Annotated in this window: 210 protein-coding genes and 1 tRNA gene (2 of these 211 running past the window's edge); 165 read left to right on the plus strand and 46 right to left on the minus strand. The window is 69.4% G+C overall.

The window, feature by feature from the left end; translation table 11 throughout:
- Together BLT62_RS04400 and BLT62_RS04405 are read left to right on the plus strand one after the other, a co-directional pair.
- Nucleotides 1-1,401: the 3' portion of a glycoside hydrolase family 43 protein gene (locus tag BLT62_RS04400; protein ID WP_083362972.1), read on the plus strand. Its footprint begins 57 nt before the window's first position; 1,401 of the gene's 1,458 nt are visible here — the last part of the coding sequence; its start codon lies off the left edge, out of view; it ends in the stop codon at nt 1,399-1,401.
- A complete protein-coding gene (locus BLT62_RS04405; protein ID WP_083362973.1) occupies nt 1,398-2,345 on the plus strand; it encodes an alpha/beta hydrolase in 948 nt (315 codons plus the stop codon). The genes BLT62_RS04400 and BLT62_RS04405 overlap by 4 nt, the downstream gene beginning before the upstream one ends.
- Here the strand turns inward: BLT62_RS04405 and BLT62_RS04410 are convergent.
- The 3 genes from BLT62_RS04410 to BLT62_RS04420 form a co-directional block, all read right to left on the minus strand.
- Nucleotides 2,342-3,229, minus strand: a complete 888-nt coding sequence (locus BLT62_RS04410; RefSeq protein WP_083362974.1) for a nucleoside hydrolase — start codon at nt 3,227-3,229, stop codon at nt 2,342-2,344. The two genes, BLT62_RS04405 and BLT62_RS04410, sit on opposite strands and share 4 nt — an antisense overlap.
- A 68-nt stretch (nt 3,230-3,297) precedes the next feature.
- Nucleotides 3,298-4,548, minus strand: a complete 1,251-nt coding sequence (locus BLT62_RS04415; protein ID WP_083362975.1) for a glycoside hydrolase family 1 protein — start codon at nt 4,546-4,548, stop codon at nt 3,298-3,300.
- A gap of 235 nt (nt 4,549-4,783) precedes the next feature.
- On the minus strand, nt 4,784-7,834 hold the full coding sequence (locus tag BLT62_RS04420) for a hypothetical protein (protein ID WP_156786241.1): 3,051 nt from the start codon (nt 7,832-7,834) through the stop codon (nt 4,784-4,786).
- A 130-nt stretch (nt 7,835-7,964) separates the two neighbouring features.
- Here BLT62_RS04420 and BLT62_RS04425 point away from each other — a divergent pair, with 130 nt between their 5' ends.
- Nucleotides 7,965-9,917 carry a BCCT family transporter gene (locus BLT62_RS04425; protein WP_083362977.1) on the plus strand — a complete coding sequence of 651 codons (1,953 nt, stop codon included), beginning with the start codon at nt 7,965-7,967 and terminating at the stop codon, nt 9,915-9,917.
- Here the strand turns inward: BLT62_RS04425 and BLT62_RS04430 are convergent.
- The 5 genes from BLT62_RS04430 to BLT62_RS04450 form a co-directional block, all read right to left on the minus strand.
- Complete coding sequence (locus tag BLT62_RS04430; protein ID WP_231919341.1) at nt 9,914-11,389, minus strand: DHA2 family efflux MFS transporter permease subunit; 1,476 nt, start codon at nt 11,387-11,389, stop codon at nt 9,914-9,916. The two genes, BLT62_RS04425 and BLT62_RS04430, sit on opposite strands and share 4 nt — an antisense overlap.
- A 142-nt stretch (nt 11,390-11,531) precedes the next feature.
- On the minus strand, nt 11,532-12,185 hold the full coding sequence (locus BLT62_RS04435; RefSeq protein ID WP_172829637.1) for a thermonuclease family protein: 654 nt from the start codon (nt 12,183-12,185) through the stop codon (nt 11,532-11,534).
- A gap of 228 nt (nt 12,186-12,413) precedes the next feature.
- Nucleotides 12,414-12,487 (minus strand) — tRNA-Met (locus BLT62_RS04440).
- A gap of 93 nt (nt 12,488-12,580) precedes the next feature.
- Nucleotides 12,581-13,330, minus strand: coding sequence for a glutamine amidotransferase (locus BLT62_RS04445; protein WP_083362980.1), 750 nt, complete (start codon nt 13,328-13,330; stop codon nt 12,581-12,583).
- On the minus strand, nt 13,327-14,100 hold the full coding sequence (locus tag BLT62_RS04450; RefSeq protein WP_083362981.1) for a LysR substrate-binding domain-containing protein: 774 nt from the start codon (nt 14,098-14,100) through the stop codon (nt 13,327-13,329). Before BLT62_RS04450 ends, BLT62_RS04445 begins: the two co-directional genes overlap by 4 nt.
- A 178-nt stretch (nt 14,101-14,278) precedes the next feature.
- Here BLT62_RS04450 and BLT62_RS04455 point away from each other — a divergent pair, with 178 nt between their 5' ends.
- Nucleotides 14,279-14,668, plus strand: coding sequence for a DUF5997 family protein (locus BLT62_RS04455; protein ID WP_083365302.1), 390 nt, complete (start codon nt 14,279-14,281; stop codon nt 14,666-14,668).
- A gap of 123 nt (nt 14,669-14,791) precedes the next feature.
- Here the strand turns inward: BLT62_RS04455 and BLT62_RS04460 are convergent, their stop codons facing one another.
- The gene (locus BLT62_RS04460) at nt 14,792-15,430 is read right to left on the minus strand and encodes an alpha/beta hydrolase (RefSeq protein ID WP_083362982.1); all 639 of its coding nucleotides are present in this window, start codon (nt 15,428-15,430) and stop codon (nt 14,792-14,794) included.
- Entirely contained in the window at nt 15,427-16,086 is a 660-nt protein-coding gene (locus tag BLT62_RS04465) for a GNAT family N-acetyltransferase (RefSeq protein ID WP_083362983.1), read from the minus strand. Before BLT62_RS04465 ends, BLT62_RS04460 begins: the two co-directional genes overlap by 4 nt.
- Nucleotides 16,087-16,188: 102 nt before the next feature.
- Here BLT62_RS04465 and BLT62_RS04470 point away from each other — a divergent pair, with 102 nt between their 5' ends.
- The gene (locus BLT62_RS04470) at nt 16,189-16,779 is read left to right on the plus strand and encodes an NUDIX hydrolase family protein (RefSeq protein WP_083362984.1); all 591 of its coding nucleotides are present in this window, start codon (nt 16,189-16,191) and stop codon (nt 16,777-16,779) included.
- A 2-nt stretch (nt 16,780-16,781) separates the two neighbouring features.
- Here BLT62_RS04470 and BLT62_RS04475 read toward each other — a convergent pair whose 3' ends face one another.
- Both BLT62_RS04475 and BLT62_RS04480 read right to left on the minus strand, forming a co-directional pair.
- Nucleotides 16,782-17,342: a dihydrofolate reductase family protein gene (locus tag BLT62_RS04475; protein ID WP_083362985.1), complete on the minus strand. Its 561-nt coding sequence runs from the start codon at nt 17,340-17,342 to the stop codon at nt 16,782-16,784.
- Nucleotides 17,343-17,355: 13 nt separating this feature from the next.
- Complete coding sequence (locus tag BLT62_RS04480) at nt 17,356-17,919, minus strand: dihydrofolate reductase family protein (RefSeq protein WP_083362986.1); 564 nt, start codon at nt 17,917-17,919, stop codon at nt 17,356-17,358.
- A 127-nt stretch (nt 17,920-18,046) separates the two neighbouring features.
- On the opposite strand from BLT62_RS04480, the gene BLT62_RS04485 reads away from it, so the two are divergent.
- On the plus strand, nt 18,047-18,958 hold the full coding sequence (locus tag BLT62_RS04485) for a 3-methyladenine DNA glycosylase (protein WP_083362987.1): 912 nt from the start codon (nt 18,047-18,049) through the stop codon (nt 18,956-18,958).
- A 405-nt stretch (nt 18,959-19,363) separates the two neighbouring features.
- Here BLT62_RS04485 and BLT62_RS04490 read toward each other — a convergent pair whose 3' ends face one another.
- Nucleotides 19,364-20,320: a nucleoside hydrolase gene (locus tag BLT62_RS04490; RefSeq protein WP_083362988.1), complete on the minus strand. Its 957-nt coding sequence runs from the start codon at nt 20,318-20,320 to the stop codon at nt 19,364-19,366.
- Between the two features lie 60 nt (nt 20,321-20,380).
- A complete protein-coding gene (locus tag BLT62_RS04495; protein WP_083362989.1) occupies nt 20,381-20,884 on the minus strand; it encodes a GNAT family N-acetyltransferase in 504 nt (167 codons plus the stop codon).
- A gap of 114 nt (nt 20,885-20,998) precedes the next feature.
- Between BLT62_RS04495 and BLT62_RS04500 the strand changes: the two genes are divergently transcribed.
- The 18 genes from BLT62_RS04500 to BLT62_RS04580 all read left to right on the plus strand — a co-directional run bounded on the left by BLT62_RS04500 (nt 20,999) and on the right by BLT62_RS04580 (nt 42,075).
- The gene (locus BLT62_RS04500; RefSeq protein ID WP_331710517.1) at nt 20,999-22,486 is read left to right on the plus strand and encodes an aminopeptidase P family protein; all 1,488 of its coding nucleotides are present in this window, start codon (nt 20,999-21,001) and stop codon (nt 22,484-22,486) included.
- 31 nt (nt 22,487-22,517) lie between these two features.
- The gene (locus BLT62_RS04505) at nt 22,518-23,198 is read left to right on the plus strand and encodes a GntR family transcriptional regulator (protein ID WP_083362990.1); all 681 of its coding nucleotides are present in this window, start codon (nt 22,518-22,520) and stop codon (nt 23,196-23,198) included.
- A gap of 151 nt (nt 23,199-23,349) precedes the next feature.
- Nucleotides 23,350-24,585, plus strand: coding sequence for an NAD(P)/FAD-dependent oxidoreductase (locus BLT62_RS04510; RefSeq protein WP_083362991.1), 1,236 nt, complete (start codon nt 23,350-23,352; stop codon nt 24,583-24,585).
- Nucleotides 24,585-24,908 carry a (2Fe-2S)-binding protein gene (locus BLT62_RS17960; protein ID WP_197675166.1) on the plus strand — a complete coding sequence of 108 codons (324 nt, stop codon included), beginning with the start codon at nt 24,585-24,587 and terminating at the stop codon, nt 24,906-24,908. Before BLT62_RS04510 ends, BLT62_RS17960 begins: the two co-directional genes overlap by 1 nt.
- Entirely contained in the window at nt 24,905-26,362 is a 1,458-nt protein-coding gene (locus BLT62_RS04515; RefSeq protein WP_197675167.1) for an NAD(P)/FAD-dependent oxidoreductase, read from the plus strand. Before BLT62_RS17960 ends, BLT62_RS04515 begins: the two co-directional genes overlap by 4 nt.
- 11 nt (nt 26,363-26,373) lie before the next feature.
- Nucleotides 26,374-27,291 (plus strand): dihydrodipicolinate synthase family protein, encoded by a 918-nt coding sequence (locus tag BLT62_RS04520; RefSeq protein ID WP_083362993.1) that lies wholly within the window; start codon nt 26,374-26,376, stop codon nt 27,289-27,291.
- Nucleotides 27,292-27,382: 91 nt separating this feature from the next.
- Complete coding sequence (locus BLT62_RS04525) at nt 27,383-28,384, plus strand: proline racemase family protein (RefSeq protein ID WP_083362994.1); 1,002 nt, start codon at nt 27,383-27,385, stop codon at nt 28,382-28,384.
- A 9-nt stretch (nt 28,385-28,393) separates the two neighbouring features.
- Entirely contained in the window at nt 28,394-29,902 is a 1,509-nt protein-coding gene (locus tag BLT62_RS04530) for an aldehyde dehydrogenase (NADP(+)) (protein WP_083362995.1), read from the plus strand.
- A gap of 128 nt (nt 29,903-30,030) precedes the next feature.
- Nucleotides 30,031-31,791: an ABC transporter substrate-binding protein gene (locus BLT62_RS04535; protein ID WP_083362996.1), complete on the plus strand. Its 1,761-nt coding sequence runs from the start codon at nt 30,031-30,033 to the stop codon at nt 31,789-31,791.
- An 89-nt stretch (nt 31,792-31,880) separates the two neighbouring features.
- Nucleotides 31,881-33,746 (plus strand): ABC transporter ATP-binding protein, encoded by a 1,866-nt coding sequence (locus BLT62_RS04540; protein ID WP_083362997.1) that lies wholly within the window; start codon nt 31,881-31,883, stop codon nt 33,744-33,746.
- A complete protein-coding gene (locus BLT62_RS04545) occupies nt 33,743-34,684 on the plus strand; it encodes an ABC transporter permease (RefSeq protein WP_083362998.1) in 942 nt (313 codons plus the stop codon). Before BLT62_RS04540 ends, BLT62_RS04545 begins: the two co-directional genes overlap by 4 nt.
- Entirely contained in the window at nt 34,684-35,655 is a 972-nt protein-coding gene (locus tag BLT62_RS04550; protein WP_231919342.1) for an ABC transporter permease, read from the plus strand. The genes BLT62_RS04545 and BLT62_RS04550 overlap by 1 nt, the downstream gene beginning before the upstream one ends.
- 11 nt (nt 35,656-35,666) lie before the next feature.
- Nucleotides 35,667-36,974, plus strand: a complete 1,308-nt coding sequence (locus tag BLT62_RS04555) for an alpha/beta fold hydrolase (protein ID WP_083362999.1) — start codon at nt 35,667-35,669, stop codon at nt 36,972-36,974.
- A gap of 154 nt (nt 36,975-37,128) precedes the next feature.
- On the plus strand, nt 37,129-38,319 hold the full coding sequence (locus BLT62_RS04560) for a branched-chain amino acid ABC transporter substrate-binding protein (RefSeq protein ID WP_083363000.1): 1,191 nt from the start codon (nt 37,129-37,131) through the stop codon (nt 38,317-38,319).
- A 65-nt stretch (nt 38,320-38,384) separates the two neighbouring features.
- Nucleotides 38,385-39,302 (plus strand): branched-chain amino acid ABC transporter permease, encoded by a 918-nt coding sequence (locus tag BLT62_RS04565; protein ID WP_083363001.1) that lies wholly within the window; start codon nt 38,385-38,387, stop codon nt 39,300-39,302.
- A gap of 3 nt (nt 39,303-39,305) precedes the next feature.
- Nucleotides 39,306-40,568, plus strand: a complete 1,263-nt coding sequence (locus tag BLT62_RS04570; protein ID WP_231919343.1) for an ABC transporter permease subunit — start codon at nt 39,306-39,308, stop codon at nt 40,566-40,568.
- The gene (locus BLT62_RS04575) at nt 40,565-41,368 is read left to right on the plus strand and encodes an ABC transporter ATP-binding protein (RefSeq protein ID WP_083363002.1); all 804 of its coding nucleotides are present in this window, start codon (nt 40,565-40,567) and stop codon (nt 41,366-41,368) included. Before BLT62_RS04570 ends, BLT62_RS04575 begins: the two co-directional genes overlap by 4 nt.
- A complete protein-coding gene (locus BLT62_RS04580) occupies nt 41,365-42,075 on the plus strand; it encodes an ABC transporter ATP-binding protein (RefSeq protein ID WP_083363003.1) in 711 nt (236 codons plus the stop codon). The genes BLT62_RS04575 and BLT62_RS04580 overlap by 4 nt, the downstream gene beginning before the upstream one ends.
- A gap of 103 nt (nt 42,076-42,178) precedes the next feature.
- On the opposite strand, the gene BLT62_RS04585 is transcribed toward BLT62_RS04580, so the two are convergent.
- The 3 genes from BLT62_RS04585 to BLT62_RS04595 all read right to left on the minus strand — a co-directional run bounded on the left by BLT62_RS04585 (nt 42,179) and on the right by BLT62_RS04595 (nt 46,093).
- Nucleotides 42,179-43,102, minus strand: a complete 924-nt coding sequence (locus BLT62_RS04585; protein ID WP_083363004.1) for an ornithine cyclodeaminase family protein — start codon at nt 43,100-43,102, stop codon at nt 42,179-42,181.
- The gene (locus BLT62_RS04590; protein ID WP_083363005.1) at nt 43,099-44,130 is read right to left on the minus strand and encodes a proline racemase family protein; all 1,032 of its coding nucleotides are present in this window, start codon (nt 44,128-44,130) and stop codon (nt 43,099-43,101) included. Before BLT62_RS04590 ends, BLT62_RS04585 begins: the two co-directional genes overlap by 4 nt.
- Before the next feature lie 343 nt (nt 44,131-44,473).
- Nucleotides 44,474-46,093 (minus strand): DEAD/DEAH box helicase, encoded by a 1,620-nt coding sequence (locus tag BLT62_RS04595; RefSeq protein ID WP_083363006.1) that lies wholly within the window; start codon nt 46,091-46,093, stop codon nt 44,474-44,476.
- Between the two features lie 486 nt (nt 46,094-46,579).
- On the opposite strand from BLT62_RS04595, the gene BLT62_RS04600 reads away from it, so the two are divergent.
- From BLT62_RS04600 to BLT62_RS04610, 3 genes are all read left to right on the plus strand, one after another.
- The gene (locus BLT62_RS04600; RefSeq protein ID WP_083363007.1) at nt 46,580-47,146 is read left to right on the plus strand and encodes an OsmC family protein; all 567 of its coding nucleotides are present in this window, start codon (nt 46,580-46,582) and stop codon (nt 47,144-47,146) included.
- A gap of 153 nt (nt 47,147-47,299) precedes the next feature.
- Complete coding sequence (locus BLT62_RS04605) at nt 47,300-49,597, plus strand: HelD family protein (RefSeq protein WP_083363008.1); 2,298 nt, start codon at nt 47,300-47,302, stop codon at nt 49,595-49,597.
- 213 nt (nt 49,598-49,810) lie between these two features.
- Nucleotides 49,811-50,263 (plus strand): EVE domain-containing protein, encoded by a 453-nt coding sequence (locus BLT62_RS04610; protein WP_231919344.1) that lies wholly within the window; start codon nt 49,811-49,813, stop codon nt 50,261-50,263.
- Here the strand turns inward: BLT62_RS04610 and BLT62_RS04615 are convergent.
- Nucleotides 50,235-50,741 (minus strand): hypothetical protein, encoded by a 507-nt coding sequence (locus tag BLT62_RS04615; protein WP_083363010.1) that lies wholly within the window; start codon nt 50,739-50,741, stop codon nt 50,235-50,237. The genes BLT62_RS04610 and BLT62_RS04615 overlap by 29 nt on opposite strands.
- Nucleotides 50,742-50,832: 91 nt before the next feature.
- Between BLT62_RS04615 and BLT62_RS04620 the strand changes: the two genes are divergently transcribed.
- Nucleotides 50,833-52,122, plus strand: coding sequence for a hypothetical protein (locus tag BLT62_RS04620; protein ID WP_083363011.1), 1,290 nt, complete (start codon nt 50,833-50,835; stop codon nt 52,120-52,122).
- Nucleotides 52,123-52,479: 357 nt separating this feature from the next.
- Here the strand turns inward: BLT62_RS04620 and BLT62_RS04625 are convergent, their stop codons facing one another.
- The 4 genes from BLT62_RS04625 to BLT62_RS04640 all read right to left on the minus strand — a co-directional run bounded on the left by BLT62_RS04625 (nt 52,480) and on the right by BLT62_RS04640 (nt 56,505).
- Nucleotides 52,480-53,292 carry an ABC transporter permease gene (locus BLT62_RS04625; protein WP_083363012.1) on the minus strand — a complete coding sequence of 271 codons (813 nt, stop codon included), beginning with the start codon at nt 53,290-53,292 and terminating at the stop codon, nt 52,480-52,482.
- 7 nt (nt 53,293-53,299) lie between these two features.
- Nucleotides 53,300-54,127 (minus strand): ABC transporter permease, encoded by an 828-nt coding sequence (locus BLT62_RS04630; protein WP_083363013.1) that lies wholly within the window; start codon nt 54,125-54,127, stop codon nt 53,300-53,302.
- A gap of 69 nt (nt 54,128-54,196) precedes the next feature.
- Nucleotides 54,197-55,405, minus strand: a complete 1,209-nt coding sequence (locus BLT62_RS04635) for an extracellular solute-binding protein (RefSeq protein WP_231919345.1) — start codon at nt 55,403-55,405, stop codon at nt 54,197-54,199.
- A gap of 104 nt (nt 55,406-55,509) precedes the next feature.
- Nucleotides 55,510-56,505 (minus strand): ABC transporter ATP-binding protein, encoded by a 996-nt coding sequence (locus BLT62_RS04640; protein ID WP_231919346.1) that lies wholly within the window; start codon nt 56,503-56,505, stop codon nt 55,510-55,512.
- 276 nt (nt 56,506-56,781) lie between these two features.
- Between BLT62_RS04640 and BLT62_RS04645 the strand changes: the two genes are divergently transcribed.
- From BLT62_RS04645 to BLT62_RS04655, 3 genes are all read left to right on the plus strand, one after another.
- Nucleotides 56,782-57,534, plus strand: coding sequence for a FadR/GntR family transcriptional regulator (locus tag BLT62_RS04645; protein WP_231919347.1), 753 nt, complete (start codon nt 56,782-56,784; stop codon nt 57,532-57,534).
- A 77-nt stretch (nt 57,535-57,611) separates the two neighbouring features.
- Nucleotides 57,612-58,313 (plus strand): cache domain-containing protein, encoded by a 702-nt coding sequence (locus BLT62_RS04650; RefSeq protein ID WP_083363017.1) that lies wholly within the window; start codon nt 57,612-57,614, stop codon nt 58,311-58,313.
- Between the two features lie 183 nt (nt 58,314-58,496).
- Nucleotides 58,497-59,090, plus strand: coding sequence for a hypothetical protein (locus tag BLT62_RS04655; protein ID WP_231919348.1), 594 nt, complete (start codon nt 58,497-58,499; stop codon nt 59,088-59,090).
- A 9-nt stretch (nt 59,091-59,099) separates the two neighbouring features.
- Here BLT62_RS04655 and BLT62_RS04660 read toward each other — a convergent pair whose 3' ends face one another.
- The 5 genes from BLT62_RS04660 to BLT62_RS04680 form a co-directional block, all read right to left on the minus strand.
- The gene (locus BLT62_RS04660; protein ID WP_231919349.1) at nt 59,100-59,726 is read right to left on the minus strand and encodes a CGNR zinc finger domain-containing protein; all 627 of its coding nucleotides are present in this window, start codon (nt 59,724-59,726) and stop codon (nt 59,100-59,102) included.
- A 17-nt stretch (nt 59,727-59,743) separates the two neighbouring features.
- Nucleotides 59,744-60,259, minus strand: a complete 516-nt coding sequence (locus BLT62_RS04665) for a SprT-like domain-containing protein (protein ID WP_083363020.1) — start codon at nt 60,257-60,259, stop codon at nt 59,744-59,746.
- Between the two features lie 45 nt (nt 60,260-60,304).
- Nucleotides 60,305-60,952: a tetratricopeptide repeat protein gene (locus BLT62_RS04670; RefSeq protein ID WP_231919350.1), complete on the minus strand. Its 648-nt coding sequence runs from the start codon at nt 60,950-60,952 to the stop codon at nt 60,305-60,307.
- A 31-nt stretch (nt 60,953-60,983) separates the two neighbouring features.
- Entirely contained in the window at nt 60,984-62,282 is a 1,299-nt protein-coding gene (locus BLT62_RS04675) for a PQQ-dependent sugar dehydrogenase (RefSeq protein WP_083363021.1), read from the minus strand.
- Between the two features lie 107 nt (nt 62,283-62,389).
- Entirely contained in the window at nt 62,390-63,265 is an 876-nt protein-coding gene (locus tag BLT62_RS04680; protein ID WP_083363022.1) for a spermidine synthase, read from the minus strand.
- 278 nt (nt 63,266-63,543) lie between these two features.
- On the opposite strand from BLT62_RS04680, the gene rpoB reads away from it, so the two are divergent.
- The 30 genes from rpoB (at nt 63,544) to tuf (ending at nt 107,196) form a co-directional block, all read left to right on the plus strand.
- A complete protein-coding gene (rpoB, locus tag BLT62_RS04685) occupies nt 63,544-67,032 on the plus strand; it encodes a DNA-directed RNA polymerase subunit beta (RefSeq protein ID WP_083363023.1) in 3,489 nt (1,162 codons plus the stop codon).
- 44 nt (nt 67,033-67,076) lie between these two features.
- A complete protein-coding gene (gene rpoC / locus BLT62_RS04690) occupies nt 67,077-70,970 on the plus strand; it encodes a DNA-directed RNA polymerase subunit beta' (RefSeq protein WP_083363024.1) in 3,894 nt (1,297 codons plus the stop codon).
- 246 nt (nt 70,971-71,216) lie between these two features.
- Complete coding sequence (locus BLT62_RS04695; RefSeq protein WP_083363025.1) at nt 71,217-72,365, plus strand: serine/threonine-protein kinase; 1,149 nt, start codon at nt 71,217-71,219, stop codon at nt 72,363-72,365.
- Nucleotides 72,365-78,442, plus strand: coding sequence for an Ig-like domain-containing protein (locus BLT62_RS04700; protein WP_083363026.1), 6,078 nt, complete (start codon nt 72,365-72,367; stop codon nt 78,440-78,442). The genes BLT62_RS04695 and BLT62_RS04700 overlap by 1 nt, the downstream gene beginning before the upstream one ends.
- 69 nt (nt 78,443-78,511) lie before the next feature.
- Nucleotides 78,512-79,477, plus strand: a complete 966-nt coding sequence (locus BLT62_RS04705; protein WP_083363027.1) for an AAA family ATPase — start codon at nt 78,512-78,514, stop codon at nt 79,475-79,477.
- A complete protein-coding gene (locus BLT62_RS04710) occupies nt 79,474-80,826 on the plus strand; it encodes a DUF58 domain-containing protein (RefSeq protein WP_083363028.1) in 1,353 nt (450 codons plus the stop codon). Before BLT62_RS04705 ends, BLT62_RS04710 begins: the two co-directional genes overlap by 4 nt.
- Nucleotides 80,823-83,351 (plus strand): DUF3488 and transglutaminase-like domain-containing protein, encoded by a 2,529-nt coding sequence (locus BLT62_RS04715; RefSeq protein WP_083363029.1) that lies wholly within the window; start codon nt 80,823-80,825, stop codon nt 83,349-83,351. Before BLT62_RS04710 ends, BLT62_RS04715 begins: the two co-directional genes overlap by 4 nt.
- Nucleotides 83,352-83,437: 86 nt before the next feature.
- Complete coding sequence (locus tag BLT62_RS04720; RefSeq protein WP_083363030.1) at nt 83,438-84,391, plus strand: FHA domain-containing protein; 954 nt, start codon at nt 83,438-83,440, stop codon at nt 84,389-84,391.
- A gap of 45 nt (nt 84,392-84,436) precedes the next feature.
- A complete protein-coding gene (locus BLT62_RS04725; RefSeq protein WP_172829638.1) occupies nt 84,437-85,270 on the plus strand; it encodes a PP2C family protein-serine/threonine phosphatase in 834 nt (277 codons plus the stop codon).
- Nucleotides 85,260-86,027, plus strand: coding sequence for a hypothetical protein (locus tag BLT62_RS04730; protein WP_083363031.1), 768 nt, complete (start codon nt 85,260-85,262; stop codon nt 86,025-86,027). The genes BLT62_RS04725 and BLT62_RS04730 overlap by 11 nt, the downstream gene beginning before the upstream one ends.
- Nucleotides 86,028-86,090: 63 nt before the next feature.
- Entirely contained in the window at nt 86,091-86,771 is a 681-nt protein-coding gene (locus tag BLT62_RS04735) for a hypothetical protein (protein ID WP_083363032.1), read from the plus strand.
- Between the two features lie 177 nt (nt 86,772-86,948).
- On the plus strand, nt 86,949-88,619 hold the full coding sequence (locus tag BLT62_RS04740; RefSeq protein WP_083363033.1) for a GspE/PulE family protein: 1,671 nt from the start codon (nt 86,949-86,951) through the stop codon (nt 88,617-88,619).
- 44 nt (nt 88,620-88,663) lie between these two features.
- Nucleotides 88,664-90,652: a PilT/PilU family type 4a pilus ATPase gene (locus BLT62_RS18285; RefSeq protein WP_269457797.1), complete on the plus strand. Its 1,989-nt coding sequence runs from the start codon at nt 88,664-88,666 to the stop codon at nt 90,650-90,652.
- Nucleotides 90,652-91,881, plus strand: coding sequence for a type II secretion system F family protein (locus BLT62_RS04750; protein ID WP_083363034.1), 1,230 nt, complete (start codon nt 90,652-90,654; stop codon nt 91,879-91,881). Before BLT62_RS18285 ends, BLT62_RS04750 begins: the two co-directional genes overlap by 1 nt.
- Nucleotides 91,882-92,028: 147 nt before the next feature.
- The gene (locus tag BLT62_RS18290) at nt 92,029-92,460 is read left to right on the plus strand and encodes a competence type IV pilus major pilin ComGC (protein WP_156786244.1); all 432 of its coding nucleotides are present in this window, start codon (nt 92,029-92,031) and stop codon (nt 92,458-92,460) included.
- A 64-nt stretch (nt 92,461-92,524) separates the two neighbouring features.
- Nucleotides 92,525-92,968: a type IV pilus modification PilV family protein gene (locus tag BLT62_RS04760; protein WP_083363036.1), complete on the plus strand. Its 444-nt coding sequence runs from the start codon at nt 92,525-92,527 to the stop codon at nt 92,966-92,968.
- Nucleotides 92,969-92,970: 2 nt separating this feature from the next.
- Nucleotides 92,971-93,567, plus strand: coding sequence for a PilW family protein (locus tag BLT62_RS04765; protein ID WP_083363037.1), 597 nt, complete (start codon nt 92,971-92,973; stop codon nt 93,565-93,567).
- A complete protein-coding gene (locus BLT62_RS04770; RefSeq protein WP_156786245.1) occupies nt 93,558-95,222 on the plus strand; it encodes a hypothetical protein in 1,665 nt (554 codons plus the stop codon). Before BLT62_RS04765 ends, BLT62_RS04770 begins: the two co-directional genes overlap by 10 nt.
- Nucleotides 95,222-96,067, plus strand: coding sequence for a prepilin peptidase (locus tag BLT62_RS04775; RefSeq protein ID WP_083363039.1), 846 nt, complete (start codon nt 95,222-95,224; stop codon nt 96,065-96,067). The genes BLT62_RS04770 and BLT62_RS04775 overlap by 1 nt, the downstream gene beginning before the upstream one ends.
- Before the next feature lie 49 nt (nt 96,068-96,116).
- Nucleotides 96,117-97,163, plus strand: coding sequence for a type IV pilus assembly protein PilM (gene pilM / locus BLT62_RS04780; protein ID WP_083363040.1), 1,047 nt, complete (start codon nt 96,117-96,119; stop codon nt 97,161-97,163).
- A complete protein-coding gene (locus BLT62_RS04785) occupies nt 97,160-97,906 on the plus strand; it encodes a hypothetical protein (protein WP_083363041.1) in 747 nt (248 codons plus the stop codon). The genes pilM and BLT62_RS04785 overlap by 4 nt, the downstream gene beginning before the upstream one ends.
- Nucleotides 97,906-98,733: a hypothetical protein gene (locus tag BLT62_RS04790; RefSeq protein ID WP_083363042.1), complete on the plus strand. Its 828-nt coding sequence runs from the start codon at nt 97,906-97,908 to the stop codon at nt 98,731-98,733. Before BLT62_RS04785 ends, BLT62_RS04790 begins: the two co-directional genes overlap by 1 nt.
- A gap of 767 nt (nt 98,734-99,500) precedes the next feature.
- Nucleotides 99,501-100,574 carry a hypothetical protein gene (locus tag BLT62_RS04795; protein ID WP_083363043.1) on the plus strand — a complete coding sequence of 358 codons (1,074 nt, stop codon included), beginning with the start codon at nt 99,501-99,503 and terminating at the stop codon, nt 100,572-100,574.
- 30 nt (nt 100,575-100,604) lie between these two features.
- A complete protein-coding gene (locus tag BLT62_RS04800) occupies nt 100,605-101,156 on the plus strand; it encodes a DUF6121 family protein (protein ID WP_083363044.1) in 552 nt (183 codons plus the stop codon).
- Nucleotides 101,157-101,204: 48 nt separating this feature from the next.
- On the plus strand, nt 101,205-101,939 hold the full coding sequence (locus tag BLT62_RS04805) for a hypothetical protein (protein ID WP_083363045.1): 735 nt from the start codon (nt 101,205-101,207) through the stop codon (nt 101,937-101,939).
- A gap of 110 nt (nt 101,940-102,049) precedes the next feature.
- On the plus strand, nt 102,050-102,454 hold the full coding sequence (locus BLT62_RS04810) for an SseB family protein (protein ID WP_083363046.1): 405 nt from the start codon (nt 102,050-102,052) through the stop codon (nt 102,452-102,454).
- Nucleotides 102,455-102,840: 386 nt separating this feature from the next.
- Nucleotides 102,841-103,215 (plus strand): 30S ribosomal protein S12, encoded by a 375-nt coding sequence (gene rpsL, locus BLT62_RS04815; RefSeq protein ID WP_047405383.1) that lies wholly within the window; start codon nt 102,841-102,843, stop codon nt 103,213-103,215.
- Complete coding sequence (gene rpsG / locus BLT62_RS04820) at nt 103,215-103,685, plus strand: 30S ribosomal protein S7 (RefSeq protein WP_047405385.1); 471 nt, start codon at nt 103,215-103,217, stop codon at nt 103,683-103,685. The genes rpsL and rpsG overlap by 1 nt, the downstream gene beginning before the upstream one ends.
- A 90-nt stretch (nt 103,686-103,775) precedes the next feature.
- On the plus strand, nt 103,776-105,890 hold the full coding sequence (gene fusA / locus BLT62_RS04825; RefSeq protein WP_083363047.1) for an elongation factor G: 2,115 nt from the start codon (nt 103,776-103,778) through the stop codon (nt 105,888-105,890).
- Nucleotides 105,891-106,002: 112 nt separating this feature from the next.
- Nucleotides 106,003-107,196 carry an elongation factor Tu gene (gene tuf, locus BLT62_RS04830; protein WP_083363048.1) on the plus strand — a complete coding sequence of 398 codons (1,194 nt, stop codon included), beginning with the start codon at nt 106,003-106,005 and terminating at the stop codon, nt 107,194-107,196.
- 79 nt (nt 107,197-107,275) lie between these two features.
- On the opposite strand, the gene BLT62_RS04835 is transcribed toward tuf, so the two are convergent.
- Nucleotides 107,276-107,755, minus strand: coding sequence for an OsmC family protein (locus BLT62_RS04835; RefSeq protein WP_083363049.1), 480 nt, complete (start codon nt 107,753-107,755; stop codon nt 107,276-107,278).
- A 103-nt stretch (nt 107,756-107,858) separates the two neighbouring features.
- Here BLT62_RS04835 and BLT62_RS04840 point away from each other — a divergent pair, with 103 nt between their 5' ends.
- The 38 genes from BLT62_RS04840 to glmM all read left to right on the plus strand — a co-directional run bounded on the left by BLT62_RS04840 (nt 107,859) and on the right by glmM (nt 132,011).
- Nucleotides 107,859-108,041: an antitoxin gene (locus tag BLT62_RS04840; protein ID WP_083363050.1), complete on the plus strand. Its 183-nt coding sequence runs from the start codon at nt 107,859-107,861 to the stop codon at nt 108,039-108,041.
- Nucleotides 108,042-108,170: 129 nt separating this feature from the next.
- The gene (locus tag BLT62_RS04845) at nt 108,171-108,890 is read left to right on the plus strand and encodes a YoaK family protein (protein ID WP_083363051.1); all 720 of its coding nucleotides are present in this window, start codon (nt 108,171-108,173) and stop codon (nt 108,888-108,890) included.
- Between the two features lie 421 nt (nt 108,891-109,311).
- A complete protein-coding gene (rpsJ, locus tag BLT62_RS04850; protein WP_005050520.1) occupies nt 109,312-109,620 on the plus strand; it encodes a 30S ribosomal protein S10 in 309 nt (102 codons plus the stop codon).
- A 10-nt stretch (nt 109,621-109,630) separates the two neighbouring features.
- Complete coding sequence (rplC, locus tag BLT62_RS04855) at nt 109,631-110,290, plus strand: 50S ribosomal protein L3 (protein ID WP_083363052.1); 660 nt, start codon at nt 109,631-109,633, stop codon at nt 110,288-110,290.
- Nucleotides 110,291-110,294: 4 nt separating this feature from the next.
- A complete protein-coding gene (gene rplD / locus BLT62_RS04860; RefSeq protein WP_083363053.1) occupies nt 110,295-110,954 on the plus strand; it encodes a 50S ribosomal protein L4 in 660 nt (219 codons plus the stop codon).
- Nucleotides 110,951-111,253, plus strand: a complete 303-nt coding sequence (rplW, locus tag BLT62_RS04865) for a 50S ribosomal protein L23 (RefSeq protein ID WP_055834670.1) — start codon at nt 110,951-110,953, stop codon at nt 111,251-111,253. Before rplD ends, rplW begins: the two co-directional genes overlap by 4 nt.
- Nucleotides 111,254-111,269: 16 nt before the next feature.
- Nucleotides 111,270-112,109, plus strand: a complete 840-nt coding sequence (gene rplB, locus BLT62_RS04870; RefSeq protein ID WP_083363054.1) for a 50S ribosomal protein L2 — start codon at nt 111,270-111,272, stop codon at nt 112,107-112,109.
- Nucleotides 112,110-112,121: 12 nt separating this feature from the next.
- Complete coding sequence (rpsS, locus tag BLT62_RS04875) at nt 112,122-112,403, plus strand: 30S ribosomal protein S19 (protein ID WP_047405419.1); 282 nt, start codon at nt 112,122-112,124, stop codon at nt 112,401-112,403.
- A gap of 26 nt (nt 112,404-112,429) precedes the next feature.
- Entirely contained in the window at nt 112,430-112,795 is a 366-nt protein-coding gene (gene rplV / locus BLT62_RS04880) for a 50S ribosomal protein L22 (RefSeq protein WP_067225646.1), read from the plus strand.
- Nucleotides 112,795-113,559: a 30S ribosomal protein S3 gene (gene rpsC / locus BLT62_RS04885; protein ID WP_067225650.1), complete on the plus strand. Its 765-nt coding sequence runs from the start codon at nt 112,795-112,797 to the stop codon at nt 113,557-113,559. Before rplV ends, rpsC begins: the two co-directional genes overlap by 1 nt.
- Before the next feature lie 2 nt (nt 113,560-113,561).
- Nucleotides 113,562-113,981 carry a 50S ribosomal protein L16 gene (rplP, locus tag BLT62_RS04890; protein ID WP_083363055.1) on the plus strand — a complete coding sequence of 140 codons (420 nt, stop codon included), beginning with the start codon at nt 113,562-113,564 and terminating at the stop codon, nt 113,979-113,981.
- Complete coding sequence (rpmC, locus tag BLT62_RS18295; RefSeq protein WP_083363056.1) at nt 113,981-114,301, plus strand: 50S ribosomal protein L29; 321 nt, start codon at nt 113,981-113,983, stop codon at nt 114,299-114,301. Before rplP ends, rpmC begins: the two co-directional genes overlap by 1 nt.
- Before the next feature lie 2 nt (nt 114,302-114,303).
- Entirely contained in the window at nt 114,304-114,609 is a 306-nt protein-coding gene (gene rpsQ, locus BLT62_RS04900; protein ID WP_083363057.1) for a 30S ribosomal protein S17, read from the plus strand.
- Between the two features lie 33 nt (nt 114,610-114,642).
- Entirely contained in the window at nt 114,643-115,011 is a 369-nt protein-coding gene (gene rplN / locus BLT62_RS04905) for a 50S ribosomal protein L14 (protein WP_047405432.1), read from the plus strand.
- A 3-nt stretch (nt 115,012-115,014) separates the two neighbouring features.
- On the plus strand, nt 115,015-115,374 hold the full coding sequence (gene rplX, locus BLT62_RS04910; protein ID WP_083363058.1) for a 50S ribosomal protein L24: 360 nt from the start codon (nt 115,015-115,017) through the stop codon (nt 115,372-115,374).
- On the plus strand, nt 115,374-115,952 hold the full coding sequence (rplE, locus tag BLT62_RS04915) for a 50S ribosomal protein L5 (RefSeq protein WP_104474253.1): 579 nt from the start codon (nt 115,374-115,376) through the stop codon (nt 115,950-115,952). Before rplX ends, rplE begins: the two co-directional genes overlap by 1 nt.
- Before the next feature lie 140 nt (nt 115,953-116,092).
- Nucleotides 116,093-116,491, plus strand: coding sequence for a 30S ribosomal protein S8 (rpsH, locus tag BLT62_RS04920; RefSeq protein WP_083363059.1), 399 nt, complete (start codon nt 116,093-116,095; stop codon nt 116,489-116,491).
- A gap of 6 nt (nt 116,492-116,497) precedes the next feature.
- On the plus strand, nt 116,498-117,034 hold the full coding sequence (gene rplF / locus BLT62_RS04925; protein ID WP_083363060.1) for a 50S ribosomal protein L6: 537 nt from the start codon (nt 116,498-116,500) through the stop codon (nt 117,032-117,034).
- A 2-nt stretch (nt 117,035-117,036) separates the two neighbouring features.
- Nucleotides 117,037-117,408 carry a 50S ribosomal protein L18 gene (gene rplR, locus BLT62_RS04930; protein WP_083363061.1) on the plus strand — a complete coding sequence of 124 codons (372 nt, stop codon included), beginning with the start codon at nt 117,037-117,039 and terminating at the stop codon, nt 117,406-117,408.
- The gene (gene rpsE, locus BLT62_RS04935; RefSeq protein ID WP_083363062.1) at nt 117,405-118,100 is read left to right on the plus strand and encodes a 30S ribosomal protein S5; all 696 of its coding nucleotides are present in this window, start codon (nt 117,405-117,407) and stop codon (nt 118,098-118,100) included. Before rplR ends, rpsE begins: the two co-directional genes overlap by 4 nt.
- On the plus strand, nt 118,100-118,285 hold the full coding sequence (gene rpmD, locus BLT62_RS04940) for a 50S ribosomal protein L30 (protein WP_083363063.1): 186 nt from the start codon (nt 118,100-118,102) through the stop codon (nt 118,283-118,285). The genes rpsE and rpmD overlap by 1 nt, the downstream gene beginning before the upstream one ends.
- A complete protein-coding gene (gene rplO / locus BLT62_RS04945; RefSeq protein WP_083363064.1) occupies nt 118,285-118,851 on the plus strand; it encodes a 50S ribosomal protein L15 in 567 nt (188 codons plus the stop codon). Before rpmD ends, rplO begins: the two co-directional genes overlap by 1 nt.
- A gap of 125 nt (nt 118,852-118,976) precedes the next feature.
- Nucleotides 118,977-120,299 (plus strand): preprotein translocase subunit SecY, encoded by a 1,323-nt coding sequence (gene secY, locus BLT62_RS04950; protein ID WP_083363065.1) that lies wholly within the window; start codon nt 118,977-118,979, stop codon nt 120,297-120,299.
- Nucleotides 120,296-120,937 (plus strand): adenylate kinase, encoded by a 642-nt coding sequence (locus BLT62_RS04955; RefSeq protein WP_083363066.1) that lies wholly within the window; start codon nt 120,296-120,298, stop codon nt 120,935-120,937. Before secY ends, BLT62_RS04955 begins: the two co-directional genes overlap by 4 nt.
- An 8-nt stretch (nt 120,938-120,945) precedes the next feature.
- A complete protein-coding gene (gene map / locus BLT62_RS04960; protein ID WP_083363067.1) occupies nt 120,946-121,797 on the plus strand; it encodes a type I methionyl aminopeptidase in 852 nt (283 codons plus the stop codon).
- A gap of 12 nt (nt 121,798-121,809) precedes the next feature.
- Complete coding sequence (locus BLT62_RS04965; RefSeq protein WP_083363068.1) at nt 121,810-122,286, plus strand: peroxiredoxin; 477 nt, start codon at nt 121,810-121,812, stop codon at nt 122,284-122,286.
- Between the two features lie 55 nt (nt 122,287-122,341).
- Nucleotides 122,342-124,000: a phosphoenolpyruvate--protein phosphotransferase gene (gene ptsP, locus BLT62_RS04970; RefSeq protein WP_083363069.1), complete on the plus strand. Its 1,659-nt coding sequence runs from the start codon at nt 122,342-122,344 to the stop codon at nt 123,998-124,000.
- Between the two features lie 186 nt (nt 124,001-124,186).
- Complete coding sequence (gene infA / locus BLT62_RS04975) at nt 124,187-124,408, plus strand: translation initiation factor IF-1 (RefSeq protein WP_021759551.1); 222 nt, start codon at nt 124,187-124,189, stop codon at nt 124,406-124,408.
- A gap of 69 nt (nt 124,409-124,477) precedes the next feature.
- Entirely contained in the window at nt 124,478-124,594 is a 117-nt protein-coding gene (rpmJ, locus tag BLT62_RS04980) for a 50S ribosomal protein L36 (RefSeq protein ID WP_047405455.1), read from the plus strand.
- A gap of 149 nt (nt 124,595-124,743) precedes the next feature.
- Nucleotides 124,744-125,118: a 30S ribosomal protein S13 gene (rpsM, locus tag BLT62_RS04985; RefSeq protein ID WP_047405457.1), complete on the plus strand. Its 375-nt coding sequence runs from the start codon at nt 124,744-124,746 to the stop codon at nt 125,116-125,118.
- Nucleotides 125,119-125,159: 41 nt separating this feature from the next.
- The gene (gene rpsK, locus BLT62_RS04990) at nt 125,160-125,558 is read left to right on the plus strand and encodes a 30S ribosomal protein S11 (RefSeq protein WP_047405459.1); all 399 of its coding nucleotides are present in this window, start codon (nt 125,160-125,162) and stop codon (nt 125,556-125,558) included.
- Nucleotides 125,559-125,718: 160 nt separating this feature from the next.
- Nucleotides 125,719-126,708 (plus strand): DNA-directed RNA polymerase subunit alpha, encoded by a 990-nt coding sequence (locus tag BLT62_RS04995; RefSeq protein ID WP_083363070.1) that lies wholly within the window; start codon nt 125,719-125,721, stop codon nt 126,706-126,708.
- Between the two features lie 65 nt (nt 126,709-126,773).
- Complete coding sequence (rplQ, locus tag BLT62_RS05000) at nt 126,774-127,307, plus strand: 50S ribosomal protein L17 (RefSeq protein WP_083363071.1); 534 nt, start codon at nt 126,774-126,776, stop codon at nt 127,305-127,307.
- 123 nt (nt 127,308-127,430) lie between these two features.
- A complete protein-coding gene (locus BLT62_RS05005; protein ID WP_083363072.1) occupies nt 127,431-128,516 on the plus strand; it encodes a GNAT family N-acetyltransferase in 1,086 nt (361 codons plus the stop codon).
- A 28-nt stretch (nt 128,517-128,544) separates the two neighbouring features.
- On the plus strand, nt 128,545-129,435 hold the full coding sequence (gene truA / locus BLT62_RS05010) for a tRNA pseudouridine(38-40) synthase TruA (protein ID WP_083363073.1): 891 nt from the start codon (nt 128,545-128,547) through the stop codon (nt 129,433-129,435).
- 205 nt (nt 129,436-129,640) lie between these two features.
- On the plus strand, nt 129,641-130,087 hold the full coding sequence (gene rplM, locus BLT62_RS05015) for a 50S ribosomal protein L13 (RefSeq protein ID WP_083363074.1): 447 nt from the start codon (nt 129,641-129,643) through the stop codon (nt 130,085-130,087).
- 52 nt (nt 130,088-130,139) lie between these two features.
- A complete protein-coding gene (rpsI, locus tag BLT62_RS05020; RefSeq protein ID WP_083363075.1) occupies nt 130,140-130,622 on the plus strand; it encodes a 30S ribosomal protein S9 in 483 nt (160 codons plus the stop codon).
- Nucleotides 130,623-130,649: 27 nt separating this feature from the next.
- On the plus strand, nt 130,650-132,011 hold the full coding sequence (gene glmM, locus BLT62_RS05025; protein ID WP_083363076.1) for a phosphoglucosamine mutase: 1,362 nt from the start codon (nt 130,650-130,652) through the stop codon (nt 132,009-132,011).
- Between the two features lie 199 nt (nt 132,012-132,210).
- Here the strand turns inward: glmM and coaA are convergent, their stop codons facing one another.
- Complete coding sequence (gene coaA, locus BLT62_RS05030) at nt 132,211-133,164, minus strand: type I pantothenate kinase (RefSeq protein WP_083363077.1); 954 nt, start codon at nt 133,162-133,164, stop codon at nt 132,211-132,213.
- Nucleotides 133,165-133,248: 84 nt separating this feature from the next.
- On the opposite strand from coaA, the gene glmS reads away from it, so the two are divergent.
- From glmS to BLT62_RS18300, 8 genes are all read left to right on the plus strand, one after another.
- A complete protein-coding gene (gene glmS / locus BLT62_RS05035; RefSeq protein WP_083363078.1) occupies nt 133,249-135,099 on the plus strand; it encodes a glutamine--fructose-6-phosphate transaminase (isomerizing) in 1,851 nt (616 codons plus the stop codon).
- A 46-nt stretch (nt 135,100-135,145) separates the two neighbouring features.
- Nucleotides 135,146-135,514, plus strand: coding sequence for a holo-ACP synthase (locus tag BLT62_RS05040; RefSeq protein ID WP_083363079.1), 369 nt, complete (start codon nt 135,146-135,148; stop codon nt 135,512-135,514).
- 5 nt (nt 135,515-135,519) lie between these two features.
- Complete coding sequence (gene alr / locus BLT62_RS05045; protein ID WP_083365311.1) at nt 135,520-136,701, plus strand: alanine racemase; 1,182 nt, start codon at nt 135,520-135,522, stop codon at nt 136,699-136,701.
- On the plus strand, nt 136,698-137,261 hold the full coding sequence (gene tsaE / locus BLT62_RS05050) for a tRNA (adenosine(37)-N6)-threonylcarbamoyltransferase complex ATPase subunit type 1 TsaE (RefSeq protein ID WP_407937556.1): 564 nt from the start codon (nt 136,698-136,700) through the stop codon (nt 137,259-137,261). The genes alr and tsaE overlap by 4 nt, the downstream gene beginning before the upstream one ends.
- A 9-nt stretch (nt 137,262-137,270) precedes the next feature.
- A complete protein-coding gene (gene tsaB, locus BLT62_RS05055; RefSeq protein WP_083363080.1) occupies nt 137,271-137,945 on the plus strand; it encodes a tRNA (adenosine(37)-N6)-threonylcarbamoyltransferase complex dimerization subunit type 1 TsaB in 675 nt (224 codons plus the stop codon).
- Nucleotides 137,942-138,466 carry a ribosomal protein S18-alanine N-acetyltransferase gene (rimI, locus tag BLT62_RS05060; RefSeq protein WP_231919351.1) on the plus strand — a complete coding sequence of 175 codons (525 nt, stop codon included), beginning with the start codon at nt 137,942-137,944 and terminating at the stop codon, nt 138,464-138,466. Before tsaB ends, rimI begins: the two co-directional genes overlap by 4 nt.
- Nucleotides 138,463-139,557: a tRNA (adenosine(37)-N6)-threonylcarbamoyltransferase complex transferase subunit TsaD gene (tsaD, locus tag BLT62_RS05065; protein WP_083363081.1), complete on the plus strand. Its 1,095-nt coding sequence runs from the start codon at nt 138,463-138,465 to the stop codon at nt 139,555-139,557. Before rimI ends, tsaD begins: the two co-directional genes overlap by 4 nt.
- Nucleotides 139,558-139,730: 173 nt before the next feature.
- Nucleotides 139,731-140,261 carry a DUF4190 domain-containing protein gene (locus tag BLT62_RS18300; RefSeq protein WP_083365313.1) on the plus strand — a complete coding sequence of 177 codons (531 nt, stop codon included), beginning with the start codon at nt 139,731-139,733 and terminating at the stop codon, nt 140,259-140,261.
- A 106-nt stretch (nt 140,262-140,367) separates the two neighbouring features.
- On the opposite strand, the gene BLT62_RS05075 is transcribed toward BLT62_RS18300, so the two are convergent.
- Nucleotides 140,368-141,570 carry a class I SAM-dependent methyltransferase gene (locus tag BLT62_RS05075; protein ID WP_083363082.1) on the minus strand — a complete coding sequence of 401 codons (1,203 nt, stop codon included), beginning with the start codon at nt 141,568-141,570 and terminating at the stop codon, nt 140,368-140,370.
- A gap of 230 nt (nt 141,571-141,800) precedes the next feature.
- Here BLT62_RS05075 and groES point away from each other — a divergent pair, with 230 nt between their 5' ends.
- From groES to BLT62_RS05090, 3 genes are all read left to right on the plus strand, one after another.
- Complete coding sequence (groES, locus tag BLT62_RS05080; protein ID WP_047405484.1) at nt 141,801-142,097, plus strand: co-chaperone GroES; 297 nt, start codon at nt 141,801-141,803, stop codon at nt 142,095-142,097.
- 135 nt (nt 142,098-142,232) lie between these two features.
- Nucleotides 142,233-143,186: an EamA family transporter RarD gene (rarD, locus tag BLT62_RS05085; RefSeq protein WP_083363083.1), complete on the plus strand. Its 954-nt coding sequence runs from the start codon at nt 142,233-142,235 to the stop codon at nt 143,184-143,186.
- A gap of 188 nt (nt 143,187-143,374) precedes the next feature.
- Nucleotides 143,375-144,685 carry an ABC transporter substrate-binding protein gene (locus BLT62_RS05090; protein WP_083363084.1) on the plus strand — a complete coding sequence of 437 codons (1,311 nt, stop codon included), beginning with the start codon at nt 143,375-143,377 and terminating at the stop codon, nt 144,683-144,685.
- A 190-nt stretch (nt 144,686-144,875) separates the two neighbouring features.
- Here BLT62_RS05090 and BLT62_RS05095 read toward each other — a convergent pair whose 3' ends face one another.
- The 4 genes from BLT62_RS05095 to BLT62_RS05110 are packed head-to-tail and all read right to left on the minus strand — an operon-like array spanning nt 144,876 to nt 148,803.
- A complete protein-coding gene (locus tag BLT62_RS05095; RefSeq protein WP_083363085.1) occupies nt 144,876-145,655 on the minus strand; it encodes an ABC transporter ATP-binding protein in 780 nt (259 codons plus the stop codon).
- Nucleotides 145,642-146,556: an ABC transporter ATP-binding protein gene (locus tag BLT62_RS05100; protein ID WP_083363086.1), complete on the minus strand. Its 915-nt coding sequence runs from the start codon at nt 146,554-146,556 to the stop codon at nt 145,642-145,644. The genes BLT62_RS05095 and BLT62_RS05100 overlap by 14 nt, the downstream gene beginning before the upstream one ends.
- A complete protein-coding gene (locus BLT62_RS05105; RefSeq protein WP_083365314.1) occupies nt 146,546-147,526 on the minus strand; it encodes a branched-chain amino acid ABC transporter permease in 981 nt (326 codons plus the stop codon). Before BLT62_RS05105 ends, BLT62_RS05100 begins: the two co-directional genes overlap by 11 nt.
- Nucleotides 147,527-147,540: 14 nt before the next feature.
- Nucleotides 147,541-148,803: a branched-chain amino acid ABC transporter permease gene (locus BLT62_RS05110; RefSeq protein ID WP_083363087.1), complete on the minus strand. Its 1,263-nt coding sequence runs from the start codon at nt 148,801-148,803 to the stop codon at nt 147,541-147,543.
- A 310-nt stretch (nt 148,804-149,113) separates the two neighbouring features.
- On the opposite strand from BLT62_RS05110, the gene guaB reads away from it, so the two are divergent.
- Entirely contained in the window at nt 149,114-150,616 is a 1,503-nt protein-coding gene (gene guaB / locus BLT62_RS05115; protein WP_083363088.1) for an IMP dehydrogenase, read from the plus strand.
- 170 nt (nt 150,617-150,786) lie between these two features.
- On the opposite strand, the gene BLT62_RS05120 is transcribed toward guaB, so the two are convergent.
- Entirely contained in the window at nt 150,787-151,593 is an 807-nt protein-coding gene (locus BLT62_RS05120) for a class I SAM-dependent methyltransferase (protein WP_083363089.1), read from the minus strand.
- A 130-nt stretch (nt 151,594-151,723) separates the two neighbouring features.
- On the opposite strand from BLT62_RS05120, the gene BLT62_RS05125 reads away from it, so the two are divergent.
- On the plus strand, nt 151,724-152,530 hold the full coding sequence (locus BLT62_RS05125; RefSeq protein WP_172829639.1) for a helix-turn-helix domain-containing protein: 807 nt from the start codon (nt 151,724-151,726) through the stop codon (nt 152,528-152,530).
- A 96-nt stretch (nt 152,531-152,626) separates the two neighbouring features.
- Entirely contained in the window at nt 152,627-153,376 is a 750-nt protein-coding gene (locus BLT62_RS05130; protein ID WP_083363091.1) for an SDR family NAD(P)-dependent oxidoreductase, read from the plus strand.
- Nucleotides 153,377-153,382: 6 nt separating this feature from the next.
- Here the strand turns inward: BLT62_RS05130 and BLT62_RS05135 are convergent, their stop codons facing one another.
- A complete protein-coding gene (locus tag BLT62_RS05135; RefSeq protein ID WP_083363092.1) occupies nt 153,383-154,534 on the minus strand; it encodes a MalY/PatB family protein in 1,152 nt (383 codons plus the stop codon).
- 155 nt (nt 154,535-154,689) lie between these two features.
- Between BLT62_RS05135 and BLT62_RS05140 the strand changes: the two genes are divergently transcribed.
- The 5 genes from BLT62_RS05140 to BLT62_RS05160 all read left to right on the plus strand — a co-directional run bounded on the left by BLT62_RS05140 (nt 154,690) and on the right by BLT62_RS05160 (nt 165,938).
- Complete coding sequence (locus tag BLT62_RS05140; RefSeq protein ID WP_083363093.1) at nt 154,690-156,384, plus strand: ABC-F family ATP-binding cassette domain-containing protein; 1,695 nt, start codon at nt 154,690-154,692, stop codon at nt 156,382-156,384.
- Nucleotides 156,385-156,438: 54 nt separating this feature from the next.
- Complete coding sequence (locus tag BLT62_RS05145) at nt 156,439-157,557, plus strand: GuaB3 family IMP dehydrogenase-related protein (RefSeq protein ID WP_083365315.1); 1,119 nt, start codon at nt 156,439-156,441, stop codon at nt 157,555-157,557.
- A gap of 105 nt (nt 157,558-157,662) precedes the next feature.
- Complete coding sequence (locus tag BLT62_RS05150; RefSeq protein ID WP_083365316.1) at nt 157,663-159,399, plus strand: glycerol-3-phosphate dehydrogenase/oxidase; 1,737 nt, start codon at nt 157,663-157,665, stop codon at nt 159,397-159,399.
- A 137-nt stretch (nt 159,400-159,536) separates the two neighbouring features.
- Nucleotides 159,537-162,350 (plus strand): helix-turn-helix transcriptional regulator, encoded by a 2,814-nt coding sequence (locus BLT62_RS05155; RefSeq protein WP_172829640.1) that lies wholly within the window; start codon nt 159,537-159,539, stop codon nt 162,348-162,350.
- Nucleotides 162,351-163,532: 1,182 nt separating this feature from the next.
- A complete protein-coding gene (locus BLT62_RS05160) occupies nt 163,533-165,938 on the plus strand; it encodes an Ig-like domain-containing protein (RefSeq protein WP_172829641.1) in 2,406 nt (801 codons plus the stop codon).
- Nucleotides 165,939-166,165: 227 nt separating this feature from the next.
- Here BLT62_RS05160 and BLT62_RS05165 read toward each other — a convergent pair whose 3' ends face one another.
- Nucleotides 166,166-167,143 (minus strand): hypothetical protein, encoded by a 978-nt coding sequence (locus BLT62_RS05165; RefSeq protein WP_083363096.1) that lies wholly within the window; start codon nt 167,141-167,143, stop codon nt 166,166-166,168.
- Nucleotides 167,144-167,501: 358 nt separating this feature from the next.
- Here BLT62_RS05165 and BLT62_RS05170 point away from each other — a divergent pair, with 358 nt between their 5' ends.
- The 3 genes from BLT62_RS05170 to guaA are packed head-to-tail and all read left to right on the plus strand — an operon-like array spanning nt 167,502 to nt 170,368.
- Nucleotides 167,502-168,296 (plus strand): SURF1 family cytochrome oxidase biogenesis protein, encoded by a 795-nt coding sequence (locus tag BLT62_RS05170; RefSeq protein WP_083365317.1) that lies wholly within the window; start codon nt 167,502-167,504, stop codon nt 168,294-168,296.
- 9 nt (nt 168,297-168,305) lie between these two features.
- Nucleotides 168,306-168,770, plus strand: coding sequence for a DUF3817 domain-containing protein (locus BLT62_RS05175; protein ID WP_083363097.1), 465 nt, complete (start codon nt 168,306-168,308; stop codon nt 168,768-168,770).
- Complete coding sequence (guaA, locus tag BLT62_RS05180; protein WP_083363098.1) at nt 168,767-170,368, plus strand: glutamine-hydrolyzing GMP synthase; 1,602 nt, start codon at nt 168,767-168,769, stop codon at nt 170,366-170,368. Before BLT62_RS05175 ends, guaA begins: the two co-directional genes overlap by 4 nt.
- Nucleotides 170,369-170,706: 338 nt before the next feature.
- Here the strand turns inward: guaA and BLT62_RS05185 are convergent, their stop codons facing one another.
- Together BLT62_RS05185 and BLT62_RS05190 are read right to left on the minus strand one after the other, a co-directional pair.
- Nucleotides 170,707-171,510 (minus strand): Bax inhibitor-1/YccA family protein, encoded by an 804-nt coding sequence (locus BLT62_RS05185; protein ID WP_083363099.1) that lies wholly within the window; start codon nt 171,508-171,510, stop codon nt 170,707-170,709.
- 56 nt (nt 171,511-171,566) lie between these two features.
- Nucleotides 171,567-172,088 carry a hypothetical protein gene (locus BLT62_RS05190; protein WP_083363100.1) on the minus strand — a complete coding sequence of 174 codons (522 nt, stop codon included), beginning with the start codon at nt 172,086-172,088 and terminating at the stop codon, nt 171,567-171,569.
- 50 nt (nt 172,089-172,138) lie between these two features.
- On the opposite strand from BLT62_RS05190, the gene BLT62_RS05195 reads away from it, so the two are divergent.
- The 11 genes from BLT62_RS05195 to BLT62_RS05245 all read left to right on the plus strand — a co-directional run bounded on the left by BLT62_RS05195 (nt 172,139) and on the right by BLT62_RS05245 (nt 185,718).
- Entirely contained in the window at nt 172,139-173,161 is a 1,023-nt protein-coding gene (locus BLT62_RS05195) for a glycerophosphodiester phosphodiesterase family protein (RefSeq protein WP_083363101.1), read from the plus strand.
- 55 nt (nt 173,162-173,216) lie between these two features.
- Nucleotides 173,217-175,775 carry an ATP-dependent helicase gene (locus BLT62_RS05200; RefSeq protein WP_083363102.1) on the plus strand — a complete coding sequence of 853 codons (2,559 nt, stop codon included), beginning with the start codon at nt 173,217-173,219 and terminating at the stop codon, nt 175,773-175,775.
- Nucleotides 175,776-175,871: 96 nt separating this feature from the next.
- Nucleotides 175,872-176,930 (plus strand): FUSC family protein, encoded by a 1,059-nt coding sequence (locus BLT62_RS05205; RefSeq protein WP_083363103.1) that lies wholly within the window; start codon nt 175,872-175,874, stop codon nt 176,928-176,930.
- Nucleotides 176,931-177,246: 316 nt separating this feature from the next.
- Entirely contained in the window at nt 177,247-178,407 is a 1,161-nt protein-coding gene (locus tag BLT62_RS05210; protein ID WP_231919353.1) for a sugar ABC transporter substrate-binding protein, read from the plus strand.
- Nucleotides 178,408-178,418: 11 nt separating this feature from the next.
- Nucleotides 178,419-179,396 (plus strand): carbohydrate ABC transporter permease, encoded by a 978-nt coding sequence (locus BLT62_RS05215; RefSeq protein ID WP_083363105.1) that lies wholly within the window; start codon nt 178,419-178,421, stop codon nt 179,394-179,396.
- Nucleotides 179,397-179,404: 8 nt separating this feature from the next.
- Complete coding sequence (locus tag BLT62_RS05220) at nt 179,405-180,235, plus strand: carbohydrate ABC transporter permease (protein ID WP_407937571.1); 831 nt, start codon at nt 179,405-179,407, stop codon at nt 180,233-180,235.
- Entirely contained in the window at nt 180,232-181,776 is a 1,545-nt protein-coding gene (locus tag BLT62_RS05225) for a glycoside hydrolase family 3 N-terminal domain-containing protein (protein ID WP_083363106.1), read from the plus strand. The genes BLT62_RS05220 and BLT62_RS05225 overlap by 4 nt, the downstream gene beginning before the upstream one ends.
- Nucleotides 181,773-182,981, plus strand: a complete 1,209-nt coding sequence (locus BLT62_RS05230; RefSeq protein WP_172829642.1) for an anhydro-N-acetylmuramic acid kinase — start codon at nt 181,773-181,775, stop codon at nt 182,979-182,981. The genes BLT62_RS05225 and BLT62_RS05230 overlap by 4 nt, the downstream gene beginning before the upstream one ends.
- The gene (locus BLT62_RS05235; protein ID WP_083363107.1) at nt 182,974-183,882 is read left to right on the plus strand and encodes an N-acetylglucosamine kinase; all 909 of its coding nucleotides are present in this window, start codon (nt 182,974-182,976) and stop codon (nt 183,880-183,882) included. Before BLT62_RS05230 ends, BLT62_RS05235 begins: the two co-directional genes overlap by 8 nt.
- Entirely contained in the window at nt 183,875-184,822 is a 948-nt protein-coding gene (gene murQ, locus BLT62_RS05240; protein ID WP_231919355.1) for an N-acetylmuramic acid 6-phosphate etherase, read from the plus strand. The genes BLT62_RS05235 and murQ overlap by 8 nt, the downstream gene beginning before the upstream one ends.
- A complete protein-coding gene (locus tag BLT62_RS05245) occupies nt 184,822-185,718 on the plus strand; it encodes a MurR/RpiR family transcriptional regulator (protein ID WP_083363109.1) in 897 nt (298 codons plus the stop codon). The genes murQ and BLT62_RS05245 overlap by 1 nt, the downstream gene beginning before the upstream one ends.
- A 29-nt stretch (nt 185,719-185,747) precedes the next feature.
- Here the strand turns inward: BLT62_RS05245 and BLT62_RS05250 are convergent, their stop codons facing one another.
- Nucleotides 185,748-186,995 carry a Na+/H+ antiporter NhaA gene (locus BLT62_RS05250; RefSeq protein WP_083363110.1) on the minus strand — a complete coding sequence of 416 codons (1,248 nt, stop codon included), beginning with the start codon at nt 186,993-186,995 and terminating at the stop codon, nt 185,748-185,750.
- Between the two features lie 11 nt (nt 186,996-187,006).
- Here BLT62_RS05250 and BLT62_RS05255 point away from each other — a divergent pair, with 11 nt between their 5' ends.
- The 4 genes from BLT62_RS05255 (at nt 187,007) to BLT62_RS05270 (ending at nt 190,776) form a co-directional block, all read left to right on the plus strand.
- Complete coding sequence (locus BLT62_RS05255; RefSeq protein WP_083363111.1) at nt 187,007-187,324, plus strand: putative quinol monooxygenase; 318 nt, start codon at nt 187,007-187,009, stop codon at nt 187,322-187,324.
- 390 nt (nt 187,325-187,714) lie between these two features.
- Nucleotides 187,715-188,395 carry a TRAP transporter small permease gene (locus BLT62_RS05260; RefSeq protein WP_172829643.1) on the plus strand — a complete coding sequence of 227 codons (681 nt, stop codon included), beginning with the start codon at nt 187,715-187,717 and terminating at the stop codon, nt 188,393-188,395.
- The gene (locus BLT62_RS05265) at nt 188,395-189,714 is read left to right on the plus strand and encodes a TRAP transporter large permease (protein WP_083363113.1); all 1,320 of its coding nucleotides are present in this window, start codon (nt 188,395-188,397) and stop codon (nt 189,712-189,714) included. Before BLT62_RS05260 ends, BLT62_RS05265 begins: the two co-directional genes overlap by 1 nt.
- Before the next feature lie 54 nt (nt 189,715-189,768).
- The gene (locus BLT62_RS05270) at nt 189,769-190,776 is read left to right on the plus strand and encodes a TRAP transporter substrate-binding protein (protein ID WP_083363114.1); all 1,008 of its coding nucleotides are present in this window, start codon (nt 189,769-189,771) and stop codon (nt 190,774-190,776) included.
- A gap of 57 nt (nt 190,777-190,833) precedes the next feature.
- Here BLT62_RS05270 and BLT62_RS05275 read toward each other — a convergent pair whose 3' ends face one another.
- Nucleotides 190,834-191,853: a LacI family DNA-binding transcriptional regulator gene (locus BLT62_RS05275; RefSeq protein WP_083363115.1), complete on the minus strand. Its 1,020-nt coding sequence runs from the start codon at nt 191,851-191,853 to the stop codon at nt 190,834-190,836.
- 165 nt (nt 191,854-192,018) lie between these two features.
- Here BLT62_RS05275 and BLT62_RS05280 point away from each other — a divergent pair, with 165 nt between their 5' ends.
- Genes BLT62_RS05280 through BLT62_RS05290 form a run of 3 tightly spaced genes read left to right on the plus strand, consistent with a single transcriptional unit; the run spans nt 192,019 to nt 195,145 of the window.
- Nucleotides 192,019-193,368: an NAD(P)H-dependent oxidoreductase gene (locus BLT62_RS05280; protein ID WP_083363116.1), complete on the plus strand. Its 1,350-nt coding sequence runs from the start codon at nt 192,019-192,021 to the stop codon at nt 193,366-193,368.
- Nucleotides 193,368-194,294 carry an NAD(P)-dependent oxidoreductase gene (locus tag BLT62_RS05285; protein ID WP_083363117.1) on the plus strand — a complete coding sequence of 309 codons (927 nt, stop codon included), beginning with the start codon at nt 193,368-193,370 and terminating at the stop codon, nt 194,292-194,294. The genes BLT62_RS05280 and BLT62_RS05285 overlap by 1 nt, the downstream gene beginning before the upstream one ends.
- A complete protein-coding gene (locus BLT62_RS05290) occupies nt 194,291-195,145 on the plus strand; it encodes an NAD(P)-dependent oxidoreductase (RefSeq protein WP_083363118.1) in 855 nt (284 codons plus the stop codon). The genes BLT62_RS05285 and BLT62_RS05290 overlap by 4 nt, the downstream gene beginning before the upstream one ends.
- A 112-nt stretch (nt 195,146-195,257) precedes the next feature.
- Here the strand turns inward: BLT62_RS05290 and BLT62_RS05295 are convergent, their stop codons facing one another.
- A complete protein-coding gene (locus tag BLT62_RS05295; protein WP_083363119.1) occupies nt 195,258-196,016 on the minus strand; it encodes an SDR family NAD(P)-dependent oxidoreductase in 759 nt (252 codons plus the stop codon).
- A 42-nt stretch (nt 196,017-196,058) separates the two neighbouring features.
- A complete protein-coding gene (locus BLT62_RS05300) occupies nt 196,059-196,895 on the minus strand; it encodes a sugar phosphate isomerase/epimerase family protein (RefSeq protein WP_083363120.1) in 837 nt (278 codons plus the stop codon).
- A gap of 111 nt (nt 196,896-197,006) precedes the next feature.
- On the opposite strand from BLT62_RS05300, the gene BLT62_RS05305 reads away from it, so the two are divergent.
- The 16 genes from BLT62_RS05305 to BLT62_RS05375 all read left to right on the plus strand — a co-directional run bounded on the left by BLT62_RS05305 (nt 197,007) and on the right by BLT62_RS05375 (nt 217,047).
- Nucleotides 197,007-198,746, plus strand: a complete 1,740-nt coding sequence (locus BLT62_RS05305; RefSeq protein ID WP_083363121.1) for a dihydroxyacetone kinase family protein — start codon at nt 197,007-197,009, stop codon at nt 198,744-198,746.
- A 12-nt stretch (nt 198,747-198,758) separates the two neighbouring features.
- Nucleotides 198,759-199,223 (plus strand): ribose-5-phosphate isomerase, encoded by a 465-nt coding sequence (locus BLT62_RS05310; RefSeq protein ID WP_083363122.1) that lies wholly within the window; start codon nt 198,759-198,761, stop codon nt 199,221-199,223.
- A 35-nt stretch (nt 199,224-199,258) separates the two neighbouring features.
- Nucleotides 199,259-199,972 (plus strand): GntR family transcriptional regulator, encoded by a 714-nt coding sequence (locus tag BLT62_RS05315; protein WP_083363123.1) that lies wholly within the window; start codon nt 199,259-199,261, stop codon nt 199,970-199,972.
- A gap of 245 nt (nt 199,973-200,217) precedes the next feature.
- Nucleotides 200,218-201,564 (plus strand): NAD(P)H-dependent oxidoreductase, encoded by a 1,347-nt coding sequence (locus tag BLT62_RS05320; RefSeq protein WP_083363124.1) that lies wholly within the window; start codon nt 200,218-200,220, stop codon nt 201,562-201,564.
- Between the two features lie 51 nt (nt 201,565-201,615).
- Nucleotides 201,616-202,356 (plus strand): FadR/GntR family transcriptional regulator, encoded by a 741-nt coding sequence (locus BLT62_RS05325; RefSeq protein WP_197675168.1) that lies wholly within the window; start codon nt 201,616-201,618, stop codon nt 202,354-202,356.
- A 9-nt stretch (nt 202,357-202,365) separates the two neighbouring features.
- Entirely contained in the window at nt 202,366-203,610 is a 1,245-nt protein-coding gene (locus BLT62_RS05330; RefSeq protein ID WP_083363125.1) for a four-carbon acid sugar kinase family protein, read from the plus strand.
- A gap of 130 nt (nt 203,611-203,740) precedes the next feature.
- Entirely contained in the window at nt 203,741-204,910 is a 1,170-nt protein-coding gene (sucC, locus tag BLT62_RS05335; protein WP_083363126.1) for an ADP-forming succinate--CoA ligase subunit beta, read from the plus strand.
- 13 nt (nt 204,911-204,923) lie between these two features.
- Entirely contained in the window at nt 204,924-205,826 is a 903-nt protein-coding gene (sucD, locus tag BLT62_RS05340; RefSeq protein WP_083363127.1) for a succinate--CoA ligase subunit alpha, read from the plus strand.
- A gap of 158 nt (nt 205,827-205,984) precedes the next feature.
- A complete protein-coding gene (locus BLT62_RS05345; RefSeq protein WP_083363128.1) occupies nt 205,985-207,493 on the plus strand; it encodes a hypothetical protein in 1,509 nt (502 codons plus the stop codon).
- An 18-nt stretch (nt 207,494-207,511) separates the two neighbouring features.
- Complete coding sequence (locus tag BLT62_RS18305) at nt 207,512-207,634, plus strand: hypothetical protein (RefSeq protein WP_267892606.1); 123 nt, start codon at nt 207,512-207,514, stop codon at nt 207,632-207,634.
- Between the two features lie 71 nt (nt 207,635-207,705).
- Entirely contained in the window at nt 207,706-208,995 is a 1,290-nt protein-coding gene (locus tag BLT62_RS05350) for a cell division protein PerM (protein ID WP_197675169.1), read from the plus strand.
- Between the two features lie 36 nt (nt 208,996-209,031).
- On the plus strand, nt 209,032-209,625 hold the full coding sequence (gene purN, locus BLT62_RS05355; RefSeq protein WP_083363129.1) for a phosphoribosylglycinamide formyltransferase: 594 nt from the start codon (nt 209,032-209,034) through the stop codon (nt 209,623-209,625).
- The gene (gene purH, locus BLT62_RS05360; protein ID WP_083363130.1) at nt 209,622-211,226 is read left to right on the plus strand and encodes a bifunctional phosphoribosylaminoimidazolecarboxamide formyltransferase/IMP cyclohydrolase; all 1,605 of its coding nucleotides are present in this window, start codon (nt 209,622-209,624) and stop codon (nt 211,224-211,226) included. The genes purN and purH overlap by 4 nt, the downstream gene beginning before the upstream one ends.
- 118 nt (nt 211,227-211,344) lie before the next feature.
- The gene (gene ddaH / locus BLT62_RS18310; RefSeq protein WP_083363131.1) at nt 211,345-212,643 is read left to right on the plus strand and encodes a dimethylargininase; all 1,299 of its coding nucleotides are present in this window, start codon (nt 211,345-211,347) and stop codon (nt 212,641-212,643) included.
- Between the two features lie 625 nt (nt 212,644-213,268).
- Nucleotides 213,269-215,245 carry an ABC transporter ATP-binding protein gene (locus BLT62_RS05370; RefSeq protein ID WP_083365321.1) on the plus strand — a complete coding sequence of 659 codons (1,977 nt, stop codon included), beginning with the start codon at nt 213,269-213,271 and terminating at the stop codon, nt 215,243-215,245.
- Complete coding sequence (locus BLT62_RS05375) at nt 215,242-217,047, plus strand: ABC transporter ATP-binding protein (RefSeq protein WP_083363132.1); 1,806 nt, start codon at nt 215,242-215,244, stop codon at nt 217,045-217,047. The genes BLT62_RS05370 and BLT62_RS05375 overlap by 4 nt, the downstream gene beginning before the upstream one ends.
- 141 nt (nt 217,048-217,188) lie before the next feature.
- On the opposite strand, the gene BLT62_RS05380 is transcribed toward BLT62_RS05375, so the two are convergent.
- Nucleotides 217,189-218,433: a type III PLP-dependent enzyme domain-containing protein gene (locus BLT62_RS05380; protein ID WP_172829644.1), complete on the minus strand. Its 1,245-nt coding sequence runs from the start codon at nt 218,431-218,433 to the stop codon at nt 217,189-217,191.
- Nucleotides 218,434-218,560: 127 nt separating this feature from the next.
- Between BLT62_RS05380 and BLT62_RS05385 the strand changes: the two genes are divergently transcribed.
- Genes BLT62_RS05385 through BLT62_RS05395 form a run of 3 tightly spaced genes read left to right on the plus strand, consistent with a single transcriptional unit; the run spans nt 218,561 to nt 221,394 of the window.
- Nucleotides 218,561-218,911 (plus strand): response regulator, encoded by a 351-nt coding sequence (locus BLT62_RS05385; protein WP_083363134.1) that lies wholly within the window; start codon nt 218,561-218,563, stop codon nt 218,909-218,911.
- 15 nt (nt 218,912-218,926) lie between these two features.
- A complete protein-coding gene (locus BLT62_RS05390; protein ID WP_231919356.1) occupies nt 218,927-219,604 on the plus strand; it encodes a response regulator transcription factor in 678 nt (225 codons plus the stop codon).
- Nucleotides 219,601-221,394: a sensor histidine kinase gene (locus BLT62_RS05395; RefSeq protein ID WP_083363135.1), complete on the plus strand. Its 1,794-nt coding sequence runs from the start codon at nt 219,601-219,603 to the stop codon at nt 221,392-221,394. The genes BLT62_RS05390 and BLT62_RS05395 overlap by 4 nt, the downstream gene beginning before the upstream one ends.
- 6 nt (nt 221,395-221,400) lie before the next feature.
- Here BLT62_RS05395 and BLT62_RS05400 read toward each other — a convergent pair whose 3' ends face one another.
- Both BLT62_RS05400 and BLT62_RS05405 read right to left on the minus strand, forming a co-directional pair.
- Nucleotides 221,401-221,715 (minus strand): MGMT family protein, encoded by a 315-nt coding sequence (locus BLT62_RS05400; RefSeq protein WP_083363136.1) that lies wholly within the window; start codon nt 221,713-221,715, stop codon nt 221,401-221,403.
- A gap of 14 nt (nt 221,716-221,729) precedes the next feature.
- On the minus strand, nt 221,730-222,185 hold the full coding sequence (locus BLT62_RS05405) for a GNAT family N-acetyltransferase (protein ID WP_083363137.1): 456 nt from the start codon (nt 222,183-222,185) through the stop codon (nt 221,730-221,732).
- A gap of 128 nt (nt 222,186-222,313) precedes the next feature.
- Between BLT62_RS05405 and BLT62_RS05410 the strand changes: the two genes are divergently transcribed.
- The 7 genes from BLT62_RS05410 to nagZ all read left to right on the plus strand — a co-directional run.
- Nucleotides 222,314-223,528, plus strand: coding sequence for an NADP-dependent isocitrate dehydrogenase (locus tag BLT62_RS05410; RefSeq protein WP_083363138.1), 1,215 nt, complete (start codon nt 222,314-222,316; stop codon nt 223,526-223,528).
- Nucleotides 223,529-223,671: 143 nt separating this feature from the next.
- Nucleotides 223,672-225,579 carry a heavy metal translocating P-type ATPase gene (locus tag BLT62_RS05415; RefSeq protein WP_083363139.1) on the plus strand — a complete coding sequence of 636 codons (1,908 nt, stop codon included), beginning with the start codon at nt 223,672-223,674 and terminating at the stop codon, nt 225,577-225,579.
- Nucleotides 225,580-225,641: 62 nt separating this feature from the next.
- Nucleotides 225,642-226,799: an ROK family transcriptional regulator gene (locus BLT62_RS05420; RefSeq protein ID WP_083363140.1), complete on the plus strand. Its 1,158-nt coding sequence runs from the start codon at nt 225,642-225,644 to the stop codon at nt 226,797-226,799.
- 48 nt (nt 226,800-226,847) lie between these two features.
- Nucleotides 226,848-228,152, plus strand: a complete 1,305-nt coding sequence (locus BLT62_RS05425) for an extracellular solute-binding protein (RefSeq protein WP_083363141.1) — start codon at nt 226,848-226,850, stop codon at nt 228,150-228,152.
- Between the two features lie 115 nt (nt 228,153-228,267).
- Entirely contained in the window at nt 228,268-229,224 is a 957-nt protein-coding gene (locus BLT62_RS05430; protein ID WP_083363142.1) for a carbohydrate ABC transporter permease, read from the plus strand.
- Complete coding sequence (locus tag BLT62_RS05435) at nt 229,221-230,138, plus strand: carbohydrate ABC transporter permease (protein ID WP_083363143.1); 918 nt, start codon at nt 229,221-229,223, stop codon at nt 230,136-230,138. The genes BLT62_RS05430 and BLT62_RS05435 overlap by 4 nt, the downstream gene beginning before the upstream one ends.
- Nucleotides 230,135-230,686: the 5' portion of a beta-N-acetylhexosaminidase gene (gene nagZ / locus BLT62_RS05440; RefSeq protein ID WP_083363144.1), read on the plus strand. It continues 972 nt past the right edge of the window; only the first 552 of its 1,524 coding nucleotides appear in the window; its start codon is at nt 230,135-230,137; the stop codon falls past the right edge of the window. Before BLT62_RS05435 ends, nagZ begins: the two co-directional genes overlap by 4 nt.

The following is a 230,686-nucleotide window of genomic DNA, read 5'->3' on the forward strand; positions in this document are numbered from 1 at the left end:
GATGATTTCTACCTGGCCACGTCGAGCTTCGAGTACTTTCCGGGTGTCCCGCTCTTCCACAGCACCGACCTGCTCACCTGGACGCAGCTCGGCAACGTGCTGGACCGGCCATCCCAGCTGCCGTTGACCGCGCAGTCCGGCGGAATCTTCGCGCCGACGCTGCGACACCACGACGGCCGCTTCTGGATGGTCACCACCCAGATCGACCGCATTGCAGATGGCCACCTCATCGTCACGGCCACCGACCCGGCCGGGCCGTGGTCCGAGCCGGTCTTCACAACGGGCACGCTCGGCATCGACCCCGACCTGGCCTGGGACGATGACGGCGTCTGCCACCTGAGCTGGACACGGTTCTCGCCGACTGGCAGCGAGATCGTGCAGGCTCGCCTCGACCCGGAATCCGGAGCGCTGCTCTCCGAGCCGAAACCGCTCTGGAACGGCACCGGGCTCGCCCATGCCGAGGGGCCGCACCTCCACCGCCGCGGCGACTGGTGGTACCTGCTCATCGCCGAGGGCGGCACGGAGCGCGGCCACGCCGTCTCGATCGCCCGCTCGCGTGCCATCGACGGGCCGTTCGAGTCGAACCCGGCGAACCCGATCCTCTCCCACCGCAGCACCGATCACCCCGTGCAGAACACCGGCCACGCCGACCTCGTCGAGCTGCCGAACGGCGAGTGGGCGATGGTCTACCTCGGCGTGCGCCCGCGCGGCATGACCCCGGGCTTCCACGTGAACGGTCGGGAGACCTTCCTCGCCGGCATCGACTGGGTCGACGACTGGCCCGTTGTCGACGAGTCACGCCATGTGGCGCCGCCCGCGCAGACCGACTTCGTCGATCGCTTCGAGGCCGACGAGCTGGACCCGCGGTGGATCTCGTCCGGCGGCCCGGCCGGGGCATGGCTCCCGCGGGGAGTGGCCGGCGCAGTGACGGTGCCGCCGCTGCGCGAGGCGCCCGACGCGTTCCTCGGCGTGCGCACCCGCGACGAGCGCTGGCAGGCCGAGCTCACCGTCGCCGCCGGCGATGCCGCCCTCGTGCTGCGCCTCGACGCGGCCCACCTGGTGCGGGTCGAGACGGATGCCGGCTGCATCCGTGCCATCGCCCGGATCGGCGGCATCGACATCCCGCTCGGGGAGGAGACGCGGACGGCCGAGTGCGTCGTCCTTGCCATCAGGGCCGACGACGCACCGACGGGCATCGGCGTGCGCAGCGGCCCCGACATTCTGCGCCTCGGCGTCGTGCTGGCCGGCGTCTTCGCCGAGCTGGCCAGCCTCGACGGCCGGTACGTCTCGACCGAGGTTGCCGGTGGGTTCACCGGCCGCGTCATCGGTTTCTCGCCCGCAGCGCGCGGCGGCACGATCAGCACCTTCGCCACCCACCGAATCGAAGAGGACGACGCATGAGCATCATCACCATCCCCGAGACAGGCTACGTTTTCCCGCAGTTCCGCCCGCCGGTCTCCGCGGGCCGCTCGCCGGTTCCTGCCGGAACGACGGCACATCTCGGCCTGAGCTACGCGCTGCTGGAGGGCTATCGCGAGTTGGGCCTCGACCTGTACGTCCCGACGGATCGCCCCGGCCCGGTTCCCTGCGTCATCTGGATCCACGGTGGGGCCTGGCTGAGTGGCGACCGGCGCTACTTCCCCGACATCTGGCCGGAGGGGATCGTGTTCGACGGGCTCATCGCGCGCGGCTATGCCGTCGCGACCATCGACTACCGGCATGCGCGCGAGGCGAGCTTCCCCGCGCAGCTGCACGACGCCAAGGCGGCCGTGCGCTACCTGCGGCACTTCGCCGCGGAGCTCGGCATCGACCCGACGCGTTTCGCCGTGTGGGGAGAGTCGGCCGGTGGCCATCTCGCGGCCCTCGTCGGCCTGGTATCCGGCCGGCCAGAGCTCGAGGGCTCGATCGGGGTCGCGGAGGGCGACAGCTCCGTGTCGGCCGTCGTCGACTGGTACGGCGTCAGCGACGTGGCCACGATGCCCGCCTTCGCCGACGCGGCCCTCCCGGATGCCGACCCCCACGCCGAGGCGGAGGGCGCCTGGCGCGGCGAGGAGCCGATCGACGTGGTGCTCGCAGGGGTGGCCGACCGTGAGGCGGCGGAGCGGGACTTCTCTCCCGTGAGCCATGTCTCGGCCTCCGCCCCGCCGTTCCTCCTCGTGCACGGTGACTCCGACGGGCTCGTGCCCATCGGGCAGAGCGTGCTGCTGCATGAGCGCCTGCGCGCCGCCGGCGCACCGGTGCACTTCCACCCCGTCCCGGGTGCCGACCACGTCTGGATCGGCGTCGACATGCAACCGCTCGTGACCGAGGCACTCGACTTCCTCGAGGGGGTGCTGGGCGGCTAGACGAGACGCCGCGCTCCGGGCCCTCGCCGTTCGTGCAGGCGCAGCTTGGCCAGCATGTCGCCGACGATGAGCCGGAAGTCGATGTCACGGTAGACCCGGCGCTCCGCGCGGCCGGGCACGGCGGGCGCCTCGTCATACGCGCTGGAGAGGTCGCTCAGCGCGGTGATCAGCACGGACGGGCTATCGCCGAGGGGCCAGTTGTCGGCCAACTCGATGAAGTCGGGAATCGGCAGCGCCACGAAGCGCTCCCACAGCCAGGCGCCGAGCGGGCCGCTGCCGCCGAGATCGTGTTCCAGCTCGGCGACCGAGTAGGTGCAGCGGCGGTAGGTCTCAGCGGGGAACTGCAGGACAGAGAGCTCCGCGTGACCCAGCACAAACTCGGCGGCGTCCGGGTCGGTGTCCCGGTTGTACTCCGGCGCCGCGGGGTCCACGGTCCCGCCGATCCAGACGAGTGTCAACGTCGCCGCGATATCCGGCGCGTGGCGGAGCGCCTGCGCGACGTTGGTCAGGGGCCCGCCGCAGACGAGGAACAGCGGCAGGGCGTCGGCGCGTCTGGCCTCGACGACGATGGCCTCGGCGGCAGCGGAGGGAACCTCCACGCCGCGGTCGGCGTCGTAGGAGCTCTCGCTGCCCGCCCACACTCGGGGCGGCAGTGGCAGCGACATCAGCGCGATCAGTTCTTCGGCAAGCCGGGCACCATCGGCGGCCGACGTCGGCGCCTGGAACATCGGGCTGATATGCGAGCTGGTCACGGCGACGACGCGGTTGGCCGGGGAGAGGAGGTGGTGGGCGAGCGCGACCAGCCCGTCGGGGTCGCCTGACCAGTCGTTGTCGATGACGACCCGGCACCGCTCGGCCACGTGCAGCGACGACTTCTGTGGCATTCGGTGGTTCCTCTCCCCCGCTGTACTTCCCGCGCCGTCCCGGCGCGGGTTGGTTGCTCCCGTGTGGCCTAGGCGGCCACGGCAGCGCGCTGGGCGGCGACGATCCCGGCGTAGACGCCGGCGCTCGGCTTGGCCGTGCGCTCGAAGGTGGTGCGGTCCACGGAGTGCAGGCCGAGCTGGTGGCCGTAGCCGAAGACCCACTCGAAGTTGTCCATCAGGGTCCAGTGGCAGTAGCCGAGCACGGGCACGCCGTCGGAGATGGCCTCCAGGAGCCCCGCAAGCGAGGGTTCGATGAAGGCAGCGCGCACTGCATCGTCGGGGGTGCTCGCACCATGCTCGGTGACGAGGACCGGCACGCCGCTCACCGCGTGGGCGTAGCGAGCGGCGCCGCCGAGGGAGGCCGCATCCACGGCGGATCCCATCTCGTTGATGATGGAGCCCGCGGCAGGGGGCAGCTGGCCGTCGGGCCCGAACCAGAGACGCTCGTAGTTCTGCACGCCGATGAAGTCGTCCGTGCGGGCCAGGCGCAGCCAGTGGTCGTAGACGTCCGCGCGCTTGGCGTCGCGGGTGGACTCCCCGCCCTCCGCCGCACAATCGTCGGAGATCGCGATCGAGAGGCCCACCGGCAGCTCGGGGCGGCGCTGCTTGATCGCGGCCTTGGCCGCCAGGTGGGCGTTCGTCATCCCGATCTGCATGGCGTCGAAGTCCTCCGCGACCATGACGTTGCCCGAGCGGTACTTCTCGACACCGGCGGCGGCGGATGCCGCGTCCAGCGTGGCCCTGGTGAGGTCGGCGACGAAGGCGGGCAGACCAGCCCAGGCAAGCATCTGCGGCAGGTTTGGCTCGTTGAAGGTCACGGCCGCCGCGATCCGGTCGCCGAAACGGTCCATCACCACGCCGCAGAACCGCGCGAACAACGCCGGCGCCTCGGCGTCGAGCCAGGCGCCGCGCTTCGCGAACCAGTGCGGCTGGGTGAAGTGGCTGAAGGTGACGAGCGGGGCGAGCCCGCGCTCGATGCACCCGTTGACAACGGCCTCGTAGTGGGCCAGCGCCTCCTCGTTGAACTCGCCATTGGCGGGCTCGATCCTGGCCCACTCCACCGAGAAGCGGTAGGCGTTCAGCCCCATCCCGGCGACGAGGTCGAGATCCTCGCTCCAGCGCTCGTAGCCCATGCAGGCCGGGCCGGAGGGCTCGGCGAAGACTGTGGGTGTGACGTTCTCCAGGAACCAGGTGTCGCTGTCGCGGTTGTCTCCCTCGCTCTGGTGGCCTGCCGTTGCCACGCCCCAGAAGAATGGTGCGGGATAGATGCCGAGAACCATGGGATACCACTTCCTAGTCTGAGAAAGGCAGCGCGTGCCGATGACGCGGCCTGTCGGCCGCTGGCTGCGCGAGCGGTTCGACGTACTCAGGTTCGCGGAGCTGAGTACCCAATGCACTCGGGATTCCGTTGATTGGGAGAACCGGGACGTGCACCACCGGGCCGGGCACCACGCCGGCCCGCACCCGGCGGGCCCGACCCCGCTGCGTCTCCTCCGCTGCGCCTGCCAGCAGCCCCTACTCCGCGGGCACCGACCGGGCCTGTGCCCGATTCCCCGGCCGGCGCGCGCCGCGAGCCCAGGGGAGCGCCAGCAGGAGCCCGAGCAGGATCAACACACCGCCGGCCGCGGCCGCGTACCACGGCGTCGCCAGGGGGATCTCGAGGTAGACCGTCAGGCCGAGGATGCGCGAGAGCCCCCACGGCAGCAGAGACATCTCGTCGTTCCAAGCGGTGAGCGCCTGCTCCAGCCCGATCGCGCCGAGGAAGCCGCCCAGGGCTGCGAGCACGAAGCCGGAGGCGGCGAGAACCGTCCCCGTTGCCCGACGTGCGCCGATCTGGCCGCCGAGCGCCCACGCGGCGGCGACGATCACCCAGAGGAACAGGGCGAAACCGAGCGTGATGTAGGCCGTCCGTGCGAGTGGGTCGGTCCAGAAGCCGAACCAGTAGTAGCCGGGCCCGCGCACGGCGAGCACCGCCAGCAGCAGCAGCGTGCGCAGCAGGACGGCCCCACCCGCCGCCGCGATGATCGGCCAGGCCGAGCGCCGACGGAGTGCGAGCGCGATGACCGCGGCGAACAGCAGCCAGGCCGCCGTGGTGAACAACACGTGTGACGGCGCCAGGAACCAGGTGTAGATGCCGCGGCTGAGCAGCAGCAGGGTCGCCGGCACGGCGACGAGCAGCACCCGTGAGCCGGTGGAGAGGCCGGCGACGGCATCCGCCGCGCGCCACGGGCACGTGCCGGCGAGCCACAGCGCCCGCGCCGCCGCGGCGCCCGGCCAGGACGCGAAGCGCGGCCAGCGGGCCAGCATGCCGAGCGCGAGCCAGAGCACCAGCAGCGCGCCGGCCACCCGGGCCAGCCACGCCATCGGCAGGTCGAGGGACGCCCGCGTCTCGCCGATTCGAGCCGCCGTCAGGTTGAAGGCGGGCAGCTCGATCGAGGTGCCGTAGCGGGCCTCATGCTCGGCCGCGAAGCCGTCGAACGCCGTGCGGGCGGCCGCCCACTGCTCCCGCGCCTCGGCGGAGCCGGTGTCGAGCCACTGGCTGTGCCGCAACACCATGGTGCGGTAGGAGCCGAGCGTCTCGAACAGGTTCACCTGGTAGTCGAGGGTGTCCACGAACTGCGCGTGCAGCGCTGGGTCCTTCCACGTCGACGGGTCGGATGCCGCCACGGCGTCGCGCATCGAGACGGCGGTGCGCACGGCGTCGGCGCCGCCGGCGATGGCGGCCTCGAGCTCTGCGCGGCTCACCTCGTAGATCACCGAGAGCACGGCGCTGTCGCCGGTGAGGATGTCCCACTCGAAGATCCACATCATGGGCGGCGGCTCGAGACCGAGCGCCTCGACCCGTTGCTCGGCGAACGGCCCGATGTAGAGGCCGGCGGTCACGGCATCCCGGGACTGGGACATCGCCGTCGCCAGGGTCTGCGCGGTGGCCGGGTCATCGGAGAACCACTCGTGGATCCAATCGGCCGTGATCCGCGCCGGATCCTGCTCCGGGTCACGGGCCAGCCGCACCGCGAGCTCGGTGTTCAGCTCGTAGAGCTGCCAGAAGCCGGCCTTCAGTTCGAGCGTCAGGGGGCCGGCACGCCACGGCCCACCGTCCTGGGTCCAGGTCCAGATCCCCTCGACCTGCGGGTTGGCGGCGATGAAGTGGGTGAGCGCGCTCTGGTAGAGCGAGCCGAGGTCGTTCGGCAGTGCGCCGAAGGCCTCGAACTCGCGCCGGCTCTGAAACTCGACGATGCGCCGCTGGCTGCCGGACTCCAGCGTGGTGTTCAACGGCAGGTAGCTGTAGAAGTCGCCGAGCGTGTACTTCGTCGAGACGACGAGCGCCGGCGAGTCGATGCCGTCGAGCACCTGGGCGTAGGAGTCGGGATTCGTGTGCATGTCGCCGACCGCGCCGACACCGACACTCCAGGAGCGGAAGATCACCTCGCGCCCGGCCGACTCGGCCTGCGCGCTGAACGTGGTGAGCATGGCGCGCACCGCGTCGACCGAGGTCACGGCCAGGTCAGAGTAGTAGTCCCACCCCGGCAGGTCGTAGACCCGGCCGGCCTCGCCGATGCGCACGACAACGCCGTCGACGGCGGGCAGGGCGGTGTACAGCTCGTCGAGCCCGGCCCGGTAGACGTCCCAGAACGCCGAGTCGTCAGTCGCGAGGCCGCCAAAGCTCCGCTCGAAGTACTGGGCGAGCGGATCGCTCAGCGCGAGCATGTCGGTGCGCATGTACACCTTCATGCCCAGCTCCTGTGCGTCGTCGAAGAGCGGGCCGAAGGCCCGCTGCATCGCGAGTGCGCGCTCGCGGTGTGGGTCTCCGGCCGGGTACACGGCCGCGCCGTCCTCGACACCGTCGAAGGTGACGTACTCAATGAAGCCGGGCACGGCAATCGCGTTGTAACCGAGGGCGAGGGAGTGGCGAACGAAGGCGTGGAACTCGCTCGTCGCCTGCGCCATCTCCTCGGCATCGATGTAGGGCGCCTCGGCGAGCATCACGTCTTTGAACGCGTTGGAGTTGTGGGAGTAGTCGGTGCCCGTCGCGTAGGCCGCGGCATCCGCCTTCACACCGACTGCGCCGAGGTCGACCATGCGAAACGGCAGGGCGGAGTCGATGGTGCGGCCGAGGTTCTCGGTGATGGGGCGGCCGGCCCGCACCGCGGCGGCCAGGTCATAGACGCCGAGCACGGCGCCGGCGCGGCTGGGCGCGGTGATGGTGATCGCCTGCTCCGTGCCCGAGAGCGTATAGCCCTGCTCGCTCTCCGGCTCGAGGGCTTCGTAGCGCACGGAGAGCGTCGTCGTGCCCGTCGTGCCGCCGGCTCCGGCCGCGGCCTCCCGCAACGCGTCGAGCGCGGTGTTGGTGCGCAGGTCGTCGGGGGCGTCGATGCTCGTGAACGCTGGCGGCAGCACGACGGGTGCGTCCGGCGCCACGGTCAGCTCTTCCACGGGGATCCCCACCGCGGGTTGAGCGCTCAGGCCGAGGGCGTCGGACACCTGCACGGCCACGCCGGCGCCGAGCGCGAGGAGCGCGGCCGCAGTGCCGAGGAGCGTCAATCTGTGGCGCAACTCACGTTTCACTGCACCAGACTAGCGCCCGCTGTACCCCAGTTCGGGCGAGCGTTCCTCACGGATGAGCTCACGCGGACAGTGCGTTTTGGGCGGTGATGGGGGCTGGGAAGTCGAGCCTCAAGTGACTAGCCTCAAAGTTATGGCAACTGCGGAGAAGTCCAAGCAGCCAGGAGTGAAGCGGTGGGTTTTCTGGCCGGCCGCGGTCATCGTCACGGTCTTCGTCGGCTTCGCCTTGTTGGCGCCGAACGCGGCCGAGGCCCTGTTCGGCGCTATCCAGAGCAACATCGTCAACACCTTCAACTGGTACTACGTGCTGATAGCCGCGTTCTTCGTGGCCTTCTGCCTGTTCCTCGGGTTCAGCCGCTTCGGCGACATCCGCCTCGGCAAGGACGACGAGGAACCGGAATTCTCGTTGATGTCCTGGTTCTCGCTGCTCTTCGCCGCGGGCATGGGCATCGGGCTCGTCTTCTACGGGGTCAGTGAGCCGCTCAGCCACTTCGCGACTCCGCGCCCCGGAGTCGAGGGGACGCCGCCGGAATTGGCCCAACTGGCGCTCACGCAGACCTACCTGCACTGGGGCGTGCACGCCTGGTCGATCTATGTCGTGGTCGGCCTCGCCCTGGCCTACGCGATCCACCGCCGCAACCGGCCCATCTCGATCCGCTGGGCCTTGGAGCCGCTGCTCGGCAAGAAGGTGCGCGGCGCGTGGGGCAACGCGGTCGACGTGATCGCGCTGGTCGGCACCTTGTTCGGCGTCGCGACATCCCTCGGCCTCGGGGTGTTGCAGATCGGCGCCGGGCTCGACGCTGCCGGGTTCGGCAAGCCGACGGAGCTCTTGCAGGTCGTGATCATCCTCGTCATCTCCTGCTTCGTGCTGTTCTCGGTGCTCTCCGGTGTGGAGAAGGGCATGAAGTGGCTGTCCAACACCAACCTCGTGCTCGCCGGCCTGCTCGTGATCTACCTGCTGGTGACCGGCCCGACCACCTTCCTGCTGCGCGAGTTTGTGCAGTCGATCGGCGGGTACATCCAGAACTTCGTGAGCCTGTCGTTCAACGTCAACGCGTTCACCGGGGATGCCGGGGAGTCCTGGCAGGCCAGCTGGACGTCGTTCTACTGGGGCTGGTGGATCTCCTGGGCGCCCTTCGTCGGCATCTTCATCGCCCGCGTCTCGCGGGGGCGCACGGTGCGGCAGTTCGTGACCGGCGTGATCTTGGTGCCGACGCTCATCGGCGTGCTCTGGTTCAGTGTGCTGGGCGGCACGGCCATCGCCATGGAGCTGGCCAACCCGGGCACGCTGGTCGGCGCCAACGGCGCCGTCAACCTGGAGGGCGCACTCTTCACGATGCTCGCCCAGATCCCCGGCGGCCAGGTGATCACCTATGGCGTCATCCTGTTGATCGGCCTGTTCTTCATCACCTCCGCCGACTCCGGCGCCCTCGTGATGGGCATGCTCGCGACCGGCGGGCAGATCCACCCGGCACGCTGGATTCGCATCTTCTTCACCGCGATCACCGCGCTGCTCGCGATCGCCCTGCTGCTCACCGGCGGGCTCAAAGCACTGCAGACGGCGGCGATCATCATCGCGCTGCCGTTCAGCGTCGTGATGCTCATGATCTGTTGGTCGACCGTGCTCGCCTTCAGTCGGGAACGCCGCGCCTACGTGCTGGCCCGGCGGGCGCAGCTCGTCGACAACATCGGTGACTTCTACGGCTTGGACCCGGAGGAGGCCGCCGACGACGTGGCGACGTCCGGACCCACGTTCTGGACATGGCCGCTGCGGAAACGCGCGCAAGGACGCCCGGGCGACCCGTTGCCGCCGGAACAGGTGCTGATCACGACGGCGGAGAGCCTGCCGGACCCGGAGCCGTCGACGGCCGCCATCGACATCCTGGTGGAGGTCGAGCAGTTGGCTCAGGCGGGCGAGAGCCTCGAAGACGCCGCGATAGACGCGCAGGACCTCCCCGTTGGCGGCATAGACGAATTCGGAGTTCACGATCCGAAGCACCGGGACACGGCGCAGTATGACACTCAGACGCCGCCCGATGGCGGCGAGCAGCCCGGCGAGGGAGGGCCGCGGGAACCGCAGCCCTAGCCCGCGCTGTCCGCGTCGACCCGCTTCGGCAGGGCGAAGACCAGCAGGAAGGCGAGGACGCTGAGTCCCGCGCTCACCGCGAGCGCGGACGTGGCGCTGCTGGCGAAGGCATCCGCGACACCCGACGGCCCGGTGACGGTGAGGGTGCCGAACAGCACGCTGCCGACGACGGCGATGCCGATGGCGCTGCCGACGCGCTGCATCACGCTGATGACGCCGCTGGCCGCCCCCGCCTCCGACCGGTCGACGGTGGCGACGATGAACTGGGCGTTCGGGGCGATGAAGAGGCCATTGCCGATGCCGGCGATGAACAGCGGGGGCAGCAGCAGCCAGTGTGTGAGGTCGCTGGCCGGCGTGACGAAAAGGATCACCCACAGCCAGACCAGGCCGATGCTGACCAGGCCGGTGCCGATGACGAGGATGGTGCGCCCGAGCGTTCGGGACAGCCGGTCGCTGAAGGACGCGCCCAGGATGCTGCCGATGGCGAAGGGCACCGACACGATGCCGGACTCGAGCGCGGTGTGGCCGAGACCCGCCTGCCAGAGCAGCGAGATGATGAAGAAGATTCCGGTGAACGAGGCGAAGTAGACGAGGGCGAGGATGACGCCGCCGCTGAACGCGGGATGGCTGAACAGGTGGGGTGGCACCAGCGGAGACTTGTCCGCCCTCGCGAGCCGCACCTCCCAGAGGGCGAACAGCACGATGAGGAGGGCGCCCGCGGCCAGAGTGACGAAGGTCCAGAGCGGCCAGCCCTCGTCCTGTCCCTCGATCAGCGGCACGAGCAGCGCCACGAGGCCGGCGGTGAGCAGCAGCAGGCCGACCGGGTCCGTGCCGGTCCTGACCAGCTGGCGCTCGTGCGCGGGCAGCAGGACCGCCGCGGCGATCAGTGCGATCACGCCGATCGGCAGATTCACCCAGAACACGAGCCGCCAGCCGTTCTCGTCGCCGAACGCCTCGATGATCAGCCCGCCGAGGATCGGGCCGATCGCCGTGGAGACACCGATGACGGCGCCCATGATTGCGAACGCCTTGCCGCGGCTCTTCAGCGGGAACAGCAGCTGGATGGTGGCCGTGACGGCCGGCACGAAGATGCCTCCGGCGAAGCCCTGGACGACGCGGGCGACCACCAGTTGGAGGTCGTTCGTCGCGAGCCCGCAGGCCAGGCTGGCGAGGGTGAACAGGGCGAGGCCCGTGAAGAACACCCACTTGTGGCCGATCCTGTCGCCGACCCGGCCGGCCGGGATGAGGGCGAGGCCGAAGGCGAGCGCGTAGCCCGAGATGATCCAGGACAGCGTCGCCTCGGAGGCGTCGAGGCTGGTGCGGATGGTGGGCAGGGCCACGTTGACGATCGTCGTGTCGAGCAGGGCCATGAACATGCCGAGCATGAGCACGATGAGGGCGAACCACGCCCGGCGGGGCACCGCCGGTGAGGCGGCGGTGGGCACGGCACCGGCGAGGGGAGTCTCAGGCACGAGCGGGGTCCTTCCGAGTGACGGGCGTCGCCGCGATGCGCGACTGATCAAGTATCGCCCCGCGCGGGCCATGCCGGAACAGCATTCGCCGGGCGGATGACGCGGGGCGGTCAGCTGGGATCAGCAACGGCTCAGCAGCAGATCAGCAGGCGCCCCAGAGGCCGGCGCCGCCCGCCTGGGCGCTCGCCTCGCTGGAGCGGAACAGCTCGGTGTGCGCCCGGTTCGGGTCGATCTGCAGCACGGTTGCGGCGCCGGAAAGCAGCAGCTCGTTGTTGACGAAGCGGCCGTCGTCCGTCCACATCAGCAGCAGGCTGCGGTCGTACCTGTCGCGCGGGTTCACGTCGCTGAGCGTCCAGGCGGTGGCGCCCTCCGGCAGCAGCGCGCGCAGCGCCTCGGTGGCCTCGGCCCCGAAACACTCGGCGTTCTCGCCGACCTCTGGGGTGTCGACGCCGAGCAGGCGCACCTTGATGCGGTCGGCGCTCGGGTCCTCCGGGTAGACGAAGAGGGTGTCGCCGTCGTGCACGTAGTCGACGGTGACCGGCACGGCCTCGGCCGGGCGGGCCGGTGAGGCGTCGGGGGCGGGGTTGCCCTCGGGTGCGGTGCCCGGCTCAGTTCCCTGCCCGGGGAGGAGCTCCGTGCTGGATCCGCCGCCCGGGCCGGCGTCGCCGAGCCCGAACCAGCCGATCTTCGGCCCCCAGATCGCGGCGGTCGCGGCGAGCACGAGCACGATCGGCACGAGCAGGCGCAGCCACGGGTTGACGCGACGGCGGGAGCGGCGGGAGGTCGAGGAGGTCACCACGTGAGCGTACGGCATCCGCCCCAAACGACCGCTCTCCCGCTCAGGGCTTCGGGCGCGGCGCCCTCCAGCCGACGTGCAGAGGACCGAAGCCACACCCCGTTGGTCGAGTAGCGAGGAACGAGCGTATCGAGACCTCGCACGCGACACGGTTTTCGCTTGGATGCCGGGTCTCGATACGGCCCTGGCGGGCCTGCTCGACCAGCGGGTGGGCCGCGGCATGCCTCGACGCGACGGCAGGATTCGAACCTGCGAATGACGGGCTATGAGACCGTTCCCTTGGACCACTTGGGTACGCCGCGATCCCTCGACGCTAGCCGCGCGGCCGCGCATCCGCACCTGGTGTTGCGGCGCGCTACCGCCGGTGACGCCGCGTGACGCCGTGCTGCCTCCGCCTACGCGGCCGGCCGGGCGAAGCGCTGCACGAAGCGGCTCATGATCAGCGCCGGCTCGGTGACGACGGATGCCGCCAGTCGCGCGACGACGTCCTCGAGCTCGTGCGCGGGGAAGTAGCCGTGCTCCCGGTACACGTGGGCGCGGGCGATGAAGTCCTGCGGCAGCACCTCCGGGTGGAACTGGGTGGCGTAGACGGAGCTGCCGACGCGGTAGATCTGCACCGGGCAGGAGTCGCTCGTGGCGAGCAGCGTGGCCGACTCCGGCAGCACGCTGGTCGCCTCCTTGTGGCCGGTGAGCGCCGTGAAGCTGGGGTTGAGCCCGGCCAGCAGCGGGTCGTCCCGGCCTTCCGCGGTCAGCGTGACGGTGACCGGGCCGGCCTCCTCGCCGTACTCGGTGCCGACGACGCCGCCCTGACGCTCGGTGAGCAGGCCGATGCCGTAACAGGTGAACAGTGCGGGCAGCCCGGCGTCGACCGCCCAGTCGGCCAGCAGCGACAGCTCGTTCTCGACCCGCCGCTGCGTCTCCGACTTGCTCGCCGGATCGCTCGTGACGTTGAACGGGCTGCCGCCGACGATCACGCCGGAGTACCCCTCCAGCGGAAGCGGCGGCAGCGGCTCGAGGTCGAGCCGGTGGTGCTGCAGCTCGCCGGCCTCGAGCCCGGTGGCGGTGAGCATGGCCTGGTACTCGGGGCCGACGGCGTCGTCCTCCGGTCGGGCGGAGAGGAAGAGGAATGGCCGTTTCCGGCTCATCGACGCTTGCCCTTCTTCTTGTTCGAGTGCGGGCGGCCGGGGTTCGGGTTCGGCCGGTGACCGTTTCCGGCGACCTTCTTCTTGCCCTCGCCCGGCTTCTTCTGCTTGCCGCTCGCCTCGCGGAGCGCGCGCGCCGCCGCCTTGGCCTTGTCCGCCCGGCTGAGCACCTTGCCGTTCGCGTTCGTCTCCGGGGCGATGCCGCGCGAGCTCTGCGCGGTGCGGCCGCGCACGATGCCGACGAACTCCTCGACGTCGTCGGTGGTGCGCTCCGTCGGCCAGGCGATCGCGATGCGGGTCGACGCGGCATCCGTCACCGGCTTGGCGACGAGGTCTTTGCGGCTGTGCAGGCGGGCGATGCTGTGCGGCACGATCGCGACGCCGACGCCGGCCGCGATGAGCTCCATGGCGATGCCGAGGTCGGGGTCGCCGGGGGCGTAGCCGGTGCTGCTCGGCCCGGCCAGCTCGGCCAGTTCGGCCAGGGTGAGCTCGTCGAGCTTGGCGATGGCGTGCTCCTTGGGCACGACGACGACGGCGATCTCCTCATAGAGCGGGATGACGCTGAGCTCGAGGCCGGCCGGGGTGTCCAGCGGCAGGCGCACCAGCAGCACGTCGGCCGTGGCCTCCGTCTCGGGGTCGGCGGTCAACGGGGCGAGCTGCTCGCTCTCGGCCATCCCGAACGCGACGATGCCGACGTCTGCGAATCGTTCCTTCCAGATTCCGATCCACTTGGTGGGGGTGACCCCTTCAACAAAGCCGAGCTTGAGTGTCACGGTGTTCTTTCTGCCGGTGGGGCACGGATGCCGAGCCCTCAGGTTCAGGCTATACGCTGAGTCGGTGAGTACCGTAGAGAGCAATCCAGTCGACCCCGTTGCCGACAACGCCGAGGCACCCGTTTACCGCGAAGACAAGCGCCAGCAGCCCAAGCCCAAGACCAAGAAGCCGCAGATCATGAAGGCCGAGACGGCCGCCAAGAAACTGGGCATCCTGCTCAGCGCGGCCCCCGAATCCTTCACCGCCGAGCCGATCAGCCGCGAGCAGCTCGACGCCATCCTGGCCGACCCGCCCGCCTGGCTCGTCGAGCTGCGCGCCAACGGCCCGCACCCGCGCCCCGTCGTCGCCGCCCGATTGGGCGTGTCGATCTCCGGACTGATCCGCGCCGAGGTGACCGAGCCGCTGACCACCGCCGAGATCAAGCACCTGCTCGAGACCAAGCCGCAGTGGCTCGTCGTCGAGCGCGCCACCCAGCACGAGGTGCGCGAGGAGCAGATCCGCGTCAAGAACGCCCAGGCCGGCAAGGAAGCGCTGGCCAAGGAGGCGCAGAAGAGCGCCAAGAAGTAACCAGAGTTCCGCTGTTCAGCCGGCTCGAGGAGCCGCAGATCGAAGCCCCGCCGCCCGACGAGAGTCGTGGCGACGGGGCTTCGGTCGTTCCGGCCTCAGTCGACGAGGAGCCGAGCGCCGGGCCTACGCGTACTGCTCGTTCAGGAACGCGACGGTGTCGGCGAGCTCGGCCTGCGACACCGAGTGGCCGAGGCCCTCGTAGATGCGCTCGGTGAGGCTCGTGTGTCCGGGGAGCCAGGCCTGCGTGCGGTCGACGGCCACCGCCGAGATCACCGCGTCCGCCGTGCCGCGCCCCCAGAACACCGGCGGCTTGCGGGCGCCGAGCTCGGTGTCGCCGGCCTGTGCGCCTCCGGCCAGGAACCCGGCCAGCACCACGGCGTAGTCGAAGCGGGCCGGCTCCAGCCGCATCAGTTGCAGCGCCATGGCGCCGCCCTGTGAGAAGCCGAGCAGGCCGACGCTCGACGGCTGCACCGTGAGCGCGCCCAGCCAGTCGAGCACGCTGCGGGCGGCATCCGTCACGCCCTGCGGATCGGGGACGCCGGGCTGCGCGCCCAGCTCGAACCAGGCGTGCCCCGGCCCCATCGGGATCGGCGCGCGCAGCGAGGCGATGACGGGGGAGAGTGGCAGGTACGGGGCCAGGTCGAACAGGTCGGCCTCGTTCGATCCGTAGCCGTGCAGCAGCACGAGCAGCGGGCGCCCGGCGCGGTCGTGCTCGCTGGCCGACCAGAGCACGGCGTCGGGGTCGAGGGGGAGTGCGGTCATGATTCCTCTGATTCTGTGGGAGCGGCGGGAGGGGTCGGGGCGGCACGGGCGGCCCGGCTCGCCCACTCGGCCGCGTCGATGCGCAGGTGCACGGCCGGGAGCTTCTTCGGGTGCGGCTCCTGCTCGGCGTCGAGCTCGAGGAAGACGCGGAACCCCAGCTTCTGGAGCAGCCCGATCGACGCCGTGTTCGGCGCCCAGGCGATGGCCCGCACCTCGCTGGCGGCATGCTCCTCGAACAGCCAGCCGATCAGCAGTGCGGCCGCCTCGCGGGCGTAGCCCCTGCGCTGCATGTCCGGGTGGAGGGCGTAGCCGAGCCAGAAGATCGACGGCTCCTCGGATGCCGGGGCGCTGCCGTCGGGCAGCAGGTTCCAGACGCGCAGATCGCCGATGGCCTCGCCGCCGGCCTCGTCGCCCTCCGCCGCTTCGAGCAGCTCGACGGCGAAGCTCAGGCTGAACCACTCGGCCGGGTACTCGCCCCAGCGCTCGAGTGACTGGGCGATCCTGGCCCGAGTGGCGGCCGGGCTGAGCGGCTCGTGCAGCAGGTAGCGCGTGACGTCCTCGCGGCCGCGGTAGCTCTGCATCGCGTCGGCGTCGCCGGCCTCGATCGGTCGGAGCAGCAGGCGCTCGCTGCGCAGTTCGGGGCGGCTGGGGTGCATCGGGTCCTCTCGCGACAAGGCTCTGGCTGCGTGGTGGTGCTGCTCCCATCTTCGCACCCGGCGCCTGCACCGTTCTCGCGATCGGTGAGCAACAATGGACCCATGAGCGTGCGCACCCCCGACCCCGACCCGGAGTGGACCCCGGATTCCGATCCGCCCGGCCCCGTGGAGAGTGTGACCCCGGGCTGGCTGAGCGACATCGAGCTCGCCGAGATCCGCGGCCGGCTGCCGCTGCTCTACGTCGAGGCCGTGCCGGTGCGGGTGGACGGGCTCGGCCAGGTGACCGAGCTCGGCGTGCTGCTGCGGGCGACCGCGGTCGGCGAGATGACCCGCACCCTCGTCTCCGGCCGGGTGATGTACGGCGAGACGGTGCGCGACGCGCTGTTCCGGCACCTCGAGAAGGACCTCGGGCCGATGGCGTTCCCGCAGCTGCCGCTCAGCCCGGTGCCGTTCACCGTGGCCGAGTACTTCCCGATGCCCGGTCTCTCCGCCTTCCACGACGACCGGCAGCACGCCGTCTCGCTCGTCTTCGTCGTGCCCGTGACGGGCACCTGCGAACCGCGGCAGGATGCGCTCGAGATCACGTGGATGACGCCGGAGGAGGCGTCATCGGCCGGCGTCGGCGCCGAGATGGAGGGCGGCCGCGGGGTGCTGCTGCGCCAGGCGCTCGCCTCGGTCGGCGCGCTCCGCTAGCGTCAGCGGGTGACGGCGTAGGCGACGTAGACGACCCCGCCGTCGAACCGGCGCTCGTCGATCAGCTCGAGACTGCCGTGCACGGAATCCGGGAACATGCGCAGCCCGCCGCCCAGCAGGGCCGGCGCGACCAGCATCCGAATCTCGTCGACGAGGCCCGCCCGCAGGGCGTACCCGGCGAGCGTCGCCCCGCCCACGAGGATGTCGTGCGGGGACGTCTCCTTCAGCTCCCGGATGGCGGGCACCTCGAAGCTGCGCTCGACGCGGGTGCGTGGCCCGACCGGTTCCGTCAGCGTGCGCGAGTACACGGTCTTGTCTGCGGCCTGCCAGATTGCGACGTACTCCTGCTGGTAGTCGGGCAGCTCCGCGAGCGTCTCCGCGGAGTCCCACACCCTCATCGCCTCGTACATGCGCCGGCCGAAGAGGTAGCTGCGGATCGGGCGCAGGGACTCGTTCACGAACCGGCTCACCTCGACATCCGGGTCCGAGTAGTCGAGGTTCCCGTGCGCGTCGGCGGTGAACCCGTCCAGCGAGCAAAAGCTCTGGTAGATCAACGTGGCCATGGCGGTCTCCTGTCTAGGTGCGGCGCACCCGGTAGCCCAGGTAGACGACGCCGCTGTCGAAGCGGCGCTCGTCGGTGAGTTCGAGCGTGCTCTGCACGGCCTCCGGGAACATGTGCAGACCGCCGCCCAGGATGAAGGGGAACACCAGCAGCTGAACCTCATCGACGAGACCGGCGCGCAGGGCGTGGGAGGCGAGGGTCGGCCCGCTCACGCTGATGTCGCGGGCGGATGCCGCCTTCAACTCCCGGATCGTCGGCACGTCGAAGCGGCGCTCGATCCGGGTGCGCGGCCCGGCCGGCTCGGTGAGCGTGCGGGAGTAGACGATCTTGTCGGCCGCCTGCCAGACAGCGGCGTACTCCTGCACAAAACCCGGCATATCGGAGAAGTCGTTCGTCGCCTCCCACCAGGTCATCACCTCGTACATGCGCCGCCCGTAGAGGTGGGTGCCGACGGAGCGCTCGAGCTCGTTCGCGAAGCGGTGCACCTCCTCATCCGGCATCGCGAACTCGAAGCTGCCGTGTGCATCAGCGGTGAATCCGTCGAGAGAGCACAAGCTGGTGTAGATCAACGCGGCCATGCCGGCCTCCTCCGTGTCGAGCGAGGGTGTGACGCGGAATCGAGCCTAGGAGCGTCGGCGGCGTCGCGCCAGTGCCTCGTGCCGGTTCGCGCGCTCGCCGCCCAGCAGAAGCGCGTACCCTCATACGGTGCCCGTTCCCGCCACCCTCGCCCCCGCGCCTGCCACGGCTCCCGTCGTGCTCGCCGCCGCGGAGTGGCGCGCCCTCGAGGCGGCGCACGTCGAGCGCGCCGACGCGCTGACGCTTGGGCGGCGCGAGCGCGTGCAGCGCCGCGAGACGCACCCGGTCGAGGACTTCCTCTTCACCTACTACCCGAACAAGCCGTCGGCGCTGCGCCGCTGGCACCCGGGGGCCGGCACCGTGCTGAGCGGCGCCGCCGCCGAGGACCGCGCCGAGTGGCGCTGGTACCGCGCAGCGGGCGGCGACCTCGAGGTGGATGCCGCCGCCTTCCTCGCCGCGCGCGGCGCCACCGTCGACTTCATCGCGCGGCTGCTCGGCCGCACGGCGGAGCGCACCGCGCGCTTCGGCTGCTTCGGCCTGCACGAGTGGGCGATGGTCTACAAGCAGGGCGAGCACCGGCACGAGGTGCCGCTCCGGCTCGGCCAGGCCGCCACCGACGCCGTCGTCGAGGCCGCCAACATCAGCTGCACGCACTTCGACGCGTACCGCTTCTTCACGCCGGCGGCCGTGCCGCGCAACGCGCTGACGCCGACGCGCGAGAACCAGCCGGAGCTGGAGCAGTCTGGCTGCCTGCACGCCGGCATGGACCTCTACAAGTGGGCCGTGAAGCTCGGCCCGCTGGTGCCGGGGGCGCTGCTGCTCGACACCTTCGAGCTGGCCCGCGACATCCGCTGGCTCGACATGGCGGCCTCGCCGTACGACGTGAGCGCGTGGGGTGCACCTGCCGTCGCCATCGAGACCGCGGAGGGCAAGGCGGAGTACGTCCGCGCCCAGCGCGGCTTCGCCGAGCGCGGCGACGCGCTGCGCGTGCGGCTGCTCGCCGCGATGGAGAGCGCGCGCGCAGCCGCGCTGGTCGAGTAGGCCCGCCAGGGCCGCATCGAGACCCGGCTCCCCGCCTGGGACCGTCCGCAGTGCGAGGTCTCGATACGCTCGTTCCTCGCTACTCGACCAACGGGGTCGGCGCGGTGTCGGCTTCGGTCGCCGGCGCCCCTCGACCAGCGGGGTCGGCGAGGTGCCGGCTTCGGTCGCCGGCGCCCCCTCGACCAACGGGGTCGGCGGGGTGGTGGCTTCGGTCGCCGGCGCCCCTCGACCAGCGGGGGATTCACGCCGGCCGGAGGGGCCGCGCCGCGACGACGGATCAGCGCAGCCCCCGAAGCCCCGGAGTGCACGCGATCGGGTCCTACGCCACTTCCGGTGGAACCGCGCCAGTTCAGCTGGCGCGGTTCCGGTGCAACTGGCGTGGCTGCGGCGGGCGGGGGGAGCCGGCTACTTGAGCCCGAGCGTCTCCAGGAACAGCTCCGCGTAGCGCGGGGCGTCCACGTCGAGGGCGATGTCGATGGTCGCCCACTCATCGGCCAGGCCATGCACGATGTCCTCGCCGCCGAACAGGCGCATGTCGACGAGGGTCTGGCCGCGGCCGTAGCCGCCGAGCTCGATCCGCACCGGGCGGTGCTCGATGCGCAGCGACTCCGGCTCGACGAGCGCGCAGACGGCGCCGGCGTCGCCGATCAGGCCGGTGTACTCGGCCGTCGAGTCCTCGCTCAGCGCAATCCGGTTGCCGAGCAGCGCGCCGACGATCCGGCCGACAGGGTCGTCGCCGGCGGCCAGGGCTGCCGCGGCATCCTGCTCGACAGCGACCTGGTTGAACACGTCGAGGCCGTACATGAGCGTCGGCACACCGGAGTCGAGAACGATGGCGGCGGCCTCCGGGTCGTGCCAGACGTTGAACTCGGCGACGGCGGTGGCGTTGCCGACGGATGCCGAGCCTCCCATGAACACGATGCGCTCGAGCTTCTCGGCCACCTCGGGGTGGGTTCGCAACAGCAGGGCCAGGTTGGTCTGCGGGGCCAGCGCCACGAGCGTGACGGGGCGCTCGGCGTCCATGATGGTGCGGCGCATCAGCTCGACGGCGCTGACCTGCTCGGCGACGCGCTGGGTGGCCGGCAGTGCGATGCCGCCGAGGCCGTCCGCTCCGTGCACGTGCGAGGCCGAGCGGGCCGGCTCGATCAGCGGGCGGGTGGCGCCGGCGGCGACGGGGATGGCCGGGGCGTCTGCGGCATCCAGGATCTTCAGGGTGTTCTCGACGACCTGCTCGAGCGAGGCGTTGCCGGCCACACACGTGATGGCGAGCACCTCGATCGCGGGGTGCTTGACGGCGAACAGAATGGCGAGGGCGTCGTCGACGCCGGTGTCGACATCGAGGATGACGGGGATCGTAGGCATCTAGCAAGGATACGGCCGCCTCGCCGACGCGTTCGCTGCGAGGCGGCCGCGAGGTGCGGCCTATCGAACGAGCCGGACTTCCTTGATCTCCTCGCCGAGGAACGGCTGCAGCTGGGTGGCGCCATCCGGCACGAACCCGTTGCGCTTGTAGAAGCCGTGCGCGCGCGGGTTGTCCTCGGCGACCCAGAGGTAGCCGGGTCGGGCCTCGCAGGCGGCGTCGAACAGGCGCTGGCCGAGGCCGGTTCCCTGGTAGGCCTCGAGCAGGTAGATGAAGTAGAGCTCGCGCTCGCGGGGGGCGTCTTCGTCGCGGGCGGGGCCGGAGCCGACGAAGCCGACGATCTCGCCATCGACCTGCGCGACGTAGAGGTGGTGGTCCGGGCCCTGGCTGACCCAGTGGGTCCAGAGCTCGGCCATGCGGCGGGGGGAGAGCTTGGCGAGGGTGGCCTCGCTGATCAGGTGATCGTAGGTCTCGTGCCAGCACTGGGCGTGAACGCGGCCGAGGGCCTCGGTGTCCACGTCGCGGACGGGTCGGATAATCGCTTCAGCAACTGCATTGGTGCTCATGACCAGAGACTAAGCCAGCACCCGCTCGTCTGTGAAATCGGCGCGGATACAGGGGATCGGGAGCCTCGTGCGGTAATATGTCACCCATTACGATCCACTCTGGAATTCTCGCCGATGCCCCGCCAGAAAGGCCACTTCATGCACACGCACACCGACGCGCACCCGCACGAACAACCGACGTCGTCGATGCCGCGCCCGAGTGAGCCAGACCCCCGCCTGCCGCGTCTCGCCGAGTCGGCCGGGTTCATCGAGTACATGGGAACCGGGTGGGCAACCCCGGACCGCACCCCGGTGACGGTGCCGGGAGTGGCCGGCGCTGCGGCGGCGCACCGGCAGCGGCTGAGCGCGGTCAGCGCGGGCAGCACCATCGTCGTGCTCGCCGGCCGCGCCCCGGTGCGGGCCAACGACACCTACTACGACTTCCGCCCGGACAGCGACTTCTTCTGGCTGACCGGCTGCTCGGCCGAGGACGCCGTCGTCGTGATGACGCCCGTCTCCGGCGGCCACGACGCGACCCTCTACGTGCCGGCGCCGGCATACCCCGGCGAGGCGGGCTTCTTCGCCGACGCCGCCCACGGCGAGCTCTGGGTTGGCTCGGCGCCCGGCATGCCGGAGTGGAGTGCGGCGCTGGACATCGAGACCAAGCCGCTCAGCCAGCTCGCCGCCGCGCTGCGGGGCGCCTCCGAGGTGCTGCTCGCCGGCAACACGGTGGCCGCGCCGCGCGAGCTCGCCGAGTTCCCCGTGTCGGTGCCGCTGCGCCGCACGCTCGCCGAGCTGCGGATGATCAAGGACGCGTGGGAGCTCGCCGAGCTGCGCCGTGCCGTTGACGACAGTGTCGACGGCTTCGCCGCCGTCGCCCGCGAGATCCCGAACGCCATCGCGTTCGGCGGGGAGCGCTGGCTGCAGGGAACATTCGACCGCTACGCGCGCACGGTCGGCAACGGCCCCGGCTACTCGACGATCGTCGGCAGTGGCGCGCACGCGCCGATCCTGCACTGGGTTCGCTGCGACGGCCCCGTGCTGCCCGACGCGGCGCTGCTGCTCGACATGGGGGTCGAGGCGCGCTCGTTCTACACCGCGGACGTCACCCGCACGCTGCCGGCATCCGGCACCTTCTCCACCGCCCAGCGCGCCGTGCACGACCTCGTCGAGGCCTCGCACCGCGCCGGCCTGGCGGCGGTTGGTCCCGGCCGCCAGTTCAGCGACTTCCACACCGCGTCACTCGAGGTCATCGCGCGCGGCCTGCACGACTGGGGCCTGCTCCCCGTCTCGGTCGACGAGGCACTCAGCGCGGAGGGGCAGCAGCACCGGCGCTACATCGTCTGCGGCATCGGCCACCACCTCGGCCTGGACGTGCACGACTGCGCCCAGTCCAGCTACGAGGCCTACCAGGGGGCGCCGATGGCGCCCGGCATGGTGCTCACCGTTGAGCCCGGGCTGTACTTCCACGCCTGGGACGAGACGGTTCCCCCTGAGTTGAGGGGTATCGGGGTGCGCATCGAGGACGATATTTTGGTGACGGATTCCGGCTCCGATATTCTTTCTGACGCATTGCCCATCGATGCGTCTGGCCTTGAACAGTGGATGCGCGCGCTCGCGTGATTCACCCCAGCCGAGAGACGAAGGAGCACAGATGAGCATCCCAGCAATGGAGCCCGTCGGCCAGCCGATCAGCCTCCGCGCGCACGTCGAGAAGGCGCTGTCCTCTGCGATCATCTCGGGCGAGCTCGCGCCGGGCACCATGCTGACCGTGCCGACGCTGGCCGCGCAGTTCGACGTCTCGGCGACCCCGGTGCGCGAGGCGATGCTCGATCTGGAGGGGCGCGGCTTCGTGGAGTCGGCCCGCAACAAGGGCTTCCGGGTCACCGAGATGAGCGAGGACGCGCTGCGCGAGCTGGCCGAGGTGCGCCTGCTGCTCGAGCCGCCGGCCATGGAGCGGCTCGCGGGCAGCTTCCCACTCGAGCAGCTCGCCGCCTTCGAGGAGCTGGCTGAGCGGATCACCGCCGGCGCCGAGGCGGGCGATCTGCGCGCCTATCTGGAGGCCGACATGCAGTTCCACCTCGACCTCACCCGGCTGCTCGGCAACACCCTGCTCGTCGACACCGTCGCGGAGTTGCGCTCGCGCACCCGCTTGCTCGGCCTGGCCTCGATGCTGGAGAGCAAGAAGCTCGGCGACTCGGCCGCCGAGCACGCCGAGCTGCTCGGCTACCTGGCCACCGGCGATGCGCAGGCCGCACGCGATCTCATGCGCCGGCACATCGCGCACACGACCGGCTGGTGGTCGGGAAACCCCGAGTCCGAGCAGGGCGCCTAGACCCGATTCCGCCCGCCGTCTGAGCGGGACACCAGGGGCAGCAGGTCGTTCCCACGCTCCCCATTGGCAAAATCAACAATATGTGACATATTACTAAAACGAGCCGCAGCAGCGGGTCGCAGAGAACGACAAGCCTCAGAGAGGAGGCGCAATGCCGCTCGGTACCCTCCGTGCCACCGCCCACCACGCGGGTGCGCGCTCCGCCGACGTCATCGTCATCGGCGCCGGGATCATCGGCGCCGCCTGTGCTCGCTCTCTCTCCCGCGCCGGCCTCTCGGTGATCGTGCTCGAGCGCTCCGCCGCCGCCAGCGGCACCAGCGCCAAGGGCGAGGGCAACCTCCTCGTCTCCGACAAGGGCCCGGGCGCCGAGCTGCGCCTGGCCCAGTACGCCGGCTCGCTCTGGCCGAGCGTCGTCGCCGAGCTGCGCGCGGAGCTCGGCCCCGACTTCCCCAGCCTCGAGTACGAGCGCAAGGGCGGCCTCGTCGTCGCGACGACGGATGCCGGGGCCGCGCCGCTGCTCGCATTCGCCGCAGGCCAGCGTGCCGCGGGCGTCGACGCCCTCCCCGTCGGCATCGACGAGGCCCTCGAGCTGGAGCCCGAACTCAACCCGGCCGCCACGGCCGCCGTCTTCTACCCGGATGACGCCCAGGTGCAGCCCGTCGCGGCCACCGAGGCGCTGCTGGCATCCGCCCGGCGCTCCGGTGCCACCGTGCACATCGACGCCCGCGTGACCGGGGCGATCCGCAGCCAGCTCCACCCGGACACGGTCACCGGCGTGCGCACCACCGTCGGCGAGTTCCACGCCCCCCACGTCATCGTGGCCGCCGGGCCCTGGAGCGGAGAGGTCGCAGAGGCCCTCGGCGTCAGCCTCCCCGTGCGCCCGCGGCGCGGCATGGTGCTCGTGACCACGCGCATGCCGCACCGCATCTTCCACAAGGTCTACGACGGCGACTACTTCGGGGCCACGCAGTCCAGCGACGCCGCGCTGCAGACGTCGAGCGTCGTCGAGTCCACCGCGGCCGGAACCGTGCTGATCGGCTCCAGCCGCGAGCAGATCGGCTTCGACGAGCGCCTGCGGGTCGAGGTGCTGCGCGGCATCGCGGCCAAGTCGCTGCGGCTGTTCCCCTTTCTCGAGAATGCGAGCATCATGCGCACCTACGGTGGCTTCCGGCCGTTCATGCCCGACCACCTGCCGGTGATCGGCGCAGACCACCGCGCGCCGGGCCTCTGGCACGCCAGCGGCCACGAGGGCGCCGGGATCGGCCTCTCCCTCGCGACCGCCGAGATCCTCGCCGCCCAGCTGCTCGGCACGACGCCGCCGACGGATGCCGCGCCGTTCTCGCTGGCGCGGGCATCGCTCGCCCCTCACCTCGGAAGCGCCGCCTGATGGCCGCCCGACTGCTGCCGGCCGGCACCGACCCGATCCGCCCGGGCGCGACACGCGCCCTCTCCCTCTCCGTCGACGGCGAGCCCGTCGACGGCGTCGACGGGCAGAGCATCGCGGGCGTCATTCTCGCGTCCGGCCGGCTGAGCTGGCGGCGCACCTCGAGCGAGGGCAAGCCGCGCGGGCTGTTCTGCGGCATCGGCGTCTGCTTCGACTGCATCGTCACTGTGAATGGGGAGCGCGACGTGCGCGCCTGCCAGCGCCGCGCCGCAGACGGCGATGTGATCCAGAGCCAACACGACACCCTGCCGGAGGTGCGCGCATGAGCCACCGCAGCGTTCTCGTCATCGGCGCCGGCCCGGCCGGGCTGGCCGCAGCGCGCGCCGCGCGGGCGGCCGGCGCCAGCGTCACGCTGCTCGACTCGTCCGACTACCTCGGCGGCCAGTACTGGCGGCACCTGCCGGCGGCCCGCCCGGCCGGCAATGAGAAGGTGCTGCACCACGGCTGGTCGACGTTCTCTGCGCTCCGCCGGGAGCTCGAGGCGGATGCCGGCTGCGAGATCGTTCTGGGTGCGCAGGTCTGGGCGCTCGAGACCGCCAACGGAGCCGCGGCACCCACCGTCCACGCTCTGATCGGCCCGGTCGACGGCATCCGCCGCTCTGGCCGCAGCTTCACCGCCGACGCACTCGTGCTCGCCACGGGCGCACACGACCGCACCCTGCCGTTCCCCGGCTGGGACCTGCCCGGCGTCTTCACCGCCGGCGCCGCCCAGGCCTTCGCCAAGGGCGAGCGGGTGGCTGTCGGGAGCCGCGTCGTCGTCGCCGGAGCCGGGCCGTTCCTGCTGCCCGTGGCCGCGTCGCTCACGCAGAGCGGAGCCCGCGTGCTCGGCGTCTACGAGGCCAACGGCATCGGCCGGCTGCTGCGCGGCTGGCTGCCCCGGCCCTGGCGCCTGCTCGGCGCGTCGAAGAAGGCCGGCGAGGCGCTGGGCTACCTGCGCAACCACCTCGGCAACCGGATCCCGTATCGCACGGGCCAGGCCGTCATCGCGGCGCACGGCACCGACCGGGTCGAGGCGGTCACCGTCGCCAAGCTCGACGCCGAGTGGCGCCCGATCCCGTCGACGGCCAGGCGCGTGAGCGCCGACGCCGTCTGCGTCAGCCACGGCTTCACCCCGCGCCTCGAGCTGCCGATCGCGGCCGGCTGCGCCCTCGACGCCGACCGCTTCGTCACCGTCGACGGCCGCCAGGCCACGACGACCGCGAGCGTCTACGCCGCCGGCGAGATCACCGGCATCGGCGGCGTCGACGCCGCCCTCGCCGAGGGCCAGATCGCCGGGCACTGCGCGGCGGGAGGGCACGAGGGCGACCCGGCCATGAAGGCGGCGGTCGCGGCGCGAGCCACCTTCACCGACTTCGCCTCCCGGATCGAGGCCGCCCACGGCATCCGCCCCGGCTGGACCGCCTGGCTGCACGAGGACACCCTCGTCTGCCGCTGCGAGGAGGTCAGCTACGGCCGGCTCTGCAGCGCGGCCAGCGCCACCGACTCGGCCAGCCTGCGCTCGCAGAAGCTGAGCAGCCGGGCCGGGCTCGGCATCTGCCAGGGCCGGGTGTGCGGCCGCACCGTCGAGCAGATCCTCGCCGCCGAGCGGCCGGGCGGCATGCGCGACGGGGCGAGCACCGACCGCCGCCCCATCGTCGCCCCCGTGCGCATCGGCGAGCTCGCCGCGGCGGCGGCGGACCAGACCTCTTCACCCACGCTCATCACCACAGAACGTCCGTAGAAAGGACAACCATGACCGACACAACAATCGATCTGGGCGGCGTCGTCGTCGCCACGACCCTCGCGTTCAAGGAAGACGCCTCTGCCCCCGCCGGCCTCGCCGTCGACTGGGAGAAGTTCGCGGAGCACTGCAACTTCCTGATGGAGAACGGATGCCGCGGCGTCGGCCCGAACGGCTCGCTCGGCGAGTACGAGGCCCTCACCGACGAGGAGCGCCGCAAGGTCATCCAGGTCGCCGTCGAGGCCGTCGCCGGCCGCGGCGTCGTGGTCGCCGGCGTGCACGGCGTCGGCTGGCACCAGGCCGTCAAGTGGGCCCAGTACGCCAAGGAGGACGGCGCGGACGGCGTGCTGCTGCTGCCGCCGACCATGTACAAGTCCAACGACGACGAGATCTTCCTGCACTACCAGAAGGTGGCGGAGGTCGGCCTGCCGATCATGATCTACAACAACCCCTTCTCGATGAAGGTCGACATGTCGCCGCAGCTCATCGCGCGCCTCGCCACCATCCCCGGCGTCGTCGCCGTGAAGGAGTTCTCCACCGACATCCGCCGCGTGCTCGAGATCAAGGAACTCTGCGACCTCGACGTCATCTGCGGCGCGGACGACCTGCTCTTCGAGTCGCTCGTCGCCGGCGCGGACGGCTGGTTCGCCGGCTACCCGAACGCCTTCCCGAAGGAGGCCGTCGAGATCTACGACCAGGTCAAGGCCGGCAACATCGCCGAGGCGCTCGAGCTGTACCGCCACCTGATCACGGTGTTCCGCTGGGACACCAAGATCGAGTTCGTCCAGGCCATCAAGCTCTCGATCGACATCGCCGGGCAGAGCTACGGCGGCGTCACCCGCCCGCCGCGCGGCCCGCTGAGCGCCGAGCAGGAGGCACAGGTGCGTGCCGACACCCAGAAGGCACTGGACTACATCGCCAGCCGCTAACACCAGCAGCACGGATGCCGGCCGGGCACGCGCCCGGCCGGCATCCGCCCCGTGACGTCACACCGCAACAGAACCACCCCCTGGAGGACACATGCGTTCCACTCGACTGATCAGCGCCGTCGACTCGCACACGGAGGGCATGCCCACCCGGGTGGTCACCGGCGGCGTCGGCGTCATCCCCGGCGCGACCATGAACGAGAAGCGCCTCTACTTCATGGAACACCTCGACCACATCCGGCAGTTCCTGATGAACGAGCCCCGCGGCCACGCCGCCATGAGCGGGGCCATCCTGCAGCCCGCGACGCGCGAGGACTGCGACTGGGGCGTCGTCTACATCGAGGTCTCCGGCTGCCTGCCGATGTGCGGCCACGGCACGATCGGCGTCGCCACCGTGCTCGTGGAGACCGGCATGGTCGCGGTGCAGGAGCCGGTCACGACGATCCGCCTCGACACCCCGGCCGGCCTGGTGATCGCCCGCGTCGCCGTCAGCGACGGGCACGCCGACTCGGTCACGATCGAGAACGTGCCGAGCTACGTCGACCGGCTCGACGCCACGATCGAGGTGCCGGGCCTCGGCACCGTGCCGTACTCGCTCGCCTTCGGCGGCAACTTCTACGCCATGGTCAACCTCGCCGACGTCGGCCTCCCCTTCGACCGGAGCAGGCACCAGGAGGTCACCGCAGCCGGCCTCGCCATCATGGAGGCCATCAACGCGGGGGACCCGCCCCGGCACCCGTCCATCGACGGCGTCGACCACTGCCACCACGTCGAGTTCATCGCCCCCGGCTCTGACGCGACGCTCTCGCGGCACGCCATGTCGATCTACCCCGGCTGGTTCGACCGCTCCCCGTGTGGAACGGGCACCTCGGCCAGGATGGCCGAGCTCTGGGCGCGCGGCGAGCTGCCGCTCGGCCAGGACTTCACGAACGAGTCCTTCATCGGCAGCCGCTTCGTCGGCCGGCTCATCGCCGAGACGGAGGTCGACGGCCGCCCGGCCGTCATCCCGACGATCACCGGCCGCGCCTGGGTGACCGGCATCGGCCAGTACATGCTCGACCCGAGCGACCCCTTCCCCACCGGCTTCCAGTTCTAGGAGAATCCCATGACCAGCACACTCTCTGAGGCGCGTCGCGCCGAACTGGACTCCGTCGCCGCCCGCGCGGACGCGGCGGCCGCGCCCTATGCCGCCACCGCGCCGGGCGAGCGGGCCGCCGCGCTCGTGGCCGTGGCCGACACCCTCGCCGCGCACGCCGCCGAGCTCGTCGCGCTCGGCATGGCGGAGACGGGCCTCACCGAGGCGCGCCTGAACGGCGAGCTCACCCGCACCGCGGTGCAGTTGCGCCTCTTCGCCGACGTCGTCAGGGACGGCGGCTACCTCGACGCCCGCATCGACGCGGCAGACGGCGATTTCGTGCTCGGCGCGCGCCCCGATGTGCGCCGGGTGCTCACCGCGCTCGGACCCGTCGTCAACTTCGCCGCGAGCAACTTCCCCTTCGCGTTCTCCGTGGCCGGCGGCGACACCGCCGCGGCGCTGGCTGCCGGCTGCCCGGTGATCCTCAAGGGCCACTCCGGCCACCCGCGCCTCGGCGCGCGCACGGCCGAACTCGTCGCGGCAGCCCTCGACGGCGCCGGGATGCCGGACGGCACCTTCCAGTTCATCCTCGGCCAGCAGGAGGGCGTCGCGATCCTGCAGGACCCGCGCGTGCGCGCCGGGTCGTTCACCGGCTCGATCCCGGCCGGCCGCCTGCTCGCCGACATCGCCGCCGCCCGCCCGGCCCCCATCCCGTTCTTCGGCGAGCTCGGCAGCGTGAACCCCGTGTTCGTCACGCCGGCCGCCATCGCCGAGCGGGGCGCGGCCATCGCCGCCGGCTACGTCGCGAGCGTCGCCGGCTCGGCCGGGCAGCTCTGCACCAAGCCCGGCTTCGTCTTCGTGCCGGCCGGGCACGGCCTGGCGGCCGCCATCTCGGATGCCGCGGAATCCGTCGCCCCGCACCGCCTGCTGAACCCGCGCATCGCGGCCGGCTTCGGCGCACGCCGCGCCGAGATCTTCCAGACGCCGGGCGTCAGCGTGCTGGCAGAGGGCGAGCTGAACGAGGACCAGGACGGGCAGGGCTGGGCCACCGTCACGATCGTCTCCGTCTCGGCGGAGACGCTGCGCGCGCAGCGCGAGCGGCTGCTCGAGGAGGCCTTCGGCCCGCTGTCGATCCTCGTCGAGTACCCGGCGGACGCGGACCTCGCCGGCCTCGTCGCCGAGCTGTTCGAGGGCAACCTCACCGCCACGGTGCACATCGGGGCGGGGGAGGACTCGGCCGAGCTGCGCGAGCTGGTGCGCGTGCTGAGCGGCCACGCCGGCCGCGTGCTGTTCGACGGCTGGCCGACCGGCGTCGCCGTCACCCCCGCGATGCAGCACGGCGGCCCGTGGCCGGCCACCACGAACGACTCGAGCACCTCGGTGGGCACCGCGGCCATCTCGCGCTTCCTGCGCGGCGTCGCCTACCAGAGCACCCCGCAGGCGCTGCTGCCGGCGCCGCTGCAGGACGCGAACCCCTGGAACGTGCCGCAGTCCTTCGCGCCCGCCGGGCAGTCGCGCAGCTGGGGCTCCGCCTCGTAGCAGCACGCCCAGGCTGGCTAGGTCACGATTCCGCACTGACGCTAGCCAGCCTCGGCTCAAATATGTAACATGTCACCTACTACAGGTGCCAACCGGGTGCCCATATTCAACGATGAACATGGTGAAAGATGACGAAGCTTTTCAAGAGTGCAATTGCCATCGTCGGCACAGTCGCGATTCTCTCCACCGCGGCCTGTTCGACACCTGGAGACGGCGGCACAGACAGCCAGGGCGCGACCGGCGGGACCCTCAAGGTCCTCGCCAACGGCGACGTCGACCACCTCGACCCGCAGCTCACGGCCTACGTTCCCGTGGCCGGCGTCATGCACGCGATCTCGCGCTCGTTGATCGGATACCCGACGGTCGAGGACCCGGACGCCCGCATCGTGCCGGAGGGCGACCTCGCCGCCGCGCTCCCGGAGGCCAGTGCAGACGGCCTGACCTACACCTTCACCCTCCGCGACGGCGTGAGCTGGGGCGCCCCCGACGGCGCCCGCCCCCTCGTCGCCAACGACTTCGAGCGCGGCATCAAGCGCCTGTGCAACCCGCTGATGTCCGGCGCCATGCTCGGCTACTTCCAGTTCCTGATCGAGGGCATGGACACCTTCTGCACCGGCTTCGCCGATGTCGCGCCGGATGCCGCCTCGATGAAGGACTACATCGAGAACAGCGACATCACCGGAATCGAGTCGCCGGACGAGAAGACGATCGTCGTCACGCTCACCGAGCCGGCGAGCGACTTCATCTACATGGTCTCGCTCGACGCCGCGGCCCCCGCGCCGATCGAGGCGCTGGACTACCTGCCCGACTCGCCGGAGTACCGCGCCAACTTCGTCGCGAGCGGCCCGTACACGGTCGAGAGCCACAGCCCGGACGCGCTCCTCGTGCTCAAGCGCAACGACGCGTGGAGCGCCGACTCCGACACGCTCCGCAAGGCATACGTCGACCGCATCGAGATGACGATGGGCGTCGAGGGCGACTCCGCGATGCAGCAGCTGCAGGCCGGCTCCGCCGACCTGCTCTTCGACATCCAGCCGAGCCCGGCCAACATCCAACAGCTCAAGGCCGTGAACGACACGAAGCTGAGCACGATGCCGAACGGCGGCGTCGACCAGTTCATGTGGATCAACACCAAGACCTCCAACAACGGCGGGGCGCTCCAGGACATCCGCGTGCGCCAGGCACTGCAGTACGCGGTCGACAAGGCAGCCGTCATCCAGACCATGGGCGGCGAGGAGCTGGCCGCGGTCAACAACGGCATCTTCGGGCCTGGCATCGTCGGCTACCTGCCGTACGAGCCGTACCCCACCGCCGGGTCCAAGGGTGACCCCGAGAAGGCGAAGGCCCTCCTCGCCGAGGCCGGCTACCCGAACGGCCTCACGCTCAAGTTCCCGTACCGCAACCTCGGCCTGCAGCCCGACATCGCCCAGACCGTGCAGTCCAGCCTCGAGAAGGCCGGCTTCACGATCGAGCTCACCCCGGTGCCGCCGACCGACTACTACGCCAACCTCATGACGAACCACGACAACGCCGTCAACGGCGTGTGGGACATCGCGCTGGTCGGTTGGTCGCCGGACTGGCAGGGCGGCGCGGCCCGCTCGGTCTTCCAGCCGCAGTTCACCTTCAACGGCACCCCGCAGGCGTACAACTACCTCGACTACAACAACGACGAGGCGAACGAGTACGCCAAGCAGGCCCTGCTGGCGGCGAGCCCCGACGAGGCTGCCGCGCTCTGGCACAAGGTCGACGAGAGCGTCCTCGCCGACGCCGTGATCCTGCCGATCGCGTCGCGCCTCAAGGCGAACTACCACAGCGACCGGGTCGTCGGCTTCACGCCGTACGCGCTTAGCCAGAACGGTGACTGGACGAACGTGCAGCTCAAGAAGTAGCCCGGTCAAACCGGATCGTCTGAGTACACCTGGTGCCGGGCGGGAGACCCCCGCCCGGCACCGCACTATCAGCAAAGAGGCCGCTAGCGATGCCGATTCTTGAAGTACAGAACCTGACCGTTCGGATCCCAACGGAAGACGGCACGGTGCACGCCGTCCAAGACGTGTCGTTCAGCGTCGAGCCCGGCGAGTTCTTCGGGATCGTCGGCGAATCCGGCTCGGGCAAGAGCGTCATGGTGCAGTCGGTCATGGGCCTCGTCCCGGCCGCCGAGACGTCCGGACGGGTCTTGTTCGACGGCGTCGACCTGCTCGCGCTCGACGACAAGGGCCTGCGCAGCATCCGCGGCCGCGCGATCAGCATGGTGTTCCAAGACCCGCTGAGCAGCCTGCACCCGCAGTACACGATCGGCTGGCAGATCGTCGAGCAGATCCAGGCGCACGAGAAGGTGAGCCACGCGGAGGCCAAGGCCCGCGCGATCGAGATGCTCAAGAAGGTCAAGATCCCCAACGCCGAGAAGCGCTTCGACTCCTACCCGCACCAGTTCTCCGGTGGCATGCGGCAACGCGTCATGATCGCGATGGCTCTCGTCCTGAAGCCGGCGCTGGTCATCGCCGACGAGCCGACGACCGCGCTCGACTCCACGGTGCAGGCCCAGATCCTCGACCTGCTCGACGAGATGCGGCGCGAGCTCGGCACCACCATCCTCATGATCAGCCACGACCTCGGCGTGCTCCGGCGCGTCGCCGACCGGGTGATGGTCATGTACGCCGGGCGGCGGATGGAGACCGGCGCGGTCGAGGCCGTCTTCGCCGCACCGGCGCACCCATACACGGCCGGCCTGCTCCGCTCCTCCTCGTTCAACCGGGAGCCGGGGACGAGGCTCATCCCGATTGCGGGCAAACCGCCGAGCCTGCTCGCTCCCGGGCCGGGCTGCCCGTTCGCGGCGCGCTGCCCCGACGTGTCGGCGGCGTGCTCCGCGCCGCCGCCCATCCGCCGCTACGACGACGGCGTCGAGGCACAGTGCTGGCTCGAGGAGGCCCCGAGCGAACTCGCCGAACCGGCATCCGCGATCTCCACGGCCATCGACCTCGAGCTCGGGCACGCCACGGCCCCGGCAGAGGTGCCGATCGCGGAGGTCTCGGGCCTCGAGCTCAGCTTCGCCGTCGGCAAGCGCGCCGAGGCGCACGTGCTGAAGGGCATCGACCTCACGGTCAGGCGGGGAGAGACGCTCGGGCTGGTCGGCGAGAGCGGCTGCGGCAAGACCACCCTGGCCCGCGTCATCGCCGGGCTGGAGCTGCCGACCGGCGGCACCGTCACCTTCGACGGTCGGGACGTCGCCTCGCTCTCCAAACGGGAGTGGCGCCAGCTGCGCACCCAGGTGCAGCTGGTGTTCCAGGACCCGTTCGGCTCGCTGAACCCCCGGCGCCGCGTCGGCTCGATCATCGGCGACCCGTTCCGCATCCACAAGGTCTCCTCCGGGCAGGAGCGTCTGCGCAGCGTGCAGCAGCTGATGGAGCTCGTCGGCCTGAACCCCGAGCACTACAACCGCTTCCCCTCCCAGTTCTCGGGCGGCCAGCGGCAGCGCATCGGGATCGCCCGCGCACTCGCCCTGAACCCCGAGCTGATCATCCTCGACGAGCCCGTCTCGGCGCTGGACGTGTCGATCCAGGCGCAGGTGCTGAACCTGCTCGACGACCTGCAGAAGGAGTTCGGCCTGACCTACCTCTTCATCTCCCACGACCTCTCCGTCGTGCGGCACGTCTGCGACCGGATCGCGGTCATGGACGGCGGGCGGATCGTCGAACTCGGCGACGCGCAGAGCATCTACGAGCGGCCGCAGCACGAGTTCACCAAGGTGCTCCTCGCCGCCGCGGCCCGCGAGGTGGCACCGGAGCGGGGCGCGGTGCGCAGCCTCGTCGAGAGCGTCCCGGCCGGAGAGCGGGTGGCGGCATGACGATCCTCCCGAAGTCCCCCAGCCGCGCCGCCAGGGAGGCGGCCGCCGTCGTCCAGCGCAGCTCGACCTCGCTGACGCTGCGCCGGCTCGTGCGCGACCCGGCGAGCCTCGTCTCGATGCTCGTCATCGTGCTGATCTTCGCGTTCGCGCTGGCCGCCCCGCTGATCGCCGAGCTCACCGGCCACGGCCCGACCGAGCAGTTCCGCGAGACCGGTCTGAGCCCGGCCGGGATCCCGGTCGCCCCGAACAGCGAGTTCCTGCTCGGCACCGACCAGCTCGGCCGCGACATCCTCGTGCGGCTCGCCTACGGCGCGCAGATCTCGCTGCTCGTCGGCGTGGTCGCCTCGCTCTTCGCGGCCGGCATCGGCATCACCGTCGGGCTCACCGCCGGCTTCTTCGGCGGGGCGACGGACACCGTGCTCAGCCGGGTGATGGACCTCGTGATGAGCATCCCGTTCCTGCTCTGCGCGATCGCGCTCGTCTCGGTGCTCGGGCCGAGCCTGACGCTCAGCATCGCGGTGATCGTCTTCTTCAGCTGGACCGGGCTCGGCCGCGTCATCCGCGGCCAGGTGCTCGCCCTCAAACACCGCGAGTTCGTCGAGGCGGCGCGCTCGCTCGGCGCCAGCGGGTTCTCAATCATGTACCGCGACGTGCTGCCCAACCTGATCGTGCCGATCCTCATCTACACCACCCTGATGATCCCGAGCGCGATCGTCTTCGAGGCGACGCTGTCCTTCCTCGGGCTCGGCATCGTGCCGCCGACGCCCAGCTGGGGCGGCATGCTCGCGGACGCCGCGAACAACTCGCTCTACCTGGTCGCCTGGTGGATGGTCATCGTGCCCGGCACGGCCCTGCTCGTCACGACGCTCTCCTTCAACCTCCTGGGCGACGGGCTGCGCGACGCCCTCGACCCGACCAGCGCGAGAGGCGGCAAATAATGCTGTTCCGCTTCCTTCTGCCCCGCATCGGCTTCGGTCTGCTGGTGCTGTTCCTGCTCAGCATCTTCGTGTTCGTGCTGTTCTACGTCTCGCCGTCCGACCCGGCCCGCATCATCGCCGGAGACAAGGCGACCGAGGCGCTGATGGAGCAGATCCGCGTGAAGCTCGGGCTCGACCAGCCGATCTACGTGCAGTACCTGAAGTTCGTCGGCGGACTGCTGCAGGGCGACCTGGGCTACTCCTACCGCAGCAACGTGCCCGTCGCCGACCTCATCGTCGCGCGCATCCCGGCGACGCTGTCGCTCGTCTTCGGCGGCATGGTGCTCTGGCTCGCGATCGGCATCCCGATCGGCATCAGCTCGGCCAAGCGACCCGGCAGCCTGCGCGACCGCATCGGGCAGTCGTTCGCCATCATCGGCATCAGCTTCCCGACCTTCGTCCTCGGCATGGTCGCGCTGTACACGCTGTACTTCCTGCCCACCCGCTTCGGCGTCATGCTGTTCCCACCGAGCGGCTACGTTCCGCTCACGGCGGGGGCCGGGCAGTGGGCGTGGCACCTGATCCTGCCGTGGACCACTCTCGCGCTCGTCGTGGCGGCCGTCTACGCCCGGCTCACCCGGGGACAGATGCTCGAGGTGCTCGGCCAGGACTACATCCGCACGGCCAGGGCCAAGGGGCTGAGCGAGCGCCGGGTGATCTACCGGCACGCCTTCCGCAGCGCCATGCCCCCGCTGGTCACCCAGCTCGGCATCGACATCGGGCTGCTGCTCGGCGGCGTGATCGTGATCGAGCAGGTCTTCGGCCTGCTCGGGCTCGGCAGCCTGGCCGTGACCTCGGTGAACAACCAGGACCGCCCCGTCGTGATCGCGATCGTGCTGCTCGGCGGCGTCTTCGTGGTGACCGTCAACATCATCATCGACACCCTCTACGCCCTGATGGACTCGCGCGTGCGCACCTCCGGCCGGGCCTGATCGGAGCACGCATGAGCACCGCAGCACACGCCACGGCCACAGGCGCCGAGTACACGATCGCCGACGGCATCCTCGTGCGCGACCACCGCATCACGGTGCCGGTGGACTGGGGCAACCCGGAGTCGGGGGAGGGCATCGAGTTCTTCGCCCGCGAGCTCGTCGACGGCGCCAGGCGGCACGAGAAGTTGCCGCTGCTGGTGTACCTGCAGGGCGGGCCGGGCGGCAAGTCTCCGCGGCCGACCGGCAGGGAAGGATTCCTGCGGGCCGCGCTCGACCGCTTCCGCGTCATCCTCCCCGATCAGCGCGGAACCGGGCGCAGCAGCGCCGTCACCGCGCACACCATGGAACGGTTCCCCGGCGGCGAGGAGGGCGCAGACTACCTGCGCCACTTCCGCGCGGACTCGATCGTGCGCGACCTCGAGGCGCTGCGCGCGCAGGTGTTCGGCGGCGAGCGCTGGTGGACCCTCGGCCAGAGCTACGGCGGATTCCTGACGCTGCACTACCTCTCCACCGCGCCGGAGGCGATCATCGCCTCGGCCGTCGCCGGCGGGCTGCCCAGCCTCGAGCCCTCGGCCGATGAGGTGTACCGGCGCACCTACCCGCGCGTGCTCGAGAAGAACGAGCGCTTCTACGCCCGCTTCCCCGGCGACCGGGAACGGGTGGCCAGGGTCGCGGATGCCGTCGCGGCCGGCGGCGTCCTGCTCCCCGACGGCGACACCCTCACCGTGCCGCGGCTGCAGAGCCTGGGGCTCGACCTCGGCATGAAGCCGGGCGCTGACCGGCTGCACTGGATCTTCGACGAGGCGTGGTCGGACACGGCGGAGACCCGACTGTCCGAGACGTTCCTCTCGGCCGTGCGCGCGCGGACGGCCTTCGACACCAACCCGCTCTTCGCCGTCTTGCAGGAGAGCATCTACGGCGGGGCGCCGGCGCGATGGGCCGCGCAGCGCGCCCTCGCCGCGCACCCGCAGCTCGACCCGTCCGCCCGGCCGCTGCACTTCACGGGCGAGATGATGTACCCCTGGATGTTCGAGCAGATCCGCGCGCTCCGCCCGTTCCAGGCCGCGGTCGAGCGACTGATGGTCAGGGAGGACCCGATCGAGCTGTACTCGCTGCCCCGGCTCGCGGCCAACGAGGTGCCGGTCGAGGCCGTGGTCTACCACGACGACATGTACGTGGATGCCGGCCTCTCGCTGCAGACGGCCGGCCGTGTCGGCGCCCTGAACGCCTGGGTCACCAACGAGTTCGAGCACGACGGCCTGCACGGCGACGGCGTCGCGGAGCGCCTGTTCGGGAGTCTGGCCGCCCGGGTCGGCTAGCCGGGCGCGCTCGTCGTGAACGTCATCGAAACGTGACCATGAAGCGCGAACGGGGGCTGTCGGAATGCACCCACTTATGTAATATGTCACACAGTAGATGTGCCACGGGCCCATCGAATCCGACGATCCAAAGTTGTATCCCGGAAGGAACTTCATGACTCTTCGCAGCTCACGCGGTATCTCACGCGTCCTGATTCCCGCGGCCCTGTTCGCGAGCGCGGCCCTCGTCCTCACCGGGTGTTCCGGTGGGCTCGGCGGCGGGGGCGAGGCCGGCGGCGACAGCTCCGGCCCCATCAAGATCGGCATGCTGGCCCCGTTCTCCGGCTCCGAGTCTGCGTTCGGCGTGTACATGGAGAACGGCGCGCAGATGGCCGTCGACGAGCTCAACGCCGACGGTGGGGTCGACGGGCGCCAGCTCGAGCTCATCACCGAGGACGACGCCTGTGATGCAACGGCATCCGTCGCCGCCGCCAACAAGCTCGTCACCGCCGGCATCGTCGCCTCGGTCGGCGGGTACTGCTCCGGCGCCACGCTGCCGACGCTGCCTATCTTCAACGATGCGGGCATCCCCATGGTGATTCCCGCCGCGAACTCCAACAAGCTGGTGGAGGCGGGCCTCGACGGGGTGTTCCTGATCAACGGCACCGGCACCCAGCAGGCCGCCGCGACGCTCAAGTACGCGCTGAAGTCCGGCGCCACCCGCGTCGCCGTGCTGAACGACAACACCGACTACTCCAAGGACCTCGCCAGCACGTTCGTCGAGATGGCCAAGGCCGACGGCACCATCGAGGTCGTGCTCGACCAGTCGGTGACCCCGGGCGAAAAGGACTACTCGGCCAACGTCAACAACGTGATCACCTCCAAGCCCGACTTCGTGGTCTGGACCGGCTACTACCAGGAGGGCGCGCTCATCACCCGCCAGCTGATCGATGCCGGCTACAGCGGCCCGATCCTGGTGGGCGACGGCAGCGTCGACAAGAAGTTCGCCGAGATCGCGGGCGCCGGCTACACCGACAACGTCGTGGGCACCTTCACCCAGACGCCGGACATGCTCGAGGGTGCAGGTGACTGGATCGCCGCATACAAGGAGGCGTTCGGCGCAGAGCCCGGCCCCTACTCGACGCAGTCCTACGACGCCGTGCGCGTCGTCGCCGAGGCGATCAAGAATGCCGGCAGCACCGAGACGGATGCCATCATCGCGGCGCTGCGCGGTCTGGACGGCTTCCCGATCTTCTCCGGGCCGCTCACCTTCACGCCGGAGGGCACCCTGACAGAGGGTGGCTTCGCCATCGTCCAGATCGGCCCGGACGGCAGCTTCATTCTCAAGGACGACCTGCAGGGCTAAGTCCATCCGCTGAGGGCGCGGCTCTTCTGGGGCCGCGCCCTCCCCGTCCCTTGGGAGCTCCACTCGTGACTGAATTCTTTAGCGATCAGCTCTTCCAGCTGATCTGGAACGGGCTGTTCGTCGGCTCCTTCTACGCCCTCGTCGCACTCGGCTACAGCATGGTCTACGGCATCATCAAGCTGCTGAACTTTGCGCACGGCGACATCTACATGCTCGGATCGTTCATCGCCTTCGTCATCCTGGGCGGTGCGGTCGGCCTCTTCGGGGTCGCCTCCCTGCCGATCCTGCTGATCGTGCTGCTCATCACCATGCTGCTGACCGGCGCGTTCGGCGTGCTGATCGAGAAGGTCGCCTACCGGCCGCTGCGCTCGAGCCCCCGGCTGGCCGTGCTGATCACCGCCGTCGGCGTCTCCTTCACCATCGAGTACGGCGTGCGCCAGATCTTCGGCGCTGACCCGCAGGTGTTCCCCTTCCGGCTGAGCGGCGAGGCCTTCAACTTCCTGGGCGCACGCATCTCGACGCCCCAGATCGTGCTCATGGTCATCGCCGGCCTGCTCATGTGGGTGCTGCAGAGCTACATCATGCGCTCCCGCGAGGGCCGCGCGATGCGCGCGATCGCCCTGGACCCGCGCGCGTCGCTGCTGATGGGCGTCAACGTCGACCGCGTCATCTCGCGCACCTTCTTCATCGGCTCCGCGCTGGCCGGCGCGGCCGGCGTGATGGCCGGCACCTACTACGGCTCGATCGACTTCCTGATGGGCTTCACCATCGGCCTCAAGGCGTTCACGGCCGCCGTGATCGGCGGCATCGGCAACATGCAGGGCGCCATGCTCGGCGGCCTCGTCCTCGGCCTGCTGGAGTCCTTCGGCACCTTCGCCCTCGGCGGCGAGTGGCGCGACGTCTTCACCTTCGGCTGCCTCATCCTGTTCCTCTCGATCCGACCGACGGGCATCCTCGGGTCCCGCGTCGTAGAAAGGATGTGACCCGTGGCCGACAAGAACCTGCTCCCGCGGCTGGACCGCCTCACCCGGATCACGGCGCCGCAGCCGCTCTTCAGCCGGCCCCGGCCGCTGAGCGGCCTGCTGGCTCCGCAGCGCTTCATGGGCCTGCTGGGCCTGGCCCTGTTCATCGGCGCGCTCGTGCTGCCGTTCATCACGGCCTCGCCCTACATCATCTCGATCCTCACCTCGGCGTTCATCTACGTGATGATCGCGATGGGGCTGAACGTGGTGGTCGGCTACGCCGGCCTGCTCGACCTCGGCTACATCGCCTTCGTCGCCGTCGGGGCGTACACCTCCGGCATCCTGTCGACGACCCTCGGCTTCACCATGCTCGAGACCATCCCGTTCGTCGTTCTCGCCTGCATCCTCGCCGGCATCGTCATCGGCGGCCCGACGCTCCGGCTGCGCTCCGACTACCTCGCGATCGTGACCCTCGGCTTCGGCGAGATCATCCGCATCACGGCGACGAACCTGAGCATCACCGGCGGGGCGAGCGGCATCCACGGCATCCCGACCTGGTCGTTCTTCGGCTGGTCCTTCGCCGACGGCGCCGATCTGTTCGGGATCCACTTCAACGCCAAGATCCTGTTCTACTTCTTCGTCGTGATCGTGGCGCTCGGGCTGGCGACCGTCGGCGCCGCGCGCCTGGCCAACGGCAAGCTGGGGCGCGCCTGGAAGTCGGTCCGCGACGACGAGGACGCCTCGGAGGCCATGGGCATCAACGGCTACACCGCCAAGCTCTCCGCGTACATCATCGGCGCGGTCTGGGGCGGCGTCGCCGGCTCGCTGCTGGCCACCCACCTCAGCGCGATCTCGCCGCCCAGCTTCGAGTTCCTCTACTCGGCGCTGATCCTGATGGCGGTTGTGCTCGGCGGCATGGGCTCGACCCCCGGCGTGATCATCGGCGCCCTGTTCGTCTCGCTCGCGCCCGAGCTGCTGCGCGAGTTCTCCGAGTGGCGCTACCTGCTCTTCGGTGTGCTGCTCGTCGTCGTCATGATCTTCCGCCCGGCCGGTCTCTGGCCGGCCAACTTCGTGCTGCCGTTCCTCAAGCGGCGCCCACCGGCCGAGCCGGTGTCCACCACCAACATCCCCTGGGCCCAGCAGGCCAAGGAGGAGGCGGAGGCCGAGCAGGAGGAGATCGAGCGGATGTCGGCGGTGACCTCCACCGTCCCCGATTCGATCCCGGATGCCGTGGCGGGCGTCAACGCCATCAGCGACAACCCGGCAGACCAGGAGGAGAACCGATGACCGACACCGTCGCGACCGCGACCGCCCGCGGCGAGCTGCTGCTGCGCGTCTCCGGCCTCGCCGTGCAGTTCGGCGGTATCCGCGCCGTGGACGGGCTGAGCTTCGACGTGCACGAGTGTGAGATCGTCTCGGTGATCGGCCCGAACGGCGCGGGCAAGACCAGTGCGTTCAACTGCATCACCGGCTTCTACCGGCCGACCGGCGGCACCGTGCTCTTCGGCGGGGACGACATCACCCGCATCCGGCCCTCGACGATCACCAAGCGCGGCATGTCCCGCACGTTCCAGAACCTGCGCCTGTTCCGTGACATGAGCGTGCTCGACAACGTCAAGACGGCGATGCACAGCAGGCTGCGCGAGAACGTCTTCGACCAGTTGCTGCACACGCCGCGCTACAAGCGCGCCGAGGCGCAGTGCACGCAGGACGCGCGCGGCTGGCTCGACTTCGTCGGCTTCCGCGGCGACGAGGAGCTGTTCGTCACGCAGCTGCCCTACGGCGAGCAGCGGCGCGTGGAGATCGCCCGCGCGCTGGCGACGCAGCCCAGGCTGCTGCTGCTGGACGAGCCGGGCGCCGGCCTGAACCACCAGGAGAAGGCCGAGCTGATGGCGCTCATCCGCCGCATCCGGGACCTGGGTGTGGGCATCGTGCTCATCGAACACGACATGGGGCTGGTGATGGAAGTCTCAGAGCGCATCGTCGTGTTGAACTTTGGCAAGGAGATTGCCGACGGATCCCCGGCCGAGATCAAGGCCAACCCGGCCGTCATCGAGGCCTACCTCGGAGCGGAGGAAGACGAATGACCGCACTCGTTCTCGACGGGGTCGAACTGTTCTATCACCGGGTGCAGGCCCTGCGCGGCCTGAGCATCGAGGTCAACCAGGGCGAGATCGTCGCCCTGCTCGGCAACAACGGCGCGGGCAAGACGTCGACGCTGTCGATGATCTCCGGGCTGGTGCGGCCGCGCGCCGGCAGCGTGCGCTGGGGCGACCACGACCTGACCAAGATGACCCCGTGGGACATTGTGGGCGCCGGGCTGCTGCACATCCCGGAGGGGCGGCGCATCTTCTCGACCATGACGGTGCACGAGAACCTGCTGCTCGGCGGCTACCTGGTCAAGGACCAGAAGCTGATCCTGGAGCGGGCGAACTACGCCTACGAGCTGATGCCGAGGCTGGCGGAGCGGCGCGCCCAGCAGGGCGGGACGCTCTCGGGCGGAGAGCAGCAGATGCTCGCCCTCGGACGCGCGCTCGTCGGCGGGCCCCAGCTGCTGCTGCTCGACGAGCCGTCCATGGGCCTGGCCCCGCTCGTCGTCAAACAGGTGATGGAGATCATCGCCGCGGTCAAGGCACAGGGCACGACGGTGCTGCTCGTCGAGCAGAACGCGCGCGCCGCGCTGCGCATCGCCGACCGCGGCTACGTGCTCGAGTCCGGCGCGGTCACCATGTCGGGCACGGCCGCCGAGCTCGCCGAGGACCCGCGCGTGATCGAGGCCTACCTGGGGGCCTAGCGAGTCAGCGAAACAGCGGCCGAGAGACACAGCGGCGGAGAAACACAGGGGCGGCCCGGCACGAGGTGCCGGGCCGCCCCTGTCCATCCGCTGCCGCCTGGGTTCAGCGAGCCCGGCGGTGCACCTCGGCGGCGACCACCAGGTCTTCCCAGCCCATGCCCATGCTCTTGAACACGCGCGGCTGGCCGGGGGCCGGCCGCGCCGCCCCGGTGACCAGTGTGTGGATCGGCACGATCGTGTCGACGTCCAGTGCGCCCTCGCCGATCGGGATGATGACGTCGCCGGCCTCGCGTAGCGCGGATGCCACATCCTCCACCACGACGAAGCTGCGCCCCATGAGGTCGGAGTCGATCTCGCGCATGAACGGCTCGTGCGAGCCGACGGCCACGACAACGGTCTCGCCCGTGACGAGGGAGCCGTCGAACACCGGCTCGCTCGCCGTCGTCGCGCACACGATGATCGTGGCGCCCGCGGCGTCCGCCGCGCTCCCCACGCGTGCGGCGAAGCCCTCGCCGCGGAGCGTCTCGACCAGGCTCTGCGCCTTCTCGGCCGAGCGCCCGGTGATGATGACCTCGCGGAGCTCGCGCACCGCGGCGACCGCGTGCACGTGGCCCCACGCCTGCGGGCCGGAGCCGATGACGAGGAGCGTGGCCGGGCCGGCAGGTGCCAGCGCGTCGACGGCGACGGCCGAGATCGCCGGGGTGCGCAGGGTGGTGAGGGCGGTGCCGTCGAAGAGGGCGATGGGCGTCAGGGTGTCGGAGTCCATCAGCACGTAGATCGCCTGGATTCGCTCCAGCCCCCTGGCCGGGTTCGCCGGGGCGATGGTCGCGAGCTTGACCCCCGCGAAGCCGGCGCCCTCTGCCGGCATCAGCAGCAGCTGGCCGTTCTCCACCTCGGCGAAGGTGCGACCGAGGGCGGCGGCCGGGTCCAGCCCGCCGCGCAGGGCCGTGTCGAGGGCGTGCACGGCGGCGGCGAAGTCGACCGTGCCGAACACCTGGTCCGCGTCGTAGAAGGGCAGCGCGCTCATCGCAGCACGAATCCGGTGCCGAGGGCGTCGCGCTCGTCCAGGGTGAACAGGTGCTCGCCCGTCTTGTACGCCGAGCCGGTGACCTCGGGGACGACCCGGGGCGCGTCGCCCGCGGCATCCGCCGTGCGTTCGAAGCGGGCCGTGAACCGGGTGTCGACGATGGAATCGTGCGTGAGCGTCTCGGCCTCGCCGAGGGTGCCGTCATCGGCCAGCAGCGCCACGCGCGCCCCGGTGCCGGAGCCACAGGGGGAACGGTCGACCTCGCCGTCGGCGAAGACCGTGACGTTGCGCTGGTGCGGGCCGGATGCCGTGCGCGGGAGCTCGTCGAACAGGATCGTGCCGTAGACGCCAGAGAGGCGGGGGTCGGCCGCGTGCTGGGCAAGCGGGGAGTCGTTGAGCAGCCACTTGACCTCGCGGCCGATGGCGATGAGATCGGTGTAGTGCTCCGGCGCGACGCTCAGGCCGACGGTCGAGGCGTCGAGCGAGGCGTAGATCGCGCCGCTGAAGCTCAGGTCCACCTGCACCTCGCCGCAGCTGGTGCGGACGGGCACCGACCGGGCGATGACGTGCGAGGCGACGTTGCGGAAGGTGACCGACTCGATCACGCCGGCCCGCTGGGTGACCCGGGCGACGACCCGGCCGGACGGCACGTCGATGCGCACCTCGGTGTCGCCATCGGGGTTCGACGGCACCCGCCCGGTCTCAACCGCCCAGACGCCGAGCGCGATCGTGCCGTGGCCGCACGCGGTCGAGAAGCCGTCCTTGTGCCAGAACAGCACGCCGAAGTCGGCGCCGTCGTCGTCGGCGGGGGTGATGAAGCCGCCGTACATGTCGGCGTGCCCGCGCGGCTCGTTGCAGAGCAGCTCCCGGATGCGGTCGACGCCGTTCTCGTTCGCGATGGCGTTCATGCGCCGGGCGCCGACGGTGTCGCCCGGGATCGGGGGCAGCCCCTCGGTGACGATGCGGAACGGCTCGCCGGCCGTGTGGTAATCCTCGGTGCGGAGGCGCAGTGTGGCGTGCTGGGTCATGCTCCGAGCGTATCGCTTTGATGTGTGACATACCACTGGCGTTGCGGGCATGCCCGCTTCCGCCCCCGGGCATGCCGAAGGCCCGGGGCTAAACACACCCACCCGGGATACTTCACCAAGTGTGTGCGCCGCAACCGGGCCTGTCAGTACTGCTGTGTGTGAGCCGCGCCGGCAGCCGCTGGGGCCGGGCGCGCTCGTGGAATGCGAGGTATGGGGAGAGCCGGGGCACGAGACATACCCTTGGCACCGGCTCTCCGCATGAGCTGAGCAGATGGTGCGCGCGATGACGCTCGCGCGCGGAAGCGGGGCGGGAACCCGGCAGGCCTAGAGGGCCGAGGGCGACTTAGCCCTGGGCGCGGCGCGGGCCACGCGACTGCGAGGAGCCGCGAACCAGGCCGCCGACCTGCAGGCCGCCGGAGCGACCTCCCTGCGAGGCGCCGGATGCCGAACGCTCGCCCTGTGCGGAACGGCCACGGCCGCCTTGCCCAGAGCTGTTGCGTGCGGCGCCGGTGCGCTCGCCCTGACCCGAGCCGCCATCGCGGCCGCCACGGCCGCCTTCGCGGCCGCCGTCACGACCGCCGCGGGTCGAGTCGCTCGAGGACGAGCCGGCCGGGCGGCCGGAGCGGTCGCGACGTGCGCGACCCTCGCCCGAGCCCGAACCGCCGCGCCCGGCGACGTCGCCGCCGTCGCGCAGTGCGCGCTTGCGCTGGGCGTTGGCGCCCTGCGAGCGACCGCCGCCACCCTGCTGCTGGCCGCGCGAGGCGTCAACCGGAAGCGGCTTGACGTACGCGGCGACCTCGCCGACCAGTGCGGTCACGGCCGGGGAGTTCGGGGTGACGCTCTGCACGTCGACCTTGATGTCGGCCTTGCGCATGAGCTGCTGCAGGTCGCGCTTCTGGCCGGGGATGATGACGGTGACGACATCGCCCTCGCTGCCGGCGCGAGCCGTGCGGCCCGAGCGGTGCAGGTACGCCTTGTGCTCCATGGGCGGGTCCACGTGCACGACCAGCTCCACGTTGTCCACGTGCACGCCGCGGGCCGCGACATCCGTGGCCACGAGCACGCGGGCGGTGCCATCGGAGAACGCGGCCAGGTTGCGGTCGCGCTGCGGCTGGGAGAGGTTGCCGTGCAGGTCGACGGAGGGGATGCCCTGCTCGGTGAGCTTCTTGGCCAGCTTCTTGGCGTGGTGCTTGGTGCGCATGAAGAGGATGCGACGGCCGGTGCCGGAGGCGAGCGTCTTGATGAGCTCGTTCTTGGCGTCGACGTCGGAGACCTCGAAGACGTGGTGGGTCATCGCGGCGACGGGGGAGTTGGCCTCGTCGACCGAGTGCAGAACCTCGTTGTGCAGGAACTGCTTGACCAGCTTGTCCACGCCGTTGTCGAGCGTGGCGGAGAACAGCAGGCGCTGGCCGTTGTTCGGGGTCTTGTTCAGGATGCGGGTGACGACCGGCAGGAAGCCGAGGTCGGCCATGTGGTCTGCCTCGTCGAGCACGGTGATCTCGACGGCGTCCAGCGTGACGAAGCCCTGCTTCATCAGGTCCTCGAGGCGGCCGGGGCAGGCCACGACGATGTCGACGCCGTCGCGGAGCGCCGCCACCTGGCGGGCCTGCGAGATGCCGCCGAAGATGGTGGTGGTCTTCAGGTTGTAGGCGTCGGCCAGCGGTGCCAGCGTCGCGGTGATCTGCGTGGCCAGCTCGCGGGTCGGGGCGAGGATCAGGCCGAGCGGGCGACCCGGGCGGCGCTTGCCGCCGGAGAGCACGCCGCCGAGGCGGGCGACCATGGGCAGCGCGAACGCGATGGTCTTGCCGGAGCCGGTCTTTCCGCGGCCGAGCACGTCGCGCCCGGCGAGGGTGTCTGGCAGGGTGTCGGCCTGGATCGGGAACGGCTCGGTCTTGCCGTCGGCCGCGAGAACGGCGACGAGCGGGGCCGGGAGGCCGAGTGAAGCGAAGGTGGTTTCAGACAAAGTGATGCCTTTCGGGGCAGACCCCGCTGCGAGCGGCGCGCGGGCGCACCGGCATCTCGGTCGGATTCCTGGGCTGCCCGGCTGCGCATGTGCACTGTGCAGGGCAATCCACGCGACCGACGATCGGGGATAAATGGCGAAGGTGCCGGTGGGCACATCCGTTCGCCGTATGAAGAGTCAAATGATGATGCGCGAGCGCTGCTGTCACTCAGCACAGCTCGGCACATCGAAAGAATGCGTTCTACGACGCAAGGAGGGCGTCAACGCACTCACAAGTTCCACAATTCTAGCACAAGCCGGCATAAGGCCCGATTGGGGGCCGATCCGCGGGGACTCCGGCGGGGCGGATGACGCCGGATGACGCCGTGTGCCGCAGCATGACGCGGCCCCCTGTCGCATCCGTCGGCCCGGCCCTAGCGTCGCAGCAGCGGCACTGCAGAGGGCAGGCCGCGTCGTGTCCCGCCCGTTGAATTCGAAGGAGACGCCATGAGCGCCGACGCAGCAGCCCTGTCCACCACCCCCGCCGTCCCGACCATCACGGCGGAGGCCCGCCACGAGCGACTCACCGCCGTGGCCACCAACTGGGTGGCGACGATCGCCGAGCGGCCAGCGAAGGCACAACTGCGCTTCACCGCAAGCGGGGAGGGCGTCGGCTCGGTGGGCACCACGATCCGCACCGGCACGCACACCTTCCAGGTCGACGAGCCCGCCGGGCTCGGCGGCGACAACGCGGCGGCCAACCCGGTCGAGGTGGCGCTGGCGGCGATCATCGCCTGTCAGGTGGTCAGCTACCGGGTGTGGGCGCTGAACCTCGGCGTCGTGCTCGACACGATCGAGGCCAGTGCAGAGGGCGACCTCGACGTGCGCGGCTTCTTCGGCCTGGACGACACGGTGCGCCCCGGCTTCACCGCCGTGCGCGTCACCGTGAACGTGAGCGGGCCGGAACCCGAGGCGCGCTACCGCGAGCTGCACGCCGCCGTCGATGCGCACTGCCCGGTGCTCGACCTCTTCGCCAACCCGACCCCGGTGCAGACAACGCTCGTCGTCGACTAGACCAGCCCGCTCAGGCACGGCGCGCCGCATTCCGACGGATTCTCCGGCCGGCGGCGCGCCCGGAACGCCCCGCACCCGCCAGCGGCCGCACTCCACTCAGCTTCTCGGCCCCCGAGAAGGCGTAGACTTTCGGGCCGGAGAAAGTGGGGTCGTGTGCCGTCATCGGAACTCGAACGGGAGCGCGCCGTCGTCGCGTCGTTTTACCGTCGTCTTGACCAGTTGCGTGCCGAAGTCGAGGAGCGCCTCGTCGCCGTGCAGCGCGGCAACGTCGGCAGCAATCACCAGGCGCGCAGCGAGCGCGACTCCTTCGCCCGGCTGCACGAGGACAACCTCGCGCAGCTGAACGAGGTCGACGCCCGCATCGCCTTCGGCCGCCTGCAGGTGGCCGGCGACGCCCCCGGCGCCGACGCCCTCCACTACATCGGCCGCATCGGCCTCCGCGACACCGACCAGTCCACGATGCTGCTGGACTGGCGGGCCCCGCAGGCCGGCGCCTTCTACCAGGCGACCGCGGCGCACCCGCTCGGCGTGCGCGCCCGGCGCCACCTCACCATGCGCGAGCGCGAGCTCACCCGCGTCGACGACGAGGTGCTCGACGCCGCCCTGCTCGACGAGCTGCGCGCGGATGCCGCAGACGGCACCGCCGGCGTCGCGGCGGCATCCGGGACCCTGCAGGGCGAGGGGGCTCTGCTGGCCGCTCTGACCGCCGAGCGCACCGGCCACATGCACGACATCGTCGCCACCATCCAGGGCGAGCAAGACCGCATCATCCGCTCCGAGATGCGCGGCGCCCTCGTCGTGCAAGGCGGGCCGGGCACCGGCAAGACGGCCGTCGCGCTGCACCGCGCCGCCTTCCTGATCTACGCCAACCGCGAGCGGCTGAAGTCGGCCGGCGTGCTCGTCGTCGGCCCGAGCGCCGCCTTCGTGCACTACATCGAGGCGGTGCTGCCCTCCCTCGGCGAGACCGGCGTCGTGATGCGCACCCTGGGCTCCCTGTTCCCGGGCGTCGAGGCCGACGCCGACGACGCCCCGGCCACGGCCGCGCTCAAGGGCCGACTCGAGATGTCCGGCCTGCTCTCCCGGGCCGTGCGCGGGCGGCAGCGCGTTCCCGCCGGCCCGGAGCAGGTCGAGGTGAACGGCGACACGATCACGGTCGCGCCGGAGCTGATCGCGGGCGCCATCCAGCGCGCCCAGCGCACCGGCAAGCCGCACAACGTCGCCCGCGTCACGTTCGTCAGGCACGCCATCGCCGAGCTGGCCACCCAGCTCGCCGCGCAGCTGGCGAAGAACGGCGCGGCGATCGACGACTCCGACGTCGCCGCCCTCCGCGAGGACCTGCGCGAGAGCCACGCCGTGCGCGTGCTGCTGAACACCGCCTGGCTGCCGCTGACCCCGGAGAAGCTCCTCGGCGACCTGTACTCCCGCCCGGAGTGGCTGGCCGAGCTGACGCCGCGCTGGTCGCCGGAGCGCCGCGCCCTGCTGCACCGCCCGCGCTCCGCCCCGATGACGGTCAGCGACGTGGCCCTGCTCGACGAGGCGGCCGAGCTGCTCGGCGACATGCCCGCGCGCCGCAGCGCCGCAGACAAGGAACGTGAGCGCCAGCGCGAGGCCGACATCGAGAACGCCCGCGCCGCGATCGCCAACATGGGCGTCGAGGGCATGGTCAGCGCCGAGCAGCTGGCCGACGGCTTCGCCGAGCGCGGCGAGCGCATGAGCGTGGCCGAGCGCGCGGCATCCGACCGCACCTGGACCTACGGCCACGTCGTCGTCGACGAGGCGCAGGAGCTCTCGCCGATGCAGTGGCGGATGCTGGTGCGCAAGTCGCCGATGCGCAGCTTCACGATCGTCGGCGACATCGCCCAGGTCAGCTCGGCGGCCGGTGCGCGCAGCTGGGCCGACGCCCTGCACGCCGGCTTCGGCGACCGCTGGCGGCTCGAGCAGCTGAGCGTCAACTACCGCACGCCGGCGCAGATCGCCCGGGCCGCCGAGGAGTTCGCCGCCGACGCCGGGCTGCCGATCACGCCCGCCCGCGCGGTGCGCGAGGGTGACTGGCCGATCGACACCGTCGTGGCCGGCGGCGGGCTCGCGCCGGCCGTCGTCGACGCCGTTCGCGGGGTGCGGGCGGATGCCGCGGGCGGCAACCTCGCCGTGATCGTGCCGGCCGCGGCGATCGACGAGATCGCCGATGCCCTGCACGCTGCGCTGGATGCCGCCGGCGCCCGCCCGGTCACCGGGCGCGGAGCCGCCGGGCTCGACCGGCCGGTCGCCGTGCTCACCGCCCGCGAGGCGAAGGGCCTGGAGTTCGACGCCGTCGTGATCGGCGACCCGCGGGGGATCGTCGCGGAGTCCCCGCGCGGGGCTGCGGCGCTTTATGTCGCGGCGACCAGACCCACCCAACGGCTGGCGATGGTCTACCCGAGCGGGGAGGAACCCCTCGCAGGCTTTGCCTGAGCCGAGGAAGTTTCGACAATCGGGCGGAAACGCCCGCGATTTGTCGCAGAAGCTGCGTCAAGGTGTGCGACTATTGCGCCACACGTTCGTCGCGAGATGCACGTTGGGGGCCCGGTGCGCTATTCGGGTTAGCTGCCCGGGCCCCACCCTCTCCCTCCCGGCTTCCGCCTTCACGTGCCGCGGGATGTCGCACAGATGCGCCACAATCAAGCCATGGCAATTCGTTATTGGCTCGGAGTGGTGCACCGCGAGCACGTGCTGCGCGGCGTCGAGCTCGGCATTGCCCAGCTCAACCACGGCTCCAAGCAGGCGGTCTCCCGGCTGCGCGAGGCCGACGGGCTGATCTACTACTCGCCCAGGGTGAGCGGGCCAGACGGCGAGGTGCTCCGCGAGTTCACCGCGATCGGGCGGGTGGCCGACGACTCTGTCTTCCAGGCCCCGGACGGCGCCGTGATGACCAACTCCTTCGGAGAGCCGTACCGGCCCTGGCGGCGCCGCGTCGACTACGACCCGTTCGCCGTGCCGACATCCATTCGCCCGCTGATCCCCGTGCTCGACTTCACGTCGGCCTCGCCGAACTGGGGGTTCCAGCTGCGGCGGGGCCTGATCGAGCTGAGCCGGCACGACTACGAGCTGATCAAGGCGCAGATGCGGGCTGTGATCTGAGCGGCGCGGCGTCGAAGCTCCACGTCGGGGCCAGCTGGCGCAGCCGCAGGCCGCGCCACTGCCAGAACAGCCAGATCGGGTACCAACTCGGGGCGGCCAGCGGCCCGCTGAAGTGCAGCCGGTCGCGGTAGAGGGTGCCGCCTGGTGCGGGGGAGACCGCCATGCGGTGGTCCCACTCGCGCAGCCCCCGGCCAAGGCCGCCGCGCAGCCCGCCGGTGTCGCGCAGCATCCGCACCTCCTGCGGCAGGTCGCCCGGGCGAGTGATGTCGACCGCGACGGTGCCGACCTGCACGGTGCGCAGCGCGAGAGCCCGCATCAGGTGCTCGCCGTTCGGCCACTGTGTGGGCAGTCCCTCCGGCTCGAGCGAGGCGAAGTCCAGCCAGGGCGAGGCGACCTCGCGCAGGCCGGCCGGGCTCTGCAGGGCATGCCAGGCGGCATCCGGCTCGCAGTCGAGCACGAGTTTCAGTTGCACGATCATTCGGCGAGGCTACGGGATGCCGGCCCGGCCAGCCAGCAGCGCTCAGCCGACCAACAGCTAGCGTCCACCCGCGCGCCCTAGGCTGGCAACTATGTCTGACTCGCTCTGGTGGCTGCCGTCGCTGCTGGTATTCGCCATCGCCGGGGCCATCGCAGTCTTCGGCATCGCCGCGCTGCGCCGGGCGAGCCTGCGCCGTGACGCCGCCACAGACTCGAGCCTGCTCGAACTGCAGCGCCGCGCCGGCGGGCTGCTCGTGCGCACCGACAACCGGGTGCAGGAGAGCGAGGACGAGCTCGGCTTCGCCCAGGCCCAGTTCGGCGACGCCGCCGTGATCGACTACCGCAACGCCATCGATACGGCCAGGCGGCGCCTGCGCGAGGCGTTCCTGCTGCAGCAGCGGCTGGATGACGCCGAACCTGACACCGTCGACGAGCGCCGGCGCTGGAACACCCAGATCATCGAGCTGTGCACCTCGGCTGATGCCGCGCTCGCCGGCGAGGACGCCCGGTTCCGGGAGCGCCGCAGCACCGAGCGCAATGCCCCGCAGCAGCTCCTCGTGGTGCAGACGCAGCTCTCCGCGGCCGAGCTGCGTGCCGACGAGATCCGCGCCGTCAGCCAGAGCCTCTCCGCCCGCTTCGCCCCGTCGGCGCTCGAGGCGCTGGAGCGGCACATCGACGACGCCAGCGAGCTGCTGGTGTCGGCGTCCGGGCTGCTCGAGGCGGCCTCGCTGCGCATCCAGGGCGGCGGCGTCGAGCCCGTCGCCGACGTGCTCCGCTCGGCCCACGACGACGTGACCCGCTCCGGCGGCGCGCTGGGCGCGGCCGAGTTGGCCGCCGCCCGCATCGCCGCCGCCGAGACCGCCTCGGCCGGCCTCGCCGTGCAGCTGCAGGGGGCCATCGCCGAGGCCCGCGAGGTGCGCGACGGCCACGTCGACCCCGCGGCGGCCATCGCCCTGAACCTCTGCGTCGACCAGGCCGGCATGGCGCTGGCCGAGCACGCGCGACTGGCCCGCTCCGGCGGCGTGAGCGCCGACCCCGTGGCCGACCTGGACGCGCTGCGCGCCGCGATCGACCGGCTGGACGCCGCGACATCCGCCGCCCGCGGCCAGCAGGACAGGCTCGAGCACGCCCGGATCGCACTCGGCGGCGCGCTCGTGGCCGCCCGCAGCCACATCGCGGTCGCCCGCGACTGCATCGGGGCCCGCCGCGGCGTCGTGGGCGCCCCCGCGCGCACCCGGCTGGCCGAGGCCGAGCGCCAGCTGATGCTCGCCGAGGCGGAGTCCGACCCGGTCAGCGCCCTCGACATCGCCCGGCGCGCGGTGCGCCATGCCGACGACGCCGAGGCCCTCGCCCGCTACGACGGTGAGATTCGGGGCGCGTAGCGAAGCTACGCGAAAGGCGGCAGCCCACACCCAGGCATCCTCAAAAACCGCCACAGATAGAAAACGCCCCGCGCCACCTCACGCCGCACCCGGCTCACGCCGCACCCGGCTAACGCCGCACCCGCCGCACCCGCCGCTCAGCAGACCGTCCCGCGCCACCTCCCGCCGCACCCGACTGCCTCCTGCCGCGCCCCTGCGCCACTTCCTCGCTCTCCGCGCCACATCACCGGGCGCGGAGCACTACAAAGTGGCGCAGCACGAGTGGCGCAGGACGAGTGGCGCAGCGAAAACGGCGCGGGGCGGATGCCGCGTGCTGCGGCATCCGCCCCGCGCCGGAGTCGGAGCAGGCGTGGAGGCTCAGTCCCGGTCGGCCGGGTCGCGCGAGAGCCGCTGCGACACCCACACCGGGATGAACGAGGCCAGGATGACGACGGTCGCGACCACGTTCACCAGCGACGCCTCGTTCGGGCGGGCCATCTGGTTCATGATCCAGAGCGGCAGCGTGTCGACGCCGGGCGGCGCCGTGAAGATCGTCACGACGACCTCGTCGAAGCTGAGCGCGAAGGCGAGGATGCCGCCGGCGACGAACGCGCTGCGGAACTGCGGGAACGTGACCAGGCGGAATGTCTGCCACGGCGTCGCGCCGAGGTCGCGCGAGGCTTCCTCGACGTTCGGGCTCAGCCGGCGCAGGCGCGCCAGCACGTTGTTGAACACCATGACGATGCAGAAGGTGCCGTGCGCGATGATCATGCCGAAGTAGCCGACCTGGATGCCGATCGGCTCCAGGATCTGGTTGTAGGTGTTGTTCAGGGCGACACCGGTCACGACGCCGGGCAGCGCGATCGGCAGCACCACGAGCAGGTTCACCGACTGCTTGCCGAAGAACGTGAAGCGCTGCAGCGCGAACGCGACCAGGGTTCCGAGCACGAGGGCCACGGCGGTGGCGCCGAGGCCGACGACTACCGAGTTGAGGATGGCGGCGCGGATCGGCTCGCTGGTGAAGGCCTTGCCCCACCACTGCAGCGAGAAGTCCGTCACCGGCCACGTCGCGATGCGGGCCTCGTTGAAGGAGTTGAACACGACGAGGAACAGCGGCACGTACATGAACGCGAGGGCGACTGCGACGATGGCGCCGAGGCCGATCTTTGCCGCAAGGGAGAGTCTGAGCATTTCGGCCTTACATCCGCTCGAGGGCGCCGGTGCGCTGCACACTGACGAGGTAAATGACGACGAAGGCGATCGGCACGAGCGCGAACGCGGCGGCGATCGGGGGGTTCAGGTTGATGTTGGAGGCGATGATGCTGCCGATCATCTGCGTCGAGCCGCCCACGAACTTGGCCACGATGTAGTCGCCGAGGCTGAGCGAGAAGGTGAAGATCGAGCCGGCGATGATGGCGGGCTTGATCAGCGGCAGCACGACGGTGCGGATGGTGTGCCAGGCGCCGGCGCCGAGGTCGGCCGAGGCGTCGAACAGGTTCGGCGGCAGCTGGCGGATCGCGGTGTACACGGGCACGGCCATGTAGGGCAGCCAGAGGTAGGTGAGGGTCAGGACGACGGTGAAGGCACTGAACCCTGGGCCGCTGATGCCGAACGGCGAGAGGGCCCAGTTGAAGAAGCCCTCCTCGGTGAAGGTGATGCGCATGGCGAGGATCTTGACCAGGTAGCCCGCCCAGAGGGGCAGGGTGATCGCGACGGCCAGCAGTGCGCGCATCTTGGGCCCGGCCACCTTGGCCATGAAGATGCCGAGCGGGATGGAGATGAGGATGCAGAGGAGCGTCACGGCGAGGGCGATGCCCAGGGTGCGCATCGAGGTGCTGAAGTACGCGGGGTTCGCGATGATCTGTTCGAAGTTGCGCAGCGTGAAGCCGGGCTTCACCTTGGAGGTGAACGGATCGGTGATCCAGAACGCCGTCACGAGCAGCATGACGAGCGAGAAGATGTAGATGCCAATGAGCCAGAACATCGGCAGCGCGAGCAGGGCGCCCAGTTGCGCGCGGCGATTCATGGAGGGTCCGTTCGATCGATTACGGGGTGGGGCGGATGGGCGGGCCGGTCGGCCCGCCCATCCCGGTGCTTAGCTCTTGACGGTGAGCCAGGCGTCCGTCCACTGCTGGAAGTTGGTGCACGTGGCATCCGTGCGGCCGTCGATGCACTGCTCGATCGGCGTGGTCCAGAACCAGACCTTCTCGAAGTACTCCTCGTCGGTGGCGTTGAAGTAGTCGCAGTGCGCGGCTGCCTCGTCGTTGAGCGAGCAGAACGCGGCGTTGGCCGGGGCCATGCCGAAGTTCATGGCGATGGCACCGTTGACCTCGGGCGAGCTGGTGTAGTCCATCCACGCGTAGGCGCAGTTGGGGCTCTTCGACTCGGCGCCGATCATCCAGGCGTCAGACCAGCCGGTCGAGCCCTCTGCGGGCAGAACGCTCTTGAACTTCTCCTCGCCGGTCAGCTTGCGCAGGATCTCCCACGAGGTGCCGAGGTTGGTCGTGCCACCCATGAAGGAGGTGATCTGCGCGGCCGGGTCGGCCCAGTACTCGGAGACGATCTTGTTCTGCTGCTTGAGCAGCTTGATGGCCGCGTCGAGCTGGGTCTGGTCCAGGGCGTAGGGGTTGGTGATGCCGAGCTCCGGCTGGTGCGCCATCAGGTAGACGGCGGCGTCGGCGATGTAGATCGGCGCGTCGTAGGCGATGATCTGGCCGGCGTAGGGGCTATCGGCCTCCCAGGCGACGTCCCAGCTGGTGGGCGTCTCGGTGACGACGTCGCTGTTGTACTGCAGGATGTTGGCGCCGCGGCCGATCGGCACGCCGTAGGACTTGCCGTTGATCGTGTCGTAGATCTGGCCCTTCATGCCGGGCACGATGTCGTCGCCGAAGTTCGGCACGAGGTCGAGGTTGATCGGGGCGACGTCGCCGCCGGCGATCAGGCGCAGGCTGGCATCGCCGGATGCCGACACGAGGTCGTAGTCGCCGGTGCGCATGAGCTGCACCATCTCGTCGCTGGTTCCGGCGACGCGGCGGTTGACCGTGCAGCCGGTGTCGGCGGTGAACTGGTCGCTCCAGGCGGGCTCGACGAAGCCGCTCCACGCGACGATGTTGAGCTCCTTCTCCATGTCGCCCATCGCGGAGTGCGTGGCAACATCGGGGACGTCGATGCTGAGGCCGCCGGTCGAGCCGCTGCCTGCCGTGTCGTCGCCGGCGCTGCAGCCGGTGAGGACGAGTGCGGCTGCGGCGACGAACGCTGCCCCCGCGAGCATCTTGGGTCGCCCTGTGAACATCTTTGATCGCATGGAATCGCTCCTTCTAGTGAGTGAGTGGTGCTGTGGGTCCTGCTGTGGTGCTGTGGTGCTGGCTGTGGTGCTGGCTGTGGGGATGCCGGCCGCGGCGGCGCGGCTCAGGCGACGCGCGTCGCGTGATCGGCCGTCCAGCCGACGCGCACGCGGTCGCCCCGGCCGAATGCGGCCTCGGCGCTCGGGTGGTGGTCGTTGGCGCGCTCGGCGGTGAGGCGCTGGCCGTCCTCGGTGTCGACGAGGAAGCGGGTGGTCGGGCCGGTGTAGACGGCCTCGGCGACCGTGCCGAGGAACGAGGTCTCGCCGGGGGCGGCGGCCGTGTCGGCCGCGCTCAGCCGCACCCGCTCCGGGCGCACGCTGACGAGCTCCGCGCCCGGCGCGGTGCCGCGGATCAGGTTGGAGAGGCCGAGGAAGCGCGCGACGAACTCGGTCTTCGGGAACTCGTAGACCTCGCGGGCGCTGCCGATCTGCTCGATCCGGCCGTTGTTGAACACGGCGACGCGGTCGCTCAGCGTCAGCGCCTCCTCCTGGTCGTGCGTGACGAAGATGAAGGTGATGCCGACCTCGCGCTGGATCTGCTTGAGCTCGATCTGCATCTCCTCGCGCAGCTGCTTGTCGAGCGCGCCGAGCGGTTCGTCCAGCAGCAGCACCTGCGGGCGCATGATGAGGGCGCGGGCCAGCGCGATGCGCTGGCGCTGGCCGCCGGAGAGCTGGTGCGGCAGGCGGTCGGCGACGGCCGAGAGGCGCACCTGCTCGAGGGAGGCGCGCACCTGGGCCTCGCGGTCGGTGCGGTTGGTGCCGCCGACGCGCAGGCCGTAGCCGACGTTCTCGGCGATGGTGAGGTGCGGGAAGAGCGCGTAGTCCTGGAAGACGGTGTTCACGGGCCGGGCGTGCGGCGGGGTCTGGGTGACGTCAGTGCCGCTCAGGTGGATGCTGCCGCTGGTGACGGTCTCGAAGCCCGCGATCATGCGCAGCACCGTGGTCTTGCCGGATCCGGACGGGCCGAGCATCGAGAGGAACTCGCCGGGCTGCACGTCGAGGTCGAGCTGCTCCACCGCCGAGAACTCGCCGAAACGCTTCGCGACCTGGCGGAGGGTCACCGTGCCAGGAAGGGACCGGGGGGAGTCCGAGACGGACGGGGCTTGCTGAGCGGACGCGCGCACTGTGCGGACTCCTTAGATCGGCGGTGAACTCAAAGGTGAGTGTTAACCTATAGAACCAGATGTCATATTTCAAGCTCGTTTCGGGGGCGTGTCGAGAATGCGTTGTTTGCGCGTGTTCGGTGTCAGAATTGAGCGGTGGACTCGCCGGAATCACGTGGACCCCGCGCGCTAGACGCGGGGCACGATGGCCCGGGGGTTCAGAACGGGGGAGTCGTGGCAGAGCCGCAGGCTGATCGGTCGATGGTTCCGCGCCGTTTGGAGGGCGCGCTGTTCCAGTCGATCGGCGATGCCGGCCGTGCAGAGCTCGTCGAGCGCCGGCTTGCCGACGCCATCACCGGCGGGCTGCTCCGCGCAGGCGAACGCCTGCCATCCGAGTCCGAGCTCGCGCGCACCTTCGGTGTCGCCCCGGCCACGGTGCGGGAGTCGCTGCTCGGCCTCCGGGCCCGCGGGCTGGTCGTCACCCGGCGCGGGCGCAACGGCGGCAGCTTCGTGGCGGAGGGCGCCGACCCGATCAGCCATGCGCGCGAGTCGTTGCGCACTGCCTCGCGGCTGTCGCTGCGCGACCTCGGCGCCCACTACGCGGCGATCACCGCAGCCTGCGTGCGCCTCGCCGCCCGCCGTGCGGTGCCGTCGGAGGTGCAGGCGCTGCGCACCCGCTTCGACCGCCTCGACGAGGGCGACCTCGAGCAGTGGCGGCGCACCCTGGACGACGTGCAGATCGAGCTCGTGGCGCTCAGCCAGTCGGCCCGGCTGACACGGGAGCAGATGCGTCTGCAGGCCGAGATCTCGCCGCTGCTGCGGCTGGTCGACACCGTGAGCGAGCACCGCGGCACCGAGCGCGCGCTGCTCCTGGCCGTGATCGACGCCGTCGAGCGGGGCGATGCGCCGGGCGCCGTCGACGCCACGGAGCAGATGGTGGATGCGGTCATCGACGCGCTCATCGCCATCCAGGCGCAGACGGCGTGAGTTGGCAGGGAGCGCCCTTCTCTCGATAAGCTCCGACGATCACGGCTACGAGGCGGTGACGACGGGAGCGCGACGCCATGGTGACGACGACACATTCCACGGCCACCCGTGCGACCGAGATCGTGTCCGAGTACTTCCGCGCCCCGATCAGCGTGCTGGAAGAGTCCGCACAGGTCCTCGGCGGCCAGCTCGCCGCGGCCAAGGGCTCGGGGGCGCTGACGGCCGCCCAGCTCGACCTGCTCGTCGAACCGCACGCCCACGCCGCGCTGGCCCTGGTCGAAGCGCGCGTCTACGGCGCGGGCTTCATTGCCGCCGTCGACCTGCTCACCGGCGCGCGCAACCACCTCTCCTGGTGGCAGGGCGATGACCGCGGCAAGCTCGTGCTCGCCGCCCAGTCGGTGAACAAGGAGTTCATCGACTACAGCGACTTCGAGTGGTTCCGGGTGCCGATGATGACGGGCGCCCCGCACGTCGCCGGGCCGCACGTCGACTACCTCTGCAGCGACGAGTACACAGTCACCGTCGCGGCCCCCGTGCACATCGACGGAGACTTCGTCGGCGTCGCCGGCCTCGACATGCTCATCGACTCGGTCGAGCGCCAGCTCCTGCCGCGTCTCAGCGCCCTCGGCGAGCCGGTGACGCTCATCAACGGCGTCGGCCGGGTGGTGCTCTCCACGGATGCCGCGCACACCACCGGTGACGCGGTGCGCGGCGGCCGGCTCGCCGAGCTGGAGCGGGCCCGCTGCGCCGGCGTCGAGCTCGACATCATCGTCGGCTGACACTCGTCCCGTCCGCCCCGATGGTGGGCCGATTCCCGATGGGTGGGCCTGTCGAAACCCGGTTTCCATGGGTTGAGCTTGTCGAAACCCGGCAAGCACCGGTAACTGTCCAGAGGATTCCTTGGGACTTGGCTGCCGCCTTTCGCGACGCTTCGCGTCGCGCGCTCATGCCACCATAGAACGGTGAGCACTGCAGACATCCCGCCCGCCCCCACCGCCCAGGCCAAGTACCAGGTGCGCTTCGACTGGGGCGTCGCCGGAGCCGCACGCATCGCTCCGGGCGCCGACGTGGTCGTCTGGGTCGACGTCCTGGGCCCCGGCCTCCAGCACACCGGCGGGCACGAGCCCAGCGGCATCCTCGACCTGCTCCCGACCGGCATCCCGGTGCTCGGCGCCGGCTTCACGACCGCGTCCGCCACCGCGCGCTGGATCACCGATCTGCAGCACCGGCTCGGCCGCCGCGCCATGATCGCGATCCTTGCCGCGGGGGAGCCGGAGAGCGGGCAGGGCCTCACGGCCGGCGTGCGCTTCGCCGTCGAGGACCAGCTGGCCGCGGGTGCCGTCATCGACGCGCTGGCCACCCTCGGCACCGACTACTGCTCGCCGGAGGCCGCCGCCAGTTGCGCCGCCTTCACCGGGCTCCGCGGCGCGGTCGCCCACCTGCTCACGGCCAGTGCCTCCGCCCAGCAGCTCGTGGCGGCAGGCGTCGCCCCGGCGCTGATCCGCGCGGCGGGCGCACTGGACACCGAGGAGCAGGCACGGCTGCTGCGCGGCTAGGGCGCTGCCCTACTCGGCCTGAGCCGCGGCCTTCGCCCGGTGCTTGCGCACCTTGGCCCGGTTGCCGCAGCGCTGCATCGAGCACCAGCGCCGGCTGCCCGCCCGCGAGGTGTCCAGGTAGATGATCGAGCAGTCGTCGGCCGAGCAGGCGTGGATGCGCCCGCCCGCCTCCGGCCCGAACAGGCGCACGGCCTCGCGGGCGAGCGTCGAGAGCGCCTGCGGCACCCGCACGCTGGCGTGCCCGGCCTGGCGGCTGCCGCCGGGCAGCGCGGGCGGAACGTCGGGGGTTGCCGCGAACAGGTTGACGATGTCGATGTCGGATGCCGGCAGCTCCTCGCCCGCCGCGGCGGCGACGGCCAGCCGGGCGATCGAGTCGCGCAGCCCGATGGCGTCGTCGAGGTCGCCGGGCCGGGGCGTGCCCTGCACCGCGCCGAAGCGCTCGCCGAGCCACTGCAGCAGGTCGTCCAAGGTCGGCAGCAACTCGGCGCCGGCGCCGGAGTCGTCGCTGGGGTCGGCCACGATGGGGCCGGTGTAGGCGAAATCGAGCGCGGCGGAGCCGGAATCGAACCACCAGCGTGTGCCGTCATCCGGGGTCAACCACTGCCCCGTGGGGATCACAACGCTCGCAACTGCCATGTAACTACGGTATCGGGTTACTCTGGGCGGCTCGTGCGCGCGCCGTCGCCCGCCGCCGCGAGGCGCCGCGCGGCGGGCGTGATCACGCGGTGCTCCCAGGCGATCAGGTTCGCCATCGAGAAGCCGCGCCCGCAGAGCCCGCAGGAGAGATCGCGCACCGGCTTGCGGTAGCGGTAGTGGGCGTGCCCGGCCGGGCAGTGGCCGAGCCAGGGTGCGAGCTCGTCGGCGATCTCGCCGTGGTGGGTGCGCTCGCCCTCGTAGCCGAGCTCCCTGGCCGTCGCCGCCCACCGCGGGCCGTGCCCGGCGCGCGGGCCGACCAGCGCGTGGGCGACCTCGTGCAGGAGGATCTGGTGGATCTCGTCGTCGTCGTAGCGGGCGGCCAGATAGCGCGAGACGGTGATGTGCTTCGCGGTGAAGTTGCACAGGCCAGCGCGCTTCTTGGCATTGTCGAAGCCGAACGTCCAGACGGCCGGGTCCAGGTGCAGGGCAATCAGGGCGTTCGCCCAGTGCCTCACGCGCTCGAGATCAGCCATGGCATGAGAATACTGCGCGGCACCGACGCCGTGTACTGGCGAATGCTAGCTGTCCCGGACAATGCGCCCGGAGATCGGCAGGGTCTGCATCATCGACTCGGCGAGCATCGACTCGACGACCAGCACCGAGGTCAACGAGGCCTCCATCTGGTCGGCCGGTGCGTTGTGCTTCTCGCGCAGGAATACCGCCGCTTTGAAGTCGATGAGGGCGGATGCCAGGTCGCCGGCGTCGAAGTGCACCTTGCCGCGGTGCTGCCGGGCGAAGGCCTCGATGCGGGTCCACTCGTGCGTGGCGGCATCCTCGATCACAGCCGTCATCTCGGACTCCGCCTCGGGCAGCTTGCCCTGGAACTGCAGCACCTGGGCCCGGCGCAGCCTGGCCGTGACGTTGTCCTTGCGGTCGCCGGTGAAGCGGGTCAGGCGCAGCGCCTCGTTGGCGACCTCGAAGGCCTCGTCCAGCCGGCCGAGCAGGCGGAGCAGGGAGGTGCGCTCGGCCAGCGCGCTCAGGCTGCGCAGCTCCGCGATCTCGGAGAGCCGCTCGTCGGCGGCCTGCAGGTCGACTTTCTCGCGCAGGGTGACGGGGTCGTAGCCAAGAATGATGCTCAGGGGTTCTTCCAGACGTGCGTCGCGAGGCTCTCGCGTGGCGGGGTGTTCTCCTCCACGATAACCCGCAACGGGGCGGCACGCCGCCACTTCGCGCGCCCGGTCACGCAACCGGCGGCGCTCAGCCCGCCGGTTCGAGCGCCACCTGCCAGAGGTGGTCGTCGCCGTCCCGCGGCGATCCGCGCCCGTCGGTGTTGTTGCTGAGGAACCAGAGCGTGCCATCCGGCCCGGCGGCCACGTCGCGGAGGCGCCCGAACTCACCGACGAACCAGGGCGAGGCCGGCTGGCCGGAGTCCGGCACCCACCGCCAGAGGCGCTCGCCGCGCAGGGCCGCGATGAACACGGTGTCGTCGACGACCGCCAGCCCGCTCGGGCTGGCCTCGTCCGTCGACCACTGCAGCACCGGGTCGAGGAACCGCGCGTCGCCGGCCGCGCCCTCGACGACCGGCCAGCCGTAGTTGCCGCCCGGGGTCACCTGGTTGAGCTCGTCCCAGGTGTTCTGCCCGAACTCGGCGGCCCAGAGGCGCCCGCGCGAGTCCCAGCCGATGCCCTGCGGGTTGCGGTGCCCGAGGCTCCAGACGAGGGTGCCGAAGGGGTTGCCGGCCGGCACGGCGCCCGTCGGCGTCATCCGCAGGATCTTGCCGCCCAGGTAGTCGGGGTTCTGCGCGCCGTCACGGTTGCCCGCATCGCCGGCGGTGGCGTAGAGCATGCCGTCCGGGCCGAACGCGATGCGGCCGCCGTCGTGGTTGGCTGCACGCGGGATGCCGCTGGCCACGAGCTCGGCCGGGCCGAGGGCGAGTGAGCCGGCCGCCCCCTGCAACGGCATCCGCACGATGCGGTTGTCTGACGCGCCCGTGAAGTAGGCGTACACCCAGGTGCCGGGAGCACCAGTCTGGCCGTCGGCCTCCTCTGCCCTGGCCGCGAGACCGAGCAGGCCGCCCTCGCCGCCTGGGGCCACGCCGGCGACGGTGCCGGCCACACGCAGGCTGCCGTCCACCAACAGCTCGAGCACGTCCCCGCTGTCGCGCTCGCTGATGAGGGTCGTCTCCTCCGGCAGGGCCGTGCCGTCGGCGGTGGTGACGGGCGGTGCGTCCGCGCCGACACTGGCCGCCGTCATCCTCAGGATCGACCAGGGCGCGTCGAGGCCCGTGGCCACGCTGCTCGGCTCACCGATCGGCTGCACCGGAACCACAACCGGCCGCGCCGATTCCCCGGCGCTCGCCGTGGGGCGCGGCGCCGCCGGCGGCGTCGACGTGGCTGTCGGCTGCGGCGCCGGCGCGGTGCAGCCGCTCAGCAGCCCGCCGCACAGCCCGCCGAGCAGCACCGCGACCAGCAGTGCTCTCGCTCGCCCGTCCCCGCGCACCTGGCCTCCCGCCTCCTGGTCACTCCCAGTCTGCGCGCGCGAGCGCCCGGCGTCCATGCCCGGCCGCGCGCCCGCAGTAAAACAGGAGCAGGCGGGTGCGACGCCCGCAGTGGAGCCCCGCGCCGCTCTCCTCCTGTTTTTCGGCGAGGAGCGCCGGCGGTCAGCTAGCGCTTGAGCGTGAAGATGGTGCGCTCCGGCAGCGGGGAGGCGATCGCCGTGGCATCCGTCACGATCGTGCCGGCGTTCGCGAACGCGTCGAGCTCGGCGCCGTCGATCACCTTGGCCGGGTGCGGGCCGCCCGCGAGCAGGCGCGGCAGCCAGTCCGTGTCGATGGGGTTCGGCGCGGCCACGAACACGAAGTTGCCGAAGCGGCGCCCCTTCAGCACCTGGGCCTCTGCCATCGCGATCACGTGCGGCAGCACCGAGCGGAGCGTCGCCGCCTGCGCCTTGGCGAACGCGGAGCCGGGGCCGTCGGCCACATTGACGAGCATCACGCCGCGGGGCGAGAGCAGCGGGGCGGCCAGCTCGTAGAACTCGCGGCTGGTGACGTGGGCCGGCGTGCGCGCGCCGGAGAAGATGTCGATCACGACGAGGTCGACGGTGCCGCGGAGGCCGGCGGGCAGCTTGCGGAGCACCTCGCGGGCGTCGCCGTGCCGCACCCGGATCTGGGCCCGCTTCGACCACGGCAGCGCCGTGCGCACGAGGTCGACGAGGTCGCTCTCGATCTCGACCACCTGCTGCCGCGACCCCGGCCGGGTGGCCTCGACGTAGCGGGGGATGGTGAGCGCTCCCGCGCCCAGGTGCACGGCGGTGATCGGCTCGCCCGGGTCGCCGATCAGGTCGATCGCGTGGCCCATGCGCTGGATGTACTCGAAGAACAGCTCGCTCGGGTCCGCCATGTTCACATGCGACTGTGGGGTGCCGTCGACGACGAGCTGGTACGCGCCGTCCACGTACTCATCCGGCGTGACCTCCGCCTGGAGACCGCTGAGGGCGAGCTTCACGCTCGGAATATCGTCGTTGCCGCGCCGTGAGACCATGCCTCAAGGGTACGTTGCGGGCAGGAATCGGCGGCACGGTGGAACCCGAGGAGCGCGCGAAGCTGCGTTATACCCGAGAATCCAAAGCAGGTCAACATTTCGCTGGACACGGCGCGCCAGAGCGCCTATAGTTGATCTTTGCGCTCCCAGACATTTCTATGCCCTCATATTGCGGTCGGCCCTGTGTCTCCTCGTTTTCGAGGCGCCACGCATTGAGCGTCTGCGGAGTTCTCCTTACTGATCGTAACGACCCGACGGGGTCCACGGAGGTTATTTCCTTGGCTGCTGCGCGCAACGCAACCACCAACTCACCCAAGAACGGTCGCGCCGCATCGCGTCTCTCGTTCGCAAAGATCACTGACACCCTGACGGTCCCCGACCTTCTGGCTCTGCAGACCGAGAGCTTTGACTGGCTCGTCGGCAACGACGCCTGGAAGGCTCGTCTTGCAGAGGCTAAGGCCGCCGGCCGGACAGACCTGCCGGAGCACACCGGCCTCGACGAGATCTTCGAGGAGATCTCGCCCATCGAGGACCTCGGCGAAACGATGCAGCTCAGCTTCACCAACCCGGAGCTCGAGCCTGAGAAGTACACCATCGACGAGTGCAAGCAGAAGGGCAAGACCTACTCTGCGCCCCTCTACGTGAACGCCGAGTTCATGAACCACCTCACCGGTGAGATCAAGACTCAGACCGTGTTCATGGGTGACTTCCCGCTGATGACGCCCAAGGGCACCTTCGTGATCAACGGCTCGGAGCGCGTCGTCGTTTCGCAGCTCGTTCGTTCGCCCGGTGTGTACTTCGAGCGCCAGCAGGAGAAGACCTCCGACAAGGACATCTTCTCCGCCCGCGTGATCCCCAGCCGTGGTGCATGGCTCGAGTTCGAGATCGACAAGCGCGACCAGGTCGGCGTTCGCATCGACCGCAAGCGCAAGCAGTCCGTCACCGTGTTCCTCAAGGCTCTCGGACTCACCTCCGAAGAGATCATGGAGGAGTTCAAGGGCTTCGCGTCGATCGAGCTCACCCTCGAGAAGGACGCCATCCTCACCAAGGAAGAGGCGCTCAAGGACATCTACCGCAAGCTCCGCCCGGGCGAGCAGGTTGCCGCCGAGGCCGCGCGTGCGCTGCTGGACAACTTCTACTTCAACCCGAAGCGCTACGACCTCGCCAAGGTGGGTCGTTACAAGATCAACAACAAGCTCGGCCTCGAGGCCCCGCTGACCGACTCGGTGCTGACCGTCCAGGACATCATCGCGACGATCAAGTACCTCGTTGCCCTGCACGACGGCCAGTCCACCATCCGTGGCACCCGTCAGGGCAAGGCTGTTGACCTGCGCATCGACACCGACGACATCGACAACTTCGGTAACCGTCGTATCCGTGCCGTCGGCGAGCTGATCCAGAACCAGGTCCGCACCGGCCTGTCCCGCATGGAGCGCGTCGTCCGCGAGCGCATGACCACGCAGGACATCGAGGCGATCACCCCGCAGACCCTGATCAACGTGCGCCCCGTCGTCGCCGCGATCAAGGAGTTCTTCGGAACCAGCCAGCTCTCGCAGTTCATGGACCAGAACAACCCGCTCGCCGGCCTGACGCACAAGCGTCGCCTCTCGGCGCTCGGCCCGGGTGGTCTCTCCCGTGACCGCGCCGGCGTCGAGGTGCGAGACGTTCACCCGTCCCACTACGGCCGCATGTGCCCGATCGAGACCCCGGAAGGCCCGAACATCGGCCTGATCGGTTCGCTCGCATCGTTCGCGCGCATCAACTCCTTCGGCTTCATCGAGACCCCGTACCGCAAGGTCGTCGACGGTGTCGTGACCGACCAGATCGACTACCTCACCGCAATGGACGAGGACGACTACATCGTCGCCCAGGCCAACGCGCTGCTGAAGTCGGACGGCCGCTTCGCCGAGGACCGCGTCCTCGCTCGCAAGAAGGGTGGAGAGGTTGACCTCTTCGCTCACGACGAGATCGGCTACATGGATGTCTCGCCGCGCCAGATGGTGTCGGTCGCGACCTCGCTGATCCCGTTCCTCGAGCACGACGACGCGAACCGCGCCCTCATGGGTGCCAACATGCAGCGTCAGGCTGTGCCGCTGCTGCGCAGCGACAGCCCGTTCGTCGGTACCGGTATGGAGGGCTTCGCAGCCATCGATGCCGGTGACGTCGTCACCGCCGAGAAGGCCGGTGTCGTTGCCGAGGTTTCGGCCGACGCCGTCACCATCCAGCTCGACGAGGGTGGAACGCAGACGTACTTCCTGCGCAAGTTCGACCGCTCCAACCAGGGCACCAGCTACAACAACCGCGTCATCGTCTCTGCCGGTGAGCGTATTGAGGTTGGTGAGGTCATCGCCGATGGCCCCGCGACCGACAACGGTGAGCTTGCCCTCGGCAAGAACCTGCTCGTCGCGTTCATGCCGTGGGAGGGTCACAACTTCGAGGACGCCATCATCCTGAGCCAGAACCTGGTGAAGGATGACGTTCTCAGCTCGATTCACATCGAGGAGTACGACGTCGACGCCCGCGACACCAAGCTCGGCAAGGAAGAGATCACGCGTGACCTTCCGAACGTGAGCCCGGAGCTGCTGGCCGACCTCGACGAGCGTGGCATCATCCGCATCGGTGCCGAGGTTCGCCCCGGCGACATCCTCGTCGGCAAGGTCACGCCCAAGGGCGAGACCGAGCTGTCCGCCGAGGAGCGCCTGCTGCGCGCGATCTTCAACGAGAAGAGCCGCGAAGTCCGTGACACGAGCCTCAAGGTTCCCCACGGCGAGCAGGGCACCATCATCGGTGTCAAGGTGTTCGACTCGGAGCAGGACGACGAGCTCGGCTCGGGCGTCAACCAGCGCGTTGTCGTCTACATCGCCCAGAAGCGCAAGATCACCGAGGGTGACAAGCTCGCCGGTCGTCACGGCAACAAGGGTGTCATCTCCAAGATCCTTCCGGTCGAGGACATGCCCTTCCTGGCCGACGGCACCCCCGTCGACGTCATCCTGAACCCGCTCGGCATCCCCGGTCGAATGAACTTCGGCCAGGTGCTGGAGACCCACCTCGGCTGGATCTCGAAGCAGGGCTGGAAGGTTGAGGGAAGCCCGGCTTGGGCCAAGAAGCTCCCCAAGCAGGCTCATGAGGCCGCTCCCGGCACCAAGGTTGCGACCCCCGTGTTCGACGGCGCGTCTGAGGAAGAGATCGAGGGTCTGCTGGACTCCACGACGCTCACCCGCGACGGCGACCGTCTGATCGACCGCACCGGCAAGGCCCAGCTGTTCGACGGCCGCTCCGGCGAGCCGTACCCGCACCCGGTCTCGGTCGGCTACATGTACATCCTGAAGCTGCACCACCTTGTCGACGACAAGATCCACGCACGCTCGACGGGCCCGTACTCGATGATCACCCAGCAGCCGCTCGGTGGTAAGGCGCAGTTCGGTGGACAGCGATTCGGTGAGATGGAGGTGTGGGCCCTCGAGGCCTATGGCGCCGCCTACGCACTGCAGGAGCTCCTCACGATCAAGTCCGACGACATCCTCGGCCGCGTCAAGGTGTACGAGGCCATCGTCAAGGGCGAGAACATCCAGGAGCCCGGCATCCCCGAGTCCTTCAAGGTTCTGATCAAGGAGATGCAGTCGCTCTGCCTGAACGTCGAGGTGCTCTCTGCCGATGGCACCGCGGTGAGCCTGCGCGACACGGATGACGAGGTGTTCCGCGCTGCGGAAGAGCTCGGCATCAACATCTCCGCCCGGTTCGAGTCCTCGTCTGTTGACGAGATCTAGACCCGGCCTCAGTGAAGACTTCAGAAACTTTCCAAGGAGAGAAATTGCTCGACGCAACCACCTTTGACGAGCTTCGTATTGGCCTGGCCACCGCTGACGACATCCGTCGTTGGTCGCACGGTGAGGTCAAGAAGCCCGAGACCATCAACTACCGCACCCTCAAGCCCGAGAAGGACGGTCTGTTCGGCGAGCAGATCTTCGGCCCGAGCCGCGACTGGGAGTGCTCCTGCGGCAAGTACAAGCGTGTCCGCTTCAAGGGCATCGTTTGTGAGCGTTGTGGCGTAGAGGTCACCAAGTCGTCCGTGCGCCGCGAGCGCATGGGCCACATTGAGCTCGCCGCCCCCGTCACCCACATCTGGTACTTCAAGGGTGTTCCCTCGCGTCTCGGCTACCTGCTGGACATGGCGCCGAAGGACCTCGAGAAGGTCATCTACTTCGCGGCCTACATGGTCATCGACGTGGACGAAGACGGACGCCACCAGGACTCGCCCGGCCTGGAGAACGAGCTTCGCCTCGAGATCAAGACCATCGGCGACAGCCGCGACGCCCGCATTGCGAAGCGTCTGGCCAAGCTGGAGGAAGACCTCGCCGCCCTCGAGGCGGAAGGCGCCAAGAGCGACCAGAAGAAGCGCACCAAGGACGCGGCCGAGAAGGAGATGACTCAGACCCGCAAGGCGGCCGACGAGCAGATCGCCCACCTCGAGCGCGTCTGGGAGGACTTCCGCAACCTCAAGGTCGGCGACCTGAAGCCGGAAGACTCCGTCTTCCACGAGCTGCAGGACCGCTTCGGCATGTACTTCGAGGCCTACATGGGCGCCGAGGCCATCAAGAAGCGCCTGGAGGCCTTCGACCTGGCCGCCGAGGCCGAGAACCTGCACCTGCAGATCACCGAGGGCAAGGGTCAGAAGAAGATCCGCGCCATCAAGCGTCTGCGCGTGGTGAGCTCCTTCCTCGCAACCGGCAACTCGCCGGCCGCGATGGTGCTCGACGTGGTTCCCGTGATCCCGCCGGAGCTGCGCCCGATGGTGCAGCTCGACGGTGGCCGCTTCGCGACCTCCGACCTCAACGACCTCTACCGTCGTGTGATCAACCGCAACAACCGTCTGCGTCGTCTGCTTGACCTCGGTGCCCCCGAGATCATCGTGAACAACGAGAAGCGCATGCTGCAGGAGGCCGTTGACGCACTGTTCGACAACGGTCGTCGTGGACGCCCCGTCACCGGTACCGGCAACCGCGCCCTCAAGTCCCTGAGCGACATGCTCAAGGGCAAGCAGGGTCGCTTCCGCCAGAACCTGCTCGGAAAGCGCGTTGACTACTCCGGCCGTTCGGTCATCATCGTCGGCCCGCAGCTGAAGCTGCACCAGTGTGGTCTGCCCAAGCAGATGGCCCTGGAGCTCTTCAAGCCGTTCGTGATCAAGCGCCTGATCGACCTGAGCCACGCTCAGAACATCAAGGCCGCCAAGCGCATGGTCGAGCGTTCACGCCCGCAGGTCTGGGACGTGCTCGAGGAGATCATCCGCGAGCGCCCCGTGCTGCTGAACCGCGCACCAACCCTGCACCGCCTGGGCATCCAGGCCTTCGAGCCTCAGCTCGTCGAGGGTAAGGCCATTCAGCTGCACCCGCTCGTGTGTGCCGCGTTCAACGCCGACTTCGACGGTGACCAGATGGCTGTGCACCTGCCGCTGTCGGTCGAGGCCCAGGCCGAGGCTCGCATCCTGATGCTCGCCTCGAACAACATCCTGAAGCCGTCCGACGGCCGCCCGGTGACCCTGCCCACCCAGGACATGATCATCGGTCTGCACCACCTCACCACCGTCAAGGAAGGTGTCGTCGGCGAGGGCCGCGCGTTCTCCTCTGTCTCCGAGGCGATCCTCGCCTTCGACCAGAAGTCGCTCGACCTCAACGCCAAGGTGCGCATCCGCCTCACCGACCAGCACTTCGCCGAGGGCACGCAGCCCGAGGGCGTCGAGCTGGTCGACGGCAAGGCAGCCGGCACGGTTCTGGTCTCGACCACCCTCGGCCGCGCCCTATTCAACGAGGCGCTTCCGGCGAACTACCCGTACTTCGAGAAGGTGGCCGACAAGGGCACCATCTCGGAGATCGTGAACGACCTGGCAGAGCGTTACGCCAAGGTCGATGTCGCCGCAGCACTGGACAACATCAAGGATGCCGGCTTCAAGTGGGCCACCCGCTCGGGCGTGACCGTTGCGCTCAGCGACATCCTGACCCCGCCGAACAAGCGCGAGATCGTTGCCGGCTACGAGAAGCAGGCTGCCAAGGTCCAGGGCCAGTTCGACAAGGGTCTGACCACAGACCTGGAGCGCCGTCAGGAGCTCATCAAGATCTGGACCAAGGCGACCGAAGACGTTGCAGAGGCCATGCGCGCGAACTTCCCCGAGGACAACACCATCAACCGCATGGTGACCTCTGGAGCTCGTGGTAACTGGCTGCAGGTGCGCAACATCGCCGGTATGCGAGGCCTGGTGAACAACCCGAAGGGTGAGATCATCCCTCGCCCGATCATCTCGAGCTACCGCGAAGGCCTGTCCGTCGCCGAGTACTTCATTGCTACTCACGGTGCTCGCAAGGGTCTGGCCGACACCGCTCTGCGTACCGCAGACTCCGGTTACCTCACGCGTCGTCTCGTCGACGTGTCGCAGGACGTCATCATCCGTGAGGACGACTGTGGCACCGGCAAGGGCCTGGAGCTGCCGATCGCAGCCGAGGTCGATGGCGTGCTGGTTCGCGACTCCAACGTCGAGAACGCCGTCTACGCCCGCAGCCTGGCCGCAGCAGCGGTCAACGCCGCTGGCGAGGTCGTCGCCGAGGCCGGTGAGGACGTCGGTGACGTGCTCATCGACCAGCTCATCGAGAAGGGCGTCGGCAGCATCAAGGTGCGCTCCGTCCTGACCTGTGAGTCGGCTGTCGGTGTGTGCGCGAAGTGCTACGGCCGCTCGCTCGCGACCGGCAAGCTCGTCGACATCGGTGAGGCCGTCGGCATCATCGCGGCCCAGTCGATCGGTGAGCCGGGAACCCAGCTCACGATGCGTACCTTCCACACCGGTGGTTCGGCCTCGGCCGATGACATCACGCAGGGTCTGCCCCGCGTGCAGGAGCTCTTCGAGGCCCGTACCCCCAAGGGTGCGTCGCCGATCGTCGAGGCCCCGGGCCGCATCACCATCGAAGACACCGACCGCAACCGTCGCGTGATCCTCACCCCCGACTCGGGCGACGAGCCGATCGTCTACAACGTCCTGAAGCGCTCCACGCTTCTCGTTGAGGACGGCCAGCACGTCGAGCTCGGTCAGCAGGTCATCGTCGGCACGCTCGACCCGAAGGAAGTTCTTCGCGTCAAGGGTGTCCGCGAGGTGCAGAAGCACCTCGTCGGCGGCGTCCAGGGCGTCTACCGCTCGCAGGGTGTTCCGATCCACGACAAGCACATCGAGGTCATCGTTCGCCAGATGCTGCGCAAGGTCACCGTCGTCGACCACGGCGACACCGACCTCCTGCCCGGCGAGCTCGTCGACCGCATGAAGTACAACGAGCTCAACCGTGCTGCGCTCACCGAGGGCAAGAAGACGGCTTCGGCCCGTCAGGAAGTCATGGGTATCACCAAGGCTTCGCTGGCGACCGAGTCGTGGCTGTCGGCCGCTTCCTTCCAGGAGACCACCCGCGTTCTCACGCAGGCGGCCATGGAAGGCAAGAGCGACCCGCTGGTCGGCCTCAAGGAGAACGTCATCATCGGTAAGCTCATCCCGGCCGGCACCGGTCTGCCCCGTTACCGCGACGTCACCGTCGAGGCGACGGAGGAGGCCAAGGCCGAGCGTTACCCGAACCGCATCTTCACCGACGATGCCACGTTCAACGAGGGTGACCTGAGCTTTGTCGACTTCGACAGCTTCAGCTCGGACGACTTCACCCCGGGCAACTACAGCTAGCCTGTAGCCGCTCAACACACAAGGCTCCGGATGCCGCTCCACGCGGCATCCGGAGCCTTTGTGGTTCCCTCGCTTCCCGTGTGTCTCGGCCGCAACGATTACCGGGCCGCACGGGGAGCCGAGTGTATGAGTTGAGCATCTGTAATTTAGGCTAGGGAGGGCAGCTGCCCGGCCCGAATGCCGCCTGGCAGCTGCCGACTGGGATGCTCTCAGTCACACGACGCGACGGAACGGGGGAGCACTGTGATGGCCAGCCGGCTCCCGTCCACGCCGCCCGTGCTCTCGGGCTTCCACTACGTGCGCCCGCTCGGCGCCGGCGGCTTCGCCGACGTGTTCCTGTTCGAGCAGAATCTGCCGCGCCGCTCGGTCGCCGTGAAGGTGCTGCTGCAGAGCGTCGTCGACGCCGAGGTGCTGCGCATGTTCAACGCCGAGGCCGACGTCATGGCCCGGCTCAGCTCGCACCCCTCGATCCTCACCGTCTACTCGGCCAGTATCTCGGCCGACGGCCGGCCCTACCTCGTCATGGAGTACTGCCCGAGCGGTCCAGCCGGGCGCTTCCGGCGCACCCCGTTCAGCACGGCAGACGCCCTCGAGGTCGGCGTGCGCATCGCCAGCGCCCTGGAGACGGCGCACCGCGCCGGAGTGCTGCACCGCGACATCAAGCCGTCCAACATCCTGCACACCGCCTACGGCACCGCCGTGCTCAGCGACTTCGGCATCGCCAGCTCGCTCTCGCACTCCAGCGCGGCCGAGCTCTTTGCCATGAGCGTGCCGTGGAGCGCCCCCGAGGTGATCGAGGAGCGCACGACCGGCACCGTGTCCAGCGAGGTGTGGGGCTTCGGTGCCACGCTCTACTCGCTGCTGGCCGGGCGCACCCCGTTCGAGCCGGCCAACGGCGAGAAGGTCACCACAGAGCAACTGCGCCAGCGCATCCGCCGGGCCAAGTACACGCCGATCGTCCGCGCCGACGTGCCGGCGAGCCTGAACTCGGCCCTCGCCCAGATGATGAGCCTCGACCCGCGCAAGCGGCCGCAGACCATGAAGGACTGCGCAGAGCTCCTTCGGGCCGTGCAGGCCGAGATCGGCCTGACCCCGACCGCGCTGGAGGTGGCCGTCGACGCGTGGGCGTTTGCCGGCGCCCCGATCGACTTCGACAACACGCTGCTGCGGCAGCCGGTCGTCGCCCCCGTCCTGGCCGAGGACTCCCGGAGCAGAGCGCGCGCCCGCGCCAAGGCCCGCGCGGCCCGGCCGCGCGAGGCCGCCGCGCAGCCGAGCGACGACGGCACGACCGTCGTCAGAGCCAAGCCGTCCCACCTCTGGCTCAAGCTGACGGCCGCCGCGGCCGTCGGCGTCGGCGCGGCCGTCGCCATCATGGCCGCACTGAGGGTGCTCTGATGCGTGCAGCCCGGGCGGAGCGCCGCCGCATCCCGCGGCCGCTGATCCAGGGGATCGCGGTCGGCATCATCGGCGCGGTGCTCGTCGGCGCCGCCGTCGTGGCGGCCGGCTTCGACGTGAAGCAGACACCGGTCAACGACGCCTCGATCTGGGCCCTGCAGAGCGGCGACGGCAACCGCTACGCCCGCGTCAACACCGAGCTGGGCGAGCTGGACACCATCAAGACCGTGCCCAACCCGAGCGCCCTCGCCCAGAACTCGGCACACACGCTGCTCCTGGCACAGAACAACGAGCGGCTCGTCGACGTCGACGCGGTGCAGCCGGTCGACTTCGACGCCGGCAGCACCGACTACGGGCACACCCCGGCCGGCACCGTGCAGGTCGTCAGCGCCGCAGACACCATCGCCTACCTCACCAGCACGGGCAGCATCTTCGTGGCGCGCATCAGCGACGGGGCCGCCGCCACCCCGCTCGCTGTCGACCCCTATGCGGCCGACGAGATCACCGACGGCGCCGAGCGCCGCTTCTACCGCTCCGACGCCATCGCCCTCGGCGATGACGGCACCCTGCTCAGCTACTCGTCCGCCGAGCAGAGCGTGATGCGCTATTCGGTCCCGGATGCCGTCGTCGCCGGATTCGACCCCGTGGCCGACGGTCCGACAGAGGGGGAGCCGCAGCTCAGCCTGGTCGCCGACACGTGGGCACTGCTCTCCGAGGACGGCGCCCGGCTCTGGCTGGCGGGCCGGGAGGCGCCGGTGGATCCGGGCGTCTCCGCGCCGTTCGTGCTGCAGGCGCCGAGCGCCACGGGCACGACGCTCTACATCGCCGACGAGCGCGGGCTGGCCGGCATCGGCATCCGCGACGGCTCCGTCGAGCGGGTGCTCGGCGAGCAGGAGGGCACGATCGGGACCCGACTCGGCGTTCCGGCCAAGCCCCTGCTCTTCGGCGGCGAGGTCTGGGCGGCCTGGCTGCCGAGCGGCACCGCGCAGGGAACCCTGTGGAGCAGCGACGGCGAGGCGCGGCCGCTCGACTTCGGCGCGCGCACCCTCAGCGACGACGCCCACCCGGTGTTCCAGGGCAACGGCTCCCGGCTCATCCTGAACGACACCCAGAGCGGGTGGGTCTGGACGCTGCCGGACGGCGCGTTGGTGCCCAGCTCGCAAGACTGGGGCGTGCTCTCCGCCGAGCAGGAGCTGAGCAGCACGGAGGAGGAGCAGACGGCCGAGGTGTTCGAGCCGAAGCCGCCGACCGCCGAGCCGGACTCCTTCGGCGTGCGCGCGGGCGCGTTGGCGGTGCTGCCGGTGCTGCTGAACGACCACGACCCGAACGCCGACGTTCTGACCGTGCTGCCGGCCTCCCTCACCCCCCTGCCGGCCGAGTTCGGCAGTCTGAGCGTGACCGACAACTCGCAGAGCATCGCGGTGCGCGTCGCGCCCGGCGCGACGGGCAGCGCCAGCTTCAGCTACGCGGTCACCGACGGCACCCGCGCAGACGGGCTGAATTCCGAGCTGACGACAGTCACCCTCACCGTGCACGACGAGCTGGCCAACTCCGCACCCGTCTGGTGCGGCACCGACGGCTGCCTCGCCCGCTGGCCGACCCCGGAGCTCGCCCCGGGCGGCACCGTCACCGTGCCCGTGCTGCCGGGCTGGGTCGACCCGGACGGGGACCCTCTGTTCGTCTCCTCCGCGCTCAACCAGAGCGGCATCGGCAGCGTCGGCACGACTCAGGCCGGGGAGATCGTCTACCGGCATCCGAACCCCGCCATCGAGGAGCCGCTCACGGTCGCCATCCTGGTGACGGTCTCCGACACCCGCGGCGCCACGGCAGAGCGGGTGCTCACCGTGCTGGTCACCCCGGCACCGCGGCTCACCGCCACGCCGTTCGCCCTGACGACGGCGGTGGGCGAGTCGCTCACCATCGACCCGGACGCCTTCGTCAACGGGGCCACCGGCAGCATCAAGATCGTCTCGGCGACGGCTCCGCCCACCGCGCAGGGCGTCACGGTCATGGTGAACAGCGGCGCATCCACCCTCGACTTCACCGCGGCCAACCCCGGCGACTACATCGTGCGGTACTCGGTGGCCGACACCGTCGCCGAGGTGGCCTCCTTCGTCCGGGTCAACGTCATCGCCCAGGATGCCGCCACGCTCAGCACCACGCCGGTGACGGTGTTCGTGCGGCCGCAGGCCGACGCCAGCGTCGACGTGTTCACCGCCGTCTCGAACCCGTCCGCCCGGGTGCTGCTGGTCAGCGACCCGCTGCCGCGCCCCACCCCGGGGGCGGCGCTCGAGGTGAGCGTCGTCGGCCAGAGCCTGCTGCGCATGCGCGGCACGACCGCCGACGAGCAGCCCGGCCTGCTCGGCGTCGTCGGCTACACGGTGTCCGACGGCACCGGTGACCCTCGCTTCCAGACGCAGGGCGAGGCCAGCGTCTACCTGCTGCCCGCGCCCACGCCGCAGCCGCCGATCGCCGTGGCCGACAGCATTGTCGTGCGCGCCGGCACCCAGATCGACATCCCGGTGCTTGACAACGACCTGGCGCCCGACGGCAATCGGATGGCGCTGAACCCCGACTCGATCGTGAACCAATCCGGTGAGGGTCTCGCCTTCGCCGCCGGCACCATCCTGCGCTACCTGGCCCCCGAGACGCCCGGCGAGTACGAGCTGCGCTACACGATCTCGACCTCCGGCGCCCCCGAGCTCAGTGACACCGCCACCGTCGCGGTCACGGTCACCCCGATGGGCGACAACCAGAAGCCGGTTCCGCGCACGCTCTCCGGCCGAGTTCTCTCCGGCGAGAGCGTGCGGATCCCCTTCGACAGCTTCGGCATCGACCCGGACGGCGACGACGTCGTGCTGGACCGTGTGCTCACCCAGCCGGCAAGCGGCACCGCCTCGGTGTCGGCGACGGGTGATGCCATCGTCTACAACAGCGTCAAGGGCTTCCGCGGCCCGGTGCAGTTCGACTACCGGGTGCGCGACGCACAGGGCGACACCGGCAGCGCCACCGTGCGCATCGGCGTGCTCGACGCGCAGTCCGACCCGAGCCCGATCACCTTCAGCGACTACGTCCAGGTGCAGGCCGGGCCGTCCACCCAGGTCGTGCTGCACCCGGGCGCCAACGACATCGACCCGACGGGCGGCACGCTCAGCCTCAGCGCGGTCCAGCCCGACGCGCTGCCGGGAACCCAGGAGCACGCTGCGCTGTCCGCGCACATCCTCTCGGTCAACGGCGACGACCCGAACGCCGTCGTGTTGAAGGCCGGCACCGAGCCGGGCACCATGGCCTTCACCTACACGGTCGAGAACAGCCGCGGCGACACCGGAGTCGGCCTGATCGTGATGACGGTCGTGCGGGCGTCCATCCCCGACTTCCCGGTCATCGCCGACACCGTTCTCACCCTCGACGAGCGATCCGGGTTCTCCAACGGCATCGACGTCGTCAGCGGCAAGGTGACCTGGACCGCGGGCGATGTCGGCGGGCTCACGCTGAGCATCTGGGGCGAGCCGCACGGCGTGGAGGCAGACGGCTGGAGCCTGAGCGGTGAGGCCCCGGATGCCGGCCTGCTGCTGCCGTTCGCTCTCACCGGCACCAGCTTCGCCGGCGAGGTCGTCACCAGCTACGGCTTCCTCCGCATCCCCGCCGAACACGAGGTGATCCTCTCGCTGAAGCCGGGCCTGTCCCCGCTCAAGGTGAAGGAGACCGAGTCGCTGGCCTTCGACATGGCCGCGCTCGTCGGCGTGCCGAGCGGCGAGGCGCTGCAGATCGACGGCGACGCCGTCGCGGCATCCGGCCAGCGCGCAGGCGGCAGCTGCGCCGTCGAGAGCGGCACCCGCCTGCGCTACACGGCGGGGGAGGGGCAGCCCTGGACGGACTCCTGCATCGTGCCGGTGCGGCTCGTCGGCGGCGATGCCTACACGCACCTCGTCGTGCCGATCGAGGTCACCCCGCGCGACCCGCAGCCGGAACTGCGCCCGGCCGCCGTCACGGCCAGCCCGGGGTCTCCCGCCGTCAGCTACGACCTCCAGCAGATGGTGCACTGGCAGGGCAAGCCGGACCCGGCCTCGCTGGTGTTCGTCATCGAGCAGGCGGCCGACCAGTTCGTGCTGACCCAGAACGGCAGCCGCCTCACCGTGCAGGCGCTGGACACGGCCACCCCCGGGCGCGACAACCCGGTCACGGTGCGGCTGAGCAGCCACCCGAACACCCCACCCGCTGTGCTCGTCCTGCACGTCGGCCCGGGCCCGAGCACGTTGCCGAAGGGGGGCACGATCGCCCAGGAGTGCAGCCAGGCCGCGGGGACCAGCTGCCTGATCGACGTGATCGGCGCGCCGGGCGAGGTGAACGCCTTCGCCAACACCCCACTCTCACTCGTCTCGGTGAGCCCGAGCGGCACCTGCGCCGGCGTGAGCTTCGCCGTCGAGGACAACCGGCGGGTGCGCGCCAGCTGGTCGAACGACTCGCCCGGCGGCATCTGCCAGGCCAGCTTCGTCGTCCAGGACGCCCAGGGCACGCGCAGCGCCGCCGAGCGCAACGGCTCGGTGACGCTCGACCTGCAGGGCTTCCCCCGCGCCCCGGATGCCGTGACCCAAGTGGCCTACGGCGACGGCACCCTCACTCTGGCGGTCAGCCCGGGAACGGCAGCCTCGGCGCACCCGGCGCTGCAGGGCTTCGCGCTTCTGCGCGACGGCGTCGAGGTGGCCGCCTGCACGCCGGCCGGAGTCTGCCCGCCCATCACGGGCCTGGCGAACGGCGAGAGGGCGGTCTACGAGGCCCGCGCGTTCAACGCCGCCGGCCGCTCGCTGGGAGCAGCCAGCACCACGGCGTGGGCCTACCAGGTGCCGGGGATGGGCACGGCCACGGCCACACCCGTGTTCGACGCCGCCCAGACGACGCTCGTCCAGGGCGTCGCAGAGCTCGTGATCCAGAACTCCGACCCGTCCACGCAGGGCTATGCGGTCAACGGGAGGCAGTTCCCGGTGTCGACGCCGGGCAGCGGAACGACCACGATCACCCTCGCGCTGCCGGTCGGGCCGAACACTCTGACGATTCAGCCGCTCAGCCGGTTCGAGCGGCCAAGCGGCACGGGCCCTGTCGACAACCTGGGCTCGGCGCGGGTGCGTGTTGCCGGGCTGCCCAGCGTCAGCGCGAGCGGTCAGCCCACCGCAACCGAGCGCACCGTCAGCGCACCCCAGGCGCAGGGCGAAGCCAACAACAGCGCACGGGACGGCGCCTATCTCTACATCGCGACGCCGTCGCCGGCGAGCGCCGTGTGCCGGGTCGACGCGAGTGGCCAGAACCTGCAGGCGGTGGGCAACGGCAGCATCGCCTCGGCGAGCACGACCATCGGCGGGCTGCAACCGTTCACGACGTACAACATCGACGTCTGCTACTCCAACGGCTTCGGCTACGCCCAGCTCGGGCTCGGCTCCGCGTTCACCTGGGCCCAGCCGGCTCCGCCGAGCGGGTTCACCTACACCGTCAGCGGTGCGGACGGCAATTACACGATCGACAAGCCGACCAGCACGCAGCTGACGCCGACCGGGTACGAGGTCGTCTTCGCGGGCTACCCGAGCGACGTCTGGGGCGGCGACCCGCAGATCACGGTGAAGTACTGCGTGCCGGGAAGCGCCGAGCGCTGCAGCACGGCCGCGCCCGTTTCGGCCGCAGCACCGGGCCGGGCCTGGCAGACACGCTTCGACGGCGCGACACTGAACCAGTGCAGCGTCGGACAGCCGCTCAGCGTCACCGCGGCCGGCCGGGGGCTCGGGATGACATCGACCGCCGTGACGAGCTACTGGTACTACGTGCCGCCGGCCCCGGAACCCCCTGTCGAGCCGCCCGTCGAACCCCCGGTCGAGCCCCCGGTCGAGCCGCCGGTCGAGCCTCAGGTCAGCCCGGCGGCCGTCCCAGAGCCGGGCGGCACCTGGCTGGAGGCCGCCGGCTCCCTGCCGCTGCCGGCCAACGCCACGCACATTCGAGACGTCGCCTGGCAGCTCAGCTGGACGGCCCCGCAGACCGCCGGATTCACGCCGATTGCCGGCAGCTTCCCGGCCGAGGTGGACTGCCGCTAGCGGCGGCATCCGACCCCGGCCATCGCCGCCAACGCCCGCACCTCCCCCGACAGCCCAGAAAGACGAGACATGACAATCAGCCCCGAACAGACAGCCTGGTTCGCCGCGACGTTCCGCTCGATGGTGGAGAACGTCGAGACGGTCGTGCTCGGCAAGCGCCATGTCATCGAGCTCGCCTTCACCGCCATGGTCAGCGAGGGGCACCTGCTGCTGGAGGACTTCCCCGGCACCGGCAAGACCTCGCTCGCGCGGGCCATGGGGCAGACCGTGCACGGCACGAACTCGCGCATCCAGTTCACGCCGGACCTGCTGCCCGGCGACGTGACGGGCATCACGGTGTACGACCAGAAGCGCGGCGAGTTCGAGTTCCACTCCGGGCCCATCTTCGCCAACATCGTGCTCGCCGACGAGATCAACCGGGCCAGCCCGAAGACCCAGTCGGCGCTGCTCGAGGCGATGGAGGAGGGCAAGGTCACCGTCGACGGCATCACCCGCAGCACGGGATCGCCGTTCCTGGTCATCGCCACCCAGAACCCGATCGAGCAGGCCGGCACCTACCGGCTGCCGGAGGCCCAGCTCGACCGCTTCATGATGAAGACCTCGCTCGGCTACCCCGACCTCGCCTCAACCATCCGCATCCTCGAGGGCACCAGCACCGCGCAGCCGACCGTCAGCCCCATCATCACACCGCAGGCGCTCGTCGGCATGAGCGACCTGGCCCGCGGCGTCTTCGTCAACCCGCTCGTGCTCGACTACATCGCGCGCATCGTGGAGGCCAGCCGCAACACCGGCCAGCTGCGCATGGGCGTGAGCGTGCGCGGCGCCCGCGCACTCACCAAGGCGGCCAAGACGTGGGCCGCCGCCCACGAGCGCTCCTATGTGATCCCGGATGACGTCAAGCTGCTCGCCGAGGCCGTGCTCGCGCACCGCATCGTCGTCGACCCGGAGGCGGAGTTCGACGGGGTCACCGCCAACGCCGTCATCGGGCAGCTGCTGCTCGACATCGTTCCGCCGATGAGGAGCGAATTGGCGTGACATTCAACACCGAGTCGCGGGGCAGCCAGACCGCGACGTCGACGGGCATCACCACTCACACCCGCTACTCGACGTCGCGTCGAGGGCTGCTTGTGCGCGCGCTCGTCCGGGTGTCCTCCCTCTGGCAGGCCATACAGGCCGGCCTCGTCACCGCGTGGACCTGGGTGCGCGAGACCGTGACGGCGGCCGGGGCCCTGGCCATCCTCGCGCTGCTCGCGCTGCCCATCGGAATCTCACTGGGCTGGACGGAGCTGATCGTGGCTGGCGCCCTTGCCGCCGCGCTGCTGCTGCTCGCCCTGCCGTTCCTGCTCGGCGGCAAGGCGTATTCCGTGCAGTTCCAGGTTCCCGTCGAGCGCGTCGTCGCCGGCGGCGAGGTGCACGGCACGCTCGACGTGAGCAACGTCTCGAAGAGCTTCGAGCTCCCGGGCCGGGTGGACGTGCCGATCGGCAGCGGCACCACCGAGATCGCCGTGCCGCTGTTGCGGCCGGGCGCCCACCACGCCGAGGTCGTCGTCATCCCGACCCCGCGCCGCGGGATCATCGATGTCGGCCCGGTCACCACCCTGCGCACCGACCCGATCGGGCTGCTGCGCCGCGAGCACGCGCAGGCCGAGGTGCACCGGCTGTTCGTGCACCCGGTGACGGTGTCGATCCCGAGCACCAGCGCCGGCTTCGTGCGCGACCTCGAGGGCAACCCGACGAACCGCATCGTCGACGCCGACATGTCCTTCCACGCCATCCGGGAGTATGCCGCCGGCGACGCCCAGCGCAGCATCCACTGGAAGTCCACCGCGAAGACCGGCCAGCTGATGGTGCGCCAGTACGAGGAGAGCCGGCGTTCCCGCCTCGTCGTCGTGCTCAGCCTCGCGACCACCGACTTCAACAGCGACGAGGAGTTCGAGATCGCGGTCAGCGCGGCCGGCTCCCTCGGCACGCGCGCCATCCGCGACGGGCGCGACCTCGCAGTCGTGGCGAGCGAGCAGATCCAGGAGCTGGCCCGCAGCTCGGTGCACAGCATCCGCAGCCTGCCCGTGCTCTCGACGCGGGCGCTCCTCGACGAGCTGAGCGGCATCGAGAAGGCCTCGGCCACCATGCCCATCGAGGACGTGTGCGCGCTCACCGGCCAGGCGATCCCCGACGTGTCCATCGCGATCGTCGTCTGCGGCTCCGCAGTGACGGCCACCCGCCTGCGCAGCCTCACCCTGCGTTTCGGGCCGGATGTCGCGGTGCTCACCGTGCGCATCGACCCGCTCGCCGTGCCGAGCTACCGGGAGCTCGCCGGCGTCGGCGTGCTCACCATCGCAGTGCTCGACGACCTCCGCTCCCTGCTGGCCAGGAGGGCATCGTGAGCGGCCTGCGCCCGGGCGAGAACCGCTTCGGCCTCACCGCCCGGCCGCCGAGGCGCCCCTCGCTGGGCGAGCGGTTGCGCGGCGTGCCGCTTGCCAGCGGAGCCGCCTATGTGCTGGCCATGGCGGTACTCGCGGCCGCGGCCGCGTGGCCGATCTACCAGACCCCGTATTTCTTCATCACCGCGGCCGGCGCCGCGGCGCTCGGCGTCGGCATCGCCGGCCTCAGCCTGGTCCAGGGCTGGTCCTGGTTCACGACACTGCTCGCGACGCTCGGCGCCTACCTCGTCTTCGGCGTGCCGCTCGCGGTTCCGTCCAGTCTGGGCCTCGGGCCGGAACTGCTGCGCGGGCTGGGCGAGCTGCTGATGCGCAGCGTCTTCGGGTGGAAGGAGCTGGTGACGATCTCGCTGCCGGTCGGCAGCTATCAGGCGCTGCTCGTTCCCTTCTTCGCCGTGATGCTCGGCACGATCGTGCTCTCGCTCTCGTTCGTCTGGCGCAGCCGCCGTCTCGATCTGCTGGCGGTGCCGCTGATGCTCGCGGCCGTCGCCTTCGGCATCCTCTTTGGCTCCAGCCTGATGAGCCCGGCCTGGAGCGTGGCCGGTCTGACGCTGCCCGCTCCGCGCGAGACCGTGATCGGCGCCGCCGCCTTCCTGCTCTCCCTCGGCTTCCTGACCGGGCGGGCGCGGCGAGCCCGCCGCGCGGCGCAGATGCACCGAGTGGCATCCGGGGCGGGCAAGCGCAGCTTCGCCGGCTCCGCGCGCCGCGCCAGCCGCAGCGCGCTGACCATCGGCGTGCTCGTCGCCGCGATCGCGATCGCCGTTCCCGTTGCCGCCGTGCCGCTCCGGGTCGACCAGCGCGACGTTCTGCGCACCAGCATCGAGCCCGAGCTCGCGCTGCGCGAGTTCGTCAGCCCGCTGAGCACCTACCGCGGCTTCCTCAGCGACGACCGCCTCAACACCGAACTGTTGCGCGTCACGGCCAGCGGCGCGTCGGCCGAGCGGCTGCGCGTCGCGGTCTTGAGCTACTACGACGGCGAGGTGTTCCGAGTCGTCGACCCCGCGCGCGGCATCGGCGAGCGCTCGACCGCCTTCGCCCGCACACCCGGCCTCGCGGTGGGCGCCACGGCCGCGAGCACCCTCGAGGTGGGCATTGCCGAGTATTCGGAGGTGTGGATGCCGCTGGCCGGCCAGCTCTCCCGCGTCGACTTCCACGGCAAGCGCAAGCAGGCGCTCACCGACGGCTTCTTCTACAACGAGCAGACCGCCGCCGGCGTGCAGCTGAACCAGCTGCGACCGGGCGACAGCTTCACCCTGCGGACGAACGCCCCAGCCGCTCAGCCCGGCGATCTCGCGGCGGCGCAGAAGCCCCGCGACCGCTCGGAGCGCGTCGAGGAGACGCTGTTCCCCGAGAGTCTCGACAAATGGGTCGCAGCCCAGGGCCTCGGCAGCACCGACGGCGCCGCCCTGCAAGAACTGATCACCCGGCTGCGGGAGCGCGGCTACCTGAGCCACGCACTGACCTCGGCGGGGCCCGCCGGGTATGCGTGGCAGCAGGAGCGGGGCAACATCGGATTCGCGCCGAGCCTGGCCGGGCACTCTGTCGGGCGCATCGACATGCTCTTCAGCTCCCTGCTCGACAAACAGAACACGACGAGCTCGACCGACAACGCCGACCTCGTGGCCGCGGTGGGCGACGACGAGCAGTTCGCCGTCGCCGCCGCACTGATCGCCGAGTCGCTCGGGTTCCCCGCCCGGGTCGTGCTCGGCTTCCACCTCGATGACGGCACCGCCGGCGCCTCCGCATCCGGAATGCCCGCCTGCGCTGCGGGGAGCTGCAGCGGGCGCAACCTGAGCGCGTGGATCGAGGTGCAGGAGGCCGGCGGCGGGTGGATCCCCGTCGACGTCACGCCGCAATACGAGAACCCGATCTCGCCCCGCGACGAGCAGACGCGCGACCCGCAGAACACCACAGAGGTGATCTCGGACGGGGCGACGGAGGTGACGCCGCCGGAGGCCGATCCCGCAGGCGGCGGCGAGACCCCCGACGAGCCGGCCGAGGAGAGCGCCGACCTGGCCTGGCTGTTGACGGCGCTCAGAATTGTCGGGTTGGTGCTTCTCGGCCTGCTGGTCGTGGGCGCGCCGCTGGTCGCCGCGACGGCCGCGAAGGCGTTGCGCCGGCGCGCGCGCCGCACCGCCGCCGGCACGACGGAGCGCATCGCCGGGGGCTGGGACGACTACGTCGACACCGCCGTCGACCTCGGGCTGCCCGCGCCGGGCAGCGACACTCGCACAGAGCTCGCCGCGCGCTACGACAGCCCGAATGGGCACATGATAGCGGTGCTTGCCGACGAGGCCGTGTTCGGCCCCGTCGCCCCCGGCCCGGCCGAGAGCGACGCATACTGGGCCGCCGTGGATGCCGAGCGGGCACTGCTCACCCAGGAGTTCACCCGCTGGCAGCGCATGCGGGCGCGCCTGTCGCTGCGCTCCTTCGGCCGCGGCGTCCGCGCGAAGAAGGCTCGCAATGGATAGATTCACAGGAGGACGGTTGACGCCGACCAGGCCAACGACTGTGCAAAGGGGGATGGCGCCGGCATGGCCTGCCTCGCCGAACGACCATGACTGAGAATCCGATTCTGCTCGTCGGTGCGCTCCTCGCACTTCTGCTCGCGGCCGCGCTGCTCGTCTGGGGAGTGTTCGCGCTGCGGGCGCGTGCCCGACGGCGCACCGATGCCGCGATCGCGGATGCCGGGGCGGAGAGCGCCCGGCGCGTCGGCGCACCCGCCTTCGCGCCTCTGCCGAGCGAGGAGGTGCCGGCGCGCATTCCGTTCGGCACCGCGGAGAGCTCGGCTCCGGCGGGCGGGCCGGTAGAGGAGCTTCCCTCTCCGGCGGCGGACGCACCGCTGCCGCACGCCGAGATCGTCGCTGCCGACGTGCCGCGTGCCGCCATCAGCTACACGCCCGCACTGCTGGAGTCGGCCGGGCCAGCGGGCGGGCCGGCCCCGGCCCCCATCGAGATGCCGGAGGAGCTCTCCGTCCGCATCGGCCCGCCGGCGGGAGCGCAGCGCGCGGCGCTGCCGCTGATCGACGCCGTCCCCGACTTCTCCGCGCCCGCCGCGCCAGCCCCGGCCGTGCCCAGCGCGCTGCAGGATCCGGTGCCGGCCAGTGGCCCGGCATCCGAGATGCATGCGGCCCTGTCGGTCGACCCGCTGGACGCGACCATCATCACCGGCCGGCGCAACAGCGCCTGGGTGTTCGAGTCCGAGTCGGGCCAGCGGGTGCCGCTCAGCGCCGCCGTGGTGCTGCTGGGGCGCAACCCGTCACACCTCCCCGGCCACGAAGACGCCCAGCTCGTCACCGTGCGCGACGCGGGGCGTACTGTGTCCAAGACGCATGTGATGCTGCACCGGCACGAGGACTCGTGGCGGATCACCGATCTGGACTCGACCAACGGCGTCTACCTCCTCGGGGCAGACGGCGAAGAGACCGAACTCGAGCCGGGCACTCCGGCACGCATCACCGACCGTTTCATCTTGGGCGAAATGTCTGCCCGAATCTTTCAAGAGGAGTGAGCGGTGCACCAACGCTCGACTGAAACACTGGCCAAGAGTCCCATCGTGCTGCGTCATCAGGCGCACACGGATGTCGGCCACAAACGCGCGGTGAACGAGGACTCGCTGCTCGCCGAGCACCCCGTCTACATCGTGGCCGACGGCATGGGCGGGCACGAGGCGGGCGACCTCGCCAGCGCCGCCGTCGTCGAGGCGTTCCGCCCGCTGGTGGGCGGCGCCGAGGTGCTGCCCGCCGACGTTGTCGCGGCGGTCGGCCGCGCGCAGACGGCGGTCGAGCGCATCTCCGCCGGGCGGGCACGGGGTGCGGGAAGCACCCTGAGCGGCATCGTGCTGGTCAACGAGCAGACCCAGCCCGCCTGGCTTGTGCTGAACGTCGGCGATTCGCGGGTCTACCGGCTGAGCGGCGGCGAGCTCAGCCGCATCACGCACGACCACTCGCTGGTGCAGGAGATGCTGGACTCCGGCACGCTCGCACCGGAGGACGCCGCCGACTACGTGGGGCGCAACGTGATCACCCGTGCCATCGGTGCCGCCGACGCCCGCGCCGACTACTGGATGCACCCGGTGATCACGGGGGAGCGCCTCCTGGTGTGCTCCGACGGGCTGAGCGGCGAGCTCCCCGACGAGGTGCTGCGCGTGCTGCTCGCCATGGGCGGTCCGGTGGACTCGACCGCATCCGAACTGCTGACGCAGGCGCTGCTCCACGGCGGGCGCGACAACGTCTCGCTCATCGTCATCGACGTGCTGAACGGCGGCGCGGCCGACCTCGGCGAGGGCGCGGGCCCCGACTCCGGTGTGGGCGAGCACGACACCGTCGACTTGCTTCTGGAAGACACGGCGAAACTCCCCTGGCGGAAGGGGCGCGGCGGTGGACGCTGACACCGCGGGCTCGAGAGTCCCGGCCGCCCACTCCGGCTCCGACGGGGACGCTGACGCGGCCTTTGCAGCCGTGTTCGACGCCGCCGCAGAGATGGACGCCGCCGATCCCACCCGCCGTTCCCTCCGCGCCGCCGACAGCCCCGCGTTCGATGAGGACACCCGGATCGTCGTCCGCGCGGCCCCGAGCCCCGAGCTGTCAGTCGAGCCCGAGCCCGAGCCCGAGCCCGAGCCCGCGACCGAGACAGAGACCGAGCCCGAGCCCAAGCCCGAGACCGCGCCCGAGCCCGAACTCGACGAGTCGACCAGGCTCGTGACCCGACGCCGGCCCCTCGAGGGCGAGCTCGACGAGTCCACCCGAATCGTGGCGCGGCCCGACCCGCTCGACCAGGAGACGGTGGCCGCGCCGTTCGTCGACGAGTCCACCCGACCCGTTCCCCGGCGCCGCCAGCCACGCGCGGACGCCGTCGCGCCGCTGCTCACGCTGGCCGACGTCCCGCCCGCCCCTGCCCAGCCCGCGCCGCTCGCCACGTCGCTGGAGTCCGGGCAGCGCGACAGCTACCCGCCCCGGGTCCTGCCCGAACAGCAGCCGGTCGAGCGCCTGAACGTTGCGGCGGAGCCCCGGGAGGACGCCGCCGTCCCCACACAGCCCGGGGAGCGCGCCCTTCGCCTGGCCATCACCGTGCTGGCCGTCATCGGCGGCGCCACCGTGCTGGCCGCCTCGATCGTGGCGATCGTGCTGCTTCTGAACACCCTCTGACGTCGCGCCGCGCCGCCGGGGCCGGCTGCCTCCCAGCCCGCGGCCGCTCGCTACACTGAATCCATGACTGCGACGCCCACGCCGAAGCCGCGTTCCCGAGACCGCAAGGTGGGGCTGGCGATTGTCGCAGCGATCGTGCTCGCGGTCGGCGCCGTGAGCGCCGGCTACGCGGTCGGGGCGATGCCGCCCAGCGACGCGGCATCCGCCGGCGCCAACCCCTCGGAGACGCCGGAGCGCCCCGCCCCCGAGACCAGCACGCCGGCGGCCCCGGAGCCGAGCGCAGCTCCCGTCTCGCGGGTTCCCGCCACCTGCGCGGGAATCTACAGCACCGACTGGGCCGCGCAGATGGGCGGCCTCGTGCTGAACCCGGCCTGGATCAACGAGCCGGGCCAGCCAGCGGTGTTCGGAAGCGCCGACGACACGTTGATCGCGGTCCTGCAGGCGGCGGATCCGCTGAGCTGCCGCTGGGGCAGCGAGGCCGGAGGGGGCGATCGATTCCTCGTCACCAACGTCACGTCCCTGTCTGGCTCGCAGCCGGCCGAGGTCCTCGCACGGTTGGCAGAGCTCGGGCTGAGCTGCTACGACGAGCTTGGTGGCACCCGCTGCATCATCGAGGCGACCGACGACAATGGTTTCTCTGGTGAGTCCCACTTCGTGCGGGGTGAGGTGTGGCTCGCCACCCGCTGGATGAACATCGCGCCAGACGGCTACACCCACGACATCGTCAACACCCTCTGGAAGTAGACCCCGCGAGCCCCGTTCGGGGGTGAGGCGACCGTTCGGCCCCGAAAGTGGGGTACCGCCGTTTGGCCCGAGCGCGTATCTTTGCGGCCTGAGATATAACTGCGAGCACGTTCTTGCCCTACACAACTGCGGCTGCTCGCGGATGCCGCAGCATACCTTTTTCCCGAGGAGGTTCTTGTGGCAACGCTTTCAGAAATCCTGATCCTGCATGGCCATTTACCGATCGAGCACCTCGACTCGATCGCCAACGCAGGAGGCAACGACGAGAGCGCCGTGCGCATGCTCGTCGAGAGCGGCGTCATCTCCGAGGTACAACTCTCGCGGGCGCGCGCGGCACAGGCCGGACTGCCCTTCGTCGAGCTGGTCGACTTCCCGGTCGACCGCAACGCGGTAGCGCTCGTCGGCGCCGCCATCTGCCGTCGCCACGAGCTGCTGCCCATCGCCATCTCCGGCGACCGCATCGCTGTCGCCATGGTCAATCCCGGCAACGTCTTCGCGATCGACGATGTGCGCGAGGCCTCGCGGATGCACGTCGACCTCATCGTCGCCGAGCGCAGCGACCTGCTCGCCGCCATCGCCCGGTACCACCGCGCCGACGACGAGCTGAGCGACCTCACCACCACGCTCGAGGAGGAGAACGCCCCGCTCGAGCAGACCGACTTCGGCATCGGCGAGAACAACGAGGACGACGCCCCCATCGTGCGCTTCGTCAACTTGCTGGTCAGCCAGGCCATCCAGGACAAGGCCTCCGATATCCACATCGAGCCGGCCGAGCGCGAGATGCGGGTCCGCTACCGCATCGACGGCGTGCTGCACGAGATGCAGCCGGCCCCGAAGAGCATCCAGAACGGCGTCATCTCGCGCCTGAAGATCATGAGCGACATCGACATCGCCGAGCGGCGCAAACCGCAGGACGGCCGCATGTCGGTCAACCACGGCGGGCGCAAGATCGACCTCCGCGTGGCCACCCTGCCGACGGTGTGGGGCGAGAAGGTCGTCATGCGAATCCTCGACAACACCAACACGAGCCTCGACGTGCGCGACCTGGCCCTGCTCGAGCGCAACTTCGAGGCGTACAAGGCCAGCTACACCAAGCCGTACGGCATGATCCTCGTCACCGGGCCCACCGGCTCGGGCAAGTCGACGACGCTCTACACGACGCTCGGCGCGGTCGCCCGCCCCGAGATCAACGTCATCACGGTTGAAGACCCGGTCGAGTACCGGATGCCGGGCATCAACCAGGTGCAGGTGAACCCCAAGGCGGGCCTCACCTTTGCCAGCGCGCTGCGCAGCATCCTGCGCTCCGACCCTGACGTGGTGCTGCTCGGCGAGATCCGCGACCACGAGACCGCCCAGATCGCCATCGAGGCGTCGCTGACCGGCCACCTCGTGCTCTCCACGCTGCACACCAACGACGCCCCGAGCGCCGTCACCCGCCTCACCGAAATGGACATCGAGCCGTTCCTCGTCGGCTCGGCCCTCGACTGCGTCGTCGCCCAGCGACTCGCGCGTCGCCTCTGCGAACGCTGCAAGCGGCCGGAGGAGCTGGAGCCCGAGTACGTCGCCCGGCTGCGTTTCCGCTACGACTCCGCCCAGCCCCGCCCCGTCGTCTACCAGCCGGTCGGATGCCAGAGCTGCTCGAACACCGGGTACCGCGGCCGCATCGCGGTGCACGAGGTCATGACCGTGACCGAGGAGATCGAGCGGATGGCGGTCGCCCGCTCATCCAGCGCCGAGATCGGTCGCGTCGCCCAGGAGCAGGGAATGATCACCCTGCGCGAAGACGGCTGGGAGAAGGCCAAGATGGGTCTCACGTCGATCGAAGAAATTCTGCGAGTCGTGGCGTAACCGCGCCTGCCCGACGACCCGCACCACGAGAGGAACACAGCCGCATGGACAGGCCACCGTACGACATCCCAGCCGAGCCGGGCGACTCCGCTGACGGCTGGGCGCCGCAGCGCCGCCGGGCAGCAGAGGGCTTTGACGCCACGCCCGCCGCGGCCGCGTCGCCCTTCGATGCGCTGATGGCCGAGTTCACGCTGCGTGCAGAGGCTGCCGGCCTGGACCCGGCAGCTGACGTCGCGCCGCCCGCAGTCGTTCCGCACGCCGCCGTTCCGCCCGTTGCAGCGCAGCCTGTTGTCACGCCGCCCATCGCGGCCGCTCCGCCGACTGCCTTTCCGCCCGCCTACGTCGCCCCAGTTGTGGCCCCGCCGGCCGAGCTGCAGCCGCCCGTCGTGTCGAGCGCCATCTCGGAGGGGCACGACGCGATCCCGAGCTACCCGCTGCCCGGTTACGCGCAGCCGCCGGCCTATGAGGCCCCGAGCTACCGCCCCGTCGACACCTGGGAGGAGCCGGCGAGCGAGCCATCGGGCTTCGAGCTGCTCGGCCTCGCGCCGGCCCCGGAGCCCGTGAGCCCCGTGCCGGCCGAGCCCGTCGCCGTGGCCGAGGCGGCGCCCATCTCGGCGCCCGTTCCCGTGCCGGTCAGCGCAGGCGGCGGCGCGTACGACGATGCCCTCACCGAGGCGCTCCCCGTCGTTCCGCCGCAGGCACCCGCCTACCCGCCGGTCAGCACGGCCGCGGCGTTCCCTGCGCCAACCCGCCCGTCCCCGGCGCTCTCCGCACCGGCCCCCGCGCCGATGCCCCCGCCCACTGGGGAGCGCTTCTCGCACGCGGTCGCCATCGAGCCGGAGCCCTTCGACACCAGCACGCTCACCGTCGTCGAACGTGCCGCTCTCGACAACGCCGACCGCGATCTGATCGCGTCGCTGCAGCAGGTCGTGCTGCAGCGGGCATCCGACCTGCACGTCACCGTGAACGCCGCCCCGACCCTGCGCGTGGACGGCAGCCTGCGCCCAGCGCTCGAGGATGTGCCGTGGTCGCGCAACAAGGTGACCAGCGCCCTGATGAGCCTGCTCAACGAGCGCCAGGCCGAGAAGTTCGCCGAGGTCATGGAACTCGACTTCGCGTTCACGATCTCGGCCAACGCCCGCTTCCGTGTGAACTTCTACCAGCAGCGCGGGGCGATCGGTGCGGCGTTCCGTCTGATCCCCACCGAGATCAAGCAGCTCAAGGCGCTCGGCGTGCCGGATGTCGTGGCGAAGTTCGCCACGCTGCCCCGCGGGCTCGTGCTCGTGACAGGACCGACCGGTAGCGGCAAGTCCACCACGCTGGCCGCCCTCATCGACCTCGTCAACGAGACGCGGGCCGACCACATCGTCACGGTGGAAGACCCGATCGAGTTCATGCACACGCACAAGAAGTCGCTTGTCAACCAGCGCGAGGTCGGTGCGGACACGCACAGCTTCACGGCAGCACTCAAGCACGTGCTGCGTCAGGACCCGGATGTGATCCTGGTCGGCGAGCTCCGCGACCTCGAGACCATCTCCGTCGCGCTCACCGCAGCAGAGACCGGCCACCTCGTGTTCGCCACCCTGCACACGCAGTCCGCCCCGCAGACGGTCGACCGCATCATCGACGTCTTCCCGCCGCACCAGCAGGAGCAGGTGCGCGCTCAGCTCGCCCTCACCCTGCAGGGCGTGGTCTGCCAGACGCTCGTCAAGCGCGCCAGCAACTCGGGGCGCGCGGTCGCCACCGAGATCCTGGTGACCACCCCGGCCGTCAGCAACCTGATCCGCGAGGGCCAGACTCACCAGATCACGGCCGCGATGCAGGCCGGTGGCCAGTTCGGCATGCGCACGCTCGAGCAGCACCTGGCCGAGCTGGTCAATGCGGGAACCATCACGCACGCCGCAGCCGCGGAGAAGGCGCAGGACCTCGAGAGCCTGCGTCAGTTGATCACCCGCGCCGACACCGGGCATCCCGCCGACGCACTCTCCAGCGGCATCGACTACGGCGGCTCCTTCGTGGGAGGGCCACGCTAATGTCCATGACCAAGCCGTTCGCCTACACGGGGCGCAACGCAGCAGGCAAGATCAGCAAGGGCAAGATCGATGCCGTGAGCAGCGGCGCCGTCGCTGCGCGGCTACGCGACATGGGGCTCTCCCCGGTCTCGATCACGGAAGCTCCGGCCGGCACCGGGCTCAATATGGAGATCAACATCGCCGGTCTCGGCGGGGGAGTGAAGCTCAAGGACCTCGCGGTGGCGAGCCGCCAGATGGCCACCATGATTGCCGCCGGGCTCTCGCTGCTGCGCACCCTCACGATCCTGGCCGGTCAAACAGAGAACAAGAAGCTGGCCAGCACCCTGGATGCCGTGCGCAGCGACATCGAGACGGGCGGCTCGCTGTCGGGCTCGATGGCGAAGCACGGCGAGATCTTCCCGCCGATCATGATCCACCTGGTGCGCGCCGGTGAGACCGGTGGCTTCCTGGAGCGCTCGCTCGAGCAGGTCGCCGACAACTTCGAGGCCGAGGTCAAGCTCGTCAACACCGTCAAGTCGGCGCTCACCTACCCGGTCGTCGTGCTGATCATGGCGTTGCTGGCGATGGTCGGCATGCTCATCTTCATCGTGCCAGTCTTCGAGAACATGTTCGCCGGCCTCGGTGGCGAACTACCATTCGCGACGAAGATCCTCGTCGTGCTCTCCCAGGCGATGGTCTGGGTCGGCCCCATCGTGCTCGTGACTGGCATCGTCTTCGGAGTCTGGTGGGGCAAGAACAAGCACACCGAAGAGGTGCGCAAGGTCGTCGACCCCATGAAGCTCAAGCTGCCCGTCTTCGGCGACCTCTTCAAGAAGGTGGCGCTGGCCCGCTTCACCCGCAACTTCTCGACGATGCTCGGCGCCGGCGTTCCGATCTTGCAGGCACTCGCCATCGTCGGCGAGACGAGCGGCAACTATGTGATCGAGGAGGCGCTCAAGAAGGTGGCCGAGTCGGTGCGCCAAGGACGCTCGATCGCCGAGCCGTTGTCGCATGAATCGGTGTTCCCTCCCATGATCGTGCAGATGGTCGCCGTCGGCGAGGACGCCGGATCGCTCGAGCAGATGCTCGCCAAGATCGCCGACTTCTACGACGAAGAGGTGGAGTCGACGACCAAGCAGCTCACCTCGCTCATCGAGCCACTCATGATCGCCGTCATCGGCGTCATCATCGGATCGATGATCGTCGCCCTCTACATGCCCGTCTTCAGCGTCTTCGACCAGATCAAATAGGGCGATTCGCTTACCCCGTAACTGGGGACAAGGATCGCGCCTTTCACCCCCGGTAAGGGGATGTTGCTGGGAAGTCGCTGGCAATATGCTCATACTCCGGCTGGCTTGCCAGCCCTGAGTCCAACCCCCTACAGATTGGAGACCGTCATGGTCATCCGCGTACAAGACGCACTTGCAGCCCGACGCAATGCCGCCGGAGACCGCGAAAAGGGCTTCACCCTGATCGAGCTCCTCGTCGTCGTCCTCATTATCGGCGTGCTCGCCGCCATCGCCATCCCGATCTACCTCGGCCAGCAGGACACGGCCAAGGACAAGGCCGTCTCGGCCGCCATCACCAATGCGAAGACCGCCGTCGTCGCTGAGCTGGTCACCGGAACCCCCGTCGCCACGGTCATCGCCGACACGAACCTCGCTGCTGTGAAGGCATACACGCCGAGCGCCGACATCAAGGTCACGATCGCCGCTGGCGCGACTCCGGACAAGTTCGTCATCACCGGCAACTGGGCTCCGGGCGGAACAGTCGAAGCCGGCCACACCCACACCATCACCGACAACGGCGCGGCGAAGAAGACTCCGTAGTCAGTCCGAACTTCACCGAAGTTCTTTTGCACCAACCCGAACACACAGAGTGGATTGACTCCCTATGGTCACCCTCACACCCGAGGCCGCGCTCGTCACACCCGAGAAGGGTGAGAACGAGCGCGGCTTCGGCGTGATCGAAATCCTGGTCTCGATGTTCCTCTTGGGGATCATCGCGATCGCCTTCCTGCCTCTCCTCATCCAGGCAATGAAGACAACACAGCTCAACACCACCGTGGCGACGGCCACTCAAATCGTCAATGAGCAGCTCGACGCGGCGCGTGCCCAGATCGGCAGCTGTGCAACGCTCAGCGGCTATGCGTCGGCGGCACTCATCCCCACCACCGACCCGCGCGGCGTCGTGCTCACCCCCCACCGTTCCGTGGTCAGAGGGTGCCCTGCCCCGGCGGTCTACCCGGCCACCGCGAAGATCAAGGTGTGGGTGACCGACGCCGAAGGCGACGTCATCACCGAGACTGTGGCCCTCGTCCTCTTGAAGACGGCCTAGTGATGCCCCGACCAACCGCAGTCACCGTAGCCCCGCTTCAGCGCGAAGCCGGCATCACGCTCGTCGAGCTCCTCGTATACATGATGTTGTCGGTCGTCGTGCTCACTATCGTCGGCGGAATACTCATCAACGGCGTCCAGAGCGAGAGCATCGTCAGGGACTCCACAAGTGCGAACGCGACGGGGCAGCTGGTCGCCCGCTCCGTCAAACAAGGCGTGTCGAATGCCTCAGACGTGAAAGCCACCGTCGATGCCCACGGCAACGAGCTCCTCGTCGTGCACACCCGAGACAGCGGCACCGCGCTGGCCTGGTCGTGTGAGGCCTGGTACTTCGCGCCCGGCGCGGAGGGCGCGGTCTATCGCAAGCGTGTCTCGCCCGTCGCGCACATCTCTGCCCCGGTGAGCACCGCGCCCGAGCACCTCGCCGGGTGGCTCCTGTTGGGAACCGGCGTCAAGCCTGTGTCAACCACACTCTTCGGCGTGACCGTGAGCCGCGTTGACCTCAAGTTCACCGTCGACGCCGGAACGACGAAGCCCGTCCTCTTCAGCACCGTCAATAGCCAGCGAATCACGAGTTCGGAGAGTCTCGCATGTTTCTGAACCGCTTCCGTGTCGTCATCCGGTCCGCCTCTGAAGAGCGTGGCAGTGTGCTGATGGGGGTGATCGGCCTGATGGCCGTGACCCTCATCATCAGCGCGGTCATTGCGGCATCGACCATCAATGCCCTCTCCTTCACCAGTGCCACGCGGGCCGGAGTCCAGTCGGTCTCCGCGGCCGAGTCCGGCATTAATCAGGCCGTGGCCGACGTACAAACCGGTAGCTGCCCGACCGGCGGTATCTACAGCTCCAACACCGATCCGGTCTACACGGTTCAGCTGTCGTGGAGCACGCACACCGATCTCGCGAGTGCGACGTGGACGATGGGCTGCCCGACGTCGGCGGCACAGATTCTGCGCATCGAGTCCACCGGAGAGGCGGCCGTGAGCGGAGTCGTGGGTAACGACACCGGCGACGTGAGCACGGTCGAGGCGATCTATCGCATGACACTTCCGGCCGCGGGCGTTCCGGCCACGGGAGCTGCCGTCTACGCATTCTCTTCCGCAGGATTCTCCGGCTCTGGAACCCTCACCTCGAGCACGGGAACGATCGCCAGCGTACAGATCCGAAACGGCGATGTCGCGTGCTCCGGTGCCAGCCCGACTTACGCCGACATCGTCGTCGCGAACGGCAAGTTTACCGGATCCGGATCGTGCACTGTGGCCGGCAGCGTGTGGGCCTCGCAGAGCGTCGCGATCTCGGGCGGGGTGAAGATCGGAGCAAACGCCATCGCAGGGACGACCATGGACATCCAGTCGGATGGGAAGATCGGGGGCAGCGTCTGGGCTCCGACGAGTGTGAAGATCAGCTGGGGTGGCGAGGTTGCGCAGAACGCGAACTCCAACAGCTCGATCATCTTGGCCGGCGGCAACGTCAAGGGCACTGTCTGGTCGAACAACAGCACGACGTGGTCTGGCGGTGGCCTTTCGATCAACGGGAGGATCATCACGCGTACCCTCACGGGTTCGGGCACGGCGCACGGCGGTGTGACTCAGGGTCTGGCCTGGCCGGGAGTCGGCCCGACCGCTCCGCCGGCTCCCACCGTTCCGAACTGGATCGAGTTCAACTACGACCTGGCCGACTGGAATGGCTTCCTCGTGCGTACGCTGACGGGGGCCTGCAACTACACCGCGCTCAAGACCGCGATCGACTCGCTGGGCGCCGCGCCCGGAGTGATCGATGCTCGGGCCTGCACCGGCGCAATCACCTTGGGCGGCGACGACAAGATCACTCTGAGTTCCGACGTCGCCATCTTCGCCAAGGGGTACTCCCTGGGCGGCAGCGCCGGGTTCCTCGCCGACTCGCCACGGAAGCTGTGGCTCATCGTTCCGGACGAACTCGACAACGGGCTCCCCACCTGCGTATCGGGTCGCAACTTCACCGTCGGTGGCGGCTTCATCCTTGGGGCAGTGCCGCCGGCCGCACAAAACATCTCCGCGCTGGTGTACAGCCCGTGTGAGTCAAACATCACCTCCGGCATTCACTGGCGGGGGCAGCTCTACGGCCAGTTCACGAAAATCGATGGGAATGCGAAGCTGATGTACTCGCCGGTTGGCCTTCCGGGCGTCAACATGGACACGGGCGACCCCGTGTCTCCGGGAGGTCCTGTCTACCCGGTGCTGTCGAGCCGCGAATCGATCCGTGACGTGGCGAAGTAGTGGTTGCAGTCCCGGTTCTCGTCGGCCTGTTTGGGGCATTCATCGGTTCATTCTTGAACGTGGTGATCTTCAGGGTGCCACAAAAGCTCTCGGTGGTGTCGCCGCCGAGCGCGTGCCCGCGCTGCGGAGTGCGCATCAAGCCGTGGCAGAACGTCCCTGTTCTGTCGTGGCTGCTGCTGCGCGGAAGCTGCGCCTCCTGCCAGGCGCCGATCTCGGCGCGCTACCCGCTGGTCGAGGGCGGCACCGCGCTGTTCTTCGGCGTCGTGACGTGGTGGTGGGTGGCCAGCGGCACCGCTGCACCGCTGGCCGCACTCGGCGCGGATTCCGCCGACGTGGCTTCCAGCCTGCTGCTCTTGCTCGCGTTTCTGTACCTGGCCGCGATCACCGTGGTGCTAACCCTGATCGACCTCGATCACCAGATCTTGCCCAACAGCATCGTGCTGCCGAGCTACCTGGTCTCCGCCGTTCTGCTGGCGGAGTCTGCGGCCCTCACCGGGAGCTACCCGGCTTTGCTTGGGGCGGCGATCGGCGGTGCTGCCCTCTTCGCGCTCTATTTCCTGCTTGCCCTGATTTCGCCGCGCGGCATGGGAATGGGCGATGTCAAGCTCGCCGGCGTTCTCGGCCTCTACCTCGGCTATCTGGGCTGGGGTGCTCTCATCGTGGGCGGCTTCGGGGCATTCCTGATCGGCGGTGTGTTCGGCATCGCGCTGATCGTGCTGCGCAAGGCCGGGCGCAAGTCCGGTATTCCCTTCGGGCCGTGGATGCTTCTGGCCGCGTGGCTGGGCATCTTCTTCGGCGAGAGCCTCTGGGCGGCCTACCTCAGCTTGTTCGGTCTGGCGTCTTAGGCATGACCGTCGACATCGTGCGATTCGCACTGACAGAAAGGAACCACCCGTGGCACAAACGGTAGTGGGAGTGGACTTCGCGGCGGGGGTCGTGCGCGCAGTCGAGGTGGGCGGATCCAGCCGCAAACCGATGGTCGAGCGCTACGCAGAAGTTGCGGTGCCGCTGGGCGCCATCGTGCGCGGCGAGGTGATGGAGCCGCACACCGTGGCCACCGCGCTCAGGCAACTCTGGTCGAACGGCGGTTTCAGCAGCAAGAACATCGCGATCGGCATCGGAAACCACCGCGTGTTGGCTCGTGACCTCACCGTCGCGCGTGCCTCCCGTGAGCGTATCCGCGAGTCGCTGCCGCACCTCGTTCAGGACATGCTGCCGATGCCCGTCGCCGACGCGCTCCTCGACTTCTACCCGGTCGCCGAGATTGACGGCGAGCACGGCCCGCAGGTGCAGGGCCTCCTCGTCGCTGCCGCCAAGGACGCGGTGCTCGGCAACATCAAGGCCGCCAAACTGGCCGGCCTGAAGACCGTCGAGGTCGATCTGGTTCCGTTCGCCCTTTCGCGGGTCTACCTGCGTGGCCCGGACGCCGCGGGCACCGTGGCCCTGGCTGAGATCGGCGGCAGCACGACGACCGTCGTGATCGCCACGGACGGCGTTCCCCAGTTCATCCGCATCATCCCGACCGGCAGCGACCAGATCACGCTGGAGCTGGCCCGCCGCCTCGAGATCGATCCCGCGCAGGCCGAGCAGCTGAAGCGACAGATCGGGCTCTCGGCCACGGCCGTTCCGCCGGAGTATCAGAAGGCGCTCGAGGTCATCTACGAGGTAGCCGGCGAACTGCTCACCAGCCTGCGCAACACCATCAACTACTTCAACAACACGCGCCCAGATCAGCCGGTTCGCCAGATTCTGCTGGCCGGCGGCGGCGCAGCACTGCCCGGCTGCGAGCGGGCGGTGAATGAGGTCACGCGCATGCCCGTCGTGGTCGTCGACCCGCTGGCCGGCCTGGAGATTTCACGCAAACTCGACGAAAACGCCCTGAGGCAGGGCCGCCCGAATGTGGCTGTCGCCCTCGGGCTCACGGCAGGGAGGGCCGCATGAGTGGGCAGAAGAAGGGCGGCGCCCGCGCCGACACGATTGAGATCGGCGGGGTTCCCCGGGTCGACCTGCTCCCGCCGGAGGTGCGGGCTGCCGCGGCGTCGCGAGTGCTGCGTCGGCGTTTGGGCGTCGGGTTGCTCGGTGTGGTTACCGTCGTCGTCTTGATGGTGACCGGAGCAACCGCCATCACACTGGGCAAGACGATCCAGCTGATCGACGCACAGGCCAGAACGGATGCGCTGCTGGCGGAACAGACGGAGTACGTCGAGGTGCGGCGGGTTCAGCAGGACTTGAACGCGGTCAGTGATGCCCGCATGGTCGGGTCGTTCACCGAGGTGCAGTGGCGGGAGTACCTGCAGGCCGTGCAGGCCTCGCTGCCCGCCGGCGTCGCGATCAGGACCGCGTCGATCAGCGCGGCCTCCCCCCTCGAGGAGTTCGCGCAGGCGACCACACCGCTGCAGTCCCCACGGATCGCAACGGTCGGGCTCGAGGCGACCTCACCGACACTGCCGAACGTTCCACTCTGGCTAGACGGCCTGGCAGGGCTGACCGGGTATGCCGGTGCAAGCCCCGACTCGGTCACCTTTGACGACAAGACCGGCCTCTACACGGTGAGCATCAAGCTGCAGGTGAACGGCGAGGCCCTGTCGGCTCGCTTCGTGCCCGAGGCAGAGGCTGCCGGGGAAACGCCGACGGACGACGACGCCGAGCCCACCGGTGACGCGGCAGCGCAGGGAGGCAACTGATGAACGACAAGCGCATCTGGACCATCGGGGCGGCCCTGCTGGGCGTCGTGCTCCTGCTCGGAGGCTACTTCCTCGGCGTCGCGCCGCAATTGGCAGCGGCCAAGGACGCCGATGACGAACGCGTCGCGGTCGAGGCGCAGAATGCCGGGCTCGCCGCGGAGCTCGCGGTGCTGAAGAAGGACTTCGAGAGCATCGACACCTTCAAGAAGCAGCTCGCCGAGGTGCGCGTCGCCGTGCCGGACAATGCCGGCTTCTCGGGATTCGTTGCACAGATCGATGCCATGGCCGTGGCCGCCGGCGTCCAAGTAAGTTCACTGACCGTCGCCGACGCACGCCCATACGCAGGCCCAATGAACAGTGCCGCGCTGATGCTGCCACCGGGTGCGGTGAAGGAGGTCGTCGATTTGCAGGCCAAGGCCGCCCAGACTGGTGACGCGGCAGACGCCGACGCTGCGGCCGCACTCGACAAGTCGCTGCTCCGACCGATTCTGGCACCCGTCGAAAGCTCCCTCGTCACACCCGCGAACTTCGTTGCGATCCCCGTCACGATCGAGACCAAGGGCGAATACCAGAAGCTGCTCGACTTCACCTCCGCCGTTCAGAACGGGTCCCGGCTCACGCTGGTCTACGGACTCGGCTTGGCTCCGGTGGAGGTGGAGGAAGGGGCCGCCGGGGAGGACGCGGCCGCCGCGGTCGTCGCGCCATACACAGCCTCAATCAGCGGCTTCATCTACGTGCTGCTGAAGGCGTCCGACGTCCCGGTCGACCTGGCCGCGCAGAAGGCTGCGGCCGATGCGGCCGCCGCGGAGGCGGCCGCATCGGAGTAGCGGCGCGACTCGATCAGATGGCCCCGAGACCCGCGTCTCGGGGCCATCTGCGTTTCTGCCGGCCTGCCGTCGTCGCGCGGTTGGCTTCGGTCGCTGGCGCTCCCTCGAGCCAACGTGCAGATGCGCGCCTGCACGGGCGCCCGCCTCTCCCCACGTCAGCTGGAGGGGGCCGCGCCGCGGCACGTCGGCTGGAGGGGCAGCACTTCTCCGCACGTCGGCTGGAGGGGGCCGCGCCGCGACGAAGGAGCAGCGCAGCCCCCGAAGCCCGGGAGCCCGCGTGAGCGTCTCGCCCCCGCCCACCCCGCTGGTCGAGTAGCGAGGAACGAGCGTATCGAGACCCCGCACGAGAGACGGTCTCCCGCCGGAAACCGGGTCTCGATACGGCCCTAGCGGGCCTACTCGACCAACGGAAGAGCGGCGCGGTTGGCTTCGGTCGCTGGCGCTCCCTCGAGCCAACGTGCAGATGCACGTCTGCCCGGGCGCCCCGCCTCTCAGCACGTCGGCTGGAGGGGGCCGCGCCGCGACGAAGGAGCAGCGCAGCCCCCGCAGCCCCGGAGCCAACCCGACACGGCCGCGCCGTGGGCTCCGGTCGCGCGCTCCATCACACCGGCGGGGTCGCGGCGCCCGCGGCGGAGTGTCGCGCGCATTCGCCCAGCTCAGGCGGCGATTTTGTCGGGCGGCGCCCGCGAGGCTCGCTGCAGAGCGAGGCGCTGATTGCTACAGTTACGGCTGAACTGGGCGCCATCGTGCGCGGGAGGAGAGTCAGCATGAGCGACACCACGCCGGAGCACGAGAACCACGAGGGCACCGAACCGACGGCCGCCGAACCGACTCTGATCGAGCCGATGAGCGGCGATACCACCGAGATCCCCGAGGACGCGCTGCCCGCGTTCTTCGCGGAGCCCGCCGCTCCAACTGACGCCACTCCAGCCCCCGCCGCACCCGAGGCCCCCGCCGCGCCTGAGTACATTCCGGCCCCGCCCGCGGCCTCCGCCGCGGCGGCAGCGGCCGCCGAAACCGCCGCCCCGGTAGCCCCGCCAGCGGCAGCCGCTCCGCAGCCCTACTTCCCCGAGGCCCCGATCGCGCTCGCGCCCCCGGCCACGGAGGTCGACTACGCCGAGGCGCAGCCGACCGCGGTCGACAACGTGCCAGAGGCAGGCATCGCCGCCGGCGCCGCAACGGTCGCCACCGCAGCGACCGTCGAGGCCCCGGCAGCCACCGGCGTCTACTACGACCCCAACGCCGGCGCCCCGATCGGCCAGTACGCGGCCGCCGGGCAGCCGATCTTCGTCCAGGCGCCGATCCCGCCCTCGCCCAAGGGCAACCGCGGCGCCGGCATCCTGATCGGTCTCCTCGCCACCCTCGCCTTCGCGATCCTCTACGCGGGCAGCACCTTCCTGATCAGCCTGAGCCAGAACCCCAGCGTCGAGAAGGCCGGCGAGAGCTTCGCCCTATTCGTCAGCGCCCCGGTCTTCTACATCCCCGTGCTCTTCTTCTTCGGTGCCTTCGCGCTGCTCGCGGCCATCGTCAACCGCGGCGGCTGGTGGGCCTATGTGCTCGGCGGCTTCGCCGTCGCCGTCATCGTCTACTTCTCCTTCATCGGTGGCTCGCTGCTGACCGTGCGCGCCTGGGAGCTGACCCCCGGCCAGGCCGGCCAGTTCATCGCCGGCCAGTGGCTGAACCCCGTCGCCATCGTCGCCGCCATCGCCGCCCGCGAGGTGCCGATCTGGTTCGGCGCATGGATCGCCGCGCGCGGCCGCAAGGTCACCGCACGCAACCTCGCCGTCCGCCAGGAGTACGACCGCGTTCTGGCAGAGGGCCCCACCCTCACCCGCCAGTAGTTCCAGAGCTGCCCGATTGAGGAGCCAGCCATGATCCCACTCGAGGTGCAGGAGTACCGCCGCTACGCCTTCTTCCTGGCGTTCTTCGCGCTCGGGCTCTACGTGGCGCTGGTCGTGGCCAGCTTCGGCATGCTGAGCCTGTTCCTCAACATCGAGGTGATTGCAGAGACGGATGCCGGCCCGCTGGTCGGCCCGGTCATGGTCGGCGCGGCGACGATCGCCCTGCTGCTCGTGCTCTGGGCGGGCGTCGGCCGGGCCGGCGCGGCGATGCACACCGTTCCGGTCAGCCTCGTGGTGCTCGCCGCCGCGCTCTGCTACCTCGTCTACGGCTTCGCCGGCGGCCTCGTCTACGGGCTGAACAGCATGAACGCGACCACCCCAGATACCCCGGCCGCGCCGGGCAGCGCGGCCAGTGAGCCGGTGACCGGATTCGTCTTCCTCGGCGAGCAACTGACGAGTCCCTTCGCCGCAGCGGTGGCGCTCTGGGCCGGGGTTGTCGCCCTGCTCTACTTTGTTCTGCTGATCTGGCGCGCCAACGGCGGACAGCGCCCGCGCTGGCCCTGGGAGAAGCACCCCCAATAGTCGCGTGCCCTACTCGCGGAGACCCCGGCAACGGGGTACCGTTCAGCTATGGAGGGCTCGATCGAAGCGCGCGTCAGCCACGAGGTTGATCTCTGGCTGCGCTGGGTGCCCAAGTGGCAACCCGGAACCCACCGCGCGCGCCTGCGCCTCTGCCGCAGCTGCTTCGGCTCGCCCATCATCGTTGCAGCGGGCCTGGCCAACGATGTTCCGCACGCCGTTCAGCACAGCATGTCGATGCGCATGAAGCTCATCATCGACGCCGCCGTCGACGACTACACCGACCGCAACCTGCCGCTGCTGCAGCGCGAGCTCGACCTCACCGAGCAGCGCCGCCGCGCACAGCACTACAGACCGGAGGCCGGGCTCGCGCCAGAGGCCGCCGGCCTAGACCTCGACCCGGAGCCCGAGGACGGCCAGCCGTTCCTCTTCACCCTCGGCGAGCTCGCGGCGAGTCCGCCCCCGGAAGCCGCGGCCGACGCCGCGCACGCTCACGATCAGAACACCCTCGACTTCACGATCAACGAGCCGGTTCCCACCACCTCCGCCCGGCACAGCGCGCCGGAGCCTCCGCCGCTCTCCGAGGAGGAGAAGCAAGCGATTCGCGCCGAGGTGAGGCTCGCCGACGAGTTCGCCGGGCAGGTCGGGCGGCGTGTCTGCGCCGAGCTCGTGCTGCACCGCCAGCGCATCGCGGACGGCATCGCGCAGTACATCGAGCCTCAGGTCGTCGCGCTCTTGGCCGACCTGGAGCGCGAACTCGACTCGCCGACCTGGCCGACTTCCTGAGCGTCCAACGGCCGACAGTGCTGTTTGATAGAGGGAAGTCGGGAGAGGGCTCGGGGCCCGGGAGCCTCCGCGACAGGGCAGGGACCGACCAGAGCAAGCGTGAGGGAACGATGACTGCAGCACGGCCGGCGACGCCATTGGAGCGGGCGATCGCTCGAGCCCAGCAGGGGAGCGTCAGCCCCGCGACCCTGCTGTGGACGCTCAGCGCCAGCGAGATCATCCTCCTGGGCACCACCGCGCCGTCAGCGGGCGCCCTCCCCGCCGCACCCTTCCTGCTGGAGGACGGCACGAAGACGCTGCTCGCCCTGTTCACCCACGAGGAGAGGGCGCTGCCCTTCCGTGAGGCTCACCCGGCCGCGGCTCCCGTGCTCGGCATGACCGTGCTCACGCGCCTGCCAGAAGGACTCGGGATCATCGTGAACCCGGGCTCGCGACTTGGCTGCGAGATCCCGGCGGCCAGCATCAGCGAGTTCGTCGGAGAGCTGATGGGCACTGTCATCGACGAGTCCTCGTGACTCGCGCGGGCGGCGTGTTATTCCGAGAATCGGGGGCCGTGCTCGCCCCGGCCCCAGCGGCGGCCCCAGACCCCCTGATTGCCAGTCATTGCACAGCCCCGCTGGTTTGACCGCAGCGACACACAAAGGTAATATTTCGTGGGTGTGCGTATCGTCGTGCGCGCGGATTGTGCCCGAAAGGCACGGCCCTCGCGTCTGATGCACACACATGGGAACCCTGATTCGGGTTACCCCCACGGCATATCCACCATCCAAAAGCAGAGCTACTCAGCGCTGCCGGTGGGTCCAGATGAACTCGAACGAAACTCTCAGGCGCAAGTCAGGGGCATCCGTTCGAATGCTAATCACCAGGCTGTCACCGTGCAGCACAAATAAGGAGCTCAGTAGTGCCAACGATTCAGCAGTTGGTCCGCAAGGGACGCACGCCGAAGGTCACCAAGACCAAGGCCCCCGCCCTGAAGGCCAACCCCCAGCAGCGTGGTGTTTGCACCCGCGTCTACACCACCACCCCGAAGAAGCCGAACTCGGCCCTTCGCAAGGTTGCCCGTGTCAAGCTCTCCAACGGCACCGAGGTCACCGCCTACATCCCCGGTGAGGGCCACAACCTCCAGGAGCACTCGATGGTGCTCGTTCGCGGTGGTCGTGTGAAGGACCTCCCCGGTGTGCGCTACAAGATTGTTCGCGGCGCGCTCGACACTCAGGCAGTTAAGAATCGTAAGCAGGCTCGCAGCCGCTACGGAGCGAAGATGGACAAGAAGTAATGCCTCGTAAAGGACCAGCACCCAAGCGCCCCGTCGTAGCCGACCCGGTATACGGCGCCCCGATCGTCAGCCAGCTCGTCAACAAGATCCTTCTTGATGGCAAGAAGGGCCTCGCTGAGCGCATCGTTTACGACGCACTCGAAGGCGTTGCAGCGAAGAACGGCCAGGACGCCGTTGTCACGCTCAAGAAGGCACTCGACAACGTTCGCCCGACCCTCGAGGTCCGGTCGCGTCGCGTCGGTGGCTCCACCTACCAGGTCCCGGTCGAGGTCAAGCCTCACCGCGCCAACACCCTGGCTCTCCGCTGGCTCACCAGCTACGCCAAGGCTCGTCGCGAGAAGACCATGACCGAGCGCCTCACCAACGAGATTCTCGATGCGAGCAACGGCCTCGGCGCCGCTGTCAAGCGTCGTGAAGACACGCACAAGATGGCCGAGTCGAACAAGGCCTTCGCACACTACCGCTGGTAGCAAGTGCCTTTCGGATGCCGCGGGCTCACGCCCGCGGCATCCGAGAGCCTCGTTCGACCCCATCAACCAACAAACTTTCGGAGGAATCCCGTGGCACAAGATGTGCTCACCGACCTGAGTAAGGTCCGCAACATCGGCATCATGGCTCACATTGATGCCGGTAAGACCACCACGACCGAGCGCATCCTGTTCTACACGGGCGTCAACCACAAGATCGGCGAGACCCACGATGGTGGCGCGACGACCGACTGGATGGAGCAGGAGAAGGAACGTGGCATCACGATTACTTCCGCTGCGGTCACCTGCTTCTGGAACAAGAACCAGGTCAACATCATTGACACCCCCGGCCACGTTGACTTCACCGTTGAGGTAGAGCGTTCGCTCCGCGTCCTCGACGGCGCCGTTGCTGTGTTCGACGGCAAGGAGGGCGTCGAGCCCCAGTCCGAGACCGTGTGGCGTCAGGCCGACAAGTACGTCGTCCCCCGCATCTGCTTCGTCAACAAGATGGACAAGCTGGGCGCAGACTTCTACTACACCGTCAGCACCATCGTCAGCCGTCTCGGCGCTCGTCCGCTGGTTCTCCAGCTGCCGATCGGTGAAGAGTCCGGCTTCGAGGGCGTTGTCGACCTCGTCGAGATGCGTGCACTCACCTGGCGCGGCGACGCAAAGGGTGACGTCCAGATGGGCGCCAAGTACGCCATCGAGGAGATCCCCGCCGACCTCGTCGAGAAGGCCGCCGAGTACCGCACCGCGCTGCTCGAGGTTGTCGCCGAGACCGACGACGCTCTGATGGAGAAGTACTTCGGTGGCGAAGAGCTCACCGTCGCCGAGATCAAGGGCGCGATCCGCAAGCTCACGGTCAACAGCGAGATCTACCCGGTTCTCTGTGGCTCTGCCTTCAAGAACCGCGGCGTTCAGCCGATGCTCGACGCCGTCATCGACTACCTCCCGTCGCCGCTCGACGTCCCGGCCATCGAGGCCCACGACGCCCGCGACGAGGAGAAGGTCGTCCTCCGTCACGCCGACGCCACCGAGCCGTTCGCTGCTCTCGCGTTCAAGGTTGCTGTGCACCCGTTCTTCGGTCGCCTCACCTACATCCGCGTGTACTCCGGCCGCCTCGACAGCGGTGCCCAGGTCATCAACTCGACCAAGGGCAAGAAGGAGCGCATCGGCAAGATCTTCCAGATGCACGCCAACAAGGAAAACCCTGTTGACTCCGTCACCGCTGGAAACATCTACGCCGTCATCGGCCTCAAGGACACCACCACCGGTGACACCCTGTGTGACCCGGACAACCAGGTTGTTCTCGAGTCGATGACCTTCCCCGAGCCCGTCATTGAGGTTGCTATCGAGCCCAAGACCAAGGCTGACCAGGAGAAGCTCGGCACCGCGATCCAGAAGCTCGCCGAAGAAGACCCGACGTTCCGCACCGAGCAGAACGCTGAGACCGGTCAGACGGTCATCAAGGGCATGGGCGAGCTCCACCTCGACATCCTCGTTGACCGCATGAAGCGCGAGTTCAACGTTGAGGCCAACGTTGGTAAGCCGCAGGTGGCGTACCGCGAGACCATCAAGAAGGCCGTCGAGAAGCACGACTACACCCACAAGAAGCAGACCGGTGGTTCGGGTCAGTTCGCTAAGATCCAGTTCGGCCTCGAGCCGATGGAGGTCACCTCCGACAAGATCTACGAGTTCGACAACAAGGTCACCGGTGGCCGTATCCCTCGCGAGTACATCCCCTCGGTGGACGCGGGCTTCCGGGATGCCATGCAGTACGGCATCCTCGCTGGGTACCCGTTGGTCGGCGTCAAGGCAATCCTGCTTGACGGCGCTGCCCACGACGTCGACTCTTCGGAGATGGCGTTCAAGATTGCCGGCTCGATGGGCTTCAAGGAAGCCGCTCGGAAGGCAAACCCGGTTCTGCTCGAGCCGCTCATGGCCGTCGAGGTCCGCACCCCTGAGGAATACATGGGTGATGTCATCGGCGACCTGAACTCGCGTCGCGGTCAGATCCAGTCCATGGAGGACGCAAGCGGTGTGAAGGTTATTCGCGCCAATGTTCCGCTCTCGGAAATGTTCGGTTACATCGGTGACCTGCGGTCGAAGACCTCTGGTCGCGCCGTGTACTCGATGACCTTCGAAAGCTACGCCGAGGTTCCCAAGGCTGTCGCCGACGAGATCGTGGCAAAGAACAAGGGCGAATAGCCCCTGTTAGTGCGAGCCATCCGGTTCGCGTAACATAACAAACAATCACCGTAGAGAACCGGTCGCAATCCAGCGACCGGGGCTTCTACTCGAGTCCTGAGGAGGACCCACAGTGGCCAAGGCCAAGTTCGAGCGGACCAAGCCGCACGTAAACATCGGAACGATCGGTCACGTTGACCACGGTAAGACCACGCTGACTGCAGCGATCTCGAAGGTCCTGGCAGACAAGTTCCCGTCCGCCACCAACGTGCAGCGCGACTTCGCTACCATCGACTCCGCTCCCGAGGAGCGCCAGCGTGGTATCACGATCAACATCTCGCACGTTGAGTACGAGACCCCGAAGCGCCACTACGCGCACGTCGACGCCCCGGGTCACGCTGACTACATCAAGAACATGATCACCGGTGCTGCTCAGATGGACGGCGCAATCCTCGTGGTTGCCGCTACTGACGGCCCGATGGCTCAGACCCGTGAGCACGTTCTGCTCGCCAAGCAGGTCGGCGTGCCGTACCTGATGGTCGCGCTGAACAAGTCCGACATGGTTGACGACGAAGAGATCCTTGAGCTCGTTGAGCTCGAGGTTCGCGAGCTCCTCTCCAGCCAGGGCTTCGACGGCGACGAGGCCCCCGTGGTCCGCGTCTCCGGCCTGAAGGCTCTCGAGGGCGACGAGAAGTGGACCCAGGCTGTCCTGGACCTCATGACCGCTGCTGACGAGCACATCCCGGACCCCGTCCGTGACCGTGACAAGCCGTTCCTCATGCCCGTCGAGGACGTCTTCACCATCACCGGTCGTGGAACGGTCGTCACCGGCCGCGCCGAGCGTGGAACCCTGAAGATCAACTCCGAGGTCGAGATCGTCGGCATCCGCCCGACGCAGAAGACCACGGTCACGGGTATCGAGATGTTCCACAAGCAGCTCGACGAGGCCTGGGCCGGCGAGAACTGTGGTCTGCTGCTCCGCGGCACGAAGCGTGAAGACGTCGAGCGTGGCCAGGTTGTCGTTCAGCCCGGTTCCGTGACGCCTCACACCAACTTCGAGGGCACCGCCTACATCCTGTCCAAGGATGAGGGTGGCCGTCACAACCCGTTCTACGCGAACTACCGTCCGCAGTTCTACTTCCGTACCACGGACGTCACCGGCGTCATCACGCTGCCCGAGGGCACCGAGATGGTCATGCCCGGCGACACCACCGACATGACCGTTGAGCTGATCCAGCCCATCGCCATGGAAGACGGCCTCGGCTTCGCCATCCGTGAGGGTGGCCGCACCGTTGGCGCCGGCACGGTGACCAAGGTCCTCAAGTAGTTTCTACTGGTTGATCCCTGATGGGGTCGAGCCTTCGGGCTCGGCCCCATCAGTCTTTTAACGCCGTCGAGCGCTGCCGTCAGTGCAGCGGTTCGCCGTTCACGGTCGTGCTCAGTTCGATGCTGTCGCCGACGCTGCGCGCCACGGTGCAGCTGGCCGCGATCGAGCGGCCGATGATCGCCAGCAGCTTCTGCTTCTCGGCATCGCTCAGCCCGCCCAGCTCGAGCAGCATCTCCTCCTCGATCGCGAAGTAGCGCTCCTCGGCCGGGTCCGAGTCGCCGTGCGCCCAGACGGTGGAGGCGAAGTCGTCGCCGAGCCGGCGGGCCGTCGCCCGATCCGAGCTCATCCCCGCGCAGCCGGCCAGCGCCAGCTTGAGCAGCTCGCCAGGGGTGAAATGGCCGGGCGCGTCGACGGGCCCGATCAAGACCTCGCTGCCGCGTGCGTTGCGACCGAGGTATCGCCGCGTGCCCGTGCGGGTGGCGCTCACGCTGGCCGGCCCGCTCCGGGCAGAGGGGGCGGCAGGTGGTGCGGCAGTGGGTGGTTCCGAGAATTCGCTCATGCCCCATTGTGCGGCAGCGGTCCCCTGTACATATTCAGGGAGCGGAACAAGAATGGAGGTATGCGCGCCGCTTGGCACGCGTGCCGCGACGAAAGGGGCGAGTATGGGTATCGAAGATCTGACCAACCAGGCCAAGGATTTCCTGAAGAGCGAGCAGGCTGAAGGCATCAGCGACAAGCTCCTCGACGGGGCGGCCGGCCTCGCCAACAAGGTCAGCGGCGACAAGTTCGCCGACCACGTCGACACCGCGCGCAACGCGGCCGACGGAGCCGTCGGCAACGAGTAGAGGCTTCCCGGGAGCAATCCCACAAATCCTGGGCGGGGCCGAGCGCAAGCTCGGCCCCGCTTTGCTGTGCACGCCCGCCGCGGCGGGGCCGCAGCGCGGGCTTCGCTAAAGTCGTCTGCGGAGGTCACCATGACGGATGCCACGCGCGCCCCATTCGACAAGAAGCAGGCCGATCGCTTCTACCTGCCCGCGCTGCTCCTGCTCACGCTCGCCACCGGCGTCGTCGACGCGGTCAGCTACCTCGCGCTGGACAGGGTCTTCACCGGCAACATGACCGGCAACGTGCTGTTCATCGGCTTCGCCCTGGCGGGGGAGGGCGGCATCCCGCTGCTGAACAACACGCTCGCGCTGGCCGGCTTCCTGCTGGGCGCGCTCGTGGCCGCACGCGTGCTGAGGGGCAGAAGGCACGCCAGCCGGCTGCCGACCGCCAACCTCGTCGTCTTGGTCGGCGGGGCCGCGTTCACCGTCGCCCTGGCCGTGTTCTGGCTCCTCGTCGGCGCCCTGGACGAGGGCGCGATGCTCGGGGTCACCGCGGTGCTCGCGCTCGTCATGGGCGCACAGGCGGCGAGCGTGCGCTCGACGGGCATCAGCGACGTGAGCACGATCGTCGTCACCAGCACCCTGGCCAACCTCGCGATCGACAGCCGGCTCTCCGGCGGGCCGGGCGAGAAATGGCCGCGGCGCGTCTTCGCCGTCGTCGCGATGGGCGCTGGCGGCGCGATCGGCGCACTGCTGCTCCGCTTCACCGGGCACGGGGCAATCCCGCTGCTTGTGGCCGGCCTTGTCATGCTCGCCTGCGTGCTGCTGCTGCACCGGGCGCGAACCCGTGAACTCGCTGCATCCGCCTGATCCGAGCACGGCGACTGCCCCGGAATGACGGGGGAGTCGCGCCCGCCGAGCGCGACACGCCCGGGTTGCACTTGCCCCTGATTTGTGGCAAACTTGTCCAGTTCAACATTTCCGTCGTTCGTGCTGCGCACAGCGACGGGATCACTGCCAGGTAGTGCATAGTTTCGCCCCGGTTCTCCGCTGTGAGAACCGATCGAGCTAGGCCGCGGGGAGCAGAACAAACTTCATCACAGCCATGCCCAGAGCTTCGCTCTGCGCCGTGACGGCCTCGGCCAGAACAGTGGGGTGATGAGGGTGGTGCGGGCCTCGGCCCAGAGCCGCCCGATTGACAGATAAATAGTGGTGCGACTTACGAAGTACTACGACGGCGTCCAATGCAGCCAACCGGATGTAAGACGCCTTGACAGAGAGAGAGTCAGACATGGCGGGACAGAAGATCCGCATTCGACTTAAGTCTTACGACCACGAGGTAATCGATACCTCCGCTCGCAAGATCGTTGACACGGTCACCCGTGCTGGTGCCACCGTTGTTGGCCCGGTACCGCTTCCGACCGAGAAGAACGTGGTGTGCGTCATCCGTTCACCTCACAAGTACAAGGACAGCCGGGAGCACTTTGAAATGCGCACCCACAAGCGTCTGATCGACATCATCGACCCGACGCCCAAGGCCGTCGACTCGCTTATGCGTCTCGACCTGCCGGCAGACGTCAACATCGAGATCAAGCTCTAAGGGGGCCGGGATGTCTTACGCAGATACGAAGACCTCCAAGGGACTGCTCGGCACGAAGCTCGGCATGACCCAGGTCTGGGACGAGAACAACAAGCTTGTTCCCGTTACCGTCATTGAAATCGCCCCGAACGTGGTCACCCAGGTTCGCAACGTCGAGACCGACGGCTACCTCGCCGTCCAGATCGCGTCCGGCCAGATCGACCCGCGCAAGGTGAACAAGCCTGCCGCTGGTCACTTCGAGAAGGCTGGCGTCACGCCTCGCCGTCACGTCACCGAGGTTCGCACCGCGGATGCCGCTGACTACAGCGCTGGCCAGGAGCTCACCGTCGAGGGAACCTTCGAGGCCGGCCAGCTGGTCGACGTCATGGGCACCTCGAAGGGCAAGGGTTTCGCCGGTGTCATGAAGCGTCACAACTTCAAGGGTGTTTCCGCTTCGCACGGTGCACACCGCAACCACCGCAAGCCCGGTTCCATCGGTGCTTCCTCGACCCCGAGCCGTGTCTTCAAGGGCATGCGCATGGCCGGTCGCATGGGTGGAGAGCGCGTCACCGTGCTCAACCTCAAGGTGCACTCGGTTGACGCCGAGAAGGGCCTCCTGCTGGTCAAGGGCGCCGTTCCCGGTGCTCGCGGCCGTCTCGTTTTCGTTCGCAACGCAGTGAAGGGGGCGTAACCAGATGGCTACCGCTACCAACACCATCGACGTCGTCGACGTGAAGGGCAAGAAGGCCGGCTCCATCGAGCTGCCCGCCGAGCTCTTTGACGTTCCGACGAACGTTCCGCTCATCCACCAGGTCGTTGTCGCGCAGCTCGCTGCCGCACGCCAGGGCACGCACAAGACCAAGGGTCGCGGCGAGGTTTCTGGTGCAGGCCGCAAGCCGTTCAAGCAGAAGGGAACCGGTCGCGCTCGTCAGGGCTCGATCCGCGCCCCTCAGATGACCGGTGGTGGAATTGTCCACGGCCCGACGCCTCGTAACTACGAGCAGCGCACCCCCAAGAAGATGATTGCCGCTGCTCTGCTCGGCTCGCTCTCGGACCGCGCTCGTGGAGCACGCGTGCACGCTGTCGAGTCTCTCGTTCTGAACGAGACCCCGAACACGCAGGCCGCTCTTGGGCTCCTCGCTCACGTCGCAACCTCGAAGCACGTTCTCGTCGTGCTCGAGCGCGGTGACGTTGCGAACGCCAAGGCCGTGCGCAACATCCCGTCGGTGCACGTGCTGCAGGCCGACCAGCTGAACGCCTACGACGTGCTCGTCTCTGACGACATCGTCTTCACCAAGGCTGCGCTCGAGGCGTTCATCGCTTCGAAGAGCAAGAAGGAAGAGGTCTCCGCATGAGCGCCACTCAGAACAAGGACCCGCGCGACGTCATCATCGCTCCGGTCGTTTCCGAGAAGAGCTACGGCCTGATCGACCAGGGTAAGTACACCTTCGTCGTGGACCCCCGCTCGAACAAGACTGAGATCAAGCTCGCTATCGAGAAGATCTTCAACGTCGAGGTCGCGTCCATCAACACCCTGAACCGTCAGGGCAAGACCCGCCGCACCAAGTTCGGCATGGGCAAGCGCAAGGACACCAAGCGTGCCATTGTCACGCTCAAGTCCGGTTCCATCGACATCTTCACGGCTGTCGGCTAGGGAGCAGAGGAAAAACATGGCTATTCGTAAGTACAAGCCCACGACCCCGGGTCGTCGCGGATCTTCTGTTGCGGACTTCGCAGAGATCACCCGCTCGACCCCCGAGAAGTCGCTGCTGCGCCCGCTGCCCAAGACCGGTGGACGTAACAACCAGGGACGCATCACGACCCGTCACATCGGTGGTGGCCACAAGCGCCAGTACCGTGTCATTGACTTCAAGCGCAATGACAAGGACGGCATCAACGCGAAGGTCGCTCACATCGAGTACGACCCCAACCGCACTGCACGTATTGCTCTTCTGCACTACGTCGATGGCACGAAGCGCTACATCATCGCTCCGAACAAGCTGTCGCAGGGTGACATTGTCGAGTCGGGTCCCGGCGCTGACATCAAGCCCGGCAACAACCTGCCGCTGAAGAACATCCCCACCGGTACCGTGATTCACGCTATCGAGCTCCGCCCCGGTGGCGGCGCGAAGATGGCCCGCTCGGCCGGTGCATCGGTTCGTCTCGTCGCCAAGGACGGCCCCTACGCGCAGCTTCGTCTGCCGTCGGGCGAAATCCGCAACGTCGACGCACGCTGCCGCGCCACGATCGGCGAGGTCGGCAACGCCGAGCAGTCGAACATCAACTGGGGTAAGGCCGGCCGTATGCGCTGGAAGGGCGTTCGCCCGACCGTGCGTGGTGTCGCTATGAACCCGGTCGACCACCCGCACGGTGGTGGTGAGGGTAAGACCTCCGGTGGACGTCACCCGGTCAGCCCCTGGGGCCAGAAGGAAGGCCGCACACGCAAGCGCAACCTTCCCAGCGACCAGCTCATTGTTCGTCGACGCAATGTCGGCAAGAAGCGTAAGTAGGAGTTGTAGAAGATGCCACGCAGTCTTAAGAAGGGCCCCTTCGTTGATGACCACCTGCTCCGCAAGGTGATCACGGCGAACGAAGCCAACAACAAGAACGTGATCAAGACCTGGTCGCGCCGCTCGATGATCATCCCCGCCATGCTGGGACACACCATCGCAGTGCACGACGGTCGCAAGCACATTCCGGTGTTCGTCACCGAAACCATGGTCGGGCACAAGCTCGGCGAGTTCGCGCCCACTCGCACCTTCCGTGGTCACGTGAAGGACGACAAGAAGGGCCGTCGCCGCTAACGCGGTGACGTGAAGGAGGAGAAGAAATGGTGGAGTCGATCGCACGCGTGCGACACATCCGCGTCACCCCCCAGAAGGCTCGTCGCGTTGTCAACCTGATCCGCGGCAAGCAGGCACAGGAAGCTCTGGCAATCCTGAAGTTCGCCCCTCAGGGTGCGAGCGAGCCCGTGTACAAGCTGGTTGCCTCGGCAATCGCCAACGCGCGAGTCAAGGCAGACGCCTCGAACACCTTCCTTGATGAGCAGGATCTGTTCATCTCGCAGGCATTCGTGGACGAGGGTGCAACCCTCAAGCGTTTCCAGCCGCGCGCACAGGGCCGCGCATTCCAGATTCTGAAGCGCACCAGCCACATCACTGTTGTGCTCACCACTCCTGAGGAGGGCACGAAGTAATGGGTCAGAAAGTAAACCCCTATGGCTTCCGTCTGGGAATCACCACCGACCACGTGTCGCGTTGGTTCTCTGACAGCACGAAGCCCGGGCAGCGTTACCGCGACTTCGTCGCGGAAGACGTCAAGATCCGTCGCATGCTGAGCACCTCGCTCGACCGTGCCGGCGTTTCGCGCATCGAGATCGAGCGCACCCGTGACCGTGTCCGCGTCGACATTCACACCGCCCGTCCGGGCATCGTGATCGGTCGTCGTGGTGCAGAGGCCGAGCGCATCCGCGCCGACCTCGAGAAGCTCACGAAGAAGCAGATCCAGCTGAACATCCTCGAGGTCAAGAACCCCGAGGCCGACGCTCAGCTCGTTGCTCAGGGCATTGCCGAGCAGCTCTCCGCACGTGTGGCCTTCCGCCGCGCAATGCGTAAGGGCCTGCAGGGCGCTCAGCGGACCCCCGCAGTCAAGGGTGTTCGTATCCAGGTCTCCGGCCGCCTCGGCGGCGCCGAGATGAGCCGCTCGGAGTTCTACCGCGAAGGCCGTGTGCCCCTGCACACCCTGCGCGCGAACATCGACTACGGCTTCTACGAGGCAAAGACCACCTTCGGCCGCATCGGCGTGAAGGTCTGGATCTACAAGGGTGACATCACCAACAAGGAACTCGCTCGCGAGCAGGCGAACCAGAAGTCGTCGCGCCCCGAGCGTCGTGACGACCGCCCGCGCCGTGCACCCCGTGCAGAGGCACAGGCGCCGGTCGCAGCAGGAGTTGAGGCATAACCATGTTGATTCCACGTAAAGTCAAGCACCGCAAGCAGCACCACCCGGGTCGTAGCGGCCAGGCCACCGGTGGCACCAAGGTTTCCTTCGGTGAGTTCGGTATCCAGGCCCTGACCCCCGCTTATGTGACCAACCGTCAGATCGAGTCCGCTCGTATCGCCATGACGCGTCACATCAAGCGTGGCGGAAAGGTGTGGATCAACATCTACCCTGACCGTCCGTTGACCAAGAAGCCGGCCGAAACCCGCATGGGTTCCGGTAAGGGTTCCGTCGAGTGGTGGGTCGCTAACGTCAAGCCGGGCCGCGTGCTCTTCGAGGTTGCCGGTGTCCCCGAGACACTGGCCCGCGAGGCACTGACCCGTGCAATTCACAAGCTGCCCCTCAAGGCACGCATCATCAAGCGCGAGGAGGGCGACGCATAATGGCGATCGGATCCAAGGAGCTCGCAAGCGTCGAGCTGGACACATTTGAAGACGAGCGTCTCGTCGACGAGCTGAAGAAGGCCAAGGAGGAGCTGTTCAACCTGCGCTTCCAGTCGGCCACCGGTCAGCTCGAGAGCCACGGCCGCCTGCGTGCGGTCAAGCGCGACATCGCTCGTATCTACACGGTTCTCCGTGAGCGCGAGCTGGGCATTCGTGCCACGCCCGCACCGGTCGAGGTTCCTGCCAAGGCTGAGAAGAAGACCAAGGCCAAGAAGGACGCCGCTGAGGCTCCTTCGGCTGAAGAGACGAAGGAGGCCTAGTCATGGCTGAGACCAAGAAGGCTGCTGCAGCCGAGGTCGCCGAGACGACCGAACTCGCTCGCGGCTACCGCAAGACCCGTCGTGGCTACGTCACCAGCGACAAGATGGACAAGACCATCGTCGTTGAGGTCGAAGACCGCGTGAAGCACCCCCTGTACGGCAAGGTCATCCGCCGCACGTCCAAGGTGAAGGCTCACGACGAGCTGAACTCCGCGGGCATCGGCGACCTCGTTGTCATCAGCGAGACCCGCCCCCTCAGCGCCTCCAAGCGCTGGCGCCTGGTCGAGATTCTCGAGAAGGCCAAGTAAGCCCTCGGGCTTGCTTCGTAGAAGGAGTTAGAAGTGCTTCAGCAAGAATCACGGCTCAAGGTTGCCGACAACACAGGCGCCAAGGAGCTTCTCACCATTCGCGTTCTCGGTGGCTCCGGCCGCCGCTACGCCGGCATCGGTGACGTCATCGTTGCCACCGTCAAGGACGCAATCCCCGGCGGCAACGTCAAGAAGGGCGACGTCGTCAAGGCTGTCGTCGTGCGCGTCAAAAAGCAGACCCGTCGTCCCGACGGTTCCTACATCAAGTTCGACGAGAACGCCGCAGTGATCCTGAAGAACGACGGTGACCCCCGCGGTACCCGTATCTTCGGCCCGGTCGGCCGTGAGCTTCGTGACAAGAAGTTCATGAAGATCATCTCGTTGGCACCGGAGGTTATCTAAGTCATGGCGAACATCAAGAAGGGTGACCTCGTAGAGGTCATCACCGGCCGCCGCCAGGAAAAGGGCGGTGACCGCGGCAAGCAGGGCAAGGTCATCCAGGTCCTCGTTGAGAAGAACCGCGTGATCGTGGAGGGTGTCAACTTCGTCACCAAGCACGTTCGCGTCGGCCAGACTCAGGGTGGCACCAAGACGGGCGGCATCGAGAAGCACGAGGCATCGATCCACGTGTCCAACGTTGCGCTCGTCGACCCCGAGACCAAGAAGCCCACGCGCGTCGGTTTCCGCAATGAGGAAGTAACGAAGGACGGCGTCACCAAGACGGTCCGCGTTCGTTACGCCAAGAAGTCAGGTAAGGACCTCTAATGACTGACATCGCTACTGGCAAAATCCAGCCGCGTCTCAAGGCGAAGTTCCAGGGAGAGATCTCTGACGCTCTGAAGGCCGAGCTCGGCCTGACAAACGTCAACCAGATCCCCGGACTCGTCAAGATCGTCGTGAACATGGGTGTCGGTGAGGCAGCCCGCGATGGCAAGATCATCGATGGCGCTGTTGCCGACCTGACCAAGATCACCGGTCAGAAGCCGCAGGTCACCAAGGCTCGCAAGTCGATCGCCCAGTTCAAGCTGCGTGAGGGCCAGCCCATCGGCGCCCACGTCACGCTTCGTGGCGACCGCATGTGGGAGTTCCTGGACCGCACGCTGTCCCTCGCTCTGCCCCGCATCCGCGACTTCCGCGGCCTGTCGGACAAGCAGTTCGATGGCAACGGCAACTACACCTTCGGTCTGACCGAGCAGGTTATGTTCCACGAAATCGACCAGGACAAGATCGACCGCGTTCGCGGCATGGACATCACTGTTGTGACGACTGCCAAGAACGACGAACAGGGTCGCGCGCTGCTCAAGGCGCTCGGCTTCCCGTTCAAGACGGCCGAGAACTCCTAGTAGTATCTATAGGTTGGCTCCTTGCTTGCGCAGGGAGCCAACCTAATACCGGGCGTATGCAACCGCATGCGCCCCAGCACCACAGGTCGGCGCCCTTGTAAAGCGCGTCGAAACCTGGTGAATGAAGGAAATGCATCCATATGACGATGACAGATCCGGTCGCAGACATGCTGACCAGACTGCGCAACGCTAACTCGGCGTACCACGACACCGTGTCTATGCCGCACAGCAAGCTCAAGTCGCACATTGCTGAAATCCTCAAGCGTGAGGGTTACATCTCCGGCTTCGAGGTCACCGACGCGAAGGTCGGACAGACCCTCACGCTGGCCCTCAAGTTCGGCCCCAACCGTGAGCGCTCGATCGTTGGCATCAAGCGTGTCTCGAAGCCCGGCCTCCGCGTTTACGCAAAGTCGACCGAGATCCCCACGGTTCTCGGTGGCCTCGGTGTTGCCATTCTGTCCACCTCCAGCGGCCTCCTCACGGACCGCCAGGCCGAGAAGAAGGGCGTGGGTGGGGAAGTCCTCGCCTACGTGTGGTAACCACCTATGTCACGTATTGGTCGACTTCCCATTGACATTCCCGCAGGCGTCACTGTGACGATCTCGGGCCAGAACGTCGCCGTCAAGGGCCCGAAGGGCGAGCTCTCGCTCGTCATCGCCAGCCCGATCGAGGCCAAGGTCGAGGAGAACCAGGTTCTGGTCACTCGCCCCGACGACGAGCGCGCATCGCGTTCGCTGCACGGCCTCACGCGCACGCTCATCGCAAACAACATCATCGGCGTCACCGAGGGCTACTCCAAGGGCCTCGAGATCGTCGGCACCGGTTACCGCGTCGCGCAGAAGGGCAACTCGCTCGAGTTCGCTCTCGGCTTCTCGCACCCCGTCACGGTTGACGCCCCTGAGGGCATCACCTTCACGGTCGAGGGCAACACCAAGCTCACCGTTGCAGGCATCGACAAGCAGGCCGTCGGTGAGGTTGCCGCCAACATCCGCAAGATCAAGAAGCCGGAGCCCTACAAGGGCAAGGGCATCCGCTACGCCGGCGAGGTTGTCCGTCGTAAGGCCGGAAAGGCTGGTAAGTAACCATGGGTCTCGGAACCAGAGGAAAGAGCAAGTCGGCTGCGCGCACACGTCGCCACACCCGACTTCGCAAGAAGATCGAGGGCACCGCGGTTCGTCCGCGCCTCGTCGTCAACCGTTCGGCTCGTCACATCTTCGTGCAGGTCGTGGACGACAGCAAGGGCCACACCGTGGCCTCGGCGTCGACCATGGAAGCAGACATGCGCACCTTCGACGGCGACAAGTCGGCCAAGGCCCGCAAGATCGGCGAGCTCGTCGCCGCGCGCGCGCAGGCTGCCGGCATTGACGCAGTCGTTTTCGACCGTGGTGGTAGCAAGTACGCAGGTCGTATCGCTGCTGTTGCCGATGGAGCGCGAGAGGCAGGGCTCAAGCTGTGAGCGAGATTACTAAGGAGCAAGAGGTGGCTGTAGAGGCACCGGTGGAGACCGCTGCGTCGACGGCTCCCGCCCAGAACGAGCGTGAGGCTCGTCGCGGCGGCCGTGAGCGCAACCCCAACCGCGGCGATCGCGGAGCCCGCGACGCTGAGAAGAGCCAGTTCCTGGAGCGCGTTGTCACCATCAACCGCGTGTCGAAGGTCGTCAAGGGTGGTCGTCGCTTCAGCTTCACCGCTCTCGTCGTCGTCGGCGATGGCAACGGACTCGTTGGCGTTGGCTACGGCAAGGCCCGCGAGGTCCCGACCGCCATCTCCAAGGGCGTCGAGGAGGCAAAGAAGAACTTCTTCCGCGTCCCCCGCGTCGCCAGCACCATCCCGCACCCCGTGCAGGGTGAGGCTGCAGCCGGCGTCGTCCTGCTGCGTCCGGCCGCTGCCGGTACCGGTGTTATCGCCGGTGGCCCGGTTCGCGCCGTCCTCGAGTGCGCTGGCATCCACGACGTTCTGAGCAAGTCGCTCGGTTCTTCGAACACGATCAACATCGTGCACGCAACCGTCGCAGCCCTGCAGCAGCTCGAGGAACCTCGTGCAGTTGCCGCCCGTCGTGGGCTCCCCTACGACGAGGTCGCCCCGGCTCGTCTGCTTCGTGCAGAGGCTCAGGCAGCCGAGGCCGCCGCAGCAGCGAAGGCAGGTGCGTAATGGCCGCGCAGCTCAAGGTTACGCAGATCAAGTCCAAAGTTAGTGAGAAGCAGTACCAGCGCGACACGCTTCGCAGCCTGGGTCTCAAGCGCATCGGTGACGTTGTCGTTCGTGAAGACACCCCGCAGAACCGCGGGTACGTCAAGACTGTCGCTCACCTTGTCAAGGTCGAGGAGATTGACTAATGGCTGACGCCAAGGAAACAGCAGAGAAGGACGCCGTCAAGGCTCCGGCCAAGAAGGCCGCAACCAAGGCTCCGGCCAAGGCTGCAGCTGCCAAGGCTCCGGCCAAGGCTGAGGTCGTCGAGGCCCGCGAGCAGGTTCTGAAGGTGCACCACCTTCGTCCGGCTCCCGGCGCCAAGAAGGCCAAGACCCGCGTTGGTCGTGGTGAGGGATCCAAGGGTAAGACCGCGGGTCGCGGCACCAAGGGCACCAAGGCCCGCTACCAGGTTCGTATCGGCTTCGAGGGTGGGCAGATGCCTCTGCACATGCGCACCCCCAAGCTGCGCGGCTTCAAGAACCCGTTCCGCGTTGAGTACCAGGTTGTCAACCTGGACAAGCTCGCCGAGCTCTACCCCACCGGTGGAGACGTCACCATCAGCGACCTGGTCGCCAAGGGTGCGGTGCGCAACAACGAGAAGGTCAAGGTTCTCGGCGAGGGCGACATCAGCGTTAAGCTGAATGTCACCGTCGACAAGGTCTCCGGCTCCGCCGAGGCCAAGATCGTCGCCGCTGGCGGATCAATCAACTAAAAGCACCAGTAGTTGTAACGAGCCTGCCGGGACCTCGCGTAGTATTCGTGGGGGCCCGGCAGGCTCGATTCACACAATGGGTGTGATTGCAGTGACTGATTCTTCACGGAATTACAGGAGGCCTTGTGTTTAGCGCCATCGCGCGGATCTTCCGCACGCCCGATCTTCGCAGGAAGATCGGATTCACCTTGGGCATGGTTGCCCTGTTCCGACTGGGCTCGTTTATCCCGGCGCCGTTCGTTGACTTCAACAGCGTGCAGCAGTGTCTCGCGGCTACCTCGGACACCTCTGGTCTCTACGAGCTCGTCAACCTGTTCAGCGGTGGAGCCCTCCTCCAGCTCTCCATCTTCGCGCTGGGCATCATGCCGTACATCACGGCCTCGATCATCGTGCAGCTGCTGCGCGTGGTCATCCCACACTTTGAGACCCTCTACAAGGAGGGTCAGTCGGGTCAGTCAACGCTGACGCAGTACACCCGATACCTCACCATCGCGCTGGCAGTGCTGCAGTCGACCACTCTGATCACCGTCGCCCGCAGTGGCGCGCTGTTCGGCAGCTCTGGCGGCCCGGCATGTACCCAGCTGCTGACCAACGACGCCTGGTACGCCATCATGCTGATGGTCCTCACGATGACCGCCGGTACCGGTGTCATCATGTGGATGGGCGAGCTCATCACCGAGCGCGGCGTCGGCAACGGCATGTCGCTGCTGATCTTCACCTCGATCGCCGCCATGTTCCCGAACTCGCTCGGCCGCATTGCCGCATCCAAGGGCTGGGGAACCCTCGCCATCGTGATCGCCATCGGGCTCGTGGTCGTCGCCGCCGTCGTCTTCGTCGAGCAATCGCAACGACGCATCCCGGTGCAGTACGCCAAGCGCATGGTGGGGCGCCGCACCTACGGCGGCAACAACACCTACATCCCGATCAAGGTCAACATGGCCGGCGTGATCCCCGTGATCTTCGCCTCCTCGCTGCTCTACCTGCCCGCACTGATCGCGCAGTTCAACCAGCCGGCACCCGGCCAGGAGCCGCAGCCGTGGGTGCTCTGGGTCACCGCGAACCTCACCGGCGGCGGCCAGCCCCTCTACATGGCGCTGTACTTCCTGCTCATCGTCGGCTTCACCTACTTCTACGTCGCCATCACCTTCAACCCTGAAGAGGTCGCTGACAACATGAAGAAGTACGGTGGCTTCATCCCCGGCATCCGTGCCGGTCGACCCACCGCCGAGTACCTCGACTATGTGCTCACCCGCATTACGCTTCCCGGCGCGCTGTACCTGGGCATCATCGCCCTGCTGCCGCTGGTCGCGTTCTCCGCGGTCGGCGCCGACCAGAACTTCCCGTTCGGCGGCGCGTCCATCTTGATCATCGTTGGTGTTGGTCTCGAGACGGTCAAGCAGATCGACTCGCAGCTGCAGCAGCGTCACTACGAAGGGTTGCTGCGATGAGCACTACCACCGCAGAGAGCAACATCGCCCGGGGCGCACGCCTCCTGATCGTCGGCCCGCCCGGCGCCGGCAAGGGCACTCAGGCCAAGCGCATCGGCGCGACGTTCGGGATCCCCGACATCTCGACCGGCGACATCTTCCGCTTCCACATCACGAACGAGACTGAGCTCGGCCTGCGCGTCAAGGCGATCGTCGCCGCCGGCGACTACGTGCCGGACTCGCTCACCAACGAGATCGTGGCCTCTCGCCTCGACGAGGCGGACGCCGCCAACGGCTTCCTCCTCGACGGCTACCCCCGCACGCTGGAGCAGGTGCACTACCTGGACGCGCTGTTGGAGAAGAAGGGTCAGCCCCTCGAGGCCGTGATCCGCCTGGTCGCCGACCAGGAGGAGCTCATCGCCCGGCTCACCAAGCGCGCCCACGAGCAGGGCCGCGCCGACGACACCGAAGAGGCCATCCGCCACCGCCAGGAGGTCTACCTCCGCGAGACCGCCCCGCTCGTCGAGGTCTTCCGCGAGCGTGGCCTGCTGATCGACGTCGACGGCCTCGGCAGCGTCGACGAGGTCGGCGACCGCATCAGCGCAGCACTGCAGGCAGCGGGAATCGGCTCAGCCGACTCCGCCGCCGTCGCTTCCTAGGGCTCTCCGTGGGATTCCGTCGCGCCTCGATCTACAAGTCAGCCGCCGAGCTCCGGCAGATGGTGGCGCCCGGCCTGGTCACGGCCGCCGGCCTCGACGCGGTGCGCAACAGCATCCGCCCGGGCATCACCCCGCTTGAACTCGACGCCATCGCCGAGGCCGCGATCATCGCGGCCGGCGGGGTCTCGAACTTCCAGATGGTGCCAGGCTACAGCCACACGCTGTGCATCTCGGTGAACGCCGACGTCGTGCACGGCATCCCGAGCAGCCGTCCGCTCGAGCCCGGCGACATCGTCTCCGTCGACGGCGGCGCCGACGTCGCCGGGTGGAGCGGCGACTCGGCTTTCACCGTCGTGGTCCCGGACCCCAGCCGACCCGAGCTGGTCGCCGCCCGGCAGCACCTCTCCGATGTCACCGAGGGCTCGCTCTGGGCAGGCATCGCCCGCCTGGCCCGCGCGCGCCACCTCAACGAGGTCGGCGACGCGGTGCAGGGCTACGTCGAGGCCAACCCCGCGCCCGGCCGCGACGAGCCGTACGGCATCCTGACCGACTACATCGGCCACGGCATCGGCCGCAGCATGCACGAGGAGCCCCCGGTGTTCAACTACCGGGTGCGCCAGAAGGGCCCGGAGGTCAAGCCCGGCCTCGTCGTCGCCATCGAGCCGATGGTCGTCGCCGGAGACATCGACACGTTCACCCAGGACGACGAGTGGACCGTCACCACCGAGGACGGCAGCGACGCCTCGCACTGGGAGCACAGCGTCGCCGTGCACAGCGGCGGCATCTGGGTGCTCACCGCCGTCGACGGCGGTGCCGCGAAGCTCGCGCCGCTCGGCGTGGTCCCCGTCCCGATTCCCTAGCGGAGCACGATCATGACAAGTCCTGCAGTACTGGCCGTCGCGGGGGAGCCTGCTCCCGACTTCGTCCTGACCGATGCGCGCGGCACGCGACGGGCGCTCAGCGACTATCGCGGCGGGGCCGTCATCCTCTACTTCTACCCGGCGGCGTTCACCCCGGGCTGCACCACCGAGGCCTGCGACTTCCGCGAGAACCTGGCGAGCCTCCAGAGCGCCGGCTACACCGTGCTGGGGGTGTCACCCGATCCGGTGGCGCGCCTCAGCGAGTTCGCCGAGGCGGAGCAGCTGAGCTTCCCCCTGCTGTCCGACGAGGGCGCCCGCGTCGCGAAGGCATGGGGAGCATGGGGCCAGAAGACCCGCGACGGCCAGATCTCAGAGGGGCTGCTCCGCACCACCGCCGTCATCGACGCAGACGGTGTGCTGCAGAGCATCGAGTACCGGGTCGACCCGAACGGGCATGTGGCCCGGCTCCGCGCCGCGCTCGGTATCTGAGCGAGGATCACCGCCACCAATTCACATCATCGGGCCGAGCGGTTAGGGTAGGCCCATGAACGTCAGCGGAACCGGCATTGGAAGCGGAATCGCGATCGGCAGGGTTGTGCGCATGCCCGAGCCGTTGCCGGAGCCGGTGGACAGGCCCAGCGCGCTGAGCCCCGCTGCGGAGAAGGCACGCGCGGCAGAGGCACTGGCCGCGGTCGCCGCCGAGCTCCGCCGCCGCGGCGAGCAGGCGGGCGGCGCGGCAGCAGAGGTGCTCGAAGCCCAGGCCATGTTCGCCGAGGACCCGATGCTGGAGAGCGACCTCGATGCGCGCGTCGACGCCGGCAAGACGGCCGAGCGCGCCGTGCACGAGGCCTACGCCGCCTACCGCGCCCAGCTCCTCGCCCTCGGCGGCTACATGGCCGAGCGCGCCACCGACGTCGACGACGTCTCGCAGCGGGTCATCGCCGAGCTGCTCGGCCAGCCGGCGCCCGGTGTGCCTGACCCCGGCCACCCGTTCGTCCTCGTCGCCCGCGACCTCGCCCCGGCCGACACCGCCACGCTGGACCTCGAGCAGGTGCTCGCCCTCGTCACCATCGGCGGAGGGCCCACCTCGCACACCGCGATCCTCGCCCGCGACAAGGCCATCGTCGCCATTGTCGCCGCCGACGGGGCGAGCGTGCTCCGCGATGGCGACGAGGTCATCGTGGACGCCGAGAACGACCTGCTGGTGACCGACCCGACCCCGGAGGAGCTGGAGGATGCCGAGGCCAGGCGCGCCGCCAGGGCCGCGCGTCTCAGCGCACCGCTCACCCCGGGCGCACTCGCCGACGGCACCCCGGTGCCGCTGCTGGCCAACCTGGGCTCCGCGGACGCCGCGGTCGCCGCGCTGGCGGCCGGTGCAGAAGGCGTCGGGCTGTTCCGCACCGAGTTCCTCTTCCTCGACGCGGCGACCGCGCCGACCGTCGCAGAGCAGCAGCTCGAGTACGGCCGCCTGCTGCAGGCGTTCGACGGCAAGAAGGTCGTCGTGCGCGTGCTCGACGCCGGGGCGGACAAACCGCTCGCCTTCCTGGACGACGGGCACGAGGACAACCCGGCCCTCGGTCTGCGCGGCATTCGCGCGCTGCGCGCCCACGAGGAGATCCTGCGCGATCAGCTGAGCGCGTTGGCCGCCGCCGATGCGGAGGCCAACGCCGACCTCTGGGTGATGGCTCCCATGGTCGCCACCGTGGAGGAGGCCGAGTATTTCAGCGCCCTCGCCCACGAGCTCGGCATCCGGGTGGCCGGTGTGATGGTCGAGGTGCCGTCCGCCGCGCTCCTGGCTGACAGGATCCTGCGGGCGAGCGACTTCGCATCGATCGGCACCAACGACCTGACCCAGTACACGCTGGCCGCCGACCGTCTGCTCGGCACCGTCGCCGCGCTGCAGAGCCCGTGGAACCCGGCCGTGCTCCGCCTGATCGCCGAGGTGGGAGCGGCCGGCCGGGCCAGCGGCAAGCCGGTCGGGATCTGCGGCGAGGCCGCAGCTGATCCGCTGCTGGCCGTCGTGCTCGTCGGCCTCGGCGCGACCACGTTGTCGATGTCGCCCGCTGCGATCGCCGACGTGCGGGCGTCGCTGCTCCGCTTCGACTCCGCGCAGGCCGCGGCCCTGGCCGAGGCGGCGCTGTCGGCCGACGGTGCAGCAGAGGCTCACGCCGCTGCCCGGGCGTACGCCGACGGCATCCGCTGAGCGCACAGATGAGCGGAGTTCGGGAATGATACCCCCTGACTTGGCAAAATCCGTGCTCATCGCATAAGATTGACCCTTGGTGTTTTGTGCACGTTTTGCGTGCCTCAGTTAGCTGTTCCCAGCTGGTCGAAAACACCGGAACAAACGCACGATCAGCATCCATTACTTAGTAGCGACGAAGAGGCTATGGCCAAAAAAGACGGCGTCATCGAAATCGAGGGCTCGGTGGTAGAAGCTCTGCCCAACGCGATGTTTCGCGTAGAGCTCACCAACGGACACAAGGTTCTTGCCCACATCTCGGGCAAGATGCGTCAGCACTACATCCGCATCCTCCCAGAGGACCGCGTGATTGTGGAGCTGAGCCCCTACGACCTGACCCGTGGTCGGATCGTTTACCGCTACAAGTAACGGGCTGCTGGAAGTAACGGCTCGCGGCATCCCGCGAGTACGAAGACAGCGAAAAAACAAGGAACCACAATGAAGGTCAACCCCAGCGTTAAGCCGATCTGCGAGCACTGCAAGGTGATTCGCCGCAACGGCCGCGTCATGGTCATCTGCAAGAGCAACCCGCGCCACAAGCAGCGTCAGGGCTAGTCTCTCCTCCTTCACGGGGCAGATACACAACTCAACACCGCAACGCATTTCCAAGAACCTGAGCGTCTGACGCCCAGGGGACACCCACGGTTGGAGGCCGTGGCACCGGGGATGCACCACACCTCCACTCATCCACAGGAGAAGCCACCATGGCACGTCTTGCAGGCGTAGACATCCCGCGCGAAAAGCGCGTGGAGATCGCACTGACCTACATTTACGGTGTTGGGCGCACGAGTGCGCTCAAGACCCTCGCTGACACCGAGATCGACGGAAACATCCGCGTCAAGGACCTCAGCGACGACCAGCTCGTTGCACTTCGCGACTACATCGAGGGCAACTTCAAGGTAGAGGGTGACCTTCGCCGCGAGGTCGCCGCCGATATCCGCCGCAAGGTTGAGATCGGATCCTACGAGGGCATCCGCCACCGTCGCGGCCTGCCCGTGCGCGGACAGCGCACCAAGACCAACGCTCGTACCCGCAAGGGCCCGAAGCGCACCGTCGCCGGCAAGAAGAAGGCTCGCTAGGCCCCGGCCAGCGACCTCCCCTCTAGGATTCAGGAGAAATCATGGCAGCACCCAAGTCGGCCGCACGTAAGCCACGCAAGAAAGAAAAGAAGAACATTGCTGTGGGCCAGGCCCACATCAAGAGCACCTTCAACAACACGATCGTTTCGATCACCGACCCCAGCGGAGCTGTTATCAGCTGGGCATCGTCCGGCGCCGTCGGCTTCAAGGGTTCGCGCAAGTCGACCCCGTTCGCCGCACAGCTCGCCGCCGAGTCGGCTGCGCGTCAGGCGCAGGAGCACGGCATGAAGAAGGTTGACGTCTTCGTCAAGGGCCCGGGTTCGGGTCGCGAGACGGCGATTCGTTCGCTTCAGGCCGCGGGCCTCGAGGTTGGCTCCATCAACGATGTGACGCCCCAGGCTCACAACGGATGCCGCCCGCCCAAGCGTCGCCGCGTATAACGCACTCTTCGTCCTAGCCTGAGCCTGCCTGGCCCCCCTCGGGGAGCCCGGCAGGCTCGGGCCGTGGACAGTTCCTTACACAATTCAACAACGCCGGGCCAGCTACCCGGTCGACAACGCAAGTGTCATATAGCGGACACTTAGCCGAAAGGAATCAATAGTGCTTATTGCACAGCGTCCAACGCTTACCGAAGAGAACATTTCCGAATTCCGCTCGCGGTTCGTTATCGAGCCCCTCGAGCCCGGCTTCGGTTACACCCTCGGCAACTCGCTTCGCCGCACCCTGCTTTCCTCGATCCCCGGCGCTGCTGTCACCAGCATCCGCATTGATGGCGTTCTCCACGAATTCACCACCGTTCCCGGTGTGAAGGAAGACGTCACCGAGATCATCTTGAACATCAAGGGTCTGGTCGTCTCGAGCGAGCACGACGAGCCCATCACCGCCTACCTGCGCAAGCAGGGCGCCGGTGAGGTCACCGCCGCCGACATCTCGGCTCCGGCCGGCGTCGAGGTGCACAACCCCGAGCTCGTCATCGCGACGCTCAACGACACCGCCAAGTTCGAGCTCGAGCTCACCATCGAGCGCGGCCGCGGCTACGTGTCCGCGACGCAGAACCGCAACGAGTACTCCGAGGCTGGCCAGATTCCGGTCGACTCGATCTACTCGCCCGTTCTCAAGGTGACCTACCGCGTCGAGGCAACTCGTGCCGGTGAGCGCACTGACTTCGACCGCCTCGTGGTCGACGTCGAGACCAAGTCGGCCATCAGCCCGCGCGATGCAATCGCATCCGCTGGTCGTACGCTGACCGAGCTGTTCGGCCTCGCCCGCGAGCTGAACACCGCCGCTGAGGGCATCGAGATCGGCCCGGCTCCTGTCGACGCCGTTCTCTCGAGCGAGCTTTCGATTCCGATCGAAGACCTCGACCTCTCGGTGCGCTCGTACAACTGCCTGAAGCGCGAGGGCATCAACAACGTGAGCGAACTGGTCGCCCTCTCGGAGACCCAGCTCATGAACATCCGCAACTTCGGACAGAAGTCGGTGGATGAGGTCAAGGACAAGCTCGTAGAGCTCGGCCTGTCGCTCAAGGACTCCGTTCCTGGATTCGACGGCGCCCACTTCTACAGCGGCTTCGAAGACGAGACCAACTAGCGTTTCGCGCTACCCGCGGCTCGTCGCAGAGCTTCCCACCACATTTGATACTGGAGACATAGAAAATGCCTAAGCCTACTAAGGGCCCCCGCCTCGGAGGCGGTCCGGCACACGAGCGCCTCATGCTCGCTAACCTGGCTGCCGCCCTGTTCACGCACAAGTCGATCAAGACCACGGAGACCAAGGCCAAGCGCCTGCAGCCCGTTGCTGAGCGCTTTGTGACCTTCGCCAAGAAGGGCGACCTGCACGCACGTCGTCGCGTCCTGGCCAGCATCGGCGACAAGACCGTCGTGCACGAGCTGTTCACCGTGATCGCCCCCCAGGTTGCAGAGCGTGAGGGCGGCTACACCCGCATCACGAAGCTCGGCTTCCGCAAGGGTGACAACGCCCCCATGGTGCAGATCGAGCTCGTTCTCGAGCCCGTCGTCGCCAAGCCGAAGTCGGCCAAGAAGGCCGCTGCTGCTGCAGCTGCCGAGGCTCCCGTCGAGGCACCGGCCGAGGCCGTCGCCCCCGCCGAGGAGACCGTCGAGGTCGTCGAGGCTGAGGCCACCGAGGTTGAGGCCACCGAGGCTCCGGCCGAGGAGAAGGCTGCCGAATAAGGCGCCTCGCTTCACCTGATTCAGCCGAAGGGCCCCGGACACTGTCCGGGGCCCTTCGTCGTGCCCTCCTCCAGGGCCGTGCGGCCCCGGGGCCGGGCGGCGGGCTGGCCTAGGGTGGAAGGCATGAACGCCACGGCCACGTCGACGTCCCTTTCACCCCGGTCACTTTCCTCGCTGAGCGAGCGGGTGAGCGCCCCGGCCGCGCTGCGGATGCCGCGGCACCCGGAGGTGGCGCTCTGGCGGCCCGCATCCCTGGACGACCTGGACGGCATCGCCGCCATGCAGCGCGCGGTCGACGAGGCCGACCACCCCGACTGGTTCACCACGCGCGAGTGGATCGCGGGCAACCTCCGGGCCGCGCACATCGACGCGGCCAGGGACACGCTGGTGGCGCTCGGCGCCGACGGCACCGTGCTGGCCTACGGCGTCGTCGCGGAGGCGCCCGGTGCCGGCGAACGGGTGCAGGTGTACCTGCTGGGCGGCGTGCACCCGCTCTGGCGCGAGCACGGCATCGGCCGGGAACTGATGGCCTGGCAGTACGGCCGCGCCCTGCAGCGGCTCGCGGCATGCGATGCCCGCCTGCCCGGCTGGATCACCGCGTTCCGCGAGGAGGCCAGCCGGGGCGCGATCTCGGTGGCGCTCCGGCTCGGGCTGCGGGTGACCCGCTACTTCAGCACCATGCGCCGGGGGCTCGATGTCGCGATCCCCGCCCTGCCTGCGCCGAGCGGCGTGCGCATCGTGCCGTTCACTGCCGAACTCTCCGCCGGCGCCTTGGAGGCGAGGAACGACGCGTTCCGCGACCACTGGGGCAACCAGCCCAAGGCCGCGGAGTCGTGGGATCAATGGATCACCGGCGACGTCTTCCGCCCCGACCTCTCCTGGCTGGCGGTTGTCGACGAGGCGGGGGACGGCGGCCGTCCGCGAACGCGCGTCGTCGGATTCTCCCTGGCCAGCGTCAACGAGGACGACGGGCATGCCCGGGGCCTCCGCAGCGTGTACATCGACCGGGTCGGGACGGTGCGGAGCCATCGCGGCCGGGGCATTGCGCCGGCCTGCATCGCCGCAACGCTCCGTGCCGCCCAGGAGGCCGGGCTGGAGCTGGCGATCCTCGACGTCGACGCCGACAGCCCGACCCAGGCGCACACCCTGTACGAACGGCTCGGCTTCCGGGCGGGGGAGCGGCGGCTCGCCCTCGTCTCGGTCTTCTGAGATTCGACTGTCTCCTAGACTTGATGCCGTGAGTGAGCAGTTTCAGGCGGACGGCGTCCGCATCCGCCTCGATATCGCCTACGACGGAACGAACTTCAACGGCTGGGGAATTCAACCGATCCTGCGCACCGTGCAGGGCGACATCGAGTCGGCGCTGGCCACGATCCTGCAGCGGAATCCGCCCATTCCGCGGCTCACCGTCGCCGGCCGCACGGATGCCGGCGTGCACGCCACCGGCCAGGTCGCGCACCTCGACCTCAGCCCGGAGCAGGCCGACAGCCTGCTCCGCCCACCGCGCGGTCGGAACGCGCGGGCGGCCGACACCGACGCCGCCGCGGCCCTGGCGCGGCGCCTGAACGGCATCCTGGGCCAGCGCGGCGAGATCGTCATCACGGCCGCGAGCATCGCCCCGGAGGGCTTCGACGCCCGCTTCGGCGCGCTCTGGCGCCGCTACGAGTACCGCATCGCCGACGCCGAATCGCTGCGCGACCCGCTGCAGCGCACGCGGACGACGTGGCTGCCCGGCCGGCACGACATCGCCCCAATGGAACAGGTGGCGCAGGCGCTCTGCGGGTTGCACGACTTCGCCGCCTACTGCAAGCCCAAGCCGATGGCCACCACCATCCGCACCCTGCAGACCTTCTCCTGGCGGCGCGACGACGACGGCGTGCTCGTCGCCTCGCTGCAGGCCGATGCCTTCTGCCACAGCATGGTGCGGGCGCTCGTCGGCGGCTGCGTCGCGGTCGGGGAGGGCCGGATGAGCGTCGAGCGCCTGCTCGAGCTGCGCGACGCGAGAGAGCGCACCGCCGCGTTCAAGGTGATGCCCGCGCGCGGGCTCGTGCTGACCCAGGTCGGCTACCCCGATGACGCCGCCCTCGCGCTGCGGGCCGCCGAGACGCGCGCCCACCGCGCGCTCTAGGAGCGGCATCCGCCCGCGAAGCGCCCCCGGCAATCGACCGGGCGAATTGCCTGCAGGCCTCCGACCGTCTAGTATTGATCCTTGGTGTCTCGGCTAGCTGGCCGGGCCCCCGAACGTGAGCCCTCCATCGTTTGTGTTCCATCTGGAACACGCCCGGAGCGGGATTCACGAACACCTCCGTTCGACACAGAAAGCAGCCACTACAGTGACGCGCACTTACACCCCGAAGGCTTCCGAAGTTTCGCGCAGCTGGGTCATCATTGACGCAGCTGACGTCGTTCTCGGCCGTCTCGCAAGCCACGCCGCAGTGATCCTCCGCGGCAAGAACAAGGCGACCTTCACCCCCCACATGGACATGGGTGACTTCGTCATCATCATCAACGCCGACAAGGTCGCCCTCACCGGCGCCAAGCTCGACCAGAAGAAGGCCTACCGCCACTCGGGTTACCCGGGCGGACTGACGGCCGTCACCTACTCCGAGCTGCTCGAGAAGAACCCCGAGCGCGCCGTCGAGAAGGCGATCCGCGGAATGCTGCCGAAGAACTCCATCGGCCGCGCTCAGCTCAAGAAGCTCAAGGTCTACGCAGGCTCCGAGCACCCGCACGCCGCGCAGCAGCCGGTGCCGTACACCCTGACCCAGGTCGCTCAGTAGAGCACCTCGGCCCCAGACTTCTCGACTTCTAAGACAAAGGATTACCACCATCGTGGCTACGATCGCAGACCAGATTGACGCTCCGGAGAGCTACTCCACCGAGACGCCGGCCGAGGCAGCCCCCAAGGCTCCCCGCGCCGTGCTGAACGTTGGCGGCGCAGCCGTCGGCCGTCGCAAGCAGGCCATCGCCCGCGTGCGCCTCGTTCCCGGCTCGGGCACGCTCAGCGTGAACAAGCGCGAGTTCGCCGAGTACTTCCCCAACAAGCTGCACCAGCAGCTCATCACCGACCCCTTCAAGGTGCTCGACCTCGTCGGCGCCTACGACGTGGTCGCCAAGGTCACCGGCGGCGGCCCCTCGGGCCAGGCTGGCGCACTGCGCCTCGCCATCGCGCGTGCACTCAACGAGATCGACCGCGAGAACAACCGCGCGATCCTGAAGAAGGCCGGCTTCCTCACTCGTGACGCACGCGTCATCGAGCGCAAGAAGGCTGGTCTCAAGAAGGCCCGCAAGGCCTCGCAGTTCTCGAAGCGCTAACCGGCGTTTCACAGGGAGTATCAGGCTTTGCCTCGACTCTTTGGCACGGACGGCGTCCGGGGCCTGGCCAACCGTGAACTCACGGCTGACCTGGCCCTGGGCCTCGCCCAGGCCGCTGCAGCGGTGCTCACCAAGGGGCACCACGCAGAAGAACGCGCCGCCTCCGGGCGTCGGCCCGTCGCGGTCGTCGCTCGCGACCCGCGCATATCCGGTGAGTTCCTCACCGCCGCCGTTTCGGCCGGACTTGCCTCCTCTGGCGTCGATGTTCTCGACGCCGGGGTGCTGCCCACTCCCGCCGCGGCCTTCCTGATCGCCGACATCGGCGCAGACTTCGGTGTGATGCTCTCCGCATCGCACAACCCCGCCCCCGACAACGGCATCAAGTTCTTTGCCTTCGGCGGCACCAAGCTTCCGGATGAGGTCGAGGACCGCATCGAGGACTACCTCCACAAGGAGGTGCTGCTGCCCACCGGCGGCGACGTCGGCCGCATCCGCCGGTTCGCGGATGCCGAGGACCGCTACGTCCTGCACCTGCTCAGCACGCTGCCGAACCGCCTCGAGGGCATCCACGTCGTCCTCGACTGTGCGCACGGCGCGGCATCCGGCGTCTCGCCCGAGGTGTTCACCATGGCCGGCGCCACCGTGACGCTGATCGGCGCAGACCCCGACGGCATGAACATCAACGACGGTGTCGGCTCCACGCACCTCGACAACCTGGCCAAGGCCGTGCTCGAGCACGGCGCTGACGTCGGCATCGCCCACGACGGCGACGCGGACCGCTGCCTGGCCGTCGACCACGAGGGCAATATCATCGATGGTGACCAGATCATGGCCATCCTCGCGTTGGCGATGAAGGAACGCGGCCACCTCACCAAGGACACCCTCGTCGCGACGGTGATGAGCAATCTCGGCCTGCGCAAGGCGATGGCCGCCAACGACATCACCATGGTCGAGACCAAGGTCGGCGACCGCTACGTGCTCGAGGAGCTGAACGCCGACGGCCTCGCCCTGGGCGGCGAGCAGTCCGGCCACGTGATCATGACCGAGTATGCGACGACCGGCGACGGCGTGCTGACCGGCCTGCACCTGGTGGCCGAGATGGCTCGCACCGGCAAGTCCATCGCCGAGCTCGCCAGCGTGATGACGGTGTTCCCGCAGATCCTCGTGAACGTGCGCGGCGTCAACCACACGGCCATGCACGGCGACGAGGGCATCGCGGAGGCCGTGCGTGCCGCCGAAGCCGAGCTGGGCGACACCGGGCGCGTGCTGCTGCGACCCTCCGGCACCGAGCCGATGGTGCGCGTCATGGTGGAGGCGGCCGACCAGGCCACCGCCGACCGGCTCGCCCACAGCCTCGCCGACGTCGTGCGCGAGCGTCTCCCGCTCTAGCGCGACCAGCCGCGGCCGACTCGGCCTGTGCCGGTCGGGCCCACCCGGGCTCGAGCAGGCGCAGCCGCAGCCGATTGGCGGACGCGGGGGCCGGCGCCGCGCGAAACGGGCGCCGCGCGCGGCGTGGTGCGTGGCGCATCCGCGAACCGGCTTGAGCTGATCGCCGCCCGTCCGGCCGCGCAGGCAGCCCTCTCTGCGGCTAGAGCTTGCGGAGCAGGACGCTGGAGACGGCGTGGTCCGAGTCCTTGCGCAGCACGAGGGTGGCGCGGGAGCGCGTCGGCCGGATGTTCTGCAACAGGTTCGGCTCATTGATGCTCTGCCAGATGCCGCGGGCCCGGGCGCGGGCCTCGTCTTCCGAGAGCTCGGCAAAGCGGTGGAAGTAGGACTTCGGGTTGCTGAACGCGCCGCGCTGCAGCTTGAGGAAGCGCTCCTCGTACCAGCGCGCGATGTCGGAGGTGCGGGCGTCGACGTAGACCGTGAAGTCGAACAGGTCGCTCACGGCCAGGCGGTGCCCGGGGGAGGGCGGCTGGAGCACGTTCAGGCCCTCGACGATGAGCACGTCGGGCTGGCGGACGGTGATCTGGGCGTCCGGCACGATGTCGTAGCTGAGGTGCGAGTAGAAGGGCGCCTTGACCTCCGGAGCGCCCGACTTCACCTCGCTGACGAAGCGCAGCAGCGCCCGCCGGTCGTAGGACTCGGGGAAGCCCTTGCGCGACATCAGGCCGCGGCGCTCGAGCTCGGCGTTGGGCAGCAGGAATCCGTCGGTGGTGACCAGCTCGACGCGGGGGGTGTCCTCCCAACGGGCGAGCAGCTCGCGCAGGAGCCTGGCGATCGTCGACTTGCCGACGGCGACCGAACCGGCCACGCCGATCACGAACGGCGTCGTCGCCGCCCGCTCGCCGAGGAAGTCGCTCGTGGCCCGGTGCAGCTGGCGCGTGCCGGCGACGTAGAGGTTGAGCAGGCGGCTGAGCGGTAGGTAGACATCGGTCACCTCGGCGAGGTTCAGCGGCTCGCCCAAACCGCGCAACTGCACCAGTTCGGTCTCCTGCAGGGGGAGGCGGGTCGAGGAGGCCAGTTCGGCCCAATCGGCTCGCTCCAGCTCCACAAAGGGTGAGTTGTGGCCGTTGCCATTCTGGTTGCGCTGCTCGGCCATAGCCCCCGAGTTTACGTGCACAGAGGTGCCCCCATCGAGCCATGCCCTGCTCTTTCAGGAATAACTCCACTAAAATCATGCTTCATGTGCGGAATCGTTGGATATGTCGGTGACAAGAAGAGCCTCGAGGTACTCGTTGGCGGGCTGCGACGACTGGAGTACCGCGGCTATGACTCGGCCGGTGTCGCCGTGATCGACGACCATGGCGAGCTCGGCGTTGCCAAGAAGTCCGGCAAGCTGGTCAAGCTCACCGACGAACTCGCCGCGCACCCGATCGGCGACGGCCGCGCCGGAATCGGCCACACCCGCTGGGCCACCCACGGTGGGCCGACGGATGTCAACGCGCACCCGCACCTCGGCGACGACGGCAAGCTGGCGCTGATCCACAACGGCATCATCGAGAACTTCTCCGAGCTCAAGGCCGAGCTGCTGGCCGAGGGCTACAGCTTCACCAGCGAGACCGACACCGAGGTCGCCGCCGCGCTGCTCGGTCGCGAGTACCGCGCCACCGGCGATCTGCGCACCGCCTTCCAGAGCACGGTCCGACGCCTGGACGGCGCCTTCACGCTGCTCGCCCTGCACAGCGACGAGCCGAACCTCGTCGTCGGTGCCCGCCGCAACTCGCCCCTCGTGATCGGCATCGGCGACGGCGAGAACTTCCTCGGCTCCGACGTCGCCGCGTTCGTGCAGTACACCCGCACCGCGATGGCCGTCGGCCAGGACCAGATCGTCGCGATCACCCCCGAGTCCGTCACCGTCACCGACTTCGCCGGGGCTCCCGTCGAGATGGAGACCTTCCAGGTGGAGTGGGACGCCGCAGCGGCTGACAAGGGCGGCTGGTCCAGCTTCATGGCCAAGGAGGTCGCCGAGCAGCCCGACGCCGTCGCCAACACGCTGCGTGGCCGCATCGTCGGCGACGCCGTCGTGGTCCCGGAACTCACGGCCTTCGGCGACGAGGTGCTGGCCGGCATCCGCCGCATCGTGATCATCGCCTGCGGCACGGCCGCCTACGCCGGCATGACCGCGCAGTACGCGATCGAGAAGTGGGCGCGCGTGCCCGTGACCATCGAGCTGAGCCACGAGTTCCGCTACCGCGAGCCCGTCATCACCGACGACACCCTGGTCATCTCGATCAGCCAGTCCGGCGAGACCATGGACACCCTGATGGCCGTCAAGTACGCCCGCGAGGCCGGTGCCCGCGTGATCTCCATTTGCAACACTCAGGGCGCCACGATTCCGCGCGAGTCGGATGCCGTCGTGTACACGCACGCCGGCCCGGAGGTCGCCGTGGCATCCACCAAGGCCTTCGTGGCACAGATCACCGCCCTCTACCTCTTCGGCCTGCACCTGGCCCGCGTGCGCGGCACGCTGAGCGCGGCCGAGCAGGCCGTGCAGGTGGGCGAGCTCACCGCCGTGCCGGCGAAGATCGCCACGGTGCTGGAGTCCAGCGCCTCGATCGCGCAGCTCGCGCACTGGATGGCGGACACCCGCTCCGTGCTGTTCCTCGGCCGCAACGTCGGGTTCCCCATCGCCATGGAGGGCGCGCTGAAGCTCAAGGAGCTCGCATACATCCACGCAGAGGGCTTTGCCGCCGGCGAGCTCAAGCACGGCCCGATCGCGCTGATCGAGCCCGGTCAGCCCGTTTTCGTCGTCGTGCCGAGCCCGCGCGGCTCCGCGAGCCTGCACCCCAAGGTCGTCTCCAACATCCAGGAGATCCGCGCCCGCGGCGCCCGGGTGATCGCGATCGCCGAGCAGGGCGACGCCGCCGTGCTTCCCTTCGCCGACGAGGTCGTGCACATTCCGCTGGCCGCACCCCTGTTCGAGCCGCTACTGGCCGTCATCCCGCTGCAGATCTTCGCAATGGAGCTCTCCATCGCCAAGGGCCTGGACGTCGACCAGCCGCGCAACCTCGCCAAGTCCGTCACGGTTGAGTAGGCGCGGCTAGCGGCGTGCGAAAGCTGCCAGAGCAAGGCGAGGCACAGTGATCATCGGAATCGGTGTCGACGTCGTCGACCTCGCCCGGTTCGAGCGCGCCATCGCGCGGACCCCGCGGCTCCTCGAGCGCTTGTTCGCTGAGAGCGAACGGGGCCGCTCTGCCTCGTCGCTGGCCGCCCGGTTCGCCGCGAAAGAGGCGCTGATCAAGGCGCTCGGCGGCCCGGGCACCCTGCGCTGGCACGACATGGAGGTCGTCAACGACGAGCACGGCAACCCCGGATTCGCGCTGCACGGCGCGACGGCCGCCGAGGCCGCCGCGCGCGGCATCAACCGCGTGCACCTCTCGATGACCCACGACGCCGGCATCGCCACCGCGTTCGTCATCGCGGAGGCTGGCGCGCCATCAACGATATGAACGACATGAACGACACACACGAGAAGACCGACACCCCGCGCACCGGCAACAGCGAGCGGGCGGAGGGCACCTTCCGCTCGGCTCGGATCGACCTGGACGCGGTGCGGAGGAACCTGGCCGCCGTGCGCGACTTCGTCGGCCGCGGCGTCGACACGGCTCCGCGCGTGATGGCCGTGGTCAAGGCGAACGCCTACGGGCACGGTGCCATCGCCGTCGCAGCGGCGGCACAGGAGGCCGGGGCGGACTGGCTCGGCGTCGCCGACATCGGCGAGGCGCTCGAGCTGCGCCGGAACGGAATCACCGCGCCGTTGCTCGCCTGGCTGCACGGCCCGGACGCCGACTTCTCCGCCGCGATCGAGGCCGGGGTCGGCCTCGGCATCTCCTCGGCCGCCCAGCTGCGCCAGGTCACGGATGCGGCGGCTGCCCTGTCGCGCACGGCATCCGTGCAGCTCAAGCTCGACAGCGGCCTCAGCCGCAACGGCCTGCCGGAGTCCGACTGGGCAGCCGTCTTCGCCGCCGCCCGCGCGGCGGAGCTCACGGGCTCGATCACCGTCGACGGGCTGTTCAGCCACCTCGCCAACGCCTCGGCTGAGGCCGACGCCGCCCAGTGCGCGCAGTTCGACACGGGCATCGCCGCCGCCCGCCGGGCGGGCCTGAACCCCACGCTGCTGCACATCGCGGCGACCGCCGCCGCACTCACCGAGCCGGCCGCGCGGTACACGATGGTGCGCATCGGCATCGGCCTGTACGGCCTCTCGCCCTGGGGCGACGGGCTGCCGGACGGCCTGGAGCTCACCCCCGTCATGACCCTGGCCGCCCGGGTCGCCGCCGTGCGCCGCGTCAGAGCAGGCACCGCCGCGAGCTATGACTACACTTGGCGGGCCGAGCGGGAGACCACCCTCGCGCTCGTTCCGCTCGGCTACGCCGACGGCATCCCGCGCCAGGCCTCCGGGCGGGCCTCCGTGTCGGTCAACGGCGCGCAGTACCCGATCGTCGGGCGCGTGGCGATGGACCAGTTCATCGTCGACGTCGGCGACGCCGCCGTGCAGGTCGGCGACGAGGTCGTGCTGTTCGGCGATCCCCGCAGCGGCGTGCCGAGCGCCGAGGACTGGGCGGATGCCGCGGGCACCATCAACTACGAGATCGTCACCAGGATCGGCCAGCGCGTGCCGCGGAGCATCCGGTGATCACCCGCAGCGTCCCCACCGCCGAGGGCATGCACGCGTTCGGGCTCTCGCTCGCCGCCGAGCTGCGGGCCGGCGACCTGCTGGTGCTGGACGGGCCGCTCGGAGCGGGCAAGACCACGTTCACCCGCGGACTCGGCGAGGGCCTCGGCATCCGCGGCACCGTGACCAGCCCGACGTTCGTGCTGGCGCGCACCCACCCGAGCGTCGTCGGCGGTCCCGCCCTCGTGCACGTGGACGCCTACCGGCTGAGCGACCCGATGGAGCTCGACGACCTCGACATCGACTACGCGCACTCCGTCGTCGTGGTGGAGTGGGGAGCCGGCATGCTCGACGGGGTGAGCGAGTCGTGGCTGGAGCTGCGGCTGCAGCGGCCGATGGGGGCGGGCGACGAGCAGTCGGGCGCCGAGTCGGAAACCGAGTCCGAGGCCGACGAGCCGCGCACCGTGACGATCGCCGGTTTCGGCCCGCGCTGGGCGGGCACCGAGTATGCCGGCACCGAGTATGCCGGCATCCCGGACGCGGAGCCCGGCGCGGAGCCCGGCGCGGAGCCCAGCGCGTAGGCTGGAGGGATGCTTCTCGCGATCGATACCTCCGCAGGAACAAGCGTCGCCATCGTCGACCGTGACCGGGGGATCCTCGCGGAGCGCTCCGAGGCCGACACCATGCGCCACGCCGAGGTGATCGGCGGCATGATCCAGGCCGTGCTCGACGAGTCGGCGGTCGCCCGCGCCGAGCTCTCCGGCGTCGTCGCCGGAATGGGGCCCGGCCCCTTCACCGGCCTGCGGGTCGGGATCGCCGCCGCGCGCACCTTCGCGCTCGCGCTCGGCCGGCCGCTCGTGCCCATCGTCAGCCACGACGCCATCGCGTTCGCGCACTTCGCCGCCGACGCCGCCGCCCAAGCCGCCGGCGCGCGCACGGCCCCGCTGCTCGTCGTCACCGACGCCCGCCGCCGCGAGGTGTACTGGAGCGCCTACTCCGGCGTCGACGAGCTCGGCCTGCCGGTGCGGCTGGACGGCCCCGGCCTGGCCAAGCCGGAAGCGCTGCCCGCCCTGGCCCTCGACGCATTCGGCGCATTCGACGGTGCATTCGAGCGGCTGGACGCCGCCGAGATCTCGGCCGGCGCCCTCGGCATGGTCGCCGAGCTGAGCTTCGCGGCCGGCCGCCCCTTCGCCGCCGACGAGCCGCTCTACCTGCGCTCGCCCGACGTCACCCCGTCCAACGGCCCCAAGCGGGTCACCCGGTGACCTGGCAGCTGCGCCGGGCCGGCCTGGCCGACGTGCCGGCGATCATGGCGATCGAGAACGCGATGTTCCCGAGCGACGCCTGGTCGACGGATGCCATGGCCCGCGACGTCGCCGACCCGCACTGCTACTACCTGGTGGCCTTCCCGCCCGACGCGCCGGAGCAGATCGAGGCCTACGCCGGCCTGCTCGCCCCGCGCGGGGCGCCGGAGGCCGACATCCAGACCATCGCGGTCACCACCGCCGCGCAGGGCCGCGGCCTCGGCCGGGTGCTCATGCTGCGCCTCATCGACGAGGCCAGGGCCCGGGGCGCCCGCGAGGTGTTCCTCGAGGTGCGCGCAGACAACCCCGGCGCGATCCACCTCTACACCTCGCTCGGCTTCGCCGAACTCGGCGTGCGCCGCGGCTACTACAAGCCAGACAACGTCGACGCCATCGTGATGCGCCTGAACATCCCCGCGCCCCAGGCCGCCCTGGCCGAGCCGAGCCCGAACACCACCACCCCGCTGGAGACCAACTCGTGAGCAGCCCGTCGCACACACCACTGAACCGCACCGACCCGCTCGTGCTCGGCATCGAGACCAGCTGCGACGAGACGGGCATCGGCATCGTGCGCGGCACCACGCTCCTGGCGAACGTCATCGCCTCCTCGATGGACGAGCACGCCCGCTACGGGGGCGTCGTGCCCGAGGTGGCCGCACGGGCCCACCTGGAGGAGATGAGCCCGGCGATCCACGCGGCGCTCGCCGAGGCCGGCATCCGCCTGGACGAGATCGACGCCGTCTCCGTGACCAGCGGCCCCGGCCTGGCCGGCGCCCTGATGGTCGGCGTGGGAGCCGCGAAGGCCCTCGCGATCGCCCTGGACAAGCCGATCTACGCCGTCAACCACCTCGTCGGCCACGTCGGGGCCGACCTGCTCGCCACCGGCGCGGACGGAGCCTCCGAGCCGCTGCAGTACCCGACGATCGCGCTGCTCGTCTCGGGCGGGCACACCTCGCTGCTGCTCGTGCGCGACCTGACCGGGGACGTCGAGCTGCTCGGCGAGACCATCGACGACGCGGCAGGGGAGGCCTTCGACAAGGTCGCCAGGGTGCTCGGCCTGCCCTACCCCGGCGGTCCGCACATCGACCGGCTCGCCGCGGAGGGCAACCCGAGGGCGATCCGCTTCCCGCGCGGGCTCACCTTGCCCAAGGACATGGCCAAGCACCGCTACGACTTCAGCTTCTCCGGGCTGAAGACGGCCGTCGCGCGGTGGGTCGAGAAGGCCCAGGATGCCGGCGAGGAGGTGCCGGTGGCCGACGTCGCGGCCAGCTTCCGCGAGGCGGTCGTCGACGTGTTGCTCGGCAAGGCGATCGCCGCCTGCGCCGACTACGGCGTTCCCCGCTTGCTGCTCGGCGGCGGCGTCGTCGCCAACGCCCGGGTGCGCGAGCTCGCGGCGGAGCGGACGGCCGCGGCCGGCATCGAGCTGCGCATCCCGCCGCTCAGCCTGTGCACCGACAACGGTGCGATGATCGCCGCGCTCGGGGCACAGATGATCATGGCCGGCAATGAGCCGAGCTCGCTGGGCTTCGGCGCCGACTCCACACTGCCCGTCACCGAGATTCAGGTGCGCTGAGCGCCCTCCCTCTCGCTGGGAAGTCCACTCGTTCCGGAACCATCGGCGCTAGGATTGCGAGTGCATCGCCAGTTGTGCCCCGATTCCGACGGCTCCGCTGCCCGATGCGCGCAAGTTCCGCAGTGACCGTGAGGCTGCACGAGGCCCGCACTGTTGATCAGAAGGGCTCCATCATGACAGACCAGAATCAGCCTCCCGTCCCGCCGAACGAGCCGACCCCGCCCGTGAACCCCGAGTTCACCGCCCCAGAGGCCCCGGCCGCTCCGGTGACGCCTCCCGCCCCGCCCGCGCCCGCCTACGGCGCCCCGCAGGCCGCGCCCGCTCCCGCCTACGGCACCCCGCCGGCCCCGCCAGCGCCTCCCGCGTACGGCACCCCGGCCCCCGCCTACGGCGCACCGGCCTATGGCGCCCCCGCCAACTACGGCCAGCCCGGCCAGGCGCCGAAGACCAACACATTCGCGATCGTGTCGCTGGTGGCATCCGTCGTCGGATTCTTCACCGGCATCACGTTCCTGGTCGGCATCATCTTCGGCCACATCTCGCTCAGCCAGATCAAGAAGACCGGCGAGAACGGCCGCGGCATGGCGATCGCCGGCCTCGTGATCGGCTACATCGGCCTCGTGATCGGAATCATCCTGTTCATCGTGTTCGCGGTGCTCTTGGGGATCGTCGCGTCGAACCCGAACACGAACTTCAACTACTAGGAGCCGCGCTGCGCCGAGCCCCGTCGGGGGCCGCGCGGCGAGCCCGTCGAGACGGCCCTCTTCCCTCGTGGAAGAGGGCCGTTTGTGTGCGATCGCCGGGGGCGGCTCAGACGCGCTCGACCAGCAGCGTCACGTGCTTGCCGGCCGCACGGGTGAGCACGATCGTCGCGGAGGCGCTGCCCGTCAGCTTCAACCGGGTGCGCAGCGTCGCCGGGTCGATGTCGATGCCGCGCTTCTTGATCTCCAGGGTGCCGATTCCGCGGGCCGCGAGCGCCGCCTTGAGCTTCTTCTCGTCGTTCGGCAGCTGCTCCAGCACGCGGAAGCACGTCGCGAACGGCGTCTCGTGGGCGGCGTCCGCCGTGAGGTAGGCGATGCCCTCGCTCAGCATCCGGGCGTCGAGGGAGCGGGCCAGGTCGCCGATCAGGCGGGCGCGGATGACGGCACCGTCCGGCTCGTAGATGTAGGCGCCGAGCGCGCCGGCCTCCGCGTCTGCGCTGTCTGCGGCGGCGCTGAGCTCATGGCTGCCGGCCTTGCCGAGGAGGAGGGCGCTGCGCCGCACGCCGGGCCGGGCCAGCGCGCCGAACCACAGCCCCATCTCCACCAGCGCCCCGTCGACCGAGACCCACTGTGCCTCGGCGCCGGCGGGGATCAGCTCGCGGTCGAAGCCGGGGCCGAGCTTCACGCCGGTCGGCAGGCGATCGCCGAGCCCGAAGGCGAAGTCGAGCGAGGGGGTGTAGTCCTCCGGCCGGGTGAGCCTCGACGTGTTCGAGTGCCCGGAGCTGCGCCGGGCCGGGTCCAGGTAGACGCCGTCGGCCGGGCCGTCGGCGAGGCCGTCCAGGTCGATCTCCTCCGCGCGGGCGTGCAGCACGGTCGCGCGGGGGAACGGCGCCAGGTTGAAGGAGGCCAACGTCGCGGTCACCTCGTCGGCGTCGGCGGCGGTCACCCGCAGCTCGAGGGCGGCCATCGCGAGGGCGTCGCCGCCGATTCCGCAGCCGAGGTCAGCCACGTGCTGCACCCCGGCGGCGGCGAAACGGCCAGCGTGCAGGGCGGCGACGCGCAGCCGGGTCGCCTGTTCCAGCCCGGCTTCGGTGAAGAGCATGGTGTTGGCGAACTCGCCGAACTTGCCCGCCGCCTTGGCGCGGAGCCTCGCCTGGCTGAGCACGGCCGCGACGAGCTCTGGCGGGTGCCCCTCCTTGCGCAGCGCGGCGACGGTGCGCACGACGTCGGTGGACGAATCCCACTCCGGCAACGAGTCGAGCAGCCGAAGCCCTTCGGGGGAGAGGAGGGCGACGAGCTCACTGCGTTCCATACGGCCACGCTAACACCGCCGGGGCCGCGCAGGCCGCGCGGCGGCGGCCACACGGCGGTTGGCCGCGGCATCCGCCACCCGGCGCCTCACGCTGTTGGCGAACGCCGCCCGATTCGGGCCGACTTGTCTGGCACTCACGTTGCACGAGTGCCAGCCAGGGCCTAAACTCGACTTAGCACTCTCGGTGTGAGTGTGCTAATTCCTTAGTCTTTTCTAGAAAGAGGTCAACCGTGTCGGTCAGCATCAAGCCGCTCGAGGATCGCATTGTCATCAAGCAGGTCGAGGCCGAGCAGGTCACTGCGTCGGGCCTCGTCATCCCTGACACCGCCAAGGAGAAGCCCCAGGAGGGCGAGGTCGTGGCTGTGGGCCCCGGCCGCATCGATGACAACGGCAACCGCGTCCCGCTCGACGTCGCCGTCGGCGACAAGGTGCTCTACTCCAAGTACGGCGGAACCGAAGTGAAGTTCGGCGGCGAGGACTTCCTCGTGCTGTCGGCTCGCGACGTGCTCGCAGTGGTTGTGCGCTAAGCACCTCTCCCGCTGAAGCTCAGCGTTTTCTCGAAAGACCCGGATGGCCCAGCCGTCCGGGTCTTTTGTCGTCCGCGCTCCCATCTGGGCGCGGGTCGGCCCACTGCGCACTGTATGCAGGCGTAGACTCCCGAGGTGCCTGAATCCGTTGACCAGCAGACGACAGCCCCGGCGACGGATGCCGGCACCCGCCGAGCCGGCCTGATCTACGCGGTCTCCGCCTATGTGCTCTGGGGCTTCCTGCCCATCTACTTCATCGCCCTCGCGCCGACCGGCGCGTTCGAAGTGGTGGCCTGGCGGATCGTGTTCTCGCTCGTGTTCTGCGCGATCCTGCTCGCGATCACACGCCGCTACCGGCTCTTCCTCGCCCTGCTCAAGCGGCCGCGCATCGCCTTCACCATGGCGGCGGCCGGCGTGCTCATCTATGTCAACTGGCAGACCTACGTCTACGGCACCCTGAGCGGCCAGGTCGTCGAGGCCTCGCTGGGTTACTTCATCAACCCCATCGTCACCGTCTTCCTCGGCGTCTTCTTCCTGCGCGAGAAGCTGCGCCCGGCACAGTGGGCCGCAGTCGGGATCAGCCTCGTGGCCGTGCTGGTGCTGGCGATCAGTGCGGGCAGCATTCCCTGGATCGCGCTCACGCTCGCGTTCTCGTTCGGGTTCTACGGCTACATCAAGAAGCGGGTGGGCACCACGGTCGACGCCGTCGCCGGCCTGAGCATGGAGACGCTCTGGCTGCTGCCGGTCGCCGTCATCCAGCTCCTCGTGGTCGGGGCGACCACCGGCATCACGTTCGGCACGGTCAGCGCCGTGCACACGCTGCTGCTGATCGGCACCGGCGTGATCACCGCCATCCCGCTGCTGTTCTTCGCGGCGGCATCTCGGCGCCTTCCCCTGGTCGTGCTCGGCTTCATCCAGTACTTCGCGCCCATCATCCAGTTCCTCGTCGGCGTGCTGATCTTGAACGAGGCCATGTCGACCGCGCGCTGGGTCGGATTCTCCCTGGTCTGGCTGGCCCTGGTGATCCTTGCGGTGGATGCCGCCCTCGGCACCCGCAACGGCCGGCGCAGCATTCCCGAACTCGTCTGAGCGGGCCGCCGCGCGGCGTGAACCTGCGCCGGGGCAGTGGGCGGCGCGCCCGGAGGATGTAACGATTTGACACGGGACGCAACGTTGTGGCCACAAAAACCTTGTTTCGGCGTGCGGCGGACAATACTGTGACTCAACGGCAGTCGTCCGAACTGCCTCACCAGTGTTTGATCGAGCCAAGGAGCACCATGAGTGTAATAGTGAAGGCCTCGGCTTCGCGCTCTGTCCGGGCCATGCTGAGCGGAGTCGCCCTCATCGGCGTCAGCGCACTTGTTCTCACCGGATGCAGCAGCGGAGCCTCCCCGGAGGCGACCACGTCGCCCTCTGAAACGGCGACCGCCGATGCAGGCAGCGCGCTGCCCATCGAGGCGGGCGACCGCGACCTGTCGATGAAGGTCGGCCAGCTGGCCCCGCAGAGCGGTTCGCTCGCGTTCCTCGGCCCGCCCCAGATCGCGGCGGCGAAGCTCGCCGTCGAGGACATCAACGCCGCCGACCTCGGCATCCAGCTCGAGCTGATCGTGCGCGACGAGGGTGACACCAGCGTCGACGTCGTGACCACCTCGGTCACCGACCTGCTCTCGCAGGGCGTCTCGGCGATCTCCGGTGCCGCGGCATCCGCTCAGACCCGCAACATCTACGAGCAGGTCACCAGTGCCGGTGTCGTGCTGATGTCGCCGTCCAACACGGGCCTCGACCTCTCCAACATCGCCGACAACGGGCTGTACTGGCGCACGGCGCCCTCCGATGTGCTGCAGGGCGAGGTGCTCGGCAACCTCATCGCAGAGGACGGCAACAGCACCCTCGGCATCATCTACCAGAACGACGCATACGGCACCGGCCTCGCCGAGACCACGAAGACCAACTTCGAGGCCGGCGGAGGAACCGTTGTCGCCGAGTCCAGCTTCAACACGGGTGACACCAACTTCACGACGCAGATCGCCGACGTGACGGCGCAGAACCCGGATGCGATCGCCCTGATCACCTTCGACCAGAGCAAGATCATCATCCCCGAGCTGGTCGGTTCCGGTTTCCCCGGTGACAAGCTGTACCTCGTCGACGGCAACCTCGTCGACTACAGCGCCGACTTCGCCCCCGGCCTCATCGCCGGATCGAAGGGCACCAAGCCGGGCCTTGACCTCACCAAGCTCGGTGACTTCACGGACCGCCTGCTCACCGTCGACCCGACGCTGACCGACTTCACCTACGCGCCCGAGTCGTACGACAACATCGTGCTCTTCGCGCTGGCCGCCTATGCAGCCAACGACACCTCGGGCCAGTCGATCGCCGACTACCTGCGCCAGGTGTCCGGCGGCGACGGCGACGGCGAGAAGGTCACCACCTTCGAGGAGGGCGTCGCCCTGCTCAAGGAGGGCAAGCAGATCGACTACGACGGTTTCTCCGGCCCGATCACCTTCGACGAGAACGGTGACCCGACCGAGGCGACCATCGGCATCTACCAGTACGACGCCACGAACGTGCCGTCTGAGCGCCTGAACTAGTCGCTTCAGCTCGTAGCGGAGGGCCCCGGCTTCGGCCGGGGCCCTCTCTGCGTCGCGCGACGGATGACGGCGCTGTCTCAGCGCCGACTGCGCCACTTCGTGGGGCTCCGCGCCACATCAGGTGGCGCAGAGGCGCACCACGTGGCGCAGAGCGGCCGGCCGGGGAAACCCCGGTCGGCCGAGTGCGGCGCTACTCGTCGTCTTGGCCGAGGGTGCCGAGGTAGAGGCCGATCACCTTCGGGTCGTTCAGCAGCTCGCGGCCGGTGCCCGTGTAGGCGTCGTGGCCCTGGTCCAGCACGTAGCCGCGGTCGCAGATCTGCAGGCAGCGGCGGGCATTCTGCTCCACCATGATCGTGGTGACGCCCGCCTTGTTGATCTCCTTGACGCGGAGGAAGGCCTCGTCCTGCCGCACGGGGGAGAGGCCGGCGCTCGGCTCGTCGAGCAGCAGCACGTGCGGGCCCATCATCAGCGCGCGCGACATGGCCACCATCTGGCGCTCGCCGCCGGAGAGCGATCCGGCGCGCTGCGTGAGCCGCTTGCCGAGCTCGGGGAAGATCGCCGTGACGAACTCCAGCCGCTCGGCCAGGCCCTTCGGCTTCTGGTAGATGCCCATCTCCAGGTTCTCCTGGATGGTCAGCGTCGGGAACACGTTGTTCGTCTGCGGCACGAAGCCGACGCCCTTGCCGACCAGCTTGTTCGCCTTGAGGTTGGTGATCTCCTCGCCGTGCAGGTAGATGCCGCCGCCGCGCACCTTGACCAGGCCGAAGATCGACTTGAGCAGGGTGGACTTGCCCGCGCCGTTCGGGCCGATGATGCCGATCAGCTCACCCTGCCTGGCCATGAGGGAGCAGTCGGTGAGGATGTTGATGCCGGGCAGGTAGCCCGCCGTGATGGAGCGCACGTCGACGACGGCCTCGCCGACGGGGGCGGATGCCGGGGCGGCAGAGGTGCCGGGGCTACTTGTCGTCATCGAGGAGCTCCTTCATCGCTTCGACGTTGTCGGCGTCGCTGCTGCCGAGGTCGCTGTCATGGTGTTGGCCGAGGTAGGCGTCGATCACCGCCGGGTTCTGCATGACGGTGTGCGGATCGCCCTCGGCGACGACGCGGCCCTCGGCCATGACGATCACCCAGTCGGCGATGTGCCGCACCATGTGCATGTCGTGCTCGACGAAGAGCACCGTCATCCCCTGCTCCTTCAACCCCAGGATGTGGTCGAGCAGCGACTGGGTGAGCGCCGGGTTCACGCCGGCCATCGGCTCGTCCAGCATCACCAGGGTGGGTTCGCTCATCAGCGCCCTGGCCATCTCGAGAAGCTTCCGCTGGCCGCCGGAGAGGCTGGCCGCGTAGTCGTTGCGCTTGGCGTCCAGCTTGAACCGGGTGAGCAGCTCCACCGCCCGCGCCTCGATCTCCTGGTCCTGCTTGCGCCAGAGGACGGGCAGCAGGGCGCGGAACATGTTCTCGCCGGTCTGGCCGGTCGCGCCGAGCTTCATGTTGTCCATCACGCTCAGCAGCGCGAGCGACTTGGTCAGCTGGAAGGTGCGGATGAGGCCCATCCTGGCCACCCGGTAGGCGGGCACGTGCGCGAGCGAGGTGCCGTCGAACGTCCAGCTGCCGGCATCCGGCTTGTCGAAGCCGGTGAGCAGGTTGAAGAACGTCGTCTTGCCCGCGCCGTTCGGCCCGATCAGCGCGGTGATGGCGCCACGGGGGATCTCGACGTGATCGACGTCGACCGCGGTCAGGCCGCCGAAGGTGCGGCGCACGCCATCGGCGACGAGGATCGGGTCGTTCTTCTTGCAGCCGGGGGCGGCGTCGCCGACGTGCAGGTCGATGGACTTGACCGGCTTCGAACTGGGGGTCGCGTTACTTGACAAAAGCCAGCTCCTTCTTGTTGCCGAGCAAGCCCTGGGGCCTGAATATCACGATCAGCATGATGGCCACGCCGACCAGGATGAAGCGCAGCTGCCCGCCCTGCACCTGGGTGATGTCCAGCCAGCCGACTTCGACAGCCCGGGCGACGAAGCCGGAGAAGAACGAGAGCAGCACCCAGAACAGCATCGAGCCGACCACGGGGCCGAGGATCGTCGCCGCCCCGCCGAGCAGCAGGATCGCGTAGATGAAGAAGGTGAGCGACGTCGCGTAGTGGGCGGGGATCACCGCGCGCGGCATGATGAAGATCATGCCGGCGAGGGTGCCGAACACACCACCCAGAATGAGGCTCTGCATCTTGTAGGAGTACACGTTCTTGCCGAGAGCGCGCACAGCATCCTCGTCTTCACGGATGCCCTTCAGCACGCGCCCCCACGGGCTGCGCATGAGCGACCAGGTGAACAGGCAGGCCAGGGCGACGACCGTCCAGGAGACGATGATCACCCACCAGTCGTTGGCGCTGTGCTGCCAGGGCCCGAAGCCGGCGGTGCCCTCGAAGTGCAGCGGGTTCAGTGCACGGAAGCCGTCCTTGTACTCGCTGAGGCCGTTGGCCGAGCCGGTGACGGCCACGAAGGTGTTCGTCGTGAACAGCAGTCGCACGATCTCCGCCGCCGCGATGGTGACGATGGCCAGGTAGTCGGCCCGCAACCGGAGCGTCGGCACGCCGAGTATCAGGGCGAAGATGACGGATGCCCCGATGCCCACCAGCACGGCGCCCCAGACGGGGAACCCGAAGGTGAGGATTGAGATGGCGTAGCCGTAGGCGCCGAGGGCCATGAAGCCGGCCTGACCGAAGTTCAACAGGCCGGTGTAGCCGAAGTGGATGGCGAGGCCGAGCGCGGCGAGCGCGTAGGCGGCGGTGGTCGGGCTGATCAGCTCGACGGCCGCGTTCGAAAAGATTTGTCCCCAGTCGATCATTGCGTCGCCTCCTATCCGATTCTCTCTTTGCGGCCCAGGATTCCCTGCGGCCGGACCAGCAGCACGACGATGAGCACGACGAGCGCCCCGACGAACTTCATGTCAGGGGGGAGGACGAGGGTGGAGAGCTCGACGAACAGGCCGACGATGATCGAGCCGACGAGGGCGCCGAACGCGGTGCCGAGCCCGCCGAGCACCACGGCGGCAAAGACGAGCAACAGGATCTGGAAGCCCATGTCCCAGCTGACGCCGGGGCGGAAGTACGCCCAGAGGATGCCGCTCAGGCCGGCCAGTGCCGCGCCGATGACCCAGACGACGCGGATGACGAAGTCGACGTCGATGCCGCTGGCCGAGGCCAGGCTCGGGTTGTCCGAGACGGCGCGGGTCGCCTTGCCGATGCGGGTGCGCAGCAGGAAGTAGGCGACGCCCAGCAGCACCACGACGCTGATGGCCATGCTGGTGAGGTCGATCCAGGACAGCGACAGCGGCCCGAGCTGCAGCTTGGCCGGTGAGGCCCCCGGCAGCTGCCTCGTGGCCCCGCCGACGTAGAACTGGTAGGTGTAGCGCATCGCCAGGGCGAGGCCAATGCTGACGATCATGAGCTGGATGACGCCGACACCGCGTTTGCGCAGCGGCTTCCAGAGCGCGGCATCCAATGTCCAGCCGAGCGCGGCGCTCAGGACGAGGGCGATCAGGATGGCGAGCCACACCGGCAGTGCGAGGTTCACCGCGAAGACCAGCGTCATGAGCGCGCCGAAGGTGATCAACTCCGAGTGGGCGAAGTTGCTGAGGCCCGTCGTGCCGTAGATGAGCGAGAGCCCGATCGCGGCCAGGGCCAGCAGCAACCCGAAGTTGAGGCCGTTCGCCACCCGGTTGATGAGCTGGTCGAAGAAGGAGACCGTGACCCGGGTGCCCTCGCCGAGGAAGAAGTTGACCGATTTCGTCTTAGTCAGGCCGAACTCGGCCGTCATCGTGTTCCCGCCCTTGGTGACGACGACGCCCTCCGGCAGGGTGTCCTCGTCCAGGGTCACCGTGTAGCTGGCCTTCTCGGGGACGCCGACCCGCCACTTGCCGTCTGCACCCGTCTTCACCTCGGTGTCGGTGCCCGGCCCCGTGACGGTGATGAGTACGCCGTCGAGCGGCTCCCCGTTGAAGGTGACGTTGCCCGCGAGCACGTAGTCGTACTTGTCGACGTCGACGTCGTCGGCGTGGGCGGGGGAGGCACCGCCGGCGAACAGCGCAACGGTGAGCGCGACGAGGAGCATCACCGCCATCGCTACCGCACGTATGGGGGACCTCTTGTGAGCCGATTCAGTGGGATTCACTGCACCTCCATGGGGGCGCCGACGAGCAAACTCGCCCGGCTCCGGGCCTCTGCCGCCGACAACACCGTCAGCGGTAGTGCTGATTATGTCCTAACTGCCCCCTCTCGTCGCGCATTCGGCATGCGATTGTGATCTGCGGAATTCTCTCCCAGCAATCTCGCTTAACATTGATGGATGCGAGAGCCACGAGTTCTCCGCATTCGACGCGTCAGGCATTCGCCTGCGCCACCCACATATTTCCTAGACGCAAAGGGGAGAGATGGATCAGGCAGATCCGTTCGGATTCATTGGACTTACCTACGACGACGTTCTGCTGCTCCCCGGTCATACGGATGTGATCCCGAGTGAGGCCGACACCACGTCCCGGCTGACTCGGCGCATCAACGTGTCCACGCCGCTGCTCTCGGCAGCGATGGACACCGTGACGGAGACGCGCATGGCCGTCGCCATGGCCAGGCAGGGCGGCATCGGCATCCTGCACCGCAACCTCTCGATCGCGGACCAGGCCGACATGGTCGACCGGGTCAAGCGCAGCGAGTCCGGCATGGTCTCAAACCCCGTCACAACGACGCCGGACGCGACCGTGGCCGACGTCGACGCCGTGTGCGCGACCTACCGGGTGAGCGGTCTGCCGGTCGTGGACGCCGAGGGCAAGCTCGTCGGCATCATCTCGAACCGTGACATGCGCTTCGTCCCGGATGCCGCCAAGTCCAGCACCACGGTGGCCGAGGTCATGACCAAGATGCCGCTGATCACCGGGCGCGTCGGAATGGACCCCGACGAGGCGCTCGCGATCTTCGCCAAGCACAAGGTCGAGAAGCTGCCCCTCGTCGACGCAGAGGGACACCTCACCGGACTCATCACCGTGAAGGACTTCGACAAGTCCGAGCAGTACCCGAATGCCACGAAGGACGCCGAGGGCCGCCTGCGGGTCGGTGCTGCGATCGGCTTCTTCGGCGATGCCTGGGAGCGCGCGGAGGCCCTGCGCGATGCAGGGGTCGACGTGATCGTCGTGGACACGGCCAACGGCCACTCTGCGGGAGTCATCGAGATGGTGCGGCGGATCAAGTCAGACCCCACGTTCGAGCACATCGACGTGATCGGCGGCCAGGCGGCCACCCGCGAAGGCGCGCAGGCGCTCATCGACGCGGGGGTCGATGCGGTCAAGGTCGGGGTTGGACCCGGTTCGATCTGCACCACCCGCATCGTCGCCGGTGTCGGCGTGCCGCAGATCACAGCGATCTACGAGTCGTACCTCGCGGCGCGAGAGGCGGGCGTGCCGATCATCGCCGACGGCGGCCTGCAGTACTCGGGCGACATCGCGAAGGCGCTGGTGGCCGGTGCCGACACCGTCATGATCGGTTCGCTGCTCGCGGGCACCGACGAGTCGCCAGGCGACGTGGTGTTCCAGGGTGGCAAGCAGTTCAAGCTGTACCGTGGCATGGGCTCCCTCGGCGCCATGCAGACGCGGGGCAAGAACACCTCGTACTCGAAGGACCGCTATTTCCAGGCGGATGTTCCGAGCGACGACAAGCTGATCCCCGAGGGCATCGAGGGCCAGGTTGCGTACCGCGGTTCCGTCGCGGCCGTCACGCACCAGCTCATCGGCGGCCTGCGTCAGTCGATGTTCTACGTCGGTGGCCGCACGATCGAGGAGCTCAAGGCGAAGGGCAAGTTCGTGCGCATCACGGCTGCAGGCCTCAAGGAATCGCACCCGCACGACGTGCAGATCGTCGTCGAGGCGCCGAACTATAAGCGCTAGAGGTCAGCGCGACGCGCTTCCTCTAGCAAGGCGGCAGCCGTAGCCCGCAGACGCGCCAGCGTCGAGGGCGTGCCGCGGCAGCCTCGCAACGCAACAATTCGCGTGTCCACCTCGGCAGGCAACTGATGGCCCGTCTCCTCACCGGAGGCGGGCCTTCTGCGTCCGTGCGCTCAGCCGCCGGCTGGGCCCACGCGGTAGATGATCTCGCCGTGGAGGATGGAGATCCACCCGTCTTCGTCGGTGGCCCATTCCCGCCATGCGTCGCTGATCTGCTGGAGGTCAGCCGGTGTCGCCAGGTTGGAGTCGGTGAGTTGCCGTGCGATCGCGGAGTTCAGGATGCGGTCGGCCCACATTCCTCCCCACCAGGCGCGCTCGGCCGGGGAGGCGTAGCACCACGTGCTTGACGTGGCGGTGACCTCGTCGAGACCGGCGGCGTGTGCCCAGGAAAGCAGCCGGCGTCCGGCGTCCGGTTCGCCGCCATTGGCGCGTGACACGGTGCGGTAGAGGTCGAGCCAGGTATCCAGTGCCGGGAGCTCTGGCCACCAGCTGAAGCCGGCGTAGTCGCTGTCGCGCACCGCCACGATGCCGCCGGGCTTGGTCACCCGGACCATCTCGCGCAACGCTTTCACAGGGTCGGCGACGTGCTGCAGCACCTGATGCGCGTGTACGACGTCGAAGGTGTCATCGTCAAAGTCGAGGGCGTGGACGTCGGCAACCCGGAACTCAACGTTCGCCACGCCGTGTTCGGCGATCGTCTGCCGTGTGAGCTCGAGCTCATCGGCGCCAATCTCGGTAGCCGTGATCTCCCCGACGAACCCGGCAAGGTCCGCCGTTATCGTGCCCGCCCCGGCGCCGACGTCAAGCAGGTGGTCGGTGGGTTTCAGCAGCGGGAGCAAGTATGCCGCCGAGTTGGCCGCCGTCCGCCAGCGGTGTGACCGCAGAACGGACTCGTGATAACCGTGCGTGTAGATCGCCATCGAAAACTCCCTCAACTCGTTGGACGTGCGCTGTACCCAGCTTCCCGACCGAGCGCCCGAGGCAGAAGGCCGTAATCTTCCTAGGAGTGCCGCACCCCGTCAGCCGCACCAGAATCCGAGGAGGTGGAGCGTGCCGAATGAGCTTGGCGGGTTTCTACGCGCGCGGCGAGCGGACACTGGCCTCGAGCCTCTGACGCACAGCAGCGCGAACCGTCGACGGGTGGCGGGACTGCGCCGTGAAGAAGTTGCGGCTGCCTCCGGGATCAGCGTCGACTACTACACCCGCCTCGAGCAAGGTCGCGAGGCCCATCCCAGCGACGCGGTGCTGGACGCCATCGCCCGCGTGCTCCGCCTCAGCGTCGATGCCACGGAACATCTCTACCGCCTCCGCTCGTCGGCCCCGTCGGCCCCGTCGTCTCGAGGCGCTCGCGGCGACGATCTCGAACTCGCCCAACGCCTGGCAGCGCTGGTTGAAGCCGTCCGACCGAACCCCGCGTACGCGCTCGACCGGCTCAGCAACATGGTCGCGGCGAACAGCGAAGGGCTGGCGCTCTACGACGGCTTCGCACTTCTCCCTCCCGGGGAGAGGAACACGTGTCGCTACCTCATGACAGACAACCGGGCGCGAGAGATCTTCGTCGAATGGGAGGAGATCGCCCGCGGTGCCGTAGCCCACCTCCGCGCCGCAAACGCCGAGAACCTTCTCGACGCCGACCTGCAGACGCTTGTTTCCGAGTTGCGCGAGCGCAGCACCCTGTTCAACAGGTGGTGGGACGAGCACCTCGTCGAGCGCCGGCGCGCCTCGATCAAACACCTGCGCGCGCAGGATGGAGGAATCACCGCTCACCGCTACGAGGTGTTGCACCTTCCCGATGAAAAGGTTCGCGTCACCATCTGGCTCCCAGAAACCTCACGGATCGCCGAACCCGGAGAATGAGGAATCGACGCCCGTCCGTCCTCCTCGCGGAGGGTGGCCCGGCGGTGTTGAACCAGCGCTGTTCAGCAGGCAGAGTTCAACCGGCACACTAGAGACATGAGTCGTTCAGCCATTGTCGTGACAGGAGGAACCCGCGGAATCGGTGCGGCGATCGCACGGGAGTTGGCGGCCTCCGGGCACGGCCTCGTTCTCGGCTATCGCAGCAATGCGGATGCCGCGACGGCGCTGCAGGCGGAGCTGCGCGCCGGCGGCGCCGGGTGCGAGATCGTGCAGGCCGATGTGACCAGGGAGGCCGACATCGAGCGGCTGTTCGCCGTGGCGGTGGAGCGCTTCGGCCGGGTCGGCGGCCTCGTCAACAACGCCGGGGCCACGATGCACATCGGGCCGCTGGCCGACACCGCGGCCGAGACGGTGCGGGCGGTGATCGACGTCAACCTCACGGCGGCCGTGCTCTGCGCGCGCGAGGCGGTGCGGGTGATGTCGACCCGCTTCGGCGGGGATGGCGGCGTGATCGTCAACATCTCCTCCGGGGCGGCGACGCTCGGCTCTCCGGGCGAGTACGTGCACTACGCCGCGGCGAAGGCCGGCCTCGACGCGCTGACGCTCGGCCTGGCCAAGGAAGTCGGCCCGGAGGGCATCCGCGTCGTCGGCGTCGCGCCGGGCACGATCCGCACCGACATCCACGCGGATGCCGGCGATGCGGGGCGCCCGGATCGCGTCGCCTCCCGGGTGCCGCTCGGTCGTGCCGGCGAGGTCGAGGACGTCGCACCGCTGGTCGCCTGGCTGTTCGGGCCGGGGGCCGGCTTCATCACGGGCACGACGATCCGGGTGGCCGGCGGCGCCTAGCCGCGCCTAACGCGCCGCTGCGATGCGCGCAACGGCCTCCCTCAGCACCTCAGGCGAGCACGCGAAGTTCAGTCGGGCGTGCCCGCGCCCCACCTCGGCGCCGAAGCTGATGCCGGGGGTGAGCGCGACCTTGGCCACCTCGAGTGCGCGGCCGGCCGGGTCGTCGCCCCAGCCGAGGCTGGAGAGGTCGAGCCAGGCCAGGAAGGTGGCATCCGGGAGGCGGTAGCGGGTGCCGGGCAGCTGCTCCTCGAGCAGGCTCCGCAGCAGCCGGCGGTTCTCATCGAGGGTGCCGCGCACGCCGTCCAGCCACGCGTCGCCGTCGCGGAACGCCGCGATGGAGGCGATCTGCCCGAAGATGCTGGTGCGCCACTCCACCTCGTAGGGCATGGCCGCGCGCAGGGCGTCGCCGCGGGCGCTCGCCGTGACGATGAGCGCGCACTTCAGCCCGGCCAGGTTGAATGCCTTGCTGGCGCTGGTGATCGCGACGCCGTGCTCGCGAGCGGCATCCGACACGCTGAGGAACGGCACGTACTGCGCCTCGCCCAGCGTGAGGGCGCCGTGGATCTCGTCGCTGACGATCGTCGCGTTGTGCCGCGCGGCGATCTCCGCGAGCTCCCGCAGCGTCTCGGCCGAGTGGCAGAGCCCGACCGGATTGTGCGGGTTGCAGAGCACCATGGCGCGGGCGCCGTCGGCGAAGGCCTGCTCGATGGCGGGCAGGTCGAGCGCCCAGCCGTCCTCGATGCCGCCGGCCAGCGGCACTTCGACGATGCGGGCACCGGCCTCCGGCGCCAGGTCGAAGAACGGCGGGTAGATCGGGGGAGTGATGATGACCCCGTCACCGGGCTTCACCGCCTGGCGGAGCGCCTCGACGATGCCCATCGACACGTCGGCGGTGCTGCTGACGCGGGCGGGGTCGACGGCCCAGCCCAGGCGTCGGGCGGCGAAGCCGGCGAAGGCCTCGGCCTGCGGCAGGCTGCTGGCGGCATAGCCGGTGTCCGAGCGGCGCACCGCGTCGTGCAGGGCGGCCGCGATCGGCTCGGCCAGCGGGAAGTCCATCTCGGCGACGGGCAGCGGCAGCACGTCGGCGGGGAAGTGCGCCCACTTCGCGCTGGTGCGGGTGCGCAGGCGGTCCAGGGATTCGGCGGCGACATTCGACATGCCCTCAGCATGGCCCGCGGATGCCGCGGGCGCCAGAGGCCGGCGCCGGCACGCGCTGCGCGGGACGCGGCTGGCGCGCGGCGGGCGCAACCCATATGCTGGTCGGCTGCCCTCCCGGTGGCGCCGCGCACACGGCCACCGAACTGGAGTCACCCATGGGCTACATCGACGTCAACGGCGTCTCATTCTCGCTGCCGGACGGCCGCCCGCTGCTGGCCGACCTCGCGTTCCGCGTGGGCGAGGGCACCACGACCGCGCTGATCGGCGCGAACGGGGCGGGCAAGTCCACGCTGCTGCGCATCATCCGCGGCGAGCTGCGTCCCGACGAGGGCAGCATCGCCATCGACGGCGGGCTCGGCGTGATGGACCAGTTCATCGGCCACGGGGCGCTGTCGACGGGCAGCGCCGTGGCGAGCCTGCTCATCGCCGTCGCCCCCGCCCGGGTGCGCCAGGCCGCGCTGGAGCTGGAGGCATCCGAGCTCGCCATCATGGAGCAGGACGACACCGCCAGTCAGATGCGCTACGCCACCGCGCTCGCCGAGTACGCCGACGCCGGCGGCTACGAGCAGGAGACGGTCTGGGACCACTGCACGATGGCCGCCCTCGGCGTACCGTTCGAGCGAGCCCGCTGGCGGGAGCTCGACACCCTCTCCGGCGGGGAGCAGAAGCGCCTCGCCCTGGAGGCGCTGCTGCGCGGGCCGGAACAGGTGCTGCTGCTCGACGAGCCGGACAACTACCTCGACGTGCCGGGCAAGCGCTGGCTGGAGCAGCAGCTGCGCGAGACGCCGAAGACGGTGCTGCTGGTCTCCCACGACCGGGAGCTGCTGGCGCGCGCCGCCGACCGCATCGTCACGATCGAGCTGGGAGCCGCCGGCAACACGGCCTGGGTGCACGGCGGCAGCTTCGAGGGCTACCACGCGGCCAGGGACGCCCGCTTTGAGCGCCTCGACGAGCTGCGCCGGCGCTGGGACGAGCAGCGCCAGGCGCTGAAGACGCTCGTGCAGACGCTGAAGGTCAAGGCGAAGTACAACGACGGCCTGGCCTCCCGCTACCAGGCGGCGCAGACCAGGCTCCGCCGCTTCGAGGATGCCGGCCCGCCGGAGGAGAGGCCGCCCGCCCAGGCCGTGACCATGCGTCTGCGCGGGGCGCGGACCGGCAAGCGCGCCATCGTCGGCGAGCAGCTGGAGCTGAGCGGCCTGATGAAGCCGTTCGACCTCGAGGTCTGGTACGGCGACCGGGTCGCCGTGCTCGGCTCGAACGGCTCGGGCAAGTCGCACTTCCTGCGCCTGCTCGCCCTCGGCGGCACCGAGCCGGATGCGACGCTCGGCCACGTGACGGCCATCGGACAGACGCTGGCGCCGGTGCCGCACGGGGGCCGGGCCGTGCTCGGCGCCCGCGTCGTCCCCGGCTGGTTCGCCCAGGTGCACGAGCACCCCGAGCTCACCGGCCGCACGCTGCTCGACATCCTGTACAGGGGCGACAGCCACCGGAACGGCATGCCGCGCGAGGCCGCCAGCGGCGCGCTCGACCGCTACGGGCTGGTGGCTGCGGCGGAGCAGACCTTCGAGTCGCTCTCCGGCGGGCAGCAGGCGCGCCTGCAGATCCTGCTGCTCGAGCTCTCCGGGGCGACGCTGCTGCTGCTCGACGAGCCGACTGACAACCTGGACGTGGTGTCGGCCGAGGCGCTGGAGGATGCGCTCACCCGCTTCGACGGCACCGTGCTGGCGGTCACCCATGACCGCTGGTTCGCCCGCGGCTTCGACCGCTACCTGGTGTTCGGCGCGGATGGGGCCGTGTACGAGTCCGAGCAGCCGGTGTGGACGGAGACCCGGGTGGTGCGGGAGCGCTGATCCGGGCGAGCTCGATCACCGGGCGGCAGGGTTGGGTAGGCTAGGGGGGTGAGCATGGAGATTGAAATCGGCCGGTCCAAGCGGGCACGTCGTGTCTACGCATTCGACGACATCGCGATTGTGCCCTCGCGGCGCACCCGCGACCCAGAGGACGTGTCGGTGAGCTGGGCGATTGACGCCTACCAGTTCGACATCCCGTTCCTCGCCGCACCGATGGACTCAGTGGTCTCGCCGCAGACCGCCATCATGATGGGCCAGCTCGGCGGCCTCGGCGTGCTCGACCTCGAGGGCCTCTGGACCCGCTACGAGAACCCCGAGCCCCTGCTGGCCGAGATTCGCGGCCTGAGCGACGCCAAGGCGACCGCCCGGATGCAGGAGATCTACTCCGCGCCGATCAAGCCGGAGCTCATCACCGCCCGCATCGCCGAGGTGCGCGCCGCCGGAGTCCCCGTCGCCGCCGCCCTCTCGCCGCAGCGCACGCAGGAGTTCTACAGCACCGTCGTCGCCGCCGGCGTCGACCTGTTCGTCATCCGCGGCACCACCGTCTCGGCCGAGCACGTCTCCAAGAACCAGGAGCCGCTCAACCTCAAGAAGTTCATCTACGAGCTCGACGTTCCCGTGATCGTCGGCGGCGCGGCCACCTACACGGCGGCCCTGCACCTCATGCGCACCGGCGCGGCCGGCGTGCTCGTCGGCTTCGGCGGCGGCGCGGCCTCGACCACGCGCGCCTCGCTCGGCATCCATGCTCCGATGGCCACCGCTGTCGCTGACGTCGCCGGCGCTCGCCGCGACTACATGGACGAGTCCGGCGGACGCTACGTGCACGTGATCGCCGACGGCGGCCTCGGCACCTCCGGCGACATCGTCAAGGCGATCGCCTGCGGCGCGGATGCCGTCATGCTCGGCACCGCGCTGGCCCGCGCCACCGACGCCCCCGGCGGCGGCTACCACTGGGGTGCAGAGGCGCACCACGCCAAGCTGCCCCGCGGCAACCGCGTGCACGTCGGCACCGTCGCCCCGCTCGAGGAGATCCTCTACGGCCCAGCCCCCGTGGCCGAGGGCACCGCGAACCTCGTCGGCGCGCTGCGCCGCTCGATGGCAACCACCGGATACTCCGACCTCAAGGAGTTCCAGCGGGTCGAGGTTGTTGTGGCCCCGTACCAGGGCAACTAGCCTCGAAAGACAGCTTCACCGGCACGACCAGTTCCACCAGCACCACAGGCAGCACCAGCTCCACCGGCAGCAATCCGTCAGTACCACGTACCTCGGGAGGCAATGATGGCCCAGCGCAACAGCGTGACGCGTTCCAGCAAGCTCGGACCGGAGGAGAGGGCGGCCGCCCTTGCCCGGCTCAAGGAGAAAGAGCTGGACATCCTCGTGGTGGGTGGTGGAATTGTCGGAGCCGGCTCGGCGCTGGACGCGGTCACCCGCGGCCTGAGCGTCGGGATCCTCGAGGAGCGCGACTGGGCGTCAGGAACGTCCAGCCGCTCCTCGAAGCTCGTACACGGCGGCATCCGCTACCTGGAACAGCTCGACTTCCGGCTGGTGCGTGAGGCGCTGATCGAGCGTGGGCTGCTGCTGCAGCGCATCGCCCCGCACCTGGTCAAGCCGGTGCGCTTCCTCTACCCGCTGAAGACGCGGGTGCTTGAGCGTGCCTACGTCGGCGCCGGGATGCTGCTCTACGACATCTTCAGCTACACCGGAGGCCGCCCGCCCGGGGTGCCGCACCACCGCCACCTGAGCAAGCGCCAGGTGCAGAGCCTGATCCCGTCGCTCTCCAACGACGCGCTGATCGGCGGCATCACCTACTACGACGCTCAGGTCGATGACGCGCGCTACGTGTCGTCGCTGGTGCGCACGGCCTCGTTCTACGGGGCGCACGCCGCCTCCCGGGTGCGGGTCGAGGGCTTCATCAAGGTCGGCCAGCGGGTCGTCGGCGTTCAGGCGCACGACCTGCAGACCGGCGAGAAGTTCGAGGTGCGGGCCAAGCAGGTCGTGAACGCGACCGGCGTCTGGACCGACGACACCCAGCGCATGGTGGGGGAGCGCGGCACCTTCAAGGTGCGGGCGTCCAAGGGCATCCACCTCGTCGTGCCGCGCGACCGCTTCCAGTCGGCGATGGGGCTGCTGCTGCGCACCGAGAAGAGCGTGCTGTTCGTGATCCCGTGGGGCCGGCACTGGCTGATCGGCACCACCGACACCGACTGGAACCTCGACAAGGCGCACCCGGCCGCGACCGCTGCCGACATCGACTACCTGCTCGAGCACGTGAACAGCGTGCTGTCGATCCAGCTCACCCGGGAGGACGTCGAGGGCGTGTACGCCGGGCTCCGCCCGCTGCTGGCCGGAGAGAGCGAGCAGACCTCCAAGCTCTCCCGCGAGCACCTCGTCGCGCACACCGTGCCTGGGCTCGTCGTGATTGCGGGCGGCAAGTGGACCACCTACCGGGTGATGGCCAAGGACGCCATCGACGCGGCGGTCGACGCACTGGACGGCCGGATCCCGCAGTCAACGACGCAGGACATCCCGCTGCTCGGGGCCGAGGGCTACCAGGCGGCGTGGAACAAGCGCGGCCGCATCGCCCAGGCCTTCGGCGTGCACCGGGTGCGCATCGAGCACCTGCTCAACCGCTACGGCACCCTGACCGATGAACTGCTCGACCTCATCAAGTCGGATGCCACGCTCGGCGAGCCCCTGCCAGGGGCCGACGACTATCTGGCCGCCGAGATCGTCTACGCGACCTCGCACGAGGGGGCGCTGCACCTGGAAGACGTGCTGGCCCGCCGCACCCGCATCTCGATCGAGGCGTGGGACCGTGGCGTCTCGGCCGCTCCGGTCGCCGCCAAGCTGATGGCCGGTGTGCTCGGCTGGGATGAGGACACCGAGGCGCTCGAAGTGGCGAACTACCTCAAGCGGGTCGCCGCCGAACGTGCGTCGCAGGAACAGCCGGACGACGCATCCGCCGACCGCGTGCGGCTGGAAGCCCCGGACATCATGGCGGTCGAGGGCAAGTAGCGTTCGCAGAGCGGTCCACCCCGGTGCTGCGCGCCGGGGTGGACCGCTCTGTCTAGTCTCGCCCGGCCGGTGCGGTAGAGTCCCGAATACCGGAGGGTAAGAACGGTGCGTTCCTCGGAACGACGGGGAAGGCAATGATGCGAGAAAGCGCGGTTGAGAATGTCGAGCGCGCGGCGGAACGGCAGGCCGCGCAGCGCATGATCGAGGCCCAGCAGAGCGGAACCCTGCTGGTCACCGGCCTGTCCGGCATGGGCAAATCGCAGCTCCTGCGCGCGATCCTGCCCGTCAAATCCGGGTGGAAGGCGCTGTACTTCAAGGCGGACGCCTACGAGGCCAAGGTGCCGTTCGCGGCGGCCGAGCGGCTGTTGCGCCAGCTCCAGCCGCGGGGGCCCATCGAGCCGGTCTCGGATGCCGAGGCCAACCCGCGGCAGATGGGCGCGCTGATCTTGGCCGCCCTCGACCGCGTGCGCACCCCCGTGTTCCTGGCCATCGATGACGCCCAGTGGCTCGACCCGCAGTCGGCGATCGCCCTGCGCTTCGCCGTGCAGCGGCTCATCGACGGCAGATTCTTCGCAGCCGTCGCCAGCCGCCCGATGACCGAGCCCAACGCACTCGTCGACCTCCTCGCCGGGCTCGTCGGCCGCTCGGAGCAACACTCCGAACTGCGCCTCGAACCACTCAGCACCGAACAGGTGCGCGCCGTCGCCGCCCGGCTCGTGCACCGCGGCGTCTCCCAACGCAGTGCCAGGGCGCTCCGCGAGGCGACGGGCGGTTCCCCCGCCCTGCTGAACACGGCGCTGGCCCTCAGCCGCGACACGGCGGCCGTGGACGCCGAGGCCGACATTTGGGAAGCCCCCATCCCCGTCATCGACGCCGCCCGCAACCCGTTCGCGCGGGTCGCCGCGGCCGCCCCGCCGGAGGCCAGCGCCTTCGGCAAGATCTGCGCCGTGCTGCGCGACCCCGTCGAGGAGCGCGTCGTCGCCGACATCGCGCAGGCGCTGAGCCTGCCCGCCGACGCGGATGCAGCCGATGCGGCGGGCCTCGTGGTGCGCTCGCGCTGGCGCGACGAGACGTGGGTGCAGCCCCGGCACGAACTGCTCGCCCATGCGGTGACGAAGCGCATGAGCGCGAGCGAGACGCTGGCCGTCCACCGGGCCGCCGGCGAGGCTCTGGACGGCCGGCGCGGCCTGCGGCACAGCCTGGCCGCTGCATCCGCAGTCGATGACGCGCTGCTCGGCCGCGTGCTCGACATCGCGCGCTCGGCAGCCAGCCCCGCACAGGCCGACGAGGCGATCGGCTACCTGCGCAGCATCCTGCTCCTCTGCGAGCCCGGCGACCAGCACGACGACATCCTGATCGAGATCGCCCTGCTGGCGATGCGCTTCCGACGGCACCAGCTCGTGCTCGACCTGCTGCCGCTCACCGAGGCGCTGCCGGCCGGGGCGCTGGCGACGGCGATCTCGGTCGAGATGCTGGCCGTGTTGGGGCGCATTCCCGAGGCCCTGGCCGTCGCGGAACAGGTGGTCGGCGAGGCCGCTGCGCCTGCCGGCGTGGTGACGGACAGCGCGGCGGACCGCATCCTCGCCGCGCACATCGCGGGCATTCAGGCGCAGTTCCAGCTCATGACCGGGGACACCGGCCCGATCGCGGCCCAGGTTGTGCGGGCCCGCGCACTCGTCGACGCCGTGCGACCCGGCGATGCGGCCGCCGCCGACCAGCGCCTGCGCTGGATGCACACCGCCGACGGGCAGCACATGCGCCTGCTCGGCTGGGCCATCACGGCCGCGGCGCGCTCCGGCGACATGGCTGCGTTCGGTGCGGCATTCGGCGAGCTCAGCATGCTGATCGCGCGGGCGGACGCCTCCCCAGAGCTCGTCGACGCGCTCGTCACACGGGCCGGCGTGCAGATGCAGTCCGGCGACGTCGGGGCCGTGCACGCGGGCATGCTGATGGCCTCTGCCACGCTCGTTCGCTCCCCGCACGCCTGGACCGCCGGGCATGTGCGCGTCATCCTCAGCCATGTGCAGTACCTGCTCGGCGATTGGGACGGCGCCGAGGCCGGCGCCGAGGCGGCGCTCAGCCTCGCAATGGACGAGACGGCGTTCACCGTGCGCCCCGTCACCCACTTCACGGCGGCCCTGGTGTCGGCCTCCCGCGGCGACGCGAGCGAGGTGGCGGCCCTGCTTGAGGCGGGGGAGCGCGCCACGATCAGCCGGCACGAGAGCTACGAGTCGTCGATGGCGGCCGTCGCGGCCGCCGAGCTGGCCCGGGCGATGGGCAATCCGGCTGAGCAGCTGCGCGCCTGCTCCGACCCAGCCTTGCGAGCCATGGTGTCGACGACGCACGGGTGGAAGACTTACCAGGTCGAGGCCCTCGCCGCCTTGGGGCGGGTGGCCGAGGCGCGGGCAGCGCTCGCCGACATCCGCGAGACCGCACGCTGGCAGCCGCACTACGGTTCGGCGCTCTGGCTCGAGGCGCGAATTGAGGATGCAGCAGACCGGCGCAAGAGCGCGAAGGCGCTCTACGAGCGTGCCGTGGCCGAACCGGATGCCGCGCTCTTCCCCTTCCCCCTCGCCCGAGCGCGCGCCGACTACGGCCGCTTCCTGCTGCGGGTGGGGGACGCGCCGGGGGCGATCGCGCAGCTGACCACGGCGGCCGAGGTCTTCACCCGGTTGGGCGCCACACCAGATCTCGAGCGCACGCTGGCCCTCTTGGAGCGGGCGGGCGGCAACGGCGCAGCGGTGTCGGCAGACCCGTTCGGCGCACTCACCGTCCGCGAGCGCCAGATCGCGCAGCATGCCGCGCGCGGGCACACCAACCGCGAGATCGCGGAGACCCTGTTCCTGTCGGTCACGACCGTGAACTTCCACATGCGCAACGTCCTGCCGAAGCTCGGACTGAGCTCGCGCAGGGGGCTGCGCGCGCTCGCCCCCCAGGGCCAGCCCACCTGAGCAATGCTCGATTGGCTGTAATCCCCGTCAAGAACTGACGGTTTCCCCCGTTGTCACTGACGGTTCCCTCCTCTCGCTCCTAGCGTGGAGAACCTGCACGCCGTTCCGCCATACTCGGACCGGTGTGCGCAGTCGCGGGCCCCTTCTTACCCAAGGGGCCCAGCGCGGCCGCTTACCCCGGCCGACGCGACGCGCTCCTTAGCCGGGCGTTGCGGCTGATTGTGCCCATCTCCCGAATGGAACCAGAATCACATGGCAATTCGTGCTGCGCTCGTGCGCGCTCAGAAACCGATTTCCCACAGTGCCGGACCCGCGCGTTCGCGCCTCCGAGCACCTGCCGCCTTCGTCGCGCTGAGCCTTGCACTGACCGGGCTCTCGACGACCGGTGCACTGCTCCAGGCGGAGCCCGCGGTCGCGGCGGCGCCGGAGGTCACCAAGGAGTTCAGGAACGCCGCTGGTGAGAACTGGACGGTCCCGGCCGGCGTCACGAGTGTGACGGCGACCGTCACCGGTGCAGCGGGCGGCGCGGGTGGCGGTACCGAGGGCGCTGCGGGAGGAGCAGGTGGCCAGGCCACCGGAACCTTCACGGTCAGCCCCGGCGAAACCCTGCGGATCTGGGGGGCGACGGCCGGTGGCACCGGCGGCATCAGGGCTGCGGGCGGCTCAGCAGGCACCGGATACAGCGCGGGCGGAGCCGGTGGGGCGGGCAAGGACGTGCCGCTCAGTGCTGACGACAAGTGGGCTGGCGGCGGCGGCGGCGGATCGAGCGCAATCGCGCGGCCCGGAAACGCGCCGCTGCTGGTCGGCGCCGGAGGCGGCGGTGGCGGCGGCGCAAGTGCCGGCCTGGTGCGATGCACACCGGGCGCGGGCGGCGCCGCCGCTGCGGCCGGCGCTAGCGCCACCCGTAACTCACAAATTTCGACATGTGGTAGGGGGGCTGGCGGCGCGGCCGGGGACGCTGGTGGCGCTGCCGGCGCGGCCGGCGCGACCGGGCACCACGCATCTAACCGCGACTCCAGTGGTGCTGGCGGTGGCGGTGGCGGTCTGCTCGGCGGCGCAGGGGGCACGACCGTTTTCGGCGCGAACGGTGCCGGCGGCGGCGGTGGCGGTGGCACCAACCACATTGCGGACGGGGTGACGGCTCCGGCGCCGGCGTTGGCCTCGCTAGGCGCAGGCACCGTAGTGCTGCGATTCACGCCGAGCTACATGACCAGCACCGCGCTGTCGGCCAGCCCAGCCTCGACCGTGGTCGGCGCGCCGATCGACTTCACCGCGACGGTGACCGGGCAGGGCGGTGTGGACGCCCCGCTCGCCGGCACCGTTGCGCTCTTCGGCGCAGGTAGCGTGCCGATCGGCGATGCGGTCGCGCTGTCGGGAACGACCGCGAGCTTCCCTGCTGTGGTCCTGCCGATCGGCACGCACACGATTACCGCGCGATTCAGCCCGTCCGCAGACAGCGCCTATCGCGAGTCCAGCAGCATCGACTACGAGGTCACCGTCGCCCAAGGCTCGACCACAACTGAATTGGACGTTTCGCCGGCGCCGGCAGAGTTCGGCGAATCGGTCACGGCCACCATCACGGTCAGCCCGGTTGCTCCCGCCGATGCCCTGCTCGACGGCACCGTCGAGCTGCGGACCGCCGACGACACACTGATCGAGAGCGTCGCCGTCGATTCTTCGGGCATTGCCACGATCGTCTTCATGCCGAGCGACTTCACCGCGAGCGACTTCACGTCGACCGGCCTGGAAACGCTGAAGCTCACCGCCTTCTACAGCGGCAACGGCTCCTTCACGCACTCGGAGTCGGTGGAGAGCGACCTGGGTGTCGTCAAGTCCCAGAGCCTGCTCGCTCTCAGCCAGTCCATCGAGACCTCGGTGTGGGGCGAGAACGTCACCCTGACCGCCGAGATCAGCGCGGCCCGCGACGCGGCCGTTGCGAACCGAATGGCTGCCGTCGGCACCGAGCCGACCGGAACGGTCACCTTCTACGCGGGCGGAGTCGTGTTGGACGAAGCCGCTGTGGTCGGTGGCTTGGCCGAGATCGACATTGACGACCTCGAGGTCGGACTGCACGAGCTGAGCGCCAGCTACTCCGGCGACACCTACTTCACTGCATCCGCGTTCCCTGTCGGCGACGAGGGTGATGGCCTCCGGCACGAGGTCGAGCTCGCCGAGACCGACACCACGCTCGCCGCGATCGGCGCGCCGCTGGTGGGCCAGGCGATCACGCTGAGCGCGGACGTCTCTGTCCGCCCGAACGGCGCCGGAACCCCCACGGGCTCCGTCGTGTTCACGGTCGACGGGATTCCGCTCACCGCCACCGCCTTCGCCAACGGCACGGCGACCCTGGAGCACGCCTTCTGGACGGTCGGCACCCACACGGTGTCCGTCGCCTTCACCGACGGCGTGCACTACGACGGGTCAGAGGACGGTCCGATCGAGTTCCGTGTCGAGCAGGCAGCGACAGATCTGGCCCTCGCCAGCGACGTGAGCCCGGCCGTGTTCGGCCAGGCCGTCACCGTGAGCGCGACGCTCGGCGTCGTCGCCCCCGGTGCGGGCGTCCCCGACGGTGAGATCGAGTTCGAGCTCGACGGAGCTCCCTTCGCAACCGTTCCCGTCTCCGCCGGAGTCGCAACGCTCCCGCTCGGCGCACTCCCGGTCGGCAGCTACGAGCTGAGCGCCGCCTACACGGGTGGCGACAACTACGCCGGTTCTGGCGCGTCGCTCACGATCACGGTGGAGCACGCAGCCACCGCGATCTCGCTGACCGCCGACAGCGCGGAGTCGACCTTCGGCCAGCCGCTGACACTGCGCGCAGCCCTGTCGGTCGTGGCACCGGGGGCAGGCATCCCGACCGGATCGATCGCGTTCCGCGCCGACGGCGAGGAGATCGCCTTCGCGACGCTCAACGCCGATGGCTCCGTGGACGCCCTGACCCTGCCGGAGGCGCTGGCCGTCGGAGACCGCCAGATCACGGCGCACTACGCCGGGGACGCGTCCTTCGCGGCATCCGACGCCGAGGCACTCGCACACACGGTGCTGCTGGCTCCGGTCAGCATCGCGCTGGACGTGCCGGCCGAGAGCGTTTCCGAGCAGAGCACCAGCTTCACCGCGACGGTGCAGCCGGAGACCTCGACCGGGCACGTGCCGAGCGGCTTCGTGCAGTTCTCGGTCGACGGCAAGCCGTTCGGCGCCCCGGTTGCGGTCGGCGGTGCGGCACCCGCCGCAGGTACCGCACCCCGCACGGTGGCGGATGCCGTCAGCGCCAGTCTCTCGACCGCGGACCTCGCCGTCGGTGACCGGGTGATCACGGCCAGCTACCTCGGTGACGGCTCCTTCGCCGCCGCCGACGCGAGCACCGCGAGCCACACGGTCAAGCCCCAGGCGCCGATCGACCCGATCAAGCCGATTGACCCGCTGGAGCCGATCGTGCCGGCCGCCCCCGTGAAGCCTGCCGCGCCGGCCAGCAGCCTGGCGACGACGGGTGTGCAGGGCTTCGACACGGCGATGGCAGCCGCCCTGCTGCTGTTGGCCGGGCTCGGAATGCTTGGCACCGGAGTGGTGCGCCTGCGCCGCCGCTCCGCCTAGACCGGGGGAACAGAGACCGGGGGGAACACAGCAGGAGGGGCCCGCGCATCGCGCGGGCTCCTCCGTGTGGTCTCCCGCTCCCGCCCACCCCACCCCAAGACCCCGCGCGACGCCACTTCGGCACATCCTGCGCCAGCCCGAATGGCGCAGGCCATGCCGAAGTGGCGTCACCCGGCACCGCGCGGGGCGGCGGCACCGGTGCTCGTCCGGCGCAGTGGCAGCAGCGTCTACTGCGTGCGCCACGGCCGCCGGGTGACGGGCAGGCCGGCCTCACGCAGGATCGCCCGCAGAAGCGCGGACTCCCGCGCCTCCCGCCAATCCCACCGGCCGCAATTCCATCGCGTGGCCGCTCGGACGGCGTTCTCGCGCTTCTTCTCCTCCACCACGATGTGTGCCGCCGGGCGGGTGTCGCCGCCGCTCACGGCGTTGCCGAGATACTTGCCGTCGCCGTCCGCCTCTCCCCACACGCCGTACTCCGGCCAGGCGAAATCGAGCCACACGATGCGCCCCGCACGCGGCAACTGCACGGGCAGTTGGAGCACCGGCTCCGGGAAGCCGAGATCCTCCAGCTGCACGCGGCTGAGCGTCTCCAACGGGCTGTCCGCGAGGTGGCTGCAACGCTCGAGCACGACCCGCACCCGTCGGCTGCCGCTGAACGGCAGCCGACGCTCGAAAGCGGAGAGGAGCTCCGCCCTCGTGCACAGCGCAACCGCGGCGCCGAACCGCGGCGTGTGCAGCGCGGCATCCACCATGCACAGCGCGGCGGCGAAGGGGAGCGTGCGCGCGACGTCGACGAGGGTGTCGGGCAACGACGTCATGATCAGGCCGTTGTGCTCGACGATCTCCACAGCGTCGCGGCGCGAGAACTCCACCACCGCGTTGCGTCGTCGGCCCGATGCGGACTGCGCCAGGAGGAAGATATCGTTCGGGATTGCGTCCAGCACGGGAAGGCCCCAGAACACGGCAGCGGTGAACCCGGCGAAGATGGGCCGTCGACGTTGCGCCGCCGCGGCGAGAGCGTTCGCGCGATACCGCGCGACGGCGCTCATCTTCGCCAGCTCCTCCCGCGGCAGGTAGGCGCCGCGGCGCACCGGAATGAGCTGCCGTGAGTCGCGGGCCGTCACGAAGCGGCTGTGCATGCCGAGGGCCTCGGCGTCTCGGGCGAGCCGAAGGCCGCCGGCGGCGACGGGGAGATCAGCAGTCATGCGACCCAGTCTCAGTGTCCCCGGCCACGCTCACCCGTGTCGCGCCGGGGCTGTGCAGAACGCACCGTGCGCCCGCCACTGTGGAGGCTACGCGGCACGGCACCCCGGCCATCGTGCCACGCCACTTCGACACGTTCTGCGCCAGCTGAGCTGGCGCAGAACGCGCCGAAGTGGCGTGGGGCGCCCGCGCGCTGCCACGGGCCCCACTGGGCGTGCGGGCAACGGCCGCCAGCGGCATCCGCCCAGCAAAGGCGCGCTACGCTGGGGGTGTCGAGTTCGGCGCCGGTGGCGCCGCCGACTCCGCCGCCGATACACCGGCCACGACCCGCAGGACACGATTCACCACATGCTCTCGATCATGCTGCGCCCTCGCTGGGTTCTCGCTCTTCTCGGCGCGCTCGCCGTCGCCGCCGTCTTCGCCGTGCTCGGACAGTGGCAGATCGCGCGCGCGGTCGACGCCGGGCAGACCGCCGATCGCTCCACCGAGATCGTGCAGCCGCTCGCCGAGATCGCTGGCCCCGATGCCCCGATCAAGCAGAGCGCGACCGGCCAGATGGTCTCCGTCGACGGGCGCTACGTCGTCGGCGACGAGCAGATCATCAGCGGCCGCCTGAACGGCGGCACCGCCGGGTTCTGGGTCGTCAGCCACTTCCAGATCGATGCAGCGGGCGAGCCCGCGATCCCCGTCGCCCGCGGCTGGGCCGCCGACGCCGAGACCGCCGAGGCCGTCGCCGCCGAGCTCGCCGAGCAGGACGCCTCCGGGGAGAGCGTCACGCTGACCGGTCGCCTGCTGCCGACCGAGGGGCCGGAGTTCCCCACCGATGCCGCCAGCGCGCGCGTGATGCGCGCCCTTGCCGTTTCCGCGCTGATCAACCTCTGGGCCGACTTCGACAACCGCTCGGTGTACTCGGCCTACATCGTCTCGGCCGAGCCGCCGGCCGGGCTCGTCCAGATCGACTCCCCGGAGCCCAACCCCGAGGTCGAGCTGAACTGGCTGAACATCTTCTACGCCGTCGAATGGGCCGTGTTCGCGGGCTTCGCCGTGTTCCTCTGGTACCGCCTGGTGCGCGACCAGTGGGAGCGCGAACGCGAAGAAGCCGAGGACGATGCCGCCGCCGCATCCGCTGGCGAATCGCTCAGCAACCGCGCGTAGACTAGTCCCATGCCCCTCGAGCCGAAACCCGCTGTATTCCCGCGCATTCGGAAGGCCGTCACGTTCTACAAGATCACCTCGGTGATCACCGGTGTCATGCTGCTGCTGCTGTGCGCAGAGATGATCCTGAAGTACGCCTTCCACCTCGAACTGTACGGATTCGGCAACGCCGGCTTCCTGCACTTCGCCCCGATGATCGAGACCGCCACCGGCTGGGAGTCCACCGGCGACGGCGCGAACCTGTCCACGGGCATCCTCATCGCGCACGGCTGGTTCTACGTCGTCTACCTCTTCGCCTGCTTCCAGCTGTGGAGCCTGATGCGGTGGCTCTTCCCCAAGTTCTTGTTGCTCGCCCTCGGCGGCATCATCCCCCTGCTGTCCTTCTTCCTCGAGGTGCGCGTTGCACGCGAGGTGGAAACCTACCTGGCCACCCGTGAAGCGGCGGCCACCGACCCCGTGGAGGCACACGCGTGACCGACCCCGTCCCCCCTGCCGACGCGCACACCGCGCAGCGGCCCGTCCTGGTCGTCGACTTCGGCGCCCAGTACGCGCAGCTGATCGCACGACGCGTGCGCGAGGCATCCGTCTACTCGGAGATCGTCTCGCACGCGATCACCGCCGATGAGGTTGTGGCCAAGAACCCGATCGGCATCGTTCTCTCCGGTGGGCCGTCCTCGGTCTACGAAGAGGGCGCGCCGCAGTTCGACCCGGCCATCTTCGAGCTCGGCGTGCCCGTGCTCGGCATCTGCTACGGCTTCCAGGTCATGGCGACCGCCCTCGGCGGCGAGGTTGCACAGACCGGCAACCGCGAGTACGGTGCCACCCCGGTGACGGTCACGGATGCCACCGGCAACGTGCTCCTCGCCGAGCAGCCGACCGAGCAGACGGTCTGGATGAGCCACGGCGACTCCGTGTCGAAGGCGCCGGAGGGCTTCACCGTCCTCGCCTCGACAGAGTCGACCCCCGTCGCCGCATTCGCCAACGACGAGAAGCGCCTCTACGGCGTGCAGTGGCACCCCGAGGTCAAGCACTCCGAGCACGGCCAGCACGTGCTGGAGAGCTTCCTGCACCGGGCCGCCGGCATCGCCGCGGACTGGAACAGCGGCAACGTCATCGCCGAGCAGGTCGCCAAGATCCAGGCGCAGGTCGGCTCCGGCCGCGTCATCTGCGGCCTCTCCGGCGGAGTCGACTCCGCCGTGGCCGCCGCCATCGTGCATAAGGCCGTCGGCGACCAGCTCGTCTGCATCTTCGTCGACCACGGCCTGCTGCGCCAGGACGAGCGCCGCCAGGTCGAGGAGGACTACGTCGCCTCCACCGGTGTGCGCCTCGTCACGATCGACGCCCGCGAGCAGTTCCTGAACGCCCTGGCCGGAGTCAGCGACCCCGAGACCAAGCGCAAGATCATCGGCCGCGAGTTCATCCGCAGCTTCGAGCAGGCCGAGCGCGACCTCGTCGCCGAGGCCAGCGCCGACGGCGAGCCGATCCGTTTCCTCGTGCAGGGCACCCTGTACCCGGATGTCGTCGAGTCCGGCGGCGGAAGCGGCACCGCGAACATCAAGAGCCACCACAACGTGGGCGGTCTGCCGGAGGACCTGCAGTTTGAGCTCGTCGAGCCGCTGCGCACCCTCTTCAAGGACGAGGTGCGCGCCATCGGCCGCGAGCTCGGCCTGCCCGAGGTCATCGTGGGACGCCAGCCGTTCCCCGGCCCCGGCCTCGGCATCCGCATCGTCGGTGAGGTCACGGAAGAGCGCCTCGAGCTGCTGCGCAAGGCCGACGCCATCGCGCGCGCCGAGCTGACCGCCGCCGGCCTCGACAACGAGATCTGGCAGTGCCCGGTCGTGCTGCTCGCCGATGTGCGCTCCGTGGGCGTGCAGGGCGACGGCCGCACCTACGGTCACCCGATCGTGCTGCGCCCGGTGTCCTCCGAGGACGCGATGACCGCCGACTGGACCCGCCTGCCGTACGACGTGCTGGCGAAGATCTCGAACCGCATCACGAACGAGGTGGACGGCGTCAACCGCGTCGTGCTCGACGTCACGAGCAAGCCGCCGGGAACCATCGAATGGGAGTAGGCGTTTGAGCTGAGCGCGGGCATTTCGCTCCTCAGCTCAAACACTGGCACAGAATGCCGGACCCCGCTGAACCGCATCGTGCATGCGAGTTCGGTGTGAGGGGTCCGGCCTTCTGTGTCATAACGCGATACCCCGCGGGCCGGCCTGATCGCGCCACCCCGGCATCCGCCTCGGCTTCAGCCTCGCGGCCCTCGGTATGTCTCGCGGCCCGTGGCATAGCGGGGGCCGCGAGACACACCGAGGGCCGCGACGGGCCGGATGCCGCCGGGCAGTGCCCCGGGAACGCGGAAGGGCCGCCCTTCCGGGCGGCCCTTCCGTGAAGCGGTGTCAGCGTGCGACTAGTCGCGCGCGATCGCGAACATGCGCAGGATCTCCAGGTACAGCCAGATGACGGTGACCATGATGCCGAAGGCGCCGGTCCAGCCGTACTTGCGCGGTGCGCGATTCTTGACGCCCTTCTGGATGAAGTCGAAGTCGAGCACGAGCGAGTACGCGGCCATGATGACGACGAGGACGCCGAGCACGAGGCCGATCGGGATTCCGGTGTTGAAGAGGTCATCGCCGCGGAGGCCCCACGGGTTGCTGACCGCGCCGGTCATCGTCAGCACGACGTTGAGGAGCGAGAACACGAGGTAGCCGACCATGGCGATCAGGAACACCTTGGTGGCCTTCTTGGAGGCGCGGATCTTGCCGCTGGCGAAGAGGGCGAGCGTCACGCCGACGACGGCGAGGGTGGCCAGCACCGCCTGCAGCACGATTCCGTCAAACTGCGTCTCGTAGAACATCGAGATCGCGCCGACGAACACGCCCTGCGCCGCCGCGTAGGCGAGGATCAGGGCCGGCGACGGCTCCTTCTTGAAGATGTTGACGAGTGCCAGGACGAAGCCGATGATGCCGGCAATCGCGAAGAGGAACGGCATCGTCGTGGCGGTCACCCAGCCGAGCATGGCACCGATCACGAGCACGCCGAAGGACAGCGCGGTCTTCACGACGGTGTCTTCGACCGTCATCCGGTCGGTCTCGCCGGCACCGGCGGTGGGCCGGTTGTAGATGTCCTGCAGCTCCTCGACCGAGACGGCGTTGGAGACGGAGGTGTTGCCGGTGAAGGCTGGGCTGCGGAATGCGGGGTTCTCGAGTGCCATGGGATCCTCTGGGGCTCGGGGCGAAGCGCACACGACGAGCTCGCCACGTGCGGGTGCTATGCCTCTAAACTACCCGATCTGGCTGGCAGAACGCGGGAAATTCGGCGGGCCAGCCGGGCTCCGATCAGCACCGCGACGCCGCTGAGAGCGAACACCGCCCAATTCTGCTCGTAGCTGGCGAACCAGACGCTGCAGGCCAGCCCGGCGGCCAGCGGCAGGGCGAGGGTGATCCACGCCAGCGGCGGGCGCTGCATCACGAGCAGCCAACCGGCGAGGATCACCGTGGTGAACACCGCGAAGTCGGAGCCGGCCAGCATCAGCCACGACACGAACAGGGCGGGCATGAGCGCCACCAGGCGCCGCCAGCCGCGGGCCGGCAGCACGATCCAGCCGGCCATCTGCAGCAGGGAGCCGACGGCGAGAAACGGCAGACTGTAGGTGCTGGTGAACAGCACGGACGCCACGCCGAGCAGGATCGCGGATGCGCCGGCGACCAGGCGGGCGTTGTAGCTGCCCCAGCGCAGGGGCAGCGCGCGCGTCGGTTCGGCGCGCGTGGAGGGTGGTGTCAGCGAGTGCATTGCTTCGATTGTTGCAGCGCCGACGCCCTCGTGACGATTACCCTTGTGCCATGTCGCACGCCTCCCCGCTCATCATTGGCCACCGTGGCGCCAGCGGCTACCGCCCCGAGCACACCGCTGCCGCATACGAACTCGCCTTCGCCCTCGGCGCGGACGCTGTCGAGCCCGACATCGTGGCGACGCGCGATGGGGTGCTCGTGCTCCGGCACGAGAACGAGATCTCCGGCACGACGGATGTCGCGGCGCGGCCGGAGTTCGCCGGGCTCCGCACCACGAAGACCATCGACGGCCACGAGCAGACGGGCTGGTTCACCGAGGACTTCACCTGGGGTGAGCTCAGCACGCTCCGCGCCCGGGAGCGGCTGCCCAAGATGCGTCCAGCGAACACCGCCTTCGACGGCCGCTACCCGATCCTGCGGCTGCGCGACCTCTTCGAGCTCATCGACGAGAGCGCGGAGCGCCACGGCCGGCACCTCGGCCTCGTCGCCGAGATCAAGCACGCCAGCTACTTCGAATCGATCGGCCTGCCGCTGGACGAGCTCTTCGCCGCAGAGCTGGACGACGCGGGCTGGCGCGGCGGCGACGGCCGGCTCATCGTCGAGTCCTTCGAGTTGACCGTGCTCGGCAAGCTGACCGCGCGCGGAGTCGGCGGCAGGAAGGTCTTCCTCATCGAGGCGTCCGGCACGCCGGAGGACCAGCGGCTGGCCCACGGCGCGGCGGCGAACAGCTACGCCGACTTCGTGACGGAGGCGGGCCTGTACGCGCTCGGCGGCCTCGTCGACGGCATCAGCGTCGACCGCTCCATGATCGTGCGGCAGGATGCCGCGGGCACGCCGCAGACGAGTGACCTCGTCGACCTGGCCCACTCGGCGATGCTCGAGGTGTACACGTGGACGCTGCGCCCGGAGAACCGCTTCCTGCTGCCGGCCCACCGCGCCGGCGTCGGCCAGGCCCGCCACGGGGACTGGTGGGGCGAGTTCGAGCTGATCATGGGCACCGGCATCGACGGCGTCTTCGCCGATCACCCGGACCTGGCCGTCGCCGTGCGCGACAGCCTCCGCCCGGCGGCGTGAGGCCAGCGGGCCGGGCAGCCCTCTGTCAGCGGCCCCGCCTACACTGGGAGCAGACATGAGCACTCTCTTTGACCCCGACGAACCGACCGACTCGCGACCGATGATCGTGCACGATGGGCCGGCCGGCTTCCCGTCGACCCTGGGCGCCAACAACGCGGCGCCGCCGGCGGGATTCGTTCCCGGCGGGGCCTCAGCGGGCGGGCTGCCCGGCGGCGGTGCCTGGGCCGGGGGAGACAGCCTGCTCGACGGCCTCAACCCCGAGCAGCGCGAAGCGGTCGAATACCGCGGCCCCGCCCTGCTCATCGTGGCCGGCGCCGGATCCGGCAAGACCCGCGTGCTCACCCACCGTATCGCCGGGCTGATCGGCAGCCGCGAGGCCTGGCCCAGCCAGATCCTCGCCATCACCTTCACCAACAAGGCCGCAGCCGAGATGCGCGAGCGCGTCGAGCAGCTCCTCGGCCAGGCCTCCAGCGGCATGTGGATCTCCACCTTCCACTCCGCCTGCGTGCGCATCCTGCGCGCAGAGGCCGAGCGGGCCGGGCTCAGCAGCAGCTTCACCATCTACGACTCCGCCGACTCGCGCAACGTCATCAAGCGCATCATCAAGGAACTCTCGGCCGACACCCTCGGCTTCACCGCGGCGGGCGTCTCGAACAAGATCTCCAAGCTCAAGAACGAGCTGGCGGATGTCGACAGCTACGCGCGCAACGCCAACCTCAACGACCCGCAAGAGGTCATGTTCGTCGAGATCTTCCGGCAGTACACCAAGCGCCTGCGCGCCGCGCAGGCGCTGGACTTCGACGACCTCCTGGCCGAGACGGTGTTCCTGTTCCGGGCGTTCCCGGCCACCGCCGCGCTCTACCAGCGCCGGTTCCGGCACATCCTCGTCGACGAGTACCAGGACACCAACCACGCCCAGTACTCCTTCATCAAGGAGCTCACCCGGCCGATCGAGCCGCACGTCGTCGCGGAGCTCGACACGGCCGGCCACCACGTGCGCTCGCTGCAAGACGCGACCGGGGCCATCCCGGGCGCATCGCTGACCGTCGTCGGCGACTCCGACCAGTCGATCTACGCCTTCCGCGGCGCCGACATCCGCAACATCGTCGAATTCGAGCGCGACTATCCGGGCGCCAAGGTGGTGCTGCTCGAGCAGAACTACCGCTCGACGCAGAACATCCTGAGCGCGGCCAATGCCGTCATCTCCAACAACTTCGACCGCAAGGACAAGAAGCTCTGGACGGCCATCGGCGACGGCGCCAAGATCATCGGATACACCGGGTACTCCGGCCACGACGAGGCCCAGTTCATCGCCGACGAGATCGAGAAGCTGCGCGGCGAGGGCGTCGCCTACCGCGACATCGCCGTGTTCTACCGCACCAACGCGCAGACCCGCGCGTTGGAGGAGATCTTCGTGCGCTCCGCCGTGCCCTACCGCGTCGTCGGCGGCACCAAGTTCTATGAGCGGGCCGAGATCAAGGACGCGATGGCGTACCTCATCGCCGTGGCGAACCCGGCCGACGAGCTCGCCCTGCGCCGGATCCTGAACACGCCCAAGCGCGGCATCGGGCCAGCCACCGAGACGCAGCTGGCCAGCTTCGCCGAGGCCAACGGCATCAGCTTCCGGCAGGCCATGCGTGATGCGGGCAGCCTCGGCATGGGGCCCAAGGTCACCGGTGCCATCGTCAAACTGGCCAGGCTGCTCGACGAGGCCGCCCTCATGCTCGACCCGGCACAGCGCTCATCCGATTCGGCGGCCGGCGTCTCCAGCGTGAGCGAGGTGCTCGGCTTCCTGCTGACCGAGAGCACCCTGCTCGAGACGCTGCGCAGCAGCCGCGACCCGCAAGACGAGACCCGCGCCGAGAACGTCGAGGAGCTGCTCGCGCAGACCAAGGACTTCGTCAAGGAGAACCCGGATGCCGGCCTGATCGACTTCCTCACCCAGGTATCGCTCGTGGCCGCGGCCGACGACCTCGACGACTCCAGCGGGACCGTCTCCCTGATGACCCTGCACACGGCCAAGGGCCTGGAGTACGACTCCGTGTTCCTCACCGGCATCGAGGAGGGCCTGCTGCCGCACCAGATGTCGGCCAGCGAGCCGGGTGGCCCGGCCGAGGAGCGGCGTTTGTTCTACGTCGGCATCACCAGGGCCAGGAAGCGGCTCTACCTCTCGCTCGCGATGACGCGTGCCCAGTTCGGCGAGACGAACGTGGCGATGCCGAGCCGCTACCTGCAGGAGATCCCCGGCGACCTCATCGAGTGGCGGCAGTCGCCCGGCATGGCGAACTCGCGCGGCGGCACGCAGCCGCGCGCGCTGAACGCGCGCCGCGACGGCTACGGCTCCCGCGGCTCCAGCGGTTCCGACCGCTTCGGCGGCGAGCTGCCGCCGGCCCCCAAGCCGAAGACGGAGTGGGCGAACAAGGTCACAGCGCAGGTGCGCGACAACGGCGATCTCACCCTGGAGGCCGGCGATCGCATCCGGCACGTCGACTTCGGCGAGGGCCGCGTCAACCAGGTCACCGGTGAGGGCACCAAGCGCGTCGCGCACGTGCAGTTCGACACGGCGGGCGCAAAGAAGCTCCTGATCAAGATCGCCCCGATCGAGAAACTGTAGCGAGCGGTCACGAATCATGGGATTCCTTGGAACTGGGCTGCCGCCTTTCTTGACGCTTCGCGTCAAGCCCATCGAGAAACTGTAGGGGAGCGTCGCATGACAGACGACGCTCCACAGTCGCTCCCGGCCCGGCTGCGGTCACTGAAGCCTCGTGACTTCGAGGTGGCGACCCGGGCGGCGATCGCGGTGGCCGTTCCGTTGTTCCTCCTGCTCGCCCTCGACCGGCTCGACCTCGCCGCCTACGCCTCCTTCGGGGCGATGACGGCGCTGTATGGGCGCAGCGAACCCTATCGAGTGCGGCTGCGCAGCGCGGGGATCGCCGCGATCGGGCTTGTGCTCAGCGTCGCGCTCGGCACCATCTTGGCCGCCAGCGGAGCCGCGAACGTCCTCGTCGCCGCTGCGCTCGTCGTCGTGATCGTGGGCGGCATCGTCGTCGCCGCCGTCTACGGGCTCTTCCCGCCGACCCCGCTGTTCTTCGTGTTCGGCCTGCTGGTGTGTGCCGCACTGCCGACCCCGCCAGAGCAGGTTCCGCTGCGCATCGGCCTCGCCGCTGCCTCGGCCGCGTTCGCACTCGCCATCACGATGTCCGGCTGGCTGCTGCGGCGGGCCGGACGCGAGGGAGACGACGGCTGGTTCCAGCAGCTGACCCGATCGCCACGGGTGCGGTGGGCCGCCGTTCGGGAGCCCGCTCTGTGGGTGGCGGTCGCCCAGAACGTGTTTGGGGCGCTGCTCGCCGGTGCCGTCGCGACGGCGCTCGGCATTGGACACCCTTACTGGGCTGTGGTGAGCGTGGTCGCCGTCATCCCGCCACCGCACGCACGACACTCGATCTCGCGCTCCGTGCACCGGATCGTCGGCACCGCAGTCGGCGTCGTGGTGACCGGCGTGCTGCTCTTCCCCGAGCCGCCGCCCTTCGCCATCGTCATCGCCGTGGTCATCGCGCAGTTCTGTGCCGAGATCCTCGTCGGGCGGCACTACGGTGCCGCGCTGGTCTTCGTGACCCCGCTGGCGCTCGGCGTCGCCCACCTGGCCAGTCCGCTGCCCGTCGGCACTCTGCTGATCGACCGGCTGCTGGAGACGGCGCTCGGCGCGGCCATTGGGCTGCTGCTGGTGCTCGCGGCTCGCTGGCTGACGGCGCGCAGGTCACAGCCCTGACGGCCGCGCTGGGAATTCTCCCCGAGTAGGGCTTCGTGCCCCTCCAGAGTGGCGTTCTGGACAAATGAGCGCGAATCAGGAGGTATCGTATTCACGTCGCATGAAAGTTACTTTCGCGCGAACGCAACAGCTTGGATACTATTTTCAATACGCAATTACGGGCTCACGCCCATCAATGAGGAGACTTGCTATGAAAAAGCGTTACCTGCCGCTCGCCATTTTGGCAACGGCTGCACTGAGCCTGACGGCTTGTTCTTCCGGAGCTACCGGTGGAAGTGGCACTGACGCCACGGGTGAAACCCTGAACGTCTGGATCATGCAGGGTACGAACACCGAATCCGACGAGTTCTTCGAGCGCGTCGGTGACGAGTTCACAAAGGAGACCGGCGCGAAGCTCAATGTCGAGATGGTTCAGTGGGCAGACGCTCACGACCGTTTCGTCACTGCAATCGCCGGCGGGACCACCCCCGACATCGCCGAGACCGGCACGACCTGGACCGCGGAGTTCGCTGAGTCCGGTGCACTCGCACCGCTCGACGACTACGTCACCGAGGCAGGCCTCGACGGCAAGCTCGTCGAGGGCTTGGTCGAGGCTGGAACGCTCGACGACACGCTCTACGGCATGCCGTGGTACGCCGGCGTTCGCTCGGTCATCTACCGCACCGACATCTTCGAGGCAGCCGGCATCGCCGTGCCGACCACCTGGGCAGAGTTCCAGGCGGCAATCGAGACGCTCAAGACGAGCAACCCCGACATCATCCCGTTCCCGGTTGCCGGCGACGCCGAGCAGCTCACCTACCCCTGGGTCTGGGGTGCCGGTGGCGAGGTAGCGACGAAGAAGGGCGACACCTGGACCTCGGGTCTGGACAGCGCGAAGTCGCAGGCCGGAATCAAGTTCTACACCGACCTCGCACTCCAGCACGGCTCGTCCACCTCCGGTGCAACCACCTGGAAGGAGACCGACGTCCTCGACAACTTCGCCCAGGGCAAGGTCGGCATGGCGGTCATGGGTTCGTGGACCCCCGCGACGATCCTCGACAAGAACCCGGAGCTGGAAGGCAAGATCGGCTCGTTCCCGATCCCCGGCCAGACCTCGGGCATCAGCCCGTCGATGCTCGGTGGTTCGCACCTCAGCATGTTCGAGTCCAGCAAGAACAAGGACCTCGCCTGGACCTTCATGAGCATGATGACCACCGGTGACTTTGCCACCGAGTGGGCCAGCCAGAGTGGTTACTTCCCGGGCGAGACCACGGCACTCGACGCCACCGTCGCAAACGCCGATGAGATCACCCAGGCGTTCGCAACCCAGATGGTTGACGGCGGCGCTTCGCTCCCCGTCACGCCGAAGTTCGGTGCTGTGCAAGCCAAGAAGACCACCAACACGATGATCCAGTCGATCCTCTCCGGTGAGAAGACGGTTGAGCAGGCCTCTGCCGACGCCGCTGCCGAGATGACCGACATCCTCAACAAGAAGTAAGCAGAGAGTCGATGACCACCACGATTCAGTCGCCGGCCGCTGTGGGAACCTCTGGTTCCCCGGCGGCCGGAGGCCCCGGCCCCCGGCGGCGCAAGGCGATCACGATCGCCGCCGCACGGCCGTGGCTCCTGCTCGCGCCGGCACTGATCGTGCTGGCCGTCCTCCTCCTCTGGCCCCTCGTTCGCGTCCTGCTCTTCTCCTTCCAGGACTACGGACTGCGCGAGATCGTCAGCGGGGACACCAACTTCATCGGCGTCGACAACTACGTCGCGGCGCTCACCGATCCGCAGCTGTGGTCGGTCGTTCTGCCCAACACCGTGCTCTTCGCCATCGCCGCCGTGCTGTGCACCGTGGCGCTCGGCACCCTCGTCGCCATCCTGATGACCAACCTCTCGAGGTTCTGGCGCACCGTCGTCGGCAGCGCGATCATGGTCGCCTGGGCAATGCCCGCCGTGACCGGCACCTACGTCTGGGTGTGGATCTTCGACGCGGACAACGGCATCGTCAACCAGCTCCTCATGGGCGCCGGACTGATGGACGAACCGTTCAACTGGTTCACCAACCGGTGGACCTTCTACCTGATCGTGCTCATCAACGTCGTGCACCACGGGTTCCCCTTCGTGGCCATCACGGTGATGGCCGGCCTGCTCGGCGTCTCCAAGGAGATGCTGGAGGCCGCCCAGATGGATGGCGCCGGGCCGATTCGCCGGTTCTTCCAGATCACCTTCCCCTCGCTCAAGCAGGTCTTCACGGTGGTCATCATCCTGTCGACGATCTGGGACTTCAAGGTGTTCGGGCAGGTCTACCTGATGCCGGGAGGCTCAGGCACCAACCGCAGTGTGCTCAACCTGGGCGTCTGGTCGTACGTCGAGTCGTTCGGTCAGAACCAGTACGGATTCGGTTCCGCAATCGCCGTGCTGCTCACGCTGGTGCTGCTGGTGATCACCATCATTTACATTCGGGTGCTTATGAAGGAGGACGAGCTGTGAGCCGGAACATCACCCCCGCACGCGTTCGCCGCAATGTGATCGTCGGCGCCCTCGTAACGCTGCTCCTGGTCTTCACCCTCTTCCCCGCCTACTGGATGATGTCCAGCGCGTTCGATGCGAACGCGGCGAGCGGATCGACGGGGTTGTTCCCGTCCGAGCTCACCCTCGACAACTTCATCTACGTGCTCAACGACGGCGGTTTCGCAGTCTTCCTGCGCAACTCGCTGATCGTCGCCGGCGCCGTCGTGGTGTGCAGCGCGGTGCTCTCGCTGCTGGCCTCGGTCGCCGTGGCGCGCTTCCGCTTCAAGTTCCGCACCTCGATGCTGCTCATGATCCTCATCGTGCAGATGGTGCCGATGGAAGCCCTCGTGATCCCGCTGTTCGTGCAGGTGCGAGACCTCCACCTGCTCAACACGCTGCTCGGCCTCGTCATCGTCTACATCACCATCTCGCTGCCGTTCGGCATCTGGATGCTGCGCGGCTTCGTCGCCGCGGTGCCCGTCGAGCTCGAAGAGGCGGCGTTCCTGGACGGCGCGAGCTGGTGGCGGATGTTCCGCTCCGTCATGCTCCCTCTCGTCATGCCGGGCCTCGTCGCCACCAGCGTATTCAGCTTCATCACCGCCTGGAACGAGTTCATCTTCGCGATGACGATGCTGGGCGGTGCCAGCGACAAGTACACGGTTGCCATCGGCCTGAAGCAGTTCTTCGGTGAGAACTCGAACGACTGGGGCAGCGTCATGGCGGCGTCCACGCTGATCACCCTGCCCGTGATGATCTTCTTCATCGTCGTCCAGGGCAAGCTCTCCTCCGGCCTCGTCGCAGGGGCGGTCAAGGGATGAGCGCCGCCGCGCACACCCCGGACCGGGACGTCCTCGAGGCCGTCAACGGGGTCATCGTTCCCGGCTTCTTCGGCACCGAGCTGCCGCAGTGGCTCGCCGACGCCCTCGATGACGGCGTTGCCGGCGTCGTCTACTTCGGCCAGAACATCTCCGCGCAGACCGAGGCGCTCTCCGCGTCGATTCGTGCCCACCGGCCACACGCGCTCATCGCGACCGACGAGGAGGGCGGCACGGTCACCAGACTGGAGTCCGTACACGGCTCGACCGTCCCCGGCCCGGCGCAGCTGGGCGTCGTGAACGACCCGGAGCTGAGCGCCGCGGTGGGTGCAGCACTCGCCGCGCGCGCCCGCGCCGTCGGCGTCAACCTGGTCTTCGGGCCAGTCGCCGATGTGAACACCAATCCGGCGAACCCCGTCATCGGCGTGCGCTCGTTCGGGGCCGATGCCCCGACGGTCGCCGCCCACGTCGCGGCGACGGTGCGCGGCATCCAGGCCTCTGGCGCCGTCGCGGCTTGTGCCAAGCACTTCCCCGGACACGGTGACACCCATTCCGACTCGCACCTGGCCCTGCCCGAGCTGAGCATCGCGGCCAGCGAGATCGAGGACGTGCACTTTGCACCGTTCCGCGCTGCAATCGCTGCGGGCGTGCGCACCATCATGACCGCGCACATCCGTGTTCCGGCGTGGGGCGAGGCACCGGCCACGCTCAACCCCGTCATCCTCGGCAAGCTCCGGGCCCTGGGCTTCGAGGGCGTCATCGTGACCGACGCGCTCGACATGGCGGCGATCCGCGAAAGCGTGGGAGCCGGACCGGGCGCCGTTGCGGCGATCCAGGCCGGGGCCGATCTGCTGTGCATCGGCAACCCCCGCACCAACCTCGGCGGCTCGGGCGAAGCCGACGCCGACCGGCACGACTACCTCGAGGTGCGCGACGCACTGCTGGCGGCCGTGGCGTCGGGCGAGCTCGACCTCGATCAGCTTCGCCGGGCAGCCAGCAGGGTCCGCCTGCTCGCAGCCGAGCTGGACGCCGCGCGTGGCCTCGCCCAGTCCGAGACCGCGGAGCCCGACTGGGCGCCCGCCGTCGCGGCCGCCATCGGCATCCACGGCACCGTTGCTCGCACCCAGGAGCGGCTCTTCCTGCTCGACCTGCGCGCCCGCGCGACCCTGGCCGTCGCCAGCGAGTCCGACGCGTTCCGACGCGCGTTCGCAGCGCACCGTGACGTCGTGACCCCGGCGCGGATGCCACAGCAGGCCGCACCCGTCGTCGAACACCTCGACAGGGCACTCGCCGAGATCCCGGGCGGCGCCGATCTCGTGGTCCTCGTCGACCGCATCGGCGTTCCTGGGGCCCAGCGCGACGCGCTCGCCCGCCTTGCAGCATCCCGGCCGGACGCCGTCGTCGTCAACGTCGGAGTGGTCCCAGAGCCCGGTTGCCCGAGCACCCTGGACCGGATCGACGCGCGCGCCAGTTCCGCCTTGGCGGCCGGCCTCGTCGCCGAGCTCGTCTGCGCCCCTCTCGCCCGCGCCGGGGTCCCGGCGTGATCATCCTGTCGCTGCAGTCAGGCACGAGCGCCGATGGCATCGACGTCGCCGTGGTCGAAGCGACCACGAGCGGCGATCGGGCCAGACCCGATCTCACGCTCGTCTCGCGATGGACGCGCACGCTCGACTGGGAACCGGAACTTCGTGCCCGGATCCTGGCGTACGCCGACGGCGAGTGCCTGGACGCCGGTGCGCACACCGCGCTCACGACGGAGATCGGGCAGGGCTTCGCGGCCGCCGCGGCCACCGCGGTCGCTGAGTGCGGCCTCGAGCCTGACCTCGTCGTCTCCCACGGCCAGACCGTGTTCCACTGGGTCGAGGACGGTCGTGCGCGCGGCACCCTGCAGCTGGGGGAACCGGCATGGATCGCCGAGGCCACCGGCGCCCCCGTGCTCGCCAACCTCCGTGCAGCGGACATCGCCGCTGGCGGCCAGGGCGCGCCCCTCATGGGCCTGTTCGACGCCGCGTTCTTCGGCCCCGCCGTCGACGTCGCCTCGCTCAACCTCGGCGGCATCGCCAACCTGCAGATCCTCCGCCCCGACGGTTCTGCCCTCGCCTTCGACACCGGCCCCGCGAACGTGCTGATCGACGCGAGCGTTGCAGAACACACGGGCGGCGTGCTCGGTTTCGACCGCGACGGAGCGCTCGCCGCCGCGGGCACCGTCCATGACGGTGTGCTCGCGGCGCTGCTCGAGCATCCGTACCTCCGACAGGCGTCGCCCAAGAGCACCGGCCGGGAGACGTTTACCCTGGCCATCGTTCGCAGCGCCCTGGCCACGGCTGGGGTGCGCCTCGAACTCCCCGACCTGATCGCCACGCTCACCCGCTACACGGCGACCAGCGTCGCCGATGCGCTGCGCGGCAGCGGGCCAGAGGTGCGCACCGTCGTCGCCTCCGGCGGTGGCGTGCTGAACCCCACTCTGGTTCGAGAGCTCGCCGACGCCCTGGCCCGCGACGGGGTGCGCCTGCGCACGAGCGATGAGCTCGGCATCGACCCCGAGTTCAAGGAGTCGCTGCTCTTCGCGTTCCTCGGCTTCTGCTCCTGGCACCGCATCCCGGTGAGCCTCGAGCACGGAATCGCCAGGATCGCCGGTGCCATCAGCCCGGCCCCGAATGGCTTCACCCTGCCGGCGCCACTCGACGGGATCTCTCGGTTGAGCCTGGCCGCCGCGCCCCACCCCACCGGAGAACACCGTGATGACTGAGCCGCGCTATCTGGCGGTAGACCTGGGAAAGACGTCGTGCCGCCTCAGGCTGTTCGACGCCAACGGCGTGATCGCCGACGAGAGCGGCCCCGGTGCCCCCGGCATCGCCGATCTCGATGGGCCGGCGCGCTCTGCCGAGGCGATCCGCGAGGTGTTCCTGCGGCTTCCCGCAGGGGAGCGCGCGTCCCTGGCCGGCGTCGGCATCGGCGCGGCCGGTGTGGAGGCGGCGGGCGACGTCGCACGGGATCTCGTCGCGGCGGTGCACGAGTTCACCGGGGCCCCGGTTGCCCTCATCAACGACGCGCTCGCAGCACACGCCGGCGTCTTCGGTGGCGGCGGCGGAGTCATCCTGATCATCGGCACCGGAGCGATCGCCTACGCGGTCGCCGACGACGGCGCCACCCGTCAGATCGACGGATGGGGCCCATGGCTCGGCGACGAGGGAAGCGGGCGGTGGATCGGCCAGGAGGGTCTCATCGCCGCCCTGCGCGACTTCGACGGGCGCGGCCCCGCGACCGCGCTGACCGACCGCGCCCGCGACCTGGTCGGTGACCTCGCCGCGATGCCCGCCTGGGTCAGCGCAGAGGGCAACCCGGCCCGCCGCCTGGGGCGTTTCACCCCCGATGTGCTCGACGCCGCCGGGGAGGGCGACGCGGTCGCCAGGGGCATCGTGGTGCGCGCCTGCGACGCGCTCGCCCACACGGCGCGCGCCGCGGCAACCGCCGAGATCGCTGTCTGGGGCGGCGTCGCCGACCACCCGTACTTTTCCGCCGAGCTGACCGCTACCTTCGCGGAAGCCGGCATCACCATCATCCCGTCTCGCGGGAATGCACTTGACGGAGCCGCGCTCATCATCACGCGCACCGACTTGGGCTATGAAGAGAGGATCATCCGTGGATAACTCGAACGCACTCGAGGGCCGGGGGCAGCTGCGCGACTTCCTCGGCACATTGCCGACCGAGACGGTCGGCGAGCGCTACCCCGATCTCGACCTGCTGGACGACGCCGGGCTCGTGCACGCCATGATCGAGAGCGAGCGCGCCGTCGCCGACGCGGTTCTCGCGCAGGCCGAGCAGATCACGGCGGCCCTTGCGGGCATCGTCGAGGGAATGGCGCGTGGCGGTCGGCTCATCTACATGGGAGCCGGGACGGCCGGACGCATGGGAATCCTCGACGCCAGTGAGGCCCCGCCGACATTCGGCATCTCCGAGGACGTCATCATCGGCAGGATCGCCGGAGGCGTGACCGCCATCCACACCGCCGTCGAGAACGCAGAGGACGACGCCCAGTCCGGCGCCCACGACGTCGACGGCCTCGACCTCGGCCCGAACGACACCCTGGTCGGCATCTCGGCCTCCGGCCGCACCCCGTACGTCGTCGGTGCACTGACCCGCGCCCGCGAGCGCGGTGCGTTCACCGTTGCGCACTCCTGCAACCCGGGCTCGGCGATCGGCGCCGCGGCACAGGTCGCCATCGAGACCGAGGTCGGCCCGGAGCTGCTCACCGGCTCGACGCGGCTCAAGTCGGGTTCCGCGCAGAAGCTCGTTCTCAACACACTGAGCACGGGAGCCATGGTGCGAGCCGGCAAGGTCTACCGTAATCTCATGGTTGACCTTCGCGCGACGAACGAGAAGCTGCGCGCGCGCAGCGAGCGAACCGTCATCCTCGCCACCGGCGCAGAGCCGGCGATCGCCGCGGCCGCGCTGGAGGCGACCGGCGGGTGGGTCAAGGCCGCCATCCTGGCGATCGAGGCGGGTATCCCCGCCGCCGACGCCGTGGCAGCGCTCGAGGGCAATGGCGGATTCCTGCGCACCGCGATCACCGAGGCGACGGCGAGCTAGTGCGCGCACTCACGAGGATCCAGGGCTCGCTCGAGCGGTTCAGCGCCGCCGAGGCGCGCGTGGCACGAGCGATCCTCGCTGATCCCCGCATCGTCGTCGACAACCCGATCACCCGGGTGGCGGAGCTGTGCGGCACGTCGCCGGCGACCGTTGCCCGGTTCTGCCAGAGCCTCGGATACTCGGGCTACCGCGAGTTCCGGTTCGACCTGGTCGGCACGACCAGCCGCGACCAGGCCGACCTCGACCGGTCCAACGTGTTGACGGGCGACATCGATCCGGCAGACACCGTCGCCGACGTCGCCGCGAAGGTGCTCTTCCAAGAGACCCAGGCGATCGAGCACACTTTGCGCGAGCTCGATCTCGAGGCCGTCGACCGCATCCGCGACGCCCTCGTGCTCGCGCCCGACGTGCTCATCGCCGGCTTCGGCTCCTCCGGGCTCACCGCCCGCGACCTCACGATGAAGCTGCAGCGCATCGGGCGGCGGAGCTCCTACCACCCGGACGTGCACCTCGCGCTCTCGTCGACTGCGCTGCTCGGCCCTGGCGGGGTTCTGCTCGCGGTCTCCCACTCCGGCGGCACGCCAGAGATCTTGGGGCTGTTGCGCGAGGCGAGGCGGACCGGCGCGACGACCGTCGGGATCACCAACGACCCGGGATCGCCGATGGCCGCGCTCTGCGACATCCTGCTGACGACCCAGGCCCGCGAGAACGCTTTCCGCTCCGGGGCGACGGCAAGCCGCACCGCACAGCTCGCCGTGACCGACGTGCTGTTCGTGCGCCTCGCACAGAGCCTGTTCGACACCATGACCGATTCGCTCAACCTCACCCGGGACGCGGTGCTCCGGCACCGCGACGATTCGGAGCAGCACCGGAGCGCCGGAGTGCACCGGGCATAGTTCGCGGCGGCGGCGGCGGGTGCTTCACTTCAGCCGTGCGCAGGGGCATCGCCCGCCGCCACCGACTCGTGAGTGGCAAGCGCTCCAGACCCTGACTCCGCTGTCCCCTGGCCGGCGCCCCGGGCCCGGTGCACCCGCGCGCGCCAGTGCAGTAACGCGGCGCCGAGCAGCAGTGACAGTGCCGAGCCGGTCAACACGCCGAGCGCGCCTTGGTCCATGAGCTGGGGCTGCCCCGCGAAAGCGAGCTGATTCATGAGCAGGGCAACGGTGAATCCGAGCCCACCGGTCACGGCGATCGCAATGAGGTCACCGAACTCGATGCGAGCGGCCCCTGTGCGGCGGGCGAGCAACCCGCCGAGCAGGCCGCCGATCGTGATGCCGACCGCCTTGCCGACGGGCAACGCCACTGCAAGTGCGAGGAAGACCGGGCTCAACTCGTCGAGCTGCGGGATCGGCACGAGCGCGGCCGAGAATGCGAAGAGCGGGAGCACGATGGCGTTCGACCACGGCTGCAGATGGTGGGCGGCCGATAGTCCCCAGCGAACAGGGAGCGCCAGCCCGAGAGCCACACCGGTCAAAGTCGCGTGCACGCCGGACTGCAGCACGGCGTACCAACACAGCACCGCGAGGCCACCGAGCAGTGTGCCGATGGCGACAGGCGAGCGGCCAAGACGCCTGGCGAGCACGGCGAAGCAGACCACCAGCAGTGCGGCGGCCGCGAGTGCCGCACCGTTCACGTCGTTGGAGAAGAGTACGGCGATCAGAATGATGCCGATGAGGTCGTCGAGCACTGCGAGTGCGAGCAAGAAGACTCGCAGGTTCGAGGGAAGGCCGCGGCCGAACACGGCCAGCAGCCCGAGGGCGAACGCAATGTCCGTGGCTGTCGGGATCGGCCAACCCTCGACCGCGGTGCCGCCGCCGATCACGAGGTAGAGCACGGCCGGCCCTGCCACCCCGAAGACCGCGCCGATCAGCGGAACAGCCGCCTTTCGCGGCGTGTTCAGCTGGCCGAGGGTGAGCTCATTCTTCAGCTCGGCCGCGACGATGAAGAAGAACACCACGAGCAGCGCATCGGCGACCCATCCGCCGAGTGTCAGGTCGATCCCGAGTGGGGCCACGGCGAGTGGATGGAACTTCACCGCGAGGGCTGCTCCCGCGAGCTGGCTGTTCGCCAGAATCAGCCCGAGGGCCGCCGCAGAGAGCAGTATGACGGAGGAATGTCGGTCGGATCGGAATATCTCTCGAGTTGCAATCCGGATGCTCGCTGTCTGTATCATCGGGGATCACCATGACCAATCCTGTTGTAGTTACCGCTGTATTCACGCCCGCGCCCGGCCAGTTCGATGCCGTCCACGAGGCCCTGCTGCCCGCCATCGCGGCCGTGCATGAGGAGCCCGGTTGCGAGCTGTACGCCATCCACCGTGCTCCCGATGACACGATCGTGATGATTGAGAAGTGGGAGTCCGCCGAGCTCCTCGACTCCCACGGCGAGGGACCAGCCGTCGCCGCGCTGAACGCATCGCTCGCGGGCAGGCTTGCCCGCCCCGTTGAGGTGACGCGCCTCATTCCGCTGCCGGCCGGCACGGATCTTCAGGGCGTTCTCTGACGTCATATCTCCACCCGATAGTCAAGGGCCGGAGTCGTTCCGGCATCATGTGAGCGTTGTTGGTGCGGCCGTCTCGGACGACGCCAGACACGGGCACGTGGTGCGGGGCGAATCCGGCCCTTCTTCCTGCTCGCGTCGCGGTGCCATCGCAGGCCTCCCACCGGGCGCGCCCTGTGTCTGATCGCCCCAGTGTGCCATCAATTCATGATGACCATTGAATTGTTGACAATAGAACGCAACTGTGTTTGCATAGCGGTTCACCGGGTTCTGCGACGCCGTCGGCGAAACGGCAGCCGTCGGGCCGCGGACGCGTAACAAAGCTATGGAAATAGAATGGTATCGGTTACACTCTCACCGTCGCCACATTTTGACAGCAGTGCCGCATCGACCTTGTCGAGCGACACGCCCCCACTGACCGGTGCCATTGGCACCTCGATCGCAAAGGAGCGACCCATCGACGCTGACACCCAGATCGGGCGGGCCAGAGAGGCCGACGCCCCGGTCGCGCAGGCCACCACGCCCCGGAACCCGGTCGACAAGGCGCTGAAGGCCCTCGACCTGCTCCTGCAAGTCGCGGCGGTGATTCTGTTGGGCATGGTCACGTTCTCGGTGTCCTGGCAGGTCATCGCGCGCTACGTCACCTCGGTGTCGACCCCGTGGACCGTCGAACTGGCGTCGATCAGCTTCGTCTGGCTCGCGATGTTCGCCATCGCCCTCGGCGTGCGCCGCGGCCGCCACATGGTGCTCGACATCTGGGAGTACATCCGCGGCGGGCGCTGGCTGACAGTGCTCATCGACACCGTCGCCGCCCTCATTGTCGCCGGCGTGCTGCTCGCTCTGGTCTGGTTCGGCTTCGAGGCGCTTGGCCCGGCGTTCCGGCGCACCATGCCCGGTCTCGGCATCTCTTACGGTTTCCTCGCCCTCGCGGTGCCGGTCGGCAGCATTTTCGCGCTGATCTTCGCCATCGAGGCCTGGTGGCGCGTCCAGCGCGCGAAGCCGGATGAAGACCCGCTGGCGTTCCCGGTGATCTTCCAGCCCGCCGACACCGTGATCATCAAGGGAGAGATCTAATGGGTCCGCTGCTTCTGGGTAACTTCGGCATCACGATGCTGCTGCGCGTGCCGATCGGCTTCGCGCTGGCCGCGGCATCGCTGATCACGCTCTGGCTCGTCTCTGACGTTCCGCTCACGATCGGTGCACAGCGCATCGTCGCCGGCATCACGCCGTTCTCGCTGCTCGCCATCCCGCTGTTCATCCTGGCCGGCGGCATCATGAACGCCGGCGGCATCACCCGGCGTTTGCTCGACCTGGCCGATTCCATGGTCGGCGGCATGCGCGGCGGCCTGGCGCAGACGAACGTGCTCTCCTCGCTGTTCTTCGGCGGGATCTCGGGTTCGGCCGTCGCCGACGTCTCGAGCCTCGGCCGCATCCTCATTCCGGCCATGAAGGAGCGCAACTACAAAGCGGCCTTCTCCGCCGCGGTGACCGCGGCCGCGCCCGTCGTCGCGCCCATCATGCCGCCGAGCATCACGATGATCGTCTACGGCGTCGTCAGCGGAACCTCCATCGGCAAGTTGTTCTTCGCCGGGATCGTCCCCGCCGTTCTCTACATCGCCATGTTGATGGTCACCGTGCACCTGGTGGTGCGCAAGCAGGGCTTCACCGATGAGGCGATGATCGCCACGACGAACATCAACAACATCGGCAAGATGAAGCGGGCAGAGCGGCCGCAGTTCTGGGTGTCGCTGTACCGCGCCATCCCCGCCCTGATCCTGCCCGTCGTCATCTTGGCCGGCATCCGCTTCGGCCTGTTCACGCCGACTGAGGCCGCCGCAGTCGCCGTCGTGTACGCGCTCGCCGTCGGCTGGCTCGTCTACCGCGAACTCGACTTCAAGAAGCTCGTCCACTCGATGGCGGACTCCGCGCTCGTCGTCGGGCTGATCATGCTGGTGCTCGCCGCCGCACAGCTCTACTCCTGGGCGCTCACCTCCGGCAAGGTGCCGCAGGCCGCGGCCGAGGCCGTGTTCGGGATCACCGAGAACCCGATCATCCTGCTCGCCCTGCTGAACGTGCTCCTGCTCATTGCCGGAATGTTCATCGAGGCCAACGCCGCGCTGATCATCCTCACCCCGATCCTGCTCCCCGTCGCACTCTCAATCGGCGTCGACCCGGTGCACCTCGGCGTCATCATCGTCGTCAACCTCGGAATCGGCCTCGTGACACCGCCCGTCGGCATCGCGCTGATGCTCTCGGCCGAAATAGCCAAGGTGCCGATGGTCCAGGCGGTGAAGGCGGTCGTGCCGTTCCTCATTACCGGCCTGATCTTCCTCGTGCTGATCACCTACGTGCCCCAGATCTCGCTCTGGTTGCCCGGATTGCTCATGCCGTAGGCCGAGCTACACCTCGCCACACCCCTCAACACCCCCAATCACAAGGAAGTGGACATGAAAAAGACAGCTATCATCGCAAGCCTCGCCATCGGTGCCCTGACCCTCTCCGGCTGCGCGGCCGGCGGCAGCTCGGGGGGTACGCCCGCGGCCGGTGGGGAGGGCGAGACGTTCAGTCTCGTGCTGGGCCATTCCGGCAGCCAGACCGACCCGCGACAGACCGCCGCCCTGGCGCTCAAGGAGATCGTCGAGACCGAGTCTGATGGCCGCGTCACGATCGAGGTCCATGCCGACTCGACCCTCGGCACCTGGGAGGAGATGATCGAGGGGCTCCAGCTCGGCAGCGCTGACATCGTCATCGAGAGCCTGCTCTCGCTCGAGTCATACACCGACCTCTCCGGTGTCGAGACCGCCCCGTTCCTCTATGAAAGCCCCGAACAGTTCTTCGAGGTGTGGGATGGCGAGCTCGGTGCAGAGATCAAGGGCGCCATCACCGACGCCTCCGGTTACTCGATCCTCGGCAACATGTACCGCGGACCGCGCGAGCTCACCACCAAGGAGCCCGTCACGACGCTCGACCAGCTCAAGGGCCTGACGATCCGCACCCCGTCCGCCCCGACCATGCTCGCCACCTGGGAGGCGCTCGGTGCCCGGGCCGAGGCCCTGCCGTTCAACGAGGTCTACTCGGCCCTGGAGAGCGGTGTCCTGGATGGGCAGGAGAACCCGCTCGACGCGATCCTGTTCAACAGCATTCACGAGGTCGCGCCGAACATCGGCGAGACCAGCCACATGTACGCGAACTACCACTTCCTGATGTGGGAGGACGCTCTCGCTGGTCTTCCGGAGGACGTGCAGGACCTCGTGCGTGACGCCGCCGACCGCGTCGGAGCGCAGTACACCGCCGACACCATCGAGAACACGGCCACCTACCGCGCCGACCTCGAGGCAGCCGGTGCCGTGTTCAACAAGATCACCGACCGCCCGAAGTGGGTCCAGGCCACGCAGCCGCTCATCGAGAAGCTGCCCGCCCAGGTGCAGGAGTGGGTCGCGCAGATTCGCGGCTAGGCTCACGCCGAGAGACGAGGCCCCCAGCCGGCGAACCGGCTGGGGGCCTCGTCTGCTCTAGCGGGCGGGCGGCTGAGCGGTGCTCGAGCGTACGACGAACTCGGCGTCGATCACCGTGGAACGTGTCTCTGCATCATCGGAGAGACGGAGCAGCGCGCGCTCGACCGAGTGCGCCGCGAGGAGCGCAGTCGGTTGCCTGATGATCGTCAGGGCCGGGGTGAAGAGCTCCGTCCACGGGTTGTCGTCGAAGACGATGAGCGAGAGGTCCTGCGGGATGCGCACCGAACCTTGCCGCAGCCGGCGCACGGCGGCCGCGACCTGGGCGGTGTTGGCGACGATCAGCGCCGTCGGCGGGCTCTCCAGCTCGAGGAGGCTGCCGACGGCGTCAGAGCCCTGGTCTCCGCGGAACGGGATGTTGCGCAGCAGCTGACGGTCGACCGGGATGCCGTGAGCAGTCAGGGCCGCGACATGCGCGTCCGTGCGGCTGCGCCCGGTGCTCGTGCTGAGCGGGCCGGAGATGAAGCCGATGCGGCGGTGGCCGAGACCCAACAGGTGCTCGGTCGCCTCGCGGGCCGAGCGCTCGTTGTCGATGCTGACCACGTCGGCGTGTGGGACGCCGAGCAGGTGGCGGTCCACGAAGACGAGGCGCGTGCCGAGGGCCTCCAGACGCAGCCAGGCGTCGGCATTGGTGGAGGTCGGCGTCGCGATGACGCCGCCGACCCGGCGTGCGGCGAGTGTTTCGAGGGCGTCCTGCTCGAGGGCCGGGTCCTCCTGTGTCGTCATCAGGATCACCTGCGAGCCGCGGGCCCTGGCCTCCTGGACGACCGAGTCGGCCAGCCGGGCGAAGAACGGGTTCGTTACGTCGGCGAGCACGAGTCCGAGTGAGGACGTGGGGCCGGACTTGAGCTCCCGTGCGGCGGTGCGCGGGCGGTAGGCGAGCTCTTCGATGGTCTTCAAGACGCGCTCGCGTGTCGCCGGCGCGACAGGCCCGGTGCCGTCGTTGAGTACACGTGAGACCACCGCGATGGACACGTCTGCTGCTGCCGCAACGTCGCGGATGGTGGGTGGCTTCTGCATGGTTCCCCTCTGGTGCGTACCGCAAGCATAGAGGACGTCAGAATGGTCATTGTGGAACAAAATGGAATCGGTTACACTTCTGCACAGACCTGGTGCTCGGCCAGAGGCTCGACAGCGACGTCTCGGCAGTGGCGCACCCCATCCCTCAGAGAGAAAGCCACACACATGAACCTCCACGCCCTGCTGAAGGACCGCGAAGCCGCCGGCCGCCCGATTCGCATCGGCCTGATCGGCGCCGGCCGATTCGGCACCATGTACCTCGCCCAGGCGCGCAACATCCCCGGCGTCCACGTCGTCGCCATCGCCGACATCAACGCGGACAGGGCCAAGGGCGCCCTCGCGCTCGTCGGCTGGCCGGACGAGGCATTCGTCGAAGATATCGACTCTGCCATCGCCCACCGAGCGACCACGATCGTCACCGACGCGGCTGCGCTCTTCGAGGCCGAGCTCGACGTGATCGTCGAGGCGACCGGCAACCCGATCGTCGGCATCAACCACGCCCTGCGCGCGATCGAGACCGGCAAGCACATCATCATGGTCACCGTCGAGGCCGACGCCCTCGCCGGACCGGCGCTGGCCAAGCGCGCCGAGGCCGCCGGGCTCGTCTACTCGCTCGCCTACGGCGACCAGCCCGCGCTGATCTGGGAGCTCGTCGACTGGGCACGCACCAGCGGCTTCGACGTCGTCTGCGCCGGCAAGGGCGCCAAGTACCTCGAGCACTACCACGAGATGAACCCGGACAACGTCTGGGAGAACTGGGAGTTCTCCAAGGAGCTCACCGACTCCGGCCAGCTCAACCCCTACATGCACACCTCGTTCCGCGACGGCACGAAGGCCGCCATCGAGATGGCGGCCGTCGCCAATGCCGCCGAGCTCCGCCCGAGCGACAACGGCCTCACCTTCACCCCCGGTGACCTCGAGGAGATCGCGACCGTGTGCCGGCCGGCATCCGTCGGCGGCGTGCTCGACCACGAGGGCACGGTCGACGTCATGTCGAGCGTCACGCGTGACGGCGCCTGGATCCCGCACAACACCCAGGAGGGCGTCTTCGTGGTCGTCAAGGCCACGAACGAGTACGTCGCCGGCTGCTTCGACGAGTACCCCTGGCACCCGGACCCGACCGGTCAGTACGCAGCGCTGTACCGCCCTTACCACTACGTCGGTCTCGAGCTGAACATCTCCATCGCCAACGCCGCGCTGCGCGGCGTCGCGACCGGGGCGCCCCGCGGCTTCTACGCCGACGTCGTGGCCACGGCCAAGAAGGACCTCGTCGCGGGCGAGATCCTCGACGGCGAGGGCGGCTTCACCGTGTGGGGCAAGCTCGTCTCGGCCGAGACCAGTGTCGCAGAGGGCTTCCTGCCCGTGGCGATGGCCCACCACGTCGAGCTCGTCAACGACGTGCCCAAGGGGGGCACCGTGCGCTGGGCGGACGTCGTCGTCGACGAGAGCCTCGCCCAGGCCATCGAGCTGCGTCGCGAGACCGAGGCGCTCGCGCAGACCGCAGCGGCGCTCTGATGAGCGGGATCTCGCTCCTCGGACTCGGCGCGATGGGGCTGCCGATGAGCGAGGTCCTGCTCGCTCGCGGTCGGCAGCTGACCGTGTGGAACCGCACGGCGGCGAAGGCTGAGGCCCTCGCCGCCCGCGGGGCCATCGTGGCGGCGACCCCGGCGGATGCCGCGACCGCCGTCACCCTCACCGTGCTGCCCGACCTCGGCGACGTCGTCGCCGTCGTCGACGGCAGCGCGGAGCGGGGCGGGGCCGACGGTCTCCGCGCCGGCTGGCGGGCCGCCGGCATCGCCCGGCCGGTGCTCGTCGTGATGGGCACCGTCTCGCCGACGGCCGTGCGCGCCTATGCGAATGAGCTCGCGGCCGAGGGGATCCGGCTGGTCGACGCCCCACTCAGCGGCGGGGTGATCGGTGCCCGCGAGGCGCGCCTGAGCATCATGGTGGGTGGGGAGTCCGCCGACGTCGCCCCGCTGCTGCCGCTCCTCGGTGAGCTCGGCAGCACCGTGCGCCACATGGGGTCGAGCGGCAGCGGTGCGCTGGCCAAGGCCTGCAACCAGATGATCGTCGCCTCAAGCATCGCGGCCATCTCCGAGGCCATGCTGCTGGCCAGGCAGAGCGGGCTCGATCGCGCCGCGTTGCTCGAGCTCATCAGCGGCGGGCTGGCCGGCTCCGAGATTCTGCGCCAGAAGGGGCAGAACTGGGTCACCGAGTCGTTCGAGCCCGGCGGCATGGCCGAGTATCAGCTCAAAGACCTGAACTTCGCGCTCGCCTCGGCTGCCGACGTCGGAGTCGACCTGCCGGTGGCCGCCACGACGCGGGGGCTGTTCTCCGCACTCGTCGATGCCGGTGACGGCGGGCTGGATCACACCGGAGTCTTCCGGGAGCTCGAACGGCGGGCTTTCGGCCCGGCACACGGATCAGGAGCACGGGCATGAGCACGATCACCTTCGTCGGAATCGGCGCGATCGGCGTGCCGATGGCCCGGCTGCTCGTCGGCGCCGGCCACGACGTCACCGGCGTCGACCCGTTCGAGGCGGCCAGGCAGCGGGCGGAAGCGGCCGGCGTGAGCGCCGTCGCATCCTTCGCCGAGGCAGCGCCGGCCGAACTCGTCATTGTCATGGTCGCCACGCCGGCGCAGCTGGACGAGCTGGTCGGCCAGGCCGGCGACCGCGCGGCCGGCCAGAGCTGGGTGATCATGTCGACGGTCGGTCCGGATGCCGTGCGCGCCGCGGCCGAGCGCCTGGCGGCCGTCGGCGCCCGCGTGGTCGATGCCCCCGTCACGGGCGGCGTCGCCCGGGCGACGACCGGCGAGCTGCTCGTGTTCGCCTCGGGCCGGCCGGAGCTGCTGGCATCCGTCACCCCCGCCCTCGCGGTGCTCGGCACGGTGCGCGCGGTCGGCGATCGCATCGGCGACGGTCAGGCGATCAAGGTCGTCAACCAGCACCTCTGCTCGGTGCACATCGTGGCCGCGGCCGAGGCGCTGAACCTCGCCGAGTCACTCGGCCTCGACTCAGCCGAGGTGCTCGAGTTGATCGGCGGTGGGGCGGCCGGCTCCTGGATGCTCGGCGACCGGGGGCCGCGCATGCTGCTCGACGCCGACGTTCCCGTCACGAGCACCGTGAACATCTTCGTCAAGGACAGCGGGCTCGTCGCCGACGCCGCGGCCGGCAGCGGTGCAGACGTGCCGCTGCTGCTGCACGCCCGGCAGCGCTTCGTCGATGCCGCAGCTGCCGGGCTCGGGCTGCACGACGACAGCAGGGTCATCGAGGGCTACCGCCGGGGCTAGGCGCCGCGTCCTCCGCACGCGACAGAGAGGGGGCCGCCGGTCACATCATCGATGTGACCGGCGGCCCCCTGTTGTGCAGCGGGCGCTGGCGTGCCCGCGGTGTCGCCTGCGCCTAGTAGATGTGCGAGCCGCCGTTGATGTCGTAGGTCGCGCCCGTCAGGTAGCCGGCATCCGGGCTGAGCAGGAAGGCGAACAGCGCGGCGACCTCGTCGGGGGTGGCCTGGCGGCCGACGGGCACGTCGGCGGAGAGCTTGGCCTCGAGCTCCGGCGAGGTGGCCCCTGCCCGGATGTCGGTGTCCACAACGCCGGGGGTGACTGCGTTGACGGTCACGCCGGTCGGGCCGAGCTCCCGGGCGAGAGCCCGGGTGAGGCCGAGGATCGCGGCCTTGGCCGCCGAGTACGGCACGCCGCCGAAGACGCCGCCACCGCGCACGGCCGAGACAGAGGACATGTTGGCGATGCGGCCGTAGCCGCGCTCGACGAGCGTCGCGGCGACGCGCTTGCTGACCACGTAGGTGCCGGTGGCGTTGATGCTCATCACACGGTTCCACTCCTCGAGCGTGGTGTTGAAGAAGCGGGTGGGGGAGGTGATGCCGGCGATGTTGGCGAGCGCTCCGAGCGGCGGCAGCGCCGCCTCGATCGCGGTCACGGCGGCGTCGACCGAGGCCTCGTCGGTGACGTCGGCGGCGACGCCGAAGGTCGGCACCCCGAACTCCGCGGCGATCTCCTCGGCGGTGGCGACCGCGGCGGCACCGTCGAGGTCGATGACGCCGACCGCCCAGCCCTGCGCGGCCAGGCGGCGGGCGGTGGCGCGGCCGATGCCGCGCGCGGAACCCGCCCCGGTGACGATGGCGGTGAGTTGCTCAGACATGGTGGTGTTCTCCTTGGTGCGTGGGATGGATGACGGGGTGGATCAGAGGGTGGGGAGCAGCCCGGAGATGAACTCGGCGGCCTCGCGGGCGACGCGGGCGCGATCTGCGTCCTCGGTGTCGCGGGTCTCGAGCTCGAGTGAGAGAGCGCCGCGGTAGCCGGCCTCGCCCAGGGCCGCGATGGCATCGACGAAGTCGACCCGGCCGCGCCCGATGCTGTGATTGATGTAGCCGGGCTCGGCATCGCGCAGGTGCACGTGCCTGGTGCGCTCGGTGTGGGCGGCAAGGAATTCCCGCGGGGTGCCGCCGGATGCCACGATGTGGCTCACGTCGAGCACGACGCCGATGCGCGGATCCAGCCGGGGCAGGAACGCGGCGGTGCGCCCGAGATCGTTCACAAGCCGGTGGAAGTGCGGCGCCTCGACCCAGAGTTCGATGCCGCGCGCCTCCGAGGCGTCGGCGGCGCGGGCCAGCTGCGCGGCGACACGGTCGATGTCGGCGTCAAGGCTGTCGACGGGCTCCGCGGACTGTGCGCCGTTCGGCAGCACGATGGCGGTGCTGCCGATGGCGACGGCCAAATCCAGCAGCAGTGCCATGTGGCGGTCGCGGCCCGCCTGGCCCGCGGCGTCGATCGGGAGGTTCAGGTCTCCGATGTCGGCATTGATGGAGCGCACGGCGAGGCCGGACGCGCGCACCTGCGCGGCGACGACTTCGACGGCATCCTCGTCGAGCACGAAGGGCACGTGGTTGCACACGCCGGGGAGTGCGCCGAGGTCGATGCCGCTGAAGCCCTGCTCGGCGATGCCCGCCAGCGCCTCGGGAAGCGGGAGGTGCCGCAGCGTGATGGTGGAGCAGATGACGCGGTCGGCGTTGAAAGACAAGAATCCTCCTCGATGAGGTGCAAAAGGTGTTGGTCTGTATTATTGTCAACAATCAAATACTAAGCAAGTGTGACGCGCCTCGCGGAACACGCCAGCATCAGGAGCTCAAGGATGACTCGACTCTTCAACGCCCCGGCCGACTTCCCGGAGGAGTTGCTCGAAGGCTTCGTCGCCGCCTACCCGCGGCATGTGCGTGCCGTGCGCGGTGGCGTGGTGCGTGCCGGGCGCCACGACGAGGTGGCAGTGATCGCCGGGGGAGGATCCGGCCACTACCCGGCATTCTGTGGACTGGTCGGAGCCGGGCTGGCGCACGGCGCGGTCGTCGGCAACCTCTTCTCCTCGCCCTCGGCCCAGCAGGCGCACAGCGTCGGCCGAGCGGCGGATGCCGGGAGGGGCGTGATCTTCTCCTTCGGCAACTACGCCGGGGATGTGATGCACTTTGGTCGCGCGGCGGAGCAGCTCTCGGCGGAAGGGGTGCGCGCGGAGTGCGTCATCGTCACCGACGACATTGCCAGCGCATCGGTCGACGAGATGGACAAGCGCCGCGGCGTCGCCGGCGACCTCGTCGTGTTCAAGGTGATGGGCGCCGCGGCGGCAGAGGGCTGGGACCTCGACGACGTCGTGCGTGTCGGCCGCCATGCCAACGACCGCACGCGCTCTCTGGGCGTCGCCTTCAGCGGCTGCACGATGCCAGGGGCACGCGAGCCACTCTTCGCCGTGCCGGAAGGCATGATGTCGGTTGGGCTTGGGATCCACGGTGAGCCCGGCATCTATGACATCGAGATCCCCACGGCGGACGGCCTGGCAGAGCTCTTTGTCTCGTCGCTGCTGAGCGAGCGACCGGCTGGGCATGACGGCCGCGTTGCCGTCGTCCTGAACGGCCTGGGTACGGTCAAGTATGAGGAGCTCTTCGTCGTTTTTCGGCGCGTGCACCGGCTGCTCAGCGACGCCGGACTCACCGTTGTCGACCCCGACGTCGGGGAGCTGTGCACGAGCCTGGACATGGGCGGTGCCTCACTGACGCTGGTCTGGCTGGACGATGAGCTCGAGCGGCTCTGGACGGCCGGGGCCAACGCCCCGGCCTATCGCAAGGGGAACCTGCCACAGGATGCCGCAGGCCCGGCCGTCGGCGAGGCACCAGGCGAGATCGAGCGCGGCCCTGCCGTCCCGCTCGCGACGGCGCAGTCGCAGGAGCTGGCCGCCCGCGTGCACTCGCTGCTCGGCGTGCTCGCCGAGACGCTCGTCGAGGCGGCCGACGAGCTGGGCCGGCTCGACGCGATCGCCGGCGACGGCGACCACGGCATCGGCATGGAGCGCGGCTCGCGCGCGGCCCTCGCCGCCGCCACGACCGCCCTGCACGCCGGCGCCGGCGCCGGAACGCTGCTGCAGAGTGCGGGCGAGGCCTGGAGCGACAAGGCCGGCGGGACCTCCGGCATGCTCTGGGGCGTCGCGCTCGGCGCACTCGGCGAGACGATCGGCGACCGGCACGGGCCGGACGCGCAGCGGGTGGCCGACGGCGTCGCGGATGCCCGCGCGCAGATCATGGCCGTCGGCAAGGCCGAGCTTGGCGACAAGACGCTGGTCGACGCTCTCGTGCCCTTCTCCGAGACCCTCAGCGCACACATCGCCGAGCGGATGCCGCTGGTGGATGCCTGGGCGGCGGCGGCGGCCTCGGCCACGGCGGCGGCCGAGGCGACCGCGGCGCTCAGCCCGCGCCGCGGCCGGGCCCGCCCACTCGCGCACAAGAGCATCGGCACACCAGACCCCGGCGCCGTCTCCCTGGCGCTCATCACCAGACGGATCGGTGCGGCGCTCGCCGTGGCGTCCGACACACCTGCAGAACAGAACTGAGGCAGATCCGCCATGACAACACCCACCCCCCTGCGCATCGTGCTGGCCAGCGACTCGGCCGGCTACGAGTACAAGGAAGAGATCAAGCGGCTCTTCGACGCGCACCCCCTCGTCTCCCAGCTGAGCGACGTCGGCGTCGACGCCGACGGCACCACCGACTACCCCCACGTCGCCGTTGCCGCCGCCCGCCTGGTGGCGACGGGGGAGGCCGACCGCGCGCTGCTGGTCTGTGGCACCGGTATGGGCGTCGCGATCGCGGCGAACAAGGTGCCCGGCATTCGCGCCTCGACCGCGCACGACTCCTTCTCCGTCGAGCGGCTCGTGCTGAGCAACAACGCCCAGGTGCTGGCGCTCGGTCAGCGGGTCATCGGGCTGGAGCTGGCCAAGCGGCTTGCCGAAGAATGGCTGCACCACCGCTTCGACGAGAACTCGGCCTCTGCGGAGAAGGTCGCTGCGCTCTGCGCATACGAATCGTGAGTGTTGAACTGTCGAGGCGCCGCTATGTTAACAAGATGAATGAGCACCGCAAGCAGTCGATCCAGGGCATCGGCTCCATCGACCGGCAGACCCGCCGCGAACTGATACTGGAGCGGCTGCGCGAGGCAATCAGCTCGGGGCAGCTCGAGCCCGGGACCCATCTGGCCGAGATCGAACTGAGCGAGGCACTCGGCGTGAGCCGGGGCACCCTCCGCGAGGCGTTGCGACACCTGCAGCAGGAGGGCTTGATCGTCGGCGACGCTCGGGGCCGGCTCACCGTGCGGGTCGTCACCGCCAAGGAGGTGCGCGAGATCTTCAGCGTGCGTGCCGCCCTGGAGTCGCTCGCATTCGCCGAGGTGTGCGCGCAGCCGGAGCGGGACGCGGCCCTCGAGGCCATGCGCGTCGCGCTGCGCACGCTGGAGGTCACAGAGGGGGACTACGTGGCCCAGCTCGGCGCCGACCTCGCGTTTCACGAGACGCTCTGCTTGCAGAGCGGCAACGCGACCCTGCACCAGTCCTGGCTCTCGGTCTCCGGGCTCGCCCGCGCCGCGGTGACGGCGGCCGGGCCGGAGACGGCGCTGCACAACATGGCGATCGCCCGGCACTCCCCGCTGCTCGACTACATCGCCACCGGCGACCTCGCGGGCGGTCAGGCCTATCTTGTCGCGCACATGAACGACGCGGCCGACCGGATCATCGCGACCATGGCCGCCACCGAGCAGCAGGCCCAGCCCCCGCGCGCGGACTAGCCGCGGCGGCCGACGCGGCCGGCGGAGAAGGCGCAGACACGACATGACGTGGCTGCGCCTTTTTCGCGCCCTCCGCCGAGGGCTACCGTTCGAATGTCGCATTGTTGACAAACCAACACTGGATCGGCAGACTGGGGGCCAGCGTGGTCTGACCAACAGCCCAGACGACCAGATTCGCGGCAGAGCCGAGCGACGCTGCCCGCTGCCCGCCGCTGCCGGGCCGACCGTTCCCAGGAAGAAGCACAATGAACCTCCACTCACTGATGCAGAAGCGCACCGAGACCGCCGGCCCGATCCGGGTCGGGGTGATCGGCGCGGGCAAGTTCGCATCCATGTTCCTCACCCAGGCGCTGAACACTGCCGGGATCCACGTCGTCGGCGTCGCCGACATCGACGTGCCGAAGGCGCGCGCGGCACTCGAGCGCACCGGCTGGCCGGAGGAGCGCTACGCCGCGGCCTCCCTCGACGAGGCGCTCCGGAGCGGGGGCACCCACGTGCTCGACTCTGCCGAAGACCTGATCCGGCTGCCGCAGCTCGAGGTTGTGCTGGAGATCACCGGCAACCCGATCATCGGAACCTTCCACGCGCTGACCGCGATCGAGAACGGCAAGCACGTCATCATGGTCAACGTCGAGGCCGACTGCATGGTCGGGCCGATCCTGCAGCGCCGCGCCGCGGCCGCCGGCGTCGTGTACTCGATGGCGTACGGCGACCAGCCTGCCCTGATCTGCGAGCTCGTCGACTGGGCCCGCACCGTCGGCTTCGACGTCGTGGCGGCCGGCAAGGGCACCAAGTACCTGCCCGAGTACAACTACTCCACGCCGGACACCGTGTGGGACTACTACGGCTTCAGCGCGGAGCAGCTGGCATCCGGCGACTTCAACCCGAAGATGTTCAACTCCTTCCTCGACGGCACCAAGTCAGCCATCGAGATGGCGGCCGTCGCCAACGGAACCGGCCTGACCCCGCAGGACGAGGGCTTGCTGTTCCCACCGGCCGGCGTCGACGATCTGCCAACCGTGTACCGGGAGCGTTCCATCGGCGGCAGCCTGAGCCGCCGCGGGACAGTCGAGATCGCGTCCAGCCTGCACCGCGACGGCAGCCAGGTCGAACGCGACCTCCGCTGGGGCGTCTACGTCACCTTCGAGGCACAGACCGACTATGCCGTGCAGTGCTTCGCCGAGTACGGCGTGCACACCGACGAGACGGGGCGCTACGGCTCGCTCTACCGGCCGTACCACATGATCGGCCTCGAGCTCGGCGTCAGCGTGGCGGCCGCCGTGCTGCGCGGCGAGGCGACCGGCTCCCCGACGGGGTTCCGCGGCGATGTCGTGACGACGGCGAAGAAGGAGCTGCGTGCCGGCGACACCCTCGACGGCGAGGGCGGCTACACGGTGTTCGGCAAACTGGCGCCCGCCCACCTCTCTCTGGAGCGCAACGCCCTCCCGTTGGGGCTCGCACATGGTGCCAAGCTCGTCCGCGACGTTCCGAAGGACCGCACGGTCTCCTGGGACGACATCGAGGTCGACGACTCGCTGCTCGCGGTGCAGCTGCGCCGGGAGCTGGAGACGGAGTTCCGCGCGGAACTCTGAGACCAGGGGCCCAGCCGCGCCCGGGCCCGCACACGAGCAAGGAGCGAGAGCGTGAACGGCACGAACGGCTGGACACCCGTGCAGCGGGTGCGCACCTCCGAGCAGGTGATGGCGCAGATCGAGGAGCGCATCCTCGATGGACGCCTGCGCGCAGGCGACCACCTGCCGAGCGAACGGGAACTCGCCGCCATGCTCGGGGTGTCCCGGCCGTCGCTGCGTGAGTCGCTGCGCGTCCTCGAGGCCCTCGGCATCCTCGACATCCGCCGCGGCGGCGGGGCAGGGGGCGGGGCGGTGCTGCTGGGGGTGCCCGGCCCCGGCTTCGTCAACCTGCTCAAGCTGCAGCTCGCGCTCGGCCAGTTCACCGCCGTCGACGTGCTCGAGACGCGCGTCGCGCTGGAGAGCTGGTCGGCCGCCGAGGCGGCGCGGCGGGCCGGGCCGGCCGACCTCGCCGCTCTCAGCGGCATCCTGGACCGCATGGACGAGCCGGCGATCACGGCGGCCGCGTTCAACGGGCTGGACGCGGCCTTCCACACGCGCGTCGCCGACGCGACCGGCAACGCGCTGACCGCGCACCTGATGGCCGCATTGCGCACAGCCATCAACCGACAGATGGTCGAGGCCTACTCCGCCCTGCCCGACTGGCGGCTCACCGCCGAGACGGTGCGCGCCGAGCATCGCGCCATCCTGGACGCGCTCGGCGCCGGTACCCCCGAGGAGGCCTCGCGCCTCATGCACGACCACATCCACGACTTCTACGCGCTCGGGGCCCAGGCCCCGAGCCGGCTCCACTGAAAGGCAATCATGAAGACCGTCGTACTCGATGACGACCCCACGGGAACCCAGTCAGCCAGCGGCGTGACCGTCCTGCTGCAGAGCGACGCCGGGTTGCTGGAGGCCGCACTGCGCGAGGCCGCCAGCGTCTACGTGCAGACGAACAGCCGGGCCGTCGACACGGCGGCCGCGGTCGACTTCGTGCGCCGGGTGCGCGAGGACGCGCTCGAGGCCGGCCGCCGCCTCGGCGAGGAGATCCAGTTCGTGCTGCGCGGGGACTCCACGCTGCGCGGCCACGTCTTCGCCGAGACCGAGGTGTTCCTCGGGGACGGGGCAGTGATGGTGTTCGTGCCCGCCTTCCCCGACGGCGGGCGCACAACGGTCGGCGGCGTGCACTACGTCCAGGTCGACGGGGTCCGCGTTCCGGCCCACGAGACGGAGTTCGCCGCCGACCCCGTCTTCCCCTTCTCCACAGGCGTGCTGGCCGACTATGTCGCGGAGAAATCGGCCAGGCCCGCCGTCGGTGTTCCGCTCGCCGAGGTCCGCACCCCGGGCCGGCTCGCCGCCGCCCTGCGCGGTGCGCCGGGAGCCGTCGTGCTCCCGGACGCGGAGGACAACGACGACGTGCGCCTCATCGCCGGCGAGATCCAGGCGGCCCGTGCCGCAGGCGCCGACGTCATCGTGCGCTCGGCCGCCCCGCTCGCCGCGGTGCTCGCCGGCGTCGAGAGCGACGGCCTGCTCGCCCGGCCCCTCGTCGCCGGCCCCGTGCCGACACTGCTGGTCTGCGGATCGCACACCGCGGGCGCCGCAGCACAGCTGGCCGCGATCACCGGCGCCTGGCCGGATGCGGCGGTGGTCGACACCGTTGCGGCCCTGACCGACCCCTGGGCGGCCGCCGAGCCCGCCGCTGTCTCGGCCCTCAGCCAACTGGAACGCCGCGGCGTCGCGGTCGTCACCAGCGAGCGCACCCGCTCATCCGCACACAACACCCTCGGCCACGGCGAACAGGTGATGGAGGCCCTCACGGCCGTCGTGCGCACCGTGCTGCCACGCATCGAAGTCGTCATCGCCAAGGGCGGCATCACCTCGGCGGACGTCGCGACGCATGGCCTCGGCGCGCAGTCCGCCCTCGTGCTCGGGCAGGTGCTCCCCGGCGTCTCGGTCTGGCGCCTGCGCGCCCGGAACCAGCGCGAGATTCTGTACGTGGTCGTGCCCGGAAACGTCGGAGACGCACAGACCCTGGCCGAGGTGCTTTCCGCGCTGCACCGAGGGTGAGCGAGCCCCCGGCTGAGCGGGTAGGCTTGTGCTCGGCCAGTGTGTCTTGACGTCAAGCTATTTTCGTCTGCGCGCTGTAGCCGCCCCACACACCAATGCAGGAACGCTGAGCGCGGATTGGAAGAGCAGCGTGGATCTTTACGAGTACCAGGCCAGAGACCTATTTGAGAAGTACGAGGTCCCGGTACTCCCGGGCATCGTCGCAGACACCCCCGAGGAGGTGCGTGCAGCAGCCGAGAAGCTCGGCGGCGTTGTGGTCGTCAAGGCCCAGGTCAAGGTCGGAGGCCGTGGCAAGGCCGGCGGCGTCAAGGTCGCCAAGACGCCCGAAGACGCTGAGGCCGCAGGCCGCGCGATCCTCGGGCTCGACATCAAGGGCCACACCGTCAAGCGCGTCATGGTCGCCGGCGGCGCCCGCATCGCGCAGGAGTTCTACTTCTCGGTGATGCTCGACCGCTCGAACCGCTCCTACCTCTCGCTCGCCAGCTATGAAGGTGGCGTCGAGATCGAGGTGCTCGCCGTGGAGAAGCCCGATGCGCTCGCTCGCATCGCGATCGACCCCAACGCGGGCATCGACCTCGACAAGGCCCGTGAGATCGTGATCGCCGCGAAGTTCCCGGCCGAGCTCGTCGAGAAGGTTGCTCCCGTCTTCGTCAAGCTCTACAACGTCTACAAGGGTGAGGACGCGACGCTCGTCGAGGTCAACCCCCTCGTCCTCACCGAGGAGGGTGACATCATCGCCCTCGACGGCAAGGTCAGCCTCGACGAGAACGCCGACTTCCGCCACCCGCACCACGTGGAGCTGGAAGACAAGGACGCCGCTGACCCGCTCGAGGCCAAGGCCAAGGCGAACGACCTCAACTACGTCAAGCTCGATGGTGAGGTGGGTGTCATCGGCAACGGTGCAGGCCTCGTCATGTCGACCCTCGACGTCGTTGCCTACGCCGGCGAGAACCACGGCAACGTGAAGCCCGCCAACTTCCTGGACATCGGAGGCGGAGCATCCGCCGAGGTGATGGCTGCAGGCCTCGACGTCATCCTGGGTGACCCGCAGGTCAAGTCGGTCTTCGTCAACGTCTTCGGTGGCATCACCGCGTGCGACGCCGTTGCCAAGGGCATCGTCGGCGCGCTCGCCGAGCTCGGAAGCGCCGCGAACAAGCCGCTCGTTGTGCGCCTCGACGGCAACAACGTCGAAGAGGGTCGTCGCATCCTTGCGGAAGCGAACCACCCGTTGGTCACTCTGGCCGCCACCATGGACGAGGGCGCCGACAAGGCCGCTGAGCTCGCCCACGCTGCGAAGTAAGGGATTCTCGAACATGTCAATCTTCCTCAACAAGGACTCCAAGGTCATCGTCCAGGGCATCACCGGCGGTGAGGGCACCAAGCACACCGCCCTCATGCTCAAGGCCGGCACCCAGGTCGTCGGTGGCGTCAACGCCCGCAAGGCCGGCACCGTCGTCGTCCACACCGACGCGGCAGGCAACTCGGTCGAGCTGCCCGTTTTCGCAACGGTCGCAGAAGCCATGGAGAAGACCGGCGCTGACGTGTCGATCGCCTTCGTCCCGCCGGCCTTCACCAAGGACGCCGTGGTCGAGGCCATCGACGCCGAGATCCCCCTCCTCGTGATCATCACCGAGGGCGTTCCCGTTGCCGACTCGGCCGAGTTCTGGGCCTACAACGTCGAGAAGGGCAACAAGTCCCGCATCATCGGGCCGAACTGCCCCGGAATCATCACGCCCGGTGAGGCCCTCGTCGGCATCACGCCGGCGAACATCACCGGCAAGGGCCCGATCGGCCTCGTCTCGAAGTCGGGCACCCTGACCTACCAGATGATGTACGAGCTGCGCGACCTCGGCTTCTCGACCGCGATCGGCATCGGTGGCGACCCCATCATCGGCACCACGCACATCGACGCACTCGCTGCGTTCGAGGCCGACCCCGAGACCAAGGCGATCGTCATGATCGGCGAGATCGGTGGCGACGCCGAGGAGAACGCTGCCGCCTACATCAAGGCACACGTCACCAAGCCGGTCGTCGGCTACGTTGCAGGCTTCACCGCGCCAGAGGGCAAGACCATGGGCCACGCCGGCGCCATCGTCTCCGACGGAGCAGGAACCGCACAGGGCAAGAAGGAAGCCCTCGAGGCCGCCGGTGTCAAGGTCGGCAAGACGCCGTCCGAGACCGCCGCACTGCTGCGCGAGGTCTACGCCGCCCTCTAAGGCGCCGCGACCAACACAGCGTTCTCACGAAGGCCCGCTCCGCTTGCGCGGGGCGGGCCTTCTGCATGCCCGGCGGCCCGCCGGCGTCGGCGACATTGGCCCTGTCGCGCGGGGCCGCGCCTCGCTACAGTGGCAACAGCACTCGGAGGAGGCACGCCATGGCCCGGAGCAGCACCGCAGAGTTGGAGGCGCTGGTCGCCCGCTTGCAGCGTGAGAACGCGGCACTCCGATCGGGGGAGGCCACGCCGGTGGGCCCCGCCGTCCCGCACCGGCGCAGCCGCGCCTGGTCGGTGCTCTCCGCCGTGCTCATCGTGATCGGCCTCGTACTTGCCCCGATCGCCGTGGTCTCCAGCTGGGCGAAGCTGCAGCTCAGCAGCACCGACCAGTTCGTGGCGACATTCGCCCCGCTCGCCGACGACCCGGCCGTGCAGGACTTCATCTCGGCGCAGCTCGTCACCGCGATCGAGTCCAAGGTCGACATCCCCGGCATCACCGCCGACCTCTTCGACGGGCTCAAGGAGCTGGGGCTGCCGCCGCGCGCCGCGGACGCGCTCGGGCTGCTCGAGGCACCCGCCGTGGCCGGCGTCCAGAACCTCGTGGCGACCTCCGTGGACCGGCTCGTCGCCTCCGACACCTTCAGCGACCTCTGGGCCGGGGCGCTGCGGGTGAGCCACAAACAGCTGACCGCCACGCTGGAGGGCGACCCCAACGCCGCCCTCGCGATCAACAGCGGCGAGCTCGGCATCCAGATCGGCCCGCTCGTCGACGAGGTCAAGAAGCGGCTCGTCGCGCAGGGCTTCGGTTTCGCCGCGAGCATCCCCGCGATCGAGCTCACCGTTGTCGTCGCGACCGCCGACGCGTTCACCACGGCCCAGCTCGTGTACGGCCTGGCCATCGCGGTCGGCAGCTGGGTGCCCATCCTCACGCTCGTCCTGCTGGCCGCCGGTGTGCTGCTGGCGCGGCGCAAGGTGACAGCGCTGGTCGCCACCGCGGTCGCGCTCGGCATCCTCATGCTGATCCTGGCCGCCGGCTTCGGCATCGGCCGCTACTTCTTCCTCGCCGCGACGGCGTCGACCACGCTGCCGAGCGACGCCGCCGGGGCGATCTATGACCAGCTCATCCAGCTGATGCAGTCCACGACGACGGCGCTCATCGTTCTGGCGTTCACGATCGCGCTCATCGCCTGGTTCAGCGGGCCGTACTCCCTCGCCGCCAAGCTGCGCGGATTCATCGGCTCCGGCATCAGCTCGGTGCGCCGTGCGGCCGAGCACCGCGGCATCACCACCGGCCGGTTCGGGCTGTGGATGTACCGGCAGCGGGTGCTGGTGCGCGTGCTGATCGCGGTGGTCGCCAGCGCGGTGCTGCTGCTCTCGCGTCCGCTGCACGGCAGCACCATCGTGTGGACGGCCGTGCTGGCGCTGCTGGCCGTGCTCGTCGCCGAGCTGCTGCAGCGCACGGGGGAGGAGCTCGACACCGAAGCGGATGCGGGAGCTGGGGATGTGGGAGCCGGGGGTGTGGGAGCCGGGGGTGTGGGAGCCGGGGGTGTGGGAGCAGGCGACGCGGGCGCGGAACCCGCCGGGCCGCTCGACGACGGTGCGGATGCCGTCTCGAGTGGCGGCGCTGACGACGCAGAGGCAGTTCTCGAAAACAGTGACAAGAAGCCCTGAGCGAGCAATACTCAGCATATGGACTACGCGCTCATCGAGAACTTGTTCCGGATCGGCATCTTCGGCTTCGCCGGCGTGATGATCCTCGTGGGCCTGGGCTGCCTGGTCGCCCTGGCCCGGGCACCGTACCGCAAGAAGTAGCCGGCCGGATTTGCGGGGCAGCCGCGCTTCTGCCTGCTCGCGTGCGGTGTCGCGGGTAGGCTCGTGAGCGCATGAACCGCATAACCATCGCCCTGCTCGCCGCCCTCGAAGCGGCCATTTCCGTCGCCATCGGGCTCGGCATCGCCCTCGTGCCGCTGACGATCCTCTGGGCGACGGGGAGTGGCCTGAGCGCCGACTGGACGGTGTTCTGGCGCGCGGCCGCCGACGTCTGGCTGCTCGGCCACGGCGTCGACCTGACGATCACCCTGCCCGCCGCCTTCGTGAGCGCGCTGGCCCTGCCCGGCGCGGATGCCGCGTTCACCGTGTCGATCGCCCTGCTCGGCTTCGCCCTGCTCACCATCGTGCTCGGTGTCGGCGCCGGCCGCCGTGCCGGCCACTCGGCCCACCCGGTGCAGGCTGCCGCCATCGTCGTGGCGGTGTTCTGGGGGCTGGCCGCACTCATCGCCGTGAGCGCGCGGCACCCCATCGCGTCCCCGGCCGCCGCCACGGCTCTGCTGCTGCCCGGGCTGGTCTACGCGGCATCCGTCCTCACCGGGCTCGCGCTCTCCCGCCGCGCGGTGCTCGGCACGCTCGGCCGGCGCCTCGCCGCTGCGGTGCGCAGCTGGGTGGACGAGCTGAACCCCGTCGCCGTGCGCCTGATCGCCGAGAGCCTGCGCGGCGGAACGATCGCCGCCGCCGTCATCCTCGCGGCCGGCGCCCTGCTGTTCTGCCTCTCACTGTTCACCCGCTACGCCACGGTCATCGGCCTGTACGAGTCGCTGCAGGCGGGCGCGCTCGGCGGCATCGCCCTCACCCTGCTGCAGCTGGCCCTGCTGCCCAATGCCGTCATCTGGTCTGCCAGCTGGGTCGTCGGCCCCGGCTTCGCCGTCGGTGCCGGCAGCAGCGTCTCGCCCGGCGCCACCGTGCTCGGCCCCGTGCCCGGGCTGCCGCTGCTCGGGGCGCTGCCGGATGGCAGCGCCGGCCCGGGCTTCCTCGTGTTGCTCGTCCCGATCCTGGCCGGCTTCGCCATCGGGATGCTGTTGCGCCAGCGCATGACGGAGGCGAAGCCCTCCGCGCCGATCCTCGTCGGTCAGGGCCTGGCCGCCGGCGTCGTGGCCGGCGTCATCCTGGGCATGCTGGCCTGGATCTCCGCGGGTTCGGCCGGGCCGGGCCGGCTGCAGGAGGTCGGCCCCAACCCGTGGCTGGTCGCCGCCTTCGCCGCCCTGGAGGTGGGGCTGCCTGCCGTGCTCGGCCTGTACGCCGGCGCGGTCAGCGTGCTGCCCAGCCGGTTCCGTCGCTCGGCGCAGGCCAAGCCGGAGTCGGAGCCGGCCTCCGAGCCGGCAGCCGGCCCGACCGCCTGAACGGGAGGGTCGAACCCGCTGCGGTAGGCTCAAAGCGTGCTGAAGCTCGTCGTGTTGATCTCTGGAACCGGATCGAACCTCCGGGCACTGCTCGAAGCCACACTGGCCGAGGATTTCGGCGCCCGCGTCGTCGCCATCGGCGCCGACCGCGATGCCGAGGGCCTGGCCCTCGGCGAGGAGTTCGGCATCCCCACCTTCACGGTGCCGTTCACCTCCTTCCCCGACCGGGCCAGCTGGGGTGACGAGCTCCTCGCCCAGGTGCAGCAGTGGAGCCCGGACCTCGTCGTGCTGAGCGGGATGATGCGCCTCGTGCCGCCGCGCTTCGTCGCCGGTCTCACCCCGAACCTGTTGAACACCCACCCCGCCTACCTCCCCGAGTTCCCCGGGGCCCACGGGGTTCGCGACGCGATCGACGCCGGTGTCGATCAAAGCGGCGCGAGCCTGATCATCGTCGACAACAGCGTCGACGGCGGGCCCATCGTGGTGCAAGAGCGCGTCGGCGTCCTGCCCGGCGACACCGAGCACGACCTGCACGAGCGCATCAAACCCGTCGAACGCCGCCTGCTCATCCAGGCGGTGCGCGATATCGCCACCGGCCACATCAACCTCAAGGAGTTCAGCACGCAATGAGCGGCCCCAGTCACGACCCGTCCCTCTACCGTTCCCGCGACATCGTCCCGGTGCGGCGCGCGCTGCTCTCGGTGAGCGACAAGACCGATCTGCTTGAGCTGGCCGCCGCGCTTGCGGCATCCGGCGTCGAGATCGTCTCGACGGGCTCGACCGCCTCGACCATCCGCGATGCGGGCTTCGCCGTGACCGATGTCGCCAGCGTCACCGGCTTCGCCGAGGCCCTCGACGGACGCGTCAAGACGCTGCACCCGGCCGTGCACGCTGGCCTGCTCGCAGACCTCCGCCTCGAGTCGCACGAGGCGCAGCTGCTCGAGCTCGGCATCGCGCCGTTCGAGCTCGTCGTCGTGAACCTCTACCCCTTCGCCGAGACGGTCGCCTCCGGCGCCCCCGCCAGCGACGTCGTCGAGCAGATCGACATCGGCGGCCCCGCCATGGTGCGCGCCTCGGCGAAGAACCACGCCAACGTGGCCATCGTTGTCTCGCCCACCCGCTACCCCGTGATCATCGCGGCGCTGCAGGCCGGCGGCACCACCCTCGCCCAGCGCCAGGCCCTCGCCGCCGAGGCGTTCCGGCACACCGCCACCTACGACGTCAACGTCGCCAGCTGGATCGGCAACGTCGTCGCCCCCGACGACGAGGGAACCGGCTTCCCCGGCTGGGTCGGCGCCACCTGGACCCGCCAGCAGAGCCTGCGCTACGGCGAGAACTCGCACCAGAAGGCGGCGCTCTACCGCAACCGCGAGGGCGGCGGCATCGCCCAGGCCACGCAGCTGCACGGCAAGGAGATGTCGTACAACAACTTCGTCGACGCCGACGCCGCCGTGCGCGCCGCCTACGACTTTGACCTGCCGGCCGTCGCGATCATCAAGCACGCCAACCCGTGCGGAATCGCCGTCGCGGCGACGGATGCCGCCGACCCCATCGCCTCGGCGCACGAGCGGGCCCACGCCTGCGACCCGGTGTCGGCCTTCGGGGGCGTCATCGCCGCCAACCGCACCGTCACCGCCGAGATGGCCCGCACCGTGAGCGCCATCTTCACCGAGGTGCTCGTCGCCCCGGCCTTCGACGAGGAGGCCGTCGAGATCCTCACCGCGAAGAAGAACATCCGCCTGCTCCAGCTGCCGGCCGACTACCGCCCGACGGCCACCGAGATCCGCCAGGTCTCCGGCGGCCTGCTGATGCAGCAGGCCGACTCCTTCGCCGACTTCAGCTCCGCCGGCTGGACGCTCGCCGCGGGCAGCGAGGCCGACGCCGAGACGCGCAGCGAGCTCGAGTTCGCCTGGCGCGCCTGCCGCGCGGTCAAGTCCAACGGCATCCTGCTCGCCGCAGGCGGCGCCTCCGTCGGCGTCGGCATGGGCCAGGTCAACCGGGTCGACTCCTGCCACCTCGCGGTGAACCGCGCTGGCGACCGGGCGCGTGGATCTGTCGCGGCATCCGACGCCTTCTTCCCCTTCGCCGACGGCCTGCAGGTGCTGCTCGACGCCGGCGTGACCGCCGTCGTCCAGCCCGGAGGCTCCGTGCGCGACGAGGAGGTCATCGCCGCGGCGAACGCCGCCGGCGTGACCATGTACTTCACCGGGGAGCGTCACTTCTTCCACTAGGAGCGCGCGAACCACCCCCGACGACCGGATGCCGCAGCCGCGGCATCCGGTCGTTTCGCATGTGCGCCCGGCCGCCGCGCTTTTCAGGCCTGCGCGTCGCGCGCGATAGTCTCGCTCCATGACTTCTTCGGATGCCGCAGCTGCCGACACCCCTGCCCCGCCCGCCGCAAGCCCCCACCTCGCGCCCCGGCCGACCCCCCGCTCCGAGCGGCCGCGCAGCACCTCCGCCGCGGTGCTCTCCGCCCTCACCGTCGTGCTCGGCGCCTACCTGGTGACGGTGCTCGGCTACTTCATCAGCAGCGGCCAGCAGAGCCAGGCGCTCAGCCAGTTCGGCGGCTTCTTCGCCCTGCCCGCGCTGATCGCCTTCGTGCTGCTCGCCGTGTTCAACCTGCTCGGCGCGACGCGGGCCTGGCTGCCCGCCCTGGCCGGCGGCCTCGGCGCCGGCATCATCGGGGCGCTGCTCGGCTCGGCCGTGCTGCTCTCGGCCTCCACCGGCAACATCCTCGCCTCCGACGTCGCCGTCTACCTGTTCGGCAGCCTGGTCGGCTTCAACCTGCTGTTCGTGCTCTCCGTCGCCATCACCTCCGCGCTGCTCGGCCCGCGCGTGTACGGCTCGATCATCGGCTACCGCACCGTCGGGCGCCGCTCGGGGGAGCGCCACGTGGCACTCGTGCGCATCCCGGCCTCCAACCTCGCCGACGGCGAGCTCACCCACATCGACCGCATCCCGGTCAACATCGAGCTCGCCGACCAGCAGTGGGACAACTACTGCGCCGCCCTCGACGCGGAGGGCTGGGAGACGATCGAGGTGCCCGCGGCGCCCGAGATGGCCGACTCCGTGTTCATCGAGGACACCGTGGTCATGTTCGGCGAGCTGGCCGTGATCACGAACCCCGGCGCGGAGTCGCGCAACGCCGAGACCGTCGGCACCGAGCAGGCCGTCCGCGAGCTCGGCGGCCTGGCGATCGAGCGCATCAGCGCGCCGGGCACCCTCGACGGCGGAGACGTGCTGAAGGTCGGCAAGACCGTCTACGTCGGCCGCTCGCTGCGCACCAACGCCGAGGGCATCCGCCAGCTGCGCGCGCTGCTGGCCCCGCACGGCTACACCGTCGTCGCGGTGCCGTTGACCAAGGCGCTGCACCTGAAGACCTCCGTCACCGCGCTGCCGGACGGCACCGTGATCGGCTGGGCCCCGTTCGTCGACCACCCGGAGCTGTTCGACCGCTTCCTGGCGATGCCGGAGGAGGCCGGCGCGGCCGTCGTCGTGCTCAGCCCGGACACCGTGCTGATGTCGGCCTCCGCCCCGCGGAGCGCCGCGCTCATCGCCGACCTCGGCTACCGCGTCGTCACCGTCGACATCTCGGAGTTCGAGAAGCTCGAGGGCTGCGTCACCTGCCTGAGCGTGCGGGTCCGCTAGCCGAACCCCACTGGTCGGTCCCGCTGACCTGTCTCGGTGGTCGGGCCGCCGGCCCGGCCCCGCGCGCTCGGCCGGAGTCTCGGTCGACCCCTCGGTGATCCCCGCCCCGGATGCCGCGTGCCGCCCGTTTCGCCGGCCGGCCTCGCACGGCGCACGGCTCGACTGCGTCAGCGTGCGGGGCGTGAACGGAATCCGTGCCGAGAAAACCCTTGCGGAACGCTCGGTCCACCCCATATTCTGTAGGGCTGTGCGCAGTACCGCCGCCCTGCACGCCCAGCACCAGAGAACATTGCAGGTGACACTGCAGGTGACACAACGACGCGCTCAGGAGGATGCAATGACACAGACAGCACACACCACGGTGAACGACAGCCACGTGGACAGCGCTGCCCGTGGCGCCTCCCTCCGCCCGTATCTCGTGGCCGCCCCGGCCCTTCCGGCCCGCTAGGCGACAAGCACCGGCATCGCCATCCGCAGGCCAACACACGGCCTGCCGCTCTGACACCGAGACCGTGCACCCCGCCGCCCTGCGCGCCGCGGGCGAGCACCCTCATCCTGCACTCACAATCGTCGATCCGCTGGAGCACCCAGGGACCGTCGGAATCCACACCGTTTGGGAATCAACTTGTCTTCAACCGCTGCACCCCAGCACCCGCCCACCCCGCCCACATCGACACCGGCCGAGAAGCCGGAGCTGGGCGCCGTGCGCGCCCTCTGGCGGCTCCGCGCCTTCGTCGGCCCGGCCATGCCGGCCTTCGTCGGCAGCATGCTCGCCGCCCTCGTCGCGCAGCTGATCGCCCTCACCATCCCGCAGGTGCTGCAGCAGATCGTCGACGGCCCGCTCGCCAACCGGGACGCGGCCGCCGTTGTGCCGCTCGCCCTGCTCGTCTTCGGGCTCGGCGCCGTCGAGGCGCTGCTCTACGGCCTGCGCCGCTGGCTCGTCGTCGGCCCCGGCACCCGGGTTGAGGCGCGCATGCGCAACACGCTGTACGCCAAGCTGCAAGACCTGCCCGTCAACTTCCACGACAAGTGGCCGAGCGGTCAGCTGCTCTCGCGCGCCGTCAGCGACCTCGGCCTGATCCGCCGCTGGCTCTCCTTCGGCCTCGTGTTGACGGTCGTCAACGTCATCGTGATCATCGTCGGCGTCGGCATCCTGATGTCGATGAACTGGCTGCTCGGCCTGATCTTCCTGGTCTGCTCGCTCCCGCTGTGGTGGGCCGGCTACCGCTTCGAGGGCCGCTACTCCGAGAAGTCCCGGCTCAGCCAGGACCAGGCCGGTGACCTCGCCACGGCCGTCGAGGAGTCGGTGCACGGCATCCGCGTGCTCAAGGCGTTCGGGCGCGGCAAGCACGCGCTGTCGAACTTCCGCAGCCAGGCGGAGTCGCTGCGCAGCACCGAGATCGCCAAGGCGCGCCTCGACGCCGACATCTGGGTGTGGATCATGGTCGTCCCGGCGATCGCGCTCTCCATCTGCCTCACGGTCGGCATCTGGCTGGCCGCGCAGGGGCAGCTGAGCGTCGGCGAGCTCGTCGCCTTCTTCGCCACGGCCACCGTGCTCGCCTGGCCGATCGAGTCGATCGGCTTCATGCTCGCCTTCGCCCTCGACGCGCGCACCGCCACCGACCGCTTCTTCGACATCATCGACAGCGAGAACACCATCGTCGACCCGGCAGAGCCGCGGAGCCTGGACCGCCCGCGCGGCGAGCTCGCCTTCACCGACGTGCACTTCCGCTACCAGGACTCGCCGGAGCGCTTCGGCGACCTGCTCGACGGCATCGACCTCGTGTTGACGCCGGGGGAGACGATGGCGCTGGTCGGCCTGACCGGCTGCGGCAAGACGACGCTCACCGCGCTCACCACCCGGCTCTACGACGTCACCGGCGGTTCCGTCACGCTCGACGGCGTCGACGTGCGGGCGTTCAAGCGCGAGGAGCTGCGCACCCACATCGCGATGGCGTTCGAGGATGCCACGCTGTTCAGCGCCTCGGTGCGCGAGAACGTGCTCCTCGGCCGGCCGGAGCTGGCCGGCGACGACCCGTCCGTCCGGGCCGAGGCCGACCGTGTGCTGGAGCAGGCACTCGCGATCGCCCAGGCGGCGTTCGCCTACGACCTGCCGGAGGGACTCGACACCCGCGTCGGCGAGGAGGGCATGAGCCTCTCCGGCGGCCAGCGCCAGCGCCTGGCGCTGGCCCGCGCCGTCGCCGCCAAACCGGCCGTGCTCGTGCTCGATGACCCCCTGTCGGCGCTCGACGTCACCACCGAGGCCAAGGTCGAGGCTGCGCTCCGGGAGATCCTCGCCTCCACGACGGCGCTGATCGTCGCGCACCGGCCGTCGACGGTCATGCTCGCCGACCGCGTCGCCCTGATGGAGGACGGCCGCATCACGGCCGTCGGCACCCACTCCGAGCTGTTGCGTGAGAGCGAGCACTACCGCTTCGTGATCACCAGCCTGGAGGAGGACGCGCGCCTGGCCGCAGCCGTCGAGGACCCGGGCCCCGATCCGGCGCCAGAGACAGCGATCGAGACAGAGAAGACCATCGCCGCCGAGTTCGAGGCGGAAGCCCGCGCCGAGCGTGCAACGCGAGAGGAGGCGACCCGATGAGCGTCACCGGAGTCCAGGGCGAAGAGCGCGACGAGTACAGCAAGTCCGAGTCCACGCAGATCCGCGCCCGCTCCCGGGCGCTGCTCGGCTCGCTGCTCGCCCCGCTGCACGCCAAACTGTGGATCACGGCCGCGGCCATCGTCGTCTCCAGCGCCGCGCAGGTCGCGGGGCCCGCGCTCATCGCCTACGGCATCGACCAGGGCATCCCCGCCCTGATCAACCAGAACTGGTTCCCCGTCGCCTTCGCCGGCCTCGCCTACCTGTTCACCGGCCTCATCGGCGGCGTCCTGATCGCCAGCTACATCCGGATGTCGGCCAGGATCAGCCAGGCGGTGCTCATCGACCTGCGCACCCGGGTGTTCCTGCACACGCAGCGCCTCAGCCTCGAGTTCCACGAGTCCTACACCTCCGGCCGCATCATCTCCCGCCAGACCAGCGACCTCGACGCCATCCGCGAGCTGCTGGACGAGGGGCTCACGCTGCTCGTGCGCGGGCTGATGTACATGGTGTTCACCGCCGTCATGCTGCTGATCATCGACGCGCCGTCCGGCCTGGTGCTGCTGGCGTCGCTGATCCCGCTCGGCTTCCTCACCCGCTGGTTCCAGCTGCGCTCCCAGGCACAGTTCCGGCGTTCCCGCGTCGCATCCGCCCGGCTGATCGTGCAGTTCGTCGAGACCATGACCGGCATCCGCGCGGTCAAGGCGTTCCGCAAGGAGAAGCGCAACGAGGAGGAGTTCGGGCGGCTCGTCGAGGACTACCGCGGCGTGAACGCCCGGGTGCTCGGGCTGTTCGCCGTCTTCAACCCCGGGCTGGCCCTGATCGGCAACACGGCGGTGGCCGTCACCCTGCTCTGGGGCGGCTTCCGCGTCGTCGACGGGAGCCTCGAGGTCGGCGTGCTGCTCGCGGCGGTGCTCTACACCAAGCGCTTCTTCGACCCGATGGAGGACATGGCGATGTTCTACAACGGCTACCAGTCGGCCTCGAGCGCGCTCGAGAAGATCTCCGGCGTGCTCGAGGAGCAGCCGAGCGTGCCGGACCCGGTCAAACCGGTCGACCTGTGGAACGCCGAGGGCACGGTGCGCTTCGACGGCGTGCGTTTCGCCTACACGCCGGATCGCGACGTGCTGCCCGAGTTCGACCTCGAGATCCCGGCCGGGCAGACGATCGCCCTCGTCGGCTCGACGGGCGCGGGCAAGACGACACTGGCCAAGCTCATCTCCCGCTTCTACGACCCGAGCGACGGGAGGGTGAGCCTCGACGGCGTCGATCTGCGCGACCTGCACCCGAAGGACCTGCGCCGCGCCATCGTGATGGTCACCCAGGAGGCATACCTGTTCTCGGGCACGGTTGCCGACAACATCGCCATCGGCAAGCCGGATGCCACGCTCGACGAGATCAAGGACGCGGCGCGTGCCGTCGGCGCCCACGACTTCATCGAGTCGTTGCCGAACGGCTACGACAGCGATGTGAACAAGCGCGGCGGCCGGGTGAGCGCGGGCCAGCGCCAGCTGATCTCCTTCGCCCGCGCCTTCTTGGCCGACCCCGCCGTGCTGATCCTCGACGAGGCGACGAGCTCGCTCGACATCCCGAGCGAGCGCCTCGTCCAGCAGGCGCTGCAGACCCTGCTCGCCGACCGCACCGCCGTGATCATCGCGCACCGGCTCTCGACGGTGTCGATCGCCGACCGGGTGCTCGTGATGGAGCACGGCCGGATCGTGGAGGACGGATCACCCGAGCAGCTGATCGCCGGCACCGGGCGCTTCGCCCAGCTGCACGCGGCGTGGCGCGACTCGCTCGTCTAGCGGCCAGAGCGCACAAATGAGCGGCCCGCCACCTCCATCGTCGGGTACTAGGAGGTTGCGGGCCGCTGCACCTCACTAAGTGTGACGGGCCGAAGCGGGCGGGGCATCAGGGAATCCCCTGAGGCAGTGAGGGATGCTCAGCTACAGTGCGTCCACCGCGCCCGACCGCTGTGCTGCCCGGCGCGAGTGGAGCACGTGCACCCGCGTGCGGCGCACCGCCTCGAAGTTCGAGGCCAGGACCAGTGAGTACGCGCCGAGATTCGGGCAGAGCAGCACATCGTCGATGCCGAGCGACGGCAGCGGGAGGTCGCGGGCGATGACGTCGAGGCCGTCGGTGCTCGCCCCGGCCACGGTGCACGGGTAGAGCGCGGGCGGCGGCACGTCACCCGGCTCGAGCAGTTCACGCAGGCTGAACATGGCCGGGGCGGATGCCGCGTCGCGCAGCCCGGCGAAGCTGCCGTGCATGCCGTCGTCGAGGTAGTGCCAGACCGCGCCGTCGCGGGTCGCCTGGCCGACCACGCGCGTGGCCAGCAGCATGGCGGGCGCGGCGACGCACCGGCCGAGGGCGGCCAGCACGGTGAGCGCGGGGGCGCGCGGCTCGAGCACCCGGGCGGCCGCGGCGGCGAGGGCGCGCAGCCGGGCATCGCCGGCCTCGTGCTCTGCCGGCAACCCGCCGCCGAGGTCCAGGGTGTCCGCCCCGAGCCGCCACCGGGCGTTGCCCTCGTCGATGAGCCGCAGCGTCTCGCGGAGCACCTGTTCCAACCGCCGCGGGCTCATCCGGTCGGCATCCACGTGCACCGAGAAGCCGGCGACCCGAATTCCGTTGTTGACCGCGAAGCGCGCCAGGTTCATGGCGTGGGCGGCGTCGACCCCGAAGCTGGCACCGTCCCCGTCGAAGTGCACCCGGATCAGCAGCCGTACCGAGGCGTCCACCCCGAGGAACTTGCGCACCTCGGCCGGGTTGTCCGCCACGAACAGCCGCACGCCGGCCGCGGCGGCCGCGGCGATGGCGGCCGGCCGCTTGATCGGGTGCGAGTAGACGGCCGCGGATGCCGGCACCTCCTCGTGGGCGAGCATCGCCAGCTCGCCGGTGCTCACCACGTCGAAACCGCCGCCGGCGGCGGCGATCGTGCGGATCACGGCTGGATGGGGGAGCGCGGCCAGGGCGTAGCGCAGGCGGGCGAACGGCAGCAGCTCGCCGAAGTACGCGAAGCGCTCGGCGATGCGGTCGGGGTCGAGAACGAAGAGCGGGGTGCCGCTGCGCTTGACGATCGCCGCGAGGGCGATGCTGCCCGCATAGAGCGCCAGCTCCTCCCGGCCGCTCCGGCGAGCATCGACCGGCTGACTCGGAGCGATGGGGCGCGGCGAAACGAGGGGTTCGATCATGATGGCGTGCCTCCTTGCACCCTTCAGCCTCTCCGGCCGCCCCGACGTCCGCATCCGCACATGCCCCCGGCCCGCTCAGGGCGCACCCCGATAGCGCCGCGTGCCGGGCGGTGGCGACAATCAGAGCATGAACGCACGGGTGCTGATCGTCGATGACCATTCCGGTTTTCGGGAACAGGTCCGTCGCCTGCTCGAGCTCGAGGCGTTCGTCGTCGTGGGGGACACAGCCACGGCTCTCAGCGGCGTGCAATTGGCCTCTGATTTGAACCCTGACCTGATTTTGCTTGACGTGATGCTGCCTGATGCGGTGGGATTCGATGTAGTACCGCTTCTGCGCGAGCAGGGCAACGCAGTGATCGTGCTCATCTCCAGCCACGACCGGAGTGACTACGGGCTCCGCGTCGAGCTGAGCGGTGCCGATGGGTTCATTCCGAAGGACGAGCTTTCCGGCCAGTCGCTGCGTCAGTTCGTCGTCTGAGCAAAGGCGTTGCCGGTGGCTGCGGATTCTGTTCCGGGTGTCGAGAAGGCTCCGCTGCGCGTCGCGATCGCGGATGACTCCTTGCTGCTGCGCAGCGGGATCGAGACGGTCCTGCTCGGGCACGGCCTCGACGTCGTGGCCTCGCTGGACAGCGCGGCCGGGCTGAACGAGCTCGTCGAGGAGCAACAGCTCGACGCGGTCGTCCTCGACATCCGGATGCCGCCCACCCACACCGACGAGGGGCTGATCGCCCTCGAGCAGCTGCGCGCGGCCGGTTCGAACGTGGGCGTGCTGATGCTCTCGATGTACGCGACGCCCTCCTACGCGATTCGGGCGATGAGCGTCGGGGGCGGAACCGGCTACCTGTTGAAGGACCGCATCGCCGACCCGGAGTCGTTCGTGCACGCCGTCAAGACGGTGGCGGGCGGCGGCTCCGTCGTCGATCCCGAGGTCGTCGCGCACCTGGTCGGCACACCGAGCGCCAGTGCGCTCAGCACGCTGACCCCGCGCGAGCGCGAGGTGCTCACGCTGATGGCGCAGGGCAAGTCCAACGGCGGCATCGCCAGCGCCCTCTTCCTCAGCCTGAAGACGGTGGAGACGCACATCGGCAGCATCATGGCCAAGCTCGGCATCGACGACTCACCGGGGGAGCACCGGCGCGTGCTCGCCGTGTTGCGGCTGCTCGGGCCGTGACCGCGGCCGTGCCGTGGGGGCGGCTCCTGCTGGTCTGGCTGGCCGTTGCCGTGGTGTTCTTCACGGAGGTCGTCGGATCACTCGCCGATGCCCGCGTGCCGAGCTGGGCCGCCTCCTACACGGTCATGCACACGGCGGTCGGGCTCTGCTACGCGGTGTGCGCCTGGGTCGCCTGGCGCAGTGCCGACTCGCCCGTGCCCGGCCGCGTCATGATCGCCGTGGCCTTCCTCTGGCTGCCGCCGACCTTCATCTCCGCCACCCAGCAGATCGGCTGGCTGTGGCCGGTGCTGGACGGCCTCGAGCTCGTCTGGGCGGTGCTGGTCGGGGCGATCGTGCTGATCTACCCGGCCGGCAAGCTGCACGGGCCCGTCGATGTCGGCATCGCCGTTGCGGCATCGATCGGCGTCTCGATCCGCTTCGTCTGCGCGCTGCTGTTCAACCAGCCGGTCGACGGCAGCCGCAACGTCGCGCTGAACCCGTACGCGATCGTGGACGGCGACGAGATCTTCGTCTTCGTCGACCGCGCCTTCCGGCTGTTCGGCGTCGCGCTCATCCTGCTCATCGTCGTGGTCGTGGCCGGCCGCTGGCTGCGCGGCAGCACCCCGGCCAGGCACATCGCCTTCGTGATGCCCGTGGCCCTCGTGCTCTGGGCGGCGGCGATTGCCTACGAGACCCTCGTCTACTCCCTGGGCAGCACCGTGCTGGAGGTGCTCGGCTATATCTCGCTCGCCGCCACCGCGGCCGTGCCGATCGGTTTCGTCGCCGGCCTCAGCTACCTGCTCGGCCTGCGCGGCCGGGTATCCGACCTGATGGTGATCACCCGGGACGGCGTCGACCGCACCCTGTGGCAGGCGATCCTGGCCGACACCCTCCGCGACCCCTCGCTCCGGGTGTACTGGTGGGAGGAGTCGGACTCCCGCTACGTCGACTCGCACGGCCGGGCGGCGACGCCGAGCGCCGGGCCGGATGGGCTGGGGGAGCACCGGCAGGGGGCGCTGCTGCCGATCAACACCCCGGACGGGCCGCTCGCCGTGATCCGGCACGACCGGGCGCTGAGCGAGAACTCGAAGCTGCTGGCGGCCGTCTCGACGGCACTCCGGCTGAGCGTGGACAACACGCGGCTGCGTGATGAGCTGGAGGCGACCCTGCGGGAGGTGCGCGAGTCCCGCCTGCGCATCGTCGACGCGGGCGTGGAGGCCCGGCGGCAGATCGAGCGCGATCTGCACGACGGCTCCCAGCAGTCGCTGGTGGCGCTCGCCCTCCGGCTGCGGATGGCGTCTGGCCGGGCCGAGCAGCTCGGACAGCACGACATCGCCGACGACCTCGACGCGGCCCTGGGGCAGCTCTCGGCCGCGCTCAAGCAGCTGCGCGAGCTGGCCCGCGGCATCCACCCCACCTCGCTCACCGTCGGCGGCCTGGCCACGGCGGTTCCGGAGCTCGTCGCCCACTCGCCGGTGCCGATCGAGACCTCGCTGGTGATCGAGAGCCGGCCCCCCGCCGTCGTGGAGGCGACCGTCTACTTCTTCGTGTCGGAGTGCCTGACCAACATCGCCAAGTACGCCGAGGCGCGCTCCGGCCGCGTCGCGGTGACGGCCAGCGCGAGCGAGCTGGTGATCGAGGTGGCGGATGACGGCCGCGGCGGCGCATCGCTCGGCGAGGGCAGCGGCCTACTCGGCCTCATCGACCGGGTCGAGGCGCTCGGCGGCCGGGTGGAGCTGCAGAGCGTGCCGGAGCACGGCACCACGGTGATGGCGTGGATCCCGCTGGCCGGCGCACCCGAGGCGCGCTGACGCCGGTCAGGGCCGCCAGCGCGCGGCGGCGTAGTCGACCCGGTAGCCGTCCTCGGTGGTCGTCGTGATCAGCGGGGTGCCCTCGGCCGCGTAGTGCGGAAGGGCGCGCGCGGCCAGGCCGCGGGGCGGGTGACCGCCGGCGCGGAGCACGCGCCACCAGGGCGACGCCGAGCCGTAGTAAGCCATCACCTGGCCGACGGCGCGCGCGCCGCGAGAACCGAGCAGCGCCGCAAGGTCGCCGTAGCTCAGCACCTGCCCGGCCGGGATGTCGTCGACGACGGCCAGCACTGCCTCGGCGAAGCCGCGGTCGGGGACCGGCACGGTGGCGGTGCGGGCTAGGAGATCTCGAGGGCGCCGATGACGTCGCCGTACTGTGTCTCGCCGATGTCGACGAAGCCGATGCGGTGGAAGAAGGCCTCCGGGCCGGTCTCGCCCGGCTCCCACATCACCGTGATGCGGTCGACGCCGCGCTTCTTCGCCTCGGCAGCGAGCGCCTTGGCCGCGAACCGGCCGACGCCCTTGCCCTGGGCCTCTGCATCGACGTTGATGCGCCAGATGCAGGCGCGGAACTCCTCGCGCTCGTTCTCCGGGTCGAAGTTGCCGTGGATGAATCCGACGACCTTCTGGTCCTGCAGCACGACGCGCTGCCAGGCGGCGCCCGGGGTGAGCACGGCGGTCTCGGCAGAGTAGGAGACGGGCGTGATGAACTGCTCCTGGCCAGGCTTCAGGCTCAGGTTGTTCGCCGCGACGACGTTCGAGGCGGACAGTTCTTCGAGTCGCAATTCAGCCATGGCCTTAGGCTAACCCGCCGAACCCCATTCGGGGTAGTTGAGCTAATCTCTCGATGTCGAGACAGTTGCCCGTCTCGGCTAAGATTGTCGAGGCCGCTCGGCCCCCCACTTCTTGCAAGGAGACCCCATTGTCAAAGATCAAGGTTGAAGGCACAGTCGTCGAACTCGACGGCGACGAGATGACCCGCATTATCTGGCAGGCCATCAAGGACACGCTGATCCACCCGTACCTCGACGTGAACCTCGAGTACTACGACCTCGGCATCGAGAAGCGTGACGAGACCAATGACCAGATCACGATCGACGCCGCGCACGCGATCCAGAAGCACGGCGTCGGCGTCAAGTGCGCCACGATCACGCCCGACGAGGCCCGCGTCGAGGAGTTCGGCCTGAAGAAGATGTGGAAGTCGCCCAACGGCACCATCCGCAACATCCTCGGCGGCGTCATCTTCCGCGAGCCCATCATCATCAGCAACATCCCGCGCCTGGTCCCGGGCTGGAACAAGCCGATCATCATCGGCCGTCACGCCTTCGGCGACCAGTACCGCGCCACGGACTTCGTGTTCAAGGGCAAGGGCAAGCTCACGGTTGAGTTCACGCCGGAAGACGGCTCAGAGCCGATGAAGTTCGAGGTCTACGACGCACCCGACGACGGCATCGCCCAGGTGCAGTACAACCAGGACGCGTCGATCCGCGACTTCGCCCGCGCCTCGCTGAACTACGGCCTGACCCGCAACTACCCGGTCTACCTGTCGACCAAGAACACCATCCTCAAGGCCTACGACGGTCGCTTCAAGGACATCTTCCAGGAGATCTTCGAGGCCGAGTTCAAGGAGCGCTTCGACGCTGCCGGCCTCACCTACGAGCACCGCCTCATCGACGACATGGTCGCCTCGGCCATGAAGTGGGAGGGCGGCTACGTCTGGGCCTGCAAGAACTACGACGGCGACGTCCAGTCCGACACCGTCGCGCAGGGCTTCGGCTCGCTCGGCCTGATGACCAGCGTTCTGGCCACGCCGGACGGCAAGGTCGTCGAGGCCGAGGCCGCCCACGGCACCGTGACCCGTCACTACCGCCAGCACCAGGCGGGCAAGCCCACCTCCACCAACCCGATCGCTTCGATCTTCGCGTGGACCCGTGGCCTGAACCACCGTGGAAAGCTCGACGGCAACCAGGCCCTCATCGAGTTCGCCGCAACGCTCGAAGACGTCGTCATCAAGACCGTCGAGAGCGGCAAGATGACCAAGGACCTCGCGCTCCTGGTCGGCCCGGAGCAGGGCTACCAGACCACCGAGGAGTTCCTCGCTGAGATCGCGAACAACCTCAAGGCCCGCCTCGCGTAAGCGACACAGCCTGATGTGACCCAGGGGGTCGGATGCCGCGGCATCCGACCCCCTGGTGTTTCACGCCAGCCGGCCCCGCGTCGCCGGCAGAGGGCAGCCTGCGCTTGCTGGCGGCGCCCGGCCCCATCCGCCAGACTCGACGCATGGCCTGGATACGCACTCACGCCCGCCGCTACCCCCTGCTCGCCACGACGCTGCTCGTCATCGTCGTGGGCGTCCTGCTCTGGGCGGCCGGCTGGGGAGCCGAGCCGACGAACCTCGTGCGCTGGCTGTTCAGCGGCTTCGCCCTGGTCGTGGCCGTCATGCAGGCCGTGCAGATGGTCCGCGACATCATGCGCGGCCACTGGGGCCTCGACATCCTCGCCGTCACCGCCATCATCGCGACGGTGCTGGTCAACGAGTACGTGGCGAGCATCGTCATCGTGCTCATGCTCACGGGCGGGGAGGCCCTCGAGGACTACGCGGCGGGCCGCGCCAAGCGCGAGCTCAACGCCCTGCTCGCGAAGTCGCCGCAGTCCGCCCACCGGGTGCTGCCGGGCGGCGGCATCGAGGAGATCCCCGTCAGCCAGGTCGCCGTCGGCGACACCCTGCTGCTGCGCCCGGCCGAGATCGTGCCCGTCGACGGCGTGCTGCTGGAGCAGGGCGGCGTCTTCGACGAGTCCTCGCTCACCGGCGAGAGCATCCCGGTGGAGCGCGGCGCCGGCGACGCGGTGCTGAGCGGCTCCGTCAACGGGCAGGCCGCGCTGCAGATCCGGGCCACCGCGACGGCCGAGAACAGCCAGTACCAGCAGATCGTCGCCCTCGTCGCGGCTGCGGGGGAGAGCAAGGCCCCCGTCGTGCGCCTGGCCGACCGCTACGCTGTGCCGTTCACCCTGTTCTCGCTCGCCCTGGCTGGCATCGCCTGGGCGGTCAGCGGCGACCCGGTGCGCTTCGCGGAGGTGCTCGTCGTGGCCACGCCCTGCCCGCTGCTGATCGCCGCCCCCGTCGCCTTCATGGGCGGCATGAGCAGGGGCGCCCGCAACGGCGTGATCGTCAAGGGCGGCGGGGTGCTCGAGAAACTGGCCCGCGCCCGCACCGTGGTGTTCGACAAGACCGGGACCCTGACGCACGGGACGCCGAGCCTGACCGCCGTGCGCCCGGCGCCCGGCTTCGACGCCGACGAGGTGCTGGCGCTCGCGGCATCCGCCGAGCAGTACTCCTCGCACGTCCTCGCGGCGTCCATCATGCGCGCCGCCGAGGAGCGCGGCCTCGCCCTCCGGCCGGCCGAGACGGCCCGCGAGGTGGCCACGCACGGCGTCGTCGCCACGATCGACGGCCGCGTGGTGACCATCGGGAAGCTGAGCTTCGTGCGGGCTGCGGCCCCGGATGCCCGGGCGACGGAGCTCTCCGGCGGCGAGCTCTCGATCGCGGTCGCCGTCGACGGCCGCTTCGCCGGGTCCATCGTCGCCAGCGACAGCGTGCGGGGCAACGCCGCCGCCACGATCGCGGCGCTCCGTGAACTCGGCGTGCGGGACAGCATGATCTTGACCGGGGACGCCCAGTCGACCGCCGAGCACGTGGCCGAGCAGCTCGGCATCACCCGGGTGCAGGCGGAATGCCTGCCGCAGGACAAGGTCGTCGCGGTGCGCGCCATCACCGAGCGGCCCGTGATCATGGTGGGCGACGGGGTGAACGACGCCCCGGTGCTGGCCGCCGCCGACGTCGGCATCGCGATGGGGGCGAAGGGGGCGACCGCGGCGAGCGAGTCCGCCGACGTCGTCATCATGGTCGACGACATCGCGCGCGCGGCCCGGGCGGTGCAGATCGGCCAGGACACCATGCGCATCGCCCTGCAGAGCATCTGGATCGGCATCGCGTTCAGTGTGGTGCTCATGCTGATCGCCGCGTTCGGCCTGATCCCGGCCACGGTGGGCGCCGGCCTGCAGGAGGTGGTGGACCTCGTGACGATCCTGAACGCGCTGCGGGCGATCGGGATGCGCCGCGACGCCCGGTGGAGCCTGCCCGACGCCCGGCCGGAGCTCGCGCCGGCCGGCAACATCACGAATCGATAACCGCGGGAGGTTTTTCGAGAACGGGCTTGCACATTGTTTGTTCGTAAGCTTTACTAACAAACATGACCGCAACGCAGCCCAGTCATGGGCGCATCCTCAGGCCCACCGCAAAGGTGTTGCCGGAGCATGCCCGCGGCCACAATCGCTCGCTCGTCCTGCAGACGCTGTACCGGCAGGGACCGCAGAGCCGCGCCGACGTGTCGCGTGAAACCGGGCTGACCCGGGTCACCATCTCCGACCTCGTCGCCGGCCTGATGCAGGACGGCTTCGTCATCGAGCTGGGACAGCGCGAGGCGGCCCGCCCCGGCAAGCCGGCCACGATGATCGACATCGACCGCGCCGCCTTCCAGATCATCGGTGTCGACCTCTCCGACCAGCACCTGCGCGCCGCCCTGCTCGACCTGGACGGCACCGTGCTGGACCGCGAGAACGCCGACCGGGCCGGGCGCACCGGCGACGACGCGCTTGCCGCGGTCGTCGGCCTGATCGAGGGGCTCATGCTGCGCGCCACGGCGCCGCTGCTCGGCATCGGCGTCGGATCGCCCGGCATCGTCGACGCCGACGGCACCGTGCTCACCGCGCCCAACCTGGCCTGGACCCGGCTCCCGCTGCAGGCGATGCTGCGTGAGCGCTTCGACATCCCCGTCCTCGTGGCCAACGACGCCGACGTCGCCGTGCTCGCCGAGCACAGCTTCGGCCGCGCCAGCGGCGACGTCATGCTGGTCAAGGTGGGCGCCGGTGTCGGTGCCGGCCTGATCCTCGGCGGGCGCCCCTTCTACGGCAGCCACTCCGCGGCCGGCGAGATCGGGCACGTCGTGATCGGCACCGACGGCGGACCCGCCTGCGCATGCGGCAAGATCGGCTGCCTCGAGGCCTGGTTGAGCGTTCCCCGCCTGACCGAGCAACTCGCGGCGACCACGGGCACGGAGGCCGAGCAGGCCGCCGCGCGCGAACTCATTCTTCGGGAGGCAGGTCGCCGGCTCGGCATCATCCTGGCCCCCGTCGTCGGAGCACTCAACCTCTCGGAGATTGTGTTGAGCGGCCCGACGGAACTGCTTGATGGCCCGCTGGCAACAGCAACCATCGAGACACTCCGGAAGCGAACGATGGCCGAGTTCACTGGTGATCTCGCCCTCCGGATGACCTCGCTGGCACAGGACGACATTGTTCTGCGCGGCGCGGCTGTCATGGTCCTCTCAGGACAACTCGGGGTTTCATAGAGACCCCGTCTCGCAGCACCACACCCAACCAAGAGTAAGGAATCCGCAATGAAGAGAAGGTATGCAGCCCTCGCACTGGGCACCGCAGCGGCACTCGTTCTTGCTGGTTGCAGCGCAACCACCGGCAACGAGGGCGGTAACACTGGCGGCTCCGCCGAAGGTCAGAACATCACGCTGTGGCTGATGGGTGGCGACACCCCTGACGCACTGCGCGACTACCTCAAGACCGAGTACAAGGATGCCACCGGCGGCACCCTCACGATCGAGGAGCAGGGCTGGGGCGACGCCCTCGCCAAGCTCACCACCTCGCTGCCCGACGCGGCGAACACGCCCGACGTCGTCGAGATCGGCAACACCTGGTCCCCGACGTTCACCAACGTGGGCGCGTTCAGCGACGTCAGCGACCTGGTCCCCGAGCTGGGCGGCGACAAGCTGATCCAGTCCTTCGTCGAGGTCGGCAAGGTCGACGGCGCCAACTACGCGCTGCCGTACTACTTCGGCTCGCGGTACAACTTCTACCGCAAGGACATCTGGGCGGCCGCGGGCAAGACCGTCCCCACCACCCTCGCCGAGTTCGACGAGACCGTGAAGGCGCTCCGCACCGACAGCCAGTCCGGCTTCTACATCGGCGGCTCCGACTGGCGCAACGCCATCTCCTGGATCTTCGCCAACGGCGGAGAGCTCGCGGAGAAGGACGGCGACAAGTGGGTCTCCACCCTCTCCTCCGAGAACACCCAGAAGGGCATCACGCAGTTCGCCGAGCTCTTCGCTGGCGCATCCCTCGCACCCGCGACCGAGTTCGACAGCACCCCGTGGGTCAACATCAACAACAACGAGGCGACCGGCGCTCCCGAGGCCGCGACCATCATCGCTCCGGGCTGGGCTCACTGGTCCATCGGTGACCTCGCCGCCGACCCGAAGGACGCAACCAAGATGGTCGCGACCTGGAACGACGACGTGTTCGGCACCTTCGTGCTCCCGGGTGTCGACGGCGGCGCAGCCCCCGTCTTCGCCGGTGGCTCGAACATCGCCATCTCGGCGGCCAGCAAGAACCAGGAAGGCTCCCGCGAGCTGCTGAAGATCGTCTTCTCCCCGGAGTACCAGACGCTCCTCGGCGAGAACGGCCTCGGCCCTGCCAACCTGGACTACGCCTCGGCCCTCGGCGACGACCAGTTCGCCGCAGCGCTCATCGAGTCCGCTGCCTCCTCCAAGCTGACCCCCGCCGCTCCCGGCTGGGCAGCTGTCGAGGGTGCCGCACTGCTCGAGGAGTTCTTCGGCAAGGTCTCCGCCGGTGGCGACATCAAGGCGCTCTCCGCTGAGTACGACGAGAAGATCACCGCGCTGCTCAACTAGCAGCGACTGCACCACCACGCACCACTTGCAACACCTGGGGCCGCGGGAGCAACCTCCCGCGGCCCCTTCCACTCACGCCATCGCATTTACCTCGCATTGAAAGGAGGATGAGACCATGAGCTCAACCGTCGCCACCGCTCCGGAGAAGGCCGCGCAGAAGGATCGCCAGGTCGCCAAACCCCGGCGCCGCCTGCCAACGCCCTACCTGCTCCTCATCCCATCCGTCGTCATCCTCCTCATCGGCATGGGCTACCCGCTCATCTGGCAGACCATCACGTCCTTCCAGAAGTTCGGCCTGTCCCAGCAGTTCGGCCAGCCGGCGCCGTTCGTCGGGTTCGAGAACTACCTCTCCCTGGCGACCAACCCCGACATGTGGGGCGTCGTCGTGCGCTCGCTCGTGTTCATGGCCGTCACCGCCTTCATCACCCTCGCGATCGGCCTGCTGCTGGCGGTGCTGATGACCGCCGTCGGCAAGGTCGTGCGCCTCACGCTGCAGATCTCGCTGCTGCTGGCCTGGGCCATGCCCGTCGTCGCCGCGATGACCGTGTGGATCTGGCTGTTCGACCGCCGCCGCGGCGTCGTCAACTACCTGCTCGACATGATTCCCGGCGTGGAGATGAACCGCTTCGCCTGGCTCGAGAACCCCTTCACCTTCTTCATGGTCGCCTGCATCATCGTCGTCTGGATGTCTGTGCCCTTCGTCGCCTTCTCGGTGTACGCCGGCCTCACCCAGGTCTCCGACGAGGTGCTCGAGGCGGCCCAGCTCGACGGCGCCAGCGCCTGGCAGCGCCTGAGCTTCATCATCATGCCGATGATCCGCCCCGTGATCGCCATCGTGCTGCTGCTGCAGCTCATCTGGGACCTGCGGGTGTTCACCCAGATCACGATGCTGCAGGATGCCGGCTCGCGCGCCGCCGAGTTCGACCTGCTCGGCACCTACATCTACAAGCTCGGCGCCGGCTCGCAGGACTTCGGCATGGCCTCCGCCGTCTCCATCTTCGTGCTCCTGCTCACCGTCGCGATCAGCTGGTACTACGTGCGTAGCCTTCTCAAGGAGGACGAACAGTCATGACCACCGCAACCACTCCCAACCAGACGCAGCTCCTGACCACCGGTCAGACTGGTCGTGCCGCCAAGGCGCGCACCCGCCGCCCGCTCCGCGTCAGCCGTGTGATCTACTCGGTCCTGGCCATCGTGATCGCCCTCGGCTGGGTCTTCCCGGTCTACTGGATGATCAACTCCTCGCTGCTGCCCAACCGCACGCTGCAGTCCTTCATCCCGACGTTCTTCCCGGTCAACGGCTCGCTGAACAACTACGCCAACACGCTCGCTGACGGCACGTTCTTCTCCGCCCTCGGCATCAGCCTCTCGGTCACCCTCATCGCGGTGTTCTTCTGCCTGCTCTTCGCCTTCCTCGCCGCCGTGGCCATCAGCCGCTTCCGGTTCAAGGGGCGCAAGAGGTTCGTCCTCGCCGTGCTCATCGTGCAGATGCTGCCGGCCGAGGGCCTGTTCATCGCGCAGTACAAGATGGTGGCCAGCGTCGGGCTGCTGAACTCGGTCATCGGGCTCAGCGTCATCTACACGGCCGCTGTTGTGCCGTTCACGATCTGGATGCTGCGCGGCTTCGTCGCCGGCATCCCGGCCGACCTCGAAGAGGCCGCCATGGTCGACGGCCTGAGCCGCACCCAGGCCTTCCTGCGCATCACCTTCCCGCTGCTGGCCCCCGGGCTCGTGGCATCCGGTGTCTTCGCCTTCCTGCAGGCGTGGAACGAGTTCACCGTCGCGCTGGTGCTGCTGCCGGCCGAGGCGATGCAGACGCTGCCGCTCTGGCTGCGCGGCTTCATCCAGGCCAGCGCCACCCGGGAGACCGACTGGGGCCAGGTCATGGCCGCATCGACTCTCGTGGCCGTGCCCGTCATCATCTTCTTCCTCATCGTCCAGGGCCGCATGACCAGCGGACTCGTCAGCGGAGCGGTCAAGGGATGACGTCGATCGACCGCGGTCTGAGCCGGCAGGACACCCTGCGGAGCCAGATCGCCAGAACTTTGCTGCCCGGATTCGTCGGGACCACGCTGCCGGAGTGGCTCGCAGAGCGCCTCCGCGGCGGACTCGGCGGGGTGTGCCTCTTCGGAATCAACATCGAGTCGATGCCGCAGCTGCGTGCCCTGACCGCCGAGATCCGCGCCGCCAACCCGCTGGCCGTCATCGCCATCGACGAGGAGGGCGGCGATGTCACCCGGCTCTACTACGCGGTGGGCTCGCCCTACCCCGGAGCGGCCGTGCTCGGTCGCGGCGACGACCTCTCCCACACCGAGGACGTGGCCAGGCTGGTCGGCTGGGAGCTGCGCCGGGCCGGCTGCACGCTCAACTTCGCCCCCTCGATCGACATCAACTCGAATGCCGACAACCCCGTCATCGGCGTGCGGAGCTTCGGCGCCGACCCCGAGACGGTGGCCGCACACGGCGCCGCCTGGGTGCGCGGCCACCAGCAGACCGGTGTCGCCGTCAGCGCCAAGCACTTCCCGGGGCACGGC

Origin of the sequence: Microterricola viridarii (assembly GCF_900104895.1) — a bacterium.
Taxonomy (GTDB): Bacteria; Actinomycetota; Actinomycetes; order Actinomycetales; family Microbacteriaceae; genus Microterricola; species Microterricola viridarii.

Bases quoted from the DNA above. Each gene is read 5' to 3' on its own strand.
- BLT62_RS04405 (WP_083362973.1), top strand. From the start codon at position 1,398: ATGAGCATCATCACCATCCCCGAGACAGGCTACGTTTTCCCGCAGTTC.
- BLT62_RS04410 (WP_083362974.1), bottom strand. From the start codon at position 3,229: ATGCCACAGAAGTCGTCGCTGCACGTGGCCGAGCGGTGCCGGGTCGTC.
- BLT62_RS04415 (WP_083362975.1), bottom strand. From the start codon at position 4,548: ATGGTTCTCGGCATCTATCCCGCACCATTCTTCTGGGGCGTGGCAACG.
- BLT62_RS04425 (WP_083362977.1), top strand. From the start codon at position 7,965: ATGGCAACTGCGGAGAAGTCCAAGCAGCCAGGAGTGAAGCGGTGGGTT.
- BLT62_RS04445 (WP_083362980.1), bottom strand. From the start codon at position 13,330: ATGAGCCGGAAACGGCCATTCCTCTTCCTCTCCGCCCGACCGGAGGAC.
- BLT62_RS04455 (WP_083365302.1), top strand. From the start codon at position 14,279: ATGAAGGCCGAGACGGCCGCCAAGAAACTGGGCATCCTGCTCAGCGCG.
- BLT62_RS04460 (WP_083362982.1), bottom strand. From the start codon at position 15,430: ATGACCGCACTCCCCCTCGACCCCGACGCCGTGCTCTGGTCGGCCAGC.
- BLT62_RS04465 (WP_083362983.1), bottom strand. From the start codon at position 16,086: ATGCACCCCAGCCGCCCCGAACTGCGCAGCGAGCGCCTGCTGCTCCGA.
- BLT62_RS04470 (WP_083362984.1), top strand. From the start codon at position 16,189: ATGAGCGTGCGCACCCCCGACCCCGACCCGGAGTGGACCCCGGATTCC.
- BLT62_RS04475 (WP_083362985.1), bottom strand. From the start codon at position 17,342: ATGGCCACGTTGATCTACCAGAGCTTTTGCTCGCTGGACGGGTTCACC.
- BLT62_RS04480 (WP_083362986.1), bottom strand. From the start codon at position 17,919: ATGGCCGCGTTGATCTACACCAGCTTGTGCTCTCTCGACGGATTCACC.
- BLT62_RS04490 (WP_083362988.1), bottom strand. From the start codon at position 20,320: ATGCCTACGATCCCCGTCATCCTCGATGTCGACACCGGCGTCGACGAC.
- BLT62_RS04495 (WP_083362989.1), bottom strand. From the start codon at position 20,884: ATGAGCACCAATGCAGTTGCTGAAGCGATTATCCGACCCGTCCGCGAC.
- BLT62_RS04500 (WP_331710517.1), top strand. From the start codon at position 20,999: ATGCCCCGCCAGAAAGGCCACTTCATGCACACGCACACCGACGCGCAC.
- BLT62_RS04505 (WP_083362990.1), top strand. From the start codon at position 22,518: ATGAGCATCCCAGCAATGGAGCCCGTCGGCCAGCCGATCAGCCTCCGC.
- BLT62_RS04510 (WP_083362991.1), top strand. From the start codon at position 23,350: ATGCCGCTCGGTACCCTCCGTGCCACCGCCCACCACGCGGGTGCGCGC.
- BLT62_RS17960 (WP_197675166.1), top strand. From the start codon at position 24,585: ATGGCCGCCCGACTGCTGCCGGCCGGCACCGACCCGATCCGCCCGGGC.
- BLT62_RS04515 (WP_197675167.1), top strand. From the start codon at position 24,905: ATGAGCCACCGCAGCGTTCTCGTCATCGGCGCCGGCCCGGCCGGGCTG.
- BLT62_RS04520 (WP_083362993.1), top strand. From the start codon at position 26,374: ATGACCGACACAACAATCGATCTGGGCGGCGTCGTCGTCGCCACGACC.
- BLT62_RS04525 (WP_083362994.1), top strand. From the start codon at position 27,383: ATGCGTTCCACTCGACTGATCAGCGCCGTCGACTCGCACACGGAGGGC.
- BLT62_RS04530 (WP_083362995.1), top strand. From the start codon at position 28,394: ATGACCAGCACACTCTCTGAGGCGCGTCGCGCCGAACTGGACTCCGTC.
- BLT62_RS04535 (WP_083362996.1), top strand. From the start codon at position 30,031: ATGACGAAGCTTTTCAAGAGTGCAATTGCCATCGTCGGCACAGTCGCG.
- BLT62_RS04540 (WP_083362997.1), top strand. From the start codon at position 31,881: ATGCCGATTCTTGAAGTACAGAACCTGACCGTTCGGATCCCAACGGAA.
- BLT62_RS04545 (WP_083362998.1), top strand. From the start codon at position 33,743: ATGACGATCCTCCCGAAGTCCCCCAGCCGCGCCGCCAGGGAGGCGGCC.
- BLT62_RS04550 (WP_231919342.1), top strand. From the start codon at position 34,684: ATGCTGTTCCGCTTCCTTCTGCCCCGCATCGGCTTCGGTCTGCTGGTG.
- BLT62_RS04555 (WP_083362999.1), top strand. From the start codon at position 35,667: ATGAGCACCGCAGCACACGCCACGGCCACAGGCGCCGAGTACACGATC.
- BLT62_RS04560 (WP_083363000.1), top strand. From the start codon at position 37,129: ATGACTCTTCGCAGCTCACGCGGTATCTCACGCGTCCTGATTCCCGCG.
- BLT62_RS04575 (WP_083363002.1), top strand. From the start codon at position 40,565: ATGACCGACACCGTCGCGACCGCGACCGCCCGCGGCGAGCTGCTGCTG.
- BLT62_RS04580 (WP_083363003.1), top strand. From the start codon at position 41,365: ATGACCGCACTCGTTCTCGACGGGGTCGAACTGTTCTATCACCGGGTG.
- BLT62_RS04585 (WP_083363004.1), bottom strand. From the start codon at position 43,102: ATGAGCGCGCTGCCCTTCTACGACGCGGACCAGGTGTTCGGCACGGTC.
- BLT62_RS04590 (WP_083363005.1), bottom strand. From the start codon at position 44,130: ATGACCCAGCACGCCACACTGCGCCTCCGCACCGAGGATTACCACACG.
- BLT62_RS04600 (WP_083363007.1), top strand. From the start codon at position 46,580: ATGAGCGCCGACGCAGCAGCCCTGTCCACCACCCCCGCCGTCCCGACC.
- BLT62_RS04610 (WP_231919344.1), top strand. From the start codon at position 49,811: ATGGCAATTCGTTATTGGCTCGGAGTGGTGCACCGCGAGCACGTGCTG.
- BLT62_RS04615 (WP_083363010.1), bottom strand. From the start codon at position 50,741: ATGATCGTGCAACTGAAACTCGTGCTCGACTGCGAGCCGGATGCCGCC.
- BLT62_RS04620 (WP_083363011.1), top strand. From the start codon at position 50,833: ATGTCTGACTCGCTCTGGTGGCTGCCGTCGCTGCTGGTATTCGCCATC.
- BLT62_RS04625 (WP_083363012.1), bottom strand. From the start codon at position 53,292: ATGCTCAGACTCTCCCTTGCGGCAAAGATCGGCCTCGGCGCCATCGTC.
- BLT62_RS04630 (WP_083363013.1), bottom strand. From the start codon at position 54,127: ATGAATCGCCGCGCGCAACTGGGCGCCCTGCTCGCGCTGCCGATGTTC.
- BLT62_RS04635 (WP_231919345.1), bottom strand. From the start codon at position 55,405: ATGCGATCAAAGATGTTCACAGGGCGACCCAAGATGCTCGCGGGGGCA.
- BLT62_RS04650 (WP_083363017.1), top strand. From the start codon at position 57,612: ATGGTGACGACGACACATTCCACGGCCACCCGTGCGACCGAGATCGTG.
- BLT62_RS04660 (WP_231919349.1), bottom strand. From the start codon at position 59,726: ATGGCAGTTGCGAGCGTTGTGATCCCCACGGGGCAGTGGTTGACCCCG.
- BLT62_RS04665 (WP_083363020.1), bottom strand. From the start codon at position 60,259: ATGGCTGATCTCGAGCGCGTGAGGCACTGGGCGAACGCCCTGATTGCC.
- BLT62_RS04675 (WP_083363021.1), bottom strand. From the start codon at position 62,282: ATGGACGCCGGGCGCTCGCGCGCGCAGACTGGGAGTGACCAGGAGGCG.
- BLT62_RS04680 (WP_083363022.1), bottom strand. From the start codon at position 63,265: ATGGTCTCACGGCGCGGCAACGACGATATTCCGAGCGTGAAGCTCGCC.
- BLT62_RS04695 (WP_083363025.1), top strand. From the start codon at position 71,217: ATGGCCAGCCGGCTCCCGTCCACGCCGCCCGTGCTCTCGGGCTTCCAC.
- BLT62_RS04700 (WP_083363026.1), top strand. From the start codon at position 72,365: ATGCGTGCAGCCCGGGCGGAGCGCCGCCGCATCCCGCGGCCGCTGATC.
- BLT62_RS04705 (WP_083363027.1), top strand. From the start codon at position 78,512: ATGACAATCAGCCCCGAACAGACAGCCTGGTTCGCCGCGACGTTCCGC.
- BLT62_RS04720 (WP_083363030.1), top strand. From the start codon at position 83,438: ATGACTGAGAATCCGATTCTGCTCGTCGGTGCGCTCCTCGCACTTCTG.
- BLT62_RS04735 (WP_083363032.1), top strand. From the start codon at position 86,091: ATGACTGCGACGCCCACGCCGAAGCCGCGTTCCCGAGACCGCAAGGTG.
- BLT62_RS18285 (WP_269457797.1), top strand. From the start codon at position 88,664: ATGGACAGGCCACCGTACGACATCCCAGCCGAGCCGGGCGACTCCGCT.
- BLT62_RS04750 (WP_083363034.1), top strand. From the start codon at position 90,652: ATGTCCATGACCAAGCCGTTCGCCTACACGGGGCGCAACGCAGCAGGC.
- BLT62_RS18290 (WP_156786244.1), top strand. From the start codon at position 92,029: ATGGTCATCCGCGTACAAGACGCACTTGCAGCCCGACGCAATGCCGCC.
- BLT62_RS04760 (WP_083363036.1), top strand. From the start codon at position 92,525: ATGGTCACCCTCACACCCGAGGCCGCGCTCGTCACACCCGAGAAGGGT.
- BLT62_RS04765 (WP_083363037.1), top strand. From the start codon at position 92,971: ATGCCCCGACCAACCGCAGTCACCGTAGCCCCGCTTCAGCGCGAAGCC.
- BLT62_RS04770 (WP_156786245.1), top strand. From the start codon at position 93,558: ATGTTTCTGAACCGCTTCCGTGTCGTCATCCGGTCCGCCTCTGAAGAG.
- BLT62_RS04785 (WP_083363041.1), top strand. From the start codon at position 97,160: ATGAGTGGGCAGAAGAAGGGCGGCGCCCGCGCCGACACGATTGAGATC.
- BLT62_RS04790 (WP_083363042.1), top strand. From the start codon at position 97,906: ATGAACGACAAGCGCATCTGGACCATCGGGGCGGCCCTGCTGGGCGTC.
- BLT62_RS04795 (WP_083363043.1), top strand. From the start codon at position 99,501: ATGAGCGACACCACGCCGGAGCACGAGAACCACGAGGGCACCGAACCG.
- BLT62_RS04800 (WP_083363044.1), top strand. From the start codon at position 100,605: ATGATCCCACTCGAGGTGCAGGAGTACCGCCGCTACGCCTTCTTCCTG.
- BLT62_RS04805 (WP_083363045.1), top strand. From the start codon at position 101,205: ATGGAGGGCTCGATCGAAGCGCGCGTCAGCCACGAGGTTGATCTCTGG.
- BLT62_RS04810 (WP_083363046.1), top strand. From the start codon at position 102,050: ATGACTGCAGCACGGCCGGCGACGCCATTGGAGCGGGCGATCGCTCGA.
- rpsG (WP_047405385.1), top strand. From the start codon at position 103,215: ATGCCTCGTAAAGGACCAGCACCCAAGCGCCCCGTCGTAGCCGACCCG.
- BLT62_RS04835 (WP_083363049.1), bottom strand. From the start codon at position 107,755: ATGAGCGAATTCTCGGAACCACCCACTGCCGCACCACCTGCCGCCCCC.
- BLT62_RS04840 (WP_083363050.1), top strand. From the start codon at position 107,859: ATGGGTATCGAAGATCTGACCAACCAGGCCAAGGATTTCCTGAAGAGC.
- BLT62_RS04845 (WP_083363051.1), top strand. From the start codon at position 108,171: ATGACGGATGCCACGCGCGCCCCATTCGACAAGAAGCAGGCCGATCGC.
- rpsJ (WP_005050520.1), top strand. From the start codon at position 109,312: ATGGCGGGACAGAAGATCCGCATTCGACTTAAGTCTTACGACCACGAG.
- rplC (WP_083363052.1), top strand. From the start codon at position 109,631: ATGTCTTACGCAGATACGAAGACCTCCAAGGGACTGCTCGGCACGAAG.
- rplD (WP_083363053.1), top strand. From the start codon at position 110,295: ATGGCTACCGCTACCAACACCATCGACGTCGTCGACGTGAAGGGCAAG.
- rplW (WP_055834670.1), top strand. From the start codon at position 110,951: ATGAGCGCCACTCAGAACAAGGACCCGCGCGACGTCATCATCGCTCCG.
- rplB (WP_083363054.1), top strand. From the start codon at position 111,270: ATGGCTATTCGTAAGTACAAGCCCACGACCCCGGGTCGTCGCGGATCT.
- rpsS (WP_047405419.1), top strand. From the start codon at position 112,122: ATGCCACGCAGTCTTAAGAAGGGCCCCTTCGTTGATGACCACCTGCTC.
- rplV (WP_067225646.1), top strand. From the start codon at position 112,430: ATGGTGGAGTCGATCGCACGCGTGCGACACATCCGCGTCACCCCCCAG.
- rpsC (WP_067225650.1), top strand. From the start codon at position 112,795: ATGGGTCAGAAAGTAAACCCCTATGGCTTCCGTCTGGGAATCACCACC.
- rplP (WP_083363055.1), top strand. From the start codon at position 113,562: ATGTTGATTCCACGTAAAGTCAAGCACCGCAAGCAGCACCACCCGGGT.
- rpmC (WP_083363056.1), top strand. From the start codon at position 113,981: ATGGCGATCGGATCCAAGGAGCTCGCAAGCGTCGAGCTGGACACATTT.
- rpsQ (WP_083363057.1), top strand. From the start codon at position 114,304: ATGGCTGAGACCAAGAAGGCTGCTGCAGCCGAGGTCGCCGAGACGACC.
- rplX (WP_083363058.1), top strand. From the start codon at position 115,015: ATGGCGAACATCAAGAAGGGTGACCTCGTAGAGGTCATCACCGGCCGC.
- rplE (WP_104474253.1), top strand. From the start codon at position 115,374: ATGACTGACATCGCTACTGGCAAAATCCAGCCGCGTCTCAAGGCGAAG.
- rpsH (WP_083363059.1), top strand. From the start codon at position 116,093: ATGACGATGACAGATCCGGTCGCAGACATGCTGACCAGACTGCGCAAC.
- rplF (WP_083363060.1), top strand. From the start codon at position 116,498: ATGTCACGTATTGGTCGACTTCCCATTGACATTCCCGCAGGCGTCACT.
- rplR (WP_083363061.1), top strand. From the start codon at position 117,037: ATGGGTCTCGGAACCAGAGGAAAGAGCAAGTCGGCTGCGCGCACACGT.
- rpmD (WP_083363063.1), top strand. From the start codon at position 118,100: ATGGCCGCGCAGCTCAAGGTTACGCAGATCAAGTCCAAAGTTAGTGAG.
- rplO (WP_083363064.1), top strand. From the start codon at position 118,285: ATGGCTGACGCCAAGGAAACAGCAGAGAAGGACGCCGTCAAGGCTCCG.
- BLT62_RS04955 (WP_083363066.1), top strand. From the start codon at position 120,296: ATGAGCACTACCACCGCAGAGAGCAACATCGCCCGGGGCGCACGCCTC.
- BLT62_RS04965 (WP_083363068.1), top strand. From the start codon at position 121,810: ATGACAAGTCCTGCAGTACTGGCCGTCGCGGGGGAGCCTGCTCCCGAC.
- ptsP (WP_083363069.1), top strand. From the start codon at position 122,342: ATGAACGTCAGCGGAACCGGCATTGGAAGCGGAATCGCGATCGGCAGG.
- infA (WP_021759551.1), top strand. From the start codon at position 124,187: ATGGCCAAAAAAGACGGCGTCATCGAAATCGAGGGCTCGGTGGTAGAA.
- rpmJ (WP_047405455.1), top strand. From the start codon at position 124,478: ATGAAGGTCAACCCCAGCGTTAAGCCGATCTGCGAGCACTGCAAGGTG.
- rpsM (WP_047405457.1), top strand. From the start codon at position 124,744: ATGGCACGTCTTGCAGGCGTAGACATCCCGCGCGAAAAGCGCGTGGAG.
- rpsK (WP_047405459.1), top strand. From the start codon at position 125,160: ATGGCAGCACCCAAGTCGGCCGCACGTAAGCCACGCAAGAAAGAAAAG.
- rplQ (WP_083363071.1), top strand. From the start codon at position 126,774: ATGCCTAAGCCTACTAAGGGCCCCCGCCTCGGAGGCGGTCCGGCACAC.
- BLT62_RS05005 (WP_083363072.1), top strand. From the start codon at position 127,431: ATGAACGCCACGGCCACGTCGACGTCCCTTTCACCCCGGTCACTTTCC.
- coaA (WP_083363077.1), bottom strand. From the start codon at position 133,164: ATGGCCGAGCAGCGCAACCAGAATGGCAACGGCCACAACTCACCCTTT.
- glmS (WP_083363078.1), top strand. From the start codon at position 133,249: ATGTGCGGAATCGTTGGATATGTCGGTGACAAGAAGAGCCTCGAGGTA.
- alr (WP_083365311.1), top strand. From the start codon at position 135,520: ATGAACGACACACACGAGAAGACCGACACCCCGCGCACCGGCAACAGC.
- tsaB (WP_083363080.1), top strand. From the start codon at position 137,271: ATGCTTCTCGCGATCGATACCTCCGCAGGAACAAGCGTCGCCATCGTC.
- BLT62_RS18300 (WP_083365313.1), top strand. From the start codon at position 139,731: ATGACAGACCAGAATCAGCCTCCCGTCCCGCCGAACGAGCCGACCCCG.
- BLT62_RS05075 (WP_083363082.1), bottom strand. From the start codon at position 141,570: ATGGAACGCAGTGAGCTCGTCGCCCTCCTCTCCCCCGAAGGGCTTCGG.
- BLT62_RS05090 (WP_083363084.1), top strand. From the start codon at position 143,375: ATGAGTGTAATAGTGAAGGCCTCGGCTTCGCGCTCTGTCCGGGCCATG.
- BLT62_RS05095 (WP_083363085.1), bottom strand. From the start codon at position 145,655: ATGACGACAAGTAGCCCCGGCACCTCTGCCGCCCCGGCATCCGCCCCC.
- BLT62_RS05110 (WP_083363087.1), bottom strand. From the start codon at position 148,803: ATGGCGGTGATGCTCCTCGTCGCGCTCACCGTTGCGCTGTTCGCCGGC.
- guaB (WP_083363088.1), top strand. From the start codon at position 149,114: ATGGATCAGGCAGATCCGTTCGGATTCATTGGACTTACCTACGACGAC.
- BLT62_RS05120 (WP_083363089.1), bottom strand. From the start codon at position 151,593: ATGGCGATCTACACGCACGGTTATCACGAGTCCGTTCTGCGGTCACAC.
- BLT62_RS05130 (WP_083363091.1), top strand. From the start codon at position 152,627: ATGAGTCGTTCAGCCATTGTCGTGACAGGAGGAACCCGCGGAATCGGT.
- BLT62_RS05135 (WP_083363092.1), bottom strand. From the start codon at position 154,534: ATGTCGAATGTCGCCGCCGAATCCCTGGACCGCCTGCGCACCCGCACC.
- BLT62_RS05140 (WP_083363093.1), top strand. From the start codon at position 154,690: ATGGGCTACATCGACGTCAACGGCGTCTCATTCTCGCTGCCGGACGGC.
- BLT62_RS05145 (WP_083365315.1), top strand. From the start codon at position 156,439: ATGGAGATTGAAATCGGCCGGTCCAAGCGGGCACGTCGTGTCTACGCA.
- BLT62_RS05150 (WP_083365316.1), top strand. From the start codon at position 157,663: ATGGCCCAGCGCAACAGCGTGACGCGTTCCAGCAAGCTCGGACCGGAG.
- BLT62_RS05155 (WP_172829640.1), top strand. From the start codon at position 159,537: ATGCGAGAAAGCGCGGTTGAGAATGTCGAGCGCGCGGCGGAACGGCAG.
- BLT62_RS05165 (WP_083363096.1), bottom strand. From the start codon at position 167,143: ATGACTGCTGATCTCCCCGTCGCCGCCGGCGGCCTTCGGCTCGCCCGA.
- BLT62_RS05170 (WP_083365317.1), top strand. From the start codon at position 167,502: ATGCTGCGCCCTCGCTGGGTTCTCGCTCTTCTCGGCGCGCTCGCCGTC.
- BLT62_RS05175 (WP_083363097.1), top strand. From the start codon at position 168,306: ATGCCCCTCGAGCCGAAACCCGCTGTATTCCCGCGCATTCGGAAGGCC.
- BLT62_RS05185 (WP_083363099.1), bottom strand. From the start codon at position 171,510: ATGGCACTCGAGAACCCCGCATTCCGCAGCCCAGCCTTCACCGGCAAC.
- BLT62_RS05190 (WP_083363100.1), bottom strand. From the start codon at position 172,088: ATGCACTCGCTGACACCACCCTCCACGCGCGCCGAACCGACGCGCGCG.
- BLT62_RS05195 (WP_083363101.1), top strand. From the start codon at position 172,139: ATGTCGCACGCCTCCCCGCTCATCATTGGCCACCGTGGCGCCAGCGGC.
- BLT62_RS05200 (WP_083363102.1), top strand. From the start codon at position 173,217: ATGAGCACTCTCTTTGACCCCGACGAACCGACCGACTCGCGACCGATG.
- BLT62_RS05205 (WP_083363103.1), top strand. From the start codon at position 175,872: ATGACAGACGACGCTCCACAGTCGCTCCCGGCCCGGCTGCGGTCACTG.
- BLT62_RS05210 (WP_231919353.1), top strand. From the start codon at position 177,247: ATGCAGGGTACGAACACCGAATCCGACGAGTTCTTCGAGCGCGTCGGT.
- BLT62_RS05215 (WP_083363105.1), top strand. From the start codon at position 178,419: ATGACCACCACGATTCAGTCGCCGGCCGCTGTGGGAACCTCTGGTTCC.
- BLT62_RS05225 (WP_083363106.1), top strand. From the start codon at position 180,232: ATGAGCGCCGCCGCGCACACCCCGGACCGGGACGTCCTCGAGGCCGTC.
- BLT62_RS05235 (WP_083363107.1), top strand. From the start codon at position 182,974: ATGACTGAGCCGCGCTATCTGGCGGTAGACCTGGGAAAGACGTCGTGC.
- BLT62_RS05250 (WP_083363110.1), bottom strand. From the start codon at position 186,995: ATGATACAGACAGCGAGCATCCGGATTGCAACTCGAGAGATATTCCGA.
- BLT62_RS05255 (WP_083363111.1), top strand. From the start codon at position 187,007: ATGACCAATCCTGTTGTAGTTACCGCTGTATTCACGCCCGCGCCCGGC.
- BLT62_RS05265 (WP_083363113.1), top strand. From the start codon at position 188,395: ATGGGTCCGCTGCTTCTGGGTAACTTCGGCATCACGATGCTGCTGCGC.
- BLT62_RS05270 (WP_083363114.1), top strand. From the start codon at position 189,769: ATGAAAAAGACAGCTATCATCGCAAGCCTCGCCATCGGTGCCCTGACC.
- BLT62_RS05275 (WP_083363115.1), bottom strand. From the start codon at position 191,853: ATGCAGAAGCCACCCACCATCCGCGACGTTGCGGCAGCAGCAGACGTG.
- BLT62_RS05280 (WP_083363116.1), top strand. From the start codon at position 192,019: ATGAACCTCCACGCCCTGCTGAAGGACCGCGAAGCCGCCGGCCGCCCG.
- BLT62_RS05285 (WP_083363117.1), top strand. From the start codon at position 193,368: ATGAGCGGGATCTCGCTCCTCGGACTCGGCGCGATGGGGCTGCCGATG.
- BLT62_RS05290 (WP_083363118.1), top strand. From the start codon at position 194,291: ATGAGCACGATCACCTTCGTCGGAATCGGCGCGATCGGCGTGCCGATG.
- BLT62_RS05295 (WP_083363119.1), bottom strand. From the start codon at position 196,016: ATGTCTGAGCAACTCACCGCCATCGTCACCGGGGCGGGTTCCGCGCGC.
- BLT62_RS05305 (WP_083363121.1), top strand. From the start codon at position 197,007: ATGACTCGACTCTTCAACGCCCCGGCCGACTTCCCGGAGGAGTTGCTC.
- BLT62_RS05310 (WP_083363122.1), top strand. From the start codon at position 198,759: ATGACAACACCCACCCCCCTGCGCATCGTGCTGGCCAGCGACTCGGCC.
- BLT62_RS05315 (WP_083363123.1), top strand. From the start codon at position 199,259: ATGAATGAGCACCGCAAGCAGTCGATCCAGGGCATCGGCTCCATCGAC.
- BLT62_RS05320 (WP_083363124.1), top strand. From the start codon at position 200,218: ATGAACCTCCACTCACTGATGCAGAAGCGCACCGAGACCGCCGGCCCG.
- BLT62_RS05330 (WP_083363125.1), top strand. From the start codon at position 202,366: ATGAAGACCGTCGTACTCGATGACGACCCCACGGGAACCCAGTCAGCC.
- sucD (WP_083363127.1), top strand. From the start codon at position 204,924: ATGTCAATCTTCCTCAACAAGGACTCCAAGGTCATCGTCCAGGGCATC.
- BLT62_RS05345 (WP_083363128.1), top strand. From the start codon at position 205,985: ATGGCCCGGAGCAGCACCGCAGAGTTGGAGGCGCTGGTCGCCCGCTTG.
- BLT62_RS18305 (WP_267892606.1), top strand. From the start codon at position 207,512: ATGGACTACGCGCTCATCGAGAACTTGTTCCGGATCGGCATCTTCGGC.
- BLT62_RS05350 (WP_197675169.1), top strand. From the start codon at position 207,706: ATGAACCGCATAACCATCGCCCTGCTCGCCGCCCTCGAAGCGGCCATT.
- purH (WP_083363130.1), top strand. From the start codon at position 209,622: ATGAGCGGCCCCAGTCACGACCCGTCCCTCTACCGTTCCCGCGACATC.
- ddaH (WP_083363131.1), top strand. From the start codon at position 211,345: ATGACTTCTTCGGATGCCGCAGCTGCCGACACCCCTGCCCCGCCCGCC.
- BLT62_RS05375 (WP_083363132.1), top strand. From the start codon at position 215,242: ATGAGCGTCACCGGAGTCCAGGGCGAAGAGCGCGACGAGTACAGCAAG.
- BLT62_RS05380 (WP_172829644.1), bottom strand. From the start codon at position 218,433: ATGATCGAACCCCTCGTTTCGCCGCGCCCCATCGCTCCGAGTCAGCCG.
- BLT62_RS05385 (WP_083363134.1), top strand. From the start codon at position 218,561: ATGAACGCACGGGTGCTGATCGTCGATGACCATTCCGGTTTTCGGGAA.
- BLT62_RS05405 (WP_083363137.1), bottom strand. From the start codon at position 222,185: ATGGCTGAATTGCGACTCGAAGAACTGTCCGCCTCGAACGTCGTCGCG.
- BLT62_RS05415 (WP_083363139.1), top strand. From the start codon at position 223,672: ATGGCCTGGATACGCACTCACGCCCGCCGCTACCCCCTGCTCGCCACG.
- BLT62_RS05420 (WP_083363140.1), top strand. From the start codon at position 225,642: ATGACCGCAACGCAGCCCAGTCATGGGCGCATCCTCAGGCCCACCGCA.
- BLT62_RS05425 (WP_083363141.1), top strand. From the start codon at position 226,848: ATGAAGAGAAGGTATGCAGCCCTCGCACTGGGCACCGCAGCGGCACTC.
- BLT62_RS05430 (WP_083363142.1), top strand. From the start codon at position 228,268: ATGAGCTCAACCGTCGCCACCGCTCCGGAGAAGGCCGCGCAGAAGGAT.
- BLT62_RS05435 (WP_083363143.1), top strand. From the start codon at position 229,221: ATGACCACCGCAACCACTCCCAACCAGACGCAGCTCCTGACCACCGGT.